The sequence below is a fragment of the Burkholderia seminalis genome, from assembly GCF_001718535.1.
Lineage (GTDB): Bacteria > Pseudomonadota > Gammaproteobacteria > Burkholderiales > Burkholderiaceae > Burkholderia > Burkholderia seminalis.
Genome location: NZ_CP013399.1, coordinates 801,970 through 1,031,358 on the forward strand (window position 1 = coordinate 801,970; position 229,389 = coordinate 1,031,358).

The 229,389-nt window shown below is 67.2% G+C and carries 198 protein-coding genes and 5 pseudogenes (2 of these 203 cut by a window edge); 127 read left to right on the plus strand and 76 right to left on the minus strand.

Going from position 1 to position 229,389, the window contains the following annotated elements; all coding sequences use genetic code 11:
• The 3 genes from WJ12_RS19370 to WJ12_RS35015 all read left to right on the plus strand — a co-directional run.
• Positions 1–2,617, plus strand: the 3' portion of a protein-coding gene (locus WJ12_RS19370) for an efflux RND transporter permease subunit (RefSeq protein ID WP_034191948.1). Its footprint begins 476 nt before the window's first position; only the last 2,617 of its 3,093 coding nucleotides appear in the window; its start codon lies off the left edge, out of view; its stop codon occupies positions 2,615–2,617.
• Entirely contained in the window at positions 2,604–4,073 is a 1,470-nt protein-coding gene (locus WJ12_RS19375; protein ID WP_226103821.1) for an efflux transporter outer membrane subunit, read from the plus strand. Before WJ12_RS19370 ends, WJ12_RS19375 begins: the two co-directional genes overlap by 14 nt.
• Positions 4,074–4,197: 124 nt before the next feature.
• Positions 4,198–4,770 carry a Fur family transcriptional regulator gene (locus WJ12_RS35015; RefSeq protein WP_080288027.1) on the plus strand — a complete coding sequence of 191 codons (573 nt, stop codon included), beginning with the start codon at positions 4,198–4,200 and terminating at the stop codon, positions 4,768–4,770.
• A 103-nt stretch (positions 4,771–4,873) separates the two neighbouring features.
• On the opposite strand, the gene WJ12_RS19385 is transcribed toward WJ12_RS35015, so the two are convergent.
• Complete coding sequence (locus WJ12_RS19385) at positions 4,874–5,713, minus strand: AraC family transcriptional regulator (protein ID WP_034191946.1); 840 nt, start codon at positions 5,711–5,713, stop codon at positions 4,874–4,876.
• Positions 5,714–5,939: 226 nt separating this feature from the next.
• Here WJ12_RS19385 and WJ12_RS19390 point away from each other — a divergent pair, with 226 nt between their 5' ends.
• The 3 genes and pseudogenes from WJ12_RS19390 to WJ12_RS36830 form a co-directional block, all read left to right on the plus strand.
• Positions 5,940–6,350, plus strand: coding sequence for a hypothetical protein (locus WJ12_RS19390; RefSeq protein WP_049036741.1), 411 nt, complete (start codon positions 5,940–5,942; stop codon positions 6,348–6,350).
• Positions 6,351–6,433: 83 nt separating this feature from the next.
• Complete coding sequence (locus WJ12_RS19395; protein WP_059562337.1) at positions 6,434–7,006, plus strand: cupin domain-containing protein; 573 nt, start codon at positions 6,434–6,436, stop codon at positions 7,004–7,006.
• Between the two features lie 114 nt (positions 7,007–7,120).
• Positions 7,121–7,414 (plus strand): annotated as a pseudogene (locus WJ12_RS36830) (ISNCY family transposase); the annotation flags it as partial.
• Between the two features lie 41 nt (positions 7,415–7,455).
• On the opposite strand, the gene WJ12_RS19400 reads toward WJ12_RS36830, so the two are convergent.
• From WJ12_RS19400 to WJ12_RS19420, 5 genes are all read right to left on the minus strand, one after another.
• Entirely contained in the window at positions 7,456–8,181 is a 726-nt protein-coding gene (locus WJ12_RS19400; protein WP_049036737.1) for an OmpW/AlkL family protein, read from the minus strand.
• Between the two features lie 212 nt (positions 8,182–8,393).
• Positions 8,394–10,355 carry an acyl-CoA synthetase gene (locus WJ12_RS19405; protein WP_069245787.1) on the minus strand — a complete coding sequence of 654 codons (1,962 nt, stop codon included), beginning with the start codon at positions 10,353–10,355 and terminating at the stop codon, positions 8,394–8,396.
• Positions 10,352–11,308, minus strand: a complete 957-nt coding sequence (locus WJ12_RS19410) for a fumarylacetoacetate hydrolase family protein (RefSeq protein ID WP_069245788.1) — start codon at positions 11,306–11,308, stop codon at positions 10,352–10,354. The genes WJ12_RS19405 and WJ12_RS19410 overlap by 4 nt, the downstream gene beginning before the upstream one ends.
• A 36-nt stretch (positions 11,309–11,344) precedes the next feature.
• Positions 11,345–12,415, minus strand: a complete 1,071-nt coding sequence (locus WJ12_RS19415) for a VOC family protein (RefSeq protein ID WP_059562343.1) — start codon at positions 12,413–12,415, stop codon at positions 11,345–11,347.
• Positions 12,416–12,422: 7 nt separating this feature from the next.
• Positions 12,423–14,135 (minus strand): bifunctional 3-(3-hydroxy-phenyl)propionate/3-hydroxycinnamic acid hydroxylase, encoded by a 1,713-nt coding sequence (locus WJ12_RS19420; RefSeq protein WP_059562346.1) that lies wholly within the window; start codon positions 14,133–14,135, stop codon positions 12,423–12,425.
• A gap of 113 nt (positions 14,136–14,248) precedes the next feature.
• On the opposite strand from WJ12_RS19420, the gene WJ12_RS19425 reads away from it, so the two are divergent.
• On the plus strand, positions 14,249–15,022 hold the full coding sequence (locus WJ12_RS19425; RefSeq protein WP_049036729.1) for a TetR/AcrR family transcriptional regulator: 774 nt from the start codon (positions 14,249–14,251) through the stop codon (positions 15,020–15,022).
• A gap of 184 nt (positions 15,023–15,206) precedes the next feature.
• A pseudogene (locus tag WJ12_RS35990) lies at positions 15,207–15,341 on the plus strand (IS256 family transposase); the annotation flags it as partial.
• 19 nt (positions 15,342–15,360) lie between these two features.
• On the opposite strand, the gene WJ12_RS19430 reads toward WJ12_RS35990, so the two are convergent.
• A complete protein-coding gene (locus WJ12_RS19430) occupies positions 15,361–16,206 on the minus strand; it encodes a lysozyme inhibitor LprI family protein (RefSeq protein ID WP_059562349.1) in 846 nt (281 codons plus the stop codon).
• A 65-nt stretch (positions 16,207–16,271) separates the two neighbouring features.
• Positions 16,272–17,252 (minus strand): bifunctional helix-turn-helix transcriptional regulator/GNAT family N-acetyltransferase, encoded by a 981-nt coding sequence (locus tag WJ12_RS19435; protein WP_059562352.1) that lies wholly within the window; start codon positions 17,250–17,252, stop codon positions 16,272–16,274.
• A 197-nt stretch (positions 17,253–17,449) separates the two neighbouring features.
• Between WJ12_RS19435 and WJ12_RS19440 the strand changes: the two genes are divergently transcribed.
• Entirely contained in the window at positions 17,450–17,824 is a 375-nt protein-coding gene (locus WJ12_RS19440) for a hypothetical protein (RefSeq protein WP_059562355.1), read from the plus strand.
• 38 nt (positions 17,825–17,862) lie between these two features.
• On the opposite strand, the gene WJ12_RS19445 is transcribed toward WJ12_RS19440, so the two are convergent.
• The 6 genes from WJ12_RS19445 to WJ12_RS19475 all read right to left on the minus strand — a co-directional run bounded on the left by WJ12_RS19445 (position 17,863) and on the right by WJ12_RS19475 (position 24,982).
• Positions 17,863–18,630 carry a DUF169 domain-containing protein gene (locus tag WJ12_RS19445; RefSeq protein WP_059562358.1) on the minus strand — a complete coding sequence of 256 codons (768 nt, stop codon included), beginning with the start codon at positions 18,628–18,630 and terminating at the stop codon, positions 17,863–17,865.
• Between the two features lie 70 nt (positions 18,631–18,700).
• A complete protein-coding gene (locus WJ12_RS19450; protein WP_059562361.1) occupies positions 18,701–21,136 on the minus strand; it encodes a PEP-utilizing enzyme in 2,436 nt (811 codons plus the stop codon).
• A gap of 391 nt (positions 21,137–21,527) precedes the next feature.
• Positions 21,528–22,703 carry an osmoprotectant ABC transporter ATP-binding protein OsmV gene (locus tag WJ12_RS19460; RefSeq protein ID WP_059562369.1) on the minus strand — a complete coding sequence of 392 codons (1,176 nt, stop codon included), beginning with the start codon at positions 22,701–22,703 and terminating at the stop codon, positions 21,528–21,530.
• Positions 22,700–23,353, minus strand: a complete 654-nt coding sequence (locus WJ12_RS19465) for an ABC transporter permease (RefSeq protein WP_049036718.1) — start codon at positions 23,351–23,353, stop codon at positions 22,700–22,702. The genes WJ12_RS19460 and WJ12_RS19465 overlap by 4 nt, the downstream gene beginning before the upstream one ends.
• 10 nt (positions 23,354–23,363) lie before the next feature.
• Positions 23,364–24,269, minus strand: coding sequence for a glycine betaine ABC transporter substrate-binding protein (locus WJ12_RS19470; RefSeq protein ID WP_059562372.1), 906 nt, complete (start codon positions 24,267–24,269; stop codon positions 23,364–23,366).
• Positions 24,266–24,982 (minus strand): ABC transporter permease, encoded by a 717-nt coding sequence (locus tag WJ12_RS19475; protein WP_034191929.1) that lies wholly within the window; start codon positions 24,980–24,982, stop codon positions 24,266–24,268. Before WJ12_RS19475 ends, WJ12_RS19470 begins: the two co-directional genes overlap by 4 nt.
• On the opposite strand from WJ12_RS19475, the gene WJ12_RS19480 reads away from it, so the two are divergent.
• The gene (locus tag WJ12_RS19480; protein WP_034191928.1) at positions 24,981–25,166 is read left to right on the plus strand and encodes a hypothetical protein; all 186 of its coding nucleotides are present in this window, start codon (positions 24,981–24,983) and stop codon (positions 25,164–25,166) included. The genes WJ12_RS19475 and WJ12_RS19480 overlap by 2 nt on opposite strands.
• A gap of 365 nt (positions 25,167–25,531) precedes the next feature.
• Here the strand turns inward: WJ12_RS19480 and WJ12_RS19485 are convergent, their stop codons facing one another.
• Complete coding sequence (locus WJ12_RS19485) at positions 25,532–26,626, minus strand: AraC family transcriptional regulator (RefSeq protein WP_059562375.1); 1,095 nt, start codon at positions 26,624–26,626, stop codon at positions 25,532–25,534.
• A 255-nt stretch (positions 26,627–26,881) separates the two neighbouring features.
• On the opposite strand from WJ12_RS19485, the gene WJ12_RS19490 reads away from it, so the two are divergent.
• From WJ12_RS19490 to WJ12_RS19500, 3 genes are read left to right on the plus strand one after another with little or no spacing between them, the layout of a single operon-like run.
• On the plus strand, positions 26,882–28,273 hold the full coding sequence (locus tag WJ12_RS19490; protein ID WP_049036710.1) for an APC family permease: 1,392 nt from the start codon (positions 26,882–26,884) through the stop codon (positions 28,271–28,273).
• Between the two features lie 50 nt (positions 28,274–28,323).
• The gene (locus WJ12_RS19495; protein WP_034191925.1) at positions 28,324–29,721 is read left to right on the plus strand and encodes an aspartate aminotransferase family protein; all 1,398 of its coding nucleotides are present in this window, start codon (positions 28,324–28,326) and stop codon (positions 29,719–29,721) included.
• 33 nt (positions 29,722–29,754) lie between these two features.
• Entirely contained in the window at positions 29,755–31,191 is a 1,437-nt protein-coding gene (locus WJ12_RS19500) for an aldehyde dehydrogenase family protein (protein WP_059562378.1), read from the plus strand.
• 171 nt (positions 31,192–31,362) lie between these two features.
• On the opposite strand, the gene WJ12_RS19505 is transcribed toward WJ12_RS19500, so the two are convergent.
• Positions 31,363–32,217 carry a FadR/GntR family transcriptional regulator gene (locus WJ12_RS19505; protein ID WP_034192037.1) on the minus strand — a complete coding sequence of 285 codons (855 nt, stop codon included), beginning with the start codon at positions 32,215–32,217 and terminating at the stop codon, positions 31,363–31,365.
• A gap of 226 nt (positions 32,218–32,443) precedes the next feature.
• Between WJ12_RS19505 and WJ12_RS19510 the strand changes: the two genes are divergently transcribed.
• The 9 genes from WJ12_RS19510 (at position 32,444) to WJ12_RS19550 (ending at position 44,185) form a co-directional block, all read left to right on the plus strand.
• The gene (locus tag WJ12_RS19510; protein WP_034191923.1) at positions 32,444–33,652 is read left to right on the plus strand and encodes an ABC transporter substrate-binding protein; all 1,209 of its coding nucleotides are present in this window, start codon (positions 32,444–32,446) and stop codon (positions 33,650–33,652) included.
• A gap of 70 nt (positions 33,653–33,722) precedes the next feature.
• Positions 33,723–34,583 carry a branched-chain amino acid ABC transporter permease gene (locus WJ12_RS19515; protein ID WP_034191922.1) on the plus strand — a complete coding sequence of 287 codons (861 nt, stop codon included), beginning with the start codon at positions 33,723–33,725 and terminating at the stop codon, positions 34,581–34,583.
• Complete coding sequence (locus tag WJ12_RS19520) at positions 34,580–35,623, plus strand: branched-chain amino acid ABC transporter permease (protein WP_059562380.1); 1,044 nt, start codon at positions 34,580–34,582, stop codon at positions 35,621–35,623. The genes WJ12_RS19515 and WJ12_RS19520 overlap by 4 nt, the downstream gene beginning before the upstream one ends.
• Positions 35,620–36,387, plus strand: coding sequence for an ABC transporter ATP-binding protein (locus WJ12_RS19525; protein ID WP_049034556.1), 768 nt, complete (start codon positions 35,620–35,622; stop codon positions 36,385–36,387). The genes WJ12_RS19520 and WJ12_RS19525 overlap by 4 nt, the downstream gene beginning before the upstream one ends.
• Positions 36,384–37,085, plus strand: a complete 702-nt coding sequence (locus WJ12_RS19530; RefSeq protein WP_059562383.1) for an ABC transporter ATP-binding protein — start codon at positions 36,384–36,386, stop codon at positions 37,083–37,085. Before WJ12_RS19525 ends, WJ12_RS19530 begins: the two co-directional genes overlap by 4 nt.
• Positions 37,086–37,119: 34 nt before the next feature.
• Positions 37,120–38,400, plus strand: a complete 1,281-nt coding sequence (locus tag WJ12_RS19535; RefSeq protein WP_034192036.1) for a Zn-dependent hydrolase — start codon at positions 37,120–37,122, stop codon at positions 38,398–38,400.
• The gene (locus WJ12_RS19540) at positions 38,397–39,899 is read left to right on the plus strand and encodes a M81 family metallopeptidase (protein WP_034191918.1); all 1,503 of its coding nucleotides are present in this window, start codon (positions 38,397–38,399) and stop codon (positions 39,897–39,899) included. The genes WJ12_RS19535 and WJ12_RS19540 overlap by 4 nt, the downstream gene beginning before the upstream one ends.
• 122 nt (positions 39,900–40,021) lie before the next feature.
• Entirely contained in the window at positions 40,022–41,209 is a 1,188-nt protein-coding gene (locus tag WJ12_RS19545) for a beta-propeller fold lactonase family protein (protein WP_059562385.1), read from the plus strand.
• A gap of 324 nt (positions 41,210–41,533) precedes the next feature.
• A complete protein-coding gene (locus WJ12_RS19550) occupies positions 41,534–44,185 on the plus strand; it encodes a GH92 family glycosyl hydrolase (protein WP_059562388.1) in 2,652 nt (883 codons plus the stop codon).
• 91 nt (positions 44,186–44,276) lie between these two features.
• Here WJ12_RS19550 and WJ12_RS37050 read toward each other — a convergent pair whose 3' ends face one another.
• Entirely contained in the window at positions 44,277–44,411 is a 135-nt protein-coding gene (locus tag WJ12_RS37050) for a hypothetical protein (RefSeq protein ID WP_006405345.1), read from the minus strand.
• Positions 44,412–44,811: 400 nt separating this feature from the next.
• Here WJ12_RS37050 and WJ12_RS19555 point away from each other — a divergent pair, with 400 nt between their 5' ends.
• From WJ12_RS19555 to ampC, 4 genes are all read left to right on the plus strand, one after another.
• Positions 44,812–45,279 carry a hypothetical protein gene (locus WJ12_RS19555; RefSeq protein WP_034191915.1) on the plus strand — a complete coding sequence of 156 codons (468 nt, stop codon included), beginning with the start codon at positions 44,812–44,814 and terminating at the stop codon, positions 45,277–45,279.
• A gap of 70 nt (positions 45,280–45,349) precedes the next feature.
• Complete coding sequence (locus WJ12_RS19560) at positions 45,350–46,162, plus strand: alpha/beta fold hydrolase (protein WP_059562392.1); 813 nt, start codon at positions 45,350–45,352, stop codon at positions 46,160–46,162.
• A 106-nt stretch (positions 46,163–46,268) separates the two neighbouring features.
• Positions 46,269–47,141 carry an alpha/beta hydrolase family protein gene (locus tag WJ12_RS19565; RefSeq protein WP_059562395.1) on the plus strand — a complete coding sequence of 291 codons (873 nt, stop codon included), beginning with the start codon at positions 46,269–46,271 and terminating at the stop codon, positions 47,139–47,141.
• A gap of 230 nt (positions 47,142–47,371) precedes the next feature.
• Positions 47,372–48,541 carry a class C beta-lactamase gene (gene ampC / locus WJ12_RS19570; protein ID WP_059562397.1) on the plus strand — a complete coding sequence of 390 codons (1,170 nt, stop codon included), beginning with the start codon at positions 47,372–47,374 and terminating at the stop codon, positions 48,539–48,541.
• Positions 48,542–48,603: 62 nt separating this feature from the next.
• Here ampC and WJ12_RS19575 read toward each other — a convergent pair whose 3' ends face one another.
• Both WJ12_RS19575 and WJ12_RS19580 read right to left on the minus strand, forming a co-directional pair.
• Positions 48,604–48,975 (minus strand): cupin domain-containing protein, encoded by a 372-nt coding sequence (locus WJ12_RS19575; protein WP_082744791.1) that lies wholly within the window; start codon positions 48,973–48,975, stop codon positions 48,604–48,606.
• Positions 48,976–49,052: 77 nt separating this feature from the next.
• A complete protein-coding gene (locus WJ12_RS19580; protein ID WP_059562400.1) occupies positions 49,053–50,171 on the minus strand; it encodes a polyamine ABC transporter substrate-binding protein in 1,119 nt (372 codons plus the stop codon).
• A 271-nt stretch (positions 50,172–50,442) separates the two neighbouring features.
• Between WJ12_RS19580 and WJ12_RS19585 the strand changes: the two genes are divergently transcribed.
• Together WJ12_RS19585 and WJ12_RS19590 are read left to right on the plus strand one after the other, a co-directional pair.
• Positions 50,443–51,297 (plus strand): helix-turn-helix transcriptional regulator, encoded by an 855-nt coding sequence (locus WJ12_RS19585; RefSeq protein WP_059562403.1) that lies wholly within the window; start codon positions 50,443–50,445, stop codon positions 51,295–51,297.
• 48 nt (positions 51,298–51,345) lie between these two features.
• The gene (locus WJ12_RS19590; protein ID WP_226103839.1) at positions 51,346–52,002 is read left to right on the plus strand and encodes an ankyrin repeat domain-containing protein; all 657 of its coding nucleotides are present in this window, start codon (positions 51,346–51,348) and stop codon (positions 52,000–52,002) included.
• 146 nt (positions 52,003–52,148) lie between these two features.
• On the opposite strand, the gene WJ12_RS19595 is transcribed toward WJ12_RS19590, so the two are convergent.
• The gene (locus tag WJ12_RS19595; protein ID WP_185732844.1) at positions 52,149–52,472 is read right to left on the minus strand and encodes a DUF4148 domain-containing protein; all 324 of its coding nucleotides are present in this window, start codon (positions 52,470–52,472) and stop codon (positions 52,149–52,151) included.
• Positions 52,473–52,791: 319 nt separating this feature from the next.
• On the opposite strand from WJ12_RS19595, the gene WJ12_RS19600 reads away from it, so the two are divergent.
• Both WJ12_RS19600 and WJ12_RS19605 read left to right on the plus strand, forming a co-directional pair.
• Positions 52,792–53,811, plus strand: a complete 1,020-nt coding sequence (locus WJ12_RS19600) for an aldo/keto reductase (RefSeq protein ID WP_059562409.1) — start codon at positions 52,792–52,794, stop codon at positions 53,809–53,811.
• 17 nt (positions 53,812–53,828) lie between these two features.
• The gene (locus WJ12_RS19605; RefSeq protein WP_059562677.1) at positions 53,829–54,245 is read left to right on the plus strand and encodes an SRPBCC family protein; all 417 of its coding nucleotides are present in this window, start codon (positions 53,829–53,831) and stop codon (positions 54,243–54,245) included.
• Between the two features lie 98 nt (positions 54,246–54,343).
• Here the strand turns inward: WJ12_RS19605 and WJ12_RS19610 are convergent, their stop codons facing one another.
• The 5 genes from WJ12_RS19610 to WJ12_RS19630 form a co-directional block, all read right to left on the minus strand.
• Complete coding sequence (locus WJ12_RS19610; RefSeq protein WP_049032481.1) at positions 54,344–55,255, minus strand: LysR family transcriptional regulator; 912 nt, start codon at positions 55,253–55,255, stop codon at positions 54,344–54,346.
• Positions 55,256–55,423: 168 nt separating this feature from the next.
• Positions 55,424–56,206 carry an ABC transporter substrate-binding protein gene (locus tag WJ12_RS19615; RefSeq protein ID WP_059562413.1) on the minus strand — a complete coding sequence of 261 codons (783 nt, stop codon included), beginning with the start codon at positions 56,204–56,206 and terminating at the stop codon, positions 55,424–55,426.
• 40 nt (positions 56,207–56,246) lie between these two features.
• The gene (locus WJ12_RS19620; RefSeq protein ID WP_059562419.1) at positions 56,247–57,683 is read right to left on the minus strand and encodes an FAD/NAD(P)-dependent oxidoreductase; all 1,437 of its coding nucleotides are present in this window, start codon (positions 57,681–57,683) and stop codon (positions 56,247–56,249) included.
• Complete coding sequence (locus WJ12_RS19625; protein WP_034191904.1) at positions 57,680–57,979, minus strand: (2Fe-2S)-binding protein; 300 nt, start codon at positions 57,977–57,979, stop codon at positions 57,680–57,682. The genes WJ12_RS19620 and WJ12_RS19625 overlap by 4 nt, the downstream gene beginning before the upstream one ends.
• On the minus strand, positions 57,972–59,096 hold the full coding sequence (locus WJ12_RS19630) for an NAD(P)/FAD-dependent oxidoreductase (protein ID WP_059562422.1): 1,125 nt from the start codon (positions 59,094–59,096) through the stop codon (positions 57,972–57,974). Before WJ12_RS19630 ends, WJ12_RS19625 begins: the two co-directional genes overlap by 8 nt.
• Before the next feature lie 149 nt (positions 59,097–59,245).
• Here WJ12_RS19630 and WJ12_RS19635 point away from each other — a divergent pair, with 149 nt between their 5' ends.
• Positions 59,246–60,160 carry a LysR substrate-binding domain-containing protein gene (locus WJ12_RS19635; protein ID WP_059562424.1) on the plus strand — a complete coding sequence of 305 codons (915 nt, stop codon included), beginning with the start codon at positions 59,246–59,248 and terminating at the stop codon, positions 60,158–60,160.
• Positions 60,161–60,209: 49 nt separating this feature from the next.
• Here the strand turns inward: WJ12_RS19635 and shc are convergent, their stop codons facing one another.
• The gene (gene shc, locus WJ12_RS19640; RefSeq protein ID WP_059562426.1) at positions 60,210–62,249 is read right to left on the minus strand and encodes a squalene--hopene cyclase; all 2,040 of its coding nucleotides are present in this window, start codon (positions 62,247–62,249) and stop codon (positions 60,210–60,212) included.
• Between the two features lie 53 nt (positions 62,250–62,302).
• On the opposite strand from shc, the gene WJ12_RS19645 reads away from it, so the two are divergent.
• Positions 62,303–62,992 (plus strand): TetR/AcrR family transcriptional regulator, encoded by a 690-nt coding sequence (locus WJ12_RS19645; RefSeq protein ID WP_059562429.1) that lies wholly within the window; start codon positions 62,303–62,305, stop codon positions 62,990–62,992.
• Between the two features lie 173 nt (positions 62,993–63,165).
• Here WJ12_RS19645 and tcuC read toward each other — a convergent pair whose 3' ends face one another.
• From tcuC to WJ12_RS19670, 5 genes are all read right to left on the minus strand, one after another.
• The gene (tcuC, locus tag WJ12_RS19650; protein WP_049035746.1) at positions 63,166–64,485 is read right to left on the minus strand and encodes an MFS transporter; all 1,320 of its coding nucleotides are present in this window, start codon (positions 64,483–64,485) and stop codon (positions 63,166–63,168) included.
• A 58-nt stretch (positions 64,486–64,543) separates the two neighbouring features.
• The gene (gene tcuB, locus WJ12_RS19655; protein ID WP_059562432.1) at positions 64,544–65,758 is read right to left on the minus strand and encodes a tricarballylate utilization 4Fe-4S protein TcuB; all 1,215 of its coding nucleotides are present in this window, start codon (positions 65,756–65,758) and stop codon (positions 64,544–64,546) included.
• Complete coding sequence (gene tcuA, locus WJ12_RS19660) at positions 65,745–67,154, minus strand: FAD-dependent tricarballylate dehydrogenase TcuA (RefSeq protein ID WP_059562434.1); 1,410 nt, start codon at positions 67,152–67,154, stop codon at positions 65,745–65,747. The genes tcuB and tcuA overlap by 14 nt, the downstream gene beginning before the upstream one ends.
• A 63-nt stretch (positions 67,155–67,217) precedes the next feature.
• Entirely contained in the window at positions 67,218–68,171 is a 954-nt protein-coding gene (locus tag WJ12_RS19665) for a LysR family transcriptional regulator (protein WP_049035751.1), read from the minus strand.
• 169 nt (positions 68,172–68,340) lie between these two features.
• Positions 68,341–69,636: a citrate synthase family protein gene (locus WJ12_RS19670; RefSeq protein ID WP_059562436.1), complete on the minus strand. Its 1,296-nt coding sequence runs from the start codon at positions 69,634–69,636 to the stop codon at positions 68,341–68,343.
• Between the two features lie 103 nt (positions 69,637–69,739).
• Between WJ12_RS19670 and WJ12_RS19675 the strand changes: the two genes are divergently transcribed.
• The 4 genes from WJ12_RS19675 to WJ12_RS19690 all read left to right on the plus strand — a co-directional run bounded on the left by WJ12_RS19675 (position 69,740) and on the right by WJ12_RS19690 (position 74,309).
• Entirely contained in the window at positions 69,740–71,173 is a 1,434-nt protein-coding gene (locus WJ12_RS19675) for a CoA transferase (RefSeq protein WP_059562439.1), read from the plus strand.
• A 109-nt stretch (positions 71,174–71,282) separates the two neighbouring features.
• Complete coding sequence (locus WJ12_RS19680; RefSeq protein WP_059562442.1) at positions 71,283–71,693, plus strand: VOC family protein; 411 nt, start codon at positions 71,283–71,285, stop codon at positions 71,691–71,693.
• A 197-nt stretch (positions 71,694–71,890) separates the two neighbouring features.
• Positions 71,891–73,456 carry a methyl-accepting chemotaxis protein gene (locus WJ12_RS19685; protein WP_059562445.1) on the plus strand — a complete coding sequence of 522 codons (1,566 nt, stop codon included), beginning with the start codon at positions 71,891–71,893 and terminating at the stop codon, positions 73,454–73,456.
• A gap of 208 nt (positions 73,457–73,664) precedes the next feature.
• A complete protein-coding gene (locus tag WJ12_RS19690; protein ID WP_059562447.1) occupies positions 73,665–74,309 on the plus strand; it encodes an HD domain-containing protein in 645 nt (214 codons plus the stop codon).
• A 10-nt stretch (positions 74,310–74,319) separates the two neighbouring features.
• On the opposite strand, the gene WJ12_RS19695 is transcribed toward WJ12_RS19690, so the two are convergent.
• On the minus strand, positions 74,320–75,300 hold the full coding sequence (locus WJ12_RS19695; RefSeq protein ID WP_059562450.1) for a helix-turn-helix transcriptional regulator: 981 nt from the start codon (positions 75,298–75,300) through the stop codon (positions 74,320–74,322).
• A gap of 99 nt (positions 75,301–75,399) precedes the next feature.
• Between WJ12_RS19695 and WJ12_RS19700 the strand changes: the two genes are divergently transcribed.
• The 3 genes and pseudogenes from WJ12_RS19700 (at position 75,400) to WJ12_RS19705 (ending at position 77,682) form a co-directional block, all read left to right on the plus strand.
• Complete coding sequence (locus WJ12_RS19700; protein ID WP_059562452.1) at positions 75,400–76,062, plus strand: glutathione S-transferase family protein; 663 nt, start codon at positions 75,400–75,402, stop codon at positions 76,060–76,062.
• 219 nt (positions 76,063–76,281) lie between these two features.
• Positions 76,282–76,392, plus strand: a pseudogene (locus tag WJ12_RS36630) (acetoacetate decarboxylase); the annotation flags it as partial.
• 45 nt (positions 76,393–76,437) lie between these two features.
• Positions 76,438–77,682, plus strand: a complete 1,245-nt coding sequence (locus WJ12_RS19705; RefSeq protein WP_059562455.1) for a saccharopine dehydrogenase family protein — start codon at positions 76,438–76,440, stop codon at positions 77,680–77,682.
• A gap of 46 nt (positions 77,683–77,728) precedes the next feature.
• Here WJ12_RS19705 and WJ12_RS19710 read toward each other — a convergent pair whose 3' ends face one another.
• Positions 77,729–78,610: a LysR substrate-binding domain-containing protein gene (locus WJ12_RS19710; protein WP_049036223.1), complete on the minus strand. Its 882-nt coding sequence runs from the start codon at positions 78,608–78,610 to the stop codon at positions 77,729–77,731.
• A 132-nt stretch (positions 78,611–78,742) separates the two neighbouring features.
• Here WJ12_RS19710 and WJ12_RS19715 point away from each other — a divergent pair, with 132 nt between their 5' ends.
• Positions 78,743–79,375, plus strand: coding sequence for an FMN-dependent NADH-azoreductase (locus WJ12_RS19715; RefSeq protein WP_059562458.1), 633 nt, complete (start codon positions 78,743–78,745; stop codon positions 79,373–79,375).
• Positions 79,376–79,400: 25 nt separating this feature from the next.
• Here the strand turns inward: WJ12_RS19715 and WJ12_RS19720 are convergent, their stop codons facing one another.
• Positions 79,401–80,018, minus strand: coding sequence for a LysE family translocator (locus WJ12_RS19720; RefSeq protein WP_059562461.1), 618 nt, complete (start codon positions 80,016–80,018; stop codon positions 79,401–79,403).
• A gap of 66 nt (positions 80,019–80,084) precedes the next feature.
• Between WJ12_RS19720 and WJ12_RS19725 the strand changes: the two genes are divergently transcribed.
• Positions 80,085–81,008: a LysR family transcriptional regulator gene (locus WJ12_RS19725; protein ID WP_059562464.1), complete on the plus strand. Its 924-nt coding sequence runs from the start codon at positions 80,085–80,087 to the stop codon at positions 81,006–81,008.
• A 221-nt stretch (positions 81,009–81,229) separates the two neighbouring features.
• Here WJ12_RS19725 and WJ12_RS19730 read toward each other — a convergent pair whose 3' ends face one another.
• Positions 81,230–81,628 (minus strand): nuclear transport factor 2 family protein, encoded by a 399-nt coding sequence (locus WJ12_RS19730; RefSeq protein ID WP_175026832.1) that lies wholly within the window; start codon positions 81,626–81,628, stop codon positions 81,230–81,232.
• An 82-nt stretch (positions 81,629–81,710) separates the two neighbouring features.
• On the opposite strand from WJ12_RS19730, the gene WJ12_RS19735 reads away from it, so the two are divergent.
• Together WJ12_RS19735 and WJ12_RS19740 are read left to right on the plus strand one after the other, a co-directional pair.
• Positions 81,711–82,652: a LysR substrate-binding domain-containing protein gene (locus WJ12_RS19735; protein ID WP_059562467.1), complete on the plus strand. Its 942-nt coding sequence runs from the start codon at positions 81,711–81,713 to the stop codon at positions 82,650–82,652.
• Positions 82,653–82,762: 110 nt separating this feature from the next.
• Positions 82,763–83,095 carry a cupin domain-containing protein gene (locus WJ12_RS19740; protein WP_049036215.1) on the plus strand — a complete coding sequence of 111 codons (333 nt, stop codon included), beginning with the start codon at positions 82,763–82,765 and terminating at the stop codon, positions 83,093–83,095.
• A gap of 134 nt (positions 83,096–83,229) precedes the next feature.
• Here the strand turns inward: WJ12_RS19740 and WJ12_RS19745 are convergent, their stop codons facing one another.
• Complete coding sequence (locus tag WJ12_RS19745; RefSeq protein WP_034191881.1) at positions 83,230–83,529, minus strand: H-NS histone family protein; 300 nt, start codon at positions 83,527–83,529, stop codon at positions 83,230–83,232.
• Positions 83,530–83,755: 226 nt separating this feature from the next.
• Between WJ12_RS19745 and WJ12_RS19750 the strand changes: the two genes are divergently transcribed.
• Entirely contained in the window at positions 83,756–84,244 is a 489-nt protein-coding gene (locus WJ12_RS19750) for a RidA family protein (RefSeq protein WP_059562470.1), read from the plus strand.
• Between the two features lie 36 nt (positions 84,245–84,280).
• Here the strand turns inward: WJ12_RS19750 and WJ12_RS19755 are convergent, their stop codons facing one another.
• Complete coding sequence (locus WJ12_RS19755) at positions 84,281–85,273, minus strand: AraC family transcriptional regulator (protein ID WP_059562473.1); 993 nt, start codon at positions 85,271–85,273, stop codon at positions 84,281–84,283.
• Entirely contained in the window at positions 85,270–86,328 is a 1,059-nt protein-coding gene (locus WJ12_RS19760; RefSeq protein WP_034191878.1) for an NAD-dependent epimerase/dehydratase family protein, read from the minus strand. The genes WJ12_RS19755 and WJ12_RS19760 overlap by 4 nt, the downstream gene beginning before the upstream one ends.
• Positions 86,329–87,009: 681 nt before the next feature.
• Between WJ12_RS19760 and WJ12_RS19765 the strand changes: the two genes are divergently transcribed.
• Complete coding sequence (locus WJ12_RS19765; RefSeq protein ID WP_034191877.1) at positions 87,010–87,261, plus strand: hypothetical protein; 252 nt, start codon at positions 87,010–87,012, stop codon at positions 87,259–87,261.
• 12 nt (positions 87,262–87,273) lie between these two features.
• On the opposite strand, the gene WJ12_RS19770 is transcribed toward WJ12_RS19765, so the two are convergent.
• On the minus strand, positions 87,274–88,386 hold the full coding sequence (locus WJ12_RS19770; RefSeq protein WP_059562477.1) for a histidinol-phosphate transaminase: 1,113 nt from the start codon (positions 88,384–88,386) through the stop codon (positions 87,274–87,276).
• Positions 88,387–88,813: 427 nt separating this feature from the next.
• Between WJ12_RS19770 and WJ12_RS19775 the strand changes: the two genes are divergently transcribed.
• A complete protein-coding gene (locus WJ12_RS19775) occupies positions 88,814–89,905 on the plus strand; it encodes a helix-turn-helix transcriptional regulator (protein ID WP_059562479.1) in 1,092 nt (363 codons plus the stop codon).
• A gap of 60 nt (positions 89,906–89,965) precedes the next feature.
• Here the strand turns inward: WJ12_RS19775 and WJ12_RS19780 are convergent, their stop codons facing one another.
• The 5 genes from WJ12_RS19780 to WJ12_RS19800 all read right to left on the minus strand — a co-directional run bounded on the left by WJ12_RS19780 (position 89,966) and on the right by WJ12_RS19800 (position 95,485).
• Entirely contained in the window at positions 89,966–91,438 is a 1,473-nt protein-coding gene (locus WJ12_RS19780) for an NAD-dependent succinate-semialdehyde dehydrogenase (protein WP_059562482.1), read from the minus strand.
• A 99-nt stretch (positions 91,439–91,537) separates the two neighbouring features.
• Complete coding sequence (locus WJ12_RS19785) at positions 91,538–92,029, minus strand: Lrp/AsnC family transcriptional regulator (RefSeq protein ID WP_034191873.1); 492 nt, start codon at positions 92,027–92,029, stop codon at positions 91,538–91,540.
• 86 nt (positions 92,030–92,115) lie between these two features.
• Complete coding sequence (locus WJ12_RS19790) at positions 92,116–93,525, minus strand: aspartate aminotransferase family protein (RefSeq protein ID WP_059562485.1); 1,410 nt, start codon at positions 93,523–93,525, stop codon at positions 92,116–92,118.
• A gap of 161 nt (positions 93,526–93,686) precedes the next feature.
• Positions 93,687–94,613 carry a 2-hydroxyacid dehydrogenase gene (locus tag WJ12_RS19795; RefSeq protein ID WP_059562488.1) on the minus strand — a complete coding sequence of 309 codons (927 nt, stop codon included), beginning with the start codon at positions 94,611–94,613 and terminating at the stop codon, positions 93,687–93,689.
• Positions 94,614–94,624: 11 nt separating this feature from the next.
• On the minus strand, positions 94,625–95,485 hold the full coding sequence (locus tag WJ12_RS19800) for a GNAT family N-acetyltransferase (protein WP_049031037.1): 861 nt from the start codon (positions 95,483–95,485) through the stop codon (positions 94,625–94,627).
• A 467-nt stretch (positions 95,486–95,952) separates the two neighbouring features.
• Here WJ12_RS19800 and WJ12_RS19805 point away from each other — a divergent pair, with 467 nt between their 5' ends.
• The 16 genes from WJ12_RS19805 (at position 95,953) to WJ12_RS19880 (ending at position 116,145) form a co-directional block, all read left to right on the plus strand.
• Positions 95,953–96,621: a haloacid dehalogenase type II gene (locus WJ12_RS19805; protein WP_034191869.1), complete on the plus strand. Its 669-nt coding sequence runs from the start codon at positions 95,953–95,955 to the stop codon at positions 96,619–96,621.
• 172 nt (positions 96,622–96,793) lie between these two features.
• Complete coding sequence (locus WJ12_RS19810; RefSeq protein ID WP_059562491.1) at positions 96,794–98,332, plus strand: methyl-accepting chemotaxis protein; 1,539 nt, start codon at positions 96,794–96,796, stop codon at positions 98,330–98,332.
• Positions 98,333–99,014: 682 nt separating this feature from the next.
• A complete protein-coding gene (locus WJ12_RS19815; protein WP_034191867.1) occupies positions 99,015–100,598 on the plus strand; it encodes an ABC transporter substrate-binding protein in 1,584 nt (527 codons plus the stop codon).
• Between the two features lie 79 nt (positions 100,599–100,677).
• Positions 100,678–101,631, plus strand: a complete 954-nt coding sequence (locus tag WJ12_RS19820) for an ABC transporter permease (protein WP_034191866.1) — start codon at positions 100,678–100,680, stop codon at positions 101,629–101,631.
• 30 nt (positions 101,632–101,661) lie between these two features.
• Positions 101,662–102,618, plus strand: a complete 957-nt coding sequence (locus WJ12_RS19825) for an ABC transporter permease (RefSeq protein ID WP_034191865.1) — start codon at positions 101,662–101,664, stop codon at positions 102,616–102,618.
• Entirely contained in the window at positions 102,618–104,492 is a 1,875-nt protein-coding gene (locus WJ12_RS19830; protein WP_034191864.1) for an ABC transporter ATP-binding protein, read from the plus strand. The genes WJ12_RS19825 and WJ12_RS19830 overlap by 1 nt, the downstream gene beginning before the upstream one ends.
• Before the next feature lie 196 nt (positions 104,493–104,688).
• Positions 104,689–105,966, plus strand: a complete 1,278-nt coding sequence (locus WJ12_RS19835; protein WP_034192031.1) for an NAD(P)/FAD-dependent oxidoreductase — start codon at positions 104,689–104,691, stop codon at positions 105,964–105,966.
• A 24-nt stretch (positions 105,967–105,990) separates the two neighbouring features.
• Positions 105,991–106,422: a helix-turn-helix domain-containing protein gene (locus tag WJ12_RS19840; protein ID WP_027791940.1), complete on the plus strand. Its 432-nt coding sequence runs from the start codon at positions 105,991–105,993 to the stop codon at positions 106,420–106,422.
• 118 nt (positions 106,423–106,540) lie between these two features.
• Positions 106,541–107,275, plus strand: coding sequence for a cupin domain-containing protein (locus WJ12_RS19845; RefSeq protein WP_059562494.1), 735 nt, complete (start codon positions 106,541–106,543; stop codon positions 107,273–107,275).
• Positions 107,276–107,277: 2 nt separating this feature from the next.
• Complete coding sequence (locus tag WJ12_RS19850; protein WP_027791938.1) at positions 107,278–108,603, plus strand: NAD(P)/FAD-dependent oxidoreductase; 1,326 nt, start codon at positions 107,278–107,280, stop codon at positions 108,601–108,603.
• Positions 108,604–108,696: 93 nt separating this feature from the next.
• Entirely contained in the window at positions 108,697–109,974 is a 1,278-nt protein-coding gene (locus tag WJ12_RS19855) for an NAD(P)/FAD-dependent oxidoreductase (protein ID WP_034191862.1), read from the plus strand.
• Positions 109,971–111,428 carry an aldehyde dehydrogenase family protein gene (locus tag WJ12_RS19860; protein WP_059562497.1) on the plus strand — a complete coding sequence of 486 codons (1,458 nt, stop codon included), beginning with the start codon at positions 109,971–109,973 and terminating at the stop codon, positions 111,426–111,428. Before WJ12_RS19855 ends, WJ12_RS19860 begins: the two co-directional genes overlap by 4 nt.
• A 67-nt stretch (positions 111,429–111,495) precedes the next feature.
• On the plus strand, positions 111,496–112,683 hold the full coding sequence (locus WJ12_RS19865) for a M20 aminoacylase family protein (RefSeq protein WP_034191860.1): 1,188 nt from the start codon (positions 111,496–111,498) through the stop codon (positions 112,681–112,683).
• A gap of 549 nt (positions 112,684–113,232) precedes the next feature.
• The gene (locus WJ12_RS19870) at positions 113,233–114,219 is read left to right on the plus strand and encodes a TRAP transporter substrate-binding protein (RefSeq protein WP_034191859.1); all 987 of its coding nucleotides are present in this window, start codon (positions 113,233–113,235) and stop codon (positions 114,217–114,219) included.
• Positions 114,216–114,788 (plus strand): TRAP transporter small permease, encoded by a 573-nt coding sequence (locus WJ12_RS19875; protein ID WP_059562500.1) that lies wholly within the window; start codon positions 114,216–114,218, stop codon positions 114,786–114,788. The genes WJ12_RS19870 and WJ12_RS19875 overlap by 4 nt, the downstream gene beginning before the upstream one ends.
• A 4-nt stretch (positions 114,789–114,792) precedes the next feature.
• Positions 114,793–116,145 (plus strand): TRAP transporter large permease, encoded by a 1,353-nt coding sequence (locus WJ12_RS19880; RefSeq protein WP_034191857.1) that lies wholly within the window; start codon positions 114,793–114,795, stop codon positions 116,143–116,145.
• Here WJ12_RS19880 and WJ12_RS35030 read toward each other — a convergent pair.
• Both WJ12_RS35030 and WJ12_RS36635 read right to left on the minus strand, forming a co-directional pair.
• The gene (locus tag WJ12_RS35030; protein WP_082744792.1) at positions 116,049–116,303 is read right to left on the minus strand and encodes a hypothetical protein; all 255 of its coding nucleotides are present in this window, start codon (positions 116,301–116,303) and stop codon (positions 116,049–116,051) included. The two genes, WJ12_RS19880 and WJ12_RS35030, sit on opposite strands and share 97 nt — an antisense overlap.
• A 33-nt stretch (positions 116,304–116,336) precedes the next feature.
• Positions 116,337–116,654 (minus strand): hypothetical protein, encoded by a 318-nt coding sequence (locus WJ12_RS36635; RefSeq protein WP_059562502.1) that lies wholly within the window; start codon positions 116,652–116,654, stop codon positions 116,337–116,339.
• A 619-nt stretch (positions 116,655–117,273) separates the two neighbouring features.
• Between WJ12_RS36635 and WJ12_RS36835 the strand changes: the two are divergent.
• From WJ12_RS36835 to hutC, 9 genes and pseudogenes are all read left to right on the plus strand, one after another.
• Positions 117,274–117,465, plus strand: a pseudogene (locus tag WJ12_RS36835) (alpha/beta fold hydrolase); the annotation flags it as partial.
• 352 nt (positions 117,466–117,817) lie between these two features.
• A complete protein-coding gene (locus WJ12_RS19900; protein WP_059562508.1) occupies positions 117,818–118,096 on the plus strand; it encodes a DUF4148 domain-containing protein in 279 nt (92 codons plus the stop codon).
• Positions 118,097–118,111: 15 nt separating this feature from the next.
• Positions 118,112–118,339, plus strand: coding sequence for a hypothetical protein (locus WJ12_RS35050; protein ID WP_082744793.1), 228 nt, complete (start codon positions 118,112–118,114; stop codon positions 118,337–118,339).
• A gap of 636 nt (positions 118,340–118,975) precedes the next feature.
• On the plus strand, positions 118,976–119,836 hold the full coding sequence (locus tag WJ12_RS19905; protein WP_059562511.1) for a transporter substrate-binding domain-containing protein: 861 nt from the start codon (positions 118,976–118,978) through the stop codon (positions 119,834–119,836).
• A gap of 85 nt (positions 119,837–119,921) precedes the next feature.
• Positions 119,922–120,644, plus strand: a complete 723-nt coding sequence (locus WJ12_RS19910) for an ABC transporter permease (protein WP_006405306.1) — start codon at positions 119,922–119,924, stop codon at positions 120,642–120,644.
• A gap of 12 nt (positions 120,645–120,656) precedes the next feature.
• Positions 120,657–121,400 (plus strand): ABC transporter permease, encoded by a 744-nt coding sequence (locus tag WJ12_RS19915; RefSeq protein WP_034191852.1) that lies wholly within the window; start codon positions 120,657–120,659, stop codon positions 121,398–121,400.
• A 27-nt stretch (positions 121,401–121,427) separates the two neighbouring features.
• The gene (locus tag WJ12_RS19920; RefSeq protein WP_059562514.1) at positions 121,428–122,219 is read left to right on the plus strand and encodes an ABC transporter ATP-binding protein; all 792 of its coding nucleotides are present in this window, start codon (positions 121,428–121,430) and stop codon (positions 122,217–122,219) included.
• A gap of 7 nt (positions 122,220–122,226) precedes the next feature.
• Positions 122,227–123,720, plus strand: a complete 1,494-nt coding sequence (locus WJ12_RS19925) for an HAL/PAL/TAL family ammonia-lyase (protein WP_034191850.1) — start codon at positions 122,227–122,229, stop codon at positions 123,718–123,720.
• 49 nt (positions 123,721–123,769) lie between these two features.
• Positions 123,770–124,498: a histidine utilization repressor gene (gene hutC / locus WJ12_RS19930; protein WP_034191849.1), complete on the plus strand. Its 729-nt coding sequence runs from the start codon at positions 123,770–123,772 to the stop codon at positions 124,496–124,498.
• Positions 124,499–124,664: 166 nt separating this feature from the next.
• Here hutC and WJ12_RS19935 read toward each other — a convergent pair whose 3' ends face one another.
• Positions 124,665–125,711 carry a DNA topoisomerase IB gene (locus WJ12_RS19935; protein WP_059562517.1) on the minus strand — a complete coding sequence of 349 codons (1,047 nt, stop codon included), beginning with the start codon at positions 125,709–125,711 and terminating at the stop codon, positions 124,665–124,667.
• 490 nt (positions 125,712–126,201) lie between these two features.
• On the opposite strand from WJ12_RS19935, the gene WJ12_RS19940 reads away from it, so the two are divergent.
• The 4 genes from WJ12_RS19940 to yjfF all read left to right on the plus strand — a co-directional run bounded on the left by WJ12_RS19940 (position 126,202) and on the right by yjfF (position 130,848).
• The gene (locus WJ12_RS19940) at positions 126,202–127,164 is read left to right on the plus strand and encodes an ABC transporter substrate-binding protein (protein ID WP_006405299.1); all 963 of its coding nucleotides are present in this window, start codon (positions 126,202–126,204) and stop codon (positions 127,162–127,164) included.
• A 74-nt stretch (positions 127,165–127,238) separates the two neighbouring features.
• Positions 127,239–128,753: a sugar ABC transporter ATP-binding protein gene (locus tag WJ12_RS19945; RefSeq protein WP_059562520.1), complete on the plus strand. Its 1,515-nt coding sequence runs from the start codon at positions 127,239–127,241 to the stop codon at positions 128,751–128,753.
• Complete coding sequence (locus tag WJ12_RS19950) at positions 128,750–129,790, plus strand: ABC transporter permease (protein WP_049029265.1); 1,041 nt, start codon at positions 128,750–128,752, stop codon at positions 129,788–129,790. Before WJ12_RS19945 ends, WJ12_RS19950 begins: the two co-directional genes overlap by 4 nt.
• Positions 129,787–130,848, plus strand: coding sequence for a galactofuranose ABC transporter, permease protein YjfF (yjfF, locus tag WJ12_RS19955; RefSeq protein WP_059562523.1), 1,062 nt, complete (start codon positions 129,787–129,789; stop codon positions 130,846–130,848). Before WJ12_RS19950 ends, yjfF begins: the two co-directional genes overlap by 4 nt.
• 59 nt (positions 130,849–130,907) lie before the next feature.
• On the opposite strand, the gene WJ12_RS19960 is transcribed toward yjfF, so the two are convergent.
• Both WJ12_RS19960 and WJ12_RS19965 read right to left on the minus strand, forming a co-directional pair.
• Entirely contained in the window at positions 130,908–131,996 is a 1,089-nt protein-coding gene (locus WJ12_RS19960) for an aldose epimerase family protein (protein WP_059562526.1), read from the minus strand.
• A 27-nt stretch (positions 131,997–132,023) separates the two neighbouring features.
• A complete protein-coding gene (locus WJ12_RS19965) occupies positions 132,024–133,217 on the minus strand; it encodes a XylR family transcriptional regulator (protein WP_059562529.1) in 1,194 nt (397 codons plus the stop codon).
• A 264-nt stretch (positions 133,218–133,481) separates the two neighbouring features.
• On the opposite strand from WJ12_RS19965, the gene xylA reads away from it, so the two are divergent.
• From xylA to WJ12_RS19995, 6 genes are all read left to right on the plus strand, one after another.
• Positions 133,482–134,804, plus strand: a complete 1,323-nt coding sequence (gene xylA, locus WJ12_RS19970; RefSeq protein WP_049036408.1) for a xylose isomerase — start codon at positions 133,482–133,484, stop codon at positions 134,802–134,804.
• Between the two features lie 4 nt (positions 134,805–134,808).
• A complete protein-coding gene (xylB, locus tag WJ12_RS19975; RefSeq protein ID WP_059562532.1) occupies positions 134,809–136,287 on the plus strand; it encodes a xylulokinase in 1,479 nt (492 codons plus the stop codon).
• Between the two features lie 104 nt (positions 136,288–136,391).
• The gene (gene xylF, locus WJ12_RS19980; RefSeq protein ID WP_059562535.1) at positions 136,392–137,420 is read left to right on the plus strand and encodes a D-xylose ABC transporter substrate-binding protein; all 1,029 of its coding nucleotides are present in this window, start codon (positions 136,392–136,394) and stop codon (positions 137,418–137,420) included.
• 60 nt (positions 137,421–137,480) lie between these two features.
• Positions 137,481–139,040: a D-xylose ABC transporter ATP-binding protein gene (xylG, locus tag WJ12_RS19985; RefSeq protein WP_059562538.1), complete on the plus strand. Its 1,560-nt coding sequence runs from the start codon at positions 137,481–137,483 to the stop codon at positions 139,038–139,040.
• On the plus strand, positions 139,037–140,272 hold the full coding sequence (locus WJ12_RS19990; protein ID WP_034191840.1) for a sugar ABC transporter permease: 1,236 nt from the start codon (positions 139,037–139,039) through the stop codon (positions 140,270–140,272). Before xylG ends, WJ12_RS19990 begins: the two co-directional genes overlap by 4 nt.
• A gap of 35 nt (positions 140,273–140,307) precedes the next feature.
• Positions 140,308–140,637, plus strand: coding sequence for a hypothetical protein (locus WJ12_RS19995; protein WP_049036627.1), 330 nt, complete (start codon positions 140,308–140,310; stop codon positions 140,635–140,637).
• Between the two features lie 60 nt (positions 140,638–140,697).
• Here WJ12_RS19995 and WJ12_RS20000 read toward each other — a convergent pair whose 3' ends face one another.
• Positions 140,698–141,654: a mannuronate-specific alginate lyase gene (locus tag WJ12_RS20000; RefSeq protein ID WP_082744794.1), complete on the minus strand. Its 957-nt coding sequence runs from the start codon at positions 141,652–141,654 to the stop codon at positions 140,698–140,700.
• Positions 141,655–141,831: 177 nt separating this feature from the next.
• Here WJ12_RS20000 and WJ12_RS20005 point away from each other — a divergent pair, with 177 nt between their 5' ends.
• The 6 genes from WJ12_RS20005 to WJ12_RS20030 all read left to right on the plus strand — a co-directional run bounded on the left by WJ12_RS20005 (position 141,832) and on the right by WJ12_RS20030 (position 148,790).
• On the plus strand, positions 141,832–143,328 hold the full coding sequence (locus WJ12_RS20005; protein ID WP_069245806.1) for a sensor histidine kinase: 1,497 nt from the start codon (positions 141,832–141,834) through the stop codon (positions 143,326–143,328).
• A complete protein-coding gene (locus tag WJ12_RS20010; RefSeq protein ID WP_059562544.1) occupies positions 143,310–144,695 on the plus strand; it encodes a sigma-54-dependent transcriptional regulator in 1,386 nt (461 codons plus the stop codon). Before WJ12_RS20005 ends, WJ12_RS20010 begins: the two co-directional genes overlap by 19 nt.
• A 168-nt stretch (positions 144,696–144,863) precedes the next feature.
• On the plus strand, positions 144,864–145,634 hold the full coding sequence (locus WJ12_RS20015; protein ID WP_059562546.1) for a hypothetical protein: 771 nt from the start codon (positions 144,864–144,866) through the stop codon (positions 145,632–145,634).
• 40 nt (positions 145,635–145,674) lie between these two features.
• Positions 145,675–146,220: a hypothetical protein gene (locus tag WJ12_RS20020; protein ID WP_059562549.1), complete on the plus strand. Its 546-nt coding sequence runs from the start codon at positions 145,675–145,677 to the stop codon at positions 146,218–146,220.
• A 13-nt stretch (positions 146,221–146,233) separates the two neighbouring features.
• Positions 146,234–147,499 carry an MFS transporter gene (locus tag WJ12_RS20025; RefSeq protein WP_049032425.1) on the plus strand — a complete coding sequence of 422 codons (1,266 nt, stop codon included), beginning with the start codon at positions 146,234–146,236 and terminating at the stop codon, positions 147,497–147,499.
• Positions 147,500–147,536: 37 nt separating this feature from the next.
• A complete protein-coding gene (locus WJ12_RS20030; RefSeq protein ID WP_059562550.1) occupies positions 147,537–148,790 on the plus strand; it encodes an arsenic transporter in 1,254 nt (417 codons plus the stop codon).
• A 30-nt stretch (positions 148,791–148,820) separates the two neighbouring features.
• Here the strand turns inward: WJ12_RS20030 and WJ12_RS20035 are convergent, their stop codons facing one another.
• The gene (locus WJ12_RS20035; protein WP_059562553.1) at positions 148,821–150,926 is read right to left on the minus strand and encodes a TonB-dependent siderophore receptor; all 2,106 of its coding nucleotides are present in this window, start codon (positions 150,924–150,926) and stop codon (positions 148,821–148,823) included.
• Between the two features lie 401 nt (positions 150,927–151,327).
• Between WJ12_RS20035 and WJ12_RS20040 the strand changes: the two genes are divergently transcribed.
• From WJ12_RS20040 to WJ12_RS20080, 9 genes are all read left to right on the plus strand, one after another.
• The gene (locus tag WJ12_RS20040) at positions 151,328–152,911 is read left to right on the plus strand and encodes an acetolactate synthase large subunit (protein ID WP_059562556.1); all 1,584 of its coding nucleotides are present in this window, start codon (positions 151,328–151,330) and stop codon (positions 152,909–152,911) included.
• 49 nt (positions 152,912–152,960) lie between these two features.
• On the plus strand, positions 152,961–153,773 hold the full coding sequence (locus WJ12_RS20045; RefSeq protein ID WP_059562559.1) for an SDR family NAD(P)-dependent oxidoreductase: 813 nt from the start codon (positions 152,961–152,963) through the stop codon (positions 153,771–153,773).
• 15 nt (positions 153,774–153,788) lie between these two features.
• Complete coding sequence (locus tag WJ12_RS20050) at positions 153,789–154,826, plus strand: WD40/YVTN/BNR-like repeat-containing protein (RefSeq protein ID WP_034191830.1); 1,038 nt, start codon at positions 153,789–153,791, stop codon at positions 154,824–154,826.
• A 12-nt stretch (positions 154,827–154,838) separates the two neighbouring features.
• Positions 154,839–155,354, plus strand: a complete 516-nt coding sequence (locus tag WJ12_RS20055; RefSeq protein ID WP_059562561.1) for a VOC family protein — start codon at positions 154,839–154,841, stop codon at positions 155,352–155,354.
• Positions 155,355–155,404: 50 nt separating this feature from the next.
• A complete protein-coding gene (locus WJ12_RS20060) occupies positions 155,405–156,010 on the plus strand; it encodes an amino acid synthesis family protein (protein WP_034191828.1) in 606 nt (201 codons plus the stop codon).
• Between the two features lie 26 nt (positions 156,011–156,036).
• Positions 156,037–156,921 (plus strand): alpha/beta fold hydrolase, encoded by an 885-nt coding sequence (locus WJ12_RS20065; protein WP_059562687.1) that lies wholly within the window; start codon positions 156,037–156,039, stop codon positions 156,919–156,921.
• A complete protein-coding gene (locus tag WJ12_RS20070; RefSeq protein WP_059562684.1) occupies positions 156,918–158,546 on the plus strand; it encodes a bifunctional 3-(3-hydroxy-phenyl)propionate/3-hydroxycinnamic acid hydroxylase in 1,629 nt (542 codons plus the stop codon). The genes WJ12_RS20065 and WJ12_RS20070 overlap by 4 nt, the downstream gene beginning before the upstream one ends.
• A complete protein-coding gene (locus WJ12_RS20075; protein ID WP_034191827.1) occupies positions 158,536–158,868 on the plus strand; it encodes an NIPSNAP family protein in 333 nt (110 codons plus the stop codon). Before WJ12_RS20070 ends, WJ12_RS20075 begins: the two co-directional genes overlap by 11 nt.
• An 84-nt stretch (positions 158,869–158,952) precedes the next feature.
• Positions 158,953–160,404, plus strand: a complete 1,452-nt coding sequence (locus WJ12_RS20080) for an NAD-dependent succinate-semialdehyde dehydrogenase (protein WP_197423901.1) — start codon at positions 158,953–158,955, stop codon at positions 160,402–160,404.
• A 42-nt stretch (positions 160,405–160,446) separates the two neighbouring features.
• On the opposite strand, the gene WJ12_RS20085 is transcribed toward WJ12_RS20080, so the two are convergent.
• Complete coding sequence (locus WJ12_RS20085) at positions 160,447–161,175, minus strand: IclR family transcriptional regulator (protein WP_034191825.1); 729 nt, start codon at positions 161,173–161,175, stop codon at positions 160,447–160,449.
• Between the two features lie 312 nt (positions 161,176–161,487).
• Here WJ12_RS20085 and WJ12_RS20090 point away from each other — a divergent pair, with 312 nt between their 5' ends.
• Entirely contained in the window at positions 161,488–162,543 is a 1,056-nt protein-coding gene (locus WJ12_RS20090; protein ID WP_059562567.1) for a porin, read from the plus strand.
• Between the two features lie 57 nt (positions 162,544–162,600).
• Here the strand turns inward: WJ12_RS20090 and WJ12_RS20095 are convergent, their stop codons facing one another.
• The 6 genes from WJ12_RS20095 to WJ12_RS20120 form a co-directional block, all read right to left on the minus strand.
• Positions 162,601–163,749: a porin gene (locus tag WJ12_RS20095; RefSeq protein WP_059562570.1), complete on the minus strand. Its 1,149-nt coding sequence runs from the start codon at positions 163,747–163,749 to the stop codon at positions 162,601–162,603.
• A gap of 190 nt (positions 163,750–163,939) precedes the next feature.
• Positions 163,940–164,503, minus strand: coding sequence for a cytochrome b (locus WJ12_RS20100; protein WP_059562574.1), 564 nt, complete (start codon positions 164,501–164,503; stop codon positions 163,940–163,942).
• Between the two features lie 142 nt (positions 164,504–164,645).
• A complete protein-coding gene (locus WJ12_RS20105) occupies positions 164,646–166,010 on the minus strand; it encodes an aspartate aminotransferase family protein (RefSeq protein WP_034191821.1) in 1,365 nt (454 codons plus the stop codon).
• Between the two features lie 62 nt (positions 166,011–166,072).
• Positions 166,073–167,518 (minus strand): aldehyde dehydrogenase family protein, encoded by a 1,446-nt coding sequence (locus WJ12_RS20110; protein ID WP_059562577.1) that lies wholly within the window; start codon positions 167,516–167,518, stop codon positions 166,073–166,075.
• 260 nt (positions 167,519–167,778) lie between these two features.
• Positions 167,779–169,218 (minus strand): APC family permease, encoded by a 1,440-nt coding sequence (locus tag WJ12_RS20115; RefSeq protein ID WP_059562580.1) that lies wholly within the window; start codon positions 169,216–169,218, stop codon positions 167,779–167,781.
• A 283-nt stretch (positions 169,219–169,501) separates the two neighbouring features.
• A complete protein-coding gene (locus tag WJ12_RS20120; RefSeq protein ID WP_059562584.1) occupies positions 169,502–170,446 on the minus strand; it encodes a helix-turn-helix domain-containing protein in 945 nt (314 codons plus the stop codon).
• A gap of 540 nt (positions 170,447–170,986) precedes the next feature.
• Here WJ12_RS20120 and WJ12_RS20125 point away from each other — a divergent pair.
• Entirely contained in the window at positions 170,987–172,315 is a 1,329-nt protein-coding gene (locus tag WJ12_RS20125) for an MFS transporter (RefSeq protein WP_049028483.1), read from the plus strand.
• A 230-nt stretch (positions 172,316–172,545) separates the two neighbouring features.
• Here the strand turns inward: WJ12_RS20125 and WJ12_RS20130 are convergent, their stop codons facing one another.
• Positions 172,546–173,247: a FadR/GntR family transcriptional regulator gene (locus WJ12_RS20130; RefSeq protein WP_059562587.1), complete on the minus strand. Its 702-nt coding sequence runs from the start codon at positions 173,245–173,247 to the stop codon at positions 172,546–172,548.
• A gap of 236 nt (positions 173,248–173,483) precedes the next feature.
• On the opposite strand from WJ12_RS20130, the gene WJ12_RS20135 reads away from it, so the two are divergent.
• Genes WJ12_RS20135 through WJ12_RS20175 form a run of 9 tightly spaced genes read left to right on the plus strand, consistent with a single transcriptional unit; the run spans position 173,484 to position 183,051 of the window.
• Complete coding sequence (locus WJ12_RS20135; protein ID WP_059562590.1) at positions 173,484–175,028, plus strand: sugar ABC transporter ATP-binding protein; 1,545 nt, start codon at positions 173,484–173,486, stop codon at positions 175,026–175,028.
• Positions 175,021–176,052: an ABC transporter permease gene (locus tag WJ12_RS20140; protein ID WP_034191814.1), complete on the plus strand. Its 1,032-nt coding sequence runs from the start codon at positions 175,021–175,023 to the stop codon at positions 176,050–176,052. The genes WJ12_RS20135 and WJ12_RS20140 overlap by 8 nt, the downstream gene beginning before the upstream one ends.
• A gap of 42 nt (positions 176,053–176,094) precedes the next feature.
• A complete protein-coding gene (locus tag WJ12_RS20145) occupies positions 176,095–177,042 on the plus strand; it encodes an ABC transporter substrate-binding protein (RefSeq protein WP_059562593.1) in 948 nt (315 codons plus the stop codon).
• A gap of 38 nt (positions 177,043–177,080) precedes the next feature.
• Positions 177,081–178,097, plus strand: a complete 1,017-nt coding sequence (locus WJ12_RS20150; RefSeq protein WP_059562596.1) for an aldo/keto reductase — start codon at positions 177,081–177,083, stop codon at positions 178,095–178,097.
• The gene (locus tag WJ12_RS20155; RefSeq protein WP_059562599.1) at positions 178,094–178,969 is read left to right on the plus strand and encodes an amidohydrolase family protein; all 876 of its coding nucleotides are present in this window, start codon (positions 178,094–178,096) and stop codon (positions 178,967–178,969) included. The genes WJ12_RS20150 and WJ12_RS20155 overlap by 4 nt, the downstream gene beginning before the upstream one ends.
• A 22-nt stretch (positions 178,970–178,991) precedes the next feature.
• Positions 178,992–180,002, plus strand: a complete 1,011-nt coding sequence (locus WJ12_RS20160) for a zinc-binding alcohol dehydrogenase family protein (RefSeq protein WP_034191810.1) — start codon at positions 178,992–178,994, stop codon at positions 180,000–180,002.
• A 31-nt stretch (positions 180,003–180,033) separates the two neighbouring features.
• Positions 180,034–181,182, plus strand: a complete 1,149-nt coding sequence (locus WJ12_RS20165; protein ID WP_059562602.1) for a mannitol dehydrogenase family protein — start codon at positions 180,034–180,036, stop codon at positions 181,180–181,182.
• Entirely contained in the window at positions 181,179–182,702 is a 1,524-nt protein-coding gene (locus tag WJ12_RS20170; RefSeq protein WP_059562604.1) for a UxaA family hydrolase, read from the plus strand. Before WJ12_RS20165 ends, WJ12_RS20170 begins: the two co-directional genes overlap by 4 nt.
• 55 nt (positions 182,703–182,757) lie before the next feature.
• Positions 182,758–183,051, plus strand: a complete 294-nt coding sequence (locus WJ12_RS20175; protein ID WP_051701118.1) for a hypothetical protein — start codon at positions 182,758–182,760, stop codon at positions 183,049–183,051.
• Between the two features lie 46 nt (positions 183,052–183,097).
• Here the strand turns inward: WJ12_RS20175 and WJ12_RS20180 are convergent, their stop codons facing one another.
• The 3 genes from WJ12_RS20180 to WJ12_RS20190 all read right to left on the minus strand — a co-directional run bounded on the left by WJ12_RS20180 (position 183,098) and on the right by WJ12_RS20190 (position 187,766).
• Positions 183,098–185,056: a phosphatase PAP2 family protein gene (locus tag WJ12_RS20180; protein ID WP_059562607.1), complete on the minus strand. Its 1,959-nt coding sequence runs from the start codon at positions 185,054–185,056 to the stop codon at positions 183,098–183,100.
• Between the two features lie 167 nt (positions 185,057–185,223).
• Complete coding sequence (locus WJ12_RS20185; protein ID WP_059562610.1) at positions 185,224–186,744, minus strand: sensor domain-containing diguanylate cyclase; 1,521 nt, start codon at positions 186,742–186,744, stop codon at positions 185,224–185,226.
• Positions 186,745–187,025: 281 nt separating this feature from the next.
• Entirely contained in the window at positions 187,026–187,766 is a 741-nt protein-coding gene (locus WJ12_RS20190; RefSeq protein ID WP_059562613.1) for an SDR family NAD(P)-dependent oxidoreductase, read from the minus strand.
• A gap of 119 nt (positions 187,767–187,885) precedes the next feature.
• Between WJ12_RS20190 and WJ12_RS20195 the strand changes: the two genes are divergently transcribed.
• Complete coding sequence (locus WJ12_RS20195; protein WP_034191804.1) at positions 187,886–188,776, plus strand: LysR family transcriptional regulator; 891 nt, start codon at positions 187,886–187,888, stop codon at positions 188,774–188,776.
• Between the two features lie 60 nt (positions 188,777–188,836).
• Here WJ12_RS20195 and WJ12_RS20200 read toward each other — a convergent pair whose 3' ends face one another.
• Together WJ12_RS20200 and WJ12_RS20205 are read right to left on the minus strand one after the other, a co-directional pair.
• On the minus strand, positions 188,837–191,185 hold the full coding sequence (locus WJ12_RS20200; protein ID WP_059562616.1) for a sensor histidine kinase: 2,349 nt from the start codon (positions 191,183–191,185) through the stop codon (positions 188,837–188,839).
• On the minus strand, positions 191,178–192,011 hold the full coding sequence (locus WJ12_RS20205) for a response regulator transcription factor (protein ID WP_059562620.1): 834 nt from the start codon (positions 192,009–192,011) through the stop codon (positions 191,178–191,180). Before WJ12_RS20205 ends, WJ12_RS20200 begins: the two co-directional genes overlap by 8 nt.
• A 1,439-nt stretch (positions 192,012–193,450) precedes the next feature.
• Here WJ12_RS20205 and WJ12_RS20210 point away from each other — a divergent pair.
• Positions 193,451–197,926 (plus strand): YadA-like family protein, encoded by a 4,476-nt coding sequence (locus tag WJ12_RS20210; RefSeq protein WP_059562623.1) that lies wholly within the window; start codon positions 193,451–193,453, stop codon positions 197,924–197,926.
• A 44-nt stretch (positions 197,927–197,970) separates the two neighbouring features.
• On the plus strand, positions 197,971–198,366 hold the full coding sequence (locus WJ12_RS20215; RefSeq protein ID WP_049035342.1) for an outer membrane protein assembly factor BamE: 396 nt from the start codon (positions 197,971–197,973) through the stop codon (positions 198,364–198,366).
• Positions 198,367–198,444: 78 nt separating this feature from the next.
• On the opposite strand, the gene WJ12_RS20220 is transcribed toward WJ12_RS20215, so the two are convergent.
• Positions 198,445–198,633 carry a hypothetical protein gene (locus WJ12_RS20220; protein WP_059562690.1) on the minus strand — a complete coding sequence of 63 codons (189 nt, stop codon included), beginning with the start codon at positions 198,631–198,633 and terminating at the stop codon, positions 198,445–198,447.
• Positions 198,634–198,795: 162 nt separating this feature from the next.
• Here WJ12_RS20220 and WJ12_RS20225 point away from each other — a divergent pair, with 162 nt between their 5' ends.
• Positions 198,796–199,014: a DUF3820 family protein gene (locus tag WJ12_RS20225; protein WP_034192020.1), complete on the plus strand. Its 219-nt coding sequence runs from the start codon at positions 198,796–198,798 to the stop codon at positions 199,012–199,014.
• A gap of 223 nt (positions 199,015–199,237) precedes the next feature.
• The gene (gene uvrA / locus WJ12_RS20230; RefSeq protein WP_059562626.1) at positions 199,238–205,132 is read left to right on the plus strand and encodes an excinuclease ABC subunit UvrA; all 5,895 of its coding nucleotides are present in this window, start codon (positions 199,238–199,240) and stop codon (positions 205,130–205,132) included.
• Between the two features lie 79 nt (positions 205,133–205,211).
• Here the strand turns inward: uvrA and WJ12_RS20235 are convergent, their stop codons facing one another.
• The 3 genes from WJ12_RS20235 to WJ12_RS20245 form a co-directional block, all read right to left on the minus strand.
• Entirely contained in the window at positions 205,212–205,946 is a 735-nt protein-coding gene (locus tag WJ12_RS20235) for an ABC transporter substrate-binding protein (protein WP_059562628.1), read from the minus strand.
• Between the two features lie 110 nt (positions 205,947–206,056).
• Entirely contained in the window at positions 206,057–206,539 is a 483-nt protein-coding gene (locus tag WJ12_RS20240) for a cupin domain-containing protein (protein ID WP_034191798.1), read from the minus strand.
• A 65-nt stretch (positions 206,540–206,604) separates the two neighbouring features.
• A complete protein-coding gene (locus WJ12_RS20245; protein ID WP_059562633.1) occupies positions 206,605–207,513 on the minus strand; it encodes an alpha/beta fold hydrolase in 909 nt (302 codons plus the stop codon).
• An 88-nt stretch (positions 207,514–207,601) separates the two neighbouring features.
• Here WJ12_RS20245 and WJ12_RS20250 point away from each other — a divergent pair, with 88 nt between their 5' ends.
• The 4 genes from WJ12_RS20250 (at position 207,602) to WJ12_RS20265 (ending at position 209,450) form a co-directional block, all read left to right on the plus strand.
• Positions 207,602–207,988 carry a MerR family transcriptional regulator gene (locus WJ12_RS20250; RefSeq protein WP_034191796.1) on the plus strand — a complete coding sequence of 129 codons (387 nt, stop codon included), beginning with the start codon at positions 207,602–207,604 and terminating at the stop codon, positions 207,986–207,988.
• A 25-nt stretch (positions 207,989–208,013) separates the two neighbouring features.
• Entirely contained in the window at positions 208,014–208,259 is a 246-nt protein-coding gene (locus tag WJ12_RS20255; protein ID WP_059562636.1) for an alpha/beta hydrolase, read from the plus strand.
• 242 nt (positions 208,260–208,501) lie between these two features.
• On the plus strand, positions 208,502–208,906 hold the full coding sequence (locus WJ12_RS20260) for a hypothetical protein (RefSeq protein ID WP_049034464.1): 405 nt from the start codon (positions 208,502–208,504) through the stop codon (positions 208,904–208,906).
• A gap of 202 nt (positions 208,907–209,108) precedes the next feature.
• On the plus strand, positions 209,109–209,450 hold the full coding sequence (locus WJ12_RS20265) for an immunity protein Imm33 domain-containing protein (protein WP_059562639.1): 342 nt from the start codon (positions 209,109–209,111) through the stop codon (positions 209,448–209,450).
• A gap of 1,206 nt (positions 209,451–210,656) precedes the next feature.
• Here WJ12_RS20265 and WJ12_RS20270 read toward each other — a convergent pair.
• From WJ12_RS20270 to acnA, 5 genes are all read right to left on the minus strand, one after another.
• The gene (locus WJ12_RS20270; protein WP_059562643.1) at positions 210,657–211,577 is read right to left on the minus strand and encodes a LysR family transcriptional regulator; all 921 of its coding nucleotides are present in this window, start codon (positions 211,575–211,577) and stop codon (positions 210,657–210,659) included.
• A gap of 554 nt (positions 211,578–212,131) precedes the next feature.
• Entirely contained in the window at positions 212,132–212,347 is a 216-nt protein-coding gene (locus WJ12_RS35065) for a hypothetical protein (RefSeq protein WP_082744796.1), read from the minus strand.
• Between the two features lie 139 nt (positions 212,348–212,486).
• On the minus strand, positions 212,487–212,948 hold the full coding sequence (locus tag WJ12_RS36000; protein WP_156444834.1) for a hypothetical protein: 462 nt from the start codon (positions 212,946–212,948) through the stop codon (positions 212,487–212,489).
• Between the two features lie 98 nt (positions 212,949–213,046).
• Complete coding sequence (locus WJ12_RS20275; protein WP_059562693.1) at positions 213,047–214,342, minus strand: MFS transporter; 1,296 nt, start codon at positions 214,340–214,342, stop codon at positions 213,047–213,049.
• Positions 214,343–214,486: 144 nt separating this feature from the next.
• Complete coding sequence (gene acnA / locus WJ12_RS20280) at positions 214,487–217,138, minus strand: aconitate hydratase AcnA (protein WP_059562648.1); 2,652 nt, start codon at positions 217,136–217,138, stop codon at positions 214,487–214,489.
• A 187-nt stretch (positions 217,139–217,325) separates the two neighbouring features.
• Between acnA and WJ12_RS20285 the strand changes: the two genes are divergently transcribed.
• From WJ12_RS20285 to WJ12_RS20310, 5 genes and pseudogenes are all read left to right on the plus strand, one after another.
• Positions 217,326–218,216: a LysR family transcriptional regulator gene (locus tag WJ12_RS20285; RefSeq protein WP_059562650.1), complete on the plus strand. Its 891-nt coding sequence runs from the start codon at positions 217,326–217,328 to the stop codon at positions 218,214–218,216.
• A gap of 342 nt (positions 218,217–218,558) precedes the next feature.
• The gene (locus WJ12_RS36840; RefSeq protein ID WP_156444835.1) at positions 218,559–218,930 is read left to right on the plus strand and encodes a sensor histidine kinase; all 372 of its coding nucleotides are present in this window, start codon (positions 218,559–218,561) and stop codon (positions 218,928–218,930) included.
• 406 nt (positions 218,931–219,336) lie between these two features.
• Positions 219,337–219,606 (plus strand): annotated as a pseudogene (locus WJ12_RS20300) (aldehyde dehydrogenase family protein); the annotation flags it as partial.
• A 10-nt stretch (positions 219,607–219,616) separates the two neighbouring features.
• Positions 219,617–220,564, plus strand: coding sequence for a ketopantoate reductase family protein (locus WJ12_RS20305; RefSeq protein ID WP_059562658.1), 948 nt, complete (start codon positions 219,617–219,619; stop codon positions 220,562–220,564).
• A 165-nt stretch (positions 220,565–220,729) separates the two neighbouring features.
• Positions 220,730–221,851: a sensor histidine kinase gene (locus tag WJ12_RS20310; protein WP_059562661.1), complete on the plus strand. Its 1,122-nt coding sequence runs from the start codon at positions 220,730–220,732 to the stop codon at positions 221,849–221,851.
• 172 nt (positions 221,852–222,023) lie between these two features.
• Here the strand turns inward: WJ12_RS20310 and WJ12_RS20315 are convergent, their stop codons facing one another.
• Together WJ12_RS20315 and pstS are read right to left on the minus strand one after the other, a co-directional pair.
• Positions 222,024–222,593, minus strand: a complete 570-nt coding sequence (locus WJ12_RS20315) for a YdeI/OmpD-associated family protein (RefSeq protein ID WP_059562664.1) — start codon at positions 222,591–222,593, stop codon at positions 222,024–222,026.
• An 87-nt stretch (positions 222,594–222,680) separates the two neighbouring features.
• The gene (gene pstS / locus WJ12_RS20320; RefSeq protein WP_069245791.1) at positions 222,681–223,706 is read right to left on the minus strand and encodes a phosphate ABC transporter substrate-binding protein PstS; all 1,026 of its coding nucleotides are present in this window, start codon (positions 223,704–223,706) and stop codon (positions 222,681–222,683) included.
• Between the two features lie 345 nt (positions 223,707–224,051).
• Between pstS and WJ12_RS20325 the strand changes: the two genes are divergently transcribed.
• The 3 genes from WJ12_RS20325 to WJ12_RS20335 are packed head-to-tail and all read left to right on the plus strand — an operon-like array spanning position 224,052 to position 226,679.
• A complete protein-coding gene (locus WJ12_RS20325) occupies positions 224,052–225,014 on the plus strand; it encodes a chromate resistance protein ChrB domain-containing protein (protein ID WP_059560759.1) in 963 nt (320 codons plus the stop codon).
• Between the two features lie 16 nt (positions 225,015–225,030).
• Positions 225,031–226,203, plus strand: coding sequence for a chromate transporter (locus WJ12_RS20330; RefSeq protein WP_059560762.1), 1,173 nt, complete (start codon positions 225,031–225,033; stop codon positions 226,201–226,203).
• Positions 226,204–226,217: 14 nt separating this feature from the next.
• The gene (locus tag WJ12_RS20335; protein WP_059560765.1) at positions 226,218–226,679 is read left to right on the plus strand and encodes a chromate resistance protein ChrB domain-containing protein; all 462 of its coding nucleotides are present in this window, start codon (positions 226,218–226,220) and stop codon (positions 226,677–226,679) included.
• Between the two features lie 41 nt (positions 226,680–226,720).
• Here the strand turns inward: WJ12_RS20335 and WJ12_RS20340 are convergent, their stop codons facing one another.
• Positions 226,721–227,614, minus strand: a complete 894-nt coding sequence (locus WJ12_RS20340; protein WP_034191782.1) for a LysR family transcriptional regulator — start codon at positions 227,612–227,614, stop codon at positions 226,721–226,723.
• A 107-nt stretch (positions 227,615–227,721) separates the two neighbouring features.
• On the opposite strand from WJ12_RS20340, the gene WJ12_RS20345 reads away from it, so the two are divergent.
• The 3 genes from WJ12_RS20345 to nosR form a co-directional block, all read left to right on the plus strand.
• Positions 227,722–228,330, plus strand: a complete 609-nt coding sequence (locus WJ12_RS20345; RefSeq protein WP_059560767.1) for a short chain dehydrogenase — start codon at positions 227,722–227,724, stop codon at positions 228,328–228,330.
• A gap of 216 nt (positions 228,331–228,546) precedes the next feature.
• Entirely contained in the window at positions 228,547–228,984 is a 438-nt protein-coding gene (locus tag WJ12_RS20350) for a tetratricopeptide repeat protein (protein ID WP_034191780.1), read from the plus strand.
• 280 nt (positions 228,985–229,264) lie between these two features.
• On the plus strand, positions 229,265–229,389 hold the beginning of the coding sequence (gene nosR / locus WJ12_RS20355) for a response regulator c-di-GMP phosphodiesterase, NosR family (RefSeq protein WP_069245792.1). It continues 1,288 nt past the right edge of the window; the window shows 125 of its 1,413 coding nt (coding positions 1–125); it begins with the start codon at positions 229,265–229,267; the stop codon falls past the right edge of the window.

Here is a 229,389-nt window from a genome sequence, read left to right on the forward strand (position 1 = left end):
GGTTGCGCAGCCTCTGCTCACCAGCATTCCGGGGGTGGCCTCGGCGGACGTCTATGGCGGCCAGACGTTGGCCATGCGCATCTGGATCGACCCGGTGAGGTTGGCCGCGCGCGGGCTGTCGGCCGGCGAGATATCGGCCGCGCTGCGCGCCAACAACGTGCAGGCCGCGCCGGGCCAGCTCAAGAGCGCGCTGACCGTCACCAACATCAGCGCCGCCACCGATTTGCGCAGCGTCGAGGACTTCCGCCAGATGGTCGTGAAGTCGAGCCCCGGCGGTGGCGTCGTGCGGTTGTCGGATGTCGCCACCGTGGAAATAGGCGGCCAAAACTACAATAGCCTCTCGTTCGCTACCGGCATACCCGCGATCTTCGTCGCCATCCAGCCCACGCCGGCCGGGAACCCGCTGGAGATCGTCAAGCAGGCCAACGAACTGCTGACCAGGATTCGTGCAATGGCGCCCCCGGGACTGACGGTAGCGCCGAACTACAACGTAGCGCGCTTCGTCAATGCTTCGATCGAGGAAGTGAAACACACGCTGGTGGAAGCCATCGTGATCGTGATCGCGGTGATCTTCCTGTTCCTCGGCACGTTCCGCGCGGTGATCATTCCGGTCGTCACCATTCCGTTGTCGCTGGTCGGCACCGCTGCGTTGATGCTGGTCTGCGGTTTTTCGATCAACCTGTTGACCCTGCTGGCGATGGTGCTGGCGATCGGTCTGGTGGTGGACGATGCCATCGTCGTGGTGGAGAACATCCATCGACACATTGAGGAGGGGCTGACGCCGGTGCGCGCGGCCCTGCTCGGCGCACGCGAAATCGTCGGGCCGGTGATCGCCATGACTATCACGTTGGCGGCGGTCTATGCGCCAATCGGCATGATGGGTGGACTGACCGGCGCGCTGTTCAAGGAGTTCGCCTTCACATTGGCCGGCTCGGTCATCGTCTCCGGCGTGGTCGCGCTGACGCTCTCGCCGGTGATGAGCTCGATGCTGCTCAGTTCCAGGCAGGGAGAGGGGCGGCTGGCGAAGCGGGTCGAGCACTACATGGAAGGGCTGACGGCGTTCTACGGGCGCCTGCTGGCCCGCACGCTCGCCGCTCGCGGTGCGGTGCTGCTGGTCGGTGTGGCCGTGCTGGCCGCCATCGCGGTGCTGTTCACCGGCACCCGCCGCGAACTGGCGCCGACCGAGGACCAGGGCGCCGTCATCGTCGTCACCAAGGCCCCGCAATATGCCGGCGTCGGCTACACCGCCCGCTATGCTCAGCAGATCGAAAAGCTGTTCGAGCAGATTCCCGAGTTCGACAGCAGCTTCATGAACATCGGCGACTCCGCCGGTGGCCAGAACATGATGCTCGGTGGCGCGATCCTCAAGGACTGGTCGAAGCGCAAGCGGTCGGCCACCGAGATCCAGGGGCAGATTCAAGCCGCCGGCGGCGCCATCGACGGCGAGACGTTGACCGCCGTGCAGTTGCCCCCGCTACCGGGTTCCAGCGGCGGCCTGCCGGTGCAGATGGTGCTGCGCTCGCCCGACGACTTCAAGACGCTGTACGAGACCGGCGAGAAGATCAAGGCAGCGGCCTATGCCAGCGGTCTGTTCCTCTACGTGCAGAACGACCTGTCCTACGACAGCCCGCAGGCACACATCACGATCGACAATGCGAAGGCCAGCGAAATGGGGGTGACCATGCAGTCTGTCGCGGATACCCTTGCCGTGCTGGTCGGCGAAAACTACGTCAATCGCTTCAACTTCCACGACCGCTCCTACGACGTGATCCCGCAAGTGCGCGGCGCCGAGCGTATGACACCGGAAGACCTCGGGCGCTTCTATGTCAAAACGACCTCCGGCGCACTGGTGCCATTGTCGACCGTGACGCATGTCGAGATGCGCCCGCAAGCGAACCAGCTCACCCAGTTCGGCCAGATGAATTCGACCACGCTCGAAATGCTGCCGGCGCCGGGCGTGAGCATGGGCGAGGCTGTGAAGTTCCTGCAATCGCAGCCGCTGCCGCCCGGCACCAGTGTGGACTGGCTCAGCGACAGCCGCCAGTTCGTGCAGGAAGGCAACCGCCTGCTGGTCTCCTTCTGCTTCGCATTGGTGGTGATCTTCCTGGTGCTGGCCGCGCAATTCGAGAGCCTGCGCGATCCGCTGGTGATCCTGGTGACGGTGCCGCTGGCGGTCTGCGGCGCGCTGGTGCCGCTGTGGCTGGGCTTTGCCACGCTCAATATCTACACGCAGATCGGATTGGTCACCTTGATCGGCCTGATCTCGAAGCACGGCATCCTGATGGTCACTTTCGCCAACCATATCCAGCACCACGAAAACCTGAGCCGCATCGAGGCGATCGAGAAGGCGGCGGCGGTGCGGATGCGTCCCGTGTTGATGACCACCGCGGCAATGGTCGCCGGCCTTGTGCCGCTGTTGTTTGCAGACGGCGCAGGCTCGGCCAGCCGGTTCTCCATCGGCATCGTGGTGGTGATGGGCATGATGGTCGGCACCTTCTTCACGCTGTTCGTACTCCCCACCATCTACAGTTTCATCGCCAAGGATCACCGGGGAACAGCGGAAAGTTCTCGCGCCCGTGAACTCGCTACTGCGGAGGCTCCCGATGTCGCTCTTTAAACCGGTTCCCGCGATGCCTGTTGTGTCGCGTCCGGCGACGCTTCCCTCTCCACGCGCAGCCTTCATGGCGATGGCCGTTGCCTTTATCACCGCAGGTTGCGCCAGCGGCCCCGATTACCACGCGCCGGCCTTACCGGAAACCGCAGCAGGCCCGTTCGTCAGTCACCCGTCCAATACGGATGTTGCCGAAGCACTGCCCGCGAACTGGTGGAAGCTGTATGACGACCCCGCGCTCGACAAGCTGGTGCAGGAGGCCTTGTCGGCCAATCCCAACCTGCGCGTGGCGATGGCCAACCTCGATCGCGCGCGGGCCATCTACACGGAAGCGCGCAGCGGGCAATTCCCTTCGACCCGTATGTCAGGAGGCGTGGGATACGGGCGCGATCAGACCACGTGGTCCGGCACCGGCCAGGCCCCCGCGCAATGGAGCTACAGCGCCGGCCTCGACGTCTCCTATGAACTCGATCTGTTCGGTCGGGTCAGGCGCGACATCGAGGCTGCTCGCGACGACACCGATGCAATCGCCGCCGCCTACGATGCCGCCAGGGTAGTTGTTGTTGCGGAGACGACGCGGGCCTATGTGGACGCCTGCAGCTACGGTGAGTCCATCGGCGTGGCGCGCTCGTCCGTCGAACTGGCACAGCGCAGCCTGGATCTCATCGACAGCCAGGCGCGCGCGGGCTCGGCGTCGCATCTGGATGTCGAACGGGCTGGCGTCACGCTGGCTCAGGCCCAGGCCGCATTGCCGCCCTTGCAAGGCCAGCGCGAAGCCGCACTGTTCGAGCTGGCCGCGTTGACGGGGCGCACGCCCTCGCAAGTGCCGGAACCGGCGCGTGCCTGCACCAAGGCTCCCGAGATTTCCGGTGCGTTGCCGGTCGGCGATGGCACGGCGCTGCTGCGCCGTCGTCCCGACGTGCGGCAGGCCGAGCGCCAACTGGCGGCGGATACCGCCCGCATCGGCGTGGCCGTGGCGGATCTCTATCCACGTGTCACGCTGGGCACCTCGGGTAACTACCTGCGCAACGACTACCTGAAAGGCAATCGCACCTTGTCCTTCTCTTTCGGGCCGCTCATCTCGTGGACGTTCCCCAACATGATGGTGGCTCGCAGTCGCATTGCGCAGGCGAAGGCACAAAGCGCGGCGTCGCTGGCCAGCTTCGACGGTGCCGTGCTGAATGCACTGAAAGAGTCGGAGCAATCGTTGAGCGCCTATGGCGCGGCGATGCAGCAGCGCGATGCGCTGGCAGAGGCGCGTGACCGTGCCGAGAATGCCTTCCGGCTGGCCGACCAGCGTTACCGCGCCGGCTCCATCAGCTACCTCGACGTGATCGTGGCACAGACCGGTCTGATCGACGCGAAAGCCCAGGTGGCCGCTGCTGACCAGCGAGTCGGTTCTGCGCGAGTCAGCGTATTCAAGGCGCTTGGCGGTGGCTGGGAACAGGCCAGTACGCAGTAATGCTCGAGGGCATCGGCGCGTGGGCGATCTCACCGTCGCGCCGATGTCTGATGCCAACCATTAGCCACGCGGCTCCGCGTTGTCGCGAACGACCGGAGGTCCGGCATAGCGAAGGAAGACGGATATGGACCCGCACGACGACCCGCCTCGGATCATTGACCTGATTACATCATTCGGCAGCAAGAGCCCGCCGTCTGGCAAACACACGATGAAGCACACCACAGCAGCCTGTCCGGCGACCACACCGCCGATGTCGTCTCAGGAACAACGATTGGCGGCCAGCCGACTGCGACCGACGATCGCTCGTACCCGTGTCCTGTCCGTACTGGAACAGGCGGCGCCGCGCTGTCTCGATGCCAGTCAAATGTATCGCATCCTCTGCACGCAACTCGACAGCCTCAAACCGGCCTCGATCTACCGTGCGCTGAATGATTTATGGACCTCCGGCTTGCTGGTCCGTACGGAGGGCGCACAAGGCCGCGCACTCTACGCGCTCAAGCCGGACAGGAAGAACCTTCAGAACGACACCGTGCGCTGCCACTGTGGCGCGCGGTTGGTTTTTATCGAGGACCGGGCTTTGCACGAGCATCTTCGATCGCTGGCGACCAAGGAAGGCTTCGATCTCGACAAGGAGCCAGCTTTTACCATCACCGTGACGTGTGCGGAATGTCGGTCGTTCCGCAGGAGAAGAGAGTAGGCGACTTTAAACCGAGGTCGCCCGATCTGACGGCGGCTCGCCGCTTTTTGCTGCCAAGCGTCCATGCTCGGTGGACGACGGCACGCTCCCGTCAAGGTGAGACTTAATCGGGAAGCATGATGCCGCGTACGGCGGCAGACTGCGCGGTTGTCGTTCGATCGGAAAGGTATCGTGCTGGCGGCTTGCCTACCGCCTTGCGGAACATGGTGATGAATCCGCTGGCATTTTCGTAGCCCAGTTCCAGCGCCACCGTTTGCACGCTTTCGCCGATGGTCAGGCGTTGAAGCGCAAGGATCACATGCAATTGCCGGCGCCAGCGTCCGAAGCTCATGCCGATTTCGTGCAGCAGAAGCCGGCTCATGCTTCGTTCGCTCATGCCAATGCGGGTAGCCCAATCGCCCTTTGAGGTTTTGTCGGTAGGATCGGCCAACAGCATTTCCGCGAGTCGGCGCAATCGCGGATCACGCGGCATCGGCAAATGCAGGTCTTCTACCGGCGCCGCCGCCAACTCATCTAGCAACGCGGCAATCAGTCGGTCTTCCCGGCCGCCCGACGGGTATGACGCGGGGAAGCCGGCCACCTTCAGAAGCAACTCGCGCAACAATGGCGAGACGGAGATCGTGCAGCAGGTTTTCGGAAGATCCGGTGCGGCATCAGGCTCCACGAACAGGCAATGACATTCGGTTTCACCGGATCCCCGTGCCGAGTGGGGCAAGTCTCCCGGTATCCATACCGCGCATTGCGGCGGCACGATCCAGACACCGTTTTCGATTTCGCAGTTGAGGATGCCACGGACGGAGTAAAGCAGTTGCGCCCTGCGGTGCCGATGCCTCGCATGTTCCCAGCCCTTGGCTACCGACATGGCACTCAGGGCGACAACGGGACGGGGCAGGTTGTCCACGTCCTTGGCCACGGTCGGATCGGTGATGGCAATGCTTGACATGATGCGTATCGGGCTTCGGATCCAAGATGAGGCGCTGGCCTAATTGAAAAACATTATGGCCAACTTGTGCAATGACGTCCAGCCATTCCGTCGGTATCGTGTGATTGACCATGCTGGTCGTTCTGCTCGCCAGGGCTATTGCGCTTCCGGTCCGGAGGGGTATCCCATTTTCTTGACGAGGTAGGGCCGCCAGCTATTTCCCGTGAAGCGCCGAAGGAGTATTGGCATGTTGATTGACGCCTCGAAGTTCCCCTTGGTCTGGATGCGGCTGAACGCGCCAGGCACCGACCCCGCAGCCTCGCCTTTTGCCGAGTTCGAGGGATTGCTCGCACGGAAGGAAGTTTTCGTTTTACTCAACGACGAGGGGCTTGATCAAGGCGAACACGAACATTCGCCGGAAGAAAGGAAGCAAACCTCGCTTTGGATGAAACGCCACAAGAGCGAATTGCGAACCTTCGTCAAGGCAGGGATCTACATCGAACCGAATACCGCCAAGCGACTGGCGGCCAAGGCGTTCGCTCTGGTCTACGAAAAATTTTGGGGCTATCCCATGCTCACGGTTGCGACGAAAGACGAGGCGCTGGCCCTGGCGCGGAGGTTGTTGCTGGGCGAGCAAACGGATGCATGGTCGCACTAGGCCCGACTAACTGAGGGCGGTCGGTATCGGTGGACGGCAACGCGTTAAGCGGCGGTACGGTCACCGAAGAAATGAGGCAGGTCATGGCATCGAAACCCGTCGAAACCCGGAACGTCGTCTCCGTCGGAAGCAAGATCCGATCGCTGCGCCAGCGCCAGGGCCGCACGCTGGATGACATCGCGATCGTCTCACATCTTTCGAAATCCTTTCTTTCTCAGGTCGAGCGAGATCACGCCAGCCCGTCGATCACTTCGCTCGCGAGCATCGCGAAAGCGCTGGGCGTGTCCGTCAGCTATTTCGTCGATACGCCGACCGAGGAAGGCCGTGTGCGCCGCCATAAGGATTTGCAGTACTTCGCCTTCGCCGGTTCAGCCGATCTGCTCGCGCGCCTGTCGAATCAGTCGGGCGGCCGCCAACTCGAAGCGATTCTCGTGCGCATGCCGCCCGGCGAGCGACCAAGCAAAGTGACCACGCACGCATGCGAGGAATTCGTGCATGTGCTCAGTGGTGAAGTGACGATCACGCTCGAAGGCAAATCGTTCGTGCTCGGCGCAGGCGACAGCGCGCACTATGAATCGACAATTCCGCATCTCTGGACCAACACGCGCGACGACGAAGCCGTGCTGGTCTGGGCCGGCACGCCGCAGCTGCTCTGACTGGCGCGCGGCGCGGCAGGACTTGCTTGCGCATGAGGCGACGTCCTAAAGAGCTCGACCTTGCCTGGCAAGATGATGATGGGGCGGCTCAATATGCAGTCGCCGAGTCCAGTGCGAGGGGAGAAAGTGTCCAATCCCGAGCGGCTATCGGCGGGTGCCTGGGGGGCGTTGATCCAGATCGACGGCTGCGATCATCGATGGTGCGAGGAACGGGCGCCGGCCTGCACGCTGCCGGTGTACGTCGACGACGCGACGAGCCGGCTGACGATGTTGCACTTTACGCAAACCGAATCGACCTTCGGCTACTTCGAAGCGACACGAGCGTACATCGAATGGCACGGCAAATCTGGGGCGTTCCACAGCGACAAGGCCGCTGTGTTCCGCAATGTGAAGTCGGGTAAGACCGGTACCGACCGGAGCACGCGTTCGGCCGTCGACGTCGCCCGCGATCAGAAGCGGTATCCGACCGAAAGGAACGTCACGATCGGATTGACCCGGAATTTGCTGGTGCTCGTGACCGTGCCGACGGACGACCGGGTCGTCAGCGTGGCGCGTGTCGATACCCACGAATACGCCACCGACGCGTTGATCGACCAGCGAGAGTCGATGTTGTAGGTCAGGCCGCCGCTGACGACGGGCGCAAAGGACTTGCTGAGCGACACGGACGTCGGCCCCTCGAGCGCTGTCCCAGCGGTCGGCGAAAAATAGATCTGCCCGGTGGAGACTGGATTGCTCAGCTTGATGTTGCTGAACCACGTATAGGTGACGCCGGCGCCCAGATACGGCCTGAACCGCGCATTCGGCTGGCCGAAATAGTAGTTGAAGAGGATCGCGGGACTCCACGCGCGTGCAGTGCCCAGTTCCCCGATACCGCTGAGCGTGCCCGCACCGTTCAGGCGCCATGTCGGCGGAACGCCCATGACCATCGTCGCCGCGATATGGTCGGTCAAGAAGTACGTTGCGGTCAGCCCGAACGTATCGCCGCTTGCGATCTCCCCGCCGCTGCCGGTCATCACTTGTGACCGGCCGAGCGCATTGACGGTCAGCGGATCAGCCGACCCCTGCGGGGCAAAGTGCGACCAGCCGGCATTGACTACCCACTGGCCGGCTGATTGCGCATGCGCGCCAGAGATGGCCGCGAGCAGTACGACGGTTCCTGCGCTCATTCGTTTCATGATTGTCTCCAGATTTTGGTGTTTGTGTTCAGGAATCGTGAAACCTGTCTTCATCCCCGTGCGCCAGACGTGACGCGCGGGCGGGTCCTGCGCGGATGAAGCGCGACGCCAAGGGCATCGGGTTCTTCTTCGGTAATCAAAAGATCTTTCAGTAATTTCGGATTCCGAACATATTTGTTTAATCCAACGTCAAGCATTCCGAGAATCGACAGTCACTGATGTTCGGGTTCGACCGACGTCGAAAAGGCAAACGGGAAGCGACCCATCACCGTATGGGTCTTCGCTATCTGCGCGCGATCGCTCAGCGCCACATGCAAGGCGAGCCCGCACGACGGGTCGTCCGCCATGCTCACTCGGGCACCCTCGATGCCGGCATCGTTCAGCGCGGCGATCAGCGCGTCGAGCGTCTCCCGTCGTTTGAGTTCGGGCTTGAAGATCTTGCCGACCGCCGTGAGCGGCATTGCCTCGACGATATGAATCCGCTTCGGTAGCGCGGCACGCTCGCCGATCAAGCCGCGTATGAACGTGTCCAGCTCCGTCTCGGTTGCGGTTGCGCCGGCTTTCAACTGCACGTACGCGACGGGCAGCTCGCCTGCATGCACGTCGGGACGTCCGATTGCCGCAGCGATTTGCACTGCCGGGTGGCGGTGCAGCGGCTCTTCGATCGTCGCCGGATCGATGTTGTGACCGCCCCGGATGATGAGTTCCTTGCGGCGGCCCGTGAGCCAGAAGTAGCCCTGCGCATCGCGCCGCGCGAGATCCCCGGTGTTGAGCCACTGCCGGCCGTCGTCGAGATCGAGCCACAAGCTCTTGTTCTGATCTTCCTGAAGATAGCCTGCGAAAACGTTCGGCCCGGAAATCGTCAGCACACCGACTTCGTTCTCGACGCAATCGCGCATGTAGCGGCCGGCGTCGTCGAGTATCACCGCCTTCATCATCTGGCCGGGGATGCGCAAACCGATCGAACCGAGACGCCGTTCGCCGCCTGGCGGATTGACGCTGCTTACGCATGCGCCCTCGGTGAGCCCGTAACCTTCGAGGATCCGGACCCCGGTGCGATCCTGGAACGTGCGGAATACTTCCACGGGCATCGGCGCGGCACCGCAGAGCCCATACTCGAGCGAGTCGATATTCCAGCCGTCGACGGGCACGTCGAGCAATGCCGAATACAAGGTCGGTACCGCGCTGAAGAAATTGATCCGGTGTTGCTCGACGATTTCCCAGAATCGTTTGACGACTCCGTCGCCGCGATAGCCCTGTGGCGTACCGAGCACCACATGTGCGCCGCGCGAGAACGGCACCAGGCCGGTTGCCAGCACGGCATTGACATGGAACAGCGGTAGTCCGCAGAAAACGGTCTTCCCCGGGCCCATCCCGGCACCGACGACCTGCCCGACGCTCCAGGCATTGGCCACCTCGTTGCCGTGCCGGCGAATCGCGATTTTCGGCACTCCCGTCGTGCCGCCCGTGCAGAAGTAGGACGATATGTCGTCGGCTTCGAAACGCCGTGAGGCCAGCAGCGCATCATCGGATTCGCGCGCCATCGCAGCGTCGAAATCGTGGATCGCGATGTGGCGCGGAACGGCGCCGCGCAGACCCGCGCGCCCGTGCAGCCGTTTGCATTCGCGGCGCCCCATCACGCGCGCCGCCATTCGGCGCCAACCCTGCACGCGCTTGGCCAGATCGATCAGGACGAGGCTTTGCAGCGACGGCACCTGGCTGAGGATGGGCTGGATCTTCGACCAGATATCCGTTCCCGGAAAGGGCGCCAGCGTCACCAGCACTTTTGCGTGTGCGGCCTTGAGCAGCGATGCGATTGCCGGCCCCTCCAGCAAAGGATTGATGGCGCATACGATCCCGGCCGCTTCGCCTCCCCAGATGACGAAATGCGTCTGCGGCAAGTTCGGCAGCACGTAGGCAACCACCGAGTGGCGATCGATGCCCAGGCGCGAAAACATGTTCGCGGTCCGGGTGATATCCCGCATAAGCTCCGAATAAGTCCAGCGCGATGGCTTGCGATGATCGTCGGCGCGCAGGAAAAACGACAAGGCCGGCGCGGTCGGGTCGATCGCCGCACCACGGCCGATCATCTCGTAGGTGCTGGCCGGGAGGTCGGTGGGCGGCCCCTGGTTTTCGATTCGCAGCACGTCCGCTTCGGTTGCGATGGCGTTCATGCGAGCTGGTCCACGATTCGGTTGCGTTGCACACCGAGGTCAATCGCCCCGTCCCTGCTCCGGATCCGTGATTCGACCAGATCCCCGGCCTTCAGATACTGCGGACGCGCGGCCTGAACCTTCGTGAAAATCCGCCACTTCACGTGCTCGGGCAACAACGCGGCAATTCGTTGCTTCGCCGGCGACGGAATGCTGAGCGCGCATCCGGAAGGCGTGCCCGTTGCAAGCAAGTCACCGGCGTTCAGATCCTGAACACCCGAAAGCTCGGTGAGTGTTTCGGCCGGACCGTATACGAGATTCCCGGTCGAATCGCTCTGCCGGACTTCCCCGTTCACGGTCAGTGTCAGCGTCAGCGTGCGCAGCCGCGCGATATCGCTTGCCCCTAGCAGGCACAGATACGGCCCCACCGGCCCGAACGTTCGATAGCTTTTCCCTTTGTAAAACTGCATCTGGGGAATCTGGATATCGCGTGCGGAATAGTCGTTGACGATCACGAGGCCGGCCACGTACTCGTGCAGGTTCTGTTCCGTGATGGCTTGCCGGGACGTGATATCGCGGCGAAGCACGAGCCCCAGTTCGATCTCGTAATCCAGAAACTGCACATGTTGCGGCCGGATGACGTCGGAATCGGCGGCGACGATGCAGCCGGTCGCCTTCGTGAAGATCATGTTGAATGACTTCGCGTCTGGATTCATGCCGGACTCGATCATGTGCTGGCGATAGTTGGCGCCCTGACAAACGAACTGTTGATTGTGCGTGACCGGCGACAGCCACTCCACGTCCGACTCGGGAATCGTTTCTCCGCCGAGCGCGGCGAGTTCATCGATCCGATGTGCCCGCACGAATTCGCCGGTCGTCGGGTAGTCGCCCGGTATCGGTGTGATCCGGTGATTCCTCACCACGCCCCATTGGGCGCGCCCCTGATGCCGATAGTGCAAGACGTGCAATGCCATGAAGATGCCTCGAACAGGTCTGAGTGAAGATGAAAGTCACGCAAACAGTTTCGCGAGCGTGCGCAGCTTCGCGAAGGTGACGTCCGGACTGGTCCGGAGGTTTCGGATGAGCGATGCGATGCTTGCGGCAGTGATCTTCGGTTTGGTGAAGCTGCGCGGCATCCGGGGGCCCCACTGCGACATCGCTTCGCGGCTGACTTCGTGGATGCCCGTGGCCACGTCCGCCGTGAACATGTCCCCATCGCAATAGTGTTCGTGCTTGTCGCCCCAAGGATCCTGCCAATAGTCGAAGACCTGGCTACCGAGAATGTGGCGCCCCATCCCCCATGCGTGCGTCCATCCTTTTTCGCTCAGCAGACGCTGCCCGATCCCCACCGCGTCCGCGTCAACCAGCTCGAATGCCGAGTGGCTGTAGAGCGCTGCGAATCCCTGTGCCAACGCGAGGGTATGGTGATCCGCGGGTATCGCCCCGCGATCGAGTCGCAGGAACGCGACGGCGGGCGATCCATCAGGCAACACCTGAACGTCGCTCGGGATGAAGCCGAAGTGAGACGTGTACCACGCACAGGTCGCCTGGAAGTCGGCGAGTTCGAGCACGACATGACCGAGGCGAATCACTTCCGGCACCTCCGGCGGCGGACGCTGGGTATCGTTCACACGAACGATGGAATCGGGCGAGTTGAACGGTAACGCCGACCGGTGCGGCAGGGCGCCGGCCCGCGCTTGTCCCGCGACTGCGTCAACACGAAAACCCGATGGATCGACGAGCGTGACTCGATGCCCGCCGCCGGGCCACGGTGACGGCTCCACGTCCGATGCGCCCGGCACGTGGGCAAGCTTTCGCAGTGCGTCGATGTCGTCAACTTCAAGCCCGAAGCCGACGAAACGGTTTTTTTCAGCGCGCCGGACGACGTAGCAGAACGGCGTGGCGGCGGTGCCCCGGAGGAACAGATATTCGCCGTCACGGGATACGGTCCGCAGGCCGAAATCGTTGAGAAATCGTTCGGCCCGTTCGAGATCGGGACGCTCGAACATCAAATAGGACAGTGCCCGAGCCTTCGTCGTTGGTCGGGGGTTCCGTGCGGGTTGTGCAGTCATGAGCTTCATGGGGGCCTCAGGAAGTCGGCTGGGCAATGTGACCGGATAGCGACGACAAGGAGGTGCGCGCACCCAGCAATTGCAGGGATTCGAGAACGAGGCGGGTCGAGTCGGCCACCGGGCCTTCGTGCAGGACCGTTTTGTCCGGCCGAATCACGGCCGCCCAGCCAAACCGCACGACACCCGGCATGAACGTACCGTCCAGGTCCTCCCAGCCGTCGTTCTCGATGCGATGAAGGCGCTGCCCGCGGTGCACGACTTGCACCACGACACCACCTGCCGCAATCAACGCGGCTCGCGCGCCGGCGTCGAGTTCGACGTCTGGATCCCGTCCGAATCCGATCAACGCAAGACCGCTGCCGAACACGTCGTCGCTCAGGCGGATCGCCCCATCGTGCTTGCGCAGCCATCCCTGCGGAAGCACGGCGCCGCGCACGAGCCGCGTGGTCGAGCAGCCGGGGACGAACAAGCCTCTGCGGAACGCATTCTTCGGCTTGATCCCGAGCTCGTCGAAGTGATTCCGTAGCGGCGGAACGAGCCGCGTCAATCGCATCAGACCGTGCGTGAACAACGCGATCCCGGCATTTCGCGGCATCACGAGCTTCCCCATGAATTTCGCGACGCCGATCATTGCCTTGGCGTGAGGTCGGCGTTCCTGATCATAGGAGTCCAGAATTTTAGGGGTTGCGTGGCCTTTGACGACCCACGCCAGTTTCCAGCCGAGATTCGCGGCATCGCGCAGGCCGGCGACGAGCCCCTGGCCGACGAACGGCGGAGTGATGTGGGCGGCGTCACCCGCTAGGAAAACGCGTCCTTTGCTGAAGGTCCTGACGGTTCGGGCATGAAAACGGTACACGGCCTTGCGTTCGATCACCATGTCCTTGATGCCGCCCCACGGTGCGAGCAGTTCGCGGATGCGTTCGTCGGATTCCATCTCCTCTCGCGTCTCGTCGGGATGGAGCATGAACTCCCAACGCTCGCGCCCGCCGGGAGCGGTCATATGAGGCGTCGGCCGCCGGTGGTCGCAGAGGAACTCGACATGGTCGATCGGTCGGCGCACGTTTCGCGCGTCGACGATCAACCAGTCTTCCGCGAACGTCTTGCCCTTGAACTCCTGTCCGATCAACTGGCGCACGATCGAGCTGGCACCGTCGGCGCCGACGACGTAGCGGGCTCGCACGACGTGCCGCACGCCCTGCGCGCTGTCGAGCGTGGCGGCGACGTGATCGGCGTTCTCGTCGAGCGAGACGAGCGTCACACCGAGCGCCATTCGGGCGGTGCGGTGTGCGGTCAGTCGGGCACGCAAGCATCGCTCGAGGTCCGGTTGATAGAACGTCACAAGCTTCGGATGGCCATCGATGCTCCCGAGCGTATTGATGCGCCCGAACTCGCCGAACCACGGCGAGCGCATCCGGACGTACGGAATCGCCACCGTATCGAGGTCGGCTTCGTTCACCCCGACGTACTGCAGGATGCGAAGCGCATCGTTGTCGAGCGCGATCGCACGCGGCGCCATGAAGATCTCCGCCGCCCTGTCGACGACAAGCACGCGCACGTCGTCCCGGCCAAGCAACGCGCCGATCGTCGCGCCGACGGGACCGCAGCCCACGACCAGCACGTCGACGTCCGACGGCAAGTCGCGCCCGCCGGCACGGCTCGCGGTGTCGTTGCCTTCATGGACGCCCGACTCGCACGTCAGTTTTGTCTCCGCCACCGTTCTGTCTCCCATTCTTCAGGCAGGCCGCTGCAGGCTGCCTTGATGACATTAAAATCATAACTGATGATTTTGTCAATTTTGATGTTCGAACGTATACTCGAAACATCGAACCTACGCGCACGCCGATGCCCAGCACTTCTTCCCGTCGCACCAGAACACCGTCGCCGGCCGTCTCGAACGGGCAAGCGCCGTCAGGCCCCGAGGTTCGCGAGCCTCGAGGCGCGCGTCGAAAGCGCGAGACGCGGGCGCGCCTGCTGGATGCCGCCTTCGTACTCATGGCGCAAAAGGGGATGGAAGGCGTCGCGATCAATGAAATTACGGAAGCCGCGGACGTGGGGTTCGGCTCGTTCTATAACCACTTCGAATCGAAAGAAGCGATTCATGCCGCGGTTCTGGAAATCGTGTTCGAGGAGTTCGCGGATACCCTGGACCGCATCGCCGCCAACCTCACCGACCCTGCCGAGATCATTTCGGTGTCGTTGCGTCATACTTTGCTGCGAGCCAGAGGTGAACCGGTTTGGGGACAATTTCTCCTCCGCGAAGGGCTGTCGATGCGAGCACTCAGCCGCGGCCTCGGACCTCGGTTGTTGAGGGATATCCAGAAAGGGATCCTCGCCGGGAGATTCTCGGCAAATGACCCGCTGATGAGCGTTGTCACGGTCGGCGGCGCGGTACTGACCGCCATTGCAATCGAATTACGATTCGATGCAGACGAGAAGCCCGTCACCGACATGTTGAACATGATCGGGTACAGTCAGAACGGCTTTGCCGAGCGCGCAGCGTCATCCCTTTTGCAGACGCTCGGTGTGCCGCGAACTGAAGCGATGGAGATTGCGAATCGTCCCTTGCCGCCCGCTGTGACGTCAGCGCCCCAGGCATCGCCAGCGCGTGAGCTGTGAGCGTGAAGGGGGTGTTTCTCGACGCAGGAGGTCTGGCCGTCGGCACAACGCTGCCGATGGGGGCGAGTGATTTCGTGAAGTTGGTGGAGCGGGTTGGGGAGCGGTAGGGACGCGGTGCTGACTTTTCGGGGCCGATCGCGATGAACGAGCGCCACCGGGGTGATCCCGGTATCGGTGGCGCTCATTGAATAAGCCTCGTCAACCGAAGACCCCGCCGGTTGAGCTACCGGCCATTCCCGCTGAACTGCCCGAGCAATTCGGCAGCGACCCGATGACGGCCGAAGCCCTCCATGCCGCGACGCTGGCGCTGAAGAACGCGGCGGCTGTGCACCGCCGCCTCAATCGGCGCCGATCTTGTCTTCGGCGTACACGAGTTGCTGCAGGCGCGCGGCGGCTTCATCGCGCATCTCGATCGAAACCTGCGGCGGCACGCCGGAAACATCCGCTGGCGCGTAAAGCGCGCCGATCAGCGGCGGCTGGGCGGCGATGAACGCGCGCCATTTCTGCGACGACGCGCGCATCGCTTCGCGCGATGCACGCGGCAGGCGGCGTTCGATCGCGGCCGTCACGTCGTCGATATCCTGCAGGTACAGCGGCGCGGCCTGCGCCGCGCAGCGGCCCTTTGCGTCGAGATCGGCGAGCGCCGCGCAGTGCGCCCGTTCGAAGCGTGCGCCGCGTCGCGGTACGGCGTCGACGCGTTCGGGACGGTCGTCCGTCGCGGGCGGCAGGCGTGTGGCCAGGCTGAAGCCGTGCGCCGCGCGATCCGCTTCGAACCGTTGCAGCGACAGCGCGCGCTGCCGTGTCAGTTCCATCACGTCGTTTGCATTCATCGGCGCGTAGATCGTGCCGCGTGTCGTCGCGTAGACGGCGCCGATCAGCTTCAGGTCGGCATCCCGGCGCGCGAGCCACGCGCGCTGGGCGCGCAGCAGCGCGGGCCGGTCCGCCGCCGGCAGCGATGCCTGCAGCGCGCGATAGCTCGCGTTGAGCCGTGCGTCCCATGCGCGACCCGCATCGACGACGCATTCGTCCTGGCCTGCCGTCGACGCATGTTCGGGATCGTTCAGGCACTGCGTCATCGTCCGGTCGATCGGATCGATGCCGGTCGCGGCGTCGGGTTGCGCGGCAACGGCGGCAGGCGCGGTGACGACCGCGCAAAGCGCGAGGGCCGCGAGACGTTCGAGCATGGGCAGCGTCCTTTGTCGTGGTGAGCGTGATGACGCCCTTCAGCGTGAATCGGGTGCGTCGAACGTCAGCTGGCGGCGGGCCCCGGCCGGCTGAACCGCTGCTCGACGACCTCGGTGCCCCAGTGCGTGCCCGCGGACTCGTGGGTCAGCGTGAAGCCGAACGCGTCGTACAGGTGGCGTGCCGAATCCAGTCCCTTGAAGGTCCACAGGTAGGTCTCGCGAAACCGGTGCTCGTCGACGAAGCGCATCGCCAGCGTCATCATCTGGCGCCCGATGCCGGACCCGCGCAACGCGTCGTTCACGATGAACCAGCGCAGGTGCGCGACGCCGGTCGCCGGATCGCCGTCGATCGCGAGCGACGCGAGCGTCCGCCCGTCTTCCTGGCAGAGCCACAGCGCCTTGCCGTCGGCCGGCAACGTGCCCGCGAACTCGGCCAGCTCGGTCGCCACCCGCTTTTCGAAAAAGACGCCGAACCCCCAGTGCTCCGCATAGAAGCGTGCATGCAGGCTCGCGATGTCGCCGATACAGCCCGGTTGGTAGCCTTCGCGGATCGGCGGCGCATCGAGGGCCGTCGCGGGCGCCCTGGCGGCGTTGTCTTGCGCGAGGGCATCGGCATACAGCGCGAGGGCGCGCAGCAACGCCTGCTGGTCGGCGGGAATCATGCGACGCAACGCATTCGACACCTGGTCGGTCGCGAACGTGTCGATTCGTTTCTGCAGCTTTTTTCCTTCGGCGGTCAGGTACAGCTCGATCGCCCGCGCATCCTCGCTCGATACGCGGCGCTCCACGACACCGGCCGCCTCGAGCCGCGCGAGTTGCCGGCTCGTGTTCGATTTGTCGAGCCGCAGGATGTTGCCGAGATCCTTCGCGTTGATGCCGGGCGCCATCCCGATCTCGAGGATCGCGTGAACGGCCGACGGCGCCCAGTCGCTGTCGGCGAGCGTCGCGCGCATGAAGCCGAGCTCGCGCACCAGCTTGCGGGAGAAGTCGCGCAATTCGAGGATGGTCGCGTCGCGAGGCTTCGCGGGCGCGTCGATGAGGTCCATGGTTTGCCCCAAATGGTTGCGTGTCGCAATCGATAATAGTTGCGGATCGCAACTTGTCAAGGCGAATGTGTGGCGCGCAGAAGTGGTATTGGCGCGGATGGCGGTGTGCCGGCACGTGGACGCATACTGCGCGTATCGGGCGACGGGCGAGCGCGTGCCCGGACATCGATCCAGGTTCGCGGACCACGGAGGCCACCATGAACAAGCTGTTGCCGATGACGATCGGGTTGCTTGCCGGATGCGGCATCAGTACCGGGCCGCTCCATGCCGCCGGCGGCATGGATGCGCCGCCGTGCAGTGCCGCGCATGCGGCGGACCCGGGCGGGAACGCGGCGATGCCGGGCGCGTCGGTCCGCAGCTTCTCCACCGCCGGGTGTTCGGGCGCGGTGCTGCAGGGCGACCGCGCCACCGCGACGGTCAACGGCGACCGGATCGAACTGCGCGACGGCATCGTCTATGTGAACGGACGGTCGTACGGCGCCGTCACGCCCGCGCAGACGGTCGAATACGAGGCCGCGCGCGACAGGCGCACGTTGAAGGTCGACGGCAAGGTCCGTACGCCGCTGCGCTGAGTGCTGCTTCCAGCGCGCCGCAGCGGCGACGCGTCAAGTCACGTCGCTTTCGGGTAACTGACTTCCATGCCCGCGCGCACGTCCTGCTGGATGCCGTACTGCGCGAACGGATAGCGCAGCCCGTTGCGCGACAGCGCCTCCATTCCGGCAACGGCCTGTTCCAGCGCGTCGGGCGCCAGCGCCATCAGCATCTCGTCGTCGAGCACGCCGCCGTAGCGGCGTTCCGCGTAGCACGGAATCGACAGGCTCGGCTGCCCGGTCGACAGCGCGCGGCCCCACGAATCCGCGCATGCCGATTCGCCGACCACGCTCCAGTCGAAGCGCTTGTATCCCGACCATTGCAGCCCGTTGATGAAGTACATCATCGCGCCCGGCGTCGCGTAGAACAGCGCGATGTCGGGCACGATGCGGCCGGCCGCGAGCGGCGACACGACGAGCGCTTCGTACTGGCCGTCGGCCACGCAGTGCATCGCGGCCTGGTGCGCGCGCGAATCTTCCTGCGTCGCGTACCAGACGCCGGCCATCTGCTGGCCGGATGCCCACTCCGCGTCCTTCGCGTGACCGAGCCCGACGACCGACCGGCACTGCGCGCCGACGAGGTCGTCGGCCGTGATGCCGACCGTGAAGCCGAGCCGCGCCGTCTGCCCGACGATCTGGTCCAGCGAGTGAATCGCCTTCGGGCGGCGAATGCGCGGGACGGCTTCCATGTCCTCGCGCCGTTCGAACAGCTTCATCCCGAACGGGATGCTGCGCAGCTTGAGCAGCCGCTCGAGGTCCGCCGACAGTCCGGCAAGCGTTTCTTTCATGTGAGGTCTCCGGGATTCGCCGGACCAGTGTAGCGATCCGGGGTACCCCCTTCAACACGCCGCCGGCCGCTCAGTCGGCCAGCGTCAGCCGGCCGTCGCTGAGCCGCACTTCGCGTCCGATCCACGCCGCATCGACGCGCGGCAGCACGGCCGACGGCTTGCGCAGTTCGCGCAGCAGCGTTGCGCCGTGCGACAGCCGGCCGCCCATGCGCGCGATCACCGCGCGGGCGGCCTGGTACTGCGCGTGCCGGCCCGGGTCGAGCGCGTCTTCGAGCAGGATGTCGCGGCCGAGCACGCCCTGCGCGTGGCCCGGATAGATCATGAAGCCGGCTGCCTCGTCGGTGCCTTCGCCGCCGTCCTGCCAGAAGCTGCCGTTGCGGTCGCGGCGTTCGGGATGCGGCGCGAACCAGGTGTCGCGGTCGGCGGCCGGCATCGCGTGATGCAGGCGGAAGAACACGCGCATCAGGTTGTCGCGATACCACTCGCGTACCTGCAGATACCAGCCGCGCATGCCGGGCGCGCCGAGCGCGTGCAGCACGCGGACCGGCAGCGGCCAGGCGGGGAAGGGCTGCAGTGGCAGGTCGGCGGCCGCGGGCCGCGCGGTGCCCGGATCGGTTTCCCACGGCAAGCGGTGCGGGCTGTCGTCGAGCTGGCCATAGGCGGTCGGCGGACGTCCCCACAGTGTGCCGCCGCTGCTGGCGAGCGATGACGCGATGCACAGGTTGCCCTGCACGACGAATACGTAGAAGCGCGTGAACCAGTCGGCCAGTTGCTGGCCGTCCGCGCGCCGTTCGACGAGCGTCGCGAGTTCCCGGTCGAAGCGCTGCAGGCCGCGCGCGAGCGTCGGCAGGTGCCCGCGCGCGACGCGCTGCATGCGCCAGAACACCGGCAGTGCGCGCAGCAGGCGCAGCGGACGCCAGCGCAGCGGCGGCGTCGCGCCGCCGATCTCGCCGCTGTAGTTCGCGGCGGACACGCCCCAGTCCGCGAGACGCGCGAGGAACAGGTCGTTGTTGATGTACGACGCGCCGCCGTACAGCGCGGTGAACGGCTCGTTGTCGCGCAGCACGCGCGCATCCCAGCGCGCCATGATGGCCGGGATGCTGCCGGCCGCGCGCCGTTGCGCATATTCGACGAGCCGGCTCGGCTGCGGCGGCAGGATCTCGGCGATGTTGGCCGAGGTCAGGTGCCGGTGCCAGCCGTAGCTGCTGATCGGGCGGTATTGCAGGAGCCACAGCTGCGTGCCGTCCCATGCCCATTCGACATCGCCGGGTACGTAGTGGAACGCGCGCAGCACGCGTTGCAGGAACGTCCACAGCCGTTGCGAGGTCAGGCCGTGCGCGGCCGCGAACGTGCCGCGCCGCCACGGCTCGCCAAGCCGCGACAGGATCGCGCGCCGCGGGCTTGCCTGTCCGTCGGCGAGCGTTTCGAGGTGGCCTTCCACCCATTCGACTTCCACCGACAGATGGCGCACGAACGCGATGCCGGACAGCACGGGCGCGACGAAGCGCTGCACGACCGCTTCCTCGAGGCCGCCGTCGAGCAGTTCAGCCACGCGTGCGGCGGCATCCGATGCCGGCACGCGCAGGAACGTCGTGTGCAGGCCGGCGTTGGCTGCGTCGGCCTGGTCCTCGCCGTGGCTCGACGAGCGGACCGCCCACTCGGCGCCGGGCTGGCTCGCGAGAAAGGCGGGCAGGCGCGGATCGTCGGCGCGGGTCAGCGACAAGGCGGGCGGCACCGGCAGGCCGGCCATCGCGGCGAGTGCCAGACGTCCGCCCTTCGTGTGCGCGACGAAACCCGTGTCGCCGGCTTCGAGCCACTGCGCGAACGCGGCCGGCGCATCGATCCACGGATAGTGTCCCCAGCCGCGCTGCAGCGTGACGGTGAGGTCGGCGCGCGCGAGGATCGCCGACCACGCGGCGGCCTGGCGCACGCCGAGCACGGCATCCTGGTCGCCCCATACGAGCTCGATGCGGTCGGTGACCCACTCGAGCAGCGGCAGCGCGGTATCGGCGCGCACGAGATCCCAGTGCGGCAGGAACGCGCGGCAGCGCGCGTAGCCGGCGCCCATGCGGCGATATTGCGCGGGCGTCCAGGTCTGGTTCGAGAACTGGCGTGCGAACAGCGTCGGATGGTGCGCGAGCAGCCAGTGGATCGTCTTGCGCAGCGGTTTCGGCGCCATCAGTTTCGGCAGCCGACGTTCCCACAGGAATGCGCCGACGGGCGCGAGCAACACGCTGCGGCCGAAGTGGCCGGGGCGCCGTTGCAACGCGTGCAGCACCAGCAGCGCGTTCACGCCGACCGCCATGATCGCGTGGCCCGGTTCGGTGACGTCCAGCAGCGCCTGCGCGTACGCGGCGAGATCCTCGCACGGCGGCGCGGGATGATCGCCGAAGCCCGGCAGTTCCAGCGGCACCGGCCGGTAGCGCCGGAAGTGGGGCAGCGCATCGTCCCACCAGTCGGCCGCGCTGCCGTTGCCGGCGAGAAGGTACAGGATCGGTTTGCTCATCGATGCTTCGCCGGTCGACGATCGTCGCGGTCGCGGTCGCCCCGATCGGGGCGGCGACGTCGGCGGATGCCACGGCTCTCGTTGGTATGGGTGTTATGCCGATGCGAGTGGAGTGGAAGGGCGGCCCGCTCGGATGGATGGTTGCGGGCATTTTACGCGAGTCGATTCCGTGCGATTCGCGCTTGATTGCCGGGGCCGGATTTTTCGCTGCGCGTTTGTCGGGCGAGCGCGGAACGCAGGATCAAGCCACTGGAATCCGCCAGGCAGGATTCAACGGAAGACAGTGACAGGAAGCCGGGGTGCGGCGGGATCGATTGCGCTCGTCGCCCACGGTGTGTTGGTCAAGAACGGCGTCACGCCGATCGCGCACCGGCGTGACGAGGACGATGCATCAATGCGGCGCGGCCGCCTCAACCCGATCGACCGGGCTGCCCGGCGGCTGCCCCGTTTGCCGGCGCGATCGGCCCGAACTCAGGTACGCGGCGATCGAGTCCTGCGTGACCTCGCCGAGCCACACGCCGTCCGGGTCGAGCACGGGCATCCACGACACGCTGTACTGGTACATCTTCGACAGCACGATGCGCAGGTTGTCGTCGGCCGAGACACCGGCCGGGAACGGCGTCACGCGTTCGCCGCATGTGCCGCCGTCGCCGCGCGCCGCGCGGCGCGTCACGTAGCCGAGCGCGCGGCCCGCGTCGTCGAGCACGGTCAGGTAGCGGCAGTCGGCTTCGTCCATCACCGCGAGTGCGTGCGCGAGCGGCGTATCGACGCGCGCGGTGTCGGGTTGCGTGGCCGCGTCGCCGGCCTTCACGAGCAGCAGGCGCTTGAGCGTGCTGTCCTGGCCGACGAACTGCGCGACGAATTCGTCGCGCGGGCGTGCGAGCAGCGTGTCGGGGTGATCGTACTGAACGAGCTGGCCGCGCCGGAACACCGCGATGCGGTCACCCAGCTTGATCGCTTCGTCGATATCGTGGCTCACCATGATCACGGTCTTGTTCAGTTGCCGCTGCATCTGGAAGAACTCGTTCTGGATCGACTCGCGATTGATCGGATCGACCGCGCCGAACGGTTCGTCCATCAGCAGCACGGGCGGATCGGCGGCCAGCGCGCGAATCACGCCGATACGCTGCTGCTGCCCGCCCGACAGCTCGCGCGGATAGCGTTTCAGGTACAGCTTCGGGTCGAGCGCGACCATCGACATCAGCTCGCGTGCGCGTTCGGCGCAGCGCTTCTTGTCCCAGCCGAGCAGGCGCGGCACGACGGTGATGTTCTCTTCGATCGTCATGTTCGGGAACAGCCCGATCTGCTGGATCACGTAGCCGATGTGGCGCCGCAGGTCGACTTCGTCGAGCTGCGCCGTATCTTCACCGTTGATGAGCACGCGGCCCGATGTCGCGGCGATCAGCCGGTTGATCATCTTGAGCGTGGTCGTCTTGCCGCAGCCCGACGGGCCGAGGAACACGCAGATTTCCCCCTCGGGCACCGACAGGCTCACGGAGTCGACCGCGCGTACGGTCTGGCCGTCCTTGCGCGTGAAGGTCTTGGTCAGTTGGTCGAGTTCGATCATGTCTTCTGCACTCCCTTCGGTGTCAATGCCCGCTGCAGCCTCTGCAGCAGCCGGTCGGCGACGATCGCGAGCAGGCTCACGAGCACCGCGCCCACCAGCAGTTTCATCATGCTGCTCTGTCCGATGGCGCGCAGGATCAGCGTGCCGAGCCCGCCCGCGCCCACCACGGCGGCGATCGTCATCACGCCGATGTTCATCACGACCGCGGTGCGCACGCCCGCGAGAATCACGGGCACCGCCAGCGGCAGCTCGACGAGACGCAGGCGCTGCCACGCGGTCATGCCGATGCCGGTGCCGGCTTCCTTGATGCCCGCATCCACGTTGCGCAGCGCGAGGTAGGTGTTGCGCATGATCGGCAGCAGCGAATAGAGGAACACGGCCGTGATCGCGGGCGCGGCGCCGATGCCCTGGCCGAAGCGCGAGAAGAACGGGATCATCAGGCCGAACAGCGCGATGGACGGCAGCGTGAGCACGATCGTGGCGATGCCGAGCAGCGGCCCGGCGAGCCATTCGTGGCGATTGATGAGGATGCCGAGCGGTACGCCCGCGACGATCGCGCAGCCCACGGCGATCGCGACGAGCCACATGTGTTGCAGCGTGAGCTGCAACAGCTCGGGCCAGCTCGAAGCGAGATAGTCGAATACGCTCATCGGGTCTCCTTCAAGGTAGCGGATGCGTGCGCAGGAACGCGTCGGCGACGTCACGCGGCGATTTGCCGTCGAGGTCGACGGCCTTGGCCATGGCCTGCATCGCGTCGTTGTCGAGCGCGGCGGACAGCGCGTCGAGCTGCGTCGCGAGTCCCGGATTGCGCTCGAGCGTGTCCTTGCGCACCACGGGCGTCGCGTTGTACGGCGGGAAGAAATGCCTGTCGTCCTCGAGCGGCACGATGCCGAAGCCCTTCACGCGGCCGTCGGTCGTGTAGACGAGGCCGATCTTCAGCTGGTTGTTGTGCAGCGCCGTGTAGACGAGCCCCGGATCCATCTGCTTCAACTGCGCGCGGCTGAACTGCATGCCGTACGCGGCGAGCAGCGGCTTCAGGCCGTCCGGACGGTTCGCGAATTCCGCATCCATGCCGAACACGTAGTGCTTCGCGGCCGGATCGGTCTTCAGGTGCTCGGCGAGCTGCGACACGGTGCGGATGCCGGTGGCCTGCGCGAGCTGGCTCGGCAGGCCGATCGCGTAGGTGTCGTTGAGCGGCGACGCGTCGAGCCACACGAGCCCGCGCGGTACGTCGAGCGCCTTGACCCGCCGGTACATCTCCTCGGGCGAGAGCTTGTCCTGGATCTTGTTGTAGACGAGCGCGGCGGTGCCCGTGTAATCCCACATCAGGTCGAACTGGCCGTTTTCCAGCGCGCTGCGCGTGAGCGTGCTGCCGAGCCCCGCGCGGACTTCCACGTCGTAGCCGCGCGAGCGCAGGTATTGCGACGTGATTTCCGCGAGGACGTATTGCTCGGTGAAGTTCTTCGCGCCGAGCACGAGCTTGGCGGCGAATGCCGGTGTGCCGGCGGCCATGCACACGGCCAGGGCGGCGCACAGGCGGGCGATCGATCGAAGCGGGCGCATCATGCGGCACCTCCGTGGCGCGCGAGCCAGCGGCGGCTGCCGGTTGCGACGATGCCGTCCAGCACGAGCGCGAGGATCGCGGTGAGCGACGCGCCGAGCAGCAGCAGCGGCTGGTTGTCGAGATAGATGCCGGGGAAGATCAGCGAGCCGAGGCTGTCCGCGCCGATCAGGTACGCGAGCGGCGCCGTGCCGACGTTGATCGCGAGCGCGGTGCGCACGCCGCCGACGATGATCGGCACCGCATGGGGCAGTTCGACGCGGGCGAGCGATTGCCAGCCCGTCATGCCGATGCCCTTGGCCGCTTCGCGCAGCGCGGCCGGCACGTTCTTCATGCCTTCATAGGCATTGCGCGTGATGGGCAGCAGCGATGCGAGGAACAGCGCGATGATCGCAGGTACGTCGCCGATGCCGAAGATGCCGAGTGCGATGGCCAGCACCGCGAGCGACGGGACCGTGTTGCCGATGTTGAAGACCTGCATGAAGCGCTCGGCCCGGTGCTGAAACCGCGGCCGGCTCAGCAGCACGCCGGCCGGTACGCCGACGACGATCGCGAGCGTCATCGAGTAGACGACCAGCAGCATGTGCTGGCCCGCGTAGTACGCGAGATCGTCCGCGCGCTGGCGGAACGTGTCGGCGCCGATGCCGCGCGCCAGCGCCCATCCGACCGCGATGATGGCTACCAGGCTGCCCACCAGCTGGACAGTGCGTCGAGTCATGAAGATACCCCTCCTCGATCCCGATGCGGCACGCGCGCAGGCACGCGCCGCGATGACGCCGGATGGCGTCGCGATGGAAGTTCGTGATCCCGGCATGGCCGCGATTGAACTGACGGAAACAGTGCTGCCGGCTGCACCGAAGTGCGGCTGGCGGTCGGGTGAACGCGATGTTGCGTTCGTCTGATTGTCAGGTTCAGCCCGGCGGCGCCGTAACGGCAAGGCGCGTTCGAGCAGGGCACCGTCCTGCGAAGACGGCATGGATGCGGGCGGCTTGGCGCCGACCGCTGGGGCCGGTGGCCCCTTTGACGTGGCGAAACGGATGCATGCGCAACAAAGTGCGAAATGACATCACGTTGCGCACGAGATCATGCGTTTTGTGATGAAGTTGGAGCGAGTATAGAGCAATCGAATGAGCGCGTCCAGCTTGGGCACGGCACGCGGTCGTGCGGCGGCGTCGAGCCGGACGCCGTCGGCGGCTTTCGTGGAAATGATTCGAATTCCAAACTAACAGGCGGGGGCGCCGTTCGGAATCGGCATGCGCGATCGACGTTACATGTCGATACCGACGTCCGCGCGCGGCGTCTTGCCGGTCCAGCGCCGGTACGCGTGACGGAAGCTGCGCGGCTCGCTGTAGCCGAGCCGTTCGGCGATCACCGCGACCGTCAGCGTGTGGTCGTCGAGCATCCGCACGGCTTCGTCGTGACGGACTTCATCGAGCAGCGACTGGAACGTGATGCCGTCCTTGTCGAGCCGTCGGCGCAGCGTGCGCTCCGTCAGGTGCAGCGCATTCGCGAGCGCCGTCATCGACTTGAAACGCACGAGGTCGCGCGCCATCAGCTCCTTCGCCCGATCGGCGAAGCGCGTGCCGACCGACGCGGCCCACTGCCGTTCGAGCACCTCGCACTGGCCGTGCAGCGCATTGAAGCTGACTTCGTTCGCGAGACGCGGCGTTTCCGTGCCGTTCACCGACGTGAACACGAGACGGTTGTCGGCCGCATTGAACGCGACCGGGCAGCCGAAGTGGCGTGCGTAGTCGGCTGCATTGCGCGGCGTGCGGCGCGCGAGCTGCAACTGTTCCGGCCATACCGGCTTGCCGACGAGATCGGACACGATCAGCCGCAGGCTCGACAGGCACATGTCGACCTGGAATACCTCGAGATCGGGTTCGCCGTTGTAGCGGCTGATGGTCACGCTCATGCCGCCGGCGTGCGCGTCGACGCGCACGTCGAAATACAGCCCCATGAACAGCGGGAACTGGCCCATGCAGCGGAACGCCTGGGTCACGGAGCCGCTGATCAGCATCGCGTAGCCGGCGAGACCGAGCGTCGACACGTGCAGCCGCGCGCCGATCGACAGCCCGATCGACGGTACGCCGCTGCAGCGCAGCAGGTTGCGGAAGCAGCGCTGCTCCTGGCCGCGATTCACGTGCAGGTTCGGCGACGCGACCTCGTCCGCGCCGAGCCCCGTGCCTTCGAGCAGCGCGGCGCCGTCGATGTGCCGCACGCGGCACTCGTCCAGCGCGACCGCGATCGCGTGAACGGTGGCCGGAATATCTTCCTGGCGTCCGGCCGGGCGGGCGAGGCCGAGCGATGTGCGCAGGCTGCGCTCGGCCCGGCTCTGGTTGCGTTGGGAGCGGCTGTCCATGGTGCCGATACGGTGACGGGCGTGCACGGAACATAGCCGGAATGTCCGAAAAATGCCAGTGCGGCACAGCAGCATGCATGGCCGGACGATGCGATGCGTGACACCGTGTCCTGAAATATCCCCCGATTACGTCCGTATTTCTCATTCGTCCGGGATTTTTTGGCGCACCACACTTTCTTCCGATCGCGCGCCGCCGTCGGCGCCGGGCGATCGAGAGTTGAAGTCATGAACGCCACCCACCCACGTGAGGACAGCATGGACAACGACAGGCCAGGCCGAACCGTATCGGCCGCCGCGACGCACGACGTCGGCGCGAGCGCGCATCGAGGCGACCCGGACGAGCGCCGCACGCCGCGTCTGCTCGGCCTCTCGACGCTGGTGATCTTCGGCCTCGCGTACATGCTGCCGATGACGGTGTTCACGACCTACGGCCTCGTCACAAGCGAGACGAACGGGCATCTGACGGCCGCCTATGCGGTCACGCTGGTCGCGATGCTGTTCACCGCGCGCAGCTACGGCCACATGGCGCGGCTGATGCCGAGCGCCGGTTCCGCGTACACGTTCGCGAGCCGCAACTTCGGCACCTCGGCCGGCTTCATGGTCGGCTGGGCGTTGCTGATGGACTACCTGTTCATCCCGATGATCAGCTACCTCGCGATCGGCATCTACATGAAGCAGATTTTCCCCGGCGTGCCGGCCAGCGTATGGATCGTCGGCAGCATCGCGCTGGTCACCGGGCTGAATATCGTCGGGATCCGGCTCGTCAACCGCGTGAACCTGATCCTGATCGCGAGCCAGTTCGTGTTCATCGCGATCTTCGTCGTCGCGTCGGCGCGCGTCGCGGCCGGCGAAGGGCTGTCGATGACCGTCGCGTTGCCGTCGTCGGGCGATGCGCGCGCGATCTTCGCGGGCGCCGCGATCCTGTGCCTGTCGTTTCTCGGTTTCGATGCGGTCACCACGCTGTCGGAAGAGACGCGCGAGCCGCGGCGCACGGTGCCGCGCGCGATCCTGCTCTGCACGCTCGCGAGCGGCCTGCTGTTCATGCTGATCGCGTATGCCGGGCAAGTAGTGTTTCCCGACTGGCACGCGTTCAAGGATCTCGATTCGGCCAGCTTCGAATTGATGCGGCGCATTGGCGGCGGCACGCTGTCGGCGTTCTTCGTCGCGGTGTACGTGGCGGGGTGCTTCGCGAGCGCGATGGCCGGGCAGGCGAGCGTGACGCGCGTGCTGTTCGCGATGGGCCGCGATCGCGTGCTGCCCGAATGCGTGTTCGGCCACCTGCATGCGCGGCTGCATACGCCGGTGCGCGCGACGCTCGCGGTCGGCGTCGTGTCGCTGTCCGCGCTGTTCGTCACGCTCGACCTCGCGTCGACGATGATCAGTTTCGGTGCGCTCGTCGCGTTCGCGGTCGTGAACCTGTGCGTGATGCGCAGCTACCTGGGCCAGCGCGGGCACCGTCATGTCGCGGGCTGGATCACGTTCGGCGCGATGCCGGCGATCGGCTTCGCGATGAATGTATGGCTCTGGTCGGGACTGTCGCGCCAGACGTTCTACGTCGGCTTCGGCTGGCTCGTGCTCGGCCTCTGCCAGCTCGTGTGGCTCACGCGCGGCTTCACGCGCCCGGCGCCGACGCTGTCGATGCATTGAATGACCGGCGGCATGTCGCCGGTTCTGAAACCCTGAAGGAGGAGTGACCCATGAACGCTGTTGACGTCAATCCCGGTGCGGACCTGCAGGCGCTCGGCAAGCGCCACCTGCTGATGCATTTCACGCATGCCGATGCGTACCGCGAGAACGCGCTCACCGTGTTCGACCGCGGCGAAGGCTGCTGGCTCGTCGATCGCCACGGCAAGCGTTATTTCGACGGGCTGGCCGGGCTGTACTGCGTGCAGGTCGGCTACAGCCACGGTGCGGAGATCGGCGATGCGATCCGCGAGCAGATGGTCCGGCTGCCGTTCGCGACCAACTGGGGTTATGGCCACGAACCGGCGATCCGGCTCGCGCACCAGCTCGCGGCGCTCGCGCCCGAGGGCCTGAACCGCGTGTTCTTCACGTCGAGCGGCTCGGAGTCGAACGAATCGGCGATCAAGCTGGTGCGCCAGTATCACCAGTCGCGCGGCGAACCGCAGCGGCGCAAGTTCATCGCGCGGCGCGTCGCGTATCACGGCACGTCGTTCGGCGCGCTCGCGCTGAACGGGATGACGAATTTCCGCAAGCACTTCGAACCGTTGATGTCGGGCGTGCGGCACGTGAGCAACACGAAGCGCTACGGCCGCCCGGCGGGCGAGACGGAAGCGCAGTTCACACGCCATCTGCTCGACGAGATCGAATCGCTGATCGTGCAGGAGGGGCCGGATACCGTCGCCGCGCTCGTCGTCGAGCCGCTGCAGAACGCGGGCGGCAGCCTGACGCCGCCGGCTGGCTATGCGGCCGGGCTGCGCGACATCTGCGACCGGCACGGCGTGCTGCTCGTCGCGGACGAGGTGATCTGCGGGTTCGGCCGGCTCGGCGAATACTTCGGGTCGGCGCGCTACGGGCTGAAGCCGGACATCATCACGTTCGCGAAAGGCATCGCGTCGGGCTACGTGCCGCTCGGCGGCGTGATCGCGAGCGACGCCGTGGTCGACACGGTGCTCGACGGGCCGCAGCAGATGTTCCTGCACGGCGCGACGTACGGCGGCCATCCGGTCGCCTGCACGGCCGCGCTCGCGAACCTCGCGATCATGGCGCGTGAAGGGGTGCTCGAGAACGTCCGCGACAACGAAGCCGTATTCCGCCAGACGCTCGACGGGCTGCTCGAACTGCCGTGCGTCGGCGACGTGCGCGGCGACGGCTACCACTACTCGCTCGAACTCGTGACGGACAAGGCCGCGCGCCGCTGGGCGGCCGGTATCAGCGCGCAGGCGTTCGTGTCGACGATGCTCGCGCCCGCGATCTTCGACGCGGGGCTGCTGTGCCGCGCGGGCGTCGATCACGAAGGCACGCCGATCGTGCAGTTCTCGCCGCCGCTCGTGATGTCGCGCGACGAGATCGTGTGGTTCGTCGCGCAGATCCGCGACATCCTCGCCGACACCCATGCCCGGGCGACGCGCTGAGCGCGGCGTCGTTCATTTCAGAAGGAGCAACCGATGCGAACGTCACAACAGTCCTATATCGACGGCCAGTGGCTCGATCCGGCCGACGCCCGGTCGATCGACGTGATCGATCCGGCCACCGCGCGGCCCTATGCGCAGCTCAGGATCGGCGCCGCGGCCGACGTCGATCGCGCGATCGGCGCGGCGAAACGGGCCTTCGACACGTATTCGCGCTGGCTGGTGGACGAGCGTGTCGCGCTGTTGCGGCGCGTGCTCGAGATCTACCAGCGCCGCTACGAAGAGGTCGCACGGACGATCAGCCGGGAAATGGGCGCGCCGATCGCGTTTGCGCGCGCGGCGCAGGCCGCGGTCGGCACCGCGCACCTGGAACAGACGATCCGCGCGCTGCAGTCCTTCCGCTTCAGCACGCAGACCGGTTCGCTGCTGGTGTCGCACGAGCCGATCGGCGTGTGCGCGCTGATCACGCCGTGGAACTGGCCGATCAACCAGATCGTGTGCAAGGTCGCACCGGCGCTCGCCGCCGGCTGCACGATGGTGCTCAAGCCGAGCGAGGTCGCGCCGTTCAGCGCGATCCTGTTCGCGGAAATCCTGCACGAGGCCGGCGTGCCGCACGGCGTGTTCAACCTCGTGCACGGCTACGGGCATGAAGTGGGCGATGCGTTGTCGCGACATCCGGATGTCGACATGGTGTCGTTCACGGGCTCGACGCGCGCGGGTGTCGAGGTCGCGAAGGCGGCCGCCGATACCGTGAAGCGCGTGCACCAGGAGCTCGGCAGCAAGAGCCCGAACCTGATCCTGCCGGATGCCGACATCGAGGATGCCGTCACGCGCGGCGCGCGCAGCTGCTTCAGCAACAGCGGCCAGTCGTGCAATGCGCCGACGCGCATGCTCGTGCATGCGGATCACCTGGCGCTGGCCGAGCAGGCGGCGCGGCGCGAAGCGGAGCGTACCGTCGTCGGCGATCCGCGTTCGACGGAAACGGGCATCGGCCCGGTCGTCAGCCGCACGCAGTTCGACCGCATCCAGCACTTCATCCGGCTCGGGATCGACGAAGGCGCGACGCTCGTCGCCGGCGGTCCCGGCCGGCCGGAAGGGTTAGGCGACGGCTTCTACGTGCGGCCGACGGTATTCTCGAACGTCACGCCGGACATGACGATCGCGACCGAGGAAATCTTCGGGCCGGTGCTGTCGATCATGACCTACCGGACCGAGGAAGAAGCGATCGCGCTCGCGAACGATTCGGTGTACGGGCTCGCGGCCTACGTGCAGTCGAAGGATCTCGATCGCGCACGTCGCGTCGCGGCGAGGTTGCGGGTCGGCAACGTTCACATCAACTACCCGGCGTGGAATCCGGCCGCGCCGTTCGGCGGTTACAAGCGTTCGGGCAACGGGCGCGAGTATGCGGAGTTCGGCCTCGTCGAGTATCTGGAAACGAAGGGGACGACGGGGTACACGGACGGCAGCGCGTGATGATGCCCTGATCGCCCTGGGGACCGGGGCGGCGAACCGGTTCCCGCCGATGGCGGCGCCTCGCCTGGCGTTCGATCGGAACGTCACGTCACCGCCCGCCGCGGGTGCGGCAGCAGTCCCCGGGCCGCCACGAAGCGGTCGGCCTTGATTCCACGCCGCGTGTGCCGCCGCTCAGCGGTCTTCGGGATCGGCCACGGCCGCATCGGCGCCCGCAACGGGAGCGGCGGCGCGCCGGCGAATCTCGGAATCGAGGATCAACCGCCCGCGCAGCTTGCCCTTCATCCGCTTCACATGCTTGGGCGCCTCGGTCATGTGCTCGACCATCAGCGCGCGGACGCGCTCGACGTCGCGCTCGCGCGCGGCCTGCAGGATCGCCTTGTGAATCGACACGTTCGCCTCGCCGAAGCGCTTGTGCTCGACGAGCGGCGTATCGTTCCGGAACTCGATCAACTGCCGGATCATCTCGTTGATCAGTTCGCAGCTGAAGCGCAGGAACGGATTCGGATTCGCGGCCGCAAGGATGTCGTGGAACGTCGTGTCCTCCTGCCGCTGGCGCAGCATGTGGCCGCGATCGTGCACGCCCGAGCCGCCGTCGCAGCACGCGATGTTCGCTTCCAGCGCCGCGAAGTCGCGCTCCGTCAGGTGCGGTACGGCGCCGGCGGCCAGCTCGGGTTCGAGCAGCTTGCGCACCGTATAGATGTCGTCGATCGACACGTCCTTGAAGAACAGGTAGTTCTGCAGGAGCTGCAGCGTGCGGTCGAGCGGCACCTCGACGACCATCCCGCCGCCCGACGGCCCCGTCGTGACCTTGATGAGCCCCTGCACCTCGAGCGACTTCAGCGCCTCGCGGATCGTGCTCTTGCTCACCGCATAGAGCTGCTGCAGCTCGGCCTCGCGCGGCAGGCGGTCACCGGGCTTCAGGTCCTTCTCGGTGATCAGCCGCTTGATCTCCTCGGCGACGAGATCGGCCCGCTTCGGCTGCTTGATTTCGACCGCGAGGCCCGCCCTGGCTCGGTCCATGACCATCTTCACGACTCCTTTGTCTGACTGCGCGCCGCGTCATCGTCGACGATCGGTCCCGGCGCGGGTACGGAATTTTGCCTGATTGACACCAATTTTGATCAACTCTAGCATCAGGTTCATTCTATTTATCATGATAAATAGGATCAACCGGCGACGCGCATCCTGCAGGGCGTGGGTACGGTTTGGCAGTCGGTCGCATCGTGTGTCCCCCTTTATCAGGAGCGTCAACTTGAATCGCCGAGAACTGTTGAAACTGGCCGCGCTGTCGGCCGTGCCGGGCGCGCTCGGCAGCATGTCGTCCCGTGTCGCGTTCGCGCAGGGCTCGCCCATCCAGCTTGCGTGCCCGGTGCCGATGTCCGGCCCGTTCGCGGCCAACGGCAAGTACGCCGATCTCGGCATGCAACTGGCCGTCAAGCAATACGGCAAGGTGCTCGGCGCGCCGCTCGCCTATACGTCGCTCGACACCGAGGGCAAGCCCGCGACCGCCGTGCGGCGCGTGCAGGAGATCGCGCAGCAGAAGGGCGTGCGTTTCTTCGCGGGCGGCATCCTGTCGTCCGAATCGCTGGCGATGGGCAAGGAAGTCCAGAAGGCGGGCGGCGTGTTCATCACGACGGCCGGCGCGGACGAGATCACCGGCAAGGATTGCAACGCGGCGACCTTCCGCTGGTCGGTGCCGACCTTCGGCGCGATCGAGCAGACGGTGCGCCCGCTGGTCCAGATGCTGCCGAAGGCGAAGCGCTGGTACACGATCACGCCGCAATACGTGTTCGGCGACGGCCTGCTGTCGGCCGCGAAGGCGATCTTCAAGGAGAAGGGCATCGAGCACGTCGGCAACAGCTACCACTCGCTCGCCGAAAAGGAGTTCAGCGGTTATCTGACGAATGCGGCGGCCGCGCAGCCCGACGTGCTGCTGATCCTGAACTTCGGCTCGCAATCGTCGGACACGCTGCGCCAGGCCGTCAGCTTCGGGATGAAGCGCAACTGCACGATCCTGCTTGCGTGGGCATCGGGCCTCGAGCAGTTCGAGGCGCTCGGTCCGGACATCTGCGACGGCGTGTATTTCGGCGCGCAGTACTGGCACGGCATCGATGCGCCGCTGAACCGCGATCTCGTGAAGCGCGCGAATGACGCGTTCAAGGCGAACCCGAACTACAGCCTCGCGGGTTCGTACATCTGCACGAAGATCCTGATCGACGCGATGGTGAAGGCCGGCAGCGCCGATCCGAAGAAGGTCGTCGCGGCGATGGAAGGGATGAAGTACGACGGCCTCACGGGGCCGGAGGAAATCCGCAAGGGCGATCACCAGGTCCTGAAGAACTACTACCTGCTGAAAGGCAAGCCGAAGAGCCGGATGAAGAACGCGGACGACTATGCCGACATCGTCAGCTCGGGCCAGTCGTTCCTGCCGGTCGACAAGACGGGCTGCAAGCTCGCGTGACGCAGTGCATGCGTTCGCGGCGCCTCGTGCGCCGCGGGCGTCCGTTACCTTCCTTTCCGACACGGAAGCCATGAACGTCTATCTGCTGCAGATCGTCAACGGCATCGGCGTGGGCATGCTGTATTTCCTGCTCGCCGTCGGCCTGTCGATCGTGTTCGGCCTGCTGCGCTTCGTGAATTTCGCTCACGGTGCGTTCTACCTGCTCGGTGCGTATCTCTGCTACCAGGCGCTGCAATGGTCGGCGAATTTCTGGGTCGCGCTCGCGATCGTGCCGCTCGTCGTCGGCGCGTTCGCGTGGGGCGTCGAAAAACTCGTGCTGCGCCATGTGTACGCGCAGCAGCACGAATTCCACATCCTCGCGACCGTCGGGCTCGCGCTCGTGCTGCAGGAGTGCGCGATCCTCGCGTGGGGGCCGCTCGGCGACAACGTGCCGCCGCCCGACGCGCTGAACGGCGTCGTGATCTGGGGCGGCTTCGTCTACCCGAAGTACCGGCTGTTCGTGATCGGGTTCACGGCCGTGCTCGCCGCGTTGCTGTGGTGGGTGCTCGAAGGCACGCGGCTCGGCAGCACGGTGCGCGCGGGCAGCGAGTCGACGGAGATGGTGTCGCTGCTCGGCATCAACGTGACGCGCGTGTTCAGCCTCGTGTTCGCGCTCGGTGCGGCGACGGCCGCGCTGGCCGGCGTGCTCGCCGCACCGATCCGCGGCGTCGATCCGTTCATGGGTATCGAGGCGCTCGGCGTCGCGTTCGTCGTGGTCGTCGTCGGCGGGATGGGGAATTTTCTCGGCGCGCTGGTCGGCGGGCTGCTGGTCGGCATCGTGCAGAGCCTGATGAGCACGCTGTGGCCGGAAGGCGCGCGGTTGATGATTTATGTCGCGATGGCGGCCGTGCTGCTGTTGCGTCCGAACGGTTTGCTGGGGAGGGCCGCATGATCCAGTCGTCGAAACCGCTGCCGCCGGGCGCGGCGGCGTCGCAACGCCCGCAGCCGTGGCGCGGCATGCTGCAGCGGCCGGAAGGCTGGCTGGCGGTGATCGCCGCGTGCGTGCTGCCGCTCGTGTTGAGTTCGGGGTCGCTCGCGACCGAAGTGCTGGTGTTCGCGCTTGCCGCGCTCGGCTGCAACCTGCTGCTCGGCTATACGGGGCTGTTGTCGTTCGGGCAGGGCATCTTCTTCGGGCTCGGCAGTTACACGGCGGGGCTGGTGCTGACGCGCGGCGTCGAGTCGGTGACGGCCGCGCTGGCCGCGGCCGCGGTGCTCGGCGCCGTCGCGGCCGCGCTGGTCGGCTGGTTCTCGATCCGGCAGCGCGGCACCTATTTCGTGATGCTGACGCTTGCGTTCGGACAGTTGTTCTACTTCCTCGCGTATACGACGCCGGATGTGACGGGCGGCGACAACGGGCTGCTCGACATCCCGCGCCCCGCGCTGTCCGCGTTCGGGCATCCGCTCGTCGTGCTCGATTCGCCGTGGCGCTACTACGGTTTCGTCGCGGTGCTGTTCGTCGCGGTGTTCTGGCTGCTGCTGCGTGTGTCGCGCTCGGTGTTCGGCCGGACGCTGCTCGCGATTCGCGACAACGAGGCGCGCGCGGCGGCGGCCGGCTACGACGTGAAGCGCTTCAAGCTCGCGGCGTTCGTGATCTCGGGCGCGGTCACGGGCCTCGCGGGGGCGCTGCATGCATTGATGACGGGCATCGCGCCGCTGTCGAACATCGACTACCACACGAGCGAGGTGATCCTCGTGATGACGGTGATCGGCGGCACGGGCAACCTGTTCGCGTCGGTGCTCGGCGCGGCGTTCTACGTGTTGTTCGCGGACTGGCTGTCGACGTTGTGGCCGCGCTGGCTGCTGCTGCTCGGCCTCGTGCTGATCGCGGTCAGCCTGTTCATGCAGCGCGGGTTGTGGGGGCTCGGCGAACGCGTCATCGCATCGCTGCGGCGTAACGATCGCACTGCGGCCACGGTCAAGGAGCAGCCATGAGCGAAGCGATTCTCGAAGCGCGCGGCGTCGTCAAGCGCTACGGCAAGTTCACCGCGCTGGGCGGGGTCGACCTGCGGATCATGCCGCGCACCGTGCATTCGGTGATCGGCCCGAACGGGGCAGGCAAGACGACGCTGTTCCATACGCTGACGGGCACGCTGCCGATCACGTCGGGCTCGATCCTGTTCGACGGTCACGACGTGTCGCGCGAACCCGATCACAAGCGCGTGCGGCGCGGGATTGCACGCTCGTTCCAGGTGACGAGCCTGTTTCCGAACCTGAGCGTGCGCGAGAACCTGCGGGTTGCCGCGCAGGGCGTCGATTCGCGTCGCGCGCTGAATCCGTGGGCGCCGCCGCGCGGTGCGCTCGCGCACGACGGCATCGTCGACGAGGTGCTCGAGCGGCTCGGCCTGCAGCGGTTCGCCGACACCGCGTCCGGCGTGCTGTCGCATGGCCAGCAGCGCCGGCTCGAGGTCGGCATGGCGCTGGCGGCGCGGCCGCGTGCGATTTTCCTCGACGAGCCGACGTCGGGCATGGGGATCGACGATCTCGACGACATGAAGGCACTGATCCGCGGCCTGCGCGACGACTACACGGTCGTGCTGATCGAACACAACATGGGCATCGTGATGGACATCTCGGACACGATCACGGTGATGCAGCAGGGGCGCGTCCTGGTCGAAGGCAAGCCCGATGCGATTCGCGGCGACGCGCGCGTGCGCAGCGCCTATCTCGGCAACATGATCACGGGAGGCCGCGCATGATGCTCGACGTGAAGGACGTGCACGCCTGCTACGGCAAGAGCCACGTGCTGCAGGGTATTTCGCTGAACGTCAATGAAGGCGAGACGGTGACGCTGCTCGGCCGCAACGGCGCGGGCAAGTCGACGACGCTCAAGACGATCGCGGGCGTCGTCGTGCCGACCGCCGGCACGGTGACGTTCGACGGCCGGCCGGTGTCCGGGCAGCCGGCGCACCGGATCGCCGCGCGCGGCCTGTGCTTCGTGCCCGAGCATCGCGGCATTTTCCGGCTGCTGTCGGTCGAGGAAAACCTGCGGCTCGGCGCGCGCCGCGATTCGCCGTGGCAGCTCGACGACATCTACCGGATCTTTCCGCGCCTGAAGGAGCGCCGCCGCAACGGCGGCGGGCAGTTGTCGGGCGGCGAGCAGCAGATGCTCGCGATCGGCCGCGCGCTGATGAATCATCCGCGGCTGCTGATGCTCGACGAGCCGGTCGAGGGGCTCGCCCCGGTGATCGTCGAGGAGATCGTCGAGCAGTTGAAGCAGATCAAGGCCGCCGGCGTCGCGATCCTGCTCGTCGAACAGAACCTCGAAGTGTGCACGCAGCTCGCGGACCGCCACTTCGTGATCGAGCAGGGCGTGATCGTCTACGAAGGCAGCAATGCCGCGTTCGCGGCCGATCATGACGTGAAGGACCGGTACCTGGGCGTCGGCGTCGCATGAACGCCGTACCCTTTCAATGCGAGGAATGGCAACGATGCAAGTAGAGCATTTGACTCCGGGCGTCGCGGCGTCCGGCTTGCGCGTCGATGGCGCACGGCTGTGGGACAGCCTGATGCGGCTCGCGCGGATCGGCGCGACCGACAAGGGCGGCGTGTGCCGTCTCGCGCTCACCGAACTCGATCGCGACGCACGCGACCTGTTCGTCGCGTGGGCGAAGGAAATCGGCTGCACGGTGCGTGTCGACGCGATCGGCAATATCTTTGCGCGGCGGGCGGGCGAACGCGACGACCTGCCGCCCGTGGCCACGGGCAGTCATATCGACACGCAGCCGACGGGCGGCAAGTTCGACGGCAACTACGGCGTGCTTGCCGGCCTCGAGGTGCTGCGTACGCTCGATGACGCCGGCGTGCGTACGCGCGCGCCGCTCGAGGTGGCCGTCTGGACCAACGAGGAAGGTTCCCGTTTCGTTCCGGTGATGATGGGATCCGGCGTGTTCTCGGGCGCATTCACGCTTGATCATGCACTCGTGCAATGCGACCGCGATGGCGTGTCGGTGCGCGACGCGCTGGCCGCGATCGGCTATGCGGGCGATGCGACCGGCGCGCATCCGGTCGGCGCGTATTTCGAAGCGCATATCGAGCAGGGGCCGGTGCTGGAGGCGCACGACACGACGATCGGCGTGGTCGAGGGCGCGCTCGGACAGCGCTGGTACGACGTGACCGTACACGGCATGGAAGCGCATGCGGGCCCGACGCCGATGGAGCTGCGGCGCGACGCGCTGCTGGTGGCGGCCGATCTCGTGCGTGCGGTGAACGGCATCGCGCGCGCACATCCGCCGCACGGCCGCGGCACGGTCGGCTGGGTCGACGTGCATCCGAATTCGCGCAACGTGATTCCCGGCCGGGTGACGCTGACCGTCGACCTGCGCGCGGCCGACGACGCGACGCTGGCGGCGATGGATGCGGAACTGCGTGCGACATGCGCGGACCTGTACGCATCAACCGGCATGCGGATCGACGTCGAGCAGGTCGTGTACTTTCCGCCGCAGCCGTTCGACGCGGCGCTGGTCGAGCAGGTTCGCGCCGGTGCGAGCGCGCTCGGGCTGTCGTCGATGAACGTGATCAGCGGCGCGGGCCACGACGCCGTGTATCTCGCGCGTGTTGCGCCGACCGCGATGATCTTCGTGCCGTGCAAGGACGGGATCAGCCACAACGAGATCGAGGACGCCGATCCGGCGCATCTGGAAGCCGGCTGCAACGTGCTGCTGCAGGCGATGCTGGGCGCTGCCGGGATCGCGGAGGGCGCTGCGCGATGAAGATCCTGATCGCCCGGATGAACCACGAGACCAACACGTTCTCGCCGGTGCCGACGCCGCTCGCCGCATTCGGCCGCAACGGCCCCGACTGGGGCGACGACGCGTATCGTGCGAACCGCGGGATGCGCACCGCGATGGCCGCGTTCATCGACGCGGCCGCGCGCGAAGGCGCCGACATCGTGACGCCCGTGTCGGCGGCCGCGAACCCGAGCGGGCCGGTCGCGGCCGACGCGTATGCGGCGATCTGCGATGCGATCGTCGCGGCCGCGCCCGGTTGCGACGCAGTGATGCTCGACCTGCACGGTGCGATGGTCGCCGAGCAGAGCGCGGACGGCGAGGGCCACCTGCTCGCGCGCGTGCGCGCGGCGCTGCCCGATGCGCCGATCGCGGTCGCGCTCGACCTGCATGCGAACGTCACGCAGAAGATGGTCGATCACGCGGACGTGATCGTCAGTTTCAAGACCTATCCGCACGTCGACATGTACGAGACCGGCGAGCATGCGGCACGGTTGCTGTTCGACCGGCTTCACGGCCGCGCGCGGCCCGTGCTCGCATGGCGGCAGCCGCCGCTGATGACGTCGACGCTGCGCAGCGCGAGCGCGGACGGCGCGATGCGGCGCGCGGTGGAGGCCGCGCGTGCGGCCGAAGCCGACGGGATGCTGGCGGTATCGGTGCTGCCCGGCTTTTCGCTCGCGGATATTCCCGCACCGTGCATCAGCGTCGTGGTGGTGGCCGACGGCGACCGTGCCGCGGCCGACGCGGTTGCCGAGCGCATCGCGCGGCAGATCTGGGACGCGCGCGACGAATTCGTCTATCGCAGCGCACCGCTTGCCGACTCGGTCGCGCAGGCCGCGGCGCTCGCGCGCGGCGCGGACCGCCCCGTGCTGTTGCTCGATCACGGCGACAACTGCATGTCGGGCGGCCCGTGCGACACGATGGACCTGCTCGAGGCCGCGCTCGCGCAGGGGCTCGACGGCATCGTCAGCGGGCCGTTGTGCGACCCCGAAGCCGTGGCGGCGCTGATCGACGCGGGCGTCGGCGCAACCGTCACGGTGCCGGTCGGCAACCGGCTGCCGTCGCACGGCGGCGTGCGGCGCGAGCCGTTCCGTGCGACGGGCGTCGTGCGCGCGATCACCGACGGCGAATACGTGATCACGGGGCCGACGTACACGGGGCAGCGCGCATACATGGGGCGGGCTGCCGTGCTCGACATCGGCGCGGCCACGCTCGTCGTCACCGAGCGTACGCAGGAGCCGTGGGATCTCGGCGTGTTCGAGAGCGTCGGCGTCGATCCGCGCCGGGCCCGCTTCCTGCTGCTGAAGTCGCGGATGTATTGCCGGCCGGTATTCGTGCCGATCGCGGCCGCGCTGGTCGAATGCGACAGCCGCGGCGTGACGGGCTCGGACTACGGGCTGTTCCGCTACGAGCGGCTCGCGCGGCCGGTGTATCCGCTCGACGACGTGGCACGGTGGGAGTCGGGCGCGCGATCGGCTGCGTGACGGGCCGGGGCGCGAGACGCCGGATTCGCGCGCTTTCGGGCATCATGCGATGGCTCCGGCTCGTCGAGCAGCAGGGCCGGGCAATCCATTGCGTCCGCAACCGATCCGGAGAACCGACCGCCATGCATTCGAATCCCTTCCGCCTGCGCAGCGCGCGCCTGCTCGCCGCGCTGACCTTCGCCACGACGGCCGTTGCCGCGCACGCCGCCGACTGGATCGTGTCCGGCAACGACGGCAAGTACCAGCGTGTCGAGGGCCGCGACACCTATCTGCCGTCTCCGCCGGCCGACACGCTGACGCTGCTCGATGCGAGCACGTTCCCGCCGAAGGTCGCGCTGCAGGTCGACGTCGAGAACGGCATCCAGGGGCCGCCGCAGGCCGTCGCGATCACGCCCGACGCGAAGCTCGCGCTCGTCGGCGCACCGACGCGCTACGACACGGCCGCGAAGCAGCTCGTGTTCGACACGTTCCTGCAGGTCGTGAATCTCGGCGCCGCACCGCCCGCGATCACGCGCATCGAGCTCGGCACGCATCCGCAAGGGATCGCGATCGACCGCTCGGGCCGGCTCGCGCTCGTCGCCAATGTCGACGGCAGCGTGTCGATCCTGCGCATCGACGGCACGCAGGTGACGCTCGACGGCAGCCTGAAGATCGGCAAGAAGCGGCTGGCCGGGATCAGCTTCACGCACGATGGCAAGCATGCACTCGTGTCGCTGCGCGACGAGCAGGGCGTCGCGGTGCTGAACGTCGACGACGGCAAGGTGACCGACAGCGGCACGCGTTTGAGCACGGGCGTCGCGCCTTACACGATCGACGTGTCGAGCGACAATCGCTGGGCCGTCGTCAGCAACGTGGGGCTGGCGGGGCTGCCGGGTTATACGGGCACGCTCGCGGGCGACGCCGATTCGGTCGCACTGGTCGACGTGTCGCGCGTGCCGTTCCGCACGGTCCAGTACCTGACGGTGCCGTCGCTGCCGGAAGGCGTCGCGATCTCGCCGGACGGCAAATGGATCGCCGTGCAGGCGATGGACGGCTCGAACCTGACACCGGACAACCCGGGCCGCCACGCGCACGGCAAGGTGCTGCTGTTCGCGATCCGCGACGGCCAGGCTGTGAAGGTGAACGAGGTGCCCGGCGGCGAAGCCGCGCAGGGCATCGTGTTTACCGCCGATAGCCGGCACGTGATTGTGCAGTTCAACGTCGAACGGCAGCTTGCGCTGTATGCGGTCGAAGGCGGCAAGCTGCGCGACACGGGCAAGCGGATCGCGCTGACGAGCGGGCCGTCGTCGTTGAGGACGCTGCCGCGCTGACGCGCGCGGCATGCCCGCTCGTTCTTCTCCGCGAGTTCATGCGGCGCCCGGCTTCGCCGGGCGTCCGTCGCCCACACTCGTTCACGCCGCCGCCGCAATGCAACAAATGGCGGCAATTCATGCCCGAAGCACTTGGCTTCAGATTGTTTAGTTAAACAAACTGAAAATTCGGGAAACTTCCTGTAGTGCATAAACAGTCGTTGCGGCACTGTAAGCCCTCGGGAAGCGGGTGGCATTCCCGGAAATTGGAGGGCGAGACGGTTGCGGCAGCAACGATTGCCATCGCCGGATTAATCGTTTTAATCAACGGTACTAATCAAAAAAATGAAAAATTCGCGACTCATGCTTGTCGCTGCACTGGCCTGTGCAGCGCTTGCCGCATGTGGCGGCGACGACGTGAACGGTGTTTCGACGGCCACGAACACAGCCGGCGATACGCTGTCGATGGTGCCGCCGGCGACTTCGGTGCCGTCCCCGCAGCCGCAGCCCGGTCGATCGACCGCGCCCAAGCGTACCGACATGCAGCTGACCGGGTTCGTCAACCCGCTCATCGGCACGCAGGTCAACCCGGATTCGGGTTATGCGGGCAACGTGAGCCCGGGCGCGATGGTGCCGTTCGGCATGGTGAACTTCGGGCCGAACACGCCGCGCCGCGACTTCAACGGCTCGGGCGGCTATCTGTCGTCGGGCGGCTCGGGCGGCACGATCGACTTCTTCAGCGTGACGCATCTGAGCGGCGTCGGCTGCCCGGGGCAGGGCGCGGTCGCGATGCTGCCGACCGATGCGGCGACGGCGGTGGCATCGGGCGGCCGGCCGATCGGTATCGGGTACAGGTATGCCGATGAAACGGCCCAGCCCGGCTACTACAAGGTGCGCCTCGCGAACGGCATCGTGACGGAGCTGAGCGCGACGGCCCGCGCCGGCATCGCGCGTTTCACGTACACGAACAAGGACAAGGGCTTTTTCTCGATCGATGCGAAGCTGAACGGCAACAGCGATTCGGGCAGCACGAAGGTCACCGCGAACAACGTCGCGCTGGCGCTCGCGAGCGACGGCAAGTCGCTGAGCGGACAGGCCGTGGCGCCGGCATTCTGCACGCCGTACGGTACGGTCTGGAATGCGCCCGTGTATTTCCACGCGACCTTCGACAAGCCGCTGCGCAGGCAGACCGGCACGTCGTCGGTGAACACGGCCAGCAACGGCGCGGCGACGCTGCAGTTCGACCTGACCGACGCGGACCGGACGGTGACCGTGAAGATCGGGATCTCGTCCGTCAGCCTCCGGAATGCGCGGGCGAACCTGAAAGGCGAGGGTGACAAGCTCACGTTCGACGACGCGCGGGCGAACGCGTCCGGCCTGTGGAACGACCGGCTCAACACGATCCAGATCGACCAGGCCGCGAATCCGTCCTCGCTCGATGCGACACAGAAGGCCAACCTCACGAAGTTCTACACCGCGCTCTACCGCGTGTTCGCCACGCCGACGCTCTACAGCGACGCGAACGGCGAATTCCGCAGCATGCGTCAACCGAGGAACGCGGACGGCAGCTATCCGAAATCGGTCGACCAGACCGGCACGATTCCGCCGCGCGCGACGGCGAAGGTCGGCGACTACGCGTTCCGGCGCGCCGACGGCTCACAGGGCGGCGCAGGCGCACACTACACCGGCTTCTCGCTGTGGGATACCTACCGGTCGCAGGCGCAGCTGCTGGCGATGCTCGCGCCGAAGGAATCGAGCGACATGATGCAGTCGCTCGTCGTCGACGCGTTGCAGTGCGGTGCCTTCCCGCACTGGGTCGACGGCAGCGACGATTCGACGCCGATGGCCGGCGACAACGCGTTGAACGTGATTGCCGGCGCGTACAAGTTCGGCGCGACCGATTTCGACCTGGTGTCGGCCGCGCGGCTGACGAAGCAATCGGTATTCGATCCGTCGAACGCGTGCAACGACCGCACGAGCGCGGCGGGGCTCGCCAATTTCCTGACGGCCCATTACCTGTCGCAAAGCGACGACGGCCATTCGTCGTCCGCGACCATCGAGCGCGTGCTGAGCGATCGTTCAGCCGCCGCGTTCCTGCAGGCGCTACCGGCGAGCGTGCTGAACGCGCCGTCGGTCGGCGTGACGCCCGACAACATCGGCGCGCTGTACACGCGAGCCGGATGGTGGCGCAACCTCTTCGACTACACGAACAAGGTGATCGCCGCGCGCAACGCACCGCTGTCCGGTTCGGCGCCCGGCACGCTGGGCACGCTCGTGCCGGGCGCGTTCCACGAGTCGACGGAGCCGAACTACTTCTGGACCTTCGCGCAGGACTGGACCGCACTGATCGACGCGATCGGCGGCAAGCAGGCGGCCGTCGCGCGGCTGAACAACCTGTTTGCGATCACGACGCCATTCTCGACCGTGCCGGGCTCCGCCGACCTGAACGGCGGCGAATCGTCCACCCGCCTGTACATCGGCAACGAACCGTCGTTCCAGTCGCCGTGGGGATACAACTGGGCCGGCCAGCCGAGCGGCGCGCAGTACATCCTGCCGATCATCATGTCGAAGGCGTTCACGACCGCGCGCGACGGCCTGCCGGGCAACGACGACATGGGCGCGACGTCGAGCTGGTACGTGTGGGCGGCGCTCGGCATGTTCCCGGTCATTCCGTCGGAAGCCGGGCTCGCGTTGTCCACGCCGCAATTCAGCGGGATCACCGTCTGGCTCGGCAACGGCAAGACGCTGCGGCTCGACAGCGACAAGCAGGTCGCGATGGACGCGTCGGGTCGTCCGTCGTTCGCGTACATCCAGTCGCTGAAGGTCAACGGTGCGGACTATGCCGGGTCGTGGCTGCCGCTCGGCACGATCGCCAACGGCGGGACGATGCGCTACACGCTGTCCGCGACGCCGACGCAATGGGCGACTGCCGACAACCTGACGCCGCCGTCCGGGCCGAACGCGGACTACACGCGCATGACGGCTGGCGCGCACTGACGGCGGCGCCATCACGGAGGGCGCGTGGCGGCCCGACCGTCCCGACCGCGGATCGGGGCTCGGCGGTGTGCCGCCGGCATGCCGACGGGCGTTACGGACGCAGCAGATCGAACCCGCCGAACACGACGACACCGCTGAGCGCGATCATCGCGACGGAGTGCTGGCCGAAGTAGAGAATCGCGGCGGCAAGCCACGTCGTGATGCAGAAGGCGCCGATGCGGGCCATCGTGTGTTCCTCGAATACATGATGAATGAAGCGCGCGCCGCACGGCGCTCGCCGCTCGAACCGGCGAGCGGGTCACGGAGGCAGGCGGAACAGGCGACCCGCTGCGCCGCGATGGCGGTGTCGGCACGCGTGACATGCCGCGCCCGACAGGGCGGGAGTCGATACCGGCGCGGTAGCACGCGAACGCCCGAAGGCGGTCGACGCGCGGTTCCGGCCGGCGAAGCCGCGATTTTACCAGCGCCGCGGTGGTGCCATTCTGGCCCTTTCGCGACTGAAACGGCGATCGGTCGGCGCATCCGTCGACCCCGATACTCAAGTTTCGTGTGACGAATGCCGTAAACGAGTTGGAAGGCATTTCCCGCCCCGTCACGATTCGTTTACCGACACAGGGACCGACACGATGCAGATCGATTTCTCCACGACCGCGCGCGCCTCGCTGGCGGACAGCGGCGTGAGCGCGAACCCATCGGCCGCCGCGGCCGCGACCTCGTCCGCCGACGGCACGACGGCTGCCCCGGGCAGCACCGGCACGACGGGGACGAGCAGTACCACCGGCGCGAAGGCGGCCGGCGATACCGGCGAAACGCTCGGCGCATCGGGTGCGTCGTCGGCGGAGGACCCGGCCGTCACGCAGTTGAAGGCATTGATCGAGCGGCTGCAGAAGCAGCTCGCGACGCTGGAACGGCAGATGGCGGACGCGGCCCGGCGCGCGAAGGACGATCCGTCCGCCGTCATCGAGCAGCAGACGCTGGGCGCGCAAGCCAGCTCGATCTCGGCGGCGCTGTCGACGGCGATCTCGCAGCTCGCGGCGGCGCTCCAGAAGTCGGGCAACGCGTCGTCGGGCGGCCTGGTGTCGACCCAAGCCTGACGGCTTCGGCCCGCGCGGCCCGCACGCATTACAATCGCAAGCGCGTCTCCCTCGAAAGGACGGCAAAACGATGCATGCGGAACCCGACGACGACGAACTCGTCCGCTTCGACGCCCACGGCGGCACGCCGCTGCCGGCGGCCGAGGTCGAAGGCTGGCTGGAACACGACGGCGCGCGCATCTGGCACGCGTCGTTCGGCCATGGGCCGCCGGTCGTGCTGCTGCACGGCGGCCTCGGTCACGGCGGCAACTGGGGCAACCAGGTGCCGGCGCTGCTCGCGGCCGGCTACCGCGCGATCCTGATCGACAGCCGCGGCCACGGCCGCAGCACGCGCGACGCGCAACCCTATTCCTACGAACGCATGGCGTCGGACGTGCTGGCGGTGCTCGACGCGCTGCATGTCGACCGCGCGCGCTTCGTCGGCTGGAGCGACGGTGCGTGCGTCGCGCTCGTGCTGGCGGCCCGTGCACCGGCCCGCGCGGCCGGCGTGTTTTTCTTCGCGTGCAACATGGACCCGAGCGGCACGAAGGAGGTGGTGCCGGGCCCGCTGATCGACCGCTGTTTCGCGCGGCACCGCAAGGACTACGCGCAACTGTCCGCGACACCCGATCAGTTCGACGCATTCGTCGCGGCCGTCAGTGAAATGATGCGCACGCAACCGAATTACACGGCGGGGGATCTCGCGGCGATTGCCGTGCCGGTCGCGATCGTGCAGGGCGAGCACGACGAATTCATCCGCCCCGAGCATGCCGCGTATCTGGCGGACACGATTCCGGGCGCGACGCTGACGATCCTGCCCGGCGTCAGCCATTTCGCGCCGCTGCAGCGCCCCGCGCGATTCAACGCGGCGATGCTGGCGTTTCTCGACCGGCTGCCGCGGTGATCGTACGCGCCCGCCGGGCCGCGTGCGTCGTCCGGCCGATGCGGATTCTTCTCGCCGGCCGTCGTACTCCGTCGTTCCAGAAAAACAATCGTTCGGGACTCAGATCATGCGCGTCATCCTGATTTGCCTTGCATTCCTGATTGGCGATGCCCACGCCGGGCCGTTTGCATCCGACCTGCACGAATCGGTGGATACGGTCGACGTCAAGGTGAAGGATTTCTACGGCAAGGAAGATACCGGCACGGTCGCGATCACGCGGTTCATGCCGATCGGGAACGGCCCATTCCCGATCCTGCTTCTCAATCACGGGCGCAATGCGCAGGATCGTGTCTCACCGGCGCGATTTCGTTATACGCAACAGGCCAGGTTCTTCGTCAGCAAAGGATTTGCCGTATTCGAACCGACGCGGATCGGATATGGGCGATTCGGCACGCAGTTCGATCCGGAATACAGCGGCGCATGTCGCCACAAGGATTATCACCCGCTGGTCGACGCGGCACGCGCCGAGGAGCGCGCGGTACTGGACTACGCGAAACACCAACCGGACGTCGACCCGAATCGCATCGTCATCGTCGGTCAATCGGTAGGCGGCCTCATCACGACGGCGATGGCGGCCGACAATCCGGACGGCGTGGTCGCGGCGATCAATTTCGCCGGCGGCGCGGGCGGCGATCCCGTCCAGCACCCCGGGGCGCCGTGTCAGGGCGAACTGATGGAAGCGATGTTTTCAAGCTTCGGGACCACGGCGCGTGTCCCGATGCTGTGGATCTATACGGAGAACGACCGGTACTTCGATCCGACCTACAGCGGCGCGTGGTACAAGGCCTTCGTCCGTGCGGGCGGCGACGCGGATTATCGGCTGCTGCCGCCGTTTTCCGACAACGGACACCTGCTGTTCTCGCGTGGCATCGACCTCTGGCAACCCGTCGTGTCCGAATTTCTCGAGCATCACGGCTTTCCTTCCGCACACCAGCCTTGACCCGCATCGCGGTCGAGCCTCGATCGCGGCAGGCGCGGCGGCACCCGTGACGATGCGTGATGCCGCGGGTCTCATAAGAATTTCTTTAGGCTCGCGCAACATATCGTCGATTGTTGGCGGCCGGCCGGCGGCGGATAGTCCTGCATCGACAGGCCGGCCAGAACGATCGCCGTGCGGCGCGTAGCGGCCTGTTGCTCATGCAACCATCCGATACCAAAGGAACCGCAACGATGCGATTCACCATGACCCGCTTCGCCGCGACGCTGCTCGTCGCCGCCTGCGCCACCACCGCGGCCGGCCGCGCGGCCGCCACCGTGCAGGACGACATCCGCGACACCGTGACCCGCCACGTCGCCCCGCTGATGAAGCAGTACGCGATTCCCGGCATGGCGATCGGCATCGTCGCCGACGGCAAGCCTTACGTGTTCGACTACGGCGTGATGTCGAAGCAGACCGGCAAGCCCGTCACCGGCGGCACGCTGTTCGAGATCGGCTCGGTCAGCAAGACGCTGACCGCGACGCTCGCATCGGACGCGCAGGAGGGCGGCGAGCTGTCGCTCGCGGACCCGGTCGCCAAGTATCTGCCCGAACTGCAGGGCAAGCCGTTCGGCGTCGTCACGCTGCTCCAGCTCGGCACGCACACGCCCGGCGGGACGCCGCTGCAGGTGCCCGACAGCATTCGCGACGACGCCGGCCTGATCCGCTATCTCGACGCGTGGCGGCCCGAGTATGCGCCGGGCACGCACCGCAAGTATTCGAACGTCGCGATCGGCATGCTCGGGTGGCTCACCGCGAAGGCCATGCACAAGGACTTCGCGGCGCTGATGGAGCAGCGGCTCTTTCCCGCGCTCGGCATGACGCACACGTACATCAACGTGCCCGACGCACGCATGGCCGATTACGCGCAGGGCTATACGAAGGACGGCAGGCCGGTCCGGATGACGCAAGGCATGCTGTGGCAGCCGGCCTACGGCGTGCGGACCACGGCGGCGGACCTGTTGCGCTTCGTGCAGGCGAACATGGGGATGATCCAGACGGCGCCGCGCCTGCAGCGCGCGATCGACCGCACGCACGCCGGTTATTTCCGCGCGGGGCCGTTGACGCAGGACCTGATCTGGGAACAGTATCCGTACCCGGTCGCGCTGCCGACACTGCTCGAAGGCAACGCACCGAAGATGCTGTACGACGCGGTACCGGCCAGCGCGATCAAGCCGCCGCTGGCGCCGAACCCCGATACGTGGATCAACAAGACCGGTTCGACCGGCGGCTTCAGCACGTATGTCGCATTCGTGCCGTCGAAGCGGATCGCGATCGTGATGCTCGCGAACGGCAGCGTGCCGATCGAGGACCGCGTGAAGGCCGCGTACGGGATTCTCGGGTCCCTTGGCGCCGGGCGGTAACGCTTCCGCGAGCGGCGGCGACAGGGGGGCGCGATGGCGCGGGCGAGCCGTGTCGCCGTCGCTTACCCGGCCGGTTGCTCGTCGTAGGCGACGAAGATCTTCCGCGTGCGTTCGACGACTTCCCAGGTGCCGCGAAAGCCGGGGGGAATCACGAAGCGGTGGCCCGCGCGCACGGTCTTCCGGTTGCCCTCGGTGTCGGTGATCACGGACGTGCCCTCCAGGATCTCGCAGTACTCCGCTTCCGTATAGGCGACATGCCAGCATCCGGGCGTGCTTTCCCAGATGCCGGTCGAAAACCGCCCGCACGGACTCGCGAAGCCCGGCGTGAGCGTCTGCAGCGGATCGCCGGAGATCAGCTTCTCGGGCGACACGCGGTACTGCGTGGGCGCACCGCTCGGGCGGAGCGCGTCGGTAATCAATGAAACGTCGATCATGATGGTCAGGTTGCGTCGAATTGAAATGAACGCGCCGTCGGCGCGTTCGCATGATTTCATACTTGCGGGCGGTTGCGTCAGTTGCCGGTTTTCAGTTGCTGCCACAGGCGGTTCTCGAGGCGCGCGATGTCGGCCGAACGCGGCTTCGAGAGCGTCATCCTGTCGAGCACGTCGGCGGACAGGTACACGTTCGGGTCGTGCGCGACGGCCGGCGTCACGTACTGACGGGCCGCCCGGTTGGCACTCGGGTAGTAGATCTCGTTGGTGATGTCCGCGTTGACCTTCGGGTCCTGGATGTAGTTGATCCATTGCAGCGCGGCCTCCGGATGCGGCGCATCCTTCGGAATCGCCATCACGTCGAACCACAGGATGCCGCCTTCCTTCGGGTTCGCGTAGCGGATCTCGTAGCCGCGTTTCGCCGCGGCCGCTTCGCGGCGCGCGACGCTGACGTCGCCCGACCAGCCGAGCACGACGCAGACGTCGTTGTTCGCGAGGTCGTTGTTGTAGCCCGACGAGTTGAACTGCGTGATGTAGGGGCGCACCTTCTTCAGCATGTCGAACGCCGCGTGATAGTCGGCCGGGTTCTTGCTGTTCGGGTCCTTGCCGAGATACTGGAGCGCGGCCGCAAACACGTCGTCCGGCGCATCGAGGAACGACACGCCGCAGCTTTTCAGCTTCGACACGTTGGCCGGATCGAACACCAGCGCCCAGCTGTCGAGCGGCGCACCGTCGCCGAGTGCCTTCCTGACCGCCTGCACGTTGTAGCCGACGCCGTCGGTGCCATAGGCCCACGGCACGCCGTACTGGTTGCCCGGGTCCGATTCGGCGATCTTCTTCATCAGCGCGGGATCGAGGTTCGCGAGATTCGGCAGCTTCGTCTTGTCGAGCTTCTGGTACACGCCGGCCTGGATCTGCTTGGCCATGTAGTTCGACGTCGGCACGACGATGTCGTAGCCCGAACTGCCGGCCAGCAGCTTCGACTGCAGCGTGTCGTCGCTGTCGTAGACGTCGTAGCGCACGTGCACGCCCGTTTGTTTCTGGAAGTCCGGGATCGTCGTCTTCGCAATGTACTCGGACCAGTTGTAGACGTTCAGTTCGGCGTCGGCCGCGCGGGCCGGTGACACCGACAGCGGCGCGAAGCACGCAACGGTCGCGATTGCAACGGGGAAGGCGAGACGAAAAACGCGGACGATCATGGTCACTCCCTTTCGGAACGAGGGCGGCGCACTGCGTGGCGCATGCGCGCCGCGGGACGGTCGGCGAGGCGCGCGCCGGTTCGCTTCGAACCGCGAACGCGCCGACGGGCCTCGCCGGATATCGGAGATGACTGTAGGGGGCGGCCGGCCGGATGTCTGTCCATGAAATCCGTACAGCCGGGCGGCCGCGTGCACCGGAACCCGGTGCGAGGGAATTGGCAACGCACTTTTGGCGTGGTAACGGTGGTCGTCTCCTTCTCCCGTGCATCGTATGACCGACCATGACACCGCCGCGGCGACCGATATCCAGTTGAACCAGCTCGTGTTCCTGTCCGACGCGCTGTCGGCCGTGGCCGGCGCGATCGGATCGCCGGATTTCGTCGCGGTCGTGTTCGAGAACCTCACGCGCATCGTCGATTGCGATTCCATTCATCTGGATTACGAGGACGAGTCGCTGCTCGAGCGGCGCGTCGGCTGGATCGGTAGCTACGGCACGTATCCGGACCAGATCGAGCGCACGATGACGCGCTATTACCGCGATTTCGCGCGGATCGACACGACCTTCGACTGCATCCGCGGCGAGCGCGATACGCAGTTGCTGCAGTTGTCGACGCTGCGGCTGAACCCGGAGATCCGGCGCGCGTTTTACGATACCGAGGACATTCACGACGAATGCGTGGTCACGTATCGCGTGGACGAGCTGACCTACGCGCTGTCGGTATGCCGCGCGCGCCGGCTGCCGCCGTTTTCGCTGAAGGAGCTGAGCATCGTCCGGCATGTCGCGCTGATCGTGTTGCCGCTGGCGGTCGCGCATCGACGCATCGTCGGCGACCGGCCGGCGGATGCAGGCGCGGCGCGTGCGCGCGAGGGCGTCGTCACGCAGCGACTGCACGACGTGTTCGAGAAGCTGACGTCGCGCGAGTCGGAAGTGTGTGCCCGCCTCATTCGCGGCCGGAAGACGCAGGATATCGCGCACGAACTCGGCATTCGTCCGTCGTCGATCGACACCTACGCGCGGCGCGCGTTCGCGAAGCTCGGCATCGAATCGCGGCGCCAGCTGCTGAACCTGCTGGTCGATCACGATGCGCTCGACGCGTCGTCGGCGGCGCGCAGGAGCGCCGTGTGACGGCGCCGCCGTGACGCACCCGCGATACGCAAGGAGCGCCCGTTGAGCATGGTCTGGGATGGAATCACGAGCGCCGATGTGCTCGGTGACGCGCAGGTCGAAAGCCGGCACGCATTGGCCGACGCGGCGCGCAGCGGCGAATGGGCGACGGTGCTCGACTTCGTGGCACGCCAGCCCGACCTCGTCAATGCGACGCGGCTCGGCGGCACGTCGTTTTACACGCCGCTGCATCTGGCCGCTTTCGGCGGCGCGCCGCGAACGGTCGTTGCCGAGCTGCTGCGCCTCGGTGCATCGCGCATGCTGCGCGATGCACGACGCGAGCGTGCGGTCGACATCGCCACGCGGTTCGGGCATCGGCACCTGGTCGAGTTGCTGACGCCGCAGCCGCAGCGCTTCGTGCCCGACGATACGCTGCGCGCCATCCAGCGCCGTTTCCACGAGATGATTCTCGGCCGCATCGCTCACCTGCGCGTCGACGCACTGCGCCTGCCCGAACTCGAACCGCTGCTCGAACTCGACGCGCAGGCCGGAAACACGTGGTTCGCCGTGCCGGGCATGTACGGCGGCTTCGGTTATGCGTTGCGCACGGACGGCGAGACGACCGTGCTCGTGTCGGAGAGCTGGAGCCGCGTGGTCGGCGGGTCGGGCCAGCGACACGAGATCACCGCGCATGGCTGCACGCTGGTCGAAGAAGGGTTCGTCTGACGCGGCCGATCGTCCCCCGTCGCGCTCGAAACCCGAATGACGCGCGGCCCGAATGCCTGTTCGGGCGATTCGGGCCGGCAATGCGCAGGGGAGGGGCGAATCGTTGCGCGTGTCGGGAGGCGTGCTCTCCTGCGCGCCGCCGCGGCTCAATGTCCGCGATAGATCGAGTGGCGGCTGTCGATCGTCGTCGCGCGGCCGGATTCGCCGGTGGTGCGGGCTTCGCTGCCGTAGCCCGCTTGGTCGGCTTCCGGTGCGACGGTATTTTCACGCACGCGCTTTTCGGCGGCGAGGATCGCGACCGGATACCGGTTGTGGTCCAGCGCCGGGGTGTAGCCGACGGCCGCGAGGCGGGCCATTTCGGCCTTCACGTCGGCGCGGGTCAGCGGGCGGTCGGCCTGTTGCGCGAACGACAGCACGGGTGCGGAAAGGATCAGTGCGGCAAGCGTGGAAGAAATCAGCGTTTTCATCATGGGTCCCTGTCAGGTTGGGTGAACCGCAACCACATCGATGTCGTTGCGAGTGCAGCCAATATAGGTATCGCCACGCCCGGGAAAAACGGCCTCCGGCCCAATTGATTTTTGAGCTGGAATCACGAATCGGGAGCGAATTCGGTCGACGGCCTTGCCGGTCAGGCGTTTCGCCGGAACGGGGGCGGGGAGGCACATCGGTACGCGCATCAAACAGGCCGATAAGACCTCGTGGGACTCAAGTGTGTCGAATTCCGTCTTGGACAGACTTAACCGGCGTCCCTAGACTGAACTCGCTTTCCCATACTCCCTGGAGAAAATCATGAGTCTCGAAGACAAGCTGCCCGGCAACAAGATCCTTGGTTTCGGTACTGCCCCGCTCGGCAACATGTTCCGCAACATTCCCGACGCGGAAGCCGCGGCCACCGTCGAAGCGGCATGGCAACACGGCATCCGATATTTCGATTCGGCACCGTTCTACGGCGCCGGTCTCGCGGAAATCCGCCTCGGCGACGCGCTGGCGAACCATGCGCGTGACGAATACGTATTGAGCACGAAGGTCGGCCGCGTGATCCTCGATGAAATCGAAGACGTGTCGGCGCGCGATCTCGGCGAAAAGGGCGGCCTGTTCGAACACGGCCGGCCGAACCGCATCGTCAACGACTACACGGCCGACGCGACGCTGCGTTCGATCGAGGACAGCCTGAAGCGCCTGCGTACCGACCGCCTCGACATCGTCTGGGTGCACGACATCGCCCAGGACTTCTACGGCGATGAATGGCTCGCGCAATTCGAGGTCGCGCGCAAGGGCGCATTCCGCGTGCTGAGCAAGCTGCGCGAAGAAGGCGTGATCGACGCATGGGGCCTCGGCGTGAACCGCGTCGAACCGATCGAGCTGGTGCTCGACCTCGCCGAACCGCAACCGGACGGCATGCTGCTGGCCGGCCGCTACACGCTGCTCGATCACGAACGTGCGCTGCAACGCGTGATGCCGGCGGCTGCCGCGCAGAACGTCGGGATCGTCGTCGGCGGCCCGTACAGCTCGGGCGTGCTCGCAGGCGGCACGCACTTCGAATACCAGAAGGCTTCGCCGGCAATTCTCGCGAAGGTCGAGCGGATCAAGGCGATCGCCGCGCGCCACGACGTGCCGATCAAGGCCGCCGCGCTGCAGTTCTTGATGTCGCATCCGGCCACCGTCGCGGTGATCCCGGGCGCGAGCCGTCCGGAGCGGATCGCGGAAGACCAGGCTGCGCTGAACGTGGCGATTCCGGCCGATTTCTGGCGTGACATGCGTGAACAAGGCCTGATCGCGGCCAATGCGCCGCTACCGACCGGTCGTTGATCCTGACGGGTGATGACGTGGCACAGGCAAATGCAAGCATCGAACTCCCGGCTTCGGCCGGAACCGTCTGGCAACTGATCGGCGGCTTCGGGTCGCTGCCCGACTGGCTGTCGTACATTCCTGCCAGCGAGCTGGGCGAAGGCGGGCGCGTGAGGCGTCTCGCGAACCCGGGCGGCGAGACGATCGTCGAGCGGCTGGTCGCGTTCGACGAAGCGGCACGCAGCTACACGTACGCGATCCTCGAAGCGCCGTTCCCGGTCGTGAACTATCGCGCCACACTGCGCGTGCGCGAAAACGGATCGAACGCGTCGACCGTCGAGTGGTCGGGCACGTTTACGCCACGCGGCGCGACCGACGACGAAACCATCCGGCTGTTTCGCGGGATCTACGAAGACGGCCTCGCGGAACTGGCGAAGCGGTTCGCGGCGGACTGACGGCAGTGCGCCGCATCGTGTGTGAAGGCGGGGGCGCGTCCATGCCGTTCGGTATGCGAAGCAGGTGCGCGCCCGCCACCTGCGCGCGGGTGCCGGTCTTATTTCTCAACCGCCGCGACGACGTCCTCGCCGGTCAGGATCTCGCGGAAGATGCCGACCAGCGGCCGCAGGTTGACCTTGTGCCACGCGGCCCACAGCGGCGTGCGGTAGCTGAACCACGGCAGCTCGCGCAACACGACGCCTTCCGGTACCTGGTGTCGCAGGCTCTGCTGGATCATCGTCACGCCGAGCCCGGCGGCAACCAGGCCGAGCGCCGCGAGCGGCTCGGTCGCTTCCACCGAAATGTCCGGCGAGAAGCCGGCCCTTGCACAGGCCGCGACGAACGCGCCGTGACGCGGCGCGCTTTCCTGCTGCGTCACGCCGATCCACGCCTGGGCGGCGAGATCGCCGGCGACGAGCGCCTTCTTCTTCACGAGCGGGTGCCCGTCGGGCATCGCGAGCAGCATCGGATCGTTCAGCACCATCGCCGAATCGAGTTCGGGATCGTCGGGCGCGGGCGGCTCGGTGACGAGCGCGATGTCGAGGCTGCGCTCGCGCAAGCCTTCGAGCTGCGCGGCGGACTGATAGTTGTACAAGGCGATATGAACGGCCGGACGATCGGCGCGCAGCGTCTTCAGCGCGCGCGGCAGCACGCCCGAGTGCGTGGCCGTTTCGAGGTAACCGATGCACAGGCCGCCTTCGTCGCCGCGGCCGAGCCGGCGCGCGAGCGATTCGAGCCGGTTCGCATGGCGCAGGAACGCATGCGTTTCGCTGAGGAACGTGCGCCCGTCGCGCGTCAGACGAATGCGCTGCTGGCTGCGTTCGAACAGCGTCAGGCCGAGCTTTTCCTCGAGCTGCGCGATCTGGCGGCTGAGCGGCGATTGCGAAATGTGCAGGCGCTCGGCCGCGCGGCCGACGTGTTCTTCTTCCGCGACCGCGATGAAATACTGAAGCTGGCGGATGTCGAGCATATAAGACCTTCAGGGACTCAAGTTTTTGTAATTATGTCCCTGGTGGACTTATTCGTGCAACCTGGCCGGATGCAATTTCCTTCAAACCCGGGGAGGCGTGCGAGCCTCGACGACATGCCGCCGATCGCGCGTCAGGCGTCGCATGCGCGGCGCCGCCGGCGCGCCTCGTCAATTTCCGTACAGGTCGAAATTGAAATACTTCGACTGGATCGTGTTGTAGGTGCCGTCGCTGCGGATCTGCGCGATCGCGCGATTGAGTGCGTCGCGCAGGTCGCCGTCGGCCTTGCGCACGCCGGCCGCGTCGCCGTTGCCCATGATCTTCGGATCGTACACGACGCCGCCGGCGAACGAGAAGCCGTTGCCGCGCGGCGTCGACAGGAACCCGAGCTGGCCTTGCACGGCATCCATCAGCCCGCCGTCGACGCGCCCGGTGACGAGGTCCGCATACGCCTGGTCGTAGCTCGGATATGGGACGACCTCGACCTTCGCGGCCGCCCACTTTTCTCGCGCATAGGTTTCCTGGATCGTGCCCTGTTCGACCGCGACGCGCTTGCCGGCGAGCTTCGCCGCGTCCGGCAACAGCCCCGAGCCGGTGCGCGCGATCAGCCGCGTCTGGTTGCGGTACAGGCGGTCGGTGAAGTCGATCTGCTGGCGCCGCTGTTCGGTCGCGGCCATCGACGACAGGATCACGTCGAACTTGCGCGCCTGCAGCCCCGGAATCAGCCCGTCGAAACTGCTCGATACCCACACGCATTTCGCCTTCAGCTTCGCGCACAGCGCGTTGCCGAGATCGATGTCGAAGCCTTGCACGCTGCCGTCGGTCGCGGTCGATTCGAACGGCGGGTAGGTCGGGTCGACACCGATGCGGATGGTCGTCCATTCCTTCGCCGACGCCAGCGACGCGAAGGCCATCGCGGCGGCGGAAAGGAGAATCGTGAGGCGCGTCTTCATGGTCAGGCTCCGTTCGTGTAAGGAAGAGTAGGCATGCGCATCAGCTCGGGAAATCGCCGCGCTGGAAATCGTTCGACAGTTCGAGGGCGTCGGCCATCTCGCCGACGGTGACGGGCTTGATCGGCGCGCGGATCCGGTAGTAACCGACGTCGCCGACGCTGCGCCGCTGCACCTCGGCGATCAGCTCGCCGACCGTCGTGCCGCACCAGCGGCCCTGGCACGGGCCCATGCCGCAGCGCGTGAATGCCTTCATCTGGTTCGGTCCCTGGCAACCAAGCGCGGCGAGCTGGCGGATCTCGCCGGCCGTGATCTCCTCGCAGCGGCACACGATCGTGTCGTCGTCGGGGCGGCGCAGCGCGGCGGGCGGTGTGTACAGCGCATCGAGCAGCGGGCGCACCGCGAGATGACGATGCAGCGCGCGCAGTACCGGGCGCTCGCGTGCGGCCTGCCGCTGCGCGTCGAGCGTGCCGAGTTCCGCGGCGATGCCGAGCGCCGCCACTTCGCCGGCGAGTGCCGCCGCTCGCGCGCCGCCGATGCCCGCGCCGTCGCCCGCGATCCAGACGTGCGGCACGCTGCTGCGGCCGCGCGCGTCGCATTGCGGCCGCCAGCATGCCGACCGTTCGTCCCATTCGTGTGCGCACCCAAGCGCGCGCGCGAGCTGCGTCGACGGAACGACGCCCTGATGCAGCAGCACGAGCGACGTGTCGAGCATGTGCACGACGCCTCGAGCATCGCGAAAGCGAATGCGTTCGGCGCGCTCGTCGCCGTCGATGCCGATATCGGTCGCACCGCGATAGACGGGAATCCCGGCGTGGCGTACCGCGCGCAGCATGCGCCAGCCCTTGAGCAGATAGTCGGCGCCGCGCAGCGCCGGCAGCGCATGCGGGAGCGCACGACGCCAGGCGTCGCGCGGTGTCGTGTCGATCAGCGCACGCACGCGCCGCCCCGCATTCAGCAATTGCGCGGCGAACAGCCACAGCAGCGGGCCGCTGCCCGCGAGCACGGCGTCGGCCGACGGCGCGAGGCCCGACGATTTCAGCAGCGTCTGCGCGGCGCCGACGCCCATCACGCCGGGCAGCGTCCAGCCGCGCACCGGCCACGGGCGCTCCTGCGCGCCGGTCGCGATCAGCACGGCGCGCGCGCCGACTTCGAGCGTGCCGCCGGACGGGCCGCCTTGCGTGAGCATCGCGACGGGTTCAGGTTCGAACGCGACCTGCCAGACGACGCTGCGCGGCAGGTAATGCGCGCCGCTCGCGAGCAGGTCGTCGACGAGCGGCCGGCCGGCCGTGTAGTCGGTGCCGAGCCATTGCGCGAGCGGCGCCGGCGCATCGGCCACGTTGCGGTAGATCTGGCCGCCGGGCGCGCGGCCTTCGTCCGCGACGACGACCGACAGTCCGGCCGAGCGCGCGGCGGCAGCCGCCGCCATCCCGGCCGGCCCGGCGCCGACGATCAGCAGGTCGCACTGGCGGCGCGTCATGCGAGCCTCGCCTTGCCGTGCATCGCGCGCACCTGCATGCCGTCGGAAACGGGTGTCATGCAGCCTTGCACGTTGGGTACGCCATCGACTTCGACGAGACAGTCGAAGCACACGCCCATCATGCAGAACGGGCCGCGCGGCGCGCCGCTCACGGCGCTCGCGCGGCACGCGGCCGGACCGGTGGCGAGCAGCGCGGCCGCGACGCTGTAGTGCGCAGGCACCTCGTGCGGCGTGCCGTCGATATGGATGCGCACGCGTTCGACCGTCGCGGCGGCGGGAATGAGGGATTCAAACATGCCGGACTTCCGTGGGCGCGGCGAAGCGCGCGGTGGTAAAGGCGGACAGGTCGGCCGGCGCGGCGCCGCCCGCGATCCACGGCGCGACGAGATCGGCGTGGGCCGCCGCGAGCGTCACGCCGCTGTGGCAGATCGCGATGAACGCGCCGGGATGCGTGGCCGACGCCTCGTAGACGGGCAGCCCGTCGGGCGTCATGATGCGCAGCGCGCCCCACGCGCGCACGATGCGCGCATGCACGAGCGCCGGGAACGCGGTGCGCGCGCGGCGTGCGATGTCGACCATCGCGGGGCGCGTCTGGCCGTCGTCGAAGCCGACGTCTTCGGCCGAGTCACCGAGCAGCACCGTGCCTTCCGGCGTTTGACGGACGACGAGCGTCGGGTAGTCGAGAAACGGGGCGAGGCGCTCGGTGACCATGATCTGGCCGCGCAACGGCGCGATCGGCGCGAGCAGGTCGACCATCGGCGCGAGCCGTGCATTGTCGAGGCCGGCCGCGAGCACTACGCGCCCGGCGTCGAGCCGCGCGTCGCGCGTGTCGATCTCGAAACGCCCGGCGCGCGGGCGGATCTCGGTGACTTCGCTGCGCGGCAGATAGACGCCGCCGCACTGCTGGAATGCCTGCAGCATCGCGCGCAGCGTGTAGAGCGGATTCGCGTGGCCGTCGTTCGGCGACCACAGCGCGCCGGCCAGCGCTCGCGATGCCGACGGGATGCGCCGGCGCAGCGCCGCCGGATCGAGCACTTCGTACGACAGCGCCGCTTCCTGCCGGTGCAGCGATTCGAGCAGAGCCGTTGCGCTGTCGAGCTCGGCGCGATGCTCGAACAGCTCGATGCCGCCAGGGCGTTCGAAACCGCAGTTCACGCCCGTTGCGCGCTGCAACTGCGCGGCGAACGCGTGCCAGCGCTCGGACGATTCGCGCGACCAGCGCGCATACGGCAGGCAACGGCTGCCTTTGCCCTGTACCCACACGAGCCCGAAATTGCCGCGCGACGCGCGAAACGCGATGTCGTCGCCGTCGCAGACCGCGACGCGCTTGCCGAGACGCGCGACGCCCCACGCGATGGCCATGCCGACGAGGCCGCCGCCGGCCACCACGACGTCGAAGCGGCGCACGGTCATGCGCGGCTCCGGTGTCGTGGGCAAGACGGTTCCGTGTTATATCCCATGACGGTGCGGCTCCCTACGTTCAATACGTTGTGGAACCGATGTTCGGGCAGGCAAAATGCACTGTCCAATACAGCTTGATCAACGCTCCATAATCCAGTGTTATGACCATGCCATCGCTGAGAATCCGTCAGATCGAAGCGTTCCGTGCGGTGATGCAGCGCCATACCGTCACGCGCGCCGCACGCGATCTCCATATCTCGCAGCCGGCCGTGAGCCGGCTGATTGCCGATCTCGAGGACCGGATCGGCTTCGTGTTGTTCGAGCGGCAGCAGGGGCGGTTCACGCCGACCGCGCAGGCGCGCGTGCTGTACGAGGAGGTCGAGCGCGCGTTCGTCGGGCTCGATCGCGTCGCGCAGGCCGCCGAACAGATCCGCGCGATGCGGCGCGGCACGCTGCGCGTGGCGGGCTCGCCGGCCGTCGCGCTCGACCTGCTGCCGGCGCTCGTCACGCGTTTCTCGCATGCGCATCCGGGCGTCGACATCACGCTGCTCGCGCACAGCGCATCCACCGTCGTCGACAAGGTCGCGTCAGGGCAGTGCGATGTCGGGCTGATCGCCGAACCCGTCCCGCATCCGGCCGTGCGCGGCGAGCGGCTCGCGGAAAGCGCGATGTGCTGCATCGTGCCGCGCGGGCACCGGCTCGCGCGCAAGCGCATCGTGCAGCCGGCCGACCTGCGCGACGAATCGTTCATCTCGTTTCCGCCGAGCTTCGAGGCGCGCAGCGCGATCGACCGCGTGTTCGTCGAGGCCGGCGTGCCGCGCGTGCTGTCGATCGAGGCGCAACTGTCGCAGACGATCGTCGCGTTCGTCGCGAACGGTGCGGGCGTCGCGCTGATCGATCCGGTGACGGCCGCGTACGCGGGCCGGCGCGTGGCGGTCAAGCCGTTCGAGCCGGCCGTGCCCGATCACTTCTATCTGGTGACGTCTGCGTCGCAGCCGCTGTCGATGGTCGGCGACGCGTTCTGCGCGGATCTGCGCGACGCGTTCGTCAGGATGCGGGAGCAGGGCGGAGGATGATCCGTCACGACCGCGCCGGGTACCCCGGGGCACCGCGGCGCGTGATCGCTCAAGCGATTGCCGTGTCGGTGGCTTCCGCCGCGGCGCGAGCCGGGGCGGCGGCGCCCGCCAGCCGCCGGTAACGCGCGAGGGCCCACAGCGGGAAGTACGCGGTATAGCCGTGATACTTCAGGTAGAAGATGCGCGGGAAACCCGGCGCATTGTGCGAGCGGTGCCACCAGAAGCCGTCGTCCTGTTGCACCGACAGCAGGTACGCGATGCCGCGTTTCACCGAATCGGATTCGTGGTCGCCGAACGCCATCTGCGCGAGCAGCGCCCACGCGGTGAAGTTCGACGTGCTTTCGCCGCCGTTCGTGCCGCCCAGCTTCGGGTCGAGATAGCTGTCGTTGGTCTCGCCCCAGCCGCCGTCCGCATGCTGCCGGGCGCGCAGCCAGTCGATCGCGCGTGCGATATACGGCTGCGACTTGTCCTCGCCGGCGAGCGCGAGGCCGGCCAGCACGCTCCACGTGCCGTAGATGTAGTTCGTGCCCCAGCGGCCCCACCAGCTGCCGTCGGGTTGCTGCGTGCGCTTCACGTAGTCGATGCAGCGCGCGCGCGACGCGCGTTCTTCCGGGCGGTTCGTCACGCCGAAGCACAGCAGCACGCGGCCCGACACGTCCTCGGTCGGCGGATCGAGCAGCGCGCCGTGATCGGCGAACGGGATCGCGTTCAGGTACATGCGGTCGCAGTCGGCGTCGAATGCCGCGAAGCCGCCGTTGCGCGATTGCAGCCCGCGCATCCAGTCGAGCGCGCGTGCGACGCGCGGCGCGTGCGGGTTCGTGCCGTCCGCGTTGCGGTGCGTGCGGCCGCGGCGATCGAGCATCGCGGTGACGACCGCCGTGTCGTCGATGTCGGGGTAGTACGGGTTCGCGTACTGGAATGCCCAGCCGCCCGGTTCGACATCGGCCGGCGCGTTCTCGATCCAGTCGCCGCGCAGGTCGTCGACCTGACGCTCGGCCAGCCAGTCGTACGCGCGTGCGATGCGTGCGTCGAGTTCGCGCAGCGCGCCCGACGCCGTCTCGCCGGCGTCCGGCACGGCGACGCCGCGTGCCTGTTCGAGCGCCATCGTGCTCCACGCGGTGTCCCACACCGGCGACAGGCACGGCTGGCAATACATGCTGCCGTCCGGCCGCGTGACCAGCAGCTTTTCCAGCGCGTGTTCGCAATCGCGCCGCAGCGGATGGTCGTCCGGGTAGCCGAGCACCTGCATCATCTGGTAGCTGTACACGATCGGCGGGAAGATGCCGCCGAGCCCGTCCTCGCCGTTCATCCGTTCCGCGCACCAGGCTTCCGCGTGCCGGATCGCGCGCTGCCGCAGGCGCTTCGGCATCAGCGGCTCGACATGGCGGACCGTGCGGTCGAGCGCGAGGAATACCTTGCGCATGCCGCTCGCGGGCGGGAAGTACCGGCGCTCCTCGTCCGGCGGCGTGACGAACAGCTCGCGGATCGAGATGTTGCGCGGATTGCGCGCGCGGGCCTTCAGCGAGCACAGCACGAGCAGCGGCACCATCGTCGTGCGCGCCCAGTATGCGACCTTGTACATCGAGATCGGCACCCACTTCGGGAACAGCACGAATTCGATCGGCATGAACGGCGCCGCGCGCCACGGCACCTGGCCGAACGTCGCGAGCAGGATGCGCGTGAACACGTTCGCGCGCGCCGCGCCGCCGAGCGTCAGGATCGCCTCGCGCGCACGGATCATGTGCGGTGCGTGTTCGCTGTCGCCGGCCGCCTTCAGCGCGAAATACGCCTTCACGCTGCACGACACGTCCGGCGCGCCGTCGACGTACAACGCCCAGGCGCCATGCGTGTCGAGCCGCTGGTTCGCGCGCAGGTAACGCGCCATCCTCTCCTGGCGGTCGTCGTCGATCTTGTCCATGAAATGCATCATCAGGATGTATTCCGCGGTGATCGTCGCGTCGGATTCGAGTTCGAAACACCAGCTGCCGTCGGGCTGCTGAAGGCGCGCGAGCGCATCGCGTCCACGGGCGATCGCGGTGTCGAGCGCGGACCAGGAAGAGGGGGCGGTTTTGTTCATGCGGCGGATCATACCATCCAGCCGGAATGTTTATATCGAGACACCCGGGTGCTACCATCCGCACCATGAAAAAACGTCTCGAACCCGCGCCGCACGATGTGTCCGCGCCCGTCGAACCGGCTGGAACGGCCGGTGCGCGGGCGTCTGAAGGATCGTCAGCGCCCGCCGCCGTCGCCGCCGGCGTGCGGCGAAAAAAAGCGCCGGATCAGGTGCGCGCGCAATTGCTGGCGGCCGCATCGGAAATCGCGACACATCACGGCGTGGCCGCGTTGACGCTCGATGCGGTGGCCGAGCGTGCCGGCGTGACGAAAGGCGCGTTGCAATATCACTTCGCGAACAAGCAGGGGCTGCTCGATGCGTTGTTCGGCCAGGCGACCGCGCGGTTCGGCGCGCAGATGGACGCGCGCATGGCGGCGGATCCGAGCGGCGACGGCGCGGCGGCGCGCGCTTATCTGCATGCGGTGCTCGATGCGGCCAATCCGGCCGCGAGTACCGACGTGCTGCGCGTGCTGGTCGCGTCGATGATTACCGAGCAGGACACGCGCGAACGATGGTCGGTGCCGATGCGCGAATGGACACGGCCCGATCCGGTGCCGCTCGAGCAGGCTGCGACGCTGATGATCTGCCGGCTCGCGGCCGACGGGCTGTGGATTTCGGAATTGCTGGACAGCGTCGAGGTATCGGCCGAACTGCGCGCGGAGATCGTGCGCCAGCTCGATGCGATGAGCAGGGGCGTGTTTCCCAACGGCGGTTGAAGCAACCTGTATCACACCGGCTTGCCCGCGCCCGGACATGCCGCTCCAACGGCAAGCGGGCGCGGCCTGCGTTGCCGCGCAAGCGGGCGCGCGTCGCCCGTTCTTGCCGCCGCTGGAAAAACGAAAGCCCGGCGCGAAGCCGGGGTGACCGGCACGCGCCGATGCAATCGCTGTCAGGCCGACGATGCCGCCGACGCGTTGCCGTCGGCGCGGCGACGGTACAGCCCGAGCGTCGCGCACAAGCCGCAGAGCGCGGCGAAGCTCAGCCAGTAGCCGGGTGCGGCCTTGTCGTGCAGGACCTGAATCAGATACGTCGATACCGCCGGCGTAAAGCCGCCGAACAGCGCCGTCGCGAGACTGAACGCCAGCGAGAAACCCGCGACGCGCACTTCGACCGGCATCACTTCGGTGAGCGCGGCGACCATCGCGCCGTTATACATGCCGAAGAAGAACGAGAACCACAGCAGCACGATCAGCATGCGCGCAAAGCTCGGCGCATCGGCAAGCCAGGACAACGCCGGATAAGCCGTGAGGATCGCCAGCACGGAAATGGCGAGCAGCACCGGCTTGCGGCCGATGCGGTCGGAGATCGTGCCGCCGATCGGAAGCCAGATGAAATTCGATGCAGCCACGAGCAGCGTCACCATCAAGCTGTCGGAGGTGGACAGCTTCAGTACCGACTTGCCGAAGGTCGGCGTATAGACCGTGATGAGATAGAAGGTGGTGGTGGTCATGGCGGTCAGCAGCATGCCGCCGATCACGGTGCGCCAGTTGGCGAGCAGCATCGCGAAAATGTCGCGTGCCTGCGGATGATGCCGCCGCGCTTCGAATGCCGCGGTCTCCTGCAGCGAGCGGCGCAACACGAACAGGAACGGCACGATCGCGCAACCGATAAAGAACGGCACGCGCCAGCCCCATGCGGCGATCTGCTGTGCGGACAACCACGCGTTCAGACTGTAACCGATGGCCGCCGCCACGACGATGGCCACCTGCTGGCTCGCCGACTGCCAGCTCGTGTAGAACCCTTTGTTGCCGGGCGTCGCCATTTCCGCGAGATAGACGGATACGCCGCCGAGTTCGGCGCCTGCCGAAAAGCCCTGCAACAGACGCCCGAGCAGCACGAGCGCCGGCGCGAGCAGGCCGATGGTCGCGTACCCGGGCACGCAGGCGATCAGAATGGTGCCGCTCGCCATGATCGACAGCGTAACGATCAGCCCGGTGCGCCGTCCGACCTTGTCGATGTACGCGCCGAGAAAGATCGCACCGAGCGGACGCATCAGAAAGCCCGCGCCGAACACCGCGAAGGTGAGCATCAGCGACGCGAACTCGCTGGTGGACGGGAAGAAGATCTTCGAGATCGACGTCGCGTAGAAGCCGAACAGAAAGAAATCGAACTGTTCGATGAAATTGCCGCTCGTCACACGCAACACGGCGGCGGCCCTTGTCGTGGGCGAAACGCCGGGTGTCGCGGCGATCGGTTCGGTACGGTTCATTGCGTCTCCTGCTTCTTGTCTGTAGTGATGGGCGCCCAACGGGCGCTCGGGTGACTGGCTAATCCGAACCGAGGCTCAGTGTGCTGCGTTGACGCTTCTCGATCGACGATTTGAGCAGCGCCGCCGAGCGGAAGATGCCGTGCGCGAACTTGCCGTAAGGCAGCGTGGCGAACAGCGCCATCACGATGCCGAGATGAATCGCGAGCAGCGACGGCATCGCCGAGGTCGTGCGGAGTGCGAGCAGCGCGAGACCGGACGTGCTCGTCAGAAGCAGGAGCGCGATGAAGCCGCGGTCCATCGGACGCTGACGGGCGTCGCCGCGCGCCGGAGCGCGTTTCAGGTTCAGCCACAGCAGTCCCGCCGGTCCGGCGATCAGTCCGATGCCGCCCGCGGTTCCCAGCAGCACCGGCACGCTCAGAAACGGATACGGCGCTTCCAGCCCGAAGGCGTAGTGATAGAGCGTCGCGACGGCGGTCGCCGCGAAGCACAGCATGAAGCCGTAGAACGTCAGGTGATGGAACCGGCGCCGCGCCAGCGTGAACGTATCGTTCTCCTCGTTGCAGCCGTCGCCGTGGCCGCCGTCCAGGTACTTGAGCGTCAGCGCGTTCCGGGCCGCTTCCGCGACGGCCGGCGCGCTCGCGTTCGCCGTTCCTGCCGACACGTCGCGCCAGAAGCGCGTGACGCCGATACCGAGCGCGAGCATGGCGAACAGGAAAACGATGCCGAACATCGCCGCGAGCAGGTTGTGCGGGAAGATCGCGTAGAAGTTCGCGGGTGCGACATCGTCGGGCAAGCCGCCGTGCAATGCCGTACCGAGCAGCAGAAACAGCGCGAGTCCGGCCGCCAGTGCGACCGACAGGGTCAGGCCGTTGCGCTTGTACAGCGCGCCGAACGACGCGGGAAACGCGTATTCGGTGTAGGTTTCGAGCCGGACTTCGGCCATCGCTTTCGGCACGTTCACGCCGAACTCGTGCGGCGGCGCATATTGGCACGCGTGATAGCACGCACCGCAGTTGTGGCAGAGATTCGCCAGATAGTTGACGTCCGCCTTGCCGAATTCCAGGCGGCGCGTCATGGCCGGGAACACGGCACAGAAGCCCTCGCAGTAGCGGCAGGCGTTGCAGATCTGCATCTGCCGGGCGACTTCGGTTTCGCCGGCGCTCATCGGCACAATGGGAATCACGCGCGCCGTGCTGTCGCGTGGCGTTTTTTTCGTCTCGACCGAAAAGGCCGTGCGCGTGTGTTCGGGCGCGAGCGGGTCAGACTGCTGCACGGGTTGCCTCCGTTGTTTTGAGTGCGGCGCGCGCGGCCTGCGTCCCGGCAATGCGCCCGAAGGCCGTGCCGATCGACATGCCGACGCCCGCTGTATAGCCCTTGCCGAGCACGTTGCCGGCCATCATTTCGCCGGCCACGAACAGGTTCTCGCTGGCGGTGCCGCCGAAGTGAACCTGCGCGTGGTCGTTGGTTTTGAGTCCGAGGTACGTGAACGTGATGCCCGGCCGCAGCGCATAACCGTAGAACGGCGGCGTCTCGATGCGGCGCGCCCAATGCGTCTTGGGTGGCGCGAGCCCTTCGGTGTGGCAGTCGTCGAGTGCGGTGTGATCGAAGGTGCCGTCGCGGCACGCATCGTTATAGCGCGTGAGCGTTTCCATGAAGCGTGCTTCCGGCAGCCCGAGCTTGCGCGCGAGTTCCGGCAGCGTGTCGGCCTTTTCGCCCGGAAACACCGGCGGCATGAAGCGGCCGATGGCTTTCGAATCGATGATCGAATAGCCGATCTGCCCCGGCTGATGCGCAACGAGCCGTCCCCAGATTGCATAGCGCTTCGGCCAGAAATCCTCGCCTTCGTCGTAGAAGCGCTGGGCGTCGCGATTCACCACGACGCCCAGCGACACGCAGTCGATGCGCGTGCAGATGCCGCCGTCATACAGCGGAGCGCGTGCATCGATCGCGACGCAATGCGACTGCGACGGGTCGCCGATCATGTCGGCACCGGCGTCGGCCATATGCTTGATGAGCACGCCCTGGTTGAAGCGCGTGCCGCGAATCAGGAAGTTGTCGGCGGGCCATTCGCCGCGCGCGTTTTGCCCCCACGCTTCGCGCAGCCATTCGCGATTGGATTCGAAACCGCCGGCCGCCAGCACGCAGGCGCGCGCCTCGAAGCGCTGGCTGCCGCTGCGCGCCGCGATGAAGCGGCTGCCGTCGAGTTCGAGCGAATCGACGGGCGTTTCATAGCGGATATCGACGCCGAGCGCTTCGGCGCTGCGGTAATACGCGTTGACGAGCGCCTTGCCGCCACCCATGAAGAACGCATTGGTGCGGGCCACGTGCAGCGCACCGGACAGCGGCGGCTGGAACCGTACGCCGTGCTTCCGCATCCACGGCCGGCACGACGACGACGCGCGGATCGTCAGCCGCGCGAGATGCTCGTTCGTGATGCCGCCCGTGACTTTCAACAGGTCCTGCCAGAATTCCTCTTCCGGATAGGCATCGACGAGAACGTCCTGGGGGGCATCGTGCATGCAGCGCAGATTGCGCGTGTGTTGCGAGTTGCCGCCGCGCCATGCGCGCGGCGCGGATTCGAGAAGCAGGACCGAGGCGCCCGCTTCGCGCGCCATCAATGCGGCACACAGCGCGGCATTGCCTCCTCCGATTACGAGCACATCGACCATCAGACTTGCCTCCTTTTGGGCAAATCGTAAAGGCCTCGTGCACGCGCCGCTACCAGCCAGCCGTCAACGGGTGTTCACTTTTTGTGAAGGCTGAGGTTCTCGCAGCCGTGCGCCGGGCCAACGGCCTTCCCGCACCAGTTGACGGGCGACATCGGCGAGCACCACGCGCGCGGCGAGACCGGCGGGAGACAGTTCGTCATCGGAGATGCTGGCGAGCATGTTGGGCCGCGTGGCGTATTTCTCGGCGACGGGCACGCTCGTGAGTATCACGTTCTCGGGCCTTGCGAGCGCCGCGCCCGGCTGTATCGTCGCGCCGATGCCGGCGCGGACGAAGTCCATCAGGAGCGCGAGGCCGTCGACTTCGGCGACGATGTTCGGCTCGTACTCGGCGCGCCTGAATGCGGACAGCAGCAGCGAACGCAGCCCGTGCGTGCCGCTGGGGAGAATCAGCGGAAGCCTGCCGAGATGCTTGAGCCGGACGGATGCGCTCGTTGGCATGCCATCGAGATCGCCCGCGCCGATCAGGAACAGCCGCTCGTCCAGCAGCGGCAGCACGCTCCAGCGTTGCGCGGACTCCTCGCGGAACAGCACCGCGAGGTCGATCTGACGCGCGCTCAACATGGACGCCAGATAGCCGGAGAGACTTTCGACCATGTGCAACCGGACATCGGGATAGCGCGCGCGCATGGCCTGCATGAACGCGACACCCATCACGCTCGCCGTGCTCGGCGCCATGCCGACGCTGACGTGGCCCGACAGACGGGCTGAGCGTGCAGCTAGCGCGGCATCGTCGATATGACGCAGCGCGAGTTGCGCCTGACGCCAGAACGCCAAACCTGCGTCGGTCGGGACGACGCCCGCCGAGGTGCGTTGCAGCAGACGCGTGGACAGCTCGCCTTCGAGGCGGCTGATCTGCTGACTCAATGCCGAGGTCACCACGCCGAGCTCCAGCGCTGCCTTGCCCATGCTTCCGTGTTCCACGACGCTGAGAAAATATCGCAGTTGTCTGAGTTCCATTCCGCGATTGGTCAGAAGGATCGGGCTGATATTTTGACAGAAGGTCGTCGGACCATCCTCCGCTTCGAGGTCGGATTGTCATGGTCCGGCGCCGGCGCCGGCGACCGCTCCCGCGAAGAGTGCGGGCTTGCGCATGTCATGGCACGCCACGCCGGCGTCACACGCTCCGCTATCGCGCTCTGAAAAACGTGGCAAGGATGTCGTTTTCCGGCGCCCCTTGCCGCGACACGGTGCGCTTTTCCGGCCGCCCGCGCGATCGAAGCGGACCCGAGCCGGCATGCGTTTCGCTTGACCGCACTCCCGTATAAACCGCGCGAGGCCTGATCAGGTCGGGATGTTCGCGCTGTTCGAGCCCGTGCGCGATCCAGCCGATCGAACGGCCCAGCGCGAACAGGCCGAACGCGGCGCCGACAGGCAGCCGCAAATGCCGGCGTAGCGCGACGAGCGCGAAATCCACCGAAGGCTTCTGGCCAACCAGCGAACTGCCCGCCTCGATCATCGTTTTCCATTGCGGATGGCGCGGCAGCATGCGCGACAACAGAGCCGCCGCCCGCACGTCGCCACCCGGATACAGCGAATGTCCGAACCCCGGCAGGTCGTCACCGCGGTGCAGGCGCTCGCGCATCGTGCGCGCGACGTCCCGGTTGCCGATTTCATCCCACATCGCCTCGACCCGCGCGGTGGTGGCGCCGTGCCGCCCGCCGGATAGAGCGGCGAGGCCGCCGATCACGACCGCTCGCAGGCTCGCATTCGTCGATGCCACGCATCGGCCCGTGAAACTCGATGCGTTGAGTTCGTGATCCGCGCACAGGACGAGCGCGATCCGGATGAGTTCCGCGCCCGCCGGCCCCACGCCCCATGCGCGCGCGCATTGCACGTGAACGGGCGCCGCATCGAACCCGGTGCGCAACAGGCACGCGGCGAGGATCCGTACCAGATCGCCGCAACCCTGCGCCCGGCTGTCGGCCGCTTGCTGCCACACCGCCGTCGGTGCGTCGTCGGTGGCGACGGCGAACAGCGGCAGGAGCGCTTGCTCCGCGCGTTGATCGCCGTAGTGCTTGAAGAGGGTGCGCAACACCGCGGGTGCGCGGGGGACGCGAGGACCGAACGCGGTGCGCTCGTCGCATTGCCAGAGCAGCGCGGCGACTTCCTCGAGACTCGCGTGGCCGGCGAGATCGAGCGCGTTCGCGCCGCGATAGAAAAGCTGGCCGCCCTCGATCAACGTGATGCTCGATTCGAGCACGGGCGCCCCCCAGTTCAGCGCGGCTTTCGCGACCTCCTTCGGTTTGCGGCCGCGCGCACGTTCGGCCGCGAGCCGATCGACGTCCGCCGCGAAGTAGCGGCTTTCGCGCGGATTGCCCGAGGGCTCCGCACGAAGCAGGCCGCGGCTGACGTAGGCGTAAAGCGTCTGCCGCGAGACGCCCAGCTTTGCGGCCGCTTCGATCGAATTCAGGTAGGGCGACATGGCATCAGGCTCGAATCGTTCGACAGGTTGATCAGGATAATCAACGTTGACAACAAATGCGAGCGAGCCGATCGTTGCGTCACCGAAACGATTCGAGACGAACATGCGTGCCGATCAAATTTCCGGTGTTGCGACGACGGCCGGCGAGGGGCCGATATCGCATCATCTGCAGGCGCTCTGGGCCGCGCTGGGCGGCGCGCCGCACTTTCTCGAGCGTTGCCGCTTCAGCGGGTCGGGCGAGCTGCCGTCCGCGTTTCGCGTGACCGACCTGGCCAGTGCGGCGATTGGCGCGGCAGGTGCGGCCGTTGCCGAACTGGTGTGCGAATCGACCGGCACATCGCCGGCCGTTCACGTCGACCGGCGCATGGCGTCGCTGTGGTTCGGCACGTCGCTGCGCCCGTCGGGATGGACGCTGCCGCCTCAGTGGGATCCGGTGGCCGGCAACTATCGGGCGCGCGATCGCTGGATCCGTCTGCACACCAACGCACCGCATCACCGGCAAGCCGCGTTGACGGTGCTCGGCTGCGCGGCGGATGCACAGGCAGTTGCCCGGGCGGTCGGCCGCTGGGACGCCGAGGCGCTCGAAGACGCGATCGTCGGGCGCGGCGGTTGCGCGGCGGTGATGTACTCGCGGGAGGAATGGGCCGCGCATCCGCAAGGCAAGGCCGTTGCTGCCGAACCGTTGCTGCACGTTCACGCCACGCAGGCGGTAGCGTCGCGCGACTGGCAGCCGGCGCGAGACCGGCCGTTGCGCGGCATTCGCGTGCTCGACCTGACGCGCATTCTCGCCGGCCCCGTCGCGACGCGATTTCTGGCAGGGCTCGGCGCCGACGTGCTGCGCATCGATCCGTATGGCTGGGAAGAGCCAGGCACGGTGCCCGACGTCGTTCTGGGCAAGCGCTGCGCCCGGCTTGACCTGAAGCAGCCCGCGGATCTCGCTACGCTCAAGCGGCTGCTGCGCGGCGCGGATATCGTCGTCCACGGCTACCGCTCCGACGCGCTCGCGCGTCTTGGTCTCGATGCCGCGCGACGGCGCGAGCTCAATCCCGCGCTCGTCGACGTATCGCTCGATGCATACGGCTGGAGTGGCGCCTGGCGTTGCCGGCGCGGCTTCGACAGCCTTATCCAGATGAGCACGGGAATCGCCGACGCTGGCATGCGCGCGGCGGGACGCGACGCGCCGGTGAATCTGCCCGTCCAGGCGATCGACCATGCGACGGGTTACCTGATGGCGGCGTCGGCCGTACGCGGCCTGACGGCGCGGCTGAAGGACGGTGCGGGCACCGAGGTTCGCGCTTCGCTGGCGCGTACGTCGGCCGTGTTGCAGCTGCGTTCCGAGCCGATGAGCGACGTGGTCGCGTTGGTTCCCGAGACGGAGCACGATCGCGCGAATCACGTCGAAGCGACGTCGTGGGGCCCTGCAACACGGCTGCTCCCGCCGTTGCGAATCGAGGGGGCGCCGCTCGCGTGGTTCCATCCGGCACGCGCGTTGGGCGCGTATGAACCGCGGTGGCTGGATTCGAACGTCGGCCTTTGACGAGCGGAGAAGGGGGCGGACGGTATCTGATCAACCCTTTGGATTCCTTTGCAGGCTGCCGGTGCGCGGAGGACAATACCGCTGATGCACGCATCGGAGGTTGCGCACCATGGCCACATTCCAGCCCGGCGGATGGCATACCGTCACGCCACGGATCGTCGTACCGGATCCGGAAAACCTGATCGCATTCGTCCGGACGGTGTTCGACGCTCGCGGCGAATACCGTGCCGGCTTGCCGGCCGACATCCGCATCGGCGATTCGGTCGTGATGATCAGCGGCGGCGACGGTCTGCGCGATCCGATGCCGGCGTTCCTGTACGTGTACGTCGAGGATACCGACGCGATCCATCGGCGAGCGGTCGCGGCGCACGCGATCTCGCTGGAAGCGCCCGCCGACATGCCGTACGGCGACCGGCGCGCGATGGTGAAGGATCCGTGGGGAAACCTCTGGCAGATCGCCACGCATCGGCGCGACCTGTCGGCCGACGAGATCCGCGCAAGGCTCGCCGGCGGGGAATAGCCGCAATTTTTGCTGCCTAGTCTGTCGCAATCGTCAAGATTCATGTCGCGTCCAGGTAAAACCTTCCCGTTCCCCACGCCGTTATCCGGTTCGTAGCCCCGCGCCGCGTGCTCACGAGCCGTGACGCGGCGCTCGTCGTTCGTGATCCGGAATCCACATCCGCCGCGGCCCGCACCCGGCCCGCGCAAGGGAACGTCATGCGAAAACAACTCTCCATCCGCGGTGGACTCGTCGCGACCATCGCCGGTTATACCGTGCTGCTCGTGCTGGTGGTCGGCGCCTGTATCGCGGCCCTTTATATGGGCAACGATTCGCTCGAGGCGATGTACCGCGACGACACCGCTTCGCTGCTGCACCTGAAGACCAGCTCCGAGCGGATGCTCGTGTTGCGCGAACGCATGAGCGACGTGGCGCAGATCATCAGCGCGGGTCAATCGGGCAAGGAGGGCACCGCGCAGCTTCACACGCTCCTCAAGCAGAGCAATGACGAACTGGAGGCGTACACGCGCCTGCATGCGCGCGACGCGAACGAGCAGGCATTGTTCGACGCGCTGCAGAGCCGCCGGCGCGCGCTGCTCGATCGGGTGTTCCTGAAAGCGCTGTCGCAGCTCGACGGCGACGACGCGTTCAACTTCCTCGACACGCAGCGCACCGCGCCGCCGGCGCTGTTCGCCGCCTACCAGGACGCGATCGACGCGCTCGAATCGTTCCAGGTCGCGCGCCAGAAGGCCCGCTACGAGGCGGCCGGCGTGCGTTTCCACCGGATCGTGTGGGGGATGGCGGCGGTCGCCGGGCTGGCCCTTGTCGTCGGCTTTTTCGCGCAGCGCCTGCTCGCGAAGGCGATCATCGAACCGATCCATCTCGCGGTCGGCCAGTTCGAGAAAATTTCGAAAGGCGACCTGACGGGCACCGTCGTCGTCGCGGGCGAAAACGAAATGGCCTACCTGCTGAATGCGCTGAAGCGGATGCAGGACGGCCTGGTCGACACCGTGAACCAGGTACGCGCGAGCACCGAGACGATCGTCGGCGACGTCCGCACGATCGCGAGCGGCAACGTCGACCTGTCCGCGCGCACCGAGCAGCAGGCCGTGTCGCTGCAGCAGGCGGCCGCGAGCGTCGAACAACTGACGGCGGCCGTGCGCCAGAACGCGGACAACGCACGCGATGCGCGGACTTACGTCGAAGGGGCGGCCGGCATCGCGTCGCGCGGCGGCGAGGCGATGCAGCGCGTCGTCGAGACGATGTCCGCGATTTCGACCAGCTCCGCGCGGATTTCCGGCATCGTCGGCACGATCGAAAGCATCGCGTTCCAGACCAACATCCTGGCGTTGAACGCGGCGGTCGAAGCCGCGCGCGCGGGCGAGCAGGGGCGCGGGTTCGCGGTCGTCGCGACGGAGGTGCGCGGGCTCGCGCAGCGCTGCGCGTCGGCGGCGAAGGAAATTCGCGACCTGATCGGCAGTGCCGCGCGGCGGGTCGAAGACGGCAGCGGCCTCGTCACGCTGGCCGGCTCGGCGATGAGCGAGCTCGTCGCCGCGGTCGAGCGTGTCAACGCGATCATGGGGGAGACCAGCAACGCGTTCGAAGAGCAGTCGGCGGGGATCGAGCAGGTGAACGCCGCGGTCATCCAGATGGAGCAGACGATGCAGCGCAATGCGGCGCTGGTCGAGGAGGCCGCCGCCGCGGCGCTGTCGCTCGATGAACAGGGTTCGCGGCTGAGCGCGGCGGTCGCGCAATTCCGTCTGCGCGACGAGGCCGTCGCGTGAGGCAGGATCGTGTGGCGGTATCGCCCTGAGCGCCACACCGCGCGTTGCCGGGTAATGCATGGCCGAAGCGGTACGCGTGCCGGCCGTTGCCGATGGAGGCAGTCGTTTGCCTGATGCGCGGGCAGCGAGGCAACAGGATTCGACGTCGGGTCGCGAACGTGCCGAGCATGGGGGATAATCGGCGTCCCCTCTTCGACCCTCCGCGCCCGTGACGACTTCTGCGTTCGCCCCCTTTCAGGATCTGGCTCATACCTTGCTCGCTCAGTGGCCCGACGCTCATGGCGACGGCGCCCACGACACGTCGCATCTGCAGCGCGTGTGGAAGAATGCCGCCGCGATTCATGCCGAGGAGGGCGGCGACGCCGAAGTGCTGTGTGCGGCAACGCTGTTGCACGACTGCGTCGCGGTCGAGAAAGATTCCCCGTTGCGCGCACAGGCGTCGCGGCTGTCGGCGGAAAAGGCGCGGCGGGTGCTGAAGTCGCTTGGCTGGCCGGATGCGAAGATCGACGCCGTCGCGCACGCGGTCGAAGCGCACAGTTACTCTGCCCGTATCGCGCCGAGGACACTGGAAGCCAAGGTGCTGCAGGATGCCGACCGGCTCGATGCGATCGGCATGGTGGGCGTCGCGCGCTGCTTTTATGTCGCGGGCCGGATGGGCAGCGCGTTGTATGACCCGGCCGATCCGCATGCCGCGAATCGGGCGCTCGACGACACGCGATTCGCGATCGACCACTTCCGCACGAAGCTGCTGAAGCTGGCAACCGGTTTCCAGACCGTCACCGGTACGCGCATGGCGAACGTTCGTCGCGAGCGGTTGCAACACTTTCTCGACGCGTTTTTCGACGAGATCTGAGGGCGCCGCTTCAATCGCCGCCGGATCGATACAGCGCGTTCAGCTGCGACAACTCGTCGAGGAACCGGTCCTTGAGCGCCTGCGGCCCGAGGATCTTCACGTGCGCGCCGAAGCCCAGCAACTTGCGCGCGCCGTGCTCGATCGATTCGATGGGCATCAGGAATGCGTTCCATCCCGGCGGCACGTCCGCATTGCCGGCCTCATGCCCGGCCGGCGCGGCCTCGATCCGCGCATTGGCCAGCCAGGTTGCGCCGCGCGGCGATAGGGCGACATGGGCGGTGAGCCGGTGGAGATCGGCTTCGACCCGGTTCATCGCGTCACGCCAGTGCGCGGCCAGGTCGAATCGCGCGGGGCGCCTGAAACGGCGGCGCGTCGTGTTGAATTCGCGGATGTTCGCGAGCCGGAAAGTGAGCGCGGCGGGTTTGCCGACTACCCTCGCGATCAGATACCAGGCCCCGCCCTTGAGCACGAGGCCGAGCGGTTCGAGCGCGCGGCGGGACACACCGCGCCAGCTCTGGTACGTCACGTCGATGCAATACGCACCCCACACCGCATCGGCGGCTTCACGCAGGAACGCGGGCGTTTCCTGCGCGCGGTACCAGTCCACGGTGTCGACGTGCAGCCGGCTCGCGACGCGATCAGCCTGCTCGCGCGAGGCCGGCGGCAGGCTGGCGATCATCTTCAGCCGCGCGGAAGCCGCCATGCCGTCGAGCCCCAGTTCACTCGCCGGCCCGGGCAAGCCCGCGAGGATCAGCGCGCGCGCTTCGTGTTCGGTGAGCCCCGTCAGATCGGTGCGCCAGCCGTCGCGCAACTGAAATCCGCCGTTGCGGCCGCGCTCGCCCCAGATCGGCACACCGGCCGTCGAGAGCTGGTCGATATCGCGCAGGATCGTGCGCTCGGACACTTCCAGCGCTTCGGCAAGCGCCGGCGCGGTCATTCGGCCGCGCGCTTGCAGCATCATCATGATCGACAACAGGCGGCTCGCTTTCATACGCGACACGTTACCTCAAATACATGACACTGGATGTCATGTTTTCAAGCATACGCTTCGTCGCATCACTGACCCGTTCCACTGTAGCGGAGACGAACCATGAAGATCATTTCAGGACCGCTGAGCATGTTCGGCGCCAAGGTCGAGATTGCGGCGCACGAGAAAGGCATCGATTTCGAGCGGGTGATGGTGCCGTTCAGTCAACAGCGCGGCTACGAACCGAAGCATCCGGACGTCTTGCGTGTCAACCCGAAGCGCCAGGTGCCCGTGCTGATCGACGGCAATCTGGAGATCTTCGATTCCACGCAAATCTTCGAGTATCTCGAGGACCTGAAGCCGCAGCCCGCGTTGTGGCCCGCGCAACCGGCGGCGCGCGCCGTGGCGCGTCAACTCGAACACGGCAGCGATGAAGTCTATTTCCCGCACGTCGTCCGGCTGATGGGGCTCGAGCGCACGCCGGACGACCCGGCGGCGCAGGCCGCGCGTGCCGAGGCGGCGCAATACTATCGACGCATGGAGCGCGTGCTCGCGGATCGGGATTTTCTGGCCGGCGCCTACTCCTATGCCGACATCGCGTTCTACATGGCGCAATTGTTCGGCGCACGCAAGGGCGCGCCGATGACCGACGACACGCCGAACCTGCTCGCGTGGCGCGAACGGATGACGGCTCGCCCCGCCGTGCGCAAGGTGGCCGGTGCGATGGCGGCGTATCTTGCGTCGATCGGGGAAGCCGTTCCCGGGTTTCTGCGCGAACTTTGGTAGCGGCTGTCGCACGACGGCCGCATGATCGCGCGGCGCCGAGCGCCGGAGCGCCGCACGAACGTAGTCCGACGTGTTCCTCTACTCCGGGCCTTGACCTTGAAGTCGACTTAAAGCTTAGAGTGCTTGCTGACGACAGTGAATCAGCAGCTTCGGGTGTCGACTGCCACGGTCGATCATCGACGAGAGGCGACGAGCATGGACAGGCGATTGACGCAGGTCGGGCTCGGTGCGTCGACGGTCATGCGGCTCGACGTGGTCAAGGATGCGCAACGGGTCCTGAACCTACAGACGCCCCTGAAAACCTTCGATGCCCCCGGAATGCCACGCTGACGATAGGGATGCGCGACGCGCGCGCACGCACCGGAGGAGCCACTCATGCAGCAACCCGCCTATGATCTCGTCGTATTTGGCGCCACCAGTTTTGTCGGGCAGATCCTGTCCCGCTATCTGTCCGACTACCTGCCGGACGCCGGCGAGACGCTGCGCTGGGCGATCGCCGGCCGCTCGGAGGCGAAGCTCAGGCAAGTCAGGGAGGCGCTCGGCGCGGCCGGGCAGTCGGTGCCGATCATCGTGGCGGACGCGGCCGACGAAGCGCAGCTTCGGGCGCTGTGCGCGCAAACGCGGGTGGTCGTGTCGACCGTCGGGCCGTACGCCCTTTACGGGGAACCGCTCGTCAGGGTCTGTGCGCAAACCGGCACCGACTACTGCGACCTCACCGGCGAGACGCAGTGGATCAGGCGGATGATCGACCGGTACGAGCCCGCGGCCCGGCAATCGGGCGCGCGCATCGTGCATTGCTGCGGCTTCGATTCGGTGCCGTCGGACATGGGCGTTTTCTTCCTGCAGCAACACGCGCGGCGGCAGTGGGGCATGCCGGCCGGGCAGGTGAAGATGCGCGTCCGCACGCTGAAGGGCGGCGCGTCGGGCGGCACCGTGGCGAGCGTGATCAACGTCGTGCGGGAAGCGGCGGCCGATCCCGCGTTGCGCCGCGAATTGCTCGATCCTTATTCGCTGTGCCCGAAAGGGCATGGCTTTACGGCGCGGCAGCATGCGGTTCGGTCCGCCGAATTCGATCGCGATTGCGATGCGTGGATCGCCCCGTTCGTGATGGCGGCGATCAACGAGCGCGTCGTGCATCGCTCCAATGCGCTGGCCGGCAATGCGTACGGCAGCCGCTTCACCTATGACGAAGCCGTGATGACGGGCGCGGGCCTCAGGGGCCGCCTGACCGCGCTGACGATGGTCGCGGGACTCGGCGCGTTCATGGTGGGCATCCTCGTCAAGCCGGTGCGTAGCCTGATGGAGCGCTTCCTGCTGCCGAAGCCCGGCGAGGGACCGAGCGTCGAGGCCCAGCAGGCCGGCCGCTACGACTTGCGTTTCTTCGGTCGGGCCGACGACGGGCGGATCTTGCGCGTGAAAGTCACCGGCGATCGCGATCCGGGTTACGGGTCGACCGGCAAGATGCTCGGGCAGGCGGCCCTCAGCCTCGCGCTGGATGGCAGCGCCGACGGTGTCAAGCGCGGGCGCGGCGGCGGCTTCTGGACGCCCGCGACGATGTTCGACGAGCGCTATATCGAGCGCCTGGTTCGCCATGCCGGGTTGCGCTTCGAGGTGATCTGAGCGTAATCCACCTGCGATTGAAGAAGTAGGGTAAAGATCGCGCCGCTCACGACGCCCGGTCGCGTTTGCCGGCGCCCGTGCGGGCGGTCGTCTCGTCCAGGATCGTCGCGGCGAATTCGGCGGCGGCCGGCATCCGGGCGTCATGCATCATCACGAATGCCATGTCCGGCAGTGCCGGCAAACCCTCGGCCACGCCCAGCTCGCGGAGGGTGTCGTCGATCGCGCTGCGCGGCACCGGGGCGATCGCGACACCCGCTCGCGCGAAGGCCCGGATGCCGGTCACGCTCGGGCTTTCGCACGCGATCCGGTAGTCCATGCCGGCCAGCGCGAGTGCCTTGATCGCGGCGCCGCGGTAAGGGCACGGATCGGGGAAACATGCGAGCGGCACGTCGCCTTCCGGAAGCGGCTCGTGGCGCGCAAACGCCCAGGCCAGCGGCTCCTGCCACAACGTCGCGCCCTGGCCGGCATGCGAGCACCGGCTGCCGATCACGAGATCGAACTCGCCGTTTGCGTACCGTTGGAACAAGCTGTCGCCGATGTCGACGACCAGATCCATCCGCAGGCCGCGCCGCGCGGCGCCATGGCGTCGCATCAGGTCCGGCAGCCAGCCTTCCGCGACATCCTCCGACACGCCGATCCGCAACTTGATGTCGACGGCGTCGCCTTTTCCCAGTTTCGCCCGCGCTTCCTCGCTCAGGTTGAGCATCGCGCGTGCATAGCCGAGCAGTGTCTCGCCATGCGCGGTGGGCGTGACGCTGCGCGTATTGCGGACGAACAGGGCGCGGCCGACCTGCTCCTCGAGCCGAACGATCTGCGCGCTGACCGCGGACTGGCTGAGGTTCAGCCGATGACCGGCACCGGTAAAGCTTCGTATGTCGGCGACCGCAACAAACGTATGAAGCAATGCCGTGTCGAGGGGAGGATTCATTGATCATCAATCCAGGTTAATTCGATCAATTAATATCGTTTCCGGATTATAAGCCGACCCGATACGCTGCGAGTCGCAGTGGGCGATCGCGCATCCCGCGCGTCGCCGTCACTCGTCGCAAGGATTGGCTCCATGACACGCGTGCTCTATATCGAAGGCTCCCCCAACAAGGCATATTCGGCGTCCATCGACGTGTGCAACGCATTTCTCGATGCGTACCGGCATGCGCATCCCGATCATGACATCCAGAAACTCGATATCTGGGACGTGGCGTTGCCCGAATTCGATGCGGCCGCGCTGGCCGCGAAGTATGCCGGACTGGGCGGCACGGCGCTGACGCCGGAACAGGCGGCGGCGTGGCAGCAGATCGAACGGCTCGCGGCGCCGTTCCACGAAGCGGACAAGTTCCTGTTCGGCGTGCCGCTGTGGAATTTCAGCATTCCGTACAAGCTCAAGCACCTGATCGACGTGATCTCGCAGAAAGACGTGCTGTTCACGTTCGACGGCACGGGTTTCAGCGGCAAGCTGGCCGGCAAGAAGGCGGCGGTCGTGTATGCGCGCGGGCTCAGCTATGAGGCGCCGGGTTCGTTTACGCCGGCCGCCGCGTTCGACCTGCAGCGTCCGTACATGGAAACGTGGCTGAAGTTCGTGGGCGTGACCGACCTCACCGGGATTGTCGTGGAGCGCACGTTGTTCGGCCCGGACGGGAAGATCGATCGCAGTCGCGCGCTCGACGAAGCCCGGACGATCGCGCGCACGTTCTGACGTTGCCGCATGGTCGGCGGTCAGGTCAGCGCCCGCCGCGCGCGATGGCGAGCGCGACGCCGAATCCCACGAGCAGGCAACCGAAGGTGCGGTCGATCCAGTGGCGCAAGGACAGCAGGCGATCGCGGACGGCCGTCGCCGAAAAGCAGACGGCCACCAGGCTGAACCAGCCGGCATGCGCGACCGCGATGAACGCGCCATAGCCGATCTGTACGATCAGCGGCGTGTCGGGCCGCACGGCCTGCATGAACAGGCTGACGATGAACACCGTGGTTTTGGGGTTCAGCGCGTTGGTCAGGAAACCGGTGCGTAATGCGGCGAGATCGGACAGCGGGGCCGCCGGCGTGTCGGGTTGCCTGGCGTGGGCCTTGGCCATGAGCATCTTGACGCCCAGGTAGACCAGGTAGATCGCGCCGATCAGCTTGATGGCGTTGAAGAGCCACAGCGATTGACGGATCAGCAGCCCGATGCCCAGCAGCGTGTAGCTCACGTGAACCGTGACGCCCAGCCCGATTCCGAGCGCGGTGAGCACGCCGGCGCGGCGCGACAGCATGAGGCTGTTGCGCGTGACCATCGCGAAGTCCGGGCCCGGGCTGATGACGGCCAGCAACGTGATGGTGACTACAACTATCAATTCGGTCATCGCTTTTCCTTTCGGTTGGAGTCTTGATGGCACAATCTTAGCCACCGTATTCCATCAGGAAAAACGATGATTTCTGACGACGATCGTGAGTTTGACTCACAATCGACCCGTGCGAACCTGCCGTCGCTGATGGCGCTGCGCTGTTTCGAGGCGGCGGCGCGTCACGAGAATTTCAGCCGTGCGGCGGACGAGCTGTGCGTGACCCACGGCGCGGTCAGCCGCGCGGTGCGTCTGCTCGAGGAGGATCTCGGCGTGGCGCTTTTTCTGCGGCGCAGTCGTCGCGTATTCCTGACCGATGCAGGACGCAAGCTGGCGCAGGCCGTTCACGACGGCCTCGGCCTGATGCGTCGTGCCACGCAGGAATTGCGTGGCGAGGCTGAGCGTGCCCGGCGGTGGGTACTGTCGTGCGAGCCGACGCTGCTGATGCGCTGGCTGATCCCGCGCTGGCCGGATTTCCAGGCGCGACAGGCGGATGTCGATATCCACCTGGTTGCCGCGGGCGGGCCGTTTTCGTTCGACAGCGGGATCGACATGGCGATTCGCCGCAACGATTTCACGTGGCCGGCGGGGTATCACGCGGAGCCGTTGTTCGCCGAGCAGGTGGGGCCGGTTTGTCGACCGGACAAAGCCGGTGCGTGGTTTGCCGCGCGCCGCGGCCAGCGTTCGTTGAAGCAGGAGGCGCCGCTCCTGCATACGCGGACCCGGCCGAATGCGTGGAAGGAGTGGGCGGTGGCGGCCGGTCTGCCGGCCGCGAGCAGGCGCGGGCAGACGTTCGATCATTTCTATTTCAGCCTGCAGGCGGCCGTTGCGGGGCTGGGGGTGGCGATCGGGCCGTGGCATCTCGTGCGCGACGACATCGAAAGCGGTGTGCTGGTCGCGCCGATGGGATTCGTCGAGGATGGCTCGCATTACTGCCTGCTGACGCCGGCGCCGGTGGTGGACGGGAGCGTACCGGGGGCGTTGTTGAGGTGGTTGCGGGCGGTAGTGTGATGGGGGGAGTTGGGGAGCGGAAATGGGCCGTGCGTGGCGAACTCGATCGGGGGTGTCGATCCATTCCGGCCCTGACGGCAGGGTCCGAGGTCAAACGGTCGTTCCGTCTCGTCCCGGAACGCCGGCTGCTCGGCGGGGCTCCAGCGTGCGCGGAAGTGCGACTTCATGCGGAGCAGCCCACCGCACACGCCAGCCGTCGGGATTGGCCGACATCGATTCGGCTACGCGTATTTGTCGCCGACCGTACTGCGAATCGGATGGGTGTCGTAGACGATGATCATCCGTTCGATGCGCCCCGCGGTGTCGAACTCGAACACGTCGACGCACTCGAAGTGCGCCACCGAGCCGTCTTTCAGCGCCCAGTCGTAGATGAAGTAGCCTGTCGCACGTCGAGCCCCGCTCGTGCTGACGCAGATATCGATCGGTGTAATCTTGCTTGCTCCCGACGCGGCGGCAACCTTCGAAAAGAAGCGCTCAGGGTGCATCCAGCCGAGAAATGGCGAGAAAATCTGCGCGTCCGGCGTAAAGAGCGCGCAGATGGCATCGACATCGCCTCGCTCCAGTTCCCGAAGGTAAGCGCGAACCTGTTCCGTATATAGTGAGGCCGACGTTGAGCCCAAGATTATCCTCCGATCATTCGTTGACAACCCCGTTCATTCGCGTGAACGGGGCATCCGGTAGACGCACGATAGCGACGCACCGATGACTGAACAATCGAAAAATTTGCAAGCCGGGTATGCGGCGCATGCATACCCGCTGGCCGACCTGACGCGGCCCCTGCCGCCGTTGGCGGCGATTCAGTCGTTCGTCGCCGCGGCGCAGCTCGGCAGCGTCAGCAAGGCCGCGGATCACCTGTGCCGTACGCAAGGCGCGGTGAGCCGCCAGATACAGCAACTGGAAACGCATTATCGATGCGCACTCTTCGTGCGCCATGTATCGGGTCTCACGTTGACGGCGGAAGGAAGCGAGCTGCTGACGGTCGCGGTCAACGTGCTCACGCAACTGGTTCAGCACGCGGACGTGCATGCACGGGCGACCTCGGTGCTCACGTTGAAGTTGCCGTCCACGTTCGCCATTCGCTGGCTGCTCCCGCGGCTGCCGGACATTCATCGCGCGATGAGCGGTACGGAACTTCGTATTTCGACATCCGCGGACGATACGCCGGATTTCACGACGCCCGACGTCGATGCCGTCATTGTGCGCGGCACGGGGCAGTGGACCGGCATGGAAGCGGTACCGCTCTTTTCCGAGATGCTCACGCCGATGTGCGCGCCCGCATTGGCCGCATCGCTTCAATCCGTTGCCGACCTTGCGCAGGTCGATTTGCTTCATCCCGGGCCCAGCCACGCGGAGTGGCGATGCTGGCTCGATCATGTCGGGACGCGCCAGATCGATGCGGGACGCGGACTGGTATTCGATACCCTCGAATTGACGCTCGCGGCATCGGTGGAAGGGCACGGCGTGGCCATCGGCGACCCGCGAATGGCACGAGACCGACTCCGTGCCGGATCGCTGGTGACGCCGTTTGCGGACGTGGTTCCGGACGGCCTGTCCTACTTCCTCGTCTATCCGCCTCAACGTGCGGCACAACCGAAAATTCGCGCCCTCGCCGACATCTTGCTGCGACTTGCGCGAGAAGACTGATTGACAGGCGAGCGTCCGATGCGGCGCGGTAACGGCTGGACTGCAGTGAACATTTCGCGGCGCCTTTCAACCCGCTTCCTGCATCGGAAGGACAATCACGAGGTCGAGCGATGCAACTTCAAACCGGTAACCTGTTCAGTGTCGAAGGGCAACGCGGCGGCGACGAGCGGATCGATCTCCTCGTCAGGGCACAGCACCTGAATGTCGAGCGGATCGTGTCGATGGGACACACGAGCCCGGATGGATTCTGGTATGACGACGCGCGTGCCGAATGGGTCGTCTTGCTGTCGGGCGCGGCCGTGCTCGAATTCGAAGAAGGTTCGACGCGGCACGAGATGCATCCGGGCGACTATGTGCTGATCGAACCGCATTGCCGCCATCGTGTTGCGTGGACGCATGAAGAAACGCAAACCGTCTGGCTTGCGATTTATTACGAACGATGAGGAAGGAATTGGCGTGCGGCGGGCCGAATGAGACAAATGGGTATTAACCCGGAGCGGTCTTTGAATCCCGCCGGTATCGATGCCCCACTCGCCGGACAGCGCGCTGAACCGCGCGCCGGTACGCGCCGAAAATCTTATTCCTGGATCAGGAATCGATTGCGGTTCTTCGCATCCTTGATCCATGCCGGCGCGCGACCGCGGCCCGACCAGGTTGCACCGGTCTTCGGGTCGCGATACTTCGCCTGCACGGGCGCCGCTGCCTGCTTGGCCGGCCGACCACGACGCGTGCCGAAAATGTCCTTTTCGGTAATGCCGTATTCCGCGACCTTGGCACGGATGTCGTCGACGATCGCCTGGAATTCGGCGATGCGCGCGGCTTCGGCCTTTTCGGCCAAAGCGTCCATTTGGGCTTTCAGTTCCTTGTAAGTCGCCATATATCGCTCATCAGGTTGTGTGTTCACATGATAGCGGTTTCAACCGGAAATGATGAAAAAAATCTCGCCGACTACGAATTACGGTGTCGATATCGCGCGCGGGACTGCTTCGAACACCTGATAAGTGTGTCAATTGCGTCATTTTCGGCGGATGGGTGCCTTCGGGACAAGATTCGGGGACTCAATTATTCTTTATCTTTTTTATGAAGGATCGGGGAATTCACGGATGAACAGAGACGATAAGCTGAAACAGATCGCGGCCGATTTCGGATTCGATCCGGACGCGGAAATCAGGATCGGCGGAAAGTACACGCCCGTTCTGGTCGATGGAAGGACGGCCTATATCTCAGGCCAGATTCCGCGAATCGGGGAAGTCGTGCATTTCGTCGGTATCGTCGGCGAATCCGTTTCGCTGGACGACGGCCGCCGTGCGGCCGGCATATCGGCGCTGCGTGCGCTGTCGCTGATTCGCAAGCATTGCGGCACGCTCGATGCGATCGCGACGGTGCCGCGCATCACCGTTTATGTGCGCAGTGCACCCGGCTTCACGATGCAAAGCGAAGTGGCCGACGGCGCGTCCGACGTCCTGTACGCCGTGCTCGGCGATGCCGGCGTCCACACGCGTTCGTCGGTCGGCGTGCTGCAGTTGCCCAAAGGCGCGGCGGTGGAAGCCGATTTCATTTTCGGGCTGAACCGCGACGACGCCACACGCTGATCGCCCGCCGGTCCAACGATGGGGCAACCTTGTGCGTCAGCGTGGCATCGTCCGCGAGCGTGCGGCGTCGGGGGTCATGCCGGTCCATTCGTTGAACGCGCGGAAGAACGAGTTCGGATCCTGGTAGCCGAGCAGGAACGCGATCTGGCTGTAGGGGAGTTCCGAGCGATCGAGGTAGTGCCACGCGAGCTTCTCGCGGACATCGGCCAGGATGGTCTTGAAGGTCGCGCCGTCGTCGCCGAGCCGGCGTTGCAGCGTGCGCTTGCTGATCGCAAGCGTCCGTGCGACGTCGTCCGCGGTGGCGAGGCCGCCCGGGATCAATTCGAGCAGTGCCGCGCGCACGCGTTCGACGATACCCGCGCCCGCCGACAGCGCGTCGAGGCGGCGGCGCAGATCGGGTTCGAAGATTGCCCACATCGCATGGTTGGCCGTCACGAACGGACGCCGCGCGTCCTGCAGCGCGAAGCTCACGGCGGGCGCGTCGCCGTATTGCGGTGCCACGCCGAAAAAACGCGCATAGCCGGGATGCGGCGCGAGGCCGCGCGGCAGCGTGACGGCGCGGGCGGGCAATGCGGTGCGGGTTGCCAGCCGCGCCAGCTTCACGAAGAAGCCCAGTTCGGCCGCGAGCAGCATGCCGGGCGGCGGCACCTCGCGTTCGAGGAAGTCGACGGCGAGCACGAGCGCGTCGGCATCGTGCGTGACGTGCACGCGCATCGGGCCGATCAGCGGCTTGAACTGGCCGATGCGCCGGATGGCGACCTCCAGGTCCGGACTGCACAGCGCGGCGAACAACAGCGGGTCGAAGGCCTCGACGGAGAGCAGGTCGAGGAGGCGCAGCGCGACGGCCGGCACGCCGGCCAGCTCCTCCACCGCCTGCCACATGCGGAAGTACTCGCGGGTGGTCAGCCCGTTCCCGGGCCGCGCGAACAGATCGGCGGGCAATTGCGCGCGCCGCAGCAGTTCGTCGGTACGCAGGCCGAGGTCGGCCATCACGATCTGGTAGCCCGGTAAAATCGCGAAGCGGTTCATCGCCGCAATTGCCCGGTTTCGACGAACTGCTGAAAGAAGTCGTTCATCGACTCGGCGAGCGGGCGATAGCGCAGGCCGAGTTCGTTGCGACTGCGGCTGTTGTCGCCGCGCCAGGGAAGCCCGACGTTGCGCGCGATCACGCGGCGCGTCACGCCTTTGTTCGCGAGCGGACCGACCAGCCACACGAGCCATTTGGGCAGGATGCGCCGCGGAATCGGGTAGTCGGCGCCATACCGCTCGAGCAGCGTGGCGGCCATCGCCGGCAGGCTGGTATCGTGACCGGACACGATGTAGCGGCCGTTGGCGCTCGCCAGAAACGCGGCCCGGACGTGCGCATCGGCGACGTCGCGTACGTCGACCGCGCCCAGGCCGAGATTCGGCACGCCCGCTTTCATCGTGCCGTTGCCCATCTGCCGCACGATCTCGAAGCTTTCCGACGTGGCGTACGGATTGATGCCGGGGCCGATCACGAGCGACGGATTGATGGTCACGAGATCCCAGCGGTGCTGCGCGCCGGCGATTTTCCACGCTTCGCGCTCCGCCACGGTCTTCGAATACGAATACGGCTGATGGGCGAGCGACGAGCTGGTGTTCCAGATCGCCTCGGTGAACACGCCGTTCGGCGTCGCGGCGAGATCGGCATTGTCGCCGTAGATCGCCGCGCAACTGCTGGTCAGCACGACGCGCCGCACCGACGGTGTGCGGTTGGCCGTTTCGAGCACGTTGCGCGTGCCGAGCAGCGCCGGATCGACGAGTTCCTTCTGCGGGTCGCGAACGGTGACCGTGAACGGCGACGCGGTGTGGAACACGATGCCGCAACCGGCCATCGCAGCCGCGTACGAGCCGGGTTCGAGCAGATCGGCGCGGAAAAAACGGATCGTGCCGGGTGTGCCCGCCGCGATGCGCTGGAGGTGCTTCAGCTTGTCCGGGCTGTCGGGGTCGCGGACGGCCGCGTGGACCGTCAGGCCGGCCTCGAGAAGCCGTTGCACGAGCCGGCCCGCGACGTATCCGGTGGCGCCGGTCACCATCACGGGGAGGTCGGTATCGATATTCATGGGCGTGGGTTCCGTGGCAGAGGCGATGCGTCATGATGCCGCCTTTTACGCGCCAATTCACTTGCAAAGCGCGCCAATCGGCATGCAAGGTGCGACAGGCGGCGCGATGCCCGCTGCCCGCGTCGACATGGACAGTGGCGCGCTGGACCGGCTCCATGCGCTGTCTGACGTGCCGCCGGCTCCACGACGGACGGTCGCCGATCGCCGTCGCGGACGGCCCGTGGCAGACCTGGCATCAGGCGTTGCGGACGCAACCGGTGCCCGTGAACCTGACGTGCCGCGACGGTGCAAGGCAAACGCGTCCGAATTGCGGGCCGCATCGCGCCTGAACCCCGATCCGGTCGAATTCGCACCGCCGTCTTATCGGCGGGAGGTGCCCCGCCTCCGGCATTTCCGTAACCCGTCGCGCAAACGATATCGGCCGGCATCCCCATTTTTGGGGATGCCGGCGAGGGCCGGTGCGCCTACGATTGACGACAGTGCACCGGGGAGCGGATGTAACGAAAACAAACGAACAGGCCTGCCATTCCGTGTCGATTGCATGCGATCGTCCGCGCAGTTGAACGACACGGCCGTTGCATGCGGACGACGCACGGCGTGGGCGGTGCATCGTTGGCATCGCGGCACGATGGCGCTGACGACGGAAGGCCTGATGTCGTATTTCGGGGAATGGCAATCAATATGCTGGCAAGAGACTACGTGGAACGAGAGCTTTCTCACATCCAGAGAATGGTGGCTCTCCTGGACAGCGATGCGATCGCTGACGACGTATCGATGTCGGGCGCGGCGCGCGTCCGGCATCCGAGCTACTGGCGCGGGCGCATCGAGGAACTGCTGTCGGCGCCCGACGTGCCGCGTCACGTCAGGAAGCTCAGCGAAGCCGTGCTCGCGAAGATCGACGAACTGGAATCGCGGCTCGCGACGATGAAGTAAGCACCCCATTGCTTATTCGCGCGCCATCACGTCGAGCAGCGCCGCGCGAAACGCAGCCATCTCCAGAGCGGTGCCGATCGATACGCGCAGGTACTCGGGCGGCCCGGACTCGCGAATCAGGACACCGTGGCGCAGGAGTCCGCTCCAGATCCGGTGGCGATCCGCAAACTTGCCGAACATCACGAAGTTCGCGTCCGAATCGGCGACCGCGAGGCCCCGGCCGCGCAGCCAGCACACGGTCGCGTCGCGCTCGACCTTGATCGCGTCGACCTGCGACAGCATTTCGTCACGCGCGGCGAGCGCCGCGCAGGCCGCCGCCTGCGTCAACGCGGACAGGTGATACGGCAGGCGAACCCGCTTCAGCGCGTCCACGATCGCCGGCGCGCATGCGCAATACCCGATGCGGCCCCCCGCGAACTTGAATGCCTTGCTCAACGTACGCGTCACGATCAGCCGCGGATGGTCGGGCAGCAGCGTCACCGCGCTGCGGACGCCGTGACGACGGAATTCCGCATACGCTTCGTCGACGACGACCACACCCGGCGCGAGGTCGAGAATCGCGCGGATGTCGTCGATCGGCAGCGCGGTTCCCGTCGGGTTGTTCGGTGACGTGAGCAGGATCACGCTCGGCCGGTGTTCGCGGATGCCGTCGAGCGCCCGATCGAGGTCCAGCGAGAAATCCTCGTCGCGCGGCAACGTGTGCAGGCGCGTGAAGGTCGTCCGGCAGTATTCGTCATACATCGGATACGCGGGCGTAAAGGCCAGCACCGAGCGCCCCGGGCCGCCGAATGCCTGCAGGATCTGCTGGATCACCTCGTTCGACCCGTTGGCCGCCCAGACGCGGGTCGCGTCGACCGGCACGCCGGTGTCGTGCGTCAGGTAGGCGGCGAGATGCGATCGCAGTTCGGCGAAGTCGCGATCGGGATAGCGGTTCGCGTCGCGCGCCGCATCGGCCACCGCGGTCGCGATGCGTTCGACGAGCGCCGGCGACGGCGGATACGGATTCTCGTTGACGTTCAGGCGGACCGGCACGTCGAGCTGCGGCGCGCCGTACGCATGCCGCAGCGTCAGATCGTCCCGCAGCGGCAAATCCGACAGGGCAATGTCTTTCCACGGTTGTTGCATTGAAAACACTCCGGACGTTATCGATGGGGCGGCGCAGCGGGCTTTTTCGGCGGCAAAAAACAAAAAAGGCGCCGGAGGCGCCTTGGTTGTCGTGTTGACCGGGGAGCTACCCGATCGATGACTGGATGCGAAACGACCCACGGCGCAATGGAGGGCGGCCGTGGTGATGGTGCAGCGAGGACGTGGCGTTTCGGATCGTCATGCGCTGCATCATGGCATACCCTGATCCGGATGAAAAGCCGGCCGCGGCGCGGTTCGTGCCGGCGTCGGCCGCGCTGTCTTGCCAGGATTGCCAATACATCAGACGAGAAACGGTAACAAACGTGGTATTTCAGACCAAACGTACCCGGTTAATTTGAACGATCTCGTTCATTGAGTAAGATGCGCTGAAGACGTTCGACAGAAACGCACGGCGCGGGGTAGCCAGATGCAACTGAACGGATTGATTCAATCGGCGTGGATCGACGACATCTACGCGGCGGCACTGGGCGATCAACGATGGGAAGCGGTGCTGGACGGGCTGCGATCGTCGGTCGGTGTGCGCATGGCCACGCTGCTGTCGTTCGACGACAAGGCGAGGGTGCCGGCGATCGAGCAGGCGGCCGGCGACGACGCGTCGTGGGTCGCCGCGTGCTACCACAGCTACAACACCGAGTTCTACCTGTACGACCCGGTCGTGCCGATCGCTGCCGACTGGCCGACGGGGCGCTGGTTCGAGGACGTCAAGCACCTGTCCGCGCACCAGCGCGCGCACAGCGTGTTCTATCAGGAATTCATGCACCCGTTCGGGCTCGGCAGCATCTCGGGGCTGTACATCCATCGCGGCGAAGGCTCGGGCGCGTTCCTCAGCGTGCAGGGCGGCCCTGAATCGCAGGGGCTGTCCGACGATCAGCGCCGCATGATCGAAATCATGGGCGCGCACATCAGCCGCGCGCTGCGGATTCAGGCGCGCATCGGCGAACTCGAAGCGCGCGTGGCCGCCGCGGAATCGGCGCTCGACGCGATTCCGGTGCCGGTGTTCCTGCTCGGCGCGCGGCGCGAGCTGCGCTATACGAACCGTGCGGCCGATCAACTGATCGCCGCCGAACCGGCGCTGCGGGTCGTGAACGGGCGTTTCGCGCCGGAAGGATGCGTCGACGACGCGCAATGGCGGCATGCGTTCGCGCGCGGCGGGCTGCTGCTGCGGCGGACGACGGGCGAGCCGCTGCCGCTGGCGTTGATCCCCGTTCCCGAACAGTCGCACCTTGCGCGCGAACGGCCGGGCGTGACGGCATTGATGACCGCCGCGGACCTGCGCGCGCCGTCGGCGCGCGCGCAGCGATTGCGCGTGTTCTACGGGCTGTCGTCGGCCGAAGCCGACCTCGCGGTGCTGCTGTGCTGCGACGGGCGCTCGCCGCAGGAATGCGCGGCGCTGCGCGGCGTGTCGATCGGTACGGTCCGCGCGCAGATCAAGTCGATCTACACGAAGACGGACGTGGCGCGCGCGGCGCAGCTGACGTCGCTGGTCATGCAGACGTGACGATGCGTGACGGCCGGCCCGACCCTGCGGTGCGCGGCAGGCCGTCGCGTCCGGCCGGATTCACTCGAGCCCGCCCTGGCACAGGTACTTGATCGACAGGTAATCGTCGAGGCCGTAGCGCGAGCCTTCGCGGCCGTAGCCCGATTCCTTCACCCCGCCGAACGGCGCGGCCTCGCTCGCGAGCGCGCCTTCGTTGATGCCGACGATGCCCGTTTCGAGCCGCGCCGACACGCGCGCGATGCGCCGCACGTCCTGCGTGTAGAAATACGCGGCGAGCCCGAACGGCGTATCGTTCGCGGCGCCGACGGCCTCGTCCTCGGTATCGAAGCGGAACAGCGCCGCGATCGGGCCGAACGTTTCCTCGCAGTTCAGTTGCATGTCGGCGGTCGCGTCGGCGAGCACCGTCGGGGCATAGAAGTTCGGGCCGAGTTCGGCCAGACGCTTGCCGCCGGCGAGCACGCGCGCGCCGCGTTCGACGGCGTCGCCGACGTGGCGGGCGATCTTGTCGACCGCACGCGCGTTGATCATCGGGCCGATCTGCGCGGCCGGGTCGGTCGCCGGCGCGACCTTCAGCGCGGCGACGCGTGCCGCGAGCTTCGCGGCGAACGCGTCGTAGACGCCGCACTGCACATACACGCGATTCGGCGACACGCAGGTCTGGCCGCCGTTGCGGAACTTGGACGCCATCAGCCCGTCGACCGCGCTATCGAGCTCGGCATCGTCGAACACGATGAACGGCGCATTGCCGCCGAGCTCCAGCGACAGCTTCTTCAGCGTCGCCGCCGATTCGCGCGCGAGCAGCTTGCCGACGGGCGTCGATCCGGTGAACGTGATCTTGCGCACGCGGCCGTCCGCGAGCCAGTCGGCCACGGCCGCGACCCCGCGCTCGCGCGAGGCGGCGATCAGGTTCAGCACGCCGGGCGGCACGCCGGCTTCCTGCGCGAGGAAGGCGAGCGCGAGCGCGGTCAGCGGCGTGTCTTCCGCCGGCTTCGCGACGACCGTGCAGCCGGCCGCGAGGGCGGGCGCGATCTTGCGCGCGATCATCGCGAGCGGGAAATTCCAGGGCGTGATCGCGGCGACGATGCCGATCGGTTCCTTGACCGCGCTCAGCCGTTTGCCGCGCTGCTGCTGCGGAATCAGGTCGCCGTACGTGCGCGTCGCTTCCTCGGCAAACCACAGCACGTACGACGCGCCGTAGGCGACTTCGCCGCGCGCTTCGGCGAGCGGCTTGCCCTGTTCGCGCGACATCAGCTTCGCGAGATCGTCGGTGTGCGCGATGATCGCCGCGTGCCACGCGCGCAGGATCGCGGCGCGTTCGCGAGCGGGCGTCGCGCGCCATGCGGGCAGCGCGCGTGCCGCCGCGTCGGTCGCGGCGCGCGCGTCGGCGGCTCCGCTGTCGGGTGCGTGGGCAACGGTCTCGAGCGTCGCCGGATCGGTGACGTCGAAGCGTGCGCCGTCGAGCGCATCGCGCCAGGTACCGTCGATCAGGTTGGCGGTACGCAGCAGTTCGGTTCGGGACAGCGTAAGCGGCATGACAGGTCCTTGGATGAAGCGGTTCGGCGGCGGCGCGGGCGCGCGACTACCCCGCGCGGACAGCACGCTGCCGCGTTCGAGGCAGGCGGGCACCGTGCGTCAGTGCCGGTCGCCGAACAGCGATTCGAGCGGATAGTGCCGTTTGACGAACGGCGACTTGATGATCACGTAACTGAAATACTTTTCGATGCCGATGTTCTGCTCGAGCAGCCCCTCGACGATCGTCTGGTAATGGCTCACGCTGCGCGTGATGAACTTCAGCAGGTAGTCGTAGCCGCCGCTCGCGAGATGGCACTCGACGATCTCGTCGACGTTGCGGATCGCCGCGACGAAGCGGTCGAAGTCCTCGCGCCGGTGGTCGGCCAGCGTGACCTCGGTGAACACGACCTGCACGTCGCCGAGTTTCTCGAGCTGGATGTGCGCGCCGTAGCCGCCGATGTAGCCGGCCTTCTCGAGCCGCTTCACGCGGATCAGGCAAGGACTGGGCGACAGCCCGACCGCATCGGCCAGCTCGACGTTGGTCATGCGGCCGCGCTTCTGCAACTGGGAGAGGATGCGCAGGTCGATGCGATCCAGCTTGCTGTCCGTCATGTTCACGTGAGAGGCGAAAAAATGGAATGTCCGGTTACTTTAGAGTCGAACGAGGGCCGCCACAAGCCCGGCTTTCCCTTGGCCGGTCAGGCCGGCTGCGCGTGCGCGGCGTCGAGCGCGCGCTGCACGCCGGCATCGCCCAGCACGTCGTCGAGCGTCTTGCGCACGCGTTCGAACAATAGGTCGAACTCGCCCGCGGTGAAGCTCAGCGCCGGCGCGAAGCCGAGCACGCCGTCGCCGAACGCGCGGAACACCACGCCGTTCGCGTAAGCGGCCGCCGCGATCTTGTCGGGCACGTTCAGCGCCGGGTCGAAGCGCGTCTTGCGGGCCTTGTCGGTCACCAGTTCGAGCGCACCGAGCAGGCCGACGGAACGCGCATCGCCGACGAGCGGATGCGCGCGCAGCGCGTCGAGGCCCGCCGCGAAGCGCGGTGCCAGCGCCTGGCCGTTCGCGAGCAGCCCGCCTTCGTGATAGAGCTTCAGCACCTCGAGGCCGATCGCCGCGCTGACCGGATGCGCGGAATACGTATGGCCGTGGCCGACCACGGCCGATTCGGCGCGGCTGCCCGCGATCCCTTCATAGATTTCATCGGACATCAGCACCGCGCCCATCGGCGCATAACCGGCGGTCAGTCCCTTCGCGACGGTCATCAGGTCCGGATCGACCTGTTCGGTCTCGCACGCGAACAGCGGCCCCGTGCGGCCGAAGCCGGTGATCACCTCGTCGGCGACGAACAGGATGCCGAGGCGACGGCAGGCGTCGCGCATCGCCTTCAGCCAGCCGGCCGGCGGCACGATCACGCCGCCGGAGCCCTGCACGGGCTCGCAGAAGAAGGCGGCCACGTTGTCCGCGCCGAGTTCGGCGACCTTCGCTTCGAGCGCGGCGACCGACGCGGCGATCAGCGCCTGCGGATCGTCGCCGAGCGGATGGCGATACGGGTAGGGCGACGGGATGTGATGCTGGTCCGCGCGCGGCAGGTCGAAGTGACGGTGGAACGCCGGCAGCGCGGTGAGGCCGGCGCCGATCGACGACGAGCCGTGATAACCGCGCTCGAGCGCGATCATCTGCTTTTTCGACGGACGGCCGGTCGCGTTGAAATAGTGCGTGATGAAGCGCACCGCGGAATCGACCGCATCCGAGCCGCCGAGCGTGAAGTACACGTGGTTCAGCGACGGCGGCGCGAGCGCGGCGAGCCGTTCGGCCAGCTCGATCGCCGGCTGCGAGCCGAAATGGAAATAGCCGGTCGCGTAGGGCAGCTTCGCCATCTGGTCGGCGGCCGCTTTCACGATGCTGTCGCGGCCGTAGCCGACGTTCACGCACCACAGGCCCGAGAACGCGTCGAGCAGCGTGTGGCCGTCGGCGTCGCGCAGGAACACGCCGTCCGCGGATTCGAGCACGGTGGCGCCGCGCGCCTCGTGTGCGCGATAGTTGACGACGGGGTGGATCAGATGCTGACGATCGGCTTCGATCAGCGCAGCGTGGTCGGAGTGGTTCATGGCAGGGCAGGACTCTCGTCAGGTGTCAGCGGTGAGTTCATGCTACCGGGCGAACGATCCGCATGCGCTTTCAATTTGCGCCCCGAAACGTATGGGCGCGGCGTTTGCACGGGGCGCTTCGGCATTTTCTGCTGCGCGCCCCGCCGTGCCGGACGCGTGCGTCAGTAGCCGCGTGTGCGGTCGACGACGCCGATCATCGGTTGTCCTGCACGATGGCGCGCGAGATTCGCGAGCACGGCGTCCACGGCGGTGTCGGGCCGCGTGGCGCTCGCGATGTGCGGCGTGATCCGGATGCGCGGATGCGCCCAGAACGGATGACCGGCCGGCAACGGTTCGGGGTCGGTCACATCGAGGATCGCGCTGTCGAGCCGGCCGCTGTCGAGCGCGGCGAGCAGCGCGGCCGCATCGAGCTGCGGCCCGCGCCCGACCTGCACGAGCGACGCGCCGGCCGGCAGCGCATCGAACACGCGTGTGCCGAGCAGCCCGCGCGTGCCGTCGGTCAGCGGCAGCAGGCAGATCAGGATGTCGGTGCGGGCGAGGAACGGTTCGAGCGCGTCGTCGCCGGCGTAGCACGCGATGCCGTCGAGCGTGCGCGGCGTGCGGCTCCAGCCCGCGCACGGGAAGCCGAAGCGCCGGAGCATGTCGAGCACCGCCTGGCCGAGCGTGCCGAGCCCGAGGACGCCGATTCGCGTCGACGCGGCGGCGCGCACCGGTTTCTCGTGCCACACCTGCGCGCGTTGTTGTGCCGCGTAGTCGAACAGGTCGCGGTGAATCGTCAGCACCGCCTGCGTCACGTATTCGACCATGCCCTCGACGATGCCCGGCTCGATCATCCGCACGACGGGGATGTGCGGCGGCACGCGCGACAGGTCGAACTGATCGATGCCGGCCCCGACCGAGAACACGACCTCGAGATTCGGGAGCAGCGCGGCCGGATCGTCCGGCGGCTGCCACGCGGCGAGATAGCGGACCGCCTCCGGGTAGCCGATGTCCGGCCAGATCCGGAACGCGAGATCGGGCGCGCGCTGCGCGAAGCGCTGTGCCCATTGCGCGCCGCGCACCGGGTCGGCCTTGTACAGGAAGCTCATCTTCGTTCCGCTCAGCCGAGTGCCTGGTTCACGATCGCGTACGCGCGCAGCGCCGGATCGCGCTCGGGCGCTGCGCCGCGCGCCATCGCGACGACGGTATCGACGCGCGGCAGCCCGAGCCCCTGCAGCCAGTCGGACAGGCCGCTGTCGCCCGGCACGTCGAGCCGCACGAACATGCCCTCGTGCAGGGCGAGCCAGTGACTGATCAGCGCCTGCGCGCGCTGCGCGTCCGGTGCGACCACCGGGCCGATCGCGTGGCCGCGGCCGAAGCGGCGGAACAGCGCGAAGCCGAGCAGTTCGCCGTCGCGATCGAGCGCGATGCCGTTCGCGACGTCGAGCAGCGCGCCGATCACTTCGTCGCGCTGATAGCCCGCGGCGCGCGACGCGAGCGCGGCAAGGCGCGGGCCGTCGTTCGCGCCGATCGGCCGCAGGCGCTCGCCGGGCGGCAGCGATATCAGCGGCGGCTGGAAGGCGGCGCCCTGGTGTTGATCGATCGTGCCGATCGCTTCGAACCCGAATTTCGCGTACAGCGGCTCGCCGGCCGGCGTCGCGTGCAGGAACACGGTCCGCGGGCCGAAGCTGTCGACCAGGCGGGCGAGCAACTCGCGCCCGATGCCGCGGCCCTGGCGCTCGGGCGACACGATGACCATGCCGAGCGACGCGTGCGATTCGCCGAAGCGCCAGCCGAGCGCGGTGCCGACGACGCCGGTTTCGTCTTCGGCGACGAAGCCGCCGCCGAGCTGGAACACGAAGCGCCAGTCGTCGAGCCGGTGCGGCCACTTGACGGCTTCCGACAGCCGGTGCGCGGCGGGCAGGTCGGTTTCGGCGAACGGGCGATAGGTAAGCGTGCTGGAAGGATTGAGGTCGGACACGCCGGACTCCGGAGGGGTGGGAATGACGCATCACTGTGCCAGCGAGGCCGCAGGGCGGATAGGACGATTCGCCTGTTTTCCGGCGGCGGCGGGCGCGCCCGCGAATTCGATGCAAACCGGCTCGATCGGCGCGAACGAACGCCCGGATCGTGCTGGCGAGACGGGTCAATCCGGCCACGCGTGCTGTGGAATACCACTACGATCAATGGCACGGCGGCACTGCCGCCTGCCGAAGGGCCGCATCGGCAGACGGGCTCGCCGCGGTAGCGCGGCGCCCATCGGCGCCCGCCGCCCGCGCCGCGCCCGATCGTGCCGCAGATCGTGCTGCATGTGGCGGGCAACACGCGGCGATTCTGCGTTTTGAGCGGCGCCGAACGATGCGCGGACGACTTTTTGCCCTGATTCAATTTCGTTAAATCCAGCCCGTCCCCGGCCCTGCCGGGGCTTCACACCGACAGGACGTCACCATGATCCAGTTTGAACCGAAGTACATCACCTTCGACTGCTACGGCACGCTGACCCATTTCCGGATGGCCGAGACGGCGCGCGAAATCTATGCGGACCGGCTGTCGCCGGCCGCGATGGAGGCATTCGTGCGCGCGTTCGCCGCCTATCGGCTCGACGAGGTGCTCGGCGCGTGGAAGCCGTACCGCGACGTCGTCGTCAACGCGGTCCGCCGCACCTGCGCGCGGCTCGGCGTGAAGTTCGACGAGGCCGAGGCCGAGCTTTTCTATCATGCGGTGCCGACGTGGGGCCCGCATCCGGACGTGCCGGCCGGGCTGTCGCGGCTGGCGTCGAAGTACAAGCTGGTGATCCTGTCGAATGCGATGGACGAGCAGATCATGAGCAACGTCGACAAGCTGGGCGCGCCGTTCCACGCCGTGTTCACCGCGCAGCAGGCGCAATCGTACAAGCCGCGGATGCAGGGCTTCGAATACATGTTCGACAAGCTCGGCTGCAAGCCCGAGGACGTGCTGCACGTGTCGTCGAGCCTGCGCTACGACCTCATGACGGCCGAGGATCTCGGCATCAAGCACAAGGCATTCGTGAACCGCGGCCACGAGCCGGGCACGCCGTTCTACAACTATTACGAAGTGTCGGACATCGGTCAGCTCGCGACGCAACTCGGGCTGTAAGCCGGCCGCGCCGGCCGATTCGTCGAGCGCCGGGGCGCGGCCGTGATGCCGTCGCGTCCCGGCGCGTTCGGTCAGCGCACGAAATGAGGGTAATTACCGATATTGAGTCGTTCAAGGCGGGGCCGCCCGGGCCGATATATGTACCGAACGGTTAATATTTCGAGGCCCCTGCATGAAGTTGTCCACCAAACTGCTGATGCTCGTCGCCGCGGCGCTGCTCGGCGTCGTCCTGCTGGCCGCGTTGTCGCTGCACACGCTGCGCGACGCGCTGATCGACAGCCGCCGCGAAGAGGTCGTCATTCTGCTGACCAAGGCCGAGCATCTGGTCGATTCGTATCGCGCGATGCAGACGAGCGGCACGCTCACGCAGGAGCAGGCGCAGCAGCAGGCCAAGGCCGCGCTGGCGGCGCTCAACGCGAATTCGAAGAGCTACTTCTGGGTCACGACGTCCGACGGCGTCAACCTCGTGCACCCGAACGCGAAATTCATCGGCACGCGCGCGAAAGGCAACCGCACGACCAGCGGCATGACCGACAGCGAGGCGTACCGCGCGGGGATGGCGCAGGCGCATTTCGCGCTCGTCGACGTGCTGGTCAAGCGCAGCCCCGACGCGGACCTGGAGCCGAAGCTGCAGGGCGTGGTCGCGATTCCGGACTGGAACTGGTGGATCGGCACGGGATTTTTCTACGACGACATCAACGCGGCGTTTGCCCGGCTCGCGATGGTGCTGGGCGCCGTCGCGCTCGTCATCGCCGCGGCGCTCGCGGCCATCGCATGGGGCGTGCTGCGCAGCGTCAGGCGCACGCTGGGCGGGGAACCCGCGCATGCGACGCAGATCGCCGCCCGCATCGCCGCCGGCGAACTGGACGTGCAGTTCGATACGGCGCACGCCGCGCCCGGCAGCCTGCTCGTCGCGCTGGGCGACATGAAGGCGCGGCTGACCGACACCATCGCCGAGATCCAGACCACGACCCACTCGATCGCCACGGGCACCGGCGAGATCGCGCAAGGCAACCTGGATCTGTCGCAGCGCACGGAGCAGCAGGCCGCGTCGCTGCAGGAAACGGCGGCGAGCATGGAGCAGATCACGTCCACGGTCAAACAGAACGCCGACAACGCGCGCCAGGCGAATGCGCTCGTGGCCCAGGCCAAGGATGCGACCGAGCTCGGCGGCGCCGCCGTGCACGCGGTCGTCGAAACGATGCGGCAGATTTCGGACGGATCGGTGCGGATCGCCGACATTACCGTCGTCATCGAAAGCATCGCATTCCAGACCAACATTCTCGCGCTCAACGCCGCGGTGGAAGCCGCGCGGGCCGGCGAGGAGGGGCGGGGGTTCGCCGTCGTCGCATCGGAAGTCCGCTCGCTCGCGCAGCGCAGCGCGGCGGCCGCGAAGGACATCAAGGGATTGATCGACGCGTCGGTCGAGCGGGCCGGCAGCGGCAGCCGGCTCGTCGAGACGGCCGGCGAGCGCATGACCGAGATCGTCCGGTCGATCGACCGGGTGGCGGACATCATGGGCGAGATTTCCGCGGCATCGGCGGAGCAAAGCACCGGCATCGAACAAATCGGGCTGGCCGTCGCGCAAATGGATGAAGTCACCCAGCAGAACGCCGCGCTCGTCGAGCAGGCAGCGGCCGCCGCCTCGTCGCTGGACGAGCAGGCGGCGCGCCTGCGGGCCGCCGTATCGGTATTCCGGCTCGCTGCGTGACGGCTTCGCGCCGTCCGCTCGCGGGGGCGCATCATCCTGCCGCCCGGGCGCCGCGCCGGCGAGCGCGCCGACATGCCCGGTGACGCATGCGTCGCCGCTCGCGGCCGCGGCGCCTGACGGCTGCACGGGCCCGGTTTCCGGGCAGTCGCGTCATCTTCCCGTCTTCCCGCCAAGCCGTTCCGATCGAGCGGCATTCTTCCGAACTTTCCTGCGCGACGTCCCGCCGCGATCCCCATCGTCGCCGCTCGTGCGTGCGGCGATCCGCCGCAACGTGCCGCTCGTTTCGACCGTCGTGGGCACGCGCACACACATTCGACACAAACGTGCGGTTTGCGTGAGTCAAACGCGCGCCGGATGCCGAACGGGCAATTTTGTCGGCGCAATCTGCGGCGGCTGCGGCCTTACGATTTCCTGTATCGACACGGGTCGGGCAGCCGCCGCGACACGCCGCCGGGCGCACGACGACACATGCGCGCACGCAGCAATTCATGCTGCGCGGGCGGCTCAAAACGGTCGATTCGTATCGTGCGGGCCGCCCGAATCGCGACAAACCGCATTTTGGCGATGCTTAAATGAACTGCATGTGTACGACGTCGCGCCCGCCACCAGCAAGCGGGCGCGGCGGGATTGAACAACCACGCTGGACCCTTGGACCCACTTCCCACAGTCAGGAGCAGTTCGGATGAGCGACGATATCGACAATGACGGCAAGGGCGGCTTCACGCGCCGCGACATGATGCGGGTCATGGCGGCGAGCGGCATGATGGCCGTCGGCGGCGGCGGGCTGCTGATGGATGCGCAGTCGGCATTCGCCGCGCCCGCGCCGAAGCGCGGCGGCAAGATCCGGGTCGCGAACGAAGCCGGCTCGACGGCCGATACGCTCGATCCGGCCAAGGGCTCGACGGGCGCGGACTACACCCGTTTCTTCATGTTCTACAGCGGTCTCACGCAGCTCGATGCGAGCCTCACGCCGCAGATGAACCTCGCCGAGTCGCTGCAGACGACCGATGCGAAGACGTGGATCATCAAGCTGCGCAAGGGCGTCACGTTCCACGACGGTAAGCCCGTCGGCCCGGCCGACGTGGTGTTTTCGCTGATGCGCCACAAGAACCCGGCCACCGCGTCGAAGGTCAAGCCACTCGCCGAACAGTTCGCGGATGCGAAGGCGACCGGCCCCGACGAAGTCACGCTGACGCTCGTGAGCGCGAACGCCGATCTACCGGTGATCCTCGCGACGCCGCAGCTCGTGATCGTCAAGGACGGCACGACCGACTTCAGCACCGGTATCGGCTGCGGCCCGTACAAGCTGAAGTCGTTCAAGCCGGGCGTGGCGACCATCGGCGTGCGCAACGACAGCTACTTCAAGCCGGGCAGGCCGTATCTCGACGAGATCGAGCTGATCGGCATCGGCGACAGCGCCGCGCGCCTGAACGCGCTGCTGTCGGGCGACGTGCACCTGATCAACGCGATCGATCCGCGCTCGACGCAGCGGGTCTCGTCGACGCCGGGCTACGCGCTGAAGGAAACCAAGTCGGGCCTCTATACCGACCTGATCATGCGCAGCGACAACCCGATCGTCTCGAATCCCGATTTCGTCGAAGGGATGAAGTACCTGTTCGATCGCGAGCAGATCCGCACGGCGGTGTTCCGCGGCTACTCGGTGATCGGCAACGACCAGCCGATCCCGCCGGGGCATCGCTACTTCAACGCGTCGCTGCCGCAGCGGGCGCACGATCCTGACAAGGCGAAATTCCTGCTCCAGAAGGCGGGCGCGCTCGGCACCACGCTGCCGCCGATCTATGCGACGTCCGACGCGAACGGGTCGATCGAAATGGCCGTGCTGCTGCAGCAGGCCGGCCAGAAGATCGGGCTGAACCTGCAGGTCAACCGCGCGTCGCCCGACGGCTACTGGTCGAACCACTGGATGAAGCACCCGCTCACGTTCGGCAACATCAACCCGCGTTCGAGCGCCGACGTGCTGTTCACGCAGTTCTTCAAGTCGGATGCGCCGTGGAACGAATCGGGCTGGAAGAACGCGAAGTTCGACCAGTTGCTGCTCGCCGCGCGTTCGGAAACCGACGACGCGAAGCGCAAGCAGATGTACGGCGACATGCAGGTGATCGTGGCGCAGCAGGGCCGGGTCGGCATTCCGGCGTTCATCAGCTTCCTCGACGGGTACGACAAGCGGCTCGCGGGCCTCGGTTCGATCCCGACCGGCGGGATGATGGGCTTCATGTTCGCCGAGAACGTGTGGTGGAACGCGTGACGTCGTGGCTGGCCGCCGTCGCGCGGCCGGTGCGGGCCCCCGCGCCGGCCACGCACGGTTTTTTCGGGAGTGCTGCTCCATGAACCGAATTCTCATCGGGCTGATCGGCCGGCGCATCGCGGTCACCGCGCTGACGCTGCTGATCGTGTCCGCGATCATCTTCACGATCACGAACCTGCTGCCGGGCGACGCCGCGCAGGCCGCGCTCGGCCAGTCGGCGACGCCGGAAACGGTCGCCGCGCTGCGCCAGCAGTTCGGTCTCGACATGCCGGCGCACGTCCGTTACGTGCACTGGCTCGCCGGGCTGTTGCACGGCGATTTCGGCCGGTCGCTGTCCGGCGACATGCCGGTGTCGGAGCTGATCGGCGGCCGCCTGCCGAAGTCGCTCGCGCTTGCGGCGATCACGACCGCCGTGTCGGTGCCGATCGCGCTGCTGCTCGGCATCCTCGCGGCGGTCAAGCGCGAGACGGTGGTCGACCGCGTGATCAGCCTCGGCACGCTGTCGCTCGTCGCGACGCCGGAATTCCTGATCGCGACGGTCGCCGTGCTCGTGTTCGCGGTGAAGCTGCACTGGCTGTCCGCGCTGTCGTACAGCGGCCCGATCGAGAGCCTGCACGATTTCCTGCGTGCGTATGCGATGCCGGTGTTGACGCTGTGCGCGGTCGTGATCGCGCAGATGGCGCGCATGACGCGCGCCGCGGTGATCGAGCAACTGAGCGCGTCGTACGTCGAGATGGCCACGTTGAAGGGCGCAAGCCCCGCGCGCGTCGTGCTGCGCCATGCGCTGCCGAACGCGATCGGCCCGATCGCCAATGCAATCGCGCTGAGCCTGTCGTATCTGCTCGGCGGCGTGATCGTCGTCGAGACGATCTTCAACTATCCGGGCCTCGCGAGCCTGATGGTCGACGCCGTCAGCAACCGCGATTTCCCGTTGGTCCAGGCGTGCACGCTGATCTTCTGCGTCGCTTACCTGACGCTCGTGCTGTTCGCCGACCTGTGCTCGATCGTGTCGAACCCGCGACTGCGCACCTGAGTGTTTCGTCTTCCTTCCGAGATGCCGCCCATGCAACCGATCGAACCCGTACAACGCAGCAGCCCGCTGCCGCCATCCGACGACCCGCCCCTGGGGCGGGGCAGCATGCCGCCGGCCGCGCCTGCCCCCGACCAGCCGCGCAAGCGCCGCACCGCGCGCATCGCCTTGACGACCGGCGGCCGCGTCGGTCTGGCGATGGTCGGCCTGATGCTGTTCATCGCCGTGTTCGCGCCGCTGCTCGCGCCGCACGACGTCGGCGCGATCGTCACGCCGGACGTGTTCGCGCCGTTCAGCGCGAAGCTGCCGTTCGGCTCCGACTTCCTCGGCCGCGACATGCTGAGCCGGATCCTGTACGGCGCGCGGCTGACCGTGCTGCTCGCGCTGGCCGCGGTGCTGCTCGCCGCCGTGACCGGCACGACGCTCGGGTTGCTCGCGACCGTGTCGGGCCGCGCGGTCGACGAGACGATGAGCCGGCTGCTCGACGCGCTCACGTCGATTCCGTCGAAGATGTTCGCGCTGATGTTCGTCGCCGCGTTCGGCTCGTCGCTGCCGCTGCTGGTCCTTACCGCCGCGGTCAGCTACATGCCCGGCTCGTACCGGATCGCGCGCGCGCTCGCCGTCAACATCAGCACGCTGGAATTCGTGCAGGTCGCGCGCGCACGCGGCGAAAGCGCGCTGTACATCGCGTGCGTCGAGATGCTGCCGAACATGATCCACCCGATGCTGGCGGACACCGGGCTGCGCTTCACGTTCGTCGTGCTGCTGCTGAGCGGCCTGAGCTTTCTCGGGCTCGGCGTGCAACCGCCGTACGCGGACCTCGGCTCGCTCGTGCGCGAGAACATCGCGAGCCTCGGCGACGGCTCGGCCGTCGCGATCGTGCCCGCGGTCGCGATCGCGATCCTGACGGTGGGCGTCAACCTGATGATCGACGGCCTGCCGCATCGCGGCCGCCGCAAGGGCGCGGCCGGCGCCGCCGGAGGACACTGATGCGACACGAATCGAACCCGCTCGTCGAGGTGCGCGGGCTGCGCGTGGTCGGCGGCCGGCCGGGCGGCGAGGAAACGACAATCGTCCACGGTGTCGACTTCGACATCGCGCGCGGCGAGGTGCTCGCGCTGATCGGCGAATCGGGCTCCGGCAAGACGACGATCGCGCTGTCGCTGATGGGCCATGCGCGCGCCGGATGCCGGATCGCCGGCGGCTCGGTGAAGCTCGACGGCACCGACGTGTGCACGCTTTCCGCAGCGGCGCTGACCGCGCTGCGCGGCCGCAAGGTCGCGTATATCGCGCAGAGCGCGGCCGCCGCGTTCAACCCGTCGCGCACGATTCTCGACCAGGTGATCGAGAGCGCGCTGATCCACAAGACGATGACGAAGCGCGACGCGCAGGCGAAGGCGATCGAGCTGTTTCGCGCGCTCGCGCTGCCGGAGCCGGAGACGATCGGCAAGCGCTATCCGCACCAGGTATCGGGCGGTCAACTGCAGCGGCTGATGGCCGCGATGGCGCTGATCACGGATCCGGAGCTGGTGATCCTCGACGAGCCGACCACCGCGCTCGACGTGACCACGCAGATCGACGTGCTGCAGGCGTTCAAGAGCGTGATCCGGCGCTACGGGATGAGCGCGGTGTACGTGTCCCACGACCTGGCCGTGGTCGCGCAGATGGCCGACCGGATCGTCGTGCTGAGCGACGGTGTGATCCGCGAGGCGGGCGACACCGAACAGATCCTGCATGCGCCGACGCACCCGTACACGCAGAGCCTGATCGCGGCGGTCACGCCGAACGATGCCGAACGCGACGCGCAGGGGCAAGCACCGGAGCCGGCCGCGCCGACGCCGCTGCTCGACGTGCGCGGCGCGATCGCCGGCTACGGCGGCCGTACCGCCAAAGGGTGGCCCGCGAAGGTGATCCTGCACGAAGTCGACCTGCGCATCGGGCGCGGCCAGACGGTCGGCGTGATCGGCGAATCGGGCTCCGGCAAGACCACGCTCGCGAAGGTGATCGCGGGCCTCGTGCCGGCGACGGGCGGCAAGATCCTGCTCGACGGCGAGCCGCTCGCGCTCGATATCGTCAAGCGCACCAAGGAGCAGCACCGCCGCGTGCAAATCGTGTTCCAGAACGCCGATACCGCGCTCAACCCGGTGCATACCGTCGAGCGCACGCTCGCACGGCCGCTCGCGTTCTATCACGGCATCAAGGGCGCGCGTGCGCGGCAGCGCGTCGCGGAGCTGCTCGAACTCGTGCGGCTACCGCCGGCGGTGGCCTCGCGGCGTACCGGCGAGCTGTCGGGCGGCCAGAAGCAGCGCGTGAACCTCGCGCGCGCGCTCGCGGCCGAGCCCGACCTGATCCTGTGCGACGAGGTCACGTCGGCGCTCGATACCGTGGTCGGCGCCGCGATCATCGAGCTGCTGCGCGACCTGCAGGCGAAGCTCGGCGTGTCGTACGTGTTCATCACGCACGACATCGCGAAGGTGCGCGCGATCAGCGACGACATCGTCGTGCTGTATGCGGGCCGCCGCGTGGAGACGGGCAGCCGCGACGCGCTGTGCGCGCCGCCTTATCACCCGTATTCGCACTTGCTGGTGTCGTCCGCGCCGGAGTTGCGCGCGGGCTGGCTCGACGATGCGGCCGAGCGTTGCCACCGGCCGCTGGTGCCGATCGGCGAGCGCGAGAACGAGGCCGAGCTGTGTCCGTTCCTGTCGCGCTGCGCGATGCGTGTGGACGGCGTGTGCAACCGCACGGCCCCGTCGCTGCGCACGCTCGGGAACGGCGCGCAGGTGCTGTGCCATCGCAGCGAGGAAGATCTCGCGCGCTTCCAGGCGGAGCCGATTTCCGCTGGCGTCGCCCCGGTACAGCTGTAGTGCGAGGCGCGCGAACCGTTCATCGCGCGGTGCGGTGGACGGCCCGCCGCATAGTCTGCTGCGGCGGTCGCGCAAAACGGCAATTTGCACGCGTGCCGCGCGCGAATACGCGGCAACTGCGGTTTTTGACGGTGATTAAATGATTCTCATTGAACGTTCGCCGATCGACATTGCCGGCATGCACAAGAAGGATCCAATGAAACTGGAATCGTACTGGCTGGATACCCGCCCCGCGTTTCGTGCCGGAAGCGTTGGTCCCGTCGAAGGGCGGGCCGACGTCGTCGTGATCGGCGGCGGTTTCACCGGCTTGTCGGCGGCGCTCGCGCTCGCGCAGCGCGGCGTGTCGGTGGTCGTGCTCGAAGCCGCGCAGGTGGCCGGCGAGGCGTCCGGCCGCAACGGCGGCCAGTGCAATACGGGCGTCGCGCAGGACTACGCGTCGCTGGCCGCGCGCATTGGCGCCACGCAGGCGAAGCAGTTTTATCTCGCGTACGAAAGCGCGGTGAAGAGCGTCGAGACCATCGTGACCGAACAGGCGATCGATTGCGATTTCCGGCGCGCGGGCAAGCTGAAGCTCGCCGCGAAGCCGCAGCACTTCGCCGGGCTCGAAAAGACCTTCGATGCGTTGCGCCGCGACGTCGATCCCGACATCGAGCTGATCGAGCCGTCGCGGATCCGCGATGAAATCGCATCCGACGGTTTCTACGGCGGGCTCCTGCAGCGCAACGGCGCGCAGATGCACATGGGCAAGTTCGGCGTCGGCCTCGCGCAAGCGGCCGTGCGTGCCGGCGCACGCGTGTACGAGCAGGCGGCCGTCACGCAGCTCGACCGGCTCGACGGCGAGCGTCACTCGATCACCAGCACCCGCGGCACGATCGTCGCCGATCGCGTGCTGGTCGCGACCGGCGCATCGCAGCACGGCCCGTTCGCGTGGTTCCGGCGGCGCATCGCGCCGGTCGGCAGCTTCATCGTCGTCACCGAGCCGCTGGCCGACGCGCAACTGAACCGGCTGTTCCCGCATCGCCGCGCGTACGTGACGTCGCGCCAGATCGGCAACTACTTCCGCGTGACGCCCGACAATCGGCTGCTGTTCGGCGGCCGCGCGCGTTTCGCGATGTCGAGCCCGCGCTCGGATACGAAAAGCGGCGACGTCCTGCGCGCCGGCATGGCCGGCTACTTCCCGGAACTGGCCGACGTGCGGCTCGACTACTGCTGGGGCGGCCTCGTCGACATCACCGCCGACCGGCTGCCGCGCGCGGGCCAGCACGACGGGCTCTATTACTCGATGGGCTACAGCGGCCACGGCGTGCAGATGTCGGTGCACATGGGCCGCGTGATGGCCGACGTGCTGTATGGCGCAGCCGCGTCGAACCCGTGGCGCGAGCTCGAATGGCCGGCGATACCGGGCCATTTCGGGCACGCGTGGTTCCTGCCGCTCGTCGGCGCGTATTACCGGATGCAGGATTTCCTGCACTGAAGCGAGCGCCCGGGAGGATACGACATGACAGTGCAACTCGTTGGCTCGTCTCGTGTCGCGCGGCCCGTCTCGCCGGCGATCGGCGACGTGCTGCGCGCGATCGATGCATCGTTCGCGCAGCCGCTGAACCTCGACACGCTCGCGGCGGTGGCCGGATTGAGCGTGTCGCGTTTCACCGCGCGCTTTCGCAGCGAAACCGGCTTGTCGCCGCACCGGTATCTGTGCCTGGTGCGGGTACGCCGTGCGCAGGACCTGTTGCGCGCCGGTCTGGCGCCGTCGGTCGTCGCGACCGACGTCGGTTTCTTCGATCAGAGCCATCTGTGCCGGCATTTCCGGCGGGTGCTCGGGATCACGCCGCGCGATTACGTGGTCGCGCGGGCAGGCGGTGCGACGGCGCGCACGTCTTCGACGCGCAGGCATGCAGAGCGCCGCGAAGCGTCGTGTCACGCGGCGTAGGCGCACACACGCACGGTTCGCATGCCGGGGAGGTCCGGCGGCAGAGCCGGCGAACGACGATTTCCGATATCGCGCGGCGGCGTTCAACCGCACCGCCGCGCGCCGCACAGGAGCAGATATGACCGCAGTTTTCGTGTTGCACCGCGCCGATGGCGCGCCTTCGTCAACCGTATTTCGCCAGCAGGCGTTCGGCGCGAACGATCCTTTCGCGCAAGCCCGGGAGATCGCGTGGGAAGGTCCCGACGCGATGGCCGCCGGACGTGTCGCGTTCGCCGGCGAACTCGACGTGGCGAGCTTTCCGCACATTGAAACCATCGCGATCATCGAGGGCGAGCTGACGCTCGAAGCGGCCGGCGCCGTGCCGCTGGTGCTGGGCCCGGGAGACGGGGCCGTGATCGGCGGCGGCACGGCGCTGCGCGTGACCGCGGCATCGCGCGTGCTGTTCACGTTCTGCGCCGCCGCGTGCGCGGCACCGACCCGGCGCGGCGTGTTCGCGCTGCGAGCCGATGCCGACTTCAAGCCGTCGGCCACGCTGCCGGCGGAGGTGCTGCTCGGCCCGGCGCCGCAGTGCCGCAGCGACAACGTGTTCGTCGACGACGGCGCCGCGTACTGCGCGGGCACGTGGGATTCGACGCCCTATCACCGGATCGTCCGGCCGCATCGCGTGAACGAATTCATGTTCCTGCTGGACGGCGACGTACGGTTCGCCGCGCCGGACGGCAGCGTGCTGTCGCTCGGCGCCGGCGATGCGCTGTTCGTGCCGCAAGGCACGCCGATCGGGTGGGAAAGCAGCGAACGCGTGGCGAAGTTCTACGTCGTGCAGACCGTCAACGCATCCACCGAGCGAGCCTGAGCATGACTCCTCCGCTACGCCATATCGAAACCCCGGCCACGCTGCCGGCTTCGGCCGATGTCGTCGTGATCGGCGGCGGCATCATCGGCGTCTTCACCGCCTACTATCTGGCCCGGCGCGGCGTATCGGTCGCGCTCGTCGAGAAGGGGCGCATCGGCGCCGAGCAGTCGAGCCGCAACTGGGGCTGGTGCCGGCAGCAGAACCGCGATGCGCGCGAGTTGCCGATGGCAAGCAAGAGCATCGACCTGTGGGAACGATTCGCGATTGAATCGGGCGAGGACACGGGCTTTCATCGCTGCGGCCTGTTGTACCTGAGCAATGACGAGGCCGAGCTGGCCCGCTGGGCCAGCTGGGGCGAGTTCGCGAAGACGGCGGGCGTGGCGACGTACATGCTCGACGGCAAGCAGGCCACCGAGCGCGGGCACGCGACCGGGCGGCCGTGGAAAGGCGGCGTGTTTTCGCCGACCGACGGCACGGCCGACCCGGAAAAGGCCGCGCCGGCCGTCGCCGCCGCGCTGATGAAGCTCGGCGGCAGTGTCCACCAGTACTGCGCGGCGCGCGGCATCGAACGCGAGGGCGGACGCGTGAGCGCCGTCGTCACGGAGTCCGGCGTGATCAAGACCAAGACCGTCGTGCTCGCGGGCGGCGCCTGGGCGTCGTCGTTCTGCCGCCAGCTCGGCATCCGCTTTCCGCAGGCGTCGATCCGTCAGTCGATCCTGAGCGTGTCGCCGGTCGAGCATCCGCTGCCGGATGCGATGTACACGTCCGGCGTGTCCGTGACGCGCCGCAGCGACGGACGCTACGCGCTGGCGATCAGCGGCCGCGCTCGGGTGGACCTGACGCCGCAGTTCCTGCGATTCGCGCCGCAATTCGTGCCGATGTTCGCGAAGCGCTGGCGCAATCTGCTGCCGGGCGGGCTCGAAGGGCTGCGCGGCGGTCATGAAACGCTGAAGCGCTGGCGCCTCGATGCACCGACGCCGATGGAGGCGGTCCGCATCCTGGATCCGAAGCCGGACATGTCGACGGTCCACGAAACCTACCGCCGCGCCGTCGAACTGATGCCCGAACTTCGCGACGCGAAGATCACGCACGCGTGGGCCGGGTTCGTCGACAGCACGCCGGACGGCGTGCCGGGCATCGGCGAAGTGCCGGGCGTGCCGGGGCTGATCCTCGCGGCGGGCTTTTCCGGCCACGGCTTCGGGATCGGGCCGGGCGCCGGGCACCTGATCGCGGATCTTGCGACGGGCGCGCCGCCGCTGGTCGATCCGGTGCCGTACCAGCCGGCCCGGTTCAGCGATTCCGCATGGGGCAAGGTCGCCGATTTCTGATGCAAGGCCGCGACGCTCGCACGCGAGCGGCCGGACCGGCGCGGCGAACCTTCGCCGGCCTGACCGTCCGGCGCGGCCACCTGGGAGTGACGGATGCGTTTCGGTTCCTACTGGCTCGATACGTCGGAGCCATTCGCGAGCAACTCGCCGGCGTTGCGCGACGGCAGTTGCGACGTGCTGGTGGTGGGCGGCGGGATCACCGGCTCGGCGGCCGCACTGGCGCTGGCCAGGAAAGGGGCGCGCGTGATCGTCTGCGAGGCGGGCACCGTCGGGCAGGCGGCATCGGGACGCAACGGCGGTATGTGCAACAACGGCTTCGCGCAGGATTACGCGGCGCTGTCGCAGCGCATCGGCACGGAACTGGCCAATCGGCTCTATCGCGCGTTCGACGCAGGCGTCGACACGGTCGAGCGGCTGGTCAGGGAGGAGTCGATCGATTGCGATTTCGTGCGCCGCGGCAAGCTCAAGCTCGCGGCGAAACCTGAGCATTACGACAAGCTCGCGCGAAGTCAGGCACTGCTCGCGGCGAGCGTGGATCCCGACACGCGCATGGTGACGAAAGCCGAGCTGCGTGACGAGATCGGCTCGGACCGTTATCACGGCGGCCTGCTGTTCGGCAAGAGTGCCGGGATGCACGTCGGCCGTTACGTGCGCGGCCTGGCACGCGCCGCGCAAGCGCGCGGCGCGCACGTCCTCGAGCATGCGCCGGTGCTCGGGCTGAAGCGGCAAGCGGGCGGCGCTTACGCGGCACGTACGCCGCTCGGCGAGATCCGTGCGCGCCAGGTGCTGCTCGCGAGCGGCATTTCGCAGGTCGGCCCGTTCGGCTGGATTCGCCGCAGGATCGTGCCGGTCGGTGCGTTCATCATCGTCACCGAGCCGTTGCCGGACGACCTGCTCGACCGGCTGTTGCCGACGCGCCGGATGGTCACCGACACGAAGAACTTCGTCAACTTCTTTCGCGTCACGCCCGACAACCGGATGCTGTTCGGCGGTCGCGCGCGGTTCGCCGCGTCGAACCCGCGTTCGGACGAAAAGAGCGGGGCGATCCTGCGGCGGCAGCTGGCCGCCGTGTTTCCCGAACTGGCCGGCGTACGCATCGACTACTGTTGGGGCGGGATGGTCGACATGACCGCCAACCGACTACCGCGCGCGGGCGAGCGCGACGGCGTGTACTACGCGATGGGCTATAGCGGCCACGGCACGCACATGGCCACGCTGATGGGCACGCTGATGGCGGAGATCATGGACGGGCGCGCGGATCTCAACCCCTGGAAAGACTTCGACTGGCCGGCCATTCCCGGGCACTTCGGCAAACCCTGGTTCCTGCCGTTCGTCGGTGCCTGGTATCGACTCAAGGACACGCTGCAATGAATTCTCCTGTTGTTCACCTGATGCAAAACGGAAGGCTCGATCGCCTCTTCATCGACGGCGACTGGGTCGTGCCCGACGGCGGCGACCGGTTCGTGGTCGTCAGCCCGTCCACCGAAGACGGACTGTGCGAGATCCCGCTCGGCAACGCGCGCGACGCCGACCGGGCCGTCAGCGCCGCGCGCAGAGCCTTCGAACCGTGGGCGGCCACGTCGCCGCAGGCGCGCGCCGCGCTGCTCGATCGCGTGCATGCGTTGATGCTGGAGCGCGCGGAGCTGTTCGCCGCGGCGCTGGCCACGGAAATGGGCGCGCCGATCAGCTATGCGCGCGCCGCGCACGTGCCGCTCGCGGCCGAGCATATCCGCGTCGCGCGCGACAATCTCGCGCGTTATCCGTTCGTCTCGCGGCGGGGAACGACCGCGATCGTGCGCGAGCCGATCGGCGTGTGCGCGCTGATCACGCCGTGGAACTGGCCGATCTACCAGATCACGGCGAAGGTCGGCCCGGCGCTCGCGGCCGGCTGTACGGTCGTGCTGAAACCCAGCGAGCTGTCGCCGCTCAGCGCGCTGCTGTTCGCGGAAGTGATCGCCGATGCGGGCGTGCCCGCGGGCGTATTCAACCTGGTGAGCGGCGACGGCGCGGTGGTGGGCGCCGCGCTGTCTTCGCACCCGGAAGTCGACATGGTGTCGATCACCGGCTCGACGCGTGCCGGCGTGCTGGTGGCGCAGGCGGCGGCGCCGACCGTCAAGCGCGTCGCGCAGGAGCTGGGCGGCAAGTCGCCGAACATCGTCTTGCCGGATGCGGACCTGCAGCGGGCCATTGCGCCCGGCGTGGCCGCCGCGTTCCGGAACATGGGTCAGTCGTGCAGCGCGCCGACCCGCATGATCGTGCCGCGCAACCTGCTCGGCACGGTCGAGGCGCTGGCTCTCGCGGCCGCGCAGAAACTGGTGGTCGGCGATCCGTTCGCGGAGACGACGACGCACGGCCCGCTTGCCAATCGCGCGCAATTCGGCCGGGTCGCGCAGATGATCGACGCGGGCCTCGACGAACGGGCGAAGCTGATCGCCGGCGGTCCCGGCCGGCCGGAAGGGTTCGACAAGGGCTTTTATGCGCGGCCGACGATTTTCTCCGACGTCCGCACCGACATGACGATCGCGCAGCAGGAGATCTTCGGTCCGGTGCTCGCGATTCTTCCCTACGATACCGTGGACGAGGCGATCGCCATTGCGAACGACACGGTCTACGGGCTGGGCGCGCATGTGCAGGGCACCGACAAGGCGCAGGCGCGCGCGGTGGCCGCGCGCATCCGGGCCGGCCAGGTACACCTGAACTACCCGGCGTGGGATCCGCAGGCGCCGTTCGGCGGATACAAGCAGTCGGGCAACGGCCGCGAGTACGGGATCGAAGGGATGGAGGAATATATGGAAATCAAGTCGATCCTCGGATTCGACGACTGAAGCTGTCGCCGCACGCGATGCGGCGGCGGTCCCGATTTGAACCGGTTTGCCTGGCAGAGGTGCCGACTTGGAAAACATCGTCATCCCCGACACGTCGCTGGACCTGCATCACGCGCACTGGGCGACATTGCGCCGCGATCTGCATGCGCACCCCGAACTGCGATTCGAGGAACACCGGACGGCCGACGTCGTCGCCCGCGAGCTCGAGGCGCTCGGCTACGCGGTGTCGCGCGGGCTCGGCGGCACGGGCGTCGTCGCGAGCCTGCCCGGCGCGGACCCGCGCCGCGGCATCGTGCTGCGCGCGGATCTGGATGCATTGCCGATTCACGAAGCGAACGACTTCGCGCATGCGTCGTGCACGCACGGAATCATGCATGCGTGCGGGCACGACGGCCATACCGTCATGCTGCTCGGCGCCGCGCGCATCCTGAAGGACTTGCCGCAGCTGCCGGGCGCCGTGCATTTCGTGTTTCAGCCCGGGGAAGAGGGCGGTGCGGGCGCGCGCAAGATGATCGACGACGGGCTGTTCGATCGCTACCCGACGGAAGCCGTATTCGGCATGCACAACTGGCCCGGCCTGCCGGCCGGGCATTTCGGGATGCGCACCGGCCCGATCATGGCCGCGGGTTCCCGTTTCCGGATCACGGTCACCGGCAAGGGCGCGCACGCGGCTCAACCGCACCTGGGCATCGATCCGGTGCCGCTCGCGTGCGCGATGGTGCTGCAGTGCCAGACCATCGCCGCGCGGCACAAGGATCCGGTCGATCCGGCCGTCATTTCCGTCTGCATGTTCCAGGCGGGCACGACGGACAACGTCATTCCGGACAGCGCGGAGCTGCGCGGGACGATTCGCACGCTGTCGTCCGAATTGCAGCAACGGCTGCAGCGCGACGTCCGGCTCGTATGCGAAGGGCTGGCCGCCGCGCATGGCGCGCAGGTCGATGTCGAGTTCTTCCAGTACTATCCGGCGACCGTCAACACGCCGGCCGAGACGGCGCTGTGCGAAACGGTCGTTCGCGACACGTTCGGCGATGACCGCCTGTTGCGCGACGTGCCGCCGAACATGACGTCCGAAGACTTCGGCTTCATGCTGGAAGAGCGGCCCGGCGCTTACGTGCTGATCGGCAATGCGCCGGCCGGAACGGATGCCCCGTCGCTGCATCACCCGAAATACGACTTCAACGACGACATCATTCCGGCGGGCGTCCGCTATTGGGTCGCGCTGGCGCAGCATTATTTCAGGCGCTCGCCGTGACGGCAGGCGCGGGGTCGAGGCAGTCGACAGCCCGATCACGTTGAAGGGGTATTCGCCAACCGGGCATTGACGCCCGGTTGGCGCGCGGCGGGCGCTCGAATCGCCGCCGCCGCACGCGCTGAGTGCCGCCGCCGTCGCGGGCAAGGCGGCAAGCCGGCCGAGCACGCTCGGACTTGGTCGGCAAAGTGCGTCGACGTGGTCGCACCGTGGTCAGTCATCCTATAACAAGACGGGGCACTACGAAAGAAGGCGATTGGCCGTCAGGAAATCGCCCCGCCCCTGTTCGATCCGAATCCCGCCCCGTTTCCGGAAAACGTTTCGCCAAAAACGCGCAAAAACAGAGGAAACGATTCCCCGATTCACGCCAAAAACCCTTGATGGTAACGGTCATAGGGGTATGCACCAAGTGAGTTAAACGGTTAACCGACGTACATTCGCTCGACACGTCATACGACGTATGACTCTGCGGTTCAGCGGAGCGTCTCGCCGACGCATGTGCCTGCCGACGGATCGCCGCACAACAACGATCGACCATCAAGGAGACTCACCATGAAGCACCGATTCACCGGCTCCCGTACCGTCCTGGCCGTCGCATTGATGGCCGGCTTCGCGATGTCCGCGCAGGCGCGCGTGTTCCGCTCGGCGGACGTGCACGGCGACAACTTCCCGACCAACATGGCCGTGAAGTTCATGGGCGACGAACTGTCGAAGGCGACGGGTGGGAAGGATTCGATCAAGGTGTTCGGCAACAGCGCGCTGGGCTCGGAGAAGGACACGGTCGACCAGGTGCGGATCGGCGCGATCGACATGGCGCGGGTGAACGGCGCGTCGTTCAACGAGATCGTGCCGGAATCGCTGATCCCGTCGTTTCCGTTCCTGTTCCGCGATGTCGACCATTTCCGCAAGGCGATGTACGGCCCGGCCGGCCAGAAGATCCTCGATGCGTTCAGCGCGAAGGGGATGATCGCGCTGACGTTCTACGAGAGCGGCGCGCGCTCGATCTACGCGAAGCGCCCGGTGCGCACGCCGGCCGACATGAAGGGGCTGAAGGTGCGCGTGCAACCGTCCGACCTGATGGTCGACGAGATCAAGGCGATGGGCGGCACGCCGACGCCGATGCCGTTCGCCGAGGTGTACACGGGCCTGAAGACGGGCCTCGTCGACGCGGCGGAAAACAACCTGCCGTCGTACGAGGAAACCAAGCACTACGAAGTGGCGCCCGATTACTCGGAGACGCAGCACGCGATGACGCCGGAAGTGCTGGTGTTCTCGAAGAAGATCTGGGACACGCTGTCGCCGCAGGAGCAGGCGGCGATCCGGAAGGCGGCGGCCGATTCGGTGCCGTACTACCAGAAGCTGTGGACCGCGCGCGAGGCCTCCGCGCAGCAGATGGTGACGAAGGGCGGCGCGAAGATCCTGCCGGCCGCGCAGATCGACCGCGCGGCGTTCGTGAAGGCGATGCAGCCGCTGTGGACGAAGTATGAAAAGACGCCGCAGATGAAGCAGATCGTCGACGAGATCGAGGCCACCAAGTGACGCGTCGCACTTCCCTGAACGGCGCCGCGGCCGGCGGCTCGTCGGCCTCGGCCCCGGACGGCGCCGGGCCGGCGCGGCCGCATGCCGCGCCACTCCTGCGCTGCGTGAACGACGTGCTGTTCCGCGTGCTGGCCGTGATCGCGTCGGCGTGCCTCGCGGTGCTCACGGTGCTGGTGTTCTACGCGGTCGTGATGCGCTACGTGTTCGAGAACGCGCCGGATTTCGTCGAGCCGATCGCGCTGCTGCTCGTGATCGTGATCGCGATGTTCGGCGCGGCGATGAAGGTGCGCGACGGCGGCCATATCGGCCTCGATTCGCTCGTGCGCCGGCTGTCGCCGAAGGCGCGCAACGTGGTCATCGGGATCCAGCACCTGAGCCTGATGGCGTTCGCGGTGATGATCATGGTCGGCTGCGGCAGCATGGCCGCCGAGACGATGGGCGACCGCATCCCGATCATCGGGCTGCCCGAAGGCGTGCGCTACCTGATCGCGATGCCCGCGGCGGTTGCGATCATCCTCTTCTCGCTCGAGCACCTGCTCGCGCTTCGTCGTTCTTCGTCGGGACAATAACGCCATGGAACTCGCGATCCTGTCCGTCAGTTTTCTGATTTTTCTCGTCCTCGGCGTGCCCGTGTCGTTCGCGCTCGGGATAGCCTGCGTGCTGACCTACATGGTCGAAGGCCTGCCGATCGCGACCGCGATGCAGGCGATGATCTCGGGGATGAACGCGTTCTCGTTCCTCGCGGTGCCGTTCTTCATCTTCTCGGGCGAACTGATGCTGCACGGCGGCATCGCGGACCGGATCCTGCGCTTCGCGCAGGCGACCGTCGGCCATTTCCGCGGCGGCCTCGGGATGGCGAACGTCGTCGCGTGCACGCTGTTCGGCGGCGTGTCGGGCTCGCCGACCGCCGATACGTCCGCGATGGGCGGCGTGGTGATTCCGCTGATGAAGCGCGAAGGCTACAGCGCCGCGTACGCGGTCAACGTGACGACGCACGCGTCGCTCGCCGGCGCGCTGATGCCGACGTCGACCAACATGATCATCTACGCGTTCGCCGCGCAGGGCATCACCGGCATGCTGCACGGCCAGCCGGTGAGCGGCGTGTCGATCGGCGACCTGCTGTTCTCGGGGCTGCTGCCGGTGCTGTGGGTGATGGGCTTCGTGCTCGCCGCCGCGTACTGGCAGGCCGTGCGTCACGGCTACCCGCGCCGCGAGGACGGCTCGTCCGCGCTGCCCGCGTTTCCCGGCTGGTATGCGGTGCTGCGCAGCTTCGTCGGCGCGGTGCCCGGCCTGATGGTGATCGCGATCATCCTCGTGTGCGTCGCGAAGGGCATCGCCACCGCGACCGAAGCGGCCGCGATCGCCGTCGTGTATTCGCTCGTGCTGACCGCGCTCGTCTACCGCACGCTGACGGCCGCGAAGCTGCGCCGCGCGCTGTCACATGCGGCGCGCACGACGGGTGTCGTGCTGCTGCTGATCGCGGTGTCCAACATGCTGCGCTTCCAGATGTCGTACCTGGAGATTCCGGATGCGATCGAAGGGCTGCTGAAGCAGTCGACCGCCGCGCCGTGGCTGATGCTGCTGTACATCAACATCATCCAGGTGTTTCTCGGCACGTTCGTCGACATGGCCGCGCACATCCTGATCACGACGCCGCTGTTCCTGCCGATCGCGATGGCGTGCGGCGTCGGGCCGGTGCAGTTCGGGATCATGCTGCTGCTGAACTGCTCGCTCGGCCTCGTGCATCCGCCGATCGGGTCGGTGCAGTTCGTCGGCTGCGCGATCGGCAACGTGTCGATCGGCGAGACCACGAAGATGGCGTGGCCGTACTACCTCGCGATCTTCAGTGCGATCAACATCGTCACGTACATGCCGTTTTTCTCGACCTGGCTGCCGAGCCTGATCAGCGGGCACGCGGTGTTCTGACGCGCGCGATCGCGCGGCGGCAGCGTGATCACGTCAGCCACGCCGCGCACGTTCACGACCGCCCCCGAATCGGACAGCGTGGCCCGGATGCCGGCAAGCCGGGGATCGGCGTCCGGTTCGGACGCGGTGCCCGGGCCGCGCGGCTGTCGAAACGTCATGCGACATTCTCCGTGGCGCCGCGAACCGGCGTGTCAGTAGCGGACCCGTCCGATCAGGCCCGGCGGGTCGACGGCGTGCCGGACGGCGGCGGCAAGCTGCCGCTGCGCGTACGCGATATTGACCGGCCCGACGCCGCCCCACAGCGGGCTGTGCCGCATCGTGATCGACACCGCGAGCGCGACGGCCGTGACGGCGAGCAGCACGAGCGACAGCGAACGTGCACGCGCATGGTCGACGAACGTGCCGTCGATGAAACCGCCGTCCGGCCACGCGGTACGCATGATGCCGACCACCAGCACGCGGACGGGCGTCGCGGCCAGCCCGAGTTCCTCGCTCCACAGTCGCCCCACAGACGGCTACCTGCCGGCGACACCAGCGCCAGCACCGCGCCGATCACGAAGAACAGGTCGATGCCGATCGCGATGCTGTTGCGTTTCGCGCGACGGATCGGCCAGGCGCCGTGCACGAGCGCGAGCATGCCGCCGATCAGGAACGCGTGCGTCCCGAGCAGGTCCGGCTGTTCGGGGCGGAGCCGGTCGTGGAACAGGAGCACGATCGCGGGCAGGAGGTTGCTTGCGTGCAGCAGGTAGCCGGTTATGGGATTGCTCGATGTCATTGGTGTCTTTCCTTCGTCGAAACAGCGTGGCGACGCGTCGTGCATCGGGATCGTCAGGTCGCTGAAGAACGGCAGTGGGTAGTCGGTGACGTTGCACGCGAGTTCGGCGGCCGTGAGCGACTGCGCGCGACCGTCACGAGCACGAGCGCCTGCAGCGCGATCATCGCCATCCGCGCGAGACGGGTAAGCACACGTACAGCTTGAACGTATTGCGTTCGCGCAGCGACGCGATCGCGGTGGTCGTCGAGTCGAGGCCGATCGCCGTCAACGCCATCACGAAGATGCCGGTCGCGAAGAACGCGCCATGGTCGAACGGGCGGCGCGCGGGCGCCGCATTCTCGAAGCACGCCTGCGCGGCCGGCAGCATCGTGCCGCCGCTCCTCGATGCGATCGTGGCGCCGTGCTTCCGTCCGGACGTCAATTTCGCGGACCCGGTGCCTGCCGCGTCTCGCGCTGCGCTCGCGAGCCTGCCCGCCGACCGGTTGCGGCAGTCGATCGTCCCGCTCGGCCGGCTGATCTTCGGGCGGCCCGACACGCTGCCGGCGCGCCACCCGGTCGCGGTCAGCCTCGCGACGAAGAACTCGGCCAGCACGCCGACGTTGGCCGGCCGCGCCCGGGCGGGCGGCGTGACGAAGGACTGGCCGCCTGTGGGCGGGTGCCGGTTTCGCATTGGCGCGCGTTCGGGTACCGCCGCCGATCGGCCAGCCCGCGCAGGTCGATTACCGTCGTCGTGAACCTGCGCGCGATGCGGCGGATTTCAGGATTGTCATCCGGGCGTCAGCGTCGTGCCGGTCGCGATCACCAGAATGAAAGCGTCAGGCGGCGAATCGCATCCGCGGTTCCGCCGGCGGCGCATCGACGATGCGTCCTCATCGAACCGTTCTGGGGAGTTTCATCATGAATCGCAGATTGATCGCAGCTGCCGCGCTGCTCGCCCTCGCCATCGGCACGCCGGTTGCCGCTTTCGCACAGACGTCGTCATCGGGTCCGACCCGCGCCGACGTGATCGCCGATCTCGTTCAGGCGCAGCGTGACGGCACCGTGCCGACGTCGAACTGGGACTATCCGCCGAGCACGCAGACGATCGCGCGCAATCGCGAACTCTATGCAATTGCGCATGGCGAGCAGAGCACGGCGACCGCGTCGGTGTCCGTACCGGCCGCCAGCGCGCAGTAAGCGGGGAGTCGGGCGATGAAAAGCTTTTCCCGACTGGCGATCGCCGCGCTGCTCGCGGCGGCGGTCGCGCCCGCGTTCGCGCGCGGGCAGCCCCAATTGCCGAATGACGACGGCAGCCGCGCCAGCGTGCTGCGTGAACTGAACCCGACGCGCGCGCCTGATGGGGCGCAATGCCGGTCCGCATCGGCCCCGGACCATCGTGACGGCAACGCGGGTGCGCCCGTCCCGAACGGGAGGACGTGAAGCTGGCCATTCACGGGCGAGTGCAACGAAATACCGGGATTGAAATGCCCGCTGCCGAGGTTTTCCGGAAGCCTGTTCACGGATGTGCCGTCCGGTACGCGATGTCGTCCGTGCCGGATCGATCGGCAAGCGCATGCCGATCGAGCGATCGAAGGATTTGCAGTCGGGCCGGTTCAGGCTTTCACCTTCGGGAACCCGGACCGCTCCGCATCGGCTTGCACACAACCCGACAACGAGCGGCACCGGATCGAAGCCGTGTTGATACACGGGGTGAGCGTTGGCGCACATTCGACGCGTGACGTCAGCCCCGGCGACCCGCTGCTTTCAATCGCGCGCGCATAGCGAATCGGATCGACGGAAATGGCTCGTCGCGCGGCAGCGGCGATGCCGATCGAATCCGGAATTTGTCTAGTCATCCTTGCGATTGATCTGAACGAACTGCACCAAACCCGTGCCCGAATTCTCTTCGATGGGGCACGTGAAAGCCTTGAAATTAGGGGATTTCCCGCGTTTCCCCGGTTTTTTTTGATCATCGCTTGTATCGCCGTTTTTCTTCTTGCATGCTTGTATAGACAAATTCCTGAGGCGGCTTGCTGCACCGAAGGGATGGCGAACTTCAACGCAAGGAGAAATCTCGTGAACGGCAAGCGCATCAACTGGGCACTCAGGACGATCGGCATCATCGCGGCCGCGTCGGCAACGCTCGCGGCTCCCGTGCAGGCCAAGGAATGGAAAACGGTGACGGTCGCACTCGAAGGCGGCTACGCACCCTGGAACCTCACGCTGCCCGGCGGCAAGCTGGGCGGCTTCGAACCGGAGCTGCTCGCCAACGTGTGCGAACGGATCAAGGTGCAGTGCAACATGGTCGCGCAGGACTGGGACGGGATGATCCCCGGCCTGCAGGCCGGCAAGTTCGATATCCTGATGGATGCGATTTCCATCACGCCGGACCGCGAAAAGATCCTGCTGTTCTCGCGTCCGTACGCGGCGACGCCCGCGACGTTCGCCGTCACCGACACCAAGATCCTGCCGAAGGCCGCGCCCGGCGCGCCGATCGTCAAGCTGACGGGCGACGCCAACGCGGACAAGCCCACCGTCGACGCGCTGCGCAAGCAGCTGAAGGGCAAGACGATCGGCATCCAGTCGGGCACCGTCTACACGAAATTCATCAACGACAGCTTCAAGGACATCGCGTCGATTCGCGTGTACAAGACCTCCCCCGAGCGCGATCTCGACCTCGTCGCCGGGCGCATCGACGCATCGTTCGACGACGTCACGTACTACGCGGCGAACAACGCGAAGAAGGACAACGCGTCGATCGTGCTCGCGGGTCCGAAGCTCGGCGGGCCGATCTGGGGGCCGGGCGAAGGGCTTGCGTTCCGCAAGCAGGATGCCGACCTGAAGACGAAGTTCGATACGGCGATCGGCGCGGCGCTCGCGGACGGCACGGTGAAGAAGCTCGCCGACAAGTGGTTCAAGACCGACGTCACGCCGTAAGCGCGCATTGGGCCGCCGCCGCGTAAGCGACACGCGCGGCGGCCGGCATCCTGCCGATTCACTCAACGCTTGCCGGGAGGCACGCATGGCGATTCTTGAAATGCTCGGCTTCGGAACCGAAGGCTGGGGCGGCGTGCTGCTGCTCGCCGCGCTGATGACGGTGGCGCTGACGCTCGCCGCGCTCGCGGTCGGCGCGGTGATCGGCGCGGCGATCGCGGCGGCCAAGCTGTCGCGTTACCGCAGCGCCCGGCTGCTCGGCGACCTGTACACGACGGTATTTCGCGGCGTGCCCGAACTGCTCGTCATCTATCTGTTCTACTTCGGCGGCTCGACGCTCGTCACGGCCGTCGGCCAGTGGTTCGGCGCGGAAGGATTCATCGGCGTGCCGCCGTTCGTGATCGGCGCGCTCGCGGTCGGGATGATTTCGGGCGCCTACCAGGCGGAGGTCTATCGCGCGGCGGTGCTCGCGGTGTCGAAGGGCGAGCTCGAGGCGGCACGCTCGATCGGCATGCCCCGCAGCATGGTGCTGCGCCGCATCCTGGTTCCGCAGGTGCTGCGCTTCGCGCTGCCCGGTATCGGCAACGTATGGCAATTGAGCCTGAAGGACTCGGCGCTGATCTCGGTCACCGGCCTGGCCGAGCTGCTGCGCACGAGCCAGATCGCCGCCAATTCGACCCACCAGTACTTCGTGTTCTTCGTCGCGGGCGGTGCGCTGTACCTGCTGATGACGGGCTTGTCGAACCGCGTGTTCAACCGGGCGGAAGCGATCGTCGGCCGGTCGTTCCGCCGCAATTTCGCGCGCAACTGACGGAGAACGCGCATGTCCATCGATTTCGGCTTTCTCCTCGATACGCTGCGCCAGCTGCTCGCGGCCGTGCCGACCACGCTCGGGCTGTTCTTCGCGTCGCTCGTGCTCGGCGGCCTGCTGTCGCTCGTGATCGTTACGATGCGCGTGTCGCCGCACTGGCTGCCGAACCGTTTTGCGCGCGCGTACATCCTGGTGTTTCGCGGCTCGCCGCTGCTGATCCAGATGTTTCTCGTGTATTACGGGCTCGGCCAGTTCGGCGTGATCCGCGAGAGCTTCATGTGGCCGCTGCTGCGCGAACCTTATGTCTGCGCGGTCCTGTCGCTCGCGCTGTGCACGGCCGGCTACACGGCCGAGATCCTGCGCGGCGGGCTGATGGCCGTGCCGGTCGGGCAGATCGAAGCCGGTTACTCGATCGGTCTGTCCGGTTTCGCGCTGTTGCGGCGCGTGATCGGCCCGATCGCGCTGCGCCAGTGTCTGCCCGCGTATTCGACCGAGGCCGTGCTGCTCGTCAAGTCGACCGCGCTCGCGAGCCTCGTCACCGTGTGGGAGGTGACGGGCGTCGCGCAGCAGATCATTCAGCAAACCTATCGGACGACCGAAGTGTTCGTTTGCGCCGCCGTCATCTATCTGGGCCTGAACTTCATCGTCGTGCGCCTGCTCGGCGCGCTCGAATGGCGGCTCTCGGCGCACCTGCGTGCGCCGAAGCCGTCCAGTGCGCCCGCGTCGGCCCGCAATGCCCGGCGCGTCGCCTCCTGAGCGCGCCATTCCTTCCTGGAGAATTCGATGAACACCGCTGCTCCCGTTGCGCTGTCGGTCAAGAACATCCACAAGTCGTTCGGCGATCATCATGTGCTGAAGGGCATTTCGCTCGACGCGCATGAGGGCGACGTCATCTCGATCCTCGGCGCGAGCGGATCGGGCAAGAGCACGTTCCTGCGCTGCCTGAACCTGCTCGAGACCCCCGACGACGGCTCCGTCGCGCTCGCGGGCGAGGAACTGGCGATGAAGCGCGCGCGCGACGGCAAGCTGCACCCGAGCGACCGCCGCCAGGTCGACCGGATCCGTTCGCAGCTCGGCATGGTGTTCCAGAACTTCAACCTGTGGTCGCACATGACGGTGCTCGACAACCTCGTCGAAGGGCCGCTGCGCGTGCAAAAGCGCAGCCGCGCCGAAGCGGTCGAGGAGGCCGAGGCGCTGCTGGCGCGCGTCGGCCTCGCGGACAAGCGCGGCTACTATCCTGCCCACCTGTCGGGCGGGCAGCAGCAGCGCGTCGCGATCGCCCGCGCGCTCGCGATGCATCCGAAAGTGATGCTGTTCGACGAACCGACGTCGGCACTCGACCCCGAGCTGGTCGGCGAGGTGCTGCGCGTGATGCGCTCGCTCGCGGAAGAGGGCCGCACGATGCTGGTCGTCACGCATGAAATGGGCTTTGCGCGGCACGTGTCGAATCGCGTGATGTTCCTGCATCAGGGCGAGGTCGACACGGACGGGACGCCCGACGCGGTCTTCGGCGGCCAGACCTCCGAGCGCTTCCGGCAATTCGTGTCGAGCCACCACGACCGCACCACCAACTGAGGCCGTCATGACCGTATTCCGCGCGGCACGGCCGCTCGACTGGCGCCAGGTTGCGGCGGTGGCGGCAGGCGCGCCGCTGGCATTGACCGACGACGCCCGCGCGCGCGTCGTCGCCGCTCGCGAACTCGTCGACGAAATCGTCGCGCGCGGCATTCGCGCGTACGGCGTCAATACGGGGGTCGGCGCGCTGTGCAACGTGATCGTATCGCCGGCCCAGCAGAGCGAGCTGTCGCGCAATATCCTGATGAGCCACGCGGTGGGCGTCGGCGTGCCGCTCGGTGCGGCGGAAACGCGCGCGATCATCGCGGCGGCGATCAACAATTACGTGCACGGGTATTCGGGCGTGCGGGTCGACGTCGTCGAGCAGCTCGTCGCATTGCTCGAGCACGATTGCCTGCCCGAAGTGCCGGCGCACGGGTCGGTCGGTTATCTGACCCACATGGCTCACGTCGCGCTCGTCTGCATCGGTCACGGTCATGCGCGCCATCGCGGCGAGCGCATGCGCGGCGACGAGGCGCTGCGCCGTATCGGTCGCGAGCCGCTCGTCCTCGGCGCGAAGGAAGGGTTGAGCCTCGTCAACGGGACGCCGTGCGTCACCGGCCTGGCCGCGCTCGCCCTCGCGCGCGCGGAACGGTTGCTCGACTGGGCCGACTGGATCGCGGCGATGAGCTTCGAGAACCTCGGCGGGCAACTCGCGTCATTCGATCCGGCGTCGCTCGCGCTGCGGATTTCGCCGGGCATCGGGCAGGTCGGGGCGCGCTTGCGTGCGCTGCTGGCGGGCAGCGGGATGCTGTGCGCGGCGAGCGGCCGGCATACGCAAGATCCGCTCAGCCTGCGCACGATTCCGCACGTGCATGGCGCGGCGCGCGACGTGTTCGCCGTGACGGCGGAGGTGGTCGATCGCGAGCTCGCGTCCGTCACCGACAATCCGATCGTCGCCGGCACGCGGGAGGCACCCGTCGCGCATTCGCAGGCCCATGCGGTCGGTGCGGGTATCGCGCTCGCGATGGACAGCCTCGCGGCCGCGATGGCCCAGGTCGCGGCGATCGCCGAGCGGCGTCTCGACCGGCTCGTGAATCCGCTCGTCAGCGGGCTGCCGGCGTTTCTCGCGACGCCGGGCGGCAGTTGTTCCGGTTTCATGATCGCACAGTACACGGCGGTCGCGCTGGTCGCGCAGAACCAGCGGCTCGCGGCGCCGGCGAGCCTCGACGGCGGTATCACGTCGGGGCTGCAGGAAGATCACCTGTGTCATGCGACGCCGGCCGCGCTGAAGGCGCTCGACATCATCGAGAATACGACGCGCGTGCTCGCGATCGAACTGCTGGCCGCCGCGCAGGCATACGACCTGCAATCGGGCGAAACGGGGCGGGCCGCGTCGACCGATGCGTTGTGGCGGCAGGTGCGCGAACGCGTGCCGGCGTATCACGACGACCGGCCGCTCGCGGACGATATCGCGATCGCGGCAGGCATCGTCGCGGGCGTGCCGCCGTCGTTGCAGTGACGATGACCGGGCGCGGCGAATCATCCAATTTTCATTCGGTCGAGGGCGCATGAACGAAACGGAACGCGAACTTTCCGCCCGGCCGGCGCGTGCACTGCCGGCCTATCAGCAGATCAAGCGCTACGTGGTCGAACGGATCGCGAAGGGCGACTGGAAGCCCGGCGGCGCGATTCCCACCGAGGCCGAACTGGTCAAGGAATTCGGCGTGGCCCGGATGACGGTGTCGCGCGCGCTGCGCGAACTGACGGCCGAACGCGTGCTGACCCGCATCCAGGGAGCCGGCACGTTCGTCGAACGCCGGCATTACGAATCGACGGTGCTCGAAATCCGCAACATCGCGGACGAGATCGCGGAGCGGGGCCATCGGCACAGCGCGCGGGTGCTGCTGATCGAGCGCAGCGTCGACCCGGAAGCGATCGATGCGCTCGGGCTGCGGTCGGGGCCGGTGTTTCACTCGCGCATCGTGCATTTCGAGGAAGACGAGCCGATCCAGTTCGAGGATCGCTACGTCAATCCGGTCTTGTTTCCCGACTATCTCGAGCAGGATTTCACGCTCGAGACGCCGAATCACTACATGGTGCGACTGGCACCGATCCAGCGTGCCGAGTTCAGGATCTACGCGGAGAAGCCCAATGCGCAGGTGCGTCGGCACCTCGTGATGGAAATCGGCGAGCCGTGCCTGTTGCTGCGGCGCCGTACCTGGGTGGGCGATCACGTCGCGACGTCGGTGCAGCTTTGGCATCCGGCATCGCGGTTTCATCTGGCGGGCCGCGTCTAGGGGCGGCCGGGCTGGCATGCAGCGGCGTCGTGCGGGCCTGTGGTGTGAACGAGTTCGGGGAAACGGGCAGATCCGGCTGTCGGTCATGCGCCCGGAACCCGGTTGAAGACGACACGGGTTCCGGGCAGTGCCGGTCGCTAAGCGGGCGGCGGCACGATGCGCACGGTCATTTCGCCGCGCGCCGGCCGACGGCGCCGAGCACCGCCACGAAGGCCGCTTCGTCCGCACGCAGGCCGCGCGGCGTCCGCTCGACCGCGAGCGCGGCGAGCGCACCCGCCTCGAAGGCGTCCAGCACGGCCGGATGGATGTAGCAGCGCCGGCACACGGCCGGCGTGTTGCGCAGCAGGTCCGCCACCGCGCGCACGGTCTCGACGATCTGCTTGCGCGCGTGCGTGATGCCGCGGTGCTCCACGCGCCGCAACAAGCCGAGTGCGTGCACGCTGCCGGCCCAGGTCCGGTAATCCTTCGCGGTGAAATCGGCGCCGCCGGCGTCACGCAGGTAGTCGTTCACGTCGGACGAGCCGACCGGATGGCGCGCGCCGTCATCGTCCACGTACTGGAACAGCTCGTGACCGGGCAGCTCCGCGCAGCGCCGCACGATCCGCGCGACCCGCGCGTCGTCGACCGTCACGTCGTGTTCGATCCCGCTCTTGCCGGCGAAGCGCAGCCGCACCTGGCCGGGCTGGATCTTCAAATGGCGCTTGCGCAGCGTCGTCAGCCCGTACGAGCCGTTTTCCCGCGCGTATTCGGCGTTGCCGATCCGTGCGAGCGTGGTGTCGAGCAATCGGACGATCGTCGCGACGACCTTGTCGCGCGGCATGCCCGGCAACGCCAGATCACGCGCGACGCGCGCGCGGATGCGCGGCAGCGCCCGCGCGAAGGCGGCCATCCGCGCGTACTTGTTCGCGTCCCGCGTCTCGCGCCACAGCGGGTGATAGCGATACTGCTTGCGCCCGCGCGCGTCGCGGCCGGTTGCCTGCAGATGTCCGCGCGGGTCCATGCAGATCCATACGTCGGTGTACGCGGGTGGAATCGCAAGCGCGTCGATGCGGGCGATTTCGTCGGCGTCGCGAACCCGCGCACCGTCAGGTCCGTAATAGGCAAAGCCGTGGCGGAGCCGCCGGCGCGTATAGCCGGGGCGACGGTCGTCGACATGACGCAGGGGCCCGCCGGGCATGCGCGCATTCGGCCGCGATGGCGTGCGTTTCGTCATGCCGCGGCGCGTCGATCGACGCGTGTGCCGATCCGCGTATCGCCGGGCCGTGTTCCGGGAGGGCATCCTGCACGCATGTTCTGCTCCTGCTCGTTCGTCGGTTCGAGCCCCGGGGAGCAAGAATCGTGCGCCGTTCCCGGCCCGGCTGCGGCCGCGATACCACGCGTGCGAACGAACACACGATGACGAAGGCGGCATTCGGCGGATTCGCCGAACGGAACATGGCGTGGCGGGCGAGTGCGTCGCAAACGCGGCCAGGGCCGGCTGTAACGGGCGGGGCGTGCGTTTAGGTGTTTATACGTATGCCGATTCCGATATCGCCTCAATCCAATATTTCATTGGAAGGTTATCGGACTTGTTCCTAGACTGATGCGGGGCATGCAGACCGGGCCGGCCGAACGCGCTGGCCGGCACCGGCCCCGCACCGCGTTCGCGCCATGCAGAATCAGAACAGCGCCGCGGCAGACAATTACATCATCGGAGACGGACCATGACATTCATCAGGAAGCTGGCGGCCGGTGCGCTCGTCGCCGCGGCGACGGTATGGGCGCCGGGCACGTTCGCCCAGCAGAAGCCGATCACGCTCGGGTTCTCGCAGGTCGGCGCGGAAAGCGCGTGGCGCACCGCGAACACCGTGTCGGTGAAGAGCGCGGCGAAGGATGCCGGCATCAACCTGAAATTCTCCGACGCGCAGCAGAAGCAGGAGAACCAGATTCGCGCGATTCGCTCGTTCATCGCGCAGAAGGTCGACGTGATCGCGTTCTCGCCGGTCGTCGAATCGGGCTGGGAGCCCGTGCTGACCGAAGCGAAGGCCGCGCACATCCCGGTGATCCTGACCGACCGCGCGGTCGACGTGAAGGATCCGTCGCTGTTCGTGACGATGATCGGCTCGGACTTCCTCGAGGAAGGGCGCCGCGCGGGCCACTGGATGGAAGAGCGCTACAAGAACGACCCGGGCCCGATCAACATCGTCGAGCTGCAGGGCACGGTCGGTTCCGCGCCGGCCAACGACCGGCGCGCGGGCCTGCTCGAAGTGATCAAGAACAATCCCAAATTCAAGGTGATCGCGTCGCAGAGCGGCGACTTCACGCTCGCCGGCGGCAAGCAGGTGATGGAAGCGTTCGCGAAGACCTACGGCAAGCAGATCAACGTCGTCTACGCACACAACGACGACATGGCGCTCGGCGCGATCCAGGCGATGGAGGAAGCCGGGATCAAGCCCGGCAAGGACGTGAGCGTCGTGTCGTTCGACGCGACGAAGGGCGGCTTCCAGGCGATGATCGCCGGCAAGATCAACGTCGACGTCGAATGCAGCCCGCTGCTCGGCCCGCAACTGATGAGCGCGGTGAAGGACGTCGTCGCCGGCAAGACGCTGCCCAAGCGCATCGTCACGAACGAGACCGTGTTCCCGATGAGCGTCGCCGCGCAGGTGATGCCGACCCGCAAGTACTGACCGGCCGGGCAGGTCCGGCTCGGGCCGCCGCATCGCGGCCGCCCGAGGATCGCAACCGCTTCGAGGGAGGCTGCATGGAGAGTCCGCCGGTGGTCGAGATGATCGGCATCGACAAGTCGTTTCCGGGCGTCAGCGCGCTGCAGCGCGTGAACTTCCGGCTGTTTCCGGGCGAGATCCACGCGCTGATGGGCCAGAACGGCGCGGGCAAGTCGACGCTGATCAACGTGCTCACCGGCGTGCATGCGCACGATGCAGGCGAGATTCGCGTCGGCGGCCGGCCGGTGCGCTTCGCCGCGCCGCGCGAGGCCGAGGCGGCCGGCATCCAGACGCTCTACCAGGAAGTGAACCTGTGCGCGAACCTGTCGGTCGCGGAGAACATCTTCGCGGGCCGGCAGCCGATGCGGCGCGGCGCGATCGACTGGAACGCGATCCATGCGCGCTCGCGCGCGGCGCTGGCCGAGCTCGACCTGTCGCTCGACGTCACGCGCTCGCTCGATGCGTATCCGATCGCCGTCCAGCAGATGGTCGCGATCGCGCGCGCCGTGTCCGTCGACGCGCGCGTGCTGATTCTCGACGAGCCGACGTCGAGCCTCGACGACGGCGAGGTCGCGCGGCTGTTCGACGTGCTGCGCCGGCTGAAGGCGTCGGGCATTGCGATCCTGTTCGTCACGCACTTTCTCGAGCAGACCTATGCGGTGTCCGACCGGATCACCGTGATGCGCAACGGCGAGCGCGAAGGCGAGTATCTGGCACGCGACCTGCCGGTCGATGCGCTGGTCGCGAAGATGACCGGCCGCGAACGGATGTCCGACACGCTGCAAGCCGGCGCGGCGGCCGTCGAGCGCACGGCCGGCGGCGCCGCGCCGTTCCTGTCGATGCAGCAGGTCGGCCGGCGCGGGATGATGAGTGCGCTCGATCTCGACGTGCGTCCGGGCGAAATCGTCGGGCTGGCCGGGCTGCTCGGCTCGGGGCGCACCGAAACCGCGCAGCTGGCGTTTGCCGCCGAGCGTGCGGACACCGGCGCGATCGAGATCGACGGCGCGCGCACGCGGCTCGCGTCGCCGCACGATGCGGTCCGGCACGGCATCGCGTACTGTCCGGAGGATCGCAAGAAGGAGGGCATCGTCGCCGCGCTGTCGATCCGCGAGAACATCATCCTCGCGCTACAGGCGCGACGCGGCTGGTGGCGGCTGATCAGGCGCGCGCGGCAGCGCGAGATCGCCGAGACGTACATCGCCCGGCTCGGCATCAAGGCGCGCGATGCGGAGCAGCCGATCGGGCTGCTGTCGGGCGGCAACCAGCAGAAGGTGCTGCTCGCGCGCTGGCTCGCGACGGCCCCGAAGCTGCTGATCCTCGACGAGCCGACGCGCGGCATCGACGTCGCCGCGAAGTTCGACATCATGGAGCGCGTGCTCGCGCTGTGCGCGACCGGGCTCGCGATCCTGTTCATCTCGTCGGAGATCGGCGAGGTGGTGCGCGTGAGCCACCGGATCGCGGTGCTGCGCGACCGGCGCAAGGTCGCCGAACTGACCGGCGCCGACGCTTCCGAGGAGCAGGTGTACCGGCTGATCGCGGGAGGCCAGTCATGACGCGGCTGCGCACGCTGTTTCGTCATCCGCTCGCGTGGCCGGTGCTGACGCTCGTACTGCTGCTGGCGCTCGACGTCGCGTATCGTCCGGGTTTCCTGTCGATCGCGCTGCTCGACGGTCACCTGTTCGGCGCGCCGATCGACATCCTGAACCGCGCGGCGCCGCTCGTGCTCGTGTCGCTCGGCATGACGCTCGTGATCGCGACGCGCGGGATCGACATCTCGGTCGGCGCGATCGTCGCGATTGCCGGCGCGGCCGCGGCGATCGTGCTCGATGCGGACCCGTCGCGGGTCGGCCTGGCGCTCGCGGCCGCGCTCGGTGTCGGGCTGCTGGCCGGCGCGTGGAACGGGCTGCTCGTCGCGTTCGTCGGGATGCAGCCGATCATCGCGACGCTGATCCTGATGGTGGCCGGCCGCGGCGTCGCGCAACTGCTGACGGGCGGTCAGATCATCCCGATCGGCGCGCCGGGCTACCTCGCGCTGGGCGGCGGTTATCTCGCGACCGTGCCGTGCGCGGTGTGGATCGCGGCCGCGACGATCGCGGCGACCGCGCTGCTGGTGAACCGCACGGCGCTCGGGCTGTTCATTCGCGCGATCGGCGTGAACCCGGTCGCGACGCGGCTCGTCGGGCTGCGCTCGGGCGCGGTCGTGTTCGGCGTCTATCTGTGTTCGGGCGTGATGTCGGCGCTGGCCGGCATCCTTGCGAGCTCGAACGTGCGCAGTGCGGACGGCAACAACGCGGGGCTGCTGCTCGAACTCGACGCGATCCTCGCGGTGACGCTCGGCGGCACGTCGCTGCTCGGCGGCCGCTTCAGCCTCGCCGGCTCGGTACTCGGCGCGCTGATCATCCAGACGCTCACCTACACGACCTATTCGATCGGCGTGCCGCCGGAGGCGACGCTCGTCGTCAAGGCGGTCGTCGTGATCGTCGTGACGCTGATCCAGTCGGACGCGGCGCGTGCGCTCGTCGTCCGGTTCGCGTCGCGACTGCTGCCTGCCGCGCGTTCGCGCGCCACCACCGGAGCGACGCCGCGATGAACCGATTCCTCGCACGGCTTGCCGATCCGCGCACGCTGCCGATCGTCGTGACGATCGTGCTGTTCGCCGCGCTGTTCGGCTTCGGGTCCGTGATGTACACGGGCTTCTTCTCGATGCAGGTGCTGACCGGGCTGCTCGTCGACAACGCATTCCTGCTGATCGTCGCGATCGGGATGACCTTCGTGATCGTGTCGGGCGGCATCGACCTGTCGGTCGGCTCGGTCGTTGCGCTGACAACGATCTTCTGCGCGGTCGGCGCCGAGCGGCTGCACTGGCCCGTATGGGTGATCGTGCCGCTCGTGCTCGCGTTCGGCGCGCTGTACGGCGCGGCGATGGGCGCGCTGATCCATTACTTCCGTCTGCAGCCGTTCATCGTCACGCTGGCCGGGATGTTTCTCGCGCGCGGCGCGTGCTTCCTGATCACGACGCAGTCGATCACGATCAACGAACCGGTGTTCCATGCGATCGCGGGCATCAGCGTGCCGGTCGGCGGCGGGATGCTGAGCGCGGGCGCGCTGATCGCGCTCGCGACGCTGGCCGTCGCGATCTACGTCGCGCATTTCACGCGCTTCGGCCGCAACGTGTATGCGATCGGCGGCAACGAGCGCTCGGCGCTGCTGATGGGGCTGCCGGTCGCGCGCACGAAGATCGGCGTCTACGCGCTGAGCGGCTTCTGTTCGGCGCTCGGCGGCGTGGTGTTCACGCTGTACGTGCTGTCGGGTTACGGGCTGCAGGCGCAGGGGATGGAGCTCGACGCGATCGCCGCGACCGTGATCGGCGGCACGCTGCTGACGGGTGGCGTGGGCTACGTGATCGGCTCGGTGTTCGGCGTCGGCATCCTCGGCACGATCCAGGTGCTGATCACGTTCGACGGCACGTTGAGTTCGTGGTGGACGCGAATCGTGATCGGCGCGCTGCTGTGCGTGTTCTGCGTGCTGCAGCGCGTGATCGAGCGGCATGCGACACGGCGGCGCACGGGCGGCACGGGGCTCGGTGCGCGGCCGGCCGGGACGGGCGAGGATGCGGCGCTGGTATCGGCGACGATGCGGCGCGTGTAGCGGATCGCGCGACAACGCGTGCGGCGCGGCGGCTCGACAGGTCGACGCCGCGCGTCGCGTCATGCGCGAACGCCGACGCGGTATTGCGTGGTCTGCCGATAGACGGCGCCCGGTTGAACGATGACGTCGTCGCGCAGGTCGGCCATGTTGACCTGATCCGGAAAGCCGCCGGCCTCGACGCACAGCGCGGCGTGTCGCGCGCAGCGCGTGCCGCCGGTCACGCGCACGCCATCCAGATAGTTGCCCGTATAGAGTTGCAGGCCGCGCTGATCGGTCGACACGATCAGCTCTCGGCCGCTTTCCGGATCGTAGATGGTCGCGACCGGCCTGACCGCGTGCGCGCCGTCGCGCAGCACGAAGCAGTGATCGAAACCGCGCGCCCGCGCGAGTTGCGCGTGCGGCCAGTCGAGGCGCGCGCCGAGCGGCGCGCTCTGCCGGAAGTCGAACGCCGTGCCGGTCACATCGGCGGTGCCGGTCGGGATCAGCGCGTCGTCGACTTCGAGGAACGCGTCCGCGTCGATGCTCAGCACGTGGCCGCGTACGTCGCTGCCCGCGCGGCCGCTGAGGTTGAAGTAGCTGTGATTCGTCAGGTTGAGCGGCGTGGGCGCGTCGGTGACGGCGATGTAGTCGATCGTCAGCGTGCCGTCGTCGTCGAGCGCGTAGCGAACCTGCACGCTCACGTTGCCCGGAAAGCCGGCGTCGCCTTCGGGCGAATCGAGCTGCAGCGTCAGCCCGCCGCCATCGTCGACGACCGCCCAGCGCTGGCGGTGAAAGCCGTTCGCGCCGCCGTGCAGCAGGTTGTCGCGCTCGTTGCGATCGAGCCGGTAGTCGACGCCGTCGAGCGTGAAGCGCGCGCCGGCGATCCGGTTCGCCCACCGGCCGATCGTCGCGCCGAGGTAGACGCCCGAATCGACGTATTCGGCGGGCGTGTCGTGCGCGAGCACGATATCGGCGAAGCGTCCGGCACGGTCGGGTGCGAGCCACGACACGACGGTCGCGCCGAGATCGCTGACGACCACGCGCATCCCGTGCGCGTTGCGCAGCGTATAGCGCCGCACCGCGTCGCCGTCGGGCAGCGTGCCCCACGGCTCGGCATGCACGCGTGCGGCGCCGGGCGCCCGGTGGAGAGAGTCGGTATCGATATGCATGGGCGGATTCGATGGGTAAAGGCGGCTTCAATGCGCGGCGATCGCGCGTTCCTGGTATTCGCGCGGCGTGCAGCCGAGTTCGCGCCGGAACACCGCGTACATGTACTGGAGCGACGTGAACCCGCAGCGGATCGCGACTTCGGCGCTCGACGCCTGCCGGCCGGCGAGCAGCGCCTGCGCCGCTTCGAGCTTGTGGCGCAGGATTTCCTGGTGCACGGTGCGCTGCAGTTCGCGCCGGAAGTGTTCCTCGAGCAGCGAGCGCGACACGCCGACGTAGTCGGCGACCTGCTCGGTCTTGATGCCCTGGCACGCGTACTGGCGGATGAAATGGCGTGCACGCATCACGTACGGGCTCGTGAGCGGCTGGTGGCGTGTCGATTCGAGCACGTTGATCCCGACGGGCGGCACGAGAATCCGCCGGTCGGGAAAACGCGCGCCGCGCAGCATCTGGTGCAGCAGGTGCGCGGCGGTCCGGCCCATTTCCTCGGTGCCCTGGATCACGGACGACAGCGGGATGCGCGTCAGCGTGCGGGTGAGCGGATCGTTGTCGATGCCGATGATCGCGACCTGTTCCGGCACCGCGAGGCCGGCGATCAGGCAGGCCTGCAGCAGATGCCGCGCGCGCGCATCGGTCACCGCGATGATGCCGACGGGCTTCGGCAGCGCGTGCAGCCAGCCGATCAGCTGCTCGATCGCGTGGTTCCAGGCCGATGCGCTCGTCGACAGCCCGCGGTAGATCGGCGCGTCGAGCCCGTCCGCGCGCGCGAGCCGGTCGAACGCCAGCTCGCGCTGCTGCGCCCAGCGGTTCTGCTGCGCGACGGGCAGGCTGTACATCGCGAAGTGCGCGAGCCCGGCGCCGATCAGGTGCGTGTACGCGAGCGACACGAGCTTCGCGTTGTCGGTCGCGATATACGGCATGCCGTCCGGGTACTGCGCCGGATCCTCGTAAGACGAGCCGAGCGCGACGATCGGCAGCGGCGAGCCGGCGAGCGCGTCGGCCACGGCCGGATCGTCGAAGTCGGCCATGATGCCGTCGCCGTCGAAGTGCTCGATGCCGGCGAGCCGGCAGCGGAAATCGTCTTCGAGGAACAGGTCCCACACCACGCGCGTCGAGCGCAGGTACTGGCCGATGCCGCTGATGATCTCGCGGTCGTAGACCTTGTTGGCGTTGAACAGCAGCGCGATGCGGTGCGGTGTCTGGCTGGAAGGGGCGCGGGTCATCTCGGTCTCGAAGCGCGCGCCGTGCGGGGCGTCGCGCCGTTGTCTCCGGGGGCGCGGGGCGTGCCGCGCGATGGTTGGGTGTCCGGCGATTGTAGGACGGAACGCATGCCGTGCGCAGCGTGCTGGCAAGAAACGTTAAGCGTACTGCGCAATTTCGCAATTGCGGGCGGGCAGGCGCACGGGCACGATCCAGCCAGATCGAATCCGGCCCGCGTGCCCATGCGCCGCGCGCCGCACCGCAACAAGAAACCGCACGGAGACGCCATGTCGTATTTCGAACAGATTCCCGCGATTCGCTACGAAGGTCCGCAATCGGACAACCCGCTTGCCTACCGGTATTACGACCGCACGAAGCAGGTGCTCGGCAAGACGCTGGAGGCGCATCTGCGCATCGCGGTGTGCTACTGGCACACGTTCGTGTGGCCGGGCCACGACATGTTCGGCCAGGGCGCGTTCCGGCGGCCGTGGCAGCAGCCGGGCGATGCGCTCGAGCGGGCGCGGCAGAAGGCGGATGCGGCGTTCGAGTTCTTCACGAAGCTCGGCACGCCGTTCTACACGTTTCACGACACCGACGTCGCGCCGGAGGGCGACAGCCTGCGCGAGTACGTCGAGAACTTCGCGCGGATGACCGACTACCTCGGCGAGCGTCAGCAGGCCACGGGCGTCCGGCTGCTGTGGGGCACCGCGAACCTGTTCTCGCATCCGCGCTTCGCGGCGGGCGCGGCGACCAACCCGAATCCCGACGTGTTCGCGTGGGCGGCGACGCAAGTGCGTCACGCGCTCGATGCGACGCACCGGCTCGGCGGCGAGAACTACGTGCTGTGGGGGGGCCGCGAAGGCTACGAGACGCTGCTCAATACCGATCTCGTGCGCGAGCGCGAGCAGTTCGCGCGCTTCCTGTCGATGGTCGTCGAGCACAAGCACCGGATCGGCTTCACCGGCGCACTGCTGATCGAGCCGAAGCCGCAGGAGCCGACCAAGCACCAGTACGACCACGACGTCGCGACCGTGCACGGTTTCCTCACGCAATACGGATTGCAGAACGAGATCCGCGTGAATATCGAGGCGAACCACGCGACGCTCGCCGGTCATTCGTTCCATCACGAGATCGCGAACGCGTTCGCGCTCGACGTGTTCGGCAGCGTTGACGCGAATCGCGGCGATCCGCAGAACGGCTGGGACACCGACCAGTTTCCGAACAGCGTCGAGGAACTGACGCTCGCGTTCTACGAGATCCTGCGCCACGGCGGTTTCACCACCGGCGGCATGAACTTCGACGCGAAGGTGCGCCGCCAGAGCGTCGATCCGGAAGACCTGTTCCACGGCCACGTGGGCGCGATCGACGTGCTCGCGCTGGCGCTGGAGCGCGCCGCCGTGCTGGTCGAGAACGACCGGCTCGACGCGCTGCGCCGGCAGCGCTACGCGCAGTGGGACAGCGCATTCGGCCGCGAGATCCTGGCGGGCGGCTACACGCTGGAGTCGCTCGCCGCCGACGCGCTCGCGCGCGGCGTGAATCCGCAGCATGCGAGCGGCGGGCAGGAGCGGCTCGAGAACATCGTGAACCAGGCCATCTACGGGCTGCGTTGACGCCATGTATATCGGAGTCGACCTCGGTACGTCCGGCGTGAAGGCCGTGCTGCTCGACCGCGACGGTGCGGTGCGGGCCAGCGCGAGCCAGGCGCTGACGGTGAGCCGGCCGCGGCCGCGCTGGTCCGAACAGGCGCCGCGCGACTGGTGGGACGCGGCGTGCGGCGCGCTGGCGGCGCTGGTCGCCGACGCGCGCGCGGCCGGCATCGATCCGCACGACATCGGCGCGATCGGGCTCACCGGGCAAATGCATGGCGCGACGCTGCTCGATGCGCGGGGCGACGTGCTGCGCCCCGCGATCCTGTGGAACGACGGCCGCGCGGACGCCGAGTGCGCGGAACTCGAGCGGCTGGCGCCCACGTTGCGTGCCGTCGCCGGCAATCTGGCGATGCCCGGTTTCACCGCGCCGAAACTCCTGTGGGTGCGCCGGCACGAGCCGGACGTATTCGCGCGGATCGCCCACGTGCTGCTACCGAAGGATTATCTGCGCTACCGGTTGACCGGCACGTTCGCGACCGACCCGTCGGATGCGGCCGGCACGCTGTGGCTCGACGTCGCGAAGCGCGACTACGACGACGGGCTCCTGGCCGCATGCGGGCTGTCGCGCGCGCAGGTGCCCGCCGTGTTCGAGGGCAACCGCATCGCCGGCACGCTGCTGCCGGGCGTCGCACGCTCGCTCGGGTTGCGCGAGATTCCGGTCGTCGCGGGCGGGGGCGACAACGCGGCCGGCGCGGTGGGCGTGGGCATCGTGCGGCCCGGCGACGCGCTGCTGTCGCTCGGCACGTCGGGTGTCTATTTCGCCGTGTCGGACGGGTTTCGCGCGAATCCCGAATCGGCGGTGCACAGTTTCTGTCATGCGTTGCCGCACACCTGGCACCTGATGTCGGTGATGTTGAACGCGGCCGGCTGCATCGATTTCACCGCGCAACTGGCCGGGTACGACGGCGTGGCCGCGCTGCTCGCCGACGCGCAGGACAACGCGCGCGCGGAGCGCCCGTGGTTCCTGCCTTATCTGAGTGGCGAGCGCACGCCGCACAACGACGTGAATGCGAAGGGCGTGTTCTACGGGATGACGCCCGATACGCGGCGCGCGGATCTCGCGAACGCGACGCTCGAGGGCGTCGGCTTCGCGCTGCTCGACGGGATCGACGCGCTGCATGCGGCCGGGCTCGCGCCCGACGGCATCACGGTGATCGGCGGCGGCTCGCGCAGCGCGTACTGGACGCAGATGCTCGCCGACCTGAGCGGCCGCGCGCTGACCTTGCGCGCGGGCGGCGAAGTCGGCCCGGCGCTCGGCGCCGCGCGGCTCGCGCATCTCGCGCTCGAACCGGAGGCGCCGCTCGACGCCGTGTGCCCGCAGCCGCCGGTCGTCGCGGTACGGGAGCCCGACATGGCGCGCCACGCGTGGTATCGCGACGCGCGGCGTCCGACGTTTCGCGCGTTGTACCGGGCGCTCGAACCGGTGTTCGCGGCAGGCGCGTAACGCGCCGCACGAAGCCGTGCCGCGCGGTGGCAAGACGATGGGCGAGCGGCTTCGGCGGCCGCCCGGCGTTCGTGACGTTGTCCAATAAAGAGAGGAATGGAGACATGAAATCCGTGAAACGTCGTACCGTATTGAATGCACTGGCCGGCGCCGCCGCGCTGGCGGTCCTCGCGCTGGGCGCGCCGCTCGCGCACGCGAGCAAGGACAAGCCGGAAATCGGCTTCTGCATCGACGACCTGCGCGTCGAGCGCTGGTCGCGCGACCGCGACTATTTCGTGGCCGCCGCCACGAAGCTCGGCGCGAAAGTGTCCGTGCAGTCCGCGGACGCGAGCGAGGAGCGGCAGATCTCGCAGATCGAGAACCTGATCTCGCGCGGCGTGGACGTGATCGTGATCGTCCCGTTCAATTCGAAGACGCTCGGCAACGTGGTGGCCGAGGCGCGCAAGGCCGGCATCAAGGTGGTGTCCTACGATCGGCTGATCCTCGACGCCGACGTCGATGCGTACATCTCGTTCGACAACGAGAAGGTCGGCGAACTGCAGGCGCAGGGCGTCGTCGACGCGAAGCCGAAGGGCAACTACTTCCTGCTCGGCGGCGCGCCGACCGACAACAACGCGAAGATGCTGCGCGAAGGGCAACTGAAGGTGCTGAAGCCGGCGATCGATCGCGGCGATATCAAGGTCGTCGGCCAGCAGTGGGTGCCGGAGTGGAGCGCGTCGACCGCGCTGCGGATCGTCGAGGATGCGCTGACCGCGAACAACAACCGGATCGATGCGATCGTCGCGTCGAACGACGGCACCGCGGGCGGCGCGATCCAGGCGCTCGCCGCGCAGCATCTGGCCGGCAAGGTGCCGGTGTCCGGGCAGGATGCGGATCTCGCCGCCGTCAAGCGCGTGATCGCCGGGACGCAGACGATGACCGTCTACAAACCGCTCAAGCTGATCGCGAGCGAAGCGGCGAAGCTCGCGGTGGATCTCGCCAAGGGCACGAAGCCCGCGTTCAACGCGCAGTACGACAACGGCAGGAAGAAGGTCGACACGGTGCTGCTGCAGCCGACGCTCCTGACCAAGCGCAACGTCGACGTCGTCGTGAAGGACGGCTTCTATACCCAGGCACAGCTGGCGAGCCAGTAACGGCGCGGTGCGCGGGCGGCCCACCGGCGCGTCCGCGCGCACACTGCGAGGCATGAGCGAATGACCGAACCCTTGCTGACGATGCGCGGCATCGTCAAGGAATTCGACGGCGTGAAGGCGCTCGACGGCATCGACCTGATGGTGCGGCCGGGCGAGTGCGTGGGGCTGTGCGGCGAGAACGGCGCGGGCAAATCGACGCTGATGAAAGTGCTGTCGGGCGTGTATCCGCACGGCACGTGGGACGGCGAGATCCGCTGGGAGGGCGCGCCGCTCGTCGCGTCCGGCGTGCGCGACACCGAGCGTGCGGGCATCGTGATCATCCACCAGGAATTGATGCTCGTGCCCGAACTGTCGGTGGCCGAGAACATTTTCCTCGGCAACGAGATCACGCTGCCGGGCGGGCGCATGAACTTCGCGGCGATGGTGCAGCGTGCCGAGGCGCTGCTGCACGAACTGCGGATCGACTCGATCAACGTCGCGCAGCCGGTGATGAACTATGGCGGCGGGCACCAGCAACTGATCGAGATCGCGAAGGCGCTGAACAAGCGCGCGAAGCTGCTGATCCTCGACGAGCCGTCTTCGTCGCTGAGCGCGTCCGAAACGCGCATCCTGCTCGACATCGTGCGCGACCTGAAGCGCCGCGGCGTCGCGTGCGTGTACATCTCGCACAAGCTCGACGAGGTCGAGGCGGTGTGCGACACCGTAACCGTGATCCGCGACGGCCGTCACGTCGCGACCGAGCCGATGCGCGCGCTGACGACCGACCGGATCATCGCGATGATGGTCGGCCGCGAGATCCGCGACCTGTATCCGCGCGAGCCGCACGACATCGGCGACGTCGTGCTGGAAGCGCGCCACGTGACCTGCCGCGACGTGACGAATCCGCGCCGCAAGCGGGTCGACGACGTGTCGTTCAGCGTGCGGCGCGGCGAGATCCTCGGCGTCGCGGGGCTCGTCGGCGCGGGCCGTACCGAGCTGATGCAGGCGATCTTCGGCGCGTACCCGGGCGCGTGCACGGCGACCGTGCTGATGAACGGCCGGCCGTTGTCGATCCGGACGCCTGCCGATGCGATCCGCGCCGGCATCGCGATGGTGCCCGAGGACCGCAAGCGTCACGGCATCGTGCCGCAGCTCGGTGTCGGCCACAACATCACGCTGGCGGTGCTGCGGCGCTTCGCGGTGCGCGGCCGGATCGACGCGGCGGCCGAACTGGATGCGATCCGCACCGAGATGCAGCGGCTGTCGGTGCGCGCCGCGCATCCGTTCCTGCCGATCGCGAGCCTGTCCGGCGGCAACCAGCAGAAGGCCGTGCTCGCGAAGATGCTGCTGGCCGAGCCGCAGGTGCTGATTCTCGACGAGCCGACGCGCGGCGTCGACGTGGGCGCGAAGGCCGAGATCTACCAGCTCGTGTTCGCGCTCGCGAAGCGCGGCGTCGCGCTGATCGTCGTGTCGTCGGAAATGCCGGAGGTGCTCGGGCTCGCCGATCGCGTGCTGGTGATCGGCGAAGGCGAGCTGCGCGGGGATTTCGTCAACGAAGGCCTCACGCAGGAACAGATCCTCGGCGCCGCGCTGAAATCCGGCCGGCGGCCGACCGAACCCACCGCAGCGAGTGCGACATGAATCCAGAACTTTCCTCTTCCACCCCGGCGACGCAGGACGCGGAGGCGCGCCGTTCAAGCGGCCACGACGCGGCGCACGCCGCGGGCCGCCCGACCGGCAGCCAGCTTCGCCAGGTCTTCGTGCGCTACAAGATCCTCGCGCTGCTGCTCGCGGTCGCGGCGATCTGGGCCTTCTTCTCGGTGCTGACCGACGGCGCGTTCGTCACGCCGCGCAACGTGTCGAACCTGCTGCGGCAGATGTCGATCACCGGCATGCTCGCCTGCGGGATGGTGTTCGTGATCATCGCGGGCGAGATCGACCTGTCGGTCGGCTCGCTGCTCGGGCTGCTCGGCGGCGTCGCGGCGATCCTCGACGTGAACCGCCACTGGCCGGTCGCCGCGACGGTGCCGGCGGTGCTCGCGCTCGGCGTGCTGATCGGGCTCTTCAACGGCTGGTGGTCGACCTATCGGCGCGTGCCGTCGTTCATCGTCGGGTTGGGCGGGATGCTCGCGTTTCGCGGGATCCTGCTCGGCGTGACGGGCGGCTCGACGATCGCGCCGGTGTCCGACGGCTTCGTGTTCCTCGGGCAGGGCTACCTGCCGCGCATGGCCGGGGACGGCCTCGCGCTGCTGCTGTTCGCGCTCGTCGCGCTGCTGGTCGTGCGCCAGCGCGGCACGCGGCGACGCTATCGCCTCGCGGTCGCGCCGCCGTGGCAGGACGCCGTCAAGATCGTGGGCGCGGGCGCGGTGCTGTTCGCGTTCGTCGCGACGCTCGACCGCTACGGCGGCATCCCGGTGCCGGTGCTGCTGCTGCTCGCGCTGCTCGGCGTCTTCTCGTGGATCGCGACGCAGACCGTGTTCGGGCGGCGCATCTACGCGGTCGGCTCGAATCTCGAGGCGACGCGACTGTCGGGCGTCGACACCGACCGCGTGAAGCTTGCGATCTTCGCGCTGATGGGGCTGATGTGCGCGTTCGCCGGCATCGTGAACACCGCGCGGCTCGCGGCCGGCTCGCCGTCCGCGGGCACGATGGGCGAACTCGACGCGATCGCCGCGTGCTTCATCGGCGGCACGTCGATGCGCGGCGGCTCGGGCACCGTGTACGGCGCGCTGATCGGCGCGTTGGTGATGGCGAGCCTCGACAACGGCATGTCGATGCTGGACGTCGACGCGTACTGGCAGATGATCGTCAAGGGCGCGGTGCTGGTGCTGGCGGTGTGGATCGACGTGGTGTCGCGGTCGAACCGGCGGTGACGCAGCGTGCGGCTGCCCGTCAACGGGAGAGGGACATGAAACGGAACACGGTGCCGATGCCCGGCATCGCCATGCTGGCGGCGCCGGCGCACGGAGCGCCGGCCGTCGAACCGGGCCGCGGGCCGGTGCTCGGCCTGGGCGATCCGCGCGACCGCCGGATCATCGCGGATGCATTGCGCACGCTGTTGCGCGAGCGCTCGGAAGCGCTCGCGTTCGCGATGCGCGTCGCGCGCGAGCACGATCGGCCGACGCCGGACGCGAACGATTTCGCGCTGACCGACATCATCCGGCTCGCGCGCATCGTCGAGCGCGCGGAGCGCGTCGGCGGCGCCGTGAACGAGGTTGCGCACGAGGGCATGCGCTGACGCGCGGAACGGGGGGCGCAACACCGTCCGGGCGGTCGGCATGACTCGACGCGCGGATCGTTACGGCAGCGGCGCACCCCACGCCGCGGTCACGTCGCCGCCGAGCCGCCATTCGCTGAACGGGCGGCGCGGCGCGATGATCGCGGGCAGCCGGCGATCGCCGAAGCGTGCGTAGTACGGCTCGACCCAGCTCAGTTCGTCGCGGAACGTCCACGGGAACAGGTCCTGCCTGACCGGCGTGATCTTCCTGAAGCTGTCGGGGTTCTCCACCGCGTCGATCACGAGGTTGGCCAGGCGGCCGATCGCGCCGCCGTTCTCGCGGTACAGGTCAATCTTGCGCCGGTGCACGAGCTCCGCCGCGAACACGAGCGGCAGCAGCGCGAAGGTGTGATAGTGCAGCGCGCGGTTGCCGCGCTTGACTTCCCGCGCCAGCGAACCGTCCGCGGCGATGTCGCGGATTCCTTCGCGCACGCGCAGCAGGCCCGAGTCGATCAGGCTCGCGTTGTCGGTCACGGTACCGATGGCGATCAGGTCGAGGCCCGCCCAGTACACGAGGTTGTTGTGCAGGCGGTTGATTGCCTCCGAATCGCGGGTGGCGATCGCGATGCGTTCGAGCCACGGGTCGATCGCGTTGAATGGCGCGCGGTTCGCTTCGCGCACGCCGGGCGGCATGCGCAGGATCACCATCGCGAAGTCGGTGCCGGCCCACGAACGCTCGAAATATCCCTGATAGCCGGAGATCTTGCCCATCAGCGCATCCGATTGCGCCCAACTGTCGAGCAGCGTCAGCGCGCACGACCAGTCGGCGCGTTCCGCCGCGGCGTTCAGCTTCGCGACGAAATCGCGCATCGGCTTCACGTCGCGCGCGTAGCCGGTCGGGTCGTCGTAGTAACCGGGCGGATCGATCGTCCGCACCGGGGCGGGCACGTCGCAGGCGCGGCTCGCGGACGCGGCGCCGAGCAGCGCAGCGGCGGCGAACAACGCGACGGAGAGTCTTCGGAAGGCAATGGCGCGCATGCTGTCCTCGGGGCAAGGGGCGGGAGTGTCGAGCCGAAGGCAGTCTAGCGCTTGGTTCTTTCAGCGGCCTTTCCCGATGACGACCGTTGCCGTCCGGCGCGACGCGTCGTATTCGCGCGGGTCCCGGCGTCGTATGCTTTACGTTATCCTGTCGCCCTCGACCGCATGCCCGATCCGATGAAGCGTCCGCCGTTCTCCACTCAACTCGTCATGCTCTGGGCGCTCGTCGCGGCGCTCTGCGCGACGCTGGTCGCGGTCGTCTGGGTCATGGCCAGTTCCGCCGAAGGGCAGCAGATCGCCGGTGCGCGGGCCGCGGGCGCAGCGGCCTGCGAAGCGGTCGCGTCGCGTTACGATACGTCCGCGCCGGCCGGCGCGCAGCCGGATGCCGCGCTGATGCATGCGATCCTCGATATCGTCCTCGCGCGCGCGCCGGCCATGGAAGGCGGTTTCTGGACGGCGGGCGGCGGCGCCGCGGCGAGCGGTTTTCTCGCGTATTCCTTTCCCACCTATCAGGGCAGCGGCATCAAGCGCGACGTGCCGGACGCGGAAACGCCGCTGATTCTCCGCACGCTGCGCGCGGCCGCCGCGACGCGCGCCGCGACGTCGAACGCCGTCGAGGGCGCGCAGGACGCCGTGATCGCGGCGGCGTGTCCCGTCCGCGCCGGATCGGGCCTGTTCGTCTGGATGCTGACGCGCGCCCGCCCGCCGCTCGGCCGGCACGGCGAGCTGCTGGCGCTGGGCCTCGCCGGCGTGCTCGCGGTGATTCTCGCGATCGCGGCGGCGCTGGCCATCGGATTGCGCCGCTGGAAGCGCAATCTCGCGCGGATCGAGACCGGGCTCGGGCCCGACGGTCGCGAACCGCACCTGCCTTACGTCGGCGAGTCGGATCTCGACCGGATCATCGAGGCGTTCAACGCGCGCGCACGGCGTGCCGAACAGCTGCAGCAGCAGGCTGCCGAACTCCGCACGCGGCTCGCGCAGGCGGAACGCTTCGGGATGCTGGGCAAGCTGGCCGCCCAGGTCGCGCACGAGATTCGCAACCCGATGGGCGCGATGCGGCTGAAAGCCGAAAACGCGCTGGCCGGCGACAGCGGGCGGCAGCAGGATGCGCTGCGCGTGATCCTGGCGCAGATCGAACGCATCGATGCGCAACTGTCCGGCCTGCTTGCGCTGACGCAGCCGGTCAGCCCGCATGCGACGCGGGTCGATGTCGACGTGTGGCTCGCGCAGGTCGTCGACGCGCACCGCGAGCTGGCGCAGCGTCGGTCGATCGAGCTAGTATGGTCGCGCGGCGAGCCTCGCGAACGCGTGGCGGAGCCCGCCGGTTTCCCCGTGTTCGATCCCGACCAGATGCGCCGCGCACTGGACAACCTGGTGCTCAATGCGCTGCGCCATGCCGGCGACGGCGGCGCGGTCACGCTGGCCGCCGCGCGTCGCACCGATGCCGGACGCGACTGGCTGAGGATCACCGTGTCGGATACCGGCCCCGGCGTTCCCGCCGAGCAGCGCGACCGCATTTTCGAGCCGTTCGTGACGGGACGGGCGGACGGCACGGGCCTCGGTCTTGCGGTCGTCCGCGAAGTGGCCGCGGCGCACGGCGGCCAGGCCTGGCTCGACGACGTGCCGCGCGGCGCCTCCTTCGTCATTGAAATCCCATGGCAACCATCCTCATAGTCGACGACGACGCGGCGTTTCGCGACGGCCTGGCCGAGACGCTCGCCGATCTCGGCCATCGCGTCATCGAAGCGGAGGCCGGGCAAGCGGCGTTGAGCGTGCTGCGCGATGGCGTCCGCGTCGATTGCATCTTTCTGGATTACCGCCTGCCCGACCTGGACGGGCTCGCGGTGCTCGCGCAATTGCGCGACGATCCCGCGCTGGCCGCGATTCCGGTCGTGATGCTGACCGCCCATGCGACCAGCGACAACACGATCGACGCGATGCGGCTTGGCGCGTTCGATCACCTGACCAAGCCGATCGGGCGTCGCGACATCGCGCAACTGCTCACGCGCGTCGTGTCCGCGAACACGCCGCCGGCGGCCGCCGAGCCGCACGGCGACGGGTTCGGGCGCGAACCCGTGTCGACCCGCCCCCGGCTGCTGGGCGTGAGCGCCGCGATGCGCGACGTGCAAAAGCAGATCGGCCGCGCCGCGACGAGCGACGCGACCGTACTCGTCACCGGCGAGACGGGTACCGGCAAGGAAGTGGCGGCCCGCGTGCTGCATGCGGCGTCGGCGCGGCATGCGCAGCCGTTCGTCGCGGTCAACTGCGCGGCGATTCCGGCCGATCTGCTCGAAAGCGAATTGTTCGGGCATCGTCGCGGCGCGTTTACCGGCGCGCATGCCGATCGCGCCGGACGGCTCGTCGAGGCCGACGGCGGCACGCTGTTTCTCGACGAGATCGGCGACATGCCCGCCGCGATGCAGGCCAAGCTGCTGCGCGCGCTGCAGGAGCGCCAGGTGACGCCGCTCGGCGCGGATCGTCCGACGGCGATCGACATTCGCGTGGTGGCCGCGACGCACCGCGATCTTGCCGCGGCGGTCGCGAACGGCACGTTTCGCGAAGATCTGTTCTATCGCCTGAACGTCATTCCGCTGCACTTGCCGCCGCTCGCGGAGCGCGTGGCCGACATCCTGCCGCTGGCCGCGCATTTCCTGGCGGGGGCGGCAGGCGCGCGCCCGTTGCACCTGACGAACGACGCGCAGCGGGCGTTGCTCGATCATCGCTGGCCCGGCAACGTCCGGGAACTGCGCAACGTGATGGAGCGGGCGGCCGCGCTGGCGCCCGGGCCGGCCATCGGTGCGGCCGATCTCGGGCTGGCCGCCGTGCCCGCGCTTCAGAACGGCAGCGACACGCTCGCGCTGCCGGCCTCGCTGTTCGACCTGCCGTTGCCCGATGCGCTGGCGGCGGTCGAGCGCGCCGCGATCCTGCGCGCGCTCGAGCGTGCGAACGGCAATCGCGCGGAGGCCGCGCGGCAGCTCGGTATCGGCCGGCAATCGCTCTACGCGCGCATGGCTCATCTGGGGATCGAGCGCGACGACTAGCCGCGCCGATGTGACTGTCGGAATCTCCGACAACGGCGGGTGAAACATGTCGGGAATCCCGACACGTCCCGCACGGTCCGTCGTCCGGAACACCGCCCGGCGGGCGCGCGCGTGCTGGCACGCGTGTTGCGAATATCGACGCATCGCAACCCGTTGCCGGAGCCCGCCATGATGTCGACCCCACTTGCCGCGCGTTCGCGGCCGCCGCGGCGCGCCGCCGTTCGCCGCACCGCTGTCGGACTGTGCGCCGTCGCGCTGCTTGCCGCGGCGACCGCCTGCGCCGCGCAGATTCCGCCCGCGCCGCGTGCGGACGAGCCGCCCGGCGCACCGCCGCGCGCCGGCCTCGACCCGGCGCCGCCGGTCGGCGTGCCCGGCGGCGGCATCGCTCCCGACGCGCTCGTGTCCGGCACGCTGGCACGCATGACGATCAACCCGGAAGGCGACGTCGACGGTTTCGTGCTGACCGACGGCACGCTCGTCCGCCTGCCGCCGCATCTCGGCACGCAACTGGTCGCGCTCGCGCGGCCGGGCGAGCGCGTCACGGTGGCCGGGGAACGCCGCCTCGGCGACGACCTCCACGCGCGCGTCGTGCGCAACGACCGCACCGGCGCGTCGCTGTCGGACCAGCCGCCGGCACCTGCCGCGCCGATGCCGCCCGCGCTGCGTGGCGTCAATCTGACCCGGATCAGCGTGTCCGGCGTCGTGCGGCGCGTCATGCGCGCGCCGCGCGGCGAGCCGGACGGCGTGATGCTCGACGACGGCGCGATCGTCAAGCTGACCGTGCCGGCCGCCCAGCAATTCGGCGGGCTGCTCGTGCCCGGCGCGCGCGTGGCCGCGGTCGGGTACGGCACGCGCAACGCCTATGGCGAAGCGCTGCAGGCCACCGCGTTCGGTGCGCCGGGCCGCGTCGTGAATCTCTATGACGACGTCGCGCGCTGATCGCACGTCGTTTTCTCTTCATCCAATAAGGAGTCCTGCCATGCACTGGATCGATCCCGCCTGCCTGCCCGAAACGCGCGGCCGCGTCACGCAGTTCCTGCTCAACCCGCACGGCGACATCGACGGCCTGGTCCTGAACGGCGACCTGCAGGTTCACGTGCCGCCGCATCTGGGCCGCGAACTGGTTCGCCACATCGAGGTAGGCGACCGCATTCGCGTGCGCGGCGTCAAGATGCGCAGCGCCGAGACGATCGCCGCGGTGCAACTGACCGGGCGCCACGGCGTCGAGATCGTCGACGACGGGCCCGTGCACGGTGCGCCGAAGCCGCCGCATGGCGGCCGCAAGCCGATGGAGATGAGCGGCGAGGTCGCGTTCGCGCTGCACGGCCCGAAAGGCGAGCTGAACGGCGCGTTGCTGGCGAACGGTGCCGTGCTGCGGGTGCCGCCCCATGCGGCGGCCGAACTGAGCGACTATCTGCGCGCCGGTGTCCATGTCATGGCGTGGGGACAAGGCGTCGTCACGCGATACGGCGCCGTGCTCGATGTCAGCGAGATCGCCGAACTCGTCGATGCGGAAGACGAATGACCGCCCGTCGACCATGAAACCGACGCGCGCGCTCGAGGCGCTCAACTTTTTCCTGGCCGACGTGCAGGCCGGCATCGGCCCGTTCGTCGGCGTGATCCTGCTGTCGCGCGGCTGGAGCGCCGACGCGATCGGCTCGGTCATGACGCTGGCCGGGCTCGCCGCGATGGCCGCGACGCCGCCGGCCGGCGCGCTCGTCGATGCGCTGCGCGCGAAGCGCGCGCTGATCATCGTGGCCACCGCCGTGACGGCGCTCGCCTCGCTGGCGCTGATGGTCGCCGACGGCTATCCGGCGGTGGCGGCGTCGCAGATCCTGGCCGCCGTCGGCGGCGCGGCGCTGGCGCCGGCCGTCGCGGGCGTGACGCTCGGCATCGCGCGCCGGCAGGGTTTCGACCGGCAGTTCGGCCGCAACCAGATGGCGAACCACGCGGGCAACGTCGTGGGCGCGGCGCTCGCCGGCTGGCTCGGCTGGCATGCGGGATTCGACGCGGTGTTCGCGCTCGTCGCCGTGTTCACGATCCTCGCGATCGCGAGCACGCTGGCGATTCCCGGGCAGGCCATCGACCATGCGTGCGCGCGTGGCCTCGACACCGAGCCTGCCGCGCCGCGAACGCTTGCCGCGCACGACGACCGGCCCGCGGGCGCGCCGACGATGCGCGTCGGCGGCATGCGCACGCTGGCCTCGAACCGGCCGCTGGTCCTGCTCGGTGCGTCGCTCGCGCTGTTTCATCTCGGCAACGCGGCGATGCTGCCGCTCTACGGGATGGGCGTGGTCGCCACGCATCGCAGCAACGCGAGCATGTTCACCGCGCAGACCATCGTCATCGCGCAGCTCGTGATGATCGCGGCCGCGTGGCTCGCACCCCGGTTGATCCGCGCGCACGGCTATTGGCGCGTGCTGCTGCTGTCCTATCTGGTGCTGCCGGTGCGCGGCGCGCTCGCCGCCGTCCTGATGAGCGAGGCGGGCGTCTGGCCGGTGCAGGTGCTCGACGGTATCGGCGCCGGCCTGCAGAGCGTCGTCGTGCCGGCGCTCGTCGTACGCCTGCTGCACGGCTCCGGCCGCGTGAACGCCGGGCAGGGCGCCGTCGCGACCGCGCAGGGCATCGGCGCGGCGCTCAGTCCCGCGCTGGGCGGCGTGCTCGCGCAGCACTTCGGTTATCCGGCCGCATTCGTCGTGCTGGGCGCCGTGTCGACCGGGTCGCTCGCGCTCTGGCTCGGCCATGCGCGCGCGCTGAGCAGCGTGTGCGGCAAGCCGGCCGATCTGCCGGCCACGTCGTCATGAACGTGCCTGTCCTCTCCATGTCATTTCCGACTTGTCCATGAATTCCGTTTCGCTTGCATGGCTGATTTCCGCGCTCGCCACGGCGGGCGTCATCGCGCGTCCGTTCGGCTGGCCCGAGGCGACCTGGGCGGTGAGCGGCGCGCTGCTGCTGGTCGCATGCGGCCTGCTGCCCGTGCATCCGGCGCTCGAGGCCGTCGCGAAGGGCGGCGACGTGTACCTGTTCCTGACCGGCATGATGCTGCTGTCCGAGGTCGCGCGGCGCGAAGGGCTGTTCGACTGGGTCGCGACGCGCGTCGTCAATCGCGCGCAGGGTTCGCCCCGGCGCCTGTTCGCGCTCGTCTACCTGGTGGGCGCGGTGACGACGGTCTTCCTGTCCAACGATGCGACCGCCGTTGTGATGACGCCCGCGGTCGTCGCGGCCGCGCGCCGCGCGAAGGCCGAGCCGCTGCCGCTGCTGTACATCTGCGCGTTCGTCGCGAACGCGGCGAGTTTCGTGCTGCCGATCTCGAACCCGGCGAATCTCGTGCTGTACGGCGCGCGCATGCCGCCGCTCGGCGCATGGCTGGCCCACTTCGCGGTTCCGTCCGTCGTGTCGATCGCCTGCACGTACGGGATGCTGCGGATCACCCAGCGACACGCGCTGCGCGGTGGTTGCGAATCGGGCCTGCCGACGCGGCCGCTCACCGGCGGCGGCCGTATCGCGCTGGTCGGCATCGCGGTCACGGCCGCCGCGCTGATGGCGGTGTCGGCGCTCGATCTTCCGCTCGGGTTGCCGACCGCGGCGGCGGGTGTCGTCACGGTCGCGTGCGTGCTGGTTCGGGATCGCACGGCCGCCGTGCCGATCGTTCGCGCGATTTCATGGAGCGTGTTGCCGCTCGTCGCCGGGCTGTTCGTCCTGGTCGAGGCGCTCGACCGGAGCGGCGCGGTGCGTGCGCTGGCCGGGCTGCTGCGCGCGCTGACGGCAAGCGGCGAGCAGACCGCCGCGGCCGTGGCGGGCGTCGCGATCGCGCTGGCGTCGAATCTGGTCAACAACCTGCCGGCCGGACTCCTCGCGAGCTCGACGATCGACGCCGCGGGCAGCCCGCACCGGGTGATCGACGCGATCCTGATCGGCGTCGACCTGGGGCCGAACCTGTCCGTGACCGGATCGCTCGCGACGATCCTGTGGCTCGCGGCTATCCGGCGCGAGGGGCTGCAGGTCGGCTTCCGCGCGTTCCTTGCGGTCGGCGCGTGCGTGATGTTGCCGGCCCTGCTGCTCGCGCTCGCCGCACGGCTCGCGCTCGGCGCGTGACCGCGGTACGCGGCGGCCGGCCGATTCCGGCTAGAACGCGTAGGCGAGCGACGCGAACAGGCTGCGCGGCGCGCCTGGCGTGACCCACAGGCTGTTGTAGGAGCTGACGTAGGTGGTGCGGTTGAACAGGTTGTTCAGCACGACCGACGCGCGCAGGTGCTTGTCGATCTGCACATAGCCGTTCAGCTGCACGGTCGCATAGGCCGGCAGGTCGAACCCGTCCTGCGTGTTCGCGGTATTGCCGGCCCGGCGTCCGACGTAGATCACGCCGGCGCCGGCGCCGGCCTTGTCCGCGAACGGCACCGCGGTTTCGTACAGGAGCAGCGCGCTGCCGCTCAGGCGCGGAATGTCGACGAGGCGTGCGCCGGGCGTCAGCACCGCGTCGCGCGTGACCGCGGCATCGACATAGGCGACGTTGACGAGGCCGCGCACGCCGTGACCCAGGTCGCCGTTCCATTCGAATTCGACGCCGCGGCTGCGCACCTCGCCCGCCGCGCGGGAGAAGCCGGCGTTGGCCGGATCGGCGGTCAGCACGTTGCGCTTGTTGACGTGGAATGCCGCGACGGTGGCGAGCCAGCGTGCGCCGGCCCATTTCGCGCCGACTTCGTAGCCATGCCCCTTCTCCGGATCGAACGCGCGGCCGTTTACGTCGGCGCCGTTGTTGGGCCGGAACGAATACGCGGTGTTCGCATACAGCGACAGCGCGGGGCTCATCTCGTACACGATGCCGAGGCGCGGACTCAACGCGGTCTGCAACTGGTGGCTCGTCGTGCCTTTCAGGCGGTTCTCGACCGACTGATGAAAGCGATCCCAGCGCAGCCCCGCGAGGATTTTCCAGTGCGGCCCGAACGCGAGCGTGTCCTGCGCATAGACGCCCTGGCCGTCGTCGCGCTCGAGCAGGTTGGTCGCGGTGCGCGGCACGGGCGCCGGCTGGCCGTAGACGGGATCGAAGATGTCGATCGCATACGGCGCGGCGGCCGTGGGTGTCGAGCGCGCGACGAACTGGTCGTAGTTGAAGCGGTACGCGTCGATACCCAACACGAGCGTGTGGCCGATGCCGCCGGTGCGGAACTTGCCGGCCGTTTCGACGCGGCCCTGCAGGTCGTTCGAGTGAAATGCGACTTGCCGGTAGCGGCGCCACAGCGTGCGGCCGTCCGGCTGCAGCGCGAACGCCTCGGACGAGCGGCCGGACAGGTCGGTGGTGCGCTGCGCGAAGCCGGCGTTGACCGACCAGTTCGCATCGACGCGATGCTCGAGCGTGAACTGATGGCCCGTGTTGCGCACGTCGAAGTCGCCGTCGCGCGGCTCGCCGAGGAAGCGCGATGCGGGAATCGCGCCGAGCTGCCCGCCCACCGCGACCACGCCGCGATCGAGCGGCGCGCGCTGGCGCACGCTCTCGAATTCGTAATGGAGCGTCGTGTCCGCGCCGATGTCCCACGTGAACGACGGCGCGAACAGGTAGCGCTTGCTCGACACCGTATCGCGGAAGCTGCCGTTGTTCTCGTTCATCGCGACGAAGCGGTACGCGAGCGATTTCGTCACGGGCCCGGTCGAATCGAGCGTCTCGCGCAACGCGCCATAGCTGCCGGCCGACACGCCGACGGTATTCGCGCGCGTGAACTGCGGCTGCTTCGTCGTGTAGCTGATGAGGCCGCCCGGATCGCCGCGCCCGTACAGCGCCGACGCCGGCCCCTTGAGCACTTCCATGCGCTCGAGATTGACGGTGTCGCGCGGGACGCCGATGCCGCGATTCCACGAAAAGCCGTTGACGAGGTAATCGGTGCCGGACGTGTTGCCGTCGCCGGCGAAGCCGCGCACCGCGTAGTTGTCCCACAGGCCGCCGAAGCTGTTTTGCCGCGCGACGCCCGCGACCCAGTCGTACAGGTCCTCGCCGCGTGTCGCCGCGACGGTCCGCACGAGTTGCGCATCGACGCTGCTGACCGCGAACGGGATCTCCATCACGTCCGCGTCGCCACGCGTGGCGCTCGTCGAGTCACGCGTGCGAAACGGCGCGCTCGCGCGCTGCCCGGCGATCTCGATGGTCGGCAGCGTCGCCTCCTGCGCGTCGGCGGTGCCCACGCCGGCCGCGCCGACGACGATGGCCATCGGTGCGGCCGCCCATTTCTTCCTGCTCATACCCTGTCCTTTGATGTGGTTGGCGTTCGGGCAGGGCTGACGGTTGCGCATCGGCATCTGTGTTCCAAACGGTACATTTGCGCGGAAATTTAATGCAAATGAGAGGCATTTGCAATCGTAAGCTCGCATTTTTGTGTGCGACGCGATGCGGCTCGTCACAGGCACGCGGCCATGGAAGTTGGCGCAATCGGTGGATTTCGTGAATTCCGAATGGCGGGAATTTGCGACGAGTTCAAGACATGGGAAATCGCCGGGGTTGAGCCTTGATAGCACTATCCAGTCGAATTTTTTCCGGGTAAACGAGGATCGGTTTGGCGTTATTCGCGCACTGGCGAGTTTGACAAATCCCGTAATTCGGGATTAAAGTGATATCCACTTCATTCAAACCGTCGAGCGGACGCATGAACATCCCACAGTTGGACATCGATGCCGGAACACGAAGCGGGGCGGGCGTCGTGCTCGCCACGGCGCGCGACGCGGGCGTCGACGTCTGTTTTGCGAACCCCGGTACCACCGAGATGCCGTTCGTCGGTGCGCTGGATACCGTGGCGGGCGTGCGCCCGATCCTCGGGCTGTTCGAGGGCGTATGCACCGGGGCGGCCGACGGTTACGGCCGCATGGCCGGCAAACCCGCGATGACGCTGCTGCACCTCGGGCCCGGGCACGCGAACGGCATTGCGAACCTGCACAACGCGCGCCGCGCCCGCACGCCGATCCTGAACATCGTCGGCGATCACACGCGCGATCATCTGAAGTACGACGCGCCGCTCACGTCCGACATCGAATCCCTCGCCCGCCCGGTGTCGGTGTGGTATCGCAGCGTGGCGCGCGCCGCGGATCTCGCGACGGATACGGCCGACGCGATTGCGGCCGCGATGGGCGCGCGGCGCGGCGTCGCGACGCTCGTGCTGCCGGTGGATCTGCAGTCGGTCGCGGTGCGCGGCGGTTCGGTGTCGCCGGCCGTCGTTCGCGCGGCCGCGGTGTCGTTCGACCGAACCCGGGTCGAGCGGGTCGCCGATCAGTTGCTCGGCGGCCGGCCGGCCGTGCTGCTGCTGGGCGGCCGCGCGCTGTCGGCACGCGGGCAGCGCGCGGCGGCGCGCATCGCGGCGGCGACCGGCGCGACCTGCTTCGGCGAGACGTTTCCGGCGCGCGCCGAGCGCGGCGGCGGCCTGCCGGACATCGACCGCCTGCCGTATTTCCCCGAGCCGGCGCTCGCCGCGCTGGCCGGCCGGCGCGTGGTGCTGGCGGGGGCGCTCGCTCCCGTCACCTACTTCGGCTACGAAGGCATTCCCGGCGAACTCGCGCGCCCCGAGGACATCGTGACGCTGGCCGAGCCGGGCGACGCGGCGGACGACGCGCTGGACGCGCTGGCCGCGCGCATCGGCGCGCCGGAGGGCGCCGGCGGCGTGCCCGTCGAGCGCTGGCAGGTGGAAAGCGGGCCGCTGACGCCGCAAGCCGTCGGTCGCGTGCTGGCGAATGCGCTGCCCGACGACGCGATCGTGTCGATCGAGGGCGGCACGTGCGGTTATCCGTTCGTGACCGCGTCGGCGCGCGCGCGCCGTCACACGATCCTCACGAATACCGGCGGCGCGATCGGCCAGGGTTTGCCGGTGGCGCTCGGCGCCGCCGTCGCGTGCCCGGCACGCCGCGTGTTCGCGCTGCAGTCCGACGGCAGCGCGCAGTACACGATCCAGTCATTGTGGACGATGGCGCGCGAGCGTCTGCCGATCGTCATGCTGATCGCCTCGAACCGGCGCTACGGCATCCTGCAGACCGAGCTCGCACGCGGCGGCCTGCCGGCCGACACGCCGCACGCGAGCCGCCTGACGCTGCTGGACGATCCGCCGATCGACTGGCTCGCGCTGTCGCGCGGCTACGGCGTACCGGCCGAGCGTACGAGCACGGTGCAGGCGCTGTCCCAGGCGCTCGACGACGCACTCGCGCACACCGACGGGCCGCGGCTCATCGAAATGTGCCTGCCCTGATCGCGCCGCCCGCTGGCTTCTTCACTCCCGACTCTGATCTTTCATCGTTATGGACCTGCAACTCCACGGAAAAGCCGCATTCATCACCGGCGGCAGCATGGGCATCGGCAAGGCGGTCGCGCTCGAACTGGCGCGCGAAGGCGTCAACGTCGCCATTGCCGCGCGACGCCTCGAACACCTCGAGGCCGCCGCCGCCGAGATTCGCGCGACGCTCGCGCCGCTGGGCGACGCGGCCGGCGCGATCCTGCCCGTCACGCTCGACACGACCGACATGGCGTCCGTCGAAGCGGCGATGGCGGCGAGCGTCGAACTTTTCGGCCGGCTCGACATCCTGCTGAACGGCGCCGCGCATCCGGGCGGCCTCGTGCGCGCGGAGCTGGAGCACGCGGATCCGCAGGGGCTGCTCCAGGACATCGACATCAAGGTCGTCGGCTACCTGCGTTGCGCGAAGGCGGCAGCGCCCTACATGCGGCGCCACGGTTTCGGCCGGATCGTCAATGTCGGCGGGCTCACGGGCCGCGGCAGCAAGCAGCTGTCCGGCATGCGCAACGTCGCGATCGTGCACCTGACCAAGACGCTGTCCGACCAGCTCGGCCCGTTCGGCATCACGGTCAACACGATTCACCCGGGCGTCGTCGAGACCCCGCACATTCACGAGCTCTACGAGAAGGAAGCGCGGAAGCAGGGGCTGACGGCCGCGGAGGTCGAGGCCAACTACGTGAAGGTCACGCCGATCCGGCGCGTGCTGCAGCCGGAGGAAATGGGATGGATCGTGGCGTTTCTCGCGTCCCCGAAGTCCGGCTCGATCACCGGCGAGTCGATCGGCTGCGACGGCGGGCTCACGCGCGGCATTTTTCTCTGATACAAGGAGCATCGCATGACCGCAACCGTACTGGTCGCCACCGCCGGACAAGGCATCCTGCGCTCGAACGACGACGGCAAGACCTGGCATCGCCTCGGGCTGGACGAGCCCATCGAGTTCGACGGCATCGTGCGCGCGCTCGCGGTGGACCCCGCGACGCCGTCGCGCGTGTATGCCGGCGCCGATTCGGGGCTGTGCATCAGCGAGGATGGCGGCGCGCACTGGTTTCGCCCCGAGAACCTGCTGAACGGGCAGACAGTCTGGTCCATCGCGATCGATCCCGCGAATCCGGCCGTGCTGTATGCGGGCACCGGCGCGCCGTCGCGCGCCGCGCTCTACAAGTCGAGCGACGCGGGTCTGACCTGGGCGCGAACGGCTCCCGAGTTCCCGGAGTTCTGTTCGGGCGTCAATCGTCCGCGGCTGCTGACGATCTGCGTGGACCCGGAAGACGGCCGCAACGTGTGGTACGGCGTGGAGGAAGGCGGCGCATGGCGCAGCCGCGACGCCGGTGCGACCTGGACGCGCGTGGACGGCCCCGGCACGGCGATCCGCAACAGCGACATTCATGCGATCGCCGTGCTGCCCGCCGGGCCGCACCAGCCGAAGACGACGGTGCTGCTGACGGTGAACGCGGTGCACGTGAGCGACGACGACGGCCTGACCTGGGACGGCAAGCTGTCGCGCGACCGCTTCGACGGGCTGTACTACACGCGCACGGTCGTCCAGCTGGCGGCGCCCGGCGGCGACCTGCTGATGGCGATCGGCGACGGTACGCCGGGCACGCGCAGCCGTATCTACCGCTCGCCCGATCGCGGCCGTGCATGGCACGAGACGGATCTGCGCACGCCGCCGAATTCGACGTTCTGGGCATTTGGCGTCCATGCGGCGCGGCCCGGGCTCGTCTATGCGGGGACCAAGTACGGGCACCTGTTCCGTTCGCACGACGGCGGCCGGAGCTGGACCAAGGAATGGCGCGATTTCAGCGAGATCACGGCCGTGGCGTGGACGCCGTTCGAAGCGCCGCTCGTCGCCCACGCGCAGTCGACGCATTGAGCGGAGCGAGCGATGACCCAGCCTGACCTCCAGCAACGGGCGGCGCATGCGAACGCGCTTGGGCTGCCGCTGCCGGTACCGCGCGTGCAGCGCACGCACCTGTCGCTGTTCGTGCGCGATCCGGTGCGCTCGAGCATCTGGTATGCCGACGTGCTCGGCATGACGGAAACCGCTCGCGGCGAGCAGTGGGTGTTCATGTCGTTCGGCCAGAAACACCATGACATCGCGCTGATTCGCGCGGCGTCCGATGCGGAACTCGGCACGATCGGCTTGCAGCACTACGGCCTCGAAATCGCGGGCGGCCTGACCGAACTGCGCCGGCTGTACGGGATGCTGATCCGTCGCGACGTGCCGATCGTGAAGATTACCGATCACAAGGTCGGGATCGGCGTGTATTTTTCGGACCCGGACGGCAACCGGCTCGAATTCTTTTGCGAAACCGTCACGGACGACGAGGAAGGCAAGCGCGTGCTGCACCGGTACAACGCGCCCAGCGATCCCTTCCAGCTCGAACCGCTGTTCGACTGACGCGCCGTCCATTCATTCCGACATCATCGATACTTTATAGAGGATTACTGATGAGCAAGATCGCCAATTTCGAAGGCTTTCATATCCGCAAGTGGTATACGCAGATCGAGGATTCGCTCGCGAACGAGACCGGCCAGCTCGCGGACGGCGAGCCGCTGCGCAAGATCGTGATCGCCGCGGCCGTGCACAACCCATATGCGGGGCGGTACAGCGAAAATCTTGACGATCTCGTACGCCCGTCGCCGGCGCTCGGGCAGGAGTTCGCGCGACGCATCGCGTCGCTCGCGGCGGGCCAGGCGATCGAGAGCTACGGCAAGGCGTGCCTGGTCGGCTCGGCGGGCGAATACGAACACGGCAACGCGTTCCTCACGTCGATCTTCGCGGAGCCGATCCGTGCCGCGCTCGGCGGCGGGAAGTCGTGGGTGCCGTCGAGCGGCAAGCGCGGCCCGATCAACACGGTGATCGACGTGCCGCTCGCGCACAAGGATGCGCTCTACGTGCGCTCGCATTACGACACGGTGACCTGCCTGTTTCCCGACGCGCCCAACGACGACGAAGTGCTGGTGATCTTCGCGTTCGCGACGCGCGGCCGCCTGCACGCGCGGCTCGGCGGCCTGAAGGCGAGCGAGATCGTCGGTCGCGACGGCCTGGTGTGAAAGCAGGGGCTGCCGGAGAGCGAATGATGAATACGGTGTCCGTCAAGGATGGATGGGTCGAGAGCGACGGGTTGCGGCTGCACTACGTGAGCTGGGGGCGCGACGATGCGCCGGCCGTGGTGATGCTGCACGGCTTGCGCAGCTACGCGCGGACGTGGGAGCCCGTCGCCGACGCGCTGGCCGACCGCTACCGGGTCGTCGCGCTCGATCAGCGCGGGCGCGGGCTGAGCGACTGGGATCCGCGGCGGGACTATTACGCGGCGGCCTACGTGCGCGATCTCGATGCGCTGGTGCGCGCGCTCGACCTGCGACGATTCGTGCTGGCCGGGCATTCGATGGGCGGCGCCAATGCGTTCGTCTACGCGGCATCGAATCCGGACCGGCTTGCCGGTCTCGTGATCGAGGACATGGGCCCGGGCGCGTCGGCCGGCTCGCAAGGTGCCGAGCGCATCAAGCGCGAGCTGAAGGAAACGCCGGACGCGTTCGCGTCGTGGGACGACGCGCGCGCATTCTGGCGGCATCAGCGGCCGAACATCGCGGAATCCGCGCTCGATTCGCGGGTCGCACACTCGCTGAAGGAAGACGCGCACGGACGGATCGTGTGGCGGCACGACGCCGCCGGGATCGCGGCGGCACGGCTGGCCGCGACGCCGGAGCAGCTCGTCCATCTGTGGCCGCTCGTCCTCAACCTGCACGTGCCCACCCTGCTGTTGCGCGGCGGCGCGTCGGACTTCCTGTCCGCGGAAGTGGCGGCCGAAATGGCGGCCGCCAATGCGGGAATCGAACGGATCGACCTGCCCGGCGCGACGCATTACGTGCATGACGACCAGCCCGATGCATTCAATCGCGCACTGCGATCATGGCTCGATCGTCTCGACGATCCGGCGTGGCGGACGGGGGCCGACGCATGAAGGCGAACAATCCGGAGCGGACCTCGGTCGCGATCGTCGGCGCGGGGCCGAACGGCGTGGCGATGGCGAATCTGCTCGGCCTCTACGGCATCGCGACGGTGATCGTCGAGAAGGCCGCGGAGATCGTCGAATTTCCGCGCGCGGTCGGCATCGACGACGAAGCGTTGCGGATGTTTCAGACAGCCGGGCTCGCCGATGAACTGAGCCGCGACATCATCCAGAACGTGCCGCTGCGCATGTTCAAGGCGAACGGCGAATGCTTTGCCGATATCCGCCCGTCGATCCGCGAATTCGGCTGGTGGCGGCGCAACATCTTCATGCAGCAACTGGCCGAACGAACGCTGCGCGCCGGGCTGGCCCGCTATCCGCACGTGTCGCTGCGGACCAGTCAGGAAGTGGTGGATGTCGAACAGGACGACGGAGGCGTCACGTTGCAGGTGCGCCGCGCGGACGGCCGGCAGTACGCGCTCCAGGCCGACTACGTGGTCGCGGCCGACGGCGGACGCAGCCCGATGCGCGAGCTGCTCGGCGTCACGCTCGCCGGCACGACGCATCCGATCAAGTGGGTCGTGGTCGACGTGAAGAACGCCGGCCTCGACCAGCCTTGCACGGCGCTGAACTGCGACCCGCGCCGCCCGAACGTCTGCATCTATCTGCCGTTCGATTTCCGGCGCTGGGAATTTCTCGTGTTTCCGCACGAGGACGAAGCGGCGATCGCCCAGCCCGACTCGATTCGCGCGCTGATCGCGCCGTACGTCGACGACATCGATCGCGTCGAGATCGTGCGGGCGCGCACCTACACGCACCATTCGCGCGTGGCCGAGCGTTTCGTCATCGGTCGCGTGGCGTTCGTCGGCGATGCCGCGCACCTGAGTCCGCCGTGGATCGGCCAGGGCCTGAACGCGGGTCTGCGCGACGTGGGCAACCTCGCGTGGAAGCTGGCCGGCATCGTCCGTGGCGCGTTGCATCCCGGCGTGATCTCGACGTACGAATCCGAGCGGCGCGATCACGCGAAGGCGATGATCGACCTCGCGGACACCTTCGGCGCGATGCTGATGCCGACCAACCGGCTCGTCGCGTTTCTGCGCGATCGCGTTCTCGGGCTCGTCCGCTTCGCACCGGGGCTGAAGGACTACATCCTGCAGATGCGGTTCAAGCCGATGCCGAGCTACACGCGCGGCATCGTGCTGCCGGGCGGCTCGGATGCGGTTGGCAGGATGATCGTGCAGCCCGACGTCGAAACGGCCGATGGCCTGCGCCGCAAACTCGACGACGTGCTGGGCCCGTGGTTCTCGATCGTCGGCTGGCAGTGCGATCCGCAAGCGTGCCTGAGTGACGACGATCGTGCGTACTGGACGTCGCTCGGCGCGACCTTCGTGCAGGTCAGCCGTTCGCGCAGCGGGACGAGTCGCGCCCGGCGCGTGACCAGCGTGCACGGCAGCGCTTGCGTCGAGGACGTCGACAACGCGCTGGCGGCATGGTTCGACCGGCATGCCGGCCCGCTCGTGGTGGTGCGCCCCGATCGCTACGTGGCGGCGCAGACGGACGCCGCGGGGATGGCCCGCGCGACCGCGGCCTTTCAGGCGTTCGCGCCGCGACAACGGGAGGAAGCGCATGTTTGTTGAGCAACGCACCTATACGCTGGTGCCGGGCGGCGTCGCCGAATATCTGCGGCTGTATGCGGAATGCGGGCGCGCCGCGCAGGAGCGGGCACTCGGCACGATGATCGGCTGTTTCGCGACGGAAGTCGGGCCGCTGAACCAGCTCGTCTATCTATGGGCATTCGATTCGCTCGACACGCGTGCGCGGCGGCGGGCCGCGCTGATGGCCGATCCCGAGTTCGGGACGTTCCGTGGCAAGGTCCGGCATCTGCTCGTCAGGCAGGAAAACCAGATTCTCCGGCAGGAAATCGGCGGCTTGCTGCAAGCGCCGCAACAGGCGGCGTGACACGACCGTCGCACCGTCCGCGCCCACCGCGCACTTTCAACCGAGGGTACCGTCTTGATTCCGTTTACGCCGCTGACTTCGCGCATGGTGCCTGATGCGTGCGCCGATTACCCGCCGCTTCGTCTGTATGTCGATGGACGGTTCCTGCCGGCCGACGGCCGGCGCACGCAGCCCGTCGTCGATCCGGGCAACGGCCGCGTGCTCGGCGACTTGCCGCATGCGACGCGGGCCGATATCGACGCCGCCGTGCATGCCGCGCATCGCGCGTTCGCGGCATGGCGCCGCGAGTCGCCGCTCGTGCGCTCGGACATCCTGCGGCGCACCGCTTCGCTCGTGCGCGAGCGCGCCGAGTCGATCGGCCGCCACATCACGATGGACCAGGGCAAGCCGCTTCGCGAGGCGGTCGCGGAGGTCGTGTCGTCCGCCGAACAGCTCGAATGGCACGCGGAGGAGGGGCGTCGCACCTACGGCCGCGTCGTGCCCGCGCGTTCGCCGGACGTGATGCAGACGGTGCTGCGGGAGCCGATCGGCGTGTGCGCGGCGTTTTCGCCGTGGAATTTCCCGTTCAGCCAGGCGATGCACAAGATCGCGGCCGCGCTTGCGTCCGGGTGCACGCTGGTGCTGAAGGGGCCCGAGGAATCGCCGAGCGCGATCGTCGCGCTCGCGCACCTCTTCCACGATGCGGGGTTGCCGCCGGGCTGCCTGAACATCGTGTGGGGTGTGCCGGGCGACGTGTCGACGCAGCTGATCGAGGCGCCGCAGGTGCGCAAGATCTCGTTCACCGGTTCGGTGCCGGTCGGCAAGCGGCTGGCGGCGCTCGCCGCGTCGCACATGAAGCGCATGACGATGGAGCTGGGCGGACACGCACCGGTGATCGTCTGCGCGGATGCCGAGATCGAGCGCGCCGCGACGATGCTGGCCGCGTACAAGTTTCGCAATGCCGGGCAGGTGTGCGTGTCGCCGACGCGGTTCTTCGTGCAACGCGCGGTATTCGACCGCTTCGTTGCCGCGTATCTGGAAGCGGTCGGCAAGATCCGCGTCGGCTACGGACTGGAGGAGGGCGTCACGATGGGGCCGCTCGCGCATGCGCGGCGCGTGTCGGAGATCGACGCGTTCGTCGCCGACGCGAAGGCGAACGGCGCGGCGATCGTCGCGGGCGGCACGCGTTTGCCGGGGCCCGGCCATTACTTCGCGCCGACGGTCGTCGTGGCGCCGCCGCGCGAGGCGCGCCTGATGAACGACGAGCCGTTCGGCCCGATCGTCGGGATCGTGCCGTTCGATGCACTCGACGATGCGCTCGCCGAGGCCAATCGTTTGCCGTTCGGCCTCGCGTCGTACGCATTCACGACATCGGCACGCAACGCGCACCGCATCGGCCGCGCGCTCGAGGCCGGCATGGTCAACATCAATCACTTCGGCATGGGGCCGGCGGAGATCCCGTTCGGCGGCGTGAAGGACAGCGGCTTCGGCAGCGAGGGAGGCACGGAGACCTTCGACGGTTATCTGGTCACCAAATTCATCACGCAACTGAACTGACGGTGCGCGCGCCGGCGCCCGCGCGCGGCGTCGAGCCAGCCTTCAGGTAGCTTCGCCGATCTGCGCGGTGGCGTCGATCAGCAGTTTGCCGAGCACGTGCTCGTCGAACAGCGCGAAGTGCTCGGCGCGGAAGACCAGCGACAGGCTGCTGTTGATCTCGCCGCTGCTGGCGGTGCGGATCGGGGCGGCGATGCCGACGAAACCGGCGTCGAGTTCGCCGCGCGAGATCCAGTAGCCGGTCTCGACGATCTGCTGGCAGTGCCGCCAGAACTGCGTCCAGTCGGCCGCGAACTCGCCGAACGCGGCGTTGTGCCGTTCGTGCAGCCGTTTCAGGCGCGCGCGCGACATCGCGGCCACGATCACTTTCGACGACGCGCCCTGGAACAGCGGCATGATGCGGCCGCGGCCGAAACCGAGCTGCAGGTTCTCGGCGCCGGTTTCGTGCATGACGTTGATGATCTGTTCGTCGAACAGCGTCGACACGAGCGCATCGCCGCCGGTGACCTGGACCAGTTTCTGGATGACGGGCTTCGCGGCGGTGAGCGTCGGGTCCGACTGCCGCATGTTGTAGTCGAGATGGATGATGCGCGGGCCCAGCGTATAGCGGCCGTTGGTGCCGACGAGCAGGCCGACGGAAGCCAGTTCCTTCACGTAGCGATAACACGTGGTGCGTGAAAAACCCAGGTGTTCGGCGATTTCCTCGGCGGTCATCGACGTCGCGGACGAAGAGAAGACGTCGAGGATGGACAGCATTTTGGTGAGGCTCGACATGACGTGATCCGGAAATCAGGCGGCTTGCGGCAATGGAACGGGACGATCGGAAACGGCTCGCGCCGCGCCGCGGTCGCGGGTAACGCGACACATCGGCGACGGCAGGGCCGTAGTCTAACTTAAGTCGTGGTGGCGGCAACCGGACTCGCATCAAGGAAGGCGCGTGACACATGCCACTGACGGTCCCGAGATCGCGTCGCGTCGAATCGATATGGAATCCTATGTTGACGATGAAGATGACGCAACCCGGTACGGCCTGCGTGCGGTCCGGCTCGCGGACGCGACGCGCGAAAATTCGAGGAGGAGAAGAAGATGGGAACGTGGTTGAAGATGATGGCGCTGTGCGGCTGCGGTGCGGTTTCGCCGGTGTTCGCGCAGTCGAGCGTGACGCTCTACGGTTCGCTGGACACCGGCATCACCTATACGAGCGACGTCGCATCCGCGCCGCACGGCGGCCGCCAGCTCGCGCTCCAGGCGGGCGTGTCGCGCAACGACGTGTGGGGTCTGACGGGCAGGGAAGATCTCGGCGGCGCCAACTTCGCGGTATTCCGGCTCGAAAGCCAGTTCCAGACATCGGACGGCACGCTGACCGTGCCGGGCTCCGCGTTCAGTTCGCAAGCGTACGTCGGGCTCGGCGGCGACTGGGGCACCGTGACGCTCGGGCGGCAGTTCGATTTCGTCGGCGATCTCATGCCGTCGTTCGCGATCGGCGCGAACACGCCGGCCGGGCTGCTCGCGTGGGGCTTGCCGGCGAACGCGCCGGCGGGCGGCGCGCTCGACAACCGCGTGTGGGGTGTGCAGGTGAACAACGCGGTGAAGTACGTGAGTCCGACGTTCGGCGGTGTCGCGTTCGGCGGCATGTGGGGGTTCGGCAACGTGCCCGGCACGGTCGCGCGCGGCAGCGTGCAAAGCGCGATGCTGTCCTACACGCAAGGCGCATTCAGCGCCGCGCTCGCCTATTTCGGCCAGCACGATGTGACTGCCGGCGGCAATCTGCGCAACTTCTCGGGCGGGGCCGGCTACAACGTCGGGGCGTTCCGCGTCTTCGGCATGGTGTCGGACGTCCGGATCAGCGCCGCCGCGCCGCTGCGCGCCACCACCTACGACGCCGGTTTGACCTATGCGGTCACGCCCTCGTTGCAGCTCGGCGGCGGTTTCCAGTACCAGCAGCGCGGCGGGGACATCGGCTCGGCCAACCAGATCACGCTGAGCGCCGACTATTCGCTGTCGAAGCGCACCGGGCTGTACGCTGTGTTCGCGCGCGGGCACGACAGTGCTTACGGCGCCCAGGTCGAGGCCGCGCTCGGCGCAGCGGCGGCAGGCGCGTCGCAGACCGCGGTGCGCGTCGGGGTGCGGCATCAGTTCTGACCGCACGGGAAAGCACGGGTTGCCGCGTGCGGCAACCCGGCTCGCGGGTCGCCGCGCTCAGAACCGGTGCATCATCCCGATCCGCAGCGCCAGCTGGTTGCGGCCCGACGACTGCCCGGCCGTGCCGAGCACGTGCGCATAGTCGAAGTCGGTACCGGTGTTGCCGGTCGCATGCTGGTACGCACCCTGGATGTAGGTCGAGGTCCGCTTGCTGAGGTCGTAGTCGAGCATCATCGACAACTGGTGCCAGCTCGGCGATGCGTCGCCGGCCGTCGTGGCGACATGCGCGTGCGTGAACGTATAGGCGGCACCGAGCCAGAGGTCCGGCCGGAAGAAATATTGGCCGTTGACCTCAAAGTTGTCGAATTTCCAGGCGTTCTGCGTGCCTGCCGCGGGCGGGTTCGCGAAGTAGAGATTCGACTCGGGGTGGGTCACGTCGACGTGCGAATACGCGGCGGAGAGCGTGAACGTGTCGCTGAACTTGTATGACGCGCCGGCATCGATGTTCTGCTGCGAGCGGCCGCTGAATACCGTGTCGTCGCTCGACAGCGCGCCGCCCGCGGTCGCGCCGCCGTTGTTCGCCTTCAGGTAGGCGACGGCGGCGGAGAACGCGCCCATCTGGTACTGCACGGCCGCGCTGTAGACGCGGTTTCGCGCGAAGCCGCCCGCCTGGTTCGAGAGGCCGTAGAGCACTTCGCCCTTGAAGCCCGCATACGCAGGCGACACGTACTTGACGCTGTTCTGGATGCGGTAGTCCCAGTCGGCGTTGTCGTTGTCGTACGGGTGCGCACCGAAGTCGCCGAGCCAGTTTCCGGTGGCCGTGAAGGGGCTCCACATGTCGAGCGTGGGGTCGTACTGGCGGCCGAGCGTGAGCGTGCCGAACCGGTCGGAATCGAGGCCGACATAGGCCTGCCTGCCGAACATCCGGGACGTCACGCCGAGCGCGCCCGTACTTGCGTTGAAGCCGTTTTCGAGCTGGAACAGCGCTCTCAGGCCGCCGCCGAGGTCTTCGGTGCCTTTGAGTCCCCAGTTGCTGCCGACGGTGTCGCCGCTGACCATCTGGTAGGCCTTGCTGCCGCCCGCATTGCTCGTGAAATTGACGCCTTCGTCGATCAGCCCGTACAGCGTCACGCTGCTCTGCGCATGGGCCGTCAGGCTGAATCCCATCGCGCCGGCGGCCGATACGGCCGCAATCATCTTCTTCATCGTCGATCTCCAGGTGAGCGCCGGATTGCCGGCGCGGTACCGGTTTCGAGGGCGTGCAAGGGCATCGGACGCCCGAACCGGTCAGGTAGTAGTTAGTAAAACGAATCAAGGAAAATGCAGGAAACCGGGCCGCCGTCACCAGGCGGCCCGAAGGCGAATCCCGACCGGGCCGCGCGCCCGGACGGCGGCGTTACAGCATCCGCCGCAGCACGTCGTTTTCCGGATTGCGGTCGAAGAACCGGTGTTTCAGCGCGCCGAGAACGTGCAGGACGATGAGCGCGAGCAACGTGTAGGCCAGCGTCCGGTGCAGCCACTGGAACGCCTCGAACCAGTGGTCGTTTTTCGGCAGCAGCTCAGGCACGCGGAACAGGAAGAACGGCACGCCGTCGCTCTGCGTATAGGTACTGGACATCGAATAACCCATCAGCGGCACGACGATCGCCAGCGTGTACAGCAGGATGTGGCCGATCTTGGCGAGCTTGCGGTCGAGCCTCGGCAGGCTCGCTGGCAGCGGCGGCAACGGCTTCATCGAGCGGATCGCCAGTTGCGTGACGACCACCAGCAGCGTGAGCACGCCGAATTCCTTGTGGGTCGGGTAGTACCAGTCGAATTTGGCCGGCAGGTTGTCGTCGAGCCGGACCATGGTCCAGCCGGTCCACAGCTGCGCACCGATCAGGATCGCCCGGGCCCAGTGCAGCAGCCGAAGGGCGAGCGGGTATTTCTCCACCGTGAATGCAACGGCCTGGTTTTCCATTTGGCGTGTGATCCTCGAAAACGAAATAACGGCGGGCGGGGCGCCGGGCATCGACGTCCCGCGAGGGTGCCCATCGGCGCGCGGGGGCATGGCCATGCGCACGAACCCGGGATGCCGGGCCCGTGCACGAAGGCCGGCGGCGTCAGGCGATCGACCGCGAATCCGCGCAGCACGCCTGCAGCGCCTCGCGCAGCGTGACCGCGATGAAGTCGGCTTCGTCCGGCAGCAGCGTCAGCGGCGGCGACATCACGACCTTGTTCGCGATCGCGCGGACCAGGACCCCGCGCTTGCGTGCGGCATCGGCCACGCGCGCCGCAAACCCCTGGCCCGGATCGAGCGGCGTGCGGCTGGCCTTGTCGGTCACCAGATCGAGCGCCAGCATCAGCCCCTTGCCGCGCACGTCGCCGACGGTCTCGAAGTCGGCTTTCAGCGGCTGAAGCTGCTCGAGCAGGCGCTGGCCGACCCGTGCCGCATTGCCCGGCAGATCCTCGGCCTCGACGATGTCGAGCACCGCGAGCGACGCGGCGCACGCGAGCGGATGCCCGCTGTACGTGTAGCCGTGCATGACCACGTGCGAGAAGCCCGCGCCGTGTTCGATCGCCTGCGCGATGCGCCCGTTGTACAGCGTCGCGCCGAGCGGCACGTAGCCGGCCGAAATCCCCTTGGCGACGCACAGGATGTCGGCGGCGACGCCCCAGCCGCGACTGCCGAGCATGCTGCCGGTGCGGCCGAAGCCCGTCACCACCTCGTCGGCGATCAGCAGGATGCCGTTGCGGTCGCATACGTCGCGCACGCGCGCCCAGTAATCGGCCGGCGGGACGATCAGGCCGCCCGCGCCCTGGACCGGTTCCGCGACGAACGCGGCGATGGTCTGCGGACCGTGGAACGCGATCGTTTCCTCGAGCTGTCCGATGCAATGCTCGACGAGCTGCTGCGGATCGTCGCAGTTCCACGGGTTGCGATAGAGCCAGGGCGTATCGAGCAGCACGCAGCCGGGCAGCAGCGGGCCGTGATTGTAATGGTAGACGCCGTTGCCGCCGATCGACGTGCCGCCCATGTGCACGCCGTGATAGCCGTTGCGCAGCGACAGGAATTTCGTGCGCGACGGCTCGCCCGCGGCGATCCAGTACTGGCGCGCCATCTTGAGCGCGGTTTCGATCGCGTCGGATCCGCCGCTGCCGAACATCACGCGCTGCATGTCTTCCTGCGCGAACATCGCGCACAGGCGGTCGGCCAGGTCGTAGACGCGCGGGTGGGCGACGCCGTCGAAGGTCTGGTAGTACGACAGTTCGTCCATCTGCCGGGCGATCGCGCTTTTCACTTCCGGCCGGTTGTGGCCGACGTTGACGTTCCACAGGCCGCCGACGCCGTCGAGCATGCGGTGGCCTTCGACGTCGTATACATAGTTGCCGTCGCCGCGCGCGATGACGACGGTGGGGGTCGTATGCCCGGCGGCCGCCGAGCTCATCGGATGCCAGAATCGTTTTTGACGCGTTTGATAGTCCATGGTGTCTCTCGTCTCTCTTACGAAGTGCTTGAACAGGAGGCGGCGCGGTGTGCGCCGCGGGATCACAGGGCTGCGGTGACGATCTTTTCCTCGAGGTACGAATCGAGCGCGGCCTTGGACAGGTCGCGCCCGATCCCGCTTTGCTTGGTGCCGCCCCACGGCAGGCGCGCGTCGATCGGGCTCCACGCATTGATCGCGACGGCGCCGACGTCGAGCCGCTCGGCGACGCGGTGCGCGGTGCCGACGTCCTGCGTCCACACGGAAGCGGACAGGCCGAACGGCGTGTCGTTGGCAATGCGGACGGCGTCGTCCTCGGTGTCGAACGGCATGACCATGCCGACCGGGCCGAACACTTCGTCACGGGCGATCCGCATGCCCGGATGGACGTCGCCGAGCACCGTCGGGCGCATGAAGCAGCCGCGCGGCGGCAGCTGTTCGTCGCCGGCCAGCAGCACGGCGCCTTCGGCGAGCGCGCCGTCGACCAGTGCGCGGACGCGTGCGAGGTGACGCGGGTTGATGAGGGCGCCCATCTGCACGCCGGGCTCCGACGGCGGACCGACGCGGATCGCGCGGGCCGCATCGGCGAGCCGCGCTTCGAGTGCGGGCGCGATCGAGCGATGCGCGAGCACGCGCGAGCCGGCGGCGCACGTCTGGCCCTGGTTCGCGAACATGCCGGCCATCAGCGACGGGAGCGCACGGTCGAGATCGGCGTCCGCGAAGACGATCTGCGCGGCTTTTCCGCCCAGTTCGAGCGTGACGCGCTTGAAGGTCTTCGCCGCGGCGCCTGCGATCGCGCGGCCCACTTCGGTGCTGCCCGTGAAGCTGATCTTGTTGACGAGCGGGTGAGCGACCAGTGCGGCGCCGACTTCCGCGCCCACGCCGTGGACGATATTGACGACCCCGGCAGGGAGGCCGGCTTCGCATGCGAGTTCGCCGAGCCGGGCCACGGCCAGCGGCGCATCCTCCGACGGCTTGACGACCACCGTGCAGCCGGCCGCCAGCGCCGGCGCGAGTTTCCACACGGCGATCATCAGCGGCGCGTTCCACGGGATGATCTGGCCGGCCACGCCCACCGGCGCACGCCGCGTGTAGCTGAGCGTCGGGCGGCCCATGAAGCCGTCGGTCGGAATCGTGCGGCCCTCGAGCTTGTCGGCCCAGCCGGCGAAGTAGCGCAGCGTGTCGATGCACATCGGAAGGTCCATCATGCGCATCTCGGCGAGCGGCCGTCCTTGTTCGACGGCGAGCAGCTGCGTCAGCGCATCGCCGTCGCGTTCGACCAGGTCCGCCAGCCGCAGCAGCCAGCGGGCTCTGGCCGGCCCGCCCGCGCGGGCCCACGCGTCGTCGTGCAGGGCATCGTGCGCGGCACGCGCGGCGCGATCGACGTCTTCGGCGCTCGACGCGGGCACCGCGGCGACGTAGTCGCCGGTTGCCGGTGCGAGTTTTTCGAAGGTGCGGCCGGCGGAGGCATCGCAATGCCGGCCGCCGATCAGATTCTGAATTTTCATCATGGTGTCCGTGTTTCCCAGGGGCGAATCGTCGGACCGAACCGGTGGCGGCGAGGGCAGCGGCCACGGTGCGGCTTCAACGTCGCTTTCACTGTATGTCGATGAAATCGCGGGCCTTGTCCGCTATCGGCAATCGTTGCGAGGCGATCGGGACAGGGAATACCCGCGCCGGCGCGACGCAGCGGGCGCGGGTCGCCGGCACCGGGACATCGTCGACGGGGCGTCGTGCGACGGCGGTGCCGTGCGGCACCGTCCGGGGGCGGCTACTGGACGGCGCGCCCGAGTTCGCGGTACAGGTCGGGATCGCTGCGCTTCAATCGCAAGGCGGCGCGGATGCCGAGCGCGCCGACGGCGACCAGGAAATACGGAAACATCGCGACAAAGGTGGAATCCGATCCGCTCAGCACGGACAGGTTGCGTACGACCAGCACGAGGCAGGCACCGAGCGCGATCATGCTGACGAGCGGCGCGATCAGGCGGTGCACGACGCTGGCATCCCGGCGATCGCGCGCGAAGAACGCGATCACCGAGGCCGCCACGAGGATCTGCACCGCGATGATGCCGATCGTGGCCAGCGCGCTCATCCACGAGAATACGACCGCGAACGGGTCGAGGTGAAAGGCGGCCGATCCGGCGATGGCCGCGAGCGCGATCAGCGTCTGCACTTTGCCGGCGACGTCGGGGCAGCGATGCACGGGGCACGTATGGCCGAGCTTGCGCCACAGCACACGTTCACGGCCCATCGCGTAGAAATAGCGCGTGATCGTGTTGTGGAACGACAGGATGGCCGCGAACAGGCTCGTGACGAGCAGGACGTTCATCGCGTCCGTCGCGATGCCGCCGAGCAGCCGGCCGCTGACGGCAAACCAGAGATTGGCCGGGTCGTGGGCCGCCTGCGCGGCGATCCGGCTCTCCCCCCATGCCTCGACGATCGCCCACGACGACAGCGCGTAGAACGCCATGATCAGAAGCACGGCAACGTAGGTCGCGCGCGGAATCGTGCGCTTCGGGTCGCGTGCCTCCTCGGAGAAGATCGCCGTTGCCTCGAAACCCATGTACGAGCCGAGGACGAACACGAGCGCGGTGCCCAGCCCTGGCGCGAACACCGTCGACGGGCTGAACGGTTTCGCGCTGAAGCCGCCGGTGCTCGCGCCGTGCGCGACGATCGCGAGATCGAGCAGCATCACGATCGCGATCTCGCCGATCATCAGCATGCCGAGCAGCCGGCCGCTGAACTCGATGCGCCGCGCGCCGCAGACATGGACGGCGGCGACGCAGGCGAGCGCGAACGCCCACCACGGCACGTCGACGCCGTAGTGGCGCTGGACGCTGTCGTTCAGGAAGAAGCCGAACATGCAGTAGATCGCGATCTGCACCGCGTTGTACGCGACGATCGCGACGAACGCGCCACCCACGCCGGCCGGACGTCCGAGCCCGTTCGCGATATACGCGTAGAACGCGCCCGCATTGGAGATATGCCGGCTCATCGCGGCATAACCGATGCTGAAGATCAGGTACATGATGCCGGCCAGCACGAATACGCCGGGCACGCCGGGGCCGTTGCCGAGCGAGAATGCCGCGGGCGTCGCGCCGACCATCGCGGTGAGCGGCGCGGCCGCGGCGACGACGAAGAAGACGATGTGTGAGAGTCCGACCGCGTTCCTGCTGAGCCCCGCGTCGGACCGGGATGACGATTCGTTCATGAGTAGTCCCGCTGACCGGATCGTCCATCAGGAATCGACACCGGCATGTCTGATCAATATCCCGGTGCCGCGGGCCGATCCTGACGAACCGGCCATGGAGGCTGATGTCCGCCGGCGACACCGGTGTGCGCTTGGCCGGCCGCCCGGTGCAACGCACCGCGGAGCAGGCCGACGACGCAATTTACGGTGCCGAAAAACCGGGCGTTGTCCGCTATCGGCAATCCGCATGCGTCGGGCGGCAGGGGATTACCCGGATGCGGCGTCACGGCGCTTGCGCACGGACTCAGCTCAGGCGCGGCGTATGCGACGGCAACTCGTGGAAATGTTGCTGGTAGTACGCGGAGAAGCGCCCGAAGTGGCAGAAGCCGAATTGCGCCGCCGCGTCGCCGATGCGTATCGTCTCGGGCGTCGTCATCAGGAAGCGCCGCACCGCGTTCAGCCGGATCGAGCGGAGGTAGGCCGTCGGCGTCGTGCCGACGACGTTCTGGAAGCTGTATTGCAGCGTGCGGCGGCTGATGCGCAGGTGGTGGCAGAGATCGATGACGGTCGGCACGTCGTCGCTGTCGAGCGCGATCTCCTGGCTGCGACGCACGATGTAGCTTTGCGTCGATGCCGACGGCAGCGCACCGGCATCCGACGCGTCGGTCTGCACGAGGTCGAGGAGGATACCGACGACGCTGTGCGCGAGCACGCGTTCGTCGAACGCATCGCGTGCCGTGAGCGAATCGCGGTCTAGCGCCTGGCAGAGTACCTGCTCGAGGCCGTCCAGCGCATCGCGGTAACGCGCGGGCGCGATGGGGAGTACCGGCTGCTGCAGGATGCGCGCCGGCAGGTGCGCGAGTTCGTCGACCTCGCGATCGGCGGTGAGGGTGCGATCGATCGTGAAGGCGAGCACTTCGGTGTCGCTCGGAAGGTGCGCGACGAATTCCTCGCCGCCGCGCAGCGTCAGCAGGCTCGGGCGCTCGACGGTACGGCCCTGGACCACCGGCGCAACCGCACTGGCGATCGGCAGTGCGAAGCAGAGCCGGCCGCGCGGCGCGAGTCCGTGCTGCATCACGCGCTGGTTGATGCGTTCGCGAAAGACGTGAAAGCGCTGGCCGGCGACCTGGCGCAACGTGGTCGTGGCCGTGCCCGGACTGATCTGATCGTAGTGCTGCGACCAGTTTACGATCGCCTGCGAATGGAGGAACACATCCGAGAAGCACAGTGTTTCAGCGTGCAGGTTCATGGCGTGGCTAATGCATTCCGTCTCAAATTCGACGCCGGCCGAAGCCGGCTCATGCTGCCAGGCGCGGGCAGCGGGCTCGCGCCATGCGCGCGGTTCGCCTGGATGGCTTCCGAAGGTGCCGTACGACGCGGCCAGTTTCCCCGACGATCATATCCAGAAAAAAACACGGGGGGAGGCGATCTCAACCCTCGGTGGCCTATTTTTTGTAAATCTCATTATAGGGGATTGTATTTATTTTTATGATGGGGTTTACATAGGGTGTCGCGCGATACCTTGCACGCGGGAAAGAGGGCCTGGTGATCGAATTTTTCGATATTTATTACGAAACTGACGGGTTCGGGTTGCGGCGGCATCGCGTGCGTAGCGTCCAACGGCCTCTCTCGTGTTAACTACCGATAAATACCGAATTGCGGGATTTGTATAATCATCCGGCAAAGCTTCGCCCGCTCGTGCGCGCGCAACGTGTGTCGACGCCATCGCTGGCGGCCCCCACGCAATGCAAACGACGGTCGACGCATTTCCACATACCGGGAGCGGTCCATGTCCGAGTCATCCCCTGCCTTCTTGTATCGTCGGATCGCGCTACGCGTGATTCCGTTTTTGTTCCTCTGCTACGTCGTCAACTTCGTCGATCGCGTCAACATCGGGTTCGCCAAGCTGCAGTTCCTGCAGGACCTCGGCTTGAGCGAAGCCGTATTCGGCTCCGCGGCGGCCATCTTCTTCATCAGTTACGCCGCATTCGAGGTGCCGAGCAATCTGCTGCTGGCGCGCATCGGCGCGAGCCGCACGCTCATGCGAATCATGGTGCTGTGGGGCCTCTGCACGGTCGCGCAGATGTTCGTGACCGGCAGCGCGTCGCTGTATGTGGTGCGTTTTCTGCTCGGCGCCGCCGAGGCCGGCTTCTTTCCGGGCCTGATCCTGTACCTGTCGTACTGGTTTCCGGATGCGGTGCGCGCCCGTGTCAACAGCGTGCTGCTGCTCGCCGTTCCGGTCGCCGGGATGATCGGCGGGCCGCTGTCCGGCTGGATCATGGCGCACATGCAGGACGCGATGGGGTTGCGCGGATGGCAGTGGCTGTTTCTGATCGAGGGATTGCCGGCCATCGCGCTCGGGCTGGTTGCGCCGCTGATGCTGAGCGACCGGCCGGAACAGGCGGCATGGTTGTCGCCGTCGGACCGGCAGGCGCTCTTGCGCGATCTTGACGCGGAGCGGGCCTCGGCCGTGATCGGCCATGGCCGGGTGGGCGTTCTCGACATTGTCCGCCACGCGCGCGTGCTGGGGCTTGCGGCGATCTATTTCTGCGTGTACGTCGGGATGGGCACGGTGACGTTCTGGTCGCCCACGGTGCTGAAGGCGGCCGGGGTGACGAGTGTCGCCGGAATCGGTTGGTTATCCGGATTGATTTCCGTGTTCACGATGATCGGCAATGTGGCGATCGCATGGAGTTCCGACCGGTACGGCGAGCGCCGGTGGCATACGGTGGCCTGCATGCTCGTCACCGCGTGCGCTCTGCTGTTCCTGCGCTTCGCTGTCGGCCATGTCTGGCTCACCGTGACCTTGCTTGCGATCGCGCAGCTGTGCGCGTTCACCGTGCCGATCGTGTTCTGGACGATTCCGGCTGCCCAGCTGACCGGCCGGGCGGCGGCAGCGGGCATCGCGGTCATCAGCATGCTGGGTTCGCTCGGCGGCGCGTTCGGTTCCTGGCTGGTCGGCGCCCTGTTTGCGCGGACCGGCGCGCCGTATGCCGGGCTCGCCGTGGTCGCGGGGCTGCTGGTGGTCGGCTCGGTGCTGGTGACGAGCCTGGTCCCGCGCTCATTGCCGCCGCGCCGCACGGCGAGCGAACGGGCGGCGTTGCAGGGCGTCGAATAGCGCGTGACCGGGCCTGCGTGTCGCGACGCCAATGGCCTACCCTCGGGGTCGCGGGCTTCGGCTCGCGCGAATCGGCCGGCCCCGGTCGTACGTGACGCGCGATGACGCTGCCGTGTTCACGCGGCAAGCGCCGGAATTTTTCAGCGGAGTCCGGGACGGAGATTGGGACGGATATCGGGCCGGCCTCGTTTGGCAACGCGCTCGCCCGCATGTGCCGACGCCCGCAGCGGTCAATCCGGATCGGCTTTCAGCCCACCCTCGATCCACCGCGCTTCCGACGCGCGAAGATGCGCGCGGATGGCCGTCTGCGCCGCGATCGGATCGCCGGCCTGTAGCGCGAGGAGCACGTCCTCGTGCTCGCGCACGGCGGCCGTCCACGTCTGCGGATTCTCCGCGTGGCCGCGCATCGCGGTCGCGATCGGGTCGTGGCGGCTGTCGAACAGCTCGCCGACGAAGCGGGTGAGCACCGAATTGCCGGCGGCTTCCGCGATCAGCATGTGGAACTGCCGATCGGCTTCGACCGGCGATTTGCCGGCTTCCGCGAGCCGCTTCATGCGCTGAAGCGTGCGGCGCAGGCGGTCGAGCATCGCGGCCGTCATCCGCGCGGCGGCCAGCGCGGCCACGCTGCCTTCGATGGCCGCGCGGGCCTGCATCAATTCCGACGGACTGTCGCCGAGCGTGACCATCGTGCCGACATCGTCGGCCGCCGTGTCGCGGACATAGACGCCCGAGCCCATCCGGATCTCGATCTGCCCGCCGATTTCCAGCGCGATCAGCGCCTCGCGAAGCGACGGGCGCGATACGCCGAGCGTCAGCGCCAGCTCGCGCTCCGGCGGCAGCCGCTCGCCGATCGCGAATTCGCCCTGGCGAATCAACGCGACGATCTGGGCCGCGACCGATTGGTAAAGCCGCTTGGGTTCTGTCGATTTCATCCGATGGATTGGGGTCAATGCGCTTTCGGCGCAAGCGCGTGTCGCGGAGTCTATCACGCCCGCCGCATCGCCCTTTTCAGTGGCGGGTTCATCCGGATGTCCGGGTTTTCACTATTGGTAAGATCAGGATTGAGATAGTTAAATTGGCTTGACCAAAAAATGGGTTTGATTGATGTAATCCCTCCAAATTGGACTGACCAGACGAAGCCGAGGTCGATCCGCCCCCAGGAGACGCAATGGCATTGCCTCGCAATCTGCCCGGCCAGGCCGCGCAGGACGAAACCGACCGGGAGATCCTGCGCCTGGACGGCATTCGCAAGCGCTTCCCGGGCGTCGTGGCGCTCGACGGCATTCGCCTCGACCTGCGCCGCGGCGAGGTGCATGCGGTGTGCGGCGAAAACGGCGCGGGCAAATCCACGCTGATGAAGATCATCAGCGGTCAGTACCTGCCCGACGAGGGCGTCGTTCACTATCGCGGCGCACCGGTGCAATTCCGTTCGGCCTCCGAAGCGCAGGCGGCCGGCATCGCGATCATTCACCAGGAACTCAATCTCGTCCCGCACCTGAGCGTGGCGGAGAACCTGTTCCTCGCGCGGGAGCCGCGGCGCGGGCCGTTCGTCGATACGAAGCGCATGAACGCGGACGCGGCGCGCTGCATCGCGCGGATCGGCCTGAATGTCGCGCCGACGACGAAGGTCGGCGTGCTGTCCATCGCGCAGCAGCAGATGGTCGAGATCGCGAAGGCGCTGTCGCACGACGCGCGCGTGCTGATCATGGACGAGCCGACGTCGTCGCTGACGGAGTCGGAAACGGTGCAGCTGTTTCGCATCATCGAGGAACTGCGGGCCGACGGCGTGGCGATTCTGTATATCTCGCATCGCCTCGACGAAATGGCGCAGATCGTCGATCGCGTGACCGTGCTGCGCGACGGGCGCCATATCTCGACGGACGATTTCGCCGACGTGAGCCTCGACGACATCGTCGCGCGCATGGTCGGACGCACGCTCGACGACGCCTATCCGTCCCGGCAATCGGTGCCGACGGACGACGTGCTGCTCGACGTGCGCGCGCTGCGCCGGGACGGCGTGTTCGGACCGGTGTCGTTCGCGTTGCGCCGCGGCGAGATCCTGGGTTTCGCGGGATTGATGGGCGCCGGCCGCACCGAGATCGCCCGCGCGATCTTCGGCGCGGATCGCCCGGACGGCGGCACGATCGCGCTGCACGGCCGGCCCGTGACGATCCGCTCGCCGCGCGAGGCGATCCGGCACGGCATCGCGTATCTGTCGGAGGACCGCAAGAAGGAGGGGCTCGCGCTGCCGATGCCGGTCGCGGCGAACCTCACGCTCGCGAACGTGCGCGGTATCTCGTCGCGCCTGGGCTTCCTGCGCTTCGACGACGAGCTCGAGGTGGCGCGCCGCTACGTGCAGGACCTCGCGATTCGCACGCCGTCCGTGCACCAGCGCGTGCGCAACCTGTCCGGCGGCAACCAGCAGAAGGTCGTCATCGGCAAATGGCTCTACCGCGGCTCGAAGATCCTGTTCTTCGACGAACCGACGCGCGGGATCGACGTCGGCGCGAAGTTCGCGATCTACGGGCTGATGGACCGGCTCGCCGCCGACGGCGTCGGCGTGGTGCTGATCAGTTCGGAACTGCCCGAACTGCTCGGCATGACCGACCGGATCGCCGTTTTTCACGAAGGTCGGCTGACCGCGTTGCTCGACACGAAACACACCAGTCAGGAGGAGATCATGCACTATGCGTCGGGGCGTTCCCATGCTTGAAATGACATCCGATCGGAGCCAGGCCGACGAGCGGGCGGCGCGACAGCGGCGGCGCGACCTGATCCAGAAGTTCGCGGCGCTGGGCAGTCTCGTCGTGCTCGTGTTCGCGTTCTCGATATCGAGCGCGGCATTCTTCTCGGTCGACAACCTGATGACCGTCGGCCTGCAGGTGACCTCCATCGCCTATCTGGGCGTGGCCGCGACCTGCGTCATCATCACGGGCGGCATCGACCTGTCGGTCGGCTCGGTGCTCGCGCTGGCCGGCGTGTGCGCCGCGCTGCTGGTCAAGGCGGGCGTGCCGGTGCCCGCCGCGATGGCGGCCGGCATCCTGGTCGGCGCGCTGTGCGGGCTCGTCAACGGCATCTGCGTGACGCGCATGGGCTTGCCGCCGTTCATCGCGACGCTCGGCATGATGCTCGTCGCGCGCGGCATCGCGCTCCAGATCACGGGCGCCCGGCCCGTATCGGATCTCGGCGACGCGTTCGGCGCGCTCGGCAACGGCGCGCTGCTGCGGATCTCGCACATCGGCGCGGACGGGTTCCCCGACACGACGTTTCCCGGCATTCCGTATCCGGTCGTGATCATGATCGTGCTGTTCGTCGTGGTGTCCGTGCTGCTGTCGAGGACGTCGCTTGGCCGTCACATCTACGCGGTCGGCTCGAACGCCGAGGCGGCGCGGCTGTCGGGCGTGAATGTCCAGGGCGTGAAGCTGTTCACCTACGTGCTGTCCGGCGCGCTCGCGGGCGTGACCGGCTGCGTACTGATGTCGCGGCTCGTCACCGGGCAGCCGAACGAAGGCGTGATGTACGAGCTCGACGCCATCGCCAGCTCGGTCATCGGCGGCACGTCGCTGATGGGCGGCGTCGGCACGATCTCCGGCACGGCGATCGGCGCGTTCGTGATCGGCGTGCTGCGCAACGGCCTGAACATGAACGGCGTGTCGAGCTTCATCCAGCAGATCATCATCGGCGTCGTGATTCTGGGCACGGTCTGGATCGACCAGTTGCGCAATCGCCGGCCCTGACCGGCAGCAAGCAGTCCCTACCAACGAGAAGCGGAGCGAGACATGAACAAATCCATCCTGCTGGCGGCCTCGGCGTGCCTGTTCGCGGCATGCAACAGCGGCGCGTATGCGGCCGGCGGCGAGATCGCGGTGATCGTCAAGACGGTCAATTCGAACTACTGGCAGAACGTGCAGAAAGGCGCGAAGGCGGCGCTCGACGGGGCCGGCGGCTACACGATGACGTTCCAGGGGCCGGCGGCCGAATCCGACATCAGCGGGCAGGTCAACATGGTCGACAACGCGGTCACGCGTCATGTGGCGGCCATCGTGCTCGCGCCGTCCGATCCCGATGCGCTCGTACCCACGATCAAGAAGGCGTGGGAAGCGCACATTCCCGTCGTGCTGATCGACTCGGCCATCTCGGATGCCGGCAAGCCGTACTACCAGGCGTTCCTGTCGACCGACAACGAGAAGGCGGGGGCGTTGTGCGCGAAGGCGCTGATCGATCGTGTCGGGCAGTCCGGCAAGATCGCGATCATGTCGTACGTGCCGGGCGCGGGGTCCGAGGTCAGCCGCGTCGGCGGCTTCCGCAAGTACATCGAGCGCCACTCGAAGCTGCAGATCGTCGGCCCGTATTACTCGCAATCGCAAATGGCGACCGCACTGAACCAGACGACCGACGTGTTGTCGGCGAACCCGGACCTGAAGGGCATCTTCGGCGCGAACGAGCCGACCGCGGTCGGGATGGGCCGTGCGCTGAAGCAGTCGGGCAAGGCGGGCAAGGTGGTGGCGATCGGGTTCGACGGCAACGAGGACCTGCAGGGCTTCGTGCGCGACGGCACCGTGCAGGCGATCGCCGTGCAGGGCTCGTGGCAAATGGGGAACCAGGGCGTGCGCACGGCGCTCGACGTGATCGCGCGCAAGCCCGCGCCGAAGCTGATCGATACCGGCGTCGTGATGGTCGACAAGCAGAACCTCGATTCGCAGGCGTCGAAGAACGTCCTGTACTGACCGCCCATGCGTCCTTTCCGTACTACCTGTCACGCCTCATGAACGCAAACGATACGCGCACCTTGCCGCGCAGCGGGTTGACGGTATCCGCGCTCGGTCTCGGCTGCTCGCAGCTCGGCGGCCTTTATCGTCCGATGTCGGCGGCCGATGCCGCGTCGCTCGTCGACGCCGCGTGGGCGGCGGGCCTGCGCTATTTCGACACCGCGCCGTATTACGGTTACACGCTGTCCGAGCGGCGCGTGGGCGCGGGGCTTGCCCCGCGCGAGCGCGGCGCCTTCACGCTCAGCACGAAGGTCGGACGGCTGATGCGCGCCGACGCGAGCGTGCGGCCGGGCGACGACGGCTGGGCCGAGCCGCTGCCGTTCCGGCCCGTCTACGACTACAGCTACGACGGCATCATGCGTTCGCACGACGACAGCCGGCAACGGCTCGGGCTCGCGCGGATCGACATGCTGTACGTGCACGACATCGGCGCGATGACGCACGGCGAGCGCCATGCGCACTACTGGGATCAGTTGACCAGCGGCGGCGGGTTCCGCGCGCTTGAGGCGCTGCGGGCGGGCGGCGAGATCGGCGGGTTCGGTCTCGGCGTGAACGAATGGGAAGTCGCGGCCGATGCGCTGAACGAGGCGGCGCTCGACGCGGTGCTGCTGGCTGGCCGCTACACGCTGCTCGAACAGACGGCGCTCGAACCGCTGCTCGACACGTGCGCCCGCGAAGGGACGGGGATCGTGATCGGCGGCGTGTTCAATTCCGGCGTGCTCGCCGGCAACGGCAAGTTCAACTATTCGGATGCGCGTGCCGACGTGATCGACAGGGCGACGCGCCTCGACGCGCTGTGCCGGCGCTTCGACGTGCCGCTTCCCGCCGCCGCGTTGCAGTTTCCGTTCGGCCATCCGGCGGTCGTGTCGTGCGTGATCGGCGCGCGCAGCGTGGCCCAGCTGACGCAGAACATCGAATGGTTCGAGCGCGCCGCGCCGGCCGAACTGTGGGACGCGCTGCGCGATGAAGGTCTGATCGACGCGCACGCGCCGGTTCCGGGAGCGCACGCATGACCGTGCGCATCGACGCCCATCAGCACTACTGGCGCATCGGCGCGCGAGCCGGCAACTGGCCGCCGGCCGAGCTCGATGCGATCCATCGGGATTTCGGCCCCGCCGATCTGGCGCCGCTGCTCGACGCCGCGCGCATCGAGCGCACCGTGCTCGTGCAATCGTTGCCGAGCGAAGCCGACACGCACTATCTGCTCGATCTCGCGGCCGACACCCCGACGGTCGGCGCCGTGGTCGGCTGGGTCGACATGAAGGCCGACGACGCGCGGGCGCGGATCGCGGCATTTGCGTGCGCGCCGAAGGCGCGCGGCCTGCGGCCGATGCTTCAGGATCTGCCCGACGACGCGTGGATCGACGATCCGAGGCTGGATCGCGCGGTGGCCGCGATGCTTGAGCATGTGCTGAGTTTCGACGCGCTGGTGATGCCGCGCCACCTCGACGCGCTGCATGCGTTCGCGCGACGCCATCCGGATCTGCCGATCGTGATCGACCACGGCGCGAAGCCGTTCGTCGAGCGCGGCGAACTGCAGCCGTGGCTGTCGTCGATGCGCCGGCTGGCGAGCCTGCCGAACCTGCATTGCAAGCTGTCCGGCCTGTGGACGGAGGCCGGGCCGTCGGCCGGCCTGGATGCCGTGCGGGCGCGCACGCGGCCGTATGTTCGCGCGCTGGCCGAGCTGTTCGGGCCGACGCGATTAATGTGGGGCAGCGACTGGCCGGTGCTGCGGCTCGCGTCGACGTGCGGCGGCTACGGCGAATGGCTGGCCGCGTGCGAGGACGATTGCGCGCGGTGGCTCGGCTCCGCGGCGCTGGCCGGCCTCTTCGGCGGCAACGCGCGCCGCTTCTACCGGATCGACACCGCACGCCACGACGAATGAACCCCGAACGAAAGGAACCGACATGCTCAGCGTGATTTGCGAATCCCCCGGCGTGCTGCGCGTGCAGCATCGCGAACTGCCCGTGCGCGGCAGCGGCGAAGTGCTGTTGCGCGTGCAACGTGTCGGCATCTGCGGCACCGATCTGCACATCTTCACCGGCAACCAGCCGTACCTCGAATATCCGCGTGTGATGGGCCACGAGCTTTCCGCGGTCGTCGTCGAGGCGGAACCCGAGTCGGGGCTCGGCGTTGGCGACGCGGTGTACGTGATGCCGTACCTGTCGTGCGGGCACTGCGTCGCATGCCGTCACGGCAACACGAACTGCTGCGTGAACATCAAGGTGCTCGGCGTGCATCGCGACGGCGCGCTGGCCGAATACCTCAGCGTGCCCGCGCAGTTCGTTCACAAGGCCGACGGCATTTCGCTCGACCAGGCGGCGATGCTGGAATTTCTCGCGATCGGCGCGCATGCGGTGCGGCGCGCGGACATCCGGGCCGGCCAGCGAGCGCTGGTGGTCGGCGCCGGGCCGATCGGCATGGCGGCGATGACCTTCGCGAAGCTGCGCGGCGCCGACGTGACCTGCCTCGATACGCGGGCCGACCGCCTGGCGTTTTGCCGGCAGCATCTGGGGGTCGACGCGGCGGTGGAGGTTGGGCCCGACGATGCCGCACGCCTCGCGGCGCTGACCGACGGCGAGTATTTCGATGCGGTGTTCGATGCGACCGGCAACCTCGATGCGATGAACCGCGGTTTCGAATTCGTTGCGCACGGCGGCAAATACACGCTGATCTCGATCGTGCGCGGGCACGTCGCCTTCTCGGATCCGGAATTCCACAAGCGCGAAACCACGCTGCTCGCGAGCCGCAACGCCACGGCCGAGGATTTCGCGACGGTGCTCGATGCGATGCGCGCGGGGCGGATTCCGGACCGCGCGCTGAATACGCACCGGATGCGGCTCGAGGACGTGCCCGACGCGCTGCCGCGCCTGCTCGACGCGGGGCAGACCGTCGTGAAGGCGCTCGTCGAATGCTGAGCCGCGCCATGCAAGCCGCGGGGCGCACGTCATGACGCCGCCGATCCTGCAGTTCGGCACAAGCCGCTTCCTGCTCGCGCACGTCGACCTGTTCGTGTCGCAGGCACTCGACGAAGGCGGCGCGATGGGCGGCATCGGCATCGTGCAGTCGACCGGGAACCCGGCCAGCCGCGCGCGCATCGACGCGCTGCGCTCGGGCGCGCACTATCCGGTGCGCATACGCGGACGCGACGGCGGCCGGATCGTCGACGAGGTGGTCGAGTGCCGCGCCGTGCACCGCGCGTGGGATGCGGAGTCGGACTGGGCCGAAATCCGCCGCGCGGCGATCGAGTCCGTGCGGGCGATCGTGTCGAACACCGGCGACGCGGGTTATCGCGCCGACCCGCACGATTCGGCGCAGGTGCTGGCTCATCCCGACCGCGCGCCGCGCGGTTTTCCCGCGAAGCTGCTCGTGCTGCTGCAGGCGCGCTGGCAGGTGCGGCCCGCCGACGGCGTCACCATGCTGCCCTGCGAACTGGTCGCGGACAACGGCGACACGCTGCGCGGCGGCGTGCTCGCGCTCGCGCGTGAATGGCGGTTGCCCGACGCGTTCGTCGACTACCTGCAGCACCGCTGCCTCTGGGTTAACTCGCTCGTCGACCGCATCGTGTCCGAGCCGATTCACCCGGTCGGCGCGGTCGCGGAGCCTTACGCGCTGTGGGCGATCGAGCGGCGTGCGGGCATGGCGTTGCCGTGCCGGCACGCGCGGATCGTCGTCACCGACGACCTGCGCAGCCACGAGCGCCTGAAACTGTTTTTCCTCAACCTCGGGCACAGCTGGCTGGCGGAGCAATGGCTCGTCACGGGGCGGCCCGAATCGGAAACGGTGCTCGACGCGATGAACGACGTGCGGCTGCGCGACGGCCTCGAGGCCGTATGGCGCGATGAGGTCGCGCCGGTATTCGCCGCGCTGGGCCAGCAAGAAACGGCCGAACGCTACCTCGACAGCGTGCGCGAACGTTTTCTCAATCCGTATCTCGCGCATCGCCTCGCCGATATCGCCGGCAATCATCGCGAGAAGGTGGCGCGGCGGATCGCGCCGCTGCTGGCGCTCGCGGATTCGCTGGCGCTGCCGGGCGGGCAGCCGCGCCTGCGACGCATCGCGGCCCGCTGCGCAACCACAGGGAGCTTCGCATCGTGAACCAGCCGGCAGTAGTGATCCTGCATCACGACGACAATGTCGCCGTCGCGCTCGACGCGCTGGCGCCGGACGTGCCGGTCGACGCGAACGGCACGACGCTGCGCGTCGCGGCCGCGGTGCCGGCCGGCCACAAGCTCGCCACGGCGCCGATCGCGCGCGGCGCGCGGATCGTCAAGTGCGGCCAGCCGATCGGCGTCGCGCTGCGCGACATCGCCGCGGGCGAGCACGTGCACGTGCACAACGTCGGGATGCCCGAGCGGCACGTGCTCGATCACGGCGCGGCCGGTGCGGCGCCCGACGCGCCGACCGACCTCGGCGACACCTTCGACGGGTTCGTGCGGCCCGACGGCCGTGTGGGTACCCGCAACTACATCGGCGTGATCGCGAGCGTCAACTGTTCGGCGAGCGTGTGCCACGCGATTGCCGATGCGTACCGGCACGAGGCGCTCACGCCGTTCGGTCATGTCGACGGCGTCGTCGCGATCACCCATCAGAGCGGATGCGGGATGGCGGCGAACGGGGACGGGGTCGAGCTGCTGCGCCGTACGCTCGTGGGCTACGCGCGCAACCCGAATTTCGCCGGCGTGCTGTTGGTCGGCCTCGGTTGCGAGGTCAACCAGGTGCGCGTGCTGGCCGAGCGGCTCGACGCGGCCGCGCCGGGCACGGTCCGCACGCTGGTGATCCAGGACGAGGGCGGCGTGCGCGAAACGGTCGCGCGCGGCGTGTCGATCGTGCGCGAGCTGCTGGAGGCGGCCGACGGCGCGCGCCGCCGTGCGGTGCCGGCGGCGCGGTTGACGGTCGGCCTGCAATGCGGCGGATCCGACGGCTACTCGGGGATCACGGCGAACCCGGCGCTCGGCGCCGCCGTCGACCTGCTGGTGCGCAACGGCGGCACCGCGATCCTGTCCGAGACGCCCGAGATCTACGGCGCGGAGCACCTGCTGATCGCCCGCGCGGCATCGCGCGACATCGGCGAACGCCTGCTCGGCCGGTTGCGGTGGTGGGAGCGCTACGTGGCCGACGGCGGCGGCGAAATGAACAACAACCCGTCGCCCGGCAATATCGCCGGCGGCATCACGACCATTCTCGAGAAATCGCTCGGCGCGGTGTCGAAGGGCGGGTGCTCGACGCTTCGCGCCGTCTACGACTACGCGGAGCCGGTGCGGCAGCGCGGCCTCGTCTTCATGGATACGCCCGGCTACGACCCGGTGTCGGCGACCGGGCAGATCGCCGGCGGCGCGAATCTCGTCTGTTTCACCACGGGCCGCGGTTCGGTGTTCGGGTCGAAACCGGTGCCGACGGTCAAGATCGCGACGACGACCGGCCTGTACGAGCGGATGCGCGCCGACATGGACTTCGACAGCGGCGGGATCGTCACCGGTTCGTCGAGCGTCGACGACGCGGGCGCGCGGCTGTTCCGGCTGATGCTCGACGTCGCGTCCGGGCGCAGGACCTGCAGCGAGGAGAACGGTATCGGCGAACGCGAGTTCGTGCCGTGGCTGCGCGGCGCGATCATGTGACGCGCGGGGCGGCATGCGGCCGCCCGCGCGATCCGGCTTCGAAGGAGACCCCGCGATGACGACCCTGATGCGCAAGCCGGCGGCCGGCGACACCGGCCGCGACTTTCCGCTGTCGGACCTGGAGCAGCGACTGCTGGGCGAGGCGCTGCGGATGCTCGCCGAGACACGCGCCCGGGCGCTGGAACTCTGTGCCGAGGTGAACCGGCGGCAAGGCGGCGCCGTGCCCGACGTCCACGACTTCAACCTGCCCGCGATCATCGATCTGCAACGGCGCTTCGGGACGCGGCCTCGTCCGTCGGGCGAGGCCGGCACCCCGGGCGACGGGCCGGTGCCCGGTCGCTTCGCGTAGCCGCCGCCGCTCGGCGGCGACGTCGCCCGGGTCGCTGCGGCGCCGCTTACGCCGCCGACAGCGTGATCGACACGCCCGTCGCCGTGTAGACCGGCGTCGCCTTGAAGCCGTCGACGGTCACCGTCGCGAATTTCGCCGCGCCCGCTGCCGCGTCGATCAGCGCGATGGTGTCGCCGGCCTTCGGCTGATAGCCGTTCACGAACTTCACGTGCAGCGTGCCGCCCGCGACGGTGAACGCGCCGCCCACGCGCAGGCGTCCGCCGCCGTTGCCGTCGATGTCGAGTTCGAGCGTGGCGCCGTCGAGCTGCGTGTAGCGCGTGGCGATCGTGACGGGCGCGCCGGCCGCGATCCTGACGCCGCCGCCTGCGCCGACGTAGACGTCGCCGTTGCCGAACGCCGTCGCGGACGCGGCGGCGAGCGTGCCGCCGCCGACCTGCGTGCCGCCCGTGTAGCTGTTGTTGCCCGCCAGCGTCAGCACGCCGCTGCCTTGCAGCGTCAGCTTGCCCGAGCCGGCGATGTCATTGCGCCACAGGTCGGCGGCGTTGAGGCCGCCCTTCGACGCATCCATCGCGACGGTCACGTTGCCGTTGAATGCGCCGTAGCCGTCGGCGGCCGCGAACAGGTTCAGCCGGCCCCAGCCTTCCGCATCGTCCATCACCGGGTAGCCGGACGGCAGTTCGGTGGTTTTCAGCACGACGCGCCGCTGATCCGCGCCCAGGTACGGGAAACGCGTCTGCAGCAGGATCTCCGCCCCCTTCGGCACGACCGGCGGCGCGCCGGTCGCGTCGAGCGCGCCGAAGCCGTAGGTCATGCGGCGCGCGAAGGCCGTCTTGTTCGTCGTGTAATCGGCGAACCGGTCGGTCGCCGTCGTGCCCGAGCGCGCGAATGCCTGGAACGTCGCGTCGGTCGTGCCGGTGAGCTGCTGCAGCGTCTGGTGCGCCTGGCCATAGGCGGCCTGCGCATCGTTCGCGTACACCGCGAGATTGGCCGCGCTGATCGCCAGCGCGAGCATGCGCCCGCCGATCACGTCGAGCGGCGAGTGCATGCCGGCGAGAATGCGGTTCTCGCCGAGTTCGAGGCCGCGGCCGACCATTTCCTGGAAGCGCTCCGGCACGAGCCACGCCATCGTCACGGCGTCGCGCATCGCTTCCGCCTGATGGCCGCTGATGAAACCGCCGTCGGTCGCGGGCGTCGTGCTTTCCGCGGGTACGAGCGTGGGGTCGACGACGACGCTCGTGCTCCAGCGGTACGGCCGCGCATATTTGTAGAAACGTTTCGAGGGTTCGGTCGACGCGTTGTTGCCCATTTCATTGAGCAGATCGACGACTTTCCCGAAGCTCGCGTTCGCGCTGCCGCCCACGCCCACGTTGTTGCCCGTGTCGTTGTACAGCACGCTCGTCGCGTCGGCCGGCACGCTGGTGATGCTGGTCGTCTGCTGGGCGGCGGTGCGCCAGGCCGACGTGAGCGGCCCCATGCCGTCGGTCACGCTGTAGCCCTTGCCGCGCCGGTCGTCGTAGTACGCGGCGTCGGCCTGCTGCGGCGTGCGCGCGGTCGTCGCGTTGACCACGTATTGCACGTTCGCCTGCAGCACCGCGTCGTTCAGGATCGTGCCGCACGGTGTGCCGTTGCCGGGCAGCCCCGTGCAGGTCGACGGCGAGACGGCCGGAAACGCGCCGTTGGCCGGCGCGGTCACGCCCGCATCGACGAGCATCGTCGACGGCTGCCAGAGGTCCAGGAAGCGGCTGACCACGCGCACCGCGGCGTTCGTCGACAGCGTCGCGTAACGCGCGTCGCCGCGCTGGTTGGTCGCGATATTGTCGACGAATGCGGGCACGCTCGGAACCGGCGCGCTGTCGACGAAACCGGGATCGGCCGGCGGCGCCGGGATCGCGGCGTTCGTCGAGGGTGTGGCGACCACGTCGTCGCCGCCGCCGCACGCGGCCAGCACGACCGCGGTCGACAGGGCTGCGACGTGCAGCGGGAGACGGCTCGATGACACAAACATGCAAGACTCCATCCTGGGTGTGAAAGATGGCGCATTGTCGTGGCCGATCGTGACGCGATGGTTACGAATCGGCTGTGCGTCACGAGCGATGCATGGATCGAACCCGCCGACGGGTTTGTTTACTCCGATATCCTAAACGCGGTACGGATGGCGGATCGATCCGGCCGTCACGCCGCTTGTTCGTTCCGCGGCGACGGCGCGTGACGGACGCGGTTGCGTCCGTCACGCTTGGCGGCGTACAGCGCGAGATCGGCCTCGCGCGACCACGTGTCGACGGACGCCGGCCATCCGGCGCGGGCGGTCGCGCAGCCGATGCTCACCGTGAAGGCCGGCACCGGGTCGTCGAACCCGTCGAGGCGGTTGCGTTCCACTTCCCGGCGGATCGCCTCCGCCACCTTCGCGGCGCCGCGTTCATCGGTATCGGGCAGCACCGCGACGAATTCCTCGCCGCCGTAGCGCGCGGCGAAGTCGCCGCGCCGCTGCGTGTGCGCGCGGATGCAGGCGGCGAGGAACCGGAGCCCCGTGTCGCCTCGCGCGTGCCCGTGCCGGTCGTTGTACTGCTTGAAGTGGTCGGCATCGATGAACAGCAGCGACAGGCTGCCGTGGCCGTTTCGATGCAGCCGCTCCCACTGGTCGGCCAGCGCGAAGTCGAGCGCACGCCGGTTGTGCAGGCCGGTCAGCGGATCGGTGCGGCTGAGGCCGGTCAGCAGCGTCTGCTTGCGCAGGTTGTCCCGCAACGCGAAGGCGAGCAGCCAGACGACCGCGCAGAAAAGTGCGCACAGGAGCGACGCCGATATGCCGACCGACCATGACATGCGGATGAAGCCGTCCAGCACGTCGCCTTCGGCCGGCGCGACGACGGCGATCAGCGGTGTGCCGGGCACCCGCTGGAACGTATACAGGCGCAACGTTCCGTCGATGCGCGAATGCGCCGCATAGAAGCCCGAGTCCTGGTTCAGCATGCGATCGAAGGTGTTCGAACGGCGCAGGCGGACCATCTGGTGGTCGTTCAGCGACGGGTTGCGGGCCAGGATGGTGCCGTCCGCGCGCAGGACCGCGCTGATGCCGTGCGGCCCGACGTCCAGCCGGGACAGCAACTGATCGAAATAGGCGAGGTCGATCGCGACCACCGCGATCCCGTTGAACGTATGGTCCGGCTGTTCGATGCGCCGCGAGAGCGCGATCGATTCCTTGCCGCCGCGCGAGCGCGCGCGATAGGCCTCCGACACGTAAAGGCCGACATTCGGCGCGTCGCGATGGACCTTGAAATAATCGCGATCGCTGAAGTTCCAGTGGTGGGACGGCCCGCAGCACGCGTCGATCAACTTGCCGTCCCGGTCCGTCACGCCCATCCCCGTCACGTATTGCGCGGCCGAGCGCTGGAACAGCAGATCGTGCCGCAGCCCGGCGTCCATGTGCCGGACCGCCGGCTTGCCGAGGTCGGCGGCGAGCGCGACCAGTGCGTTGTTGGACGTTTCGACGGTCCGCGCGATCTCGCTCACCAACACGGCGGCGACGTTGCGCGAGGTTTCGTGCGCATGTTCGACCACTTCGCTTCTCGTGGCCCAGAGCGTGATCGCGCTGATGCTCAGCGCCGCGAGCGACATCAGCGTGCCCAGCGCGCCGACGACGAGGTAGTGTCGTCCCGCCCAGTCGGCGATTTTCTCGATGGAGGTGGATGCGGACATGCTGGCGCTCGCGGGGAAGGCCCGGCGCGATGAACCGGGCTGCGCTTAAATCCGGGTTAACGGCAGGTCCGCGGGGAAATCGAGGGTCGTGTGCAACGCAAATGGGCGGGGCGCGGCCGCAAACGTGTGCGGCCCCGGGCTCATATCGGAACGCGCGACCGGGCGGCGGGCGCGGCGAACGCGCGGGCAATGGCCGTGCCGGTCTTGCCCGGCCCGGCGGGGGCTTCGTTCATTGAACGCGCCGCCGGGCGCCGAACGGGCGGATCCGGGGCCCGCACGTTTCAGACCTGACCGATGCCGCCGTCGGCCATCAGATCCGCACCCGTTACGTACGAACTTTCGTCGGATGCGAGGAAGAGCGCCGCGCTCGCAATCTCGTCCGCGCGCGCGAGCCGGCCGAGCGGCACCATGCTCCGGTACATGCTGACCAGTTCGTCGCGTGTCGCCGTCTGCGCGTCGAGGATGGGCGTGTCGGTGACGCCGGGGCTCAACATGTTGACGCGGATGCCGCGATCCTTGAATTCCGCGGCCCAGGTGCGCGCATAGGAGCGCAGCGCCGCCTTGGTCGCTGCGTACGCGGTGTGCCCCGGAATGCCCATCACGTGCATGGCCGACGAAACCAGCACGATCGAGCCGCGGTTTTGCATCAGCGGCAGCAGCTTCTGCACGAGGAACACGGGGCCGCGGGCCATGAGATTGAAGGCCTTGTCGAAATGCTCGGGGGTGAGCGTGTCGATCGGGGCCTGCTCGGTGAAGCCCGCGTTCGAGACGACGATGTCGACGCGTCCGGTTTCGTCGCGCACGGCTGCCGCGACGCGGTCGAGGTCGGCGAGGCTGGCCGCGTCGGCCTGGAGCGCCGTGACGCCGTGTCCGAGCCGTTCGGCTGCCGCGTCGAGCTGGGCCTGCCGACGGCCGAAGATGAAGACATGCGCGCCTTCGGCGACGAAGCGCTGGGCAATCGCGAACCCGATACCGGTCGTTGCGCCGCTGACGACCGCAAATTTGCCTGCAAGCGTGGGCATGAGAACCTTCCGTCGATGTGTTTGACGGAATCATCGTAATTGCCGCTGCCGGAAATGATAATCGGCCGAGCCTGCATAAGCTCTATTCTTCGGGAGAATGGGTCGAACGGAGCAGCGCAATGGACCGGTTTCACGAATTGAACGCTTTCATCGCCGTCGTCGAGGCGGGCGGCTTTTCCGCCGCGGCCCGCCGGACCGGCGACTCGCAGTCGGGCATCAGCAAGGCCATCGGCACGCTGGAGAGCCGCCTCGGCGTGAGGCTGTTCAATCGCAGCACGCGCAGCGTGACGCTGACGGACGACGGGCAGCGATATTACGACCGGACCAAACCGCTGATCGAGGAGCTCGATGACGCCGACAGCGAACTGGCGAGCAGCACGCACGACGCATCCGGTCTGATCCGGATCGCGGTCTCCGCGACCTTCGGCCGCCTGCATGTGCTCCCGCTGATTCCCGAGCTGCTGGCGTCGAACCCCGGCCTGCAGGTCGACCTCGTCCTTTCCGACTTCGTGCGGGACATGGTGGAGGATCGGATCGACCTGGCGATCCGGGTCGGCGCGGTTCACGATCCCGACGCGGTGGTCAGGCGGGTGGCCGGCACCCCGCTCGTGTGCGTCGGATCCCGTCGTTATTTCGAGCAACACGGCATCCCCAGGACGCCCGCCGAGCTCGTCGATCACAATTGCCTGCTGTACGGCGGCCTGACGGAAGCGGTCAACTGGCCGTTCACGGGCCCGCAAGGCAGGTTCAGCGTCGCCGTGCGCGGCAACCTGTCGTCCAACAGTGTCGAGACGATCCGGGCTGGCGTGCTGGCCGGCGTCGGAATCGGGTTGTTCGCCCGGATCTCGCTCGCCGATGAACTTCGCCACCCGGACGTGATGACGATACTCGACGAATACGTCAGCGAAGTCAGGGATATCAGCGTCGTCTGGCCGAAGCGCCGATTCGTTCCGGCGCGCGTGCGCCGCGCGACGGAGTTCTTCGCGACGGCGCTGCCGCGGCGCGTTTGAGCGAACGGATTCGAACGGCACGGTGCGGTGCCGCGCGACCGGTGCCCGCGCCACGCGCGATCAAGCCGGCCCGGCCGCGTCCGCTTCGGCGTCGAACGAAGCGGACGCGACGCGCACACGCTTGAGCGCCCCGGCCAGCTTCTCGATCGCGTGCAGGTCGAGCGTATCGAGATGCTCGCGCACGCGCTGCACGAAGGCCGCGTAACCGTGCTCGTCCGCAACCTGGCCGAGCCATGTCTCGATATCGGTGAGCCGCCCGTCACGGGCCAGCAGGATCAGTGCGTCGAGTGCATCGTCGGGCGGGCCATCCATTGCGGGCGCGACGCGTTCCGGGCCGGCCTCGTCGCCCGGATGAAACCGCCGGACGAGTTCCGACACCGGCACGAGCGCGTGCCCGAGCGCCGGTGCGACGACCGGGAACGAGAACGCGGTGCCGACGCCCGGCTGGCTCGCGACGGCCAGCTCGCCGCCCATCGCGCCGACGATGCGCTGCGCGATGAACAGGCCGAGCCCGGTTCCGCCGTTCACGGCCTGCACCTGCTGGTACGCGCGGAAGATGTCGCGGGTGCCGCTGATGTCGATGCCGATGCCCGTATCGGCGACCTCGAACAGCAGGCGCCACGCATTACCTTCGCGCGCCGCGTGCACCGACAGCGTGACCGTCCCGTCCCGCGTGAACTTCGACGCGTTCGACAGCAGGTTGAGCAGCACCTGCTGCAGCCGCATCCCGTCGATCGACACCATGCGCGGCAGCGGCGTGGCCGGCCGGTAGACGAACCGGTTGTCCTGCTGCGCGCACAGCGCGAGCGCATAGTGGCCGATGTCGTCGAGCAGGCCGGGCAGGTCGGTCGCGTCCGGCGCCACGCCGAGCGGCTGCAGTTCGGCCTTCGTGAACGCGAGCAGTTCGTCGATCAGCGTGAGCTGGTAGCGGATGCTGCGGTCGATCGACCGGATCAGCCGCGCCTGGCTGCGCGTCGCGCTCTGCAGCAGCAGCTTCGCATAACCGTTGATCGTCGACAGCGGCGCGCGCAGGTCGTGGCTCACATAACCGAGCGTCTCGATCTTCTGCTGCATGTGGGTCGTCACCTGCTGCAACGCGTCGTTGAGCGCGACCGTGCGTCTCGCGACTTCGTCGCGCAGGCGATCCTGTTCGGTGAGCTGCCAGTGTTCGAGCCGCTTCCTGGCCTCGGTGCGCTGGCGGCCCACGTGGTGGATCCACGCGGCCAGCACCAGCAGGTGCGTGGCGAGCCCGACGATAGCGATGACGGGGTTCGGATAGATATCGGACTTGAGCCAGGACAGCAGCGGCGGCAGCGCGTCCATGCCGTCGAGCACGCGGATCAGCATGTTGAAGGTGGCGAACGCGATGGCGATCAGCATCACGCGGCCGGTCGGCGTCCGGCGGATCGCGAGCATCAGCGCGAGGCTGATGTTGACGATCCCGAGCACCGCGTTCAGCCGCAGGCAGAACCACGTGAAGGTCAGCAGGTCGCCGCCTGCGGCGCCGACCATGCCGATGCATTCGAGCGCGAGGAACGCCATGTAGACGGCACGCAAGGGCAGCCTGGCCTGTTCGCGCCGGGCGACCGTCAGGATGAAGACGATGAAGCAGGCGATCGCCGCGTACACGGCGATCACCTCGCCGCGCGCCGACCACTCGCGCAGTGCGGGCGGTAGCGCCATGGCCACGTAACCGCGGTAAGCGGCCTCGAACAGCGTCGTGCCCAGCGCCATCGCGGCCAGTACATGGAACACGCCGCTGCGCGAAAAGAACCCGATCAGCAGCGCGCACCACAGGAGCGCGAGCAGGCCGCCGAAGAAGCCGAAGTCCCACATCGTCGCGCGCCGTTCCTGCGCATCCCATGCCGCGCGGGTGAACGCGGCCGGCGCGAGCCGCATTTCCTTGCGCGACGTGACGCGGATCAGCACGGGGAGGCTTGCGCCGGCGGGCAGCGTGACGTCGAGTACCGGGTAGCGCGACGGCTGACGGGCCGCGTCGCTGCCGGCGTCGGCAGCCGGGAAGCGGCTGACGAGCGTCCAGCTGCCGTCCTGGCCGACATGGAAGTCGGCGTGGTCGATGCGCGCGTCGCGAATCACCAGCACCAGCGGACGCGCGACGCTGCCGCGGTTGGTCAGCGTCGCCCGGACCCACCATGCCGACCGCGAGAACTCGACGTTGAACGTCGACGTGCTTGCCGCAGGCACGCGTCGAGCGGGCCCGGCGAGCCGCGCGGCGACCTGTTCGGCCGTCATCGTCGTGCTCGCGTCCTCGAACACCGATACGCCGTCCAGTTGCGCGGGGTTCGGCGTCGATGCCGCGCGGGCCGTCGCGCAGGTGACGGCCAGTGCGATCACAAGCAGCAGCACCGCGCGCCATCCGGCTGCCCACGCCGCGTGTCGCCTACGCATCGCCGTGGCGCCCCCCCTGTGCGGCCGGCGTGTCGCCGGTGTGGCGCTGGCGCCGCCAGTCGGACGGCGTGATACCGAAACGTTCGCGGAACGCCGTCGCGAAATTGCCGGGCGTGGAAAAGCCGATTTCCTCGGCGATGTCGCCGATGCCCATCGATGTATCCGACAGGAAGTGCATCGCGGCGCGCAGGCGCGTGTCGCGCAGGTACTCGAATACGGTCTGGCCGAGCTGGTCGCGGAACACGCGGGACAAGCGCTTTTCGTGCGTACCGACCTGCTTCGCGAGATCGTCGAGCGCCGGCGGATGCCGCAGGTCACGCAGCAGCACGTCGGTCGCCGCGCGTACGAGCGCGGCGTCGGGGTGGTCGGGTAGCTCGGGCAAGTGCGCGAACGGCTGGCTGCGCCGCGCGCGTTTCAGGTGATTGCGGATCCGCGCGATGACTTCCGCCGGCTCGAACGGCTTGACGATGTAGTCGATCGCGCCGGTTTCGAGCCCGGCGATCCGATCCTCGAGCTCGCCGGCCGCCGTCAGGATGATCACCGGGATCGCTTGCGTCGACGGCGTCGATGCAAGCAGCCGCGACGCGGCGAATCCGTCCATGCGCGGCATGCGGACGTCCATCAGGATCAGGTCGGGCGCGATGGCCTGCGCACGGTGATAGGCCTGCAGCCCGTCGAACGCCACGCTGATCCGGCACCGCGCCGCGCGCAGGATTTCGGTCAGGAGCCGCAGGTCGTTCGGGCGGTCGTCGACGACAAGAATATGCGCGCCCGCGAGATCCGGCGTGGTACGAGGCGGCGCCGAACTGGGCAAGCGGGATGGCATGGTGGCGGACGCGAGGGAAGGGTGGTCGGTCGGATTGAAAGCATCGCAGTGGGTGCGATTGTTGCGAAAAATTATATGTCGACAACAATACCGATTGTGAGGATTCCGTGCGGACTGTGTGGGCTTATCCGCCGGGACACTGAACGGTTTCGGCAGCGTTACTAGACCGGAAGAAATGGAGTGGAAAAACATGCCGAGCCGTCTTTTTAATTTCGGTCTTTATTTCCGATTTTTATGGATTATGTGATCGAATTGGCCCGCGGAATAAATTAGGGTGAATTGTGTCGAGAGGTGATGTCTTTCGATTTGAAACAGGCGCTTCGAATCGGCGCTCGTCCGGTTGATTTTTTTGGTTGGCCGGTCAGGATTTGTTTTGATGAAAAACCGATTTCGAGTGGAAATGTATGAATGTAAATATCATCCGCTCTGGAAAAGGATTTTTCCGCTCTGGAAAAGGTTTGTTTGAACGGATGACTGCACACTAGCTCCGGCGCGGCTGGAATCGGTTCTTCGAGGGGAACGGATGTTCGTGGATTCCTTGCCGCTGCCACGTTCGGATGTTGCGATATTCAATGTGACATCGAATGATGGCAATTCTCAGAATTTGAGAGTGCGATGATGAACAAGAAAATTGGCACGAGGGTAATACAAATTTCATAATTTTCCGAATGTGTTCGTATACAAGAAAAGCGGAATGATTGTGAGATTGGTTCGGGTGTGACGCATCGACAAGAAAAATCGTCAAGAAAATTCGATCGACTCAATCGATGCGGGGGCCGTTCTGCAAGTCGGGCGATTTTTCCGGAAATCCGGAAAGCGCTCGACTGCCGGCGGAGAGGGTGAGCGGCTGCGCATGGTCCGCCCGACGGTCTGATCCGTCGTGGCGCGATCGCGCGGCGCGTTCTCGAATCAGGCGGGCACGAAAAACATGAATACGACAGGCATGACAGGTCAACGCACCGGTTCGAACGGACCGGATGCGCATGCTTCATACCCGGGGACCACACGGCGTCGTCCTCCTCCTGAATGAATCGTGACGAAAGCCGCCCCGGGTTCGGGGCCGGTTTTCGTTCATCCGGCGTCTGAACGGCGCCTTCCCATGAAATTCAAGGTCGCCGCCGGCTCGGCGCGACGGCGCGCGCACGCGAATCCGCGATGCGCGGGGCAGCGTGCCGCCGTCTTCGCGTGCCATCGGCTTCCATGATCCGATAACCGGCGAGTGCCGCCGCGCAGCGTGCCGACGCGCGCGTGCGGCGTGCCGTCGCGCGATCGCCGTGGCGATCGTGATTGCCGAGCAGCGTTGTTCGATCGTTTAGTTAGCTATCCAAAGTGAATCGCGAAGCGTCGCGACACGGGCGAGGAGGCGGGCCGATGCATCATCGCTTGCCGTCGCGCTCGCTGCTGCGTCATCCAGCACATGAGAACCGAGGGAACACAAGATGAACAAGTCGTTCAAGTCGATCTGGAACGAAGCACTGGGGGCCTGGGTCGCGGCGTCCGAGCTTGACCGTGCGCGCGGCAAGCGGGTTGCGTCGTCGGCAGTCAGGTCCGGGCATGCCGCGAGCGAGGGCGCCGCGAGCCGCGCGGGCCGGTCTTCGATGCCGTCGCCGCGGCGATTGGCCGTGCTGATGGCGTCAACTTATCTTGCGTTGTTCCATGCGGGCGCGCACGCGCAGTATGCGCAGGATGGCGGCTCCGCGACCGGCGGCGTGAGCTCGATCTCGATCGGCGTCGGGTCGAGTGCCGCGCAGCAGAATTCCACCGCGCTGGGCAACCTGTCGACGGCGCAGGGCGTGTCGGCCACCGCGCTGGGGCCGGGCGCGCATGCGATGGCGGACGGTTCGACGGCCGTCGGCATCAATTCGCAGGCGACCGGTGTCAATAGCGCGGCGTTCGGTGTGCAGGCGATCGGGTCGGGCGCGTTTTCGGTTGCCGTCGGGAATGCAACGCAGGCGACGCAGTCCGGTACGGTGGCGATCGGCAGTGGCGCGACCGCGAGCGGCACGTCCGCCATCGGGCTCGGGAACAATGCGACGGCCTCCGGTCAGAGTGCGGCTGCGCTCGGACTCGGCGCCGTTTCGTCGGGTATCGGCAGCGTCGCGCTTGGTTTTTCGGCGCAGGCGACCAATCAGGGCGCGGTTGCGCTCGGCAACCAGTCGACGAGTTCCGGCGCTGCCGGTGTCGCGGTGGGCAGCGGTGCGCTGACGACCGGCAATTCGTCGATCGCGATGGGTGTCAACAGCGGCGCGAAGGGTGCAACGTCGATCGCGATCGGCTGGGGCGGCACGGCCGGCGTACCGGGCTCGGGCACGCAGTCGCTCGGCACCAGTTCGATCGCGCTCGGCTCCGCCACGACTGCGGGCGCCGATCAGGCAATGGCACTCGGCCTGAGCGCCAATGCGTCGGGCGTCAGCTCGATCGCGGCCGGCGTGCAGTCGACCGCGACGCAGCAGTTCGCCGTCGCGCTCGGCAATCTCGCGCGCAGCAGCGGCATTTCGGCGACCGCACTCGGGTCCGGCGCGACGGCGTCGGCCACGAATGCGACGGCGGTCGGTATCAATAGCGTCGCGGCGGCGAGTTCGACCGTGGCGATCGGCGACTCCAACTCGGTCGCCGCGGCGGCCGGTGCCGGTTCGGTCGCCGGCGGCTACGGCTCGAAGGTGCTGGGCGGTACCGGCGCAGTCGCGCTCGGCTTCGGCCAGACCGTGAGCGGCAACGGCGCGGTAGCGATCGGCGATCCGAGCACCGCGATCGGCACGGGTGCGGTCACGCTGGGGGCGAACAACACCGCGAACGGCGACGGGGCGGTGGCGATCGGCAATACCAACAACGCGCAGGGCACTGGTTCCCTCGCGCTCGGCAATACGTCGACGGCGGCAGCAGCGGGGGCGGTCGCGTTCGGCGCCTCGGCCGTGGCGAACAATGCGAACGATGTCGCGCTCGGCTCGGGCTCGACGACGGCCGCGCCGAATCCGACGGCCAGCGCGGTGATCGGCGGTGTCACGTACAACTTCAACGGTACGTCGCCGACCAGCGTCGTCAGCGTCGGCGCGGCGGGTACCGAGCGCCAGATCACCAACGTCGCGGCCGGACGGATCAGTTCGTCGAGCACGGACGCGATCAACGGCTCGCAACTGGCCGCGACGAACCTGGCGGTCGATTCGCTGTCGACGTCGACGGCATCGAGCATCACGTCGTTGTCGACCTCGACGTCCACCGGGTTGTCGTCGGCAACCAGCGCGATTTCGTCGCTGTCCACGTCGGCGTCGACGGGCATCACGTCGCTCTCGACGGGCCTGAGTTCGACCAACAGCACGGTGACGTCGCTGTCGACGTCGACCTCCACCGGGTTGTCTTCGGCAAACAGCGCGATCACGTCGTTGTCGACCTCGACGTCGACCGGCATCACGTCGCTGTCGACGGGCCTGAGTTCGACCAACAGCACGGTGACGTCGCTGTCGACGTCGACGTCCACCGGGTTGTCTTCGGCAAACAGCGCGATCACGTCGTTGTCGACCTCGACGTCGACGGGCATCACGTCACTGTCGACGGGCCTGAGTTCGACCAACAGCACGGTGACGTCACTGTCGACCTCGACGTCGACGGGCATCAGCTCGCTGTCTACCGGCCTGAGTTCGACCAACAGTTCGGTGACGTCGCTGTCCACCGGATTGAGCTCGACCAACAGCGCGGTCACGTCGTTGTCGACCTCCACGTCGACCGTCGTCGGGTCGTTGTCGACGGGCCTGAGTTCGACCAACAGTTCGGTCACATCGCTGTCGACGTCGACGTCAACGGGCATCACGTCGCTGTCCACCGGCCTGTCGAGCACGAACAGCACGGTCACGTCGCTGTCGACCTCCACGTCGACGATCGTCGGTTCGTTGTCCACCGGCGTCGCGTCGCTGTCCACCGGCCTGAGCACGACGAACAGCAGCGTGACGTCGCTGTCGACGGCCACGTCGTCGAGTATCGGCTCACTGTCCACCGGCCTCAGTTCGACGACCAGCTCGATCTCGTCGCTGTCGACGTCGACGTCGACGACCGTCGGCTCGCTGTCCACCGGCCTGTCGAGCACGAACAGCAACCTGACGTCGCTGTCCACCGCGACGTCGACGGGCATCGGCTCGCTGTCGACGGGCCTCAGCTCGATCGCGTCGAACAACACCAACCTCGGCAACAGCACGGCAGGTGCGATCGGCGGCGGCGCGACCTATGACCCGACGACCGGCACGATCTCCGCGCCGTCGTACGTGACGTACAACAGCGACGGCACGACGACGGTCAACAACAATGTCGGTTCGGCGGTCGACAACATCAACGCGCACGGCATCAAGTACTTCCACGCGAACTCGACCGCGCCGGACAGCCAGGCGCTCGGACTCGACAGTGTCGCGATCGGTCCGAACGCCGTGTCGAAGGTCGACGGCAGCATCGCGCTCGGCGCCGGCTCGGTAGCCGATCGCGCGACGGTGCCGACGTCCGGCACGATTCGCAACGGCAGCGCGTCGATTCCGTTCAACACGACCGACCAGACGCTGCTCGGCGCGGTGTCGGTCGGCGACGCGACGAGCAAGACGTACCGCCAGATCACCAACGTCGCGGACGGCACCGGCCAGCAGGATGCGGTCACCGTGCGACAACTGGCGGGCGCGCTGCAATCGTTCGCGGTCACCACCACGAAGTACTTCCACGCGAACTCGACGGCCGTGGATTCGCTTGCGGTCGGCGCGGAATCGGTCGCGGTCGGCCCGACGACGGTCGTCAACGGCGACAACGGCGTGGGCATCGGAAACGGCGCGATCGTCGATGCCACCGCGCCGGGCGGCGTCGCGATCGGGCAGGCGGCGAGCGTCGCGCAGGCCGATGCGATCGCGCTCGGCAGCGGGGCGACGGCCACCGGCGCGCAGTCCGTCGCGCAGGGCGCGAACGCGGTCGCGGCGAGCGTGGGCAGCGTCGCGCTCGGGTCGGGCGCGCACGCCACGGCGACCGATGCGCTTGCGTTCGGCGCCGGCGCGTCGGCGACCTATGCGAACAGCGTCGCGCTCGGCGCGGGTTCGCTGACCACGGTCGGCGCGCAGACGAACTACATCGCATACGGCCTGAGCAGCCCGCAGTCGTCGGCCGGCGAGGTCAACATCGGCAACCGGCAGATCACCGGCCTCGCGGCCGGCAAGAACGGCACCGACGCGGTGAACGTGTCGCAGCTCGACTCGGTCGCCAACCAGCTGACGACGCTGATCAACCAGCGCACGTCGAACCTCGGCGGCTCGTACACGACGAATCCGAGCGGCACGAACGTGCCGCCGGGCTCGACCGGGTCGAACTCGTCGGCGGGCGGCTCGGGCGCGGTCGCATCGGGCTCGAACAGCACGGCGGTCGGCAACGGGGCGCTCGCATCGGGCAACGGCTCGACCGCGATCGGCGTCGGGTCGACCGCGTCCGGCAGCAATTCGGCCGCGATCGGCACGGGCAGCAACGACGGCGGCCGCTCGAACGTCGTGGCGGTCGGCTCCGCGGATTCGGCGCGCCAGGTCGTCAACGTCGCGGCCGGCACGCAGGGCACCGACGCGGTCAACGTGAACCAGCTCAACGCGAGCGTCGGCAACACGCTGTCGCAGGCGAACAGCTACACGGACGGTCAGGTCGCGAGCTTGCGCAACAGCCTCGACAGCTACCGCCGCGATGCGGACGGCGGCACGGCGACGGCGATGGCCGTCGCCGGCCTGCCGCAGCCGTCCGGCCCCGGCAAGAGCATGGTCGCACTGGCCGGCAGCGTGTATCGCGGCCAGTCGGGGCAGGCGCTGGGCATCTCGACGATTTCGGAGAACAACCACTGGATCTACAAGGCGGCCGTCTCGACCAACACGCGCGGCACGTATGGCGCGGTGGTCGGTGCCGGGTATCAGTGGTGAGCCGCGGCGCGCGCCGTTTCCCTTCCATTCAGACAATGGCAAACATGAACGCAAATCTTGCAAAGTTCGCGGCCGCCGCACTGGTCGCCGCCGCCGGCCTGACCGGATGCGCCACGCAGCAGGGCGATCCGCCGTTCCCGTCGCCCGATACGGCCACGCTGCCCGAAGGCACGTATCCGAATCTCGCGAACCTGGCGCAGGTGCAGCCGGGCGTGACGAAGAACCAGCTGTACGAACTGCTCGGGCCGCCGCATTTCCACGAGTGGATCTTCCACGTGCGGACGTGGAACTACCTGTTCCAGTTCCGCGACGCGGGGAAGGTCGCGACCTGCCAGTATCAGGTGCAGTTCGATTCGGATAGCCGCGTCGCGAAGACGCGGTGGGACAAGCCGGAGTGCGAGGCCTTCGGCGGGAAGGGGGCGGCGGGCAACGCAGGCTGACGCGGCACGGCCGGTTCTCGGGCCGGGCGGCGGGCGTCGATGGCGCAGGTCCATCGGCGCCCGCCACCGGGCGTCGGGTCAGTGCCTGAGCACGCACACGGCCACGATTTCGTACCCGGGGTCGGCATGCACGTGCGCCGCCTTTTCCGATTCCTCATACGAACGAAACGACGTGGCATCTTCAACCGCCGGTGCCATGCCGATATCGCCATCCTCGGCGGTGCAGAGGAACTGCTCGCCGGTCTTCACGACGTAGACGGACAACATGACGCCCTCCATCGTTTGCAGGGGGAATTCCAGTCTAGCAGGCCGGAAAAGGGGCGCGGGCGGTTCGTGGCGGCCTGTTCGCGAGGCCGCGGCCGGCGGGTTTGCCGCGTGCCGCATCGGCCCGGCGCGCGACACGGGCCCAAAGGCGTGCACAATACGCGGATGCAGACCGCCGACCTCGCACACCTCGTCACCGTCACCATGCCCTTTGGCAAGTACAAGGGCCGGCTCATCGCCGACCTGCCCGGACCTTATCTCAACTGGCTGGCCCGTGAAGGCTTCCCGCGCGGCGAAATCGGCCGGCAGCTGGCGCTGATGCACGAAATCGATCACAACGGCCTGAGGGACTTGCTGGAACCGTTGCGCACGCGTTCGTCGTGAGCGACGCCGCTTTCGCCAGGGCGCTTGCCGGCCGTTCCCCGGCCGCCTGCCCATGACGCCCGCAGGGTCGTCATGGAAAACTGTATGAATATACAGTATAGTACCCGTCGAACTCGAGCCGCACAGGTGCAACCCTTGCGGCGCGTGCGCCGCGCCTGCGGATATCCGCCGCAGCGTTCCGGCACCGTGAATTCCGGCTAACTCATTCAGACGGGCAGGCAAATTGTCATCCAGCAATCTGATCCGCATTCGCGGAGCACGTCAGCACAACCTCAAGAACCTCGATCTCGACCTGCGCACCGGCGAAATGACGGTCGTCACGGGCCCGTCGGGCTCCGGCAAGTCGAGTCTCGTGTTCGACACGCTGTATGCGGAAGGGCAGCGGCGCTACGTCGAAACCTTCAGCGCGTACGCACGCCAGTTCCTCGACCGGATGGACCGCCCGCAGGTCGAGCGCGTCGACGGCGTGCCGCCCGCGATCGCGATCGACCAGACCAACCCGGTCCGCAGTTCGCGTTCGACCGTCGGCACGATGACCGAGCTGAACGATCACCTGAAGCTGCTGTACGCGCGCGCGGCCGAGCTGTTCGACCGCCAGACCGCGCGGCAGGTGCGGCACGACACGCCGGAAACGATCTACGCGGATCTCGTCGCTCGCACGCGGGCGGACGATCCGCGCGTCGTCGTCACGTTCCCGGTCGAATTGCCGGAAGCGGTGTCCGACGAGGAAATCGCGCAGTGGCTGTCCGCGAGCGGCTATACGCGCGTGCAGGCGCAGCGCGAAGTCGCGTCGCCCACCGGGCCGCGCAAGATGCTCGACGTGGTGGCCGACCGCTTCCGCGTGCAGCAGGCCGACAAGGTGCGCGTGGTCGAGGCGATCGAGGCGTCGCTGAAGCGCGGCGGCGGCCGCGTGAACGTATACGTGCTGGCCCCCGAGGCCGAACATGCGGTCGCCGAGCCGCAGGTGTGGCGCTTCTCCACCGGGCTGCACGATCCCGACAGCGACCTGCGCTACGCGGAACCGCAGGCGGCGCTGTTCTCGTTCAACTCGGCGTACGGCGCGTGCGAAACCTGCCGCGGCTTCGGCCGCGTGATCGGCGTCGATCTCGGCCTCGTGATTCCGGACGCGCGCAAGACGCTGCGCGGCGGCGCGATCAAGCCGATGCAGACCCCCGCATGGAAAGAGTGCCAGGACGACCTGATGCGCTACGCGGCGAAGGCCGGCATCCGCCGCGACGTGGCGTGGTCCGAGCTGACCGACGCCGAACGCGACTGGGTCGTCAACGGTTCGCCGGACTGGAACGGCAAGTGGCAGAGCCAGTGGTACGGCGTGAAGCGCTTCTTCGGCTATCTCGAATCGAAAGCGTACAAGATGCATATCCGCGTGCTGCTGTCGAAATACCGCAGCTACACGCCGTGCGACGTGTGCGGCGGCGCGCGCCTGAAGACGGAATCGCTGCAATGGCGGCTCGGCTCGAAAGAGAATGCCGACGGCGTGCTCGCGCCGGCCGAGCGCTTCATGCCGCGCGGCGTCGACTGGAGCCGCGCGCAGCTCGAGGCGCTGCCGGGCCTGACCGTGCACGACCTGATGCTGCTGCCGATCGAGCGCATCCGGCGCTTTTTCGACGGCATCAGCCTGCCGAGCGCGCTGCTCGACGATGCGCTGAAGCTGCTGCTCGCCGAGGTGCGCACGCGCCTGAAATACCTGTGCGACGTGGGGCTCGGCTACCTGACGCTCGACCGGCAGAGCCGCACCCTGTCGGGCGGCGAGGTGCAGCGGATCAACCTGACGACGGCGCTCGGCACGTCGCTGACCAAAACCCTGTTCGTCCTCGACGAACCGAGCATCGGGCTGCATCCGCGCGATCTGACACGGATCGTCGAGGCGATGCAGCGGCTGCGCGACGCGGGCAATACGCTGGTCGTCGTCGAGCACGATCCGTCGGTGATGCTCGCGGCCGACCGGCTGATCGACATGGGGCCGGGTCCGGGCGAGCGCGGCGGCACGATCGTCTACGACGGCACGCCGGCCGACATCCGTTCCGCGCCCACGCTGACCGGCGAGTATCTCGGCGGCCGCAAGCAGGTCGCGCACGCGTCGAACTGGGCGCGCCGGGCGGTCGACGCGCATACGCCGCGCATCGTGCTCGAAGGCGCGAGCGAACACAACCTGCGCGACGTGACGGTCGAGATTCCGCTGCAGCGGCTCGTCTGCGTGACGGGCGTGTCCGGTTCCGGCAAATCGACGCTGCTGCAGGACGTGCTGTATCCGGCGATGGCGCGGCACCACGGCAAGGCGACCGAGTCGCCGGGCGCGTACCGCAGCCTCACGGGCGCGGACCAGGTCGGCGACGTCGTGTTCGTCGACCAGTCGCCGATCGGCAAGACCACGCGCTCGAACCCGGCGAGCTACGTCGGCGCGTTCGACGAGATCCGCAAGCTGTTCGCGAAGGCGCCGCTCGCGCTGCAGCGCGGCTACGGCGCCGGCACGTTCAGCTTCAACTCGGGAGACGGTCGTTGCCCGACCTGCGGCGGCTCGGGCTTCGAGCACATCGAGATGCAGTTCCTGAGCGACGTGTACCTGCGCTGCCCGGACTGCGACGGCAGCCGCTACCGCGCCGAGATCCTCGAGGTGCGCATCGAACGCGGCGGCCGTGCGCTGAACATCGCCGACGTGCTCGACCTGACCGTCAGCGAGGCGGCCGCGTTCTTCGCGACCGACGCCGAGGTGCTGCGCGTGCTGCAGCCGATCGTCGACGTCGGCCTCGAATACGTGAAGCTCGGCCAGCCGGTGCCGACGCTGTCGGGCGGCGAGGCGCAGCGCCTGAAGCTCGCCGGCTTCCTCGCCGAATCCGCGGCGGCGGCCAACGGGCGCCGGGTCGCGACGGAAGAGGCGCGCATCGCGCGCGCGAAGCTGTTCATGTTCGACGAGCCGACCACCGGGCTGCACTTCGACGACATCGCGAAGCTGATGCAGGCGTTCGGCAAGCTGCTCGCGGCCGGCCATTCGCTGATCGTGATCGAGCACAACCTCGACGTGATCCGCGCGGCCGACTGGCTGATCGATCTCGGCCCGGAAGGCGGCGACGGCGGCGGCCTCGTGCTGTGCGCGGGCACGCCCGACGACGTGAAGGCCTGCGCCGAATCGCACACGGGCGTCGCGCTGCTGCAGTACGACCGCGAGATGGACGCCGAGGCGGCGCTCGCCGACGAAGGCGTGCCGCTGCAGGCCGTGCTGAACGCCGCGCGCGAGCGCCGTGCGATCGAGGGCGAGGACGTCGTGCGGATCGTCAACGCGCGCGAGCACAACCTGAAGGCGCTCGACGTCGACATTCCGCACGGCAAGTTCAACGTGATCACCGGCGTATCGGGCTCCGGCAAGTCGACGCTCGCGTTCGACATCCTGTTCCACGAAGGCCAGCGCCGCTACCTCGAATCGCTGAACGCGTATGCACGCTCGATCGTGCAGCCGGCCGGGCGGCCCGAAGTCGACGCGGTGTACGGCATTCCGCCGACCGTCGCGATCGAGCAGCGGCTGTCGCGCGGCGGGCGCAAGAGCACGGTCGCGACCACGTCCGAAGTGTGGCACTTCCTGCGGCTGCTGTACGTGAAGCTCGGCCTGCAGCATTGCATCCACGACGGCACGCCGGTCACGTCGCAATCCGTCGAATCGATCGCCGCGCAGCTGCTGCGCGATCATCGCGGCGAGCACGTCGGATTGCTCGCGCCGCTCGTCGTGAACCGCAAGGGGGTGTACACCGATCTCGCGAAGTGGGCGAAGGCGCGCGGCAGCACGCATCTGCGTGTCGACGGCGAGTTCGTGCCGGTCGATCCGTGGCCGAAGCTCGACCGCTTCCGCGAGCACACGATCGAATTGCCGGTCGCCGATCTCGTCGTGTCGCCGGACAACGAAGCCGAATTGCGTCGCAGGCTCGACGAGACGCTCGAGCTCGGCAAGGGCGTGATGCACCTGCTCGCGCCGCTCGACGGGCTGCACGACGCGATGCGGAACAACCATTCGACCGCGCGCGTCGGCACGGTCAAGGTGCTGTCGGTCAAGCGTGCGTGCCCGGTATGCGGCACGAGCTATCCGGAGCTGGACCCGCGAATGTTCTCGTACAACAGCAAGCACGGCTGGTGCACGACCTGCGTCGGCACCGGCGTCACGCTTACGCGCGAACAACGCGCCGCGTACGACGACACGGTACTCGCCGAGGACGGCCGCGGCCGCGAGCAGACGCTGCCGTCGGACGAGCAGGAACCGGAAGGCGTCGGCAACGAGCCGTGCCCGGACTGCGGCGGGACGCGGCTGAACCCGACCGCTCGCGCGGTCACGTTCGACGCGCATCCGATCGTCGAGGTCGCGCAGTGGACGGTGTCGGACACGCGCCGCTGGATCGACGCGCTCGAACTCACCGGGCGCGACGCGCAGATCGCGCGCGACATCGTCAGCGAGATCGGCAGCCGCCTCGCATTCCTCGAGGAAGTCGGGCTCGGTTACCTGAGCCTCGACCGTGCGGCGCCCAGCCTGTCGGGCGGCGAAGCGCAGCGCATCCGGCTCGCCGCGCAGCTCGGCAGCAACCTGCAGGGCGTGTGCTACGTGCTCGACGAGCCGACGATCGGCCTGCATCCGCGCGACAACCAGATCCTGCTCGACGCGCTGCGCAAGCTCGGCGACAAGGGCAATACGCTCGTCGTCGTCGAACACGACGAGGACACGATCCGTCGCGCCGATCACATCATCGACATCGGCCCCGGCGCCGGCAAGCGCGGCGGTGCGCTAGTCGCGCAGGGCGCGGTCGCCGATCTCGCCGCGCAGGCCGACTCGGTCACGGGTCGGCTGCTCGCGCGGCCGATGACGCATCCGCTGCAGCCGCGCCGTAGCGTGAGCCTGCCGGGCAAGAAGGGCGGCGCGGCCGTGCCGGAAGCGTGGCTGACCGTGCACGGTGCGCGGCTGCACAACCTGCGCGACGTCACGGTCGGCATTCCGCTCGCGCGGCTCGTCGCGGTGACGGGTGTCAGCGGCTCGGGCAAGTCGACGCTCGCGCGCGACGTGCTGATGACGAACCTGCTCGACGCGGTCGGCCGCTCGGTGCTTTCGTCGCCCGCCACACGGCGCGCACGCAAGGCCGCGCAGCAGGACGCGCCGGCGGCCAACCGCCGCTCGAGCGTGCTCGCACGCAGCGCGCCGCGGCCGTCGCTGAACGTCACGCACGCGTGGCAGGGCTGCGCGTCGCTGAGCGGCTGGGAGCAGATCGATCGCGTGCTCGAAGTCGACCAGACGCCGATCGGCAAGACACCGCGTTCGTGTCCGGCCACCTACATCGGCGTGTGGGACACGATCCGCAAGCTGTTCGCGGACACCCTGGAGGCGCGTGCGCGCGGCTATACGGCGTCCCGGTTCTCGTTCAATACCGGCGACGGGCGCTGCCCGGCGTGCGAAGGACAAGGCGTGCGCACGATCGGCATGAGCTTCCTGCCCGACGTGAAGGTGCCGTGCGACGTGTGTCACGGCCAGCGTTTCAATCCGGAGACGCTCGCCGTCACGTGGCGTGGCCGGAACATCGGCGACGTGCTGACGATGGAGATCGACGAGGCGGTGGAATTCTTCGCGCCGATCTCGAACATCGCGCATCCGCTGCAGCTGATGAAGGACGTCGGGCTCGGTTACCTGACGCTCGGCCAGCCGTCACCGACGTTGTCCGGCGGCGAGGCGCAGCGCATCAAGCTGGTCACCGAGCTGACGAAGGTGCGCGACGACATCACGCGGCGTGGCCAGAAGGCGCCGCATACGCTGTACGTGCTCGACGAACCGACGGTCGGCCTGCACATGGCGGACGTCGCGAAGCTGATCCGCGTGCTGCACCGGCTCGTCGATGCGGGGCATAGCGTCGTCGTGATCGAGCATGATCTCGACGTGATCGCGGAAGCCGACTGGATCATCGACCTCGGGCCGGAGGGCGGTGTGGGCGGCGGCACGATCGTCGCGGCGGCGCCGCCCGAAGCGCTCGTGAAGGTCGGCGCGAGCCATACGGGGCAGGCGCTCAAGCCGGTGCTGGCGCGCACGAGTTCGGATGAAGGGGAAGCCGAGCGCGAGGGAGAGGCGCGCGTCGGTTGAGCGCGGGGCTTCCATTCGGTCGACGGCCGCGGTGTCTTGCCGGACACCGCGGCCGTTTCATTTCGTCATGCGCGTCCGGTCAGACGGCCGGGGCGACGGACGCGCCCGTGATACCGTGCCGACGCAGCGATTCGGCGACGAAGCCCGACGCCTTCATGTCCTCGACGAAGGCGTTCAACACCGCGGCGGCGGCTTCGCCGCGGCTCTTCGGTACGCCCATCGCCTGCCGGATCTCCATGAAGCGCGCGTCGAGCAGGCGCAGGCCGGTCGTCTTCGCGGCGTCGGCTTCGAGCTGCTGCTTCACGCCGGCGGCGACTTCCAGATGCTGTTCGAGAAACGTCGGCACGACGGCCTGCGATGTCGGTGCGCGCACGATCCGGGCGGCTTTCAGTTCGCGCGTGAGGAACAGGTCGTATGCGCTGCCCTTGCCGACGGCCACGCGGTTGTGCGGCTGGTCGACGTCCGCGTTGGTGCGGATCGGCGATGCGTCGGGCACGAGGTAGAAGCCTTCGATCAGCACGTACGGTGCGGTGAACGCAACCGTTTCACCGCGCAGCGGATCGACCGCGAAGAAGCCGAAATCGGCGCGTTCTTCAGTCAGCGCCTGCACCGATTGGCCGGCGGTGTCGAATACGACGAGTTCCAGCTCGGCCGACAGGCGCTCGGCGAATGCGCGCGCGAGGTCGATCGAGACGCCGAATGGTTCGCCGGTCGCCGGATCCCGGTTCGCGAGGATCGGGTTGCCGAGGTTGATCGACGCGCGGAGCTTGCCGGTGGGGGTGAAGGCGGAGCGGACGGAGGAAGCGATGGGCATGACGGGCTCTCGTTGGGGCGTGGGCGGGCGGATGCGATTGCGTACCGCCTCGCAGCTTATCACCAGCCCCGGGCCCGGGCCGGTATGCCGCGGGCGAGCCGCTGCAAACGTCAGTCCGGCATCCCGTCATGGGGGCCGAGCGGCCTGTCGGGCCAGTCGACCCAGCGATCCGCGCGGGTCCGCTCATAGGCCTCGTTGAGCGGGTAGCGAATGCGGTTGTCGTCGCGCGGGCGTTCGCCGATCACCATCAACCGGACTTCGTCCTTCGTATTGTTGATGAAGGTGTGGCAGATGCCGGTACCCGCGGGAAACGCGACCGAATCGCCTTCGGCGACCGGATGAAGCACGCCGTCGATCCAAACGTCGGGCTTGCCTTCGAGCACGTACACGAATTCCTGCTCGGTGCTTTCGGCATGCGGGTACGATGTCCGCCGGCCCGGAAGCAGCCTCACGTGATGAATACCGATGCGCGTGATGCCGAGCGCGGCGGAAAGCGGGGCATCCAGTGCCATCGGCTCGGTATCGCCGCGATAGCAATGCGCATCGGGTTCTTCGAGTTCGGTCCAGTGCTTGATGAAATCGGGGCGGCTCATCGGCGGTTCTCCGTGGGGACGAACATCGATGGTAGCGGTTTGGCGTCCGGGTGGACACGGGTCGCTCAGTGCGTCGCGACACGGTCGACGAAATCCGCCAGATCGCGATTGAAGCGCGCCGGTTCTTCGATGAAAGGCGCATGGCCCGAGTTCGCGTACAGTCGGATTTGAACGCGCGGCGCAATGGCCTTGGCACGGGCGATCGCCCCGTGGGTGTTCACCAGCGCGTCGCGTTCGCCATAGAGCAGCAGTACCGGCACGCGGGTGTTGCCGAGGCCCTCGGCCGCCGCCACCGTCATCGACGGCACCGCGCGCTGCATGTCCCATGAAGCCATCGCCGCGTTCGCGAGCAGCCGGTCGGCCGTGGCGGTGTCGGGCTGCGTGTGGAAGCACTGGCCGAGAAATGCGCGTTCGCCATCGAGGTGCGTCTTCAGGTCCGCGGAGATTATGTCGCGATAGATGTCCGCATGGGCGACGAGCTGGTCCGCCTTCAGTTCGATCACTCCGTCGACGTAGACGGCTCCCGCGATCCGGCTATCGCCATGAGCGGCCAGGTAGTTCGAGATGACGGCGCCGCCCAGCGACCATCCGACCAGTACCGGACGGTTCGCATGCGATGACGCAATGACGGCGGCGAGATCGTCCGCCCAGCGCCGCCCGTCGAGATAGGCGGCGGTTCCCGCCGGCTTGCCGGACAGGCCGTGGCCGCGCAGGTCGTACGTGATGATGCGATACCGCTGAAGCAGCGCGCTGTCGACCTGGGCATCCCAGTTCAGATGACTGCCGAGCAAGCCGTGAATCAGCACGATCGCCGGCCCGGACGGGTTTCCCGATTCCTGGACGGCAAGGGTGACGCCGTCCGGCGCGGTCACCGTATAGTTTGTTGTCGCGGCGCCGGCCGTCGATATCACCGCAAGCGCGGCGAGCATGGCCACCAGTGTCGAAAGCACGTGACGCAAGAGGGTATGGGGCATGATCGGTGTTCGAGAATCGTTGAGATGCCCACGAGTTTCAACCCTGACACTGATGTGAGGGTCAAGCGAAAGCTGCTATGCTTTTTCCATGACTCGATCTCCCGGACAAAACCTGCTGACCATTGGCGAGCTTGCGCGCCAGACCGGCGCAAGCGTGCGCTCGATCCGTCATTACGACGAGCAGGGGCTGCTCACGTCCGTTCGCGCGAGCAATGGTTACCGCGCGTTTCCTGCCGCAGCGGTGACGCAGGTCAGGCAGATTCAGCGGATGATCGCAACGGGTTTCAGTCTGGCCGAGATTCGTTCGTTTCCCGACTGCATGCGCATGATCGAAGGCGCGGGCGCATGCCCTGAAACCACTGATGCCCAGCGCAAACGACTGGCGTCGATCGAACGTCAGATCGCGGATCTCGAACGCCGTCGCGCGCGGTTGCTCAAGACCTTGGCCGAGGGGGCCGTGCCGCCGTTGGATTGATGTCCGGGGATGAGCGGGCAAGCCAGTGCTCATCATGCAGGGATTGCAGGATCTTCAGGTGGGCTCCGCGGATGCGCAACGGTTGAAACAGGCAAATCCCGCCGTTGAACTCGTGCTTGTCGCCGACGCCAACCACGTGCTCAAAGCGGTACATACGGCTGACCGTCGAGCCAACCTCGCGGCTTATCCTGATCCCGATCTCCCGTTGGCGGACGGTATCGTCGAAAGGATTGCCGCGTTCGTGTGGAAATCAACGACCGGGCAGCGGTAGGTAGTCGAATGATCGTCAATTGGCATTGCCTGCGCGTCTAAATGGATCGGCAAGTCGATGCGCGAGGATGAGCGTCCGCTTTCATAATCTTGATGGTCGCCTCAGGGGGCTGTAGCGGTTCTGTACATCTGTCGGCTCCCGGCCACCAACAGTCGTTCGACACTGTCACCGGAATCGTCGACAATCGACCGGGCTCTTATGACGGTAACTGCAGCCAGCCAACACTCGGGTCGGTAAACGCGATGGCAAAACCTATCTTGATCGTATTGCTGAAAGGTCCATTTCCGGAAGCTTTTTACTTTGTCGAGACTTTGCTCAAGCCTCTTGGATTTCTGCTTGCCAACCCTGATAGTGGGCGAATAACGCACTGGAGCGATGACGGCCAACAGATCGAAGTATCCAGAGCCAAGATTGTTGATGAAGCATCGACAGGTGTAGTGAAGAACGTTCAGTTTTGGCGGTCCGACAGCGATGATCTATTCGTGTCCTGGATCGATGCGTCGCCGGGATGGGAGTTTTCATTTCATCTCAATGGCGTCATACCAGAATTGAAGATCGCGTTGGTAACCGCACTCGCAAGTGCGATCCTGGTCGATTTAAAGCTGCAATACGAAGACGAGAGTGCCTTTCGGATCGATTTCGACTAACTTTCCAATAGAGCGTTCGGTTCAGATTCGGCTAGCTAGATCCAGCGACCGCTTCAAGAGCAATTGAGTGGCTGGTCAGGATCGGGTTGAGGCCGTCGCGGGCCACCGGGATGGCAACCGACCAGATTCGGCCAACTTGGGACATCCAACAAACCCGGCAGGATCGGTGACAATCACGACGAGTTAAGCATATTGCACAACAATGTCCAATGATCAAAGAAACGTTTGCCACCGATTCGGTGCAGAATACATGCCGCCCGAGGCGAGCCAGAAGGTAGGGATCGCGCTTGGATCCCTTGAGAATGTGCCGCTTCACGCGGTTCGGCTAACCCCGGAAAACGGTACGTGTGGTTGGTATATTTACGGCGGCGACTACTCACCGGACGCTGACTTCTATCAGCCGCTTCATGTGGCCCACTTGATCGAGCGCTGTCCGAACATTGTCCCTTACTTGGCACTGGCGCCGGGATGGCGTGTATTGCTTGCGCCGGACTATGAGGATGTCTGGTTCGATGGCGAGTTGCTGGTCACTGAAAGCTCGTAACGGCTATGAGCGGCCATTCGACATCGCGACCCGAATCGCCGACAATCCTCCGAGGATGGTTCTAGCAGTATTTTAAGATTGATTGAATATCGCCCTATGACCGTGAGAGAAGGCGGCATTTGTGCCCGCGCCATCGCTTATCTGAAGCCCATGGTGCAAGACTCAACACCAGCAATATCGTTGTCAGGCGAAGACTCGCCTGTTCTCCGTCCTCTTAGCGGCGACCTATTGGTTTCGTATGTCGTAGACGCATCTGATCATTTGGCTTTCGTTCAGCACCGGCATCTGGAACAGGAGTGTGTTTCGGCTGATCAGCTTCATTCGATCGCCGTTTCAAATTTGCAGACTCTTGCGGAAGAAAGGCTGGTTGTTCGTGAGTACGGTTCCATATATGTTGCACTCATGGGAGGTAACTTCGAGGCGAGTCTTCTCACGCTTGATGCCATGTGGAATCACTGGTATGCACATGTCGCCCCACAGGGCTTTGTCGCTGTTGCTCCAGCGCGTGACCTCCTTGCATTCTGCGACTCATCTTCCGCACAAGGGTTAGTGGAGCTTCGGCAAGTCGTAGAGCGGTCCGGGGATTGCGACCATCGACTGCTCCCGCACTTGTACCGACGCATAGCCGGCGCATGGAGACAACTGCCTGTCACACCGTGATCAGGGATGGCGATTCAGGCGCTCTGCGAATTAGGCAAGATAGACGCCAAGTCCAATGGGACAGATTCGCGTCTAACGACGATGCGAATGTCCGCTTTCGCTTTCCGCGATTGTCTCTTCAGGGCCGCAAGGAGCCTTTCGCCCCGGCTCCGCGCGGACACTCGATGTTGTGCGGGGTTACTTGCAGACATCGCCGAACGGCATGATAACGAGATGCCTGCGTATCACGACAGCATGCCTGCGCAGCCAAACTCAGGCTCCGCCGAACGCGTGACCGCGACTGTCCGCCGTGCAAGTGCGTCCCGGGCGAGTTGACACCTATCGGCGTGCAGCTTCACGCAGCGATGCAGCTGGTCGGTCCCGAACGGCGACCTGATGGCGCGTTATACCCGTCGCGCCGATATCGGGGGCACGACGCGATGCGTTTATCGTTCGAGGCGCTCACGTTGCTACGACCACGTATCACGCGCGCCTCGACGTATTTTCCGAGCATCCTGTCTTCCCCATCCAGCGAGTCGACGCCGAGGTGTGAGACGGGCATTTGCTTCAGGTAGCGATGCCGCGCGCACTGAAAAGCCCGGTTATCAGATCGATCTGATCCAGTCGTTCAATCCACCATCTCGACGCACGCCCCGTCTTATCCTCCCGCCAGCCGAGGTAGCAGTTTGTGTGCGCTCGCACGCCTGTTACCTGGCGCTCGACGAGCTTGCCCTGCCGTATCAACTCGTCGGCGACAGGCGCGGGCAGCATGCCGACGGCAATGCCTTCGCAAAGGAGGTCGATTTTGGCGGCCAGGTTCGGTACGACGATGACCGGTTGTCCGTCATGAATGGCCACCGATCTCGGCTCGAGTTCACGCGATGTATCGCTGATGACGACGCCGCGGTGACTTGAAATTGCGCTGCTGTCGAGGGGCTTTTCGTTCGCGGCAAGCGGATGATAAGGCGCCACGACAAAAACGTGACGTAGCAGACCGATCGGCCTTGCTGCAATGTTGGGCGCGTGTGGCGGCTCTCCCGCGGCGCCGATCGCGATATCCGTACGCCCCGTCACAAGCGCGTCCCACACGCCGCCGAGCACTTCGGTCGATAAACGCAGCCGTGTCGTCATCTTCAGTTCGTAGAACGCACGCACGTGCGGCCACAACGAAGGCAACGGGAGAATATCGTCGACGCACAGCCTGAGCTCGGCTTCCCAACCCGCATGGACACTTCGAACCTTGCTCTCCAGATCCTGCCCGGCTCGCAGCACATGACGACCGTCCTCCACGAGCAGTCTCCCCGCCTCCGTCATCTGCGCGCGCCGGCCGTTGCGATCAAACAGGGCGACGCCAAGATCAGCCTCGGCCTTTTTCACCAGATAAGTCAATGCCGACGGTACGCGATGAAGCAGCACGGCCGCTTCCGCGAACGTTCCCGCCCGGTCTATGGCATCGAGCACTTCGATAACTTCAAACGACAATTTCAAAACGATTACCTGTGAGATACGCCGCTGATGATCGACGCAGGGCTTGGGGTGTCGTTGGTCGAGACTTCCCTCGCGGCTGCGGGGCCGCCATTTTGGCAGCCGCCACGACGCTTTGCCACTGATTCCTCGGATCACGCACGTCAGCTCGGCTGGACTTTGGGGCACTGATACGAGGTGTTCAGGGACGGAAGCGTCGGTCACAAGTTTATCAACGCCGGAAGTCAATCCATGCGGATTCGAAGGGCGGTAGCAGGATGGCGGCGCCTACGTCGGGCTCCGTGCTGCCAGAAGCCGCCAGTCGCCAGTGGCTGCTTGCAGGTAGACAAGCCAGCTGTTTCTTGGCGAGGCGGCTCGTCGTCGGTGCGTCTGCTAGCCGCAGCTAACACATTGATCCGAGCACCGCTCACTCGCTAGTTCGGATCTGGAAGTCGGACTTGTCTAGTTGGATGTGCTGGCCGTCGTCCGGCAATGCATGCTTCGCTTTGAAGGTTGATTGGAGTATTGCATCCAGACGTGAAAACTCAAGCGGGCTTTCCGTGCCGGAGACGACAAGTTCAGGTGCCCGGACTTGTGACAATCGCGGCCAGCGCTTGACCACCATCACATCGGGCAGTGTTTTGGTTGGGAAGGATGTGATTGCTGGATGCGATCAGTTTGAATCCGCATCCCACCGAACGAGGAACCGTGATGCCCCAATGCCAACCTCCATCTTGTTCGAACACATGGAGGGCGGGCAGGGACTGGCTCAGTGCCGGTGAAGAAGTCGTCATGGCGTGCTCTCCCGTCATGGGGCGACTGAGGGGCTACTGCTTCTAAGGCGAAAATTCAGTCGACGGAAGTTCATGCTGTAACGCAATATCGGGAGTGTTGCGAATGCGTCAGTGCGTCAGTCGCCACAATTTTGAAATATTAATGTGCGGATTGAGAATAGCTGGCATATTGATCTGACGATAGGGATTTTCCGGAGGCGTCATGGATGGCGGCCCGCTTGTATGGGCAGGAGTACCGCATAACAGCGATGGGGTGGTTTTTCAGGTTCGCGTGCGGCGCGGATTTCAGCGCTTTCATCTCCCGCGGACGGTGCTTGAGAGGGCGTTCGATCTGGAGAGATTGTTGTCCGATGCGCGACAGCTCGCGTGTTTTTATGAACACTTGGGCGCGATCCTGGTTGTCGCGCGGAAGACGCGCTCGAACGCAAAGGCGGATACAGTTCCACTGAGCGTTTCCGATTTCACTCGAGTCGTCAAAACGGGGATCCAGCAGGATTCGCGGACGGTCGCGCGATGAGCGTAGGCGAAAAAGACGAGCGTAGGTCTTGGCGAAGATTGCACTGCCCGCCGTTGTCACGTCAGGCGCAGGTGTGGCACGCACGCGATCTCTCGAAGTTCGCCTTCCGGCTAGGTATTGGTATCCGTACCTGTAAAGGCGGGAATTGTGCGGACCTTCAGGCGCCGAGGGCGTTTATCGTCTCAGACGGCGGACTGTCTGTCATCTGGCGCGTGAAGATTGTTGGATTCGGGCATCCGTAGATAGACGGCCAACGAGACGGCGGCCCACAAAGATACGTACCAGTAAAAATACGCTTCGTGCCCGCTCGCCTTGAATTTCAGTGCGACAAGCTCCGTAGTGCCGCCGAGGATCGCCGTGGTCAAAGCGTAGGGCAATCCTACCGCAAGGGCCCGTATGCGCGCCGGAAACAGTTCGGCCTTCGCCAGCATATGCACCGACGTGAAACCAGCCAGCATGAAAAGGCCCGCGAACGACAGACCGCACGCAACCCATGGATCGTGCGTCATACTTAGCGCCTTGAAGAGCGGGACGGAGAACAGCGTGGTCGACAGTCCGAACGTGATCAGTACGGGACGTCTGCCAAACACATCCGATGCATAACCAAATAGCGGTTGCAGGAACATGTAAAACACCAACGCGCAGGTAAAGGCGAGCGTCGACACTTCCTTCGTGAGGCCGACGGTATTGACGAGGTACTTCTGCATGTACACCGTGTAGGTATAAAAGCCTACCGTGCCGCCAACGGTCATGCCGATTGCGAGCAGTATCTGTCTCCAGTGCTGCAGCAATTGAACGGTTATGGACGGTCCTTCCTCGCGCTGCGCTGCTTCAAATGCCGCCGTCTCAACCACATTACGACGCATGTAGAGCGCGAACATGGCAAGCACGCCGCCAATCGCAAACGGAATCCGCCAGCCCCATGCCTCGATCTGATGCGCGCTCAGCGTGTTCTGCAACAGGAGCATCAACCCGAGCGCCACCAGTTGGCCGGAAATGACACTCACCTGCAAAAAGCCGACGAAGAAACCGCGACGGTGTGGCGGCGCGATTTCGCTCAGATAGGTCGCGCTGGTGCCATATTCTCCACCCATGCTCAAGCCTTGCAGCAGTCTCGCTGCGATCAGCACGATCGGCGCGCACACACCGATCGACTTGTAGCCGGGGGTGACGGCGATCATCAATGACCCGATGCACATCGTTGCGACCGACCAGGTGAGCGCGGATTTGCGCCCGCGCTTGTCGGCCCATAGACCAATCAACCAGCTGCCGAGCGGGCGCGCGATATAACCGACGGCTGCAATTGCCGCTGTGTTCATGAGCTGGACGGTCGGTTGATCGCTCGGAAAGAACGACTTCGCGAAGTAGATCGAGAAAATGCTGTACGTGAGGAAGTCGTACCATTCGATCAGATTGCCGCCCAGGCCTCCGGCGATCGAGCGGATGCGCGGACGTCCGGATGATTCGATGCGAGGCATATCCTCTGCAACGTCGCATGCGGTACGGGTGTCTGTTGCGATTGTCATAGCGTCTCCTGCATGTATCCATGCCTGTTTTTGGGTCTAAAGGACGATCTGCGACAGCCGACGTGTGTCGGCCAGTGGCACGCGGATGTCGCAGGGTCAGGTAGCCTGCGCGGCACTGAATCCCGTCAGTCGTTCACGCAGGACGAAGGGGAGAATTCCGCCGTGACGGAAGTAAGTCTCTTCGATCGCCGAGTCAAGGCGCGCCAGCAGCGACACGGTTTCGGTTTCTCCATTGCTTCGGTGAATCACCATTTCGACGGTTTGCCGCATGCGTAAAGTATTCATATCCGCACACACGTCGAACCACTCGTCGCCGGACAGATGCAGTGTTTGCGCGCTCACGCCGTCCGGAAACTCAAGCGGAAGAATGCCCATGCCGACCAGATTGTTGCGATGGATGCGTTCGAAACTGCGCGCGATCACTGCGCGAACGCCGAGCAGGCGTGGCCCTTTTGCTGCCCAGTCACGACTGGATCCGTTGCCATATTCTTCTCCAGCGAACACGATCATGGGCACGCCGTCCGAGTTGTAGCGCGTCGCCGCCTCGAAAATGCTCATGCGCCGGCCATCCGGCTGATGTCGCGTTACGCTTCCTTCCTCGCCGTCAGCCATCATATTGCGCAGACGGACATTGGCGAAGCTGCTGCGTACCATCACCTGATCGTGGGCACGGCGCGAAATGTAGCTGTTAAAGTCACGCGGCGTGACGCCGAGGAACTGGAGGAATTTTCCCGACTCGGATTCCGGTGGAATAGCGCCCCCCGGGTTGATGTGATCGGTCGTCACCGAATCGCCGAGGATCGCCAGCGCCCGCGCGCCCCGAATGTCCGGCAAGTGGGGCAGATCGGGCGTCACACCGTCGAAAAACGGCGGGCGTTTGAGATACGTCGAACCGGCAGTCCATGTGAACACGTCGCCTTCCGGCGCGGGCAGCGCGTCCCACAATTCCATTTCCGCAGTAGTCCGATAGATATCCGGCACGTTGCGAGGGTTCTGGGCATACGGCGAAACGGCAGCGAGCTCGGCAGATGTGGGCCACACATCACGCAGATACACGTATTCACCATTCGCGCCTCGGCCCAGTGGCTCGCTTTCAGGATCAAAATCACTGCGGCCGGCAATGGCGAAGGCGACGACCAGCGGCGGGCTCATGAGAAAGTTGGCCTTGATCGCCTGATGAATGCGCGCTTCAAAGTTGCGGTTACCGGACAGCACAGCCGCAACGTTCAGATTGTCAGCGTCGATCTGTTCGAGTATTTCCGGTGCCAGCGGACCCGAATTCCCCATGCATGTCGCGCAACCATAGCCCACGGCCTGAAAGCCGAGAGCGTCGAGATACTGTTCCAGACCGGCTGCCCTCAGATATGCGCTTACCACTCGCGAGCCGGGCGTAAAAGACGTCTTCACATGAGACGCGGTCTTCAGGCCATGTGCAACGGCCTTTTTCGCGAGAACGCCAGCCGCAAGCATCAGATTCGAGTTCGACGTGTTGGTGCACGATGTGATCGCTGCCAGCACGATGTCACCGTGACTCAGCTTGCCGGTTTCGCGGGCGGTTGATGGTAGCATTTCGCGGACCTTGCTTTTCAGTGTCGATAACGGAATGCGGTCTTGCGGACGCGAAGGTCCCGCGACGCTCGGCACAACCGCGGACAAGTCGATCGTCACCGTATCGGTGTAGTCGATATCACCGCGCTTTGGAATACCAAACATCTGTTGGGCTTCGAAATAACGCTTCAATGCGGCAAGCTCGGTGTCGCTTCGGCCGACGGACTTGAGAAAGTCGAGGGTTTTTTCGTCGACGGTGAAGAACGCGACGGTCGCGCCATATTCCGGCGCCATGTTTGCGATCGTCGATCGATCGGGCGCGGAGAGACCCGTTGCACCTTCTCCAAAGAACTCGACGAATTTTCCGACGACCTTTCTGGCGCGCAGCGCTTCGACGACGGTCAGGACGATATCGGTCGCCATGATGCCGGGACCCGGCGTACCGATGAGTTCCACGCCGATCACATCGGGAACCACCAACGTGACCGGCTGGCCAAGCATGGCCGCTTCAGCTTCGATGCCGCCAACGCCCCAACCGATCACACCGATTCCGTTCACCATCGGGGTGTGGCTGTCGGTACCCACGAGCGAATCGAAGTACGTGACCCCGTCCTTTTGATGGACGCCGCGTGCGAGCCATTCCAGATTGACCTGATGGATGATGCCGGTGCCGGGCGGAAAAATCCGGAACGACTTGAATGCGTTGGCAGCCCATTTGAGAAACGTGTAGCGTTCGGTGTTACGTTGATACTCGACCCTCATGTTTTTGCGCAGCGCGTCGGCGCTTCCCGCATGCTCGACGGAAATTGAATGATCGACAACGAGATCGACGGGTATTTGCGGCTCGATATCGGCAGGATCGACGTCGAATTGTGCTGCCGCTTCGCGCATCGCGGCGAGATCAGCGAGCAACGGCACACCGGACGAATCAGGCGCCACGATGCGCGCCACGACAAACGGTATCTCCGTCTCCCGGGTTGCGTTCGGTCGCCACGCGGCCAGCTCGCGGAGATGGTGCTCCTGCACGCTGATGCCGTCGAGATTGCGCAGAAGCGCTTCCAGGATGATGCGGATCGAATGTGGCAATCGCGAGATCTTGCCGAAACCTCGCTCTTCGAGCACGGCCAGAGAATAGAACTGGCTCGCAGGCAGACCGTCTGCGAGAAGCGGTTTGAGGGCGTCGTTGGATTGAAAGTTCATGTCTGGATGAGAATCGTCAAGCAAACCTGACCATTGACCAGCCATGACGAGATCGTCGCGTTGGCATGACAGTACGATTTGCGATTGAAGGGGCACGCGATGCAGGGGCCAAGGAATGAACAAAGTCTATGCAATCGCGGATAGCGCGTCTAATATATTGAAGTCGCAGTCCCGATACGTTTAATGTATGGATCTCAGGCATTTGCGGTACTTCGTCGTGGTCGCAGAGGAACTGCACTTCACACGCGCGGCGCAGCGCATCGGTATTGCACAGCCGCCATTGACGTCGCAGATCAAAGCACTCGAGCGTGATCTGGGGGTGCAATTGTTCGACCGCCAACCGGGGCGTGTGAGTCTGACGGTCCCCGGGAAGGTTTATCTGGAGGAGGCGCGCGCAATCCTCGAGCAGGTCAAGAAAGCGGGGCTGCGATGCCAGTTGAGCGCACAGGGGAAAGTCGGGCGTCTGGCTATCGGCTTTACCGAGTCGGCGTCGTATCGCGAAGAGGTGACCTGGGCGCTACACGAATACCGGAGCCTCTATCCGCACGTCGAAATTTCACTGGAAGAACATCGAACGGGGCCGTTGATGGACGCCTTGAGGCAAGAACGCCTCGATCTGGCCTTCGTTCGTCCGCCGGTCGACGAGGATGACGCAATTGCGTTTTTGCTGATGTCGACGGAACCGATGGTGGTCGCGGTTCCCAGGGGGCATCGGCTCGGCAAGCGCAAGTCTGTGCGGCTCGCCGAATTACGCGACGAACTGTTCGTGCTTTACGCGCGGACCACGCGCTCCGGTCTCCCGGAGAAGGTACTGTCGGCGTGCGAGGCAGCCGGCTTCAGTCCCAAGGTCGTGCAGTGTGCCCCCCAGATTTCGTCGACGATCAATCTGGTCGCGGGCGGTCTGGGCATTTCAATCGTGCCCTCCTGCATGCGCAAAAGCCGGGCGGACGACGTCCGTTATCTCGCGCTGCAAGGCGGGCAACTGACGGCAAGTCTGGGCTTGGTACATCGAGTGAACGGGATTTCGCCCGCGGCCCGGAACTTTGTCGATCTGGTGCGGAAGAAGACGGTTCGGTAGCCGCGAGGAAGTCATTCCGCCGTGCCTCCAGGGCGCAGCACGCCGCCAGCGTCACTGCTGAGAGGACAGAGGGTCTATCTGTCTCAGCCATCTCTGCGCACGGCCGTTGGGTGCACGAATGCGACATTCAGTATCCGAAGCGATCGATCAGCCGTGACGGAATCGGTCACCCATCTCAACGCGCAAGTGGAATGGGCGCGTAACCTGCTGCTCGGCATGCTCGGGCATGACGTGCGACGCCTTTGCAGACGATCCTGCTGACGGCGTCGTATCTCGCGTCGCTGAATGCCGGCGAGACGGTGGCGAATGCCCGCAGCGCGACTCGCAAGGAGTGGCACCAGGATGCGATCGCTGCTGGACGACTTGTGTGACTTCAATCGGACGCAATTGGGATTGGGGATCAAAATCGATCCGCACGATTCCGATCCGAGCGACATCGTCACCGATATGGTCGAAGAGCTTCGTGCCGCGTACCCCAGGCGGCAGATCGACTCGAACGTCGAATCGAATTTGTCGGGACGCTGGGATGGTCAGAGAATCCAGCAACTGGTCGGGAATCTCGTGCTCAATGCATTGAAGTACGGCGCCCAGGATACGCCGGTCGGCGTTTCGGTTGCACGGGCGAACGGAGGCGTATGCATCGAGATGAGCAACCATGGGGCAGCCATCAACCAATCGTCAGTTGTATTAGCCGAGACTCGATCTGACAGGTAGTCGGACCGACAAAGAACGAGGCATCAATGGGGAATGAGTTTCTCCTTGGCAAGCGCGAGTGAATCGAGGAAAGTGCGCATCGGTGTCTTGCCGTAACACCGGTACCCCTGAGGCGCTCGTTCAGCGTTGTACGGGTCGACCCACGCATCAAGGTCCGTCTGCAAGGTCTCGGCCGCGCATCCGAGACTGCAGACTGAGGCGATCGTGATGAAAGCGTGAAGCTGCTGGCGATTGAAAGTCATGCCTGAAGGTAATGCCTTTTGGCGAAATCGGCAATTCCGGATTCTGTCGGATGTTTAGATAATGCGTTCACCAGAACCGTACTGAACAACAGGAGACCTAAATGGAGCACAGCGTTCCGCCACAAGGCCATCAAGCCGGCAATGCGCAGGGCATGACAGTCCGCGATGCGGTGATCGCTTGCGCAAACGACAACCGCTACGGTCTCGCGGCGGCCGTGTTTGGTCGGGACAGCGCACGCGCGATGAACGTTGCCCGGCGCATCGAATCCGGAATCTGCCGTATCGATGGGCCGGTGGTATACGACGGAGCTCAAATGCCGTTCGGCGGCGCCAAGGATAGCGGCTTCGGGCGATTCGGCGGCCGCGCGGGTAGCGCGGAATTTACCGACTTGCGGTGGATCGCCCTGCAGCCCCCCCGCCACTATCCGTTCTGAGGAGCATGCCATGCAGATCGCCATTCTGGGCGCCGGTGCGATGGGTTCGTTCTTTGGCGGCCGCCTCGCACTGGCAGGTCATTCGGTCAGCCTGCTCGATATCGACGAGGCTCATCTTGCCTCGATTCGCGCCCACGGCCTGCGGCTGTCGACCGATTCGGGCGAGCAAGTTGTGCGCAATCTCGTCGCGCTGAGGCCGGAGGATGCCGGCAAGCCCGTCGACCTCGTCATCGTTTTCACGAAGACGATGCATACGACCGCCGCACTCGCTGCCGCAAGCGCCGTACTCGGCTCTGACACCGTCATCCTGTCTTTGCAGAACGGCCTGGGGAACGCCGAACGGCTCGCCCGATCCGTATCGTCCGACCGGATCATGGTCGGCGTGACCACGTGGCCAGCCGACAAGTCGGAGCCTGGGGCCGTCCGCTCGCACGGCCAGGGCACGATTCGACTGATGAGCGTGAACGGCGCGCATACGAGCGCGCTCGAGCAGACCGTGCAGGCCTTGAACGACGCCGGCCTCTCGTGCCATGTCGATCCCGACGTCTGGGCCGCGATTTGGGAGAAGGTTGCATTTAACGCCGCCCTCAACAGCCTGTGTGCCGTGACGCAATGCATGGTCGGCGAGTTGACGAATACCCCTGACGGTGAAGAATTGGCGCTGAAGATCGTTGCGGAGGTGATGGCCGTCGCCCGTGCGCTCGGTATTTCGGCAACCGAAGAGCACGTGGTGTCGAACGTGCGCGATGCACTCGCTCATCATCGTACGCATCGGCCATCGATGCTGCAGGACGTGCTGGCCGGGCGGCGTACCGAGATTGAAGCAATCAATGGCGCCGTAGTCGAGGCTGCTCGCAAGGTCGGTGTAGAAGTGCCGTATACGAACAGCCTAGCGTGCCTCGTCAGGCTCGTCGACGCTCGTGCACGCCAGTCGGATGGAGCGACGGCTCGACATTGAAGCACATGGCGGTTGCCGCCACGCGCGTTGTCGAATTGTCCGTCGACCTTCCGAGTTTCCAGCAGCACGTACGATCCTCCAGAAGAATCCCCTCGATGCTTCAGGCTCAACTCTTGCGCAGTCGACTGCAACGCGGGTGTTCGCCCGTTTCGCGGAGGACACGACATGCGCTTGTCTGAATTCATCACACATAACATCGAAGCTATCCTGGTTCAGTGGGAGGCATTTGCCAGAACCCTGATGCCCGCAGCCGACGGCATGTCGCCGATGGCCTTGCGCGACGATGCCCGGAAAATTCTCGAGGCGTTGGTCAGAGACATCTCGACGCCGGAAACGCGGGATCAACAACGGGAAAAGTCGTTAGGGCATGCTGAGGAGCACGGCAATGCTGCCGATACGCCCGCGCAAACGCATGCTCAGTCGCGCGCCGGGCGCGGCTTCGACATCAACCAATTGATCGCCGAGTACCGCGCGCTCCGCGCCAGCGTGTTGCGGATGTGGATAGACGACTGTCTCCCGGATGCCCCTCACATAGGCGACATGGTGCGCTTCAACGAAGCGATCGATCAGGCCGTGACGGAATCGGTCACCCATTTCAATGCGCAAGTGGAATGGGCGCGTAACCTGCTGCTCGGCATGCTCGGGCATGACATGCGCACGCCTTTGCAGACGATCCTGCTGACGGCGTCGTATCTCGCGTCGCTGAATGCCGGCGAGACGGTGACGGACGCTGCTGCGCGACTCGCAAAGAGTGGCGCCAGAATGAGGTCCTTATTGGACGACTTGTGTGACTTCAATCGGACGCAGTTGGGATTGGGGATCAAAATCGATCCACATGATTCCGATCTGAGCGATATCGTCACGGATATGATCGAAGAGCTTCGCGCCGCATACCCCAGGCGGCAGATCGACTTGAGCGTCGAATCGAATTTGTCGGGGTACTGGGATGGCCAGCGAATCCAGCAGCTGGTCGGGAATCTCGTACTCAATGCACTGAAGTACGGCGCCCAGGATGCACCGGTCGGCGTTTCGGTTGCGCGGGCGAACGGGGGCGTATGCATCGAAGTGAGCAACCATGGGCCTGCCCTCGACCCGTCGACGCTGGCGAAAATCTTCAATCCGCTCCAACGCGGTCCCGGCAAATCGCACAACGCGCCGGGCGATGACGGCATGGGCCTGGGCCTGTTCATCGCGCGTGAAATTGCGTCTGCGCATGACGGGACCATTGAAGCAAGGTCGGACGCGAGCGAGACGGTGTTCGTTGTACATCTGCCATACCGCAGCTAGTTGCTGTTGATCGACCGCTTGAATCCGCGGCCAGGAACGATCGCTCGATACAGCGGCCCGGATCGCGGGCGCGGCGCTGATCGTCACCGCACTCCATCGTGGCCGCCAAGACCATCCGGGCAGATTGAATGAAATGCCCGCATCAGGAAAGCCTCCGTCGGAAGCGCAAGATCTATGGATGAATGGTTTCGCCCCGGTTCAGCATGTCGATGAATTCGCCGATCTTGCGCGCCCTTGTTTCCGGCTTTTTGGCATTCTGTATCCGGAACAGAATGGCATAGCGGTTGCGGCTGCTCAGCGTTGCAAAGAACTTTCCGGCTCGCGGATTGGCGTCCAGGGCCGCCTGCAGGTCGTCCGGCACGATCGAGTTGCCGGCCGACCTATACGCGGCCTTCCATCGGCCGTCCTGCCGGGCCTTCTCGATTTCGACCATGCCGCGCGCGCGCATTCTGCCCGCGGCGATCAACGCTTCCGCCCTGTCTTTGTTGAGTTTGGACCAGATGCTTTTGGCGGTGCGCGGGGTGAAGCGTTGCAACCAGTATGTCTCGCTCTCGGCCCGCTTTTGACCGTCGATCCAGCCATGGCAGAGCGCACTTTCCAGCGCCTGTCCGTAGGTGACGGTTCGCTGCCCCGCGCCTTGTTTCGCCAGACGCAGCCATGCGCCGGTCGCGGTGCCGCCGTTCTGCTCCAGCCAGCTTTCCCACTCGGCCTGACTGGCAAAGGTCAGCGCGCATTCGGTCATGTCGTTATCCTGAATGGTTGGGTACGGTACAGGGCAGGCGTCCGCGGTCCGGCAGTGTCGACGCGGACATCACCGTCCGGGGTGCGCTCAATACGTGAGCGCCTTACCGGCAGCATCCTTGATTTTTGTCTTCCACTGCGTGCGGATTTCAGATACGACCGAATCAGGCAGCGTGATGTAGTCGAGGTCCGTGGCAGTCTGGCTGCCCGAGCGGAATGCCCAATCGAAGAACTTCAGCGTTTCCGCGCCCTGTGCCGGCTTCTCCTGCTTCGCGTAAAGCAGCACGAACGTGGCGCCGACGACCGGCCATGCGTCCTTGCCCGGCTGGTTCGTCAGGATCTGGTAGAACGACTTCGACCAGTTCGCGCCGGCCGCGGCCGCCTTGAACGTTTCCGCTTTCGGCTCGACCACCGTGCCCGTCGAGTTCTTCAGGGCCGTGTAGACCATGTTGTTCTTCTTCGCATACGCCCATTCGACGTAGCCGATCGCGCCCGGCAGGCGCTGCACGAAGGCCGCGACGCCGTCGTTGCCCTTGCCGCCCGTGCCCGTCGGCCAGTTGACCGCCGTGCCTTCGCCGATCTTCGACTTCCACTCGTCGTTGACCTTCGACAGGTAGTTCGTCCAGATGAAGCTGGTGCCCGAACCGTCAGCGCGGCGAACCACGGCGATGTCCGTATCCGGCAGCTTGACCTTCGGGTTCAGCGCGGCGATCGCCGGGTCGTTCCACTTCCTGATCTTGCCGAGGTAGATGTCGCCGAGCACCGGGCCCGACAGCGTCAGTTCGCCGGCCTTCACGCCCGGCACGTTGACGACCGGCACCACGCCGCCGACCACCGTCGGGAACTGGAACAGGCCTTCCTTCGCGAGCGCTTCATCCTTCAGCGGAGCGTCCGAACCGGCAAAATCGATCGTCTTCGCGATGATCTGCTTCAGGCCGCCCGACGAGCCGATGCCCTGGTAGTTGACCTTGCCGCCGCCCGCCTTCCGATAGGCATCCGCCCACTTCGTGTAAACCGGGACTGCAAATGTGCTGCCGGCTCCCGTGATGTCGGCGGCGTGAGCGGTGATGGCAACGAAGGCCAGGGCGCAGGGGGCCCACATCCGGATGTTCATGCAACGTCTCCTGTCTGATTTCGATGGCAATGAGCAACGGCTCGGGTGCAGTTTCGGTCACGTCGAACTTCTCCGCAACGGCATCCGCCGCCAGTCCGGCCGCGGCGCATTGCCTGCCCGTGCCGTCAGCAAAGCGATGGTCGTCACGCCCCCGCCGGCATCGATAGTGTCTGCCCGAAGGAATGCCGATGAGGGTCGAGACGGGGCGGGGCCACCGATCGGCATCCGGGGCCGTTTGGTGGCGGCAGCTACCGATTCGAGGGAGACGAGGCTGGTGCACGCCCGAAGTGTTGTAGCGATCTCTACAAGATTGCAGTCTTCGTGACGGGAAACTATGCTGGCCTCATGAATGCGATTCCTGCCCCCTGGCTCCTGTTGATCGTCAGTCTGCCGACCTCCGGCGCGACTGCGCGGATGCGCATCTGGCGGACCGTCAAGGCCCTCGGCTGCGGCGCACTGCGCGACGGTGCCTACCTGTTGCCGGCGCATGCCGAACAGGCCGCGCAGTTGCGCGAGCTGGCCGACGAGGCGCGCAAGGGCGAGGGGCAAGCCTGGCTGTTGCAGGTCCGCCCGGAAGATGCGTCCGACGAGGACGCGTACCAGGCGCTGTTCGATCGCAGCGGCGACTACGCGGACTGGCTCGCCGAGCTGTCGGAGGACCGCAAGACATTGCCCGAGCTCGCCGCAGCCGATCTCAATCGTCTGCACCGTCGCCACGCGCGCACGTATGAGGCCATTCGCAGCATCGATTTCTTTCCCGGCGAAACCTCGTTGCGCGCCAGTGCGCAATGGCGGGATTTCACCGCTGCGATCGAAGCGGTGAAATCCCCCGACGAGCCGTGTGCTGCCCAGGGTGGCATTCCGCGGCGCGATCGTGGCCGGTATCAAGGGAAAGTGTGGGCGACGCGGCGTCACCTGTGGGTGGACCGCGTCGCCAGCGCATGGCTGATTCAGCGCTTCATCGATCCGCATGCGCGCTTCGTGTGGCTGGAAAACATCGCCGAATGCCCGCCCGATGCCCTTGGCTTCGATTTCGACGGCGCTCCGTTCACGCATGTGGGCGATCGCGTTTCATTCGAGGTCCTGGTCGCCAGCTTCGGACTGGACGACAACGAAGGGCTCGTCCGGCTGGGGGCGATGGTGCATGCGCTGGACGTGGGCGGGGCGAGCGTGCCGGAAGCCGGCGGCTTCGAGGCCATTCTGGCCGGCGCCCGCAAGCGCCTTGTCGGCGACGACGCGTTGCTGGCGGAGATGGGTGCCGTGCTCGATTCGCTGTACGCCCATTTCCGCGGCCCCCGGAAACCTTGATCTTGCTGCTCGCCCCATGAACATTCATCGCGATCGCCCCGCCTATACGCTGTGGCAGCTGATCATCTATTTCGCGTGGCTTGGCGCGACGGGCTTCGGCGGCCCGGTTGCGCTCGCCGGCTACATGCATCGGGACCTCGTGGACACCCGCAAATGGATCGCCGACGCGGACTACAAGGAAGGCCTCGCGCTCGCGCAGCTCGCGCCTGGTCCGCTCGCAGCGCAGCTGGCGATATATCTCGGTTATGTGCACTACCGCATCGTCGGCGCGACGATGGTCGGGATCGCGTTCGTGCTGCCGTCGTTTCTGATGGTTGTGCTGCTCGGTTATGCGTACACCCGATTCGGCGGTCTGACGTGGATGCAGTCGGTGTTTTACGGGGTGGGCGCGGCGGTGATCGGCATCATCGCGATCAGCGCACGCAAGCTGACCGCGAAGAGCATCGGTCGCGACAAGCTGCTTTGGGCGATCTATCTGACGCTGGTCGCCGTGACGGTGATCACCGAATCGGAAGTGGCGTGGCTGTTTCTCGCGGCAGGCCTGCTCGTCTGGTTCACGCGCTCGCCGCCCGGCTGGTTGCGCCAGCGGCGCGTCGATGCGATGGTCGCGCTGCCGGTATCGGCTACCGGCGCCTGGCTGGGTATCGCCGACTGGCCGCAGCTTGCGCAACTTGCCGCCTTCTTCGCCAAGGCCGGCGCCTTCGTGTTCGGCTCGGGCCTCGCCATCGTGCCATTCCTCTATGGCGGTGTGGTCACGGAGCACCATTGGCTCGACGAGAAAGAGTTCGTCGACGCGGTTGCGGTCGCGATGATCACGCCGGGGCCGGTCGTCATCACGGTGGGCTTCATCGGTTATCTGGTGGCGGGCCTGCCAGGCGCATGCGTGGCGGCAGCCGGCACGTTCCTGCCGTGTTATCTGTTCACGGTGTTGCCGGCCCCGTACTTCAAGAAGTACGGCAAGCTGCCGGCCATTCTGGCCTTCGTCGACGGTGTGACGGCAGCCGCCGTGGGCGCGATCACAGGTTCGGTGATCGTGCTGGCCAGACGTTCGATCGTCGACGTGCCCACCGCATTGATGGCGCTGGCGACGATCGTGCTGCTGGTCCGATTCAAGAAGCTGCCGGAGCCGGCGGTCGTGGCGGGGGCCGCCGTGATTGGCTTGATGGTGTATCCGCTGTTGCATCGCTGATCGGGGAGACTGTCATGCAGTGGATTACGCGAGAACGTCCCAAGATCGACAGGGTCGCCTGTCCCTGGCTCATCGTTCGTTTCATCGACGAGCGCCCGGTGTTCCTCTACGTACCGCCGGGCGACGTGTTGCGGATCGCCGGCGAGACCGGTGCGATCCCGTACGACATTCCAGGCGTGGAATTGACGCATGTCGGCGAGTACTGCAGCTTTGACGCGTTTCTCGACAAGTACGGCCTGACCGGCGACCGGGCGCTGCAGCAGATGGCCCGCATCGTGCGGGGCGCGGATACGTCGCGGCTCGACCTGACGCCGCAGTCCAGCGGGCTCTACGCGATTTCACTCGGGCTGTCGGCGCTGTTTTCCGACGATCACGACATGCTTGAGCATGGTCTGGTCATGTACGACGCACTGTATGCGTGGTGCAGACATTGTCAGACCGAAAGCCATGCGTGGCCGCCGAAGATGGCGGAGTGACGCACCCGCTGTCGTGCATGCCTTCTGGCGGGAAACGCATGCTACGACGCTTCGCGCTCCGTCACCTGCTCGAGCAAATGGGCAACGAAGCGGGTGAGCTTCGGCAGCGGCCGCCGGTCGTGTCGATACACGACGTGAACGGGATGCGGCCTCGGTGAATGGTCCTGCAGCACCTGTACCAACGCGCCGCTGGCCAGATCGTGGCGCACGAGGACTTCCGGTTGCAGCAACAATCCCGCGCCTGCGATCGCGGCCATCCGCAGGCCGTTGCCGTCATTGCACGTGAATACCGGTTCCGTGGACAAGTGCGGGCTGTCCTGGTCCCCGAGCTTCCAGCCGTGACGGCTGTTCCATACCGTGTGAGACAGGCAGTGATGCGCGGCCAGGTCCTGCGGCGTCTCCGGCCGCCCGTACCGGGCGAGATAGTCCGGCGACGCACAGATCACCATGCGATACAGCGTCAACGGCTTGGCAACCAGGTCGGCATCGCCCAGGTCGCCAATGCGGATCGCCAGATCAAAACCCTCGTCGATCAGGTCGACGTTGCGATTGCTCAATTCCAGTTCGACACGCACGAGCGGATACCGCTGCCGGAACGTCGCGGCCAGCGGCGCGATCACACAGGCGCCGAAGGTGATCGGCGCGCTGATGCGCAACGTGCCGGACGGTGACGCGCGCAGCCGTTCGACCGACGTTTCGGCGATCCGCATGTGTTCGAGCGCGCGCTTGGCGTCATCGTAAAACGCGCGACCGGCATCGGTCAGGTTCTGGCGTCGGGTCGTCCGCTCCAGCAGGCGTGCGCCGAGGCGCTCCTCCAGTTCGCGCACATATTTGCCCACCATGACCGCCGAGAGTGCCAGCCGCCGTGCTGCCTCGGTGAAGTTGCCGCCCTCCACGACGGCAACGAAGGTTTCCATCGCACGCAGTCTGTCCATATTGCGAACTATAGGTTAGTAGTGTCGGAAATTAGAGCATATTTATGGGCTCTTCGGTTCGGGGAAGAATGGCGACGTTTCCACCTGAATGCGAAAAGGAGTGTTCGATGAAGATCGTCGTAATCGGTGCCGGCGGGGACGTCGGCCGTTCCGTGGCAGATGAGCTGGCGCGTGACGGCAAGCACGAAATCATTCGTGTCGGCCGCACCCGTGGCGACCGCCAGGTCGACATCACCCGTGACGACAGCGTGGGTTCGCTGTTCGAGCAGATCGGGCGCATCGACGCCATCGTGGTCGCCGCGGGCAATGTCATTCTGGCGCCCATCGACGAGATGACGGCGGCGGATTTCCACCAAGGCCTGCAGGACAAGCTGCTCGGTCAGGTGCGTGTCGCGCTGGTGGGTCAGCATTTCCTGAGCGACGGCGGCTCGATCACGCTGACCTCGGGCATCGCGGTCGATGATCCGGTCGCGCAGGGCGCCCATGCCGCAGCGTCGAATGCCGCGATCGAAGGGTTCGTGCGTGCCGCCGCATGCGATCTTCCGCGCGGGCTCCGCATCAATGCCGTGAGTCCGACCGTGCTGACGGAATCCATGGACCGGTTCGGGCCATTCTTTCCCGGCTACGAAGGTGTGCCGGCGGCACGCGTGGCATTGGCCTACCGCCGCAGTGTCGAGGGGGTGCATAGCGGTCGCATCTATCGGGTCGGTCATTGAAGTGACGGGCCCGCATGCCGGCACCTGCGGCACGCGCCGGGCCGGTACACCGGAAACCGCAGCGCACGCGTCATCGCGCTCGGGTATGCTGCGTCACTGTTGACGCGCCTGGCGAACGAATCGGGCACGACGATGCATGGCGCGGCCGATACCGCGCTGGCAGCGCCCCGTTCGCCGCGCGACGCCCCTTCGATTTCCGGAAAAAAAGGACCCCTCATGGCAGAACTGGACCACGCACTTTACGAGCAGATCGGCGCGCTGAGCGAGGCCGGCGACGCGCTGGCGGAGGACGAGGATTTCGAAGGCGCGCTCGCGAAATACCGGGAGGCGTTCGACCTGCTGCCCGAACCCAAGACCCAGTGGGAAGCCGGCACCTGGCTCATGGCCGCCATCGGCGACGCGAACTTTTTTCAGGAAGACTACGCGGCCGGACGCGACAATCTCGGCTACGCGATGCGGTTTCCCAACGCGATCGGCAACCCGTTCCTGCACCTGCGGCTCGGTCAGTGCCAGTTCGAACTCGGTGATCTCGACCGCGCGGCGGACGAGCTGATGCGCGCCTACATGGGCGGCGGGCCGGAGCTTTTCGAGGACGAGGACGACAAGTACCTGCGCTTCCTGGCCACGCGGGCGGACGGGATCCAGGTGCCTTGACGGGTGCGCGGCGCGAGTCCCGGCCAATGAACCCGGCCCGCGCCCCCGACGCCATGCCGCTTCATCGAGGCCGATGGCGCCCGTTCGGGCTTTGACGTATCGGCGAAGCGGAAGGGGATATCCGCGCCGCGCGCGAAGCGGGTTCGACAACGGAGGTAGCGCAGCGCCGGATGCATGTCGGTGGAACCGGCACGCACGTATCAGCGTTTCCACCAATATGGAAAACGCGAGGCCGGCCGATGTTGCAGAGAGGACGTGAACAATCGATCCGAGGCCCATTGTGACGACATCTGCAACGAACGGCGTGAATGGCGTGCCATCCGAAACCCCCGACGCAACAGCGGCTTCCGGCGACGCCGAACGCGCCCCGTCGATCCTGCTGGTCGACGACGAGCCGAACGTGCT

Excerpts from the sequence above, each read along its gene's own strand:
- WJ12_RS19375 (WP_226103821.1), top strand. The coding sequence starts at position 2,604 with ATGTCGCTCTTTAAACCGGTTCCCGCGATGCCTGTTGTGTCGCGTCCG.
- WJ12_RS35015 (WP_080288027.1), top strand. The coding sequence starts at position 4,198 with ATGGACCCGCACGACGACCCGCCTCGGATCATTGACCTGATTACATCA.
- WJ12_RS19385 (WP_034191946.1), bottom strand. The coding sequence starts at position 5,713 with ATGTCAAGCATTGCCATCACCGATCCGACCGTGGCCAAGGACGTGGAC.
- WJ12_RS19390 (WP_049036741.1), top strand. The coding sequence starts at position 5,940 with ATGTTGATTGACGCCTCGAAGTTCCCCTTGGTCTGGATGCGGCTGAAC.
- WJ12_RS19395 (WP_059562337.1), top strand. The coding sequence starts at position 6,434 with ATGGCATCGAAACCCGTCGAAACCCGGAACGTCGTCTCCGTCGGAAGC.
- WJ12_RS19400 (WP_049036737.1), bottom strand. The coding sequence starts at position 8,181 with ATGAAACGAATGAGCGCAGGAACCGTCGTACTGCTCGCGGCCATCTCT.
- WJ12_RS19405 (WP_069245787.1), bottom strand. The coding sequence starts at position 10,355 with ATGAACGCCATCGCAACCGAAGCGGACGTGCTGCGAATCGAAAACCAG.
- WJ12_RS19410 (WP_069245788.1), bottom strand. The coding sequence starts at position 11,308 with ATGGCATTGCACGTCTTGCACTATCGGCATCAGGGGCGCGCCCAATGG.
- WJ12_RS19415 (WP_059562343.1), bottom strand. The coding sequence starts at position 12,415 with ATGAAGCTCATGACTGCACAACCCGCACGGAACCCCCGACCAACGACG.
- WJ12_RS19420 (WP_059562346.1), bottom strand. The coding sequence starts at position 14,135 with ATGGGAGACAGAACGGTGGCGGAGACAAAACTGACGTGCGAGTCGGGC.
- WJ12_RS19425 (WP_049036729.1), top strand. The coding sequence starts at position 14,249 with ATGCCCAGCACTTCTTCCCGTCGCACCAGAACACCGTCGCCGGCCGTC.
- WJ12_RS19430 (WP_059562349.1), bottom strand. The coding sequence starts at position 16,206 with ATGCTCGAACGTCTCGCGGCCCTCGCGCTTTGCGCGGTCGTCACCGCG.
- WJ12_RS19435 (WP_059562352.1), bottom strand. The coding sequence starts at position 17,252 with ATGGACCTCATCGACGCGCCCGCGAAGCCTCGCGACGCGACCATCCTC.
- WJ12_RS19440 (WP_059562355.1), top strand. The coding sequence starts at position 17,450 with ATGAACAAGCTGTTGCCGATGACGATCGGGTTGCTTGCCGGATGCGGC.
- WJ12_RS19445 (WP_059562358.1), bottom strand. The coding sequence starts at position 18,630 with ATGAAAGAAACGCTTGCCGGACTGTCGGCGGACCTCGAGCGGCTGCTC.
- WJ12_RS19450 (WP_059562361.1), bottom strand. The coding sequence starts at position 21,136 with ATGAGCAAACCGATCCTGTACCTTCTCGCCGGCAACGGCAGCGCGGCC.
- WJ12_RS19460 (WP_059562369.1), bottom strand. The coding sequence starts at position 22,703 with ATGATCGAACTCGACCAACTGACCAAGACCTTCACGCGCAAGGACGGC.
- WJ12_RS19465 (WP_049036718.1), bottom strand. The coding sequence starts at position 23,353 with ATGAGCGTATTCGACTATCTCGCTTCGAGCTGGCCCGAGCTGTTGCAG.
- WJ12_RS19470 (WP_059562372.1), bottom strand. The coding sequence starts at position 24,269 with ATGATGCGCCCGCTTCGATCGATCGCCCGCCTGTGCGCCGCCCTGGCC.
- WJ12_RS19480 (WP_034191928.1), top strand. The coding sequence starts at position 24,981 with ATGAAGATACCCCTCCTCGATCCCGATGCGGCACGCGCGCAGGCACGC.
- WJ12_RS19475 (WP_034191929.1), bottom strand. The coding sequence starts at position 24,982 with ATGACTCGACGCACTGTCCAGCTGGTGGGCAGCCTGGTAGCCATCATC.
- WJ12_RS19485 (WP_059562375.1), bottom strand. The coding sequence starts at position 26,626 with ATGGACAGCCGCTCCCAACGCAACCAGAGCCGGGCCGAGCGCAGCCTG.
- WJ12_RS19490 (WP_049036710.1), top strand. The coding sequence starts at position 26,882 with ATGGACAACGACAGGCCAGGCCGAACCGTATCGGCCGCCGCGACGCAC.
- WJ12_RS19495 (WP_034191925.1), top strand. The coding sequence starts at position 28,324 with ATGAACGCTGTTGACGTCAATCCCGGTGCGGACCTGCAGGCGCTCGGC.
- WJ12_RS19500 (WP_059562378.1), top strand. The coding sequence starts at position 29,755 with ATGCGAACGTCACAACAGTCCTATATCGACGGCCAGTGGCTCGATCCG.
- WJ12_RS19505 (WP_034192037.1), bottom strand. The coding sequence starts at position 32,217 with ATGGTCATGGACCGAGCCAGGGCGGGCCTCGCGGTCGAAATCAAGCAG.
- WJ12_RS19515 (WP_034191922.1), top strand. The coding sequence starts at position 33,723 with ATGAACGTCTATCTGCTGCAGATCGTCAACGGCATCGGCGTGGGCATG.
- WJ12_RS19520 (WP_059562380.1), top strand. The coding sequence starts at position 34,580 with ATGATCCAGTCGTCGAAACCGCTGCCGCCGGGCGCGGCGGCGTCGCAA.
- WJ12_RS19525 (WP_049034556.1), top strand. The coding sequence starts at position 35,620 with ATGAGCGAAGCGATTCTCGAAGCGCGCGGCGTCGTCAAGCGCTACGGC.
- WJ12_RS19530 (WP_059562383.1), top strand. The coding sequence starts at position 36,384 with ATGATGCTCGACGTGAAGGACGTGCACGCCTGCTACGGCAAGAGCCAC.
- WJ12_RS19535 (WP_034192036.1), top strand. The coding sequence starts at position 37,120 with ATGCAAGTAGAGCATTTGACTCCGGGCGTCGCGGCGTCCGGCTTGCGC.
- WJ12_RS19540 (WP_034191918.1), top strand. The coding sequence starts at position 38,397 with ATGAAGATCCTGATCGCCCGGATGAACCACGAGACCAACACGTTCTCG.
- WJ12_RS19545 (WP_059562385.1), top strand. The coding sequence starts at position 40,022 with ATGCATTCGAATCCCTTCCGCCTGCGCAGCGCGCGCCTGCTCGCCGCG.
- WJ12_RS19550 (WP_059562388.1), top strand. The coding sequence starts at position 41,534 with ATGAAAAATTCGCGACTCATGCTTGTCGCTGCACTGGCCTGTGCAGCG.
- WJ12_RS37050 (WP_006405345.1), bottom strand. The coding sequence starts at position 44,411 with ATGGCCCGCATCGGCGCCTTCTGCATCACGACGTGGCTTGCCGCCGCG.
- WJ12_RS19555 (WP_034191915.1), top strand. The coding sequence starts at position 44,812 with ATGCAGATCGATTTCTCCACGACCGCGCGCGCCTCGCTGGCGGACAGC.
- WJ12_RS19560 (WP_059562392.1), top strand. The coding sequence starts at position 45,350 with ATGCATGCGGAACCCGACGACGACGAACTCGTCCGCTTCGACGCCCAC.
- WJ12_RS19565 (WP_059562395.1), top strand. The coding sequence starts at position 46,269 with ATGCGCGTCATCCTGATTTGCCTTGCATTCCTGATTGGCGATGCCCAC.
- ampC (WP_059562397.1), top strand. The coding sequence starts at position 47,372 with ATGCGATTCACCATGACCCGCTTCGCCGCGACGCTGCTCGTCGCCGCC.
- WJ12_RS19575 (WP_082744791.1), bottom strand. The coding sequence starts at position 48,975 with ATGATCGACGTTTCATTGATTACCGACGCGCTCCGCCCGAGCGGTGCG.
- WJ12_RS19580 (WP_059562400.1), bottom strand. The coding sequence starts at position 50,171 with ATGATCGTCCGCGTTTTTCGTCTCGCCTTCCCCGTTGCAATCGCGACC.
- WJ12_RS19585 (WP_059562403.1), top strand. The coding sequence starts at position 50,443 with ATGACCGACCATGACACCGCCGCGGCGACCGATATCCAGTTGAACCAG.
- WJ12_RS19590 (WP_226103839.1), top strand. The coding sequence starts at position 51,346 with ATGGTCTGGGATGGAATCACGAGCGCCGATGTGCTCGGTGACGCGCAG.
- WJ12_RS19595 (WP_185732844.1), bottom strand. The coding sequence starts at position 52,472 with ATGATGAAAACGCTGATTTCTTCCACGCTTGCCGCACTGATCCTTTCC.
- WJ12_RS19600 (WP_059562409.1), top strand. The coding sequence starts at position 52,792 with ATGAGTCTCGAAGACAAGCTGCCCGGCAACAAGATCCTTGGTTTCGGT.
- WJ12_RS19610 (WP_049032481.1), bottom strand. The coding sequence starts at position 55,255 with ATGCTCGACATCCGCCAGCTTCAGTATTTCATCGCGGTCGCGGAAGAA.
- WJ12_RS19615 (WP_059562413.1), bottom strand. The coding sequence starts at position 56,206 with ATGAAGACGCGCCTCACGATTCTCCTTTCCGCCGCCGCGATGGCCTTC.
- WJ12_RS19620 (WP_059562419.1), bottom strand. The coding sequence starts at position 57,683 with ATGACGCGCCGCCAGTGCGACCTGCTGATCGTCGGCGCCGGGCCGGCC.
- WJ12_RS19625 (WP_034191904.1), bottom strand. The coding sequence starts at position 57,979 with ATGTTTGAATCCCTCATTCCCGCCGCCGCGACGGTCGAACGCGTGCGC.
- WJ12_RS19630 (WP_059562422.1), bottom strand. The coding sequence starts at position 59,096 with ATGACCGTGCGCCGCTTCGACGTCGTGGTGGCCGGCGGCGGCCTCGTC.
- WJ12_RS19635 (WP_059562424.1), top strand. The coding sequence starts at position 59,246 with ATGACCATGCCATCGCTGAGAATCCGTCAGATCGAAGCGTTCCGTGCG.
- shc (WP_059562426.1), bottom strand. The coding sequence starts at position 62,249 with ATGATCCGCCGCATGAACAAAACCGCCCCCTCTTCCTGGTCCGCGCTC.
- WJ12_RS19645 (WP_059562429.1), top strand. The coding sequence starts at position 62,303 with ATGAAAAAACGTCTCGAACCCGCGCCGCACGATGTGTCCGCGCCCGTC.
- tcuC (WP_049035746.1), bottom strand. The coding sequence starts at position 64,485 with ATGAACCGTACCGAACCGATCGCCGCGACACCCGGCGTTTCGCCCACG.
- tcuA (WP_059562434.1), bottom strand. The coding sequence starts at position 67,154 with ATGGTCGATGTGCTCGTAATCGGAGGAGGCAATGCCGCGCTGTGTGCC.
- WJ12_RS19665 (WP_049035751.1), bottom strand. The coding sequence starts at position 68,171 with ATGGAACTCAGACAACTGCGATATTTTCTCAGCGTCGTGGAACACGGA.
- WJ12_RS19670 (WP_059562436.1), bottom strand. The coding sequence starts at position 69,636 with ATGTCGCCCTACCTGAATTCGATCGAAGCGGCCGCAAAGCTGGGCGTC.
- WJ12_RS19675 (WP_059562439.1), top strand. The coding sequence starts at position 69,740 with ATGCGTGCCGATCAAATTTCCGGTGTTGCGACGACGGCCGGCGAGGGG.
- WJ12_RS19680 (WP_059562442.1), top strand. The coding sequence starts at position 71,283 with ATGGCCACATTCCAGCCCGGCGGATGGCATACCGTCACGCCACGGATC.
- WJ12_RS19685 (WP_059562445.1), top strand. The coding sequence starts at position 71,891 with ATGCGAAAACAACTCTCCATCCGCGGTGGACTCGTCGCGACCATCGCC.
- WJ12_RS19695 (WP_059562450.1), bottom strand. The coding sequence starts at position 75,300 with ATGAAAGCGAGCCGCCTGTTGTCGATCATGATGATGCTGCAAGCGCGC.
- WJ12_RS19700 (WP_059562452.1), top strand. The coding sequence starts at position 75,400 with ATGAAGATCATTTCAGGACCGCTGAGCATGTTCGGCGCCAAGGTCGAG.
- WJ12_RS19705 (WP_059562455.1), top strand. The coding sequence starts at position 76,438 with ATGCAGCAACCCGCCTATGATCTCGTCGTATTTGGCGCCACCAGTTTT.
- WJ12_RS19710 (WP_049036223.1), bottom strand. The coding sequence starts at position 78,610 with ATGAATCCTCCCCTCGACACGGCATTGCTTCATACGTTTGTTGCGGTC.
- WJ12_RS19715 (WP_059562458.1), top strand. The coding sequence starts at position 78,743 with ATGACACGCGTGCTCTATATCGAAGGCTCCCCCAACAAGGCATATTCG.
- WJ12_RS19720 (WP_059562461.1), bottom strand. The coding sequence starts at position 80,018 with ATGACCGAATTGATAGTTGTAGTCACCATCACGTTGCTGGCCGTCATC.
- WJ12_RS19725 (WP_059562464.1), top strand. The coding sequence starts at position 80,085 with ATGATTTCTGACGACGATCGTGAGTTTGACTCACAATCGACCCGTGCG.
- WJ12_RS19735 (WP_059562467.1), top strand. The coding sequence starts at position 81,711 with ATGACTGAACAATCGAAAAATTTGCAAGCCGGGTATGCGGCGCATGCA.
- WJ12_RS19740 (WP_049036215.1), top strand. The coding sequence starts at position 82,763 with ATGCAACTTCAAACCGGTAACCTGTTCAGTGTCGAAGGGCAACGCGGC.
- WJ12_RS19745 (WP_034191881.1), bottom strand. The coding sequence starts at position 83,529 with ATGGCGACTTACAAGGAACTGAAAGCCCAAATGGACGCTTTGGCCGAA.
- WJ12_RS19750 (WP_059562470.1), top strand. The coding sequence starts at position 83,756 with ATGAACAGAGACGATAAGCTGAAACAGATCGCGGCCGATTTCGGATTC.
- WJ12_RS19755 (WP_059562473.1), bottom strand. The coding sequence starts at position 85,273 with ATGAACCGCTTCGCGATTTTACCGGGCTACCAGATCGTGATGGCCGAC.
- WJ12_RS19760 (WP_034191878.1), bottom strand. The coding sequence starts at position 86,328 with ATGAATATCGATACCGACCTCCCCGTGATGGTGACCGGCGCCACCGGA.
- WJ12_RS19765 (WP_034191877.1), top strand. The coding sequence starts at position 87,010 with ATGCTGGCAAGAGACTACGTGGAACGAGAGCTTTCTCACATCCAGAGA.
- WJ12_RS19770 (WP_059562477.1), bottom strand. The coding sequence starts at position 88,386 with ATGCAACAACCGTGGAAAGACATTGCCCTGTCGGATTTGCCGCTGCGG.
- WJ12_RS19775 (WP_059562479.1), top strand. The coding sequence starts at position 88,814 with ATGCAACTGAACGGATTGATTCAATCGGCGTGGATCGACGACATCTAC.
- WJ12_RS19780 (WP_059562482.1), bottom strand. The coding sequence starts at position 91,438 with ATGCCGCTTACGCTGTCCCGAACCGAACTGCTGCGTACCGCCAACCTG.
- WJ12_RS19785 (WP_034191873.1), bottom strand. The coding sequence starts at position 92,029 with ATGACGGACAGCAAGCTGGATCGCATCGACCTGCGCATCCTCTCCCAG.
- WJ12_RS19790 (WP_059562485.1), bottom strand. The coding sequence starts at position 93,525 with ATGAACCACTCCGACCACGCTGCGCTGATCGAAGCCGATCGTCAGCAT.
- WJ12_RS19795 (WP_059562488.1), bottom strand. The coding sequence starts at position 94,613 with ATGAGCTTCCTGTACAAGGCCGACCCGGTGCGCGGCGCGCAATGGGCA.
- WJ12_RS19805 (WP_034191869.1), top strand. The coding sequence starts at position 95,953 with ATGATCCAGTTTGAACCGAAGTACATCACCTTCGACTGCTACGGCACG.
- WJ12_RS19810 (WP_059562491.1), top strand. The coding sequence starts at position 96,794 with ATGAAGTTGTCCACCAAACTGCTGATGCTCGTCGCCGCGGCGCTGCTC.
- WJ12_RS19815 (WP_034191867.1), top strand. The coding sequence starts at position 99,015 with ATGAGCGACGATATCGACAATGACGGCAAGGGCGGCTTCACGCGCCGC.
- WJ12_RS19820 (WP_034191866.1), top strand. The coding sequence starts at position 100,678 with ATGAACCGAATTCTCATCGGGCTGATCGGCCGGCGCATCGCGGTCACC.
- WJ12_RS19825 (WP_034191865.1), top strand. The coding sequence starts at position 101,662 with ATGCAACCGATCGAACCCGTACAACGCAGCAGCCCGCTGCCGCCATCC.
- WJ12_RS19830 (WP_034191864.1), top strand. The coding sequence starts at position 102,618 with ATGCGACACGAATCGAACCCGCTCGTCGAGGTGCGCGGGCTGCGCGTG.
- WJ12_RS19835 (WP_034192031.1), top strand. The coding sequence starts at position 104,689 with ATGAAACTGGAATCGTACTGGCTGGATACCCGCCCCGCGTTTCGTGCC.
- WJ12_RS19840 (WP_027791940.1), top strand. The coding sequence starts at position 105,991 with ATGACAGTGCAACTCGTTGGCTCGTCTCGTGTCGCGCGGCCCGTCTCG.
- WJ12_RS19845 (WP_059562494.1), top strand. The coding sequence starts at position 106,541 with ATGACCGCAGTTTTCGTGTTGCACCGCGCCGATGGCGCGCCTTCGTCA.
- WJ12_RS19850 (WP_027791938.1), top strand. The coding sequence starts at position 107,278 with ATGACTCCTCCGCTACGCCATATCGAAACCCCGGCCACGCTGCCGGCT.
- WJ12_RS19855 (WP_034191862.1), top strand. The coding sequence starts at position 108,697 with ATGCGTTTCGGTTCCTACTGGCTCGATACGTCGGAGCCATTCGCGAGC.
- WJ12_RS19860 (WP_059562497.1), top strand. The coding sequence starts at position 109,971 with ATGAATTCTCCTGTTGTTCACCTGATGCAAAACGGAAGGCTCGATCGC.
- WJ12_RS19870 (WP_034191859.1), top strand. The coding sequence starts at position 113,233 with ATGAAGCACCGATTCACCGGCTCCCGTACCGTCCTGGCCGTCGCATTG.
- WJ12_RS19880 (WP_034191857.1), top strand. The coding sequence starts at position 114,793 with ATGGAACTCGCGATCCTGTCCGTCAGTTTTCTGATTTTTCTCGTCCTC.
- WJ12_RS35030 (WP_082744792.1), bottom strand. The coding sequence starts at position 116,303 with ATGACGTTTCGACAGCCGCGCGGCCCGGGCACCGCGTCCGAACCGGAC.
- WJ12_RS19900 (WP_059562508.1), top strand. The coding sequence starts at position 117,818 with ATGAATCGCAGATTGATCGCAGCTGCCGCGCTGCTCGCCCTCGCCATC.
- WJ12_RS35050 (WP_082744793.1), top strand. The coding sequence starts at position 118,112 with ATGAAAAGCTTTTCCCGACTGGCGATCGCCGCGCTGCTCGCGGCGGCG.
- WJ12_RS19910 (WP_006405306.1), top strand. The coding sequence starts at position 119,922 with ATGGCGATTCTTGAAATGCTCGGCTTCGGAACCGAAGGCTGGGGCGGC.
- WJ12_RS19915 (WP_034191852.1), top strand. The coding sequence starts at position 120,657 with ATGTCCATCGATTTCGGCTTTCTCCTCGATACGCTGCGCCAGCTGCTC.
- WJ12_RS19920 (WP_059562514.1), top strand. The coding sequence starts at position 121,428 with ATGAACACCGCTGCTCCCGTTGCGCTGTCGGTCAAGAACATCCACAAG.
- WJ12_RS19925 (WP_034191850.1), top strand. The coding sequence starts at position 122,227 with ATGACCGTATTCCGCGCGGCACGGCCGCTCGACTGGCGCCAGGTTGCG.
- hutC (WP_034191849.1), top strand. The coding sequence starts at position 123,770 with ATGAACGAAACGGAACGCGAACTTTCCGCCCGGCCGGCGCGTGCACTG.
- WJ12_RS19935 (WP_059562517.1), bottom strand. The coding sequence starts at position 125,711 with ATGACGAAACGCACGCCATCGCGGCCGAATGCGCGCATGCCCGGCGGG.
- WJ12_RS19940 (WP_006405299.1), top strand. The coding sequence starts at position 126,202 with ATGACATTCATCAGGAAGCTGGCGGCCGGTGCGCTCGTCGCCGCGGCG.
- WJ12_RS19945 (WP_059562520.1), top strand. The coding sequence starts at position 127,239 with ATGGAGAGTCCGCCGGTGGTCGAGATGATCGGCATCGACAAGTCGTTT.
- WJ12_RS19950 (WP_049029265.1), top strand. The coding sequence starts at position 128,750 with ATGACGCGGCTGCGCACGCTGTTTCGTCATCCGCTCGCGTGGCCGGTG.
- yjfF (WP_059562523.1), top strand. The coding sequence starts at position 129,787 with ATGAACCGATTCCTCGCACGGCTTGCCGATCCGCGCACGCTGCCGATC.
- WJ12_RS19960 (WP_059562526.1), bottom strand. The coding sequence starts at position 131,996 with ATGCATATCGATACCGACTCTCTCCACCGGGCGCCCGGCGCCGCACGC.
- WJ12_RS19965 (WP_059562529.1), bottom strand. The coding sequence starts at position 133,217 with ATGACCCGCGCCCCTTCCAGCCAGACACCGCACCGCATCGCGCTGCTG.
- xylA (WP_049036408.1), top strand. The coding sequence starts at position 133,482 with ATGTCGTATTTCGAACAGATTCCCGCGATTCGCTACGAAGGTCCGCAA.
- xylB (WP_059562532.1), top strand. The coding sequence starts at position 134,809 with ATGTATATCGGAGTCGACCTCGGTACGTCCGGCGTGAAGGCCGTGCTG.
- xylF (WP_059562535.1), top strand. The coding sequence starts at position 136,392 with ATGAAATCCGTGAAACGTCGTACCGTATTGAATGCACTGGCCGGCGCC.
- xylG (WP_059562538.1), top strand. The coding sequence starts at position 137,481 with ATGACCGAACCCTTGCTGACGATGCGCGGCATCGTCAAGGAATTCGAC.
- WJ12_RS19990 (WP_034191840.1), top strand. The coding sequence starts at position 139,037 with ATGAATCCAGAACTTTCCTCTTCCACCCCGGCGACGCAGGACGCGGAG.
- WJ12_RS19995 (WP_049036627.1), top strand. The coding sequence starts at position 140,308 with ATGAAACGGAACACGGTGCCGATGCCCGGCATCGCCATGCTGGCGGCG.
- WJ12_RS20000 (WP_082744794.1), bottom strand. The coding sequence starts at position 141,654 with ATGCGCGCCATTGCCTTCCGAAGACTCTCCGTCGCGTTGTTCGCCGCC.
- WJ12_RS20005 (WP_069245806.1), top strand. The coding sequence starts at position 141,832 with ATGAAGCGTCCGCCGTTCTCCACTCAACTCGTCATGCTCTGGGCGCTC.
- WJ12_RS20010 (WP_059562544.1), top strand. The coding sequence starts at position 143,310 with ATGGCAACCATCCTCATAGTCGACGACGACGCGGCGTTTCGCGACGGC.
- WJ12_RS20015 (WP_059562546.1), top strand. The coding sequence starts at position 144,864 with ATGATGTCGACCCCACTTGCCGCGCGTTCGCGGCCGCCGCGGCGCGCC.
- WJ12_RS20020 (WP_059562549.1), top strand. The coding sequence starts at position 145,675 with ATGCACTGGATCGATCCCGCCTGCCTGCCCGAAACGCGCGGCCGCGTC.
- WJ12_RS20025 (WP_049032425.1), top strand. The coding sequence starts at position 146,234 with ATGAAACCGACGCGCGCGCTCGAGGCGCTCAACTTTTTCCTGGCCGAC.
- WJ12_RS20030 (WP_059562550.1), top strand. The coding sequence starts at position 147,537 with ATGAATTCCGTTTCGCTTGCATGGCTGATTTCCGCGCTCGCCACGGCG.
- WJ12_RS20035 (WP_059562553.1), bottom strand. The coding sequence starts at position 150,926 with ATGAGCAGGAAGAAATGGGCGGCCGCACCGATGGCCATCGTCGTCGGC.
- WJ12_RS20040 (WP_059562556.1), top strand. The coding sequence starts at position 151,328 with ATGAACATCCCACAGTTGGACATCGATGCCGGAACACGAAGCGGGGCG.
- WJ12_RS20045 (WP_059562559.1), top strand. The coding sequence starts at position 152,961 with ATGGACCTGCAACTCCACGGAAAAGCCGCATTCATCACCGGCGGCAGC.
- WJ12_RS20050 (WP_034191830.1), top strand. The coding sequence starts at position 153,789 with ATGACCGCAACCGTACTGGTCGCCACCGCCGGACAAGGCATCCTGCGC.
- WJ12_RS20055 (WP_059562561.1), top strand. The coding sequence starts at position 154,839 with ATGACCCAGCCTGACCTCCAGCAACGGGCGGCGCATGCGAACGCGCTT.
- WJ12_RS20060 (WP_034191828.1), top strand. The coding sequence starts at position 155,405 with ATGAGCAAGATCGCCAATTTCGAAGGCTTTCATATCCGCAAGTGGTAT.
- WJ12_RS20065 (WP_059562687.1), top strand. The coding sequence starts at position 156,037 with ATGAATACGGTGTCCGTCAAGGATGGATGGGTCGAGAGCGACGGGTTG.
- WJ12_RS20070 (WP_059562684.1), top strand. The coding sequence starts at position 156,918 with ATGAAGGCGAACAATCCGGAGCGGACCTCGGTCGCGATCGTCGGCGCG.
- WJ12_RS20075 (WP_034191827.1), top strand. The coding sequence starts at position 158,536 with ATGTTTGTTGAGCAACGCACCTATACGCTGGTGCCGGGCGGCGTCGCC.
- WJ12_RS20080 (WP_197423901.1), top strand. The coding sequence starts at position 158,953 with ATGGTGCCTGATGCGTGCGCCGATTACCCGCCGCTTCGTCTGTATGTC.
- WJ12_RS20085 (WP_034191825.1), bottom strand. The coding sequence starts at position 161,175 with ATGTCGAGCCTCACCAAAATGCTGTCCATCCTCGACGTCTTCTCTTCG.
- WJ12_RS20090 (WP_059562567.1), top strand. The coding sequence starts at position 161,488 with ATGGGAACGTGGTTGAAGATGATGGCGCTGTGCGGCTGCGGTGCGGTT.
- WJ12_RS20095 (WP_059562570.1), bottom strand. The coding sequence starts at position 163,749 with ATGAAGAAGATGATTGCGGCCGTATCGGCCGCCGGCGCGATGGGATTC.
- WJ12_RS20100 (WP_059562574.1), bottom strand. The coding sequence starts at position 164,503 with ATGGAAAACCAGGCCGTTGCATTCACGGTGGAGAAATACCCGCTCGCC.
- WJ12_RS20105 (WP_034191821.1), bottom strand. The coding sequence starts at position 166,010 with ATGGACTATCAAACGCGTCAAAAACGATTCTGGCATCCGATGAGCTCG.
- WJ12_RS20110 (WP_059562577.1), bottom strand. The coding sequence starts at position 167,518 with ATGATGAAAATTCAGAATCTGATCGGCGGCCGGCATTGCGATGCCTCC.
- WJ12_RS20115 (WP_059562580.1), bottom strand. The coding sequence starts at position 169,218 with ATGAACGAATCGTCATCCCGGTCCGACGCGGGGCTCAGCAGGAACGCG.
- WJ12_RS20120 (WP_059562584.1), bottom strand. The coding sequence starts at position 170,446 with ATGAACCTGCACGCTGAAACACTGTGCTTCTCGGATGTGTTCCTCCAT.
- WJ12_RS20125 (WP_049028483.1), top strand. The coding sequence starts at position 170,987 with ATGTCCGAGTCATCCCCTGCCTTCTTGTATCGTCGGATCGCGCTACGC.
- WJ12_RS20130 (WP_059562587.1), bottom strand. The coding sequence starts at position 173,247 with ATGAAATCGACAGAACCCAAGCGGCTTTACCAATCGGTCGCGGCCCAG.
- WJ12_RS20135 (WP_059562590.1), top strand. The coding sequence starts at position 173,484 with ATGGCATTGCCTCGCAATCTGCCCGGCCAGGCCGCGCAGGACGAAACC.
- WJ12_RS20140 (WP_034191814.1), top strand. The coding sequence starts at position 175,021 with ATGCTTGAAATGACATCCGATCGGAGCCAGGCCGACGAGCGGGCGGCG.
- WJ12_RS20145 (WP_059562593.1), top strand. The coding sequence starts at position 176,095 with ATGAACAAATCCATCCTGCTGGCGGCCTCGGCGTGCCTGTTCGCGGCA.
- WJ12_RS20150 (WP_059562596.1), top strand. The coding sequence starts at position 177,081 with ATGAACGCAAACGATACGCGCACCTTGCCGCGCAGCGGGTTGACGGTA.
- WJ12_RS20155 (WP_059562599.1), top strand. The coding sequence starts at position 178,094 with ATGACCGTGCGCATCGACGCCCATCAGCACTACTGGCGCATCGGCGCG.
- WJ12_RS20160 (WP_034191810.1), top strand. The coding sequence starts at position 178,992 with ATGCTCAGCGTGATTTGCGAATCCCCCGGCGTGCTGCGCGTGCAGCAT.
- WJ12_RS20165 (WP_059562602.1), top strand. The coding sequence starts at position 180,034 with ATGACGCCGCCGATCCTGCAGTTCGGCACAAGCCGCTTCCTGCTCGCG.
- WJ12_RS20175 (WP_051701118.1), top strand. The coding sequence starts at position 182,758 with ATGACGACCCTGATGCGCAAGCCGGCGGCCGGCGACACCGGCCGCGAC.
- WJ12_RS20180 (WP_059562607.1), bottom strand. The coding sequence starts at position 185,056 with ATGTTTGTGTCATCGAGCCGTCTCCCGCTGCACGTCGCAGCCCTGTCG.
- WJ12_RS20185 (WP_059562610.1), bottom strand. The coding sequence starts at position 186,744 with ATGTCCGCATCCACCTCCATCGAGAAAATCGCCGACTGGGCGGGACGA.
- WJ12_RS20190 (WP_059562613.1), bottom strand. The coding sequence starts at position 187,766 with ATGCCCACGCTTGCAGGCAAATTTGCGGTCGTCAGCGGCGCAACGACC.
- WJ12_RS20195 (WP_034191804.1), top strand. The coding sequence starts at position 187,886 with ATGGACCGGTTTCACGAATTGAACGCTTTCATCGCCGTCGTCGAGGCG.
- WJ12_RS20200 (WP_059562616.1), bottom strand. The coding sequence starts at position 191,185 with ATGCGTAGGCGACACGCGGCGTGGGCAGCCGGATGGCGCGCGGTGCTG.
- WJ12_RS20205 (WP_059562620.1), bottom strand. The coding sequence starts at position 192,011 with ATGCCATCCCGCTTGCCCAGTTCGGCGCCGCCTCGTACCACGCCGGAT.
- WJ12_RS20210 (WP_059562623.1), top strand. The coding sequence starts at position 193,451 with ATGAACAAGTCGTTCAAGTCGATCTGGAACGAAGCACTGGGGGCCTGG.
- WJ12_RS20215 (WP_049035342.1), top strand. The coding sequence starts at position 197,971 with ATGAACGCAAATCTTGCAAAGTTCGCGGCCGCCGCACTGGTCGCCGCC.
- WJ12_RS20220 (WP_059562690.1), bottom strand. The coding sequence starts at position 198,633 with ATGTTGTCCGTCTACGTCGTGAAGACCGGCGAGCAGTTCCTCTGCACC.
- WJ12_RS20225 (WP_034192020.1), top strand. The coding sequence starts at position 198,796 with ATGCAGACCGCCGACCTCGCACACCTCGTCACCGTCACCATGCCCTTT.
- WJ12_RS20235 (WP_059562628.1), bottom strand. The coding sequence starts at position 205,946 with ATGCCCATCGCTTCCTCCGTCCGCTCCGCCTTCACCCCCACCGGCAAG.
- WJ12_RS20240 (WP_034191798.1), bottom strand. The coding sequence starts at position 206,539 with ATGAGCCGCCCCGATTTCATCAAGCACTGGACCGAACTCGAAGAACCC.
- WJ12_RS20245 (WP_059562633.1), bottom strand. The coding sequence starts at position 207,513 with ATGCCCCATACCCTCTTGCGTCACGTGCTTTCGACACTGGTGGCCATG.
- WJ12_RS20250 (WP_034191796.1), top strand. The coding sequence starts at position 207,602 with ATGACTCGATCTCCCGGACAAAACCTGCTGACCATTGGCGAGCTTGCG.
- WJ12_RS20260 (WP_049034464.1), top strand. The coding sequence starts at position 208,502 with ATGGCAAAACCTATCTTGATCGTATTGCTGAAAGGTCCATTTCCGGAA.
- WJ12_RS20265 (WP_059562639.1), top strand. The coding sequence starts at position 209,109 with ATGTCCAATGATCAAAGAAACGTTTGCCACCGATTCGGTGCAGAATAC.
- WJ12_RS35065 (WP_082744796.1), bottom strand. The coding sequence starts at position 212,347 with ATGACGACTTCTTCACCGGCACTGAGCCAGTCCCTGCCCGCCCTCCAT.
- WJ12_RS20275 (WP_059562693.1), bottom strand. The coding sequence starts at position 214,342 with ATGCCTCGCATCGAATCATCCGGACGTCCGCGCATCCGCTCGATCGCC.
- acnA (WP_059562648.1), bottom strand. The coding sequence starts at position 217,138 with ATGAACTTTCAATCCAACGACGCCCTCAAACCGCTTCTCGCAGACGGT.
- WJ12_RS20285 (WP_059562650.1), top strand. The coding sequence starts at position 217,326 with ATGGATCTCAGGCATTTGCGGTACTTCGTCGTGGTCGCAGAGGAACTG.
- WJ12_RS36840 (WP_156444835.1), top strand. The coding sequence starts at position 218,559 with ATGCGATCGCTGCTGGACGACTTGTGTGACTTCAATCGGACGCAATTG.
- WJ12_RS20305 (WP_059562658.1), top strand. The coding sequence starts at position 219,617 with ATGCAGATCGCCATTCTGGGCGCCGGTGCGATGGGTTCGTTCTTTGGC.
- WJ12_RS20310 (WP_059562661.1), top strand. The coding sequence starts at position 220,730 with ATGCGCTTGTCTGAATTCATCACACATAACATCGAAGCTATCCTGGTT.
- WJ12_RS20315 (WP_059562664.1), bottom strand. The coding sequence starts at position 222,593 with ATGACCGAATGCGCGCTGACCTTTGCCAGTCAGGCCGAGTGGGAAAGC.
- pstS (WP_069245791.1), bottom strand. The coding sequence starts at position 223,706 with ATGAACATCCGGATGTGGGCCCCCTGCGCCCTGGCCTTCGTTGCCATC.
- WJ12_RS20325 (WP_059560759.1), top strand. The coding sequence starts at position 224,052 with ATGAATGCGATTCCTGCCCCCTGGCTCCTGTTGATCGTCAGTCTGCCG.
- WJ12_RS20330 (WP_059560762.1), top strand. The coding sequence starts at position 225,031 with ATGAACATTCATCGCGATCGCCCCGCCTATACGCTGTGGCAGCTGATC.
- WJ12_RS20335 (WP_059560765.1), top strand. The coding sequence starts at position 226,218 with ATGCAGTGGATTACGCGAGAACGTCCCAAGATCGACAGGGTCGCCTGT.
- WJ12_RS20340 (WP_034191782.1), bottom strand. The coding sequence starts at position 227,614 with ATGGACAGACTGCGTGCGATGGAAACCTTCGTTGCCGTCGTGGAGGGC.
- WJ12_RS20345 (WP_059560767.1), top strand. The coding sequence starts at position 227,722 with ATGAAGATCGTCGTAATCGGTGCCGGCGGGGACGTCGGCCGTTCCGTG.
- WJ12_RS20350 (WP_034191780.1), top strand. The coding sequence starts at position 228,547 with ATGGCAGAACTGGACCACGCACTTTACGAGCAGATCGGCGCGCTGAGC.